This is a genomic window from Bradyrhizobium genosp. A (assembly GCF_049949275.1).
GTDB lineage: Bacteria > Pseudomonadota > Alphaproteobacteria > Rhizobiales > Xanthobacteraceae > Bradyrhizobium.
Genome location: NZ_CP188196.1, coordinates 228,347 through 451,997, shown reverse-complemented (window position 1 = coordinate 451,997; position 223,651 = coordinate 228,347). Strand labels below are relative to the sequence as shown.

Sequence of the window (223,651 nt, the reverse complement as noted above, 5' to 3'; positions counted from 1 at the left end):
GGGGAGCCAGCAATTCATCGCGGGCATCCTTCGTTACGACCAATGGGTGACAGTTCCGGCCATCATCACGGTTTGGGCGATCGGAACAGGGCTTGCCGTATCCGGGGCGTGGTTCGGCCAGGGCTGGCTCAACGCAAAGCTCGGCTTCGTTGTGCTGCTGTCAGGCCTGCACGGCATCCAGAGCGGCCGTCTTCGGAGGATCGCGGCGGGCGCCTCACCCGCGACGTCGAGGTCCCTGCCGCTCGTTCTTGTCGCCGCGATTGCTATCGCGGTTCTTGCTGTTGCAAAGCCATGAGGGTCTCACCCCTTGGTCATCGCCGCAATCGCGTCCGCGATCTCGCTGATGACACCGCCGCGGAGAACTAGCCCGGCTATTGCGCCAACGCCTCGACGCTGGAGGCGCTTGATCGCGCCGACCTCGCGCCGCGCTAACGCGCGCGGAAAATTCCACTCGCCGCGCACTCGTCAATCGCTGCCTTGGATGGGCATGGATGTCCGCTCTACCGCTGATAGCGGCGGTTGGCAGATCTCCCTCAGAGGTGTGCGTTGACACCAAGGGCAGACTCACGCGCTGCCGCAACCGTCATTGGTCGATCACCTCGTGGACATCTCGCCGAGCGGCAAAGATCCTGAAAAGATCCTGAATAGTATGATGTATGCAAGTTCCTGTTTGCGCAGCGAGGATGCCGGTCAGGTCTCCGCAAATGTCCGTGCTTGATCTCGACTTATGGCTCTGTTTGGATGATTGCCGTTCGGCAATTCGAATTTCGGATCATCATGGTAAATGAAACAGATGGATTCCGTCGTTCATCGGGTGCCCGTTCACAAGCAGGCATCGTGACCGCCCGCCGCGCTGGCATCGGGAATCGGCTACTGGCGGCGTTGCCGCCGGCGGATCTCGGCTTGCTCACGCCCTACTTCCAGAAAGTCTCGTTCGAGCCCGATGCCGTCCTGGTGCGATCGGGCGATGAGCTCGACCCGGTTTATTTTCCCCATAGCGGCGCGATCGCCTTCATGCTCGATATGCCGGACGGGCAAACGGTCGCAACCACCTTGATGGGACGGGAAGGCGCTTTGGCCTCATTCTCCGTGCTCGGCCCGTCGCTTTCGTCCGTGACCGCGATTGGTCGCATGGCCGGCACGGCATCGCTGATTTCCGCCGCCAGATTTCGGGCTGCCTTTGCGCAAAGCGGAGCCATCAGGAACGTCGTGCAGGTCCACGCCCGCGCCGTGTTGTTGCAGCTCCAGCATGTAGCCGCTTGCAACGCGCTGCACCGGGTGGATGGCCGCATGGCGCGGTGGCTCCTGCAGCTTCACGACCGCGTTCCCGATAATCTGCTTCCCGTGACGCACGAGACGCTTGCGCAATTGCTCGGGGTGCGACGGACGACAGTGACCCTGACGATGAGCAAGCTACGCGAGGCCGGCGCCATCCCGTCCGACCGGCGCGGGATTGTAGAGATCGATCGGGCGCGGCTCGAGAAGGTCGCATGCGATTGCTATGCGCTCATGCAGTGCAAGATCGATCGGATGTATTGTGAAGAATTGGCGGCGCCGCAGCCTGCCCATGCGACGTTCCGGGAAAGCGCCATCGTCGCCTCCCATGGAGTGGGTGGCGAATCCAGAGCCGTTTCGCGGGCGGGAAAATAACGAGCAAAGCCTGGAATCGCGGTGACGATTGCCGCTCGGCGCGGAAAAGCGGATATCGCTTTTCCGCGTTGATGCCTCAGCCCTTCCCCATCGCCGCAATCGCATCCGCGATCTCGATCGTGCGTCGCGCCATGTCGGCGTGCAGGCGCTCCACCATCGCGCCGTCGAGGCGGATCGCGCCGCGCGAGACGTTTTCCGGCAGCTCGAACGCCGCGATGATTTTTCGCGCGCGCGCGACTTCCTCTTCGGGCGGCGTGAAGATCGCGTTACAGGCTTCGATCTGCGAGGGATGGATCAGCGTCTTGCCGTCGAAGCCGAGGTCGCGCGCTTGCGCGCATTCGGTGGCAAAGCCATCAGCGTTGGCGATGTCGCTGTAGGGGCCGTCGAGGATTTCGAGGCCATGGGCGCGCGTCGCCAGGATGCAATGGGTGATCATCGGGATCATGGCGGCGCGGCCGGGCATCATCTTGATCCGCGTCTCGCGCGAGACGTCGTTGGGGCCGAACACGAAGCCTGACAGGTGGCTCGATGGATCGCGACCGGCCGCGGCCAGCTCCTCGGCGTGCAGCACTGCGCGCGCGGTCTCGATCATGGCCCAGACCTTCACGGTCGGCGCGGCGCCGAGCTCGGCGAGGTGGCGGCCGATGGTCTGAAGATCCTCGATGCTTGAAACTTTCGGAACCAGGATGCCATCAGGCGATGCCTTGGCCGCCATCGCGACGTCATCGGCCCACCATTGCGTATCGAGACCGTTGGTCCGGATCAGGATCTCGCGTTTGCCGAACCCTTTTGCGGCGATCGCGGCGGAGATGCCGTCACGCGCCGCGGCCTTGGCGTCGGGGGCGACGGAATCCTCGAGATCGAGGATCAGGCCGTCAGCGGCGAGATTGCGCGCCTTTTCCAGGGCGCGGGGATTGGAGCCGGGCATGAACAGATGGCTGCGGCGCGGGCGGGTCATGCTGGCATTCCTTCCGGTTTCCTCGGGCGGACTCTAGAGCATGATCCGGAAAAGTGTGCAGCGGTTTTCCGATCAGATCATGCTCAAACGACAAGCCTCAGCCGATAGCATCTGGCCTGCCTATTCGAAAGGCTTGTTCGCCTTTGCGGTATATGATTAGGCATAGGCCATGATCACATTCCCGAAGCATTTGCTGAAAGGCTACAACGCCTTCGCCACTCAGCGGTTGCCGGCCGAGCAGAACCGCTATCGCGAGCTGTCGGTGAAGGGGCAGTTCCCGGAAGTGATGGTGATCGGCTGCTGCGATAGCCGTGTCGCGCCGGAGACCATTTTCGACGTCGGCCCGGGCGAATTATTCGTGGTCCGCAACATTGCCAATCTGGTGCCGGTGTATCAGCCCGACGGCAACGCGCACGGCGTCTCGGCCGCGCTCGAATATGCCGTGACGGTGCTGAAGGTGAAGCACATCGTCGTCCTCGGCCACGCGCAATGCGGCGGCATCCGCGCCTTCGTCGACAAGATCGAGCCGCTCACGCCGGGCGACTTCATCGGCAAATGGATGCAGATGTTCATCAAGCCGGGCGAAGTGGTCGAGCAGCGCGGCCACGAATCAATGGCGCAATTCGTCGAGCGCATCGAGAAGGCCGCGGTGTTCCGCAGCCTCGAAAACCTGATGACGTTCCCGTTCGTGCGCAAGGCGGTCGAGAACGGCCAGATGCAGCTGCACGGCGCCTATTTCGGCGTCGCGGAGGGAACGCTGTTCGTGCTGGACCAGGGCAGCAAGGAATTCAAGAGCGCGCGGAGCGTGGTGTAAGCCTGCGCTCTTGTAGGGTGGGCAAAGCGAAGCGTGCCCACCACTTCTAAAGCAATCGCAGCAAGATGGTGGGCACGCTTCGCTTTGCCCACCCTACGGCAGCTCGTCTTACGCCGCCTTCTTCTTCGCGGCTATCAGCCTGCGGTTGATCAGGACTTCTGCGATCTGGATCGCGTTGAGGGCTGCGCCCTTGCGCAGATTGTCCGACACGCACCACAGCACGAGACCGTTCTCCACCGTCGCGTCCTCGCGGATGCGGCTGATATAGGTGGCGTCCTCGCCGGCCGCTTCATACGGCGTGGCGTAGCCGCCGGGCTCGTGCTTGTCGATGACGAGGCAGCCGGGCGCCTTGCGCAGGATATCGCGCGCTTCGTCCGCGCTGATCGGATTCTCGAACTCGATGTTGACGGCCTCGGAATGGCCGACGAACACCGGCACCCGCACGCAGGTCGCGGAGAGCTTGATCTTGGGATCAAGAATCTTCTTGGTCTCCGCCATCATCTTCCACTCTTCCTTGGTGTAGCCGTCCTCCATGAAGACGTCGATCTGGGGGATGACGTTGAAGGCGATGCGCGTGGGGAATTTCTTGTTGACCAGCTCGCTGTTGGTATAGACGGCCTTGGTCTGCGAGAACAATTCGTCCATCGCGTCCTTGCCGGCGCCCGACACCGATTGATAGGTCGACACCACGACGCGCTTGATCGTCGCCTTGTCGTGCAAGGGCTTCAGCGCGACCACGAGCTGCGCGGTCGAGCAGTTCGGATTGGCGATGATGTTCTTCTTCTTGAAACCGGCGGTCGCATCCGCATTCACTTCCGGCACGATCAACGGCACGTCCGGATCCATGCGCCAGGCCGAGGAATTGTCGATCACGACCGCACCGGCGGCGCCGATCTTCTGTGACCATTCCTTCGACACCTCGCCGCCCGCCGACATCAGGCAGATGTCGACATCGGAGAAATCATAATGCTCGAGCGCCTTGCACTTCAGTGTGCGGTCGCCATAGGAGACCTCGACGCCGACGCTGCGGCGTGACGCCAGGGCCACGACCTCGTCCGCGGGGAATTTGCGCTCATCGAGGATGTTGAGCATTTCCCGTCCGACATTGCCGGTCGCGCCGACGACTGCGACTTTGTAACCCATCGTTCACTCTCCGATGAAAAAGCCCGTTCCTGAAGCTGACGCTTAAACAGGAAGAGCAGCGCTTCTATGCGAGAACCGGCCTCAAGACAACGTTGGACCATGCCCGAAGGCCGTGGATGCAGTCGCCTGAGGCCGGCACGGCCGCAACCCCCACCCAGATCCACTTGGCGCTCGCCAATTTCGCCGACGAGGTCGTCGGCACGCTGGCGCGCCTGTTCGCCTATGTGGGGACGCTTGCGCTGTTTGCCATCCTCGCGCTTGCGGGGCTCGGCCAGCTGCCTGATCTGCGCGACGATGAGCCCGCTTCGAGGCCGGGCTGGGCTATCGCGGAACGGTCGCACCCGGCCTTCGCCCTCAGCCGGCTCGATTCATCAGAGAAAACAGCCTCTTACGCCATTTTCAGACATCCCGAAGGCGGCCGGCGCGACGTGATGGGCTGGACCGGCGACGCCGACAAGCCCGTGGCCGAGCTCGAGATCTACCGGGAAGGCAACGAATTCGACGTGGCGCGGCCGGCGACTGCCGGCCTCGCCGCCCAGATGGGACTAGGCGCGGCCACCGCGCTCGAACAGGCCGGCCTGATCGACACCAAATTCGGTCCCGTCGCCCTGTTCCGGCCAACCGGCATGGTGGACGGGACACCGTCCTGCCTGGGCTACCTCAAGCGCAACGAGGAGCCCGCGCTGCAGATCTCCGGCTTCTCCTGCCAGGGCGACACAATGCCGGCCCGGCGCGCAGCGATCGCCTGCACGCTGAACCGGCTGACGCAGCTCGCCTCCGGCAATGAGCCGAAGCTGGCGGAATTCTTCGCCCATGCCGAGCTGAAGCGCCGCGCCTGCGATCCTCAGGGCTCGGCGGACTGGCTGCTGGGCGCCGCGAACGCGCAATTGCGCGGCGCGCTTTGACCGGCATCAAGCTCAAGTAGCTGGTATCCATGCAACTTTTGCCGGCACGCACGATTATTCCGGCGCGGTGTGACTGAATTGACCTAGTTGCGGCCACCCCGGCCGGGCTAGTATGGGGTGAAATCGACTGGCGGCTTGCCGCCTGAAGGGGACGTGATGAGCTCGAATTTTTTTGCCGCGAACAAACTGGCGACATGGCTTGCGGCGGGTACCGTGGTTGCCGTGGTCTTCGCTGCGCCCGCTTCGGCCGACACCAGGACCAAGCAGCGCCATGACGATCGCGGCCGGCCCGTCTACGGCCCGAGCGGCCCCAATGCGGTCTACCAGCAGGGCCGCACCCGTATTTACGTGAGCAAGCGCTCCTGGCTCGACGGCGGCACCGAGGTCAATCCGGGCGACCGCAAGTTTTCCGACTACGCCTTCCCGCCGGCCGTGGGCTATCCGTCCTTCGCGCGCGAGAACAACAATCGCCCGATCGATCGCCAGCCGCTGCCCACGCCGGCCGATCTCGGCGGCTATCCGCAGAATTTCCCGCTGTACTGAGCGGACGCATCGACCGAATCAAAAGGCCGGGCTCACGCCCGGCCATTTTTGTTTGTGCGAGATGCCGTAGGGTGGGCAAAGGCGCCCTTGCGCCGTGCCCACCATCTCTCTCCAATCGCGATGGAAATGGTGGGCACGCTTGCGCTTTGCCCACCCTACGATTCTGGGCGTGCGTCAGCGGCCGGGCGCAAAAGCCGGGTCGTAACGCCTGCAAAATTCGTCGATTGCCTCGGAGCGGAAATCGGCGAGGCGTTCGAAGATGAGCTCATCCGGCCAATCCCACCAGGCGATGCGGCGCAGGCTTTCAGCGACGGACTCATCAAATCGCTTGCGGATGGGACGCGCGGGTACGCCACCGACGATGGTGTAGGGCGCGACATCGCGGCTGACGACCGCGCCCGCGGCGATCACCGCACCGTCGCCGACGCTCACGCCCGGCAGCAGGATCGCGGCGTGGCCGATCCAGACATCGTTGCCGACGATGACGCGGTCGCCGCGGCGGTCCGCGAAGAAGTCGCGATCGCGTGTCGTCGTCGCCTCGTAATATTCCGGGACATAGGTGAAGCGATGCTGCGACGGGCGACCCATCGGATGGTTCGGCGCGCCGATCCGCACCGAATTGGCGATCGCGGTGAACTTGCCGATCACGGCATCGGCGACGTCGCAATTCTCGCCGAGATAGGAGTAGTCGCCGAGCACGGCATATTCGATGCGCGTATGGCTGAGGATCTCGCAGCGCCGCCCGATCTGCGCCTCGCGCTGGCGCACCGTGTCATGGATGATGGTTTCCGCGATCTTGGGGCGGGGCAAGGCGTCCATGAACAGGCTCCTGAGATTTCGTAGGGTGGGCAAAGGCGCGAAGCGCCGTGCCCACCATATCTCTCCAATCGCGATTAAGGTGGTGGGCACGATTCGCTTTGCCCACCCTACAGTCGCGGCGCAAGCCTTACGCGTGCAGCTTCTGCAGTTCCTTCAGGATCGCTTCGCCCATCTGCGTGGTCGAGGCGGCCGTGGTGCCTTCCGACTTGATGTCGGCGGTGCGCAGGCCGCTGGCGAGCACGGCGGCGATCGCGGCGTCGACCTTGTCGGCGAGCGCGCCCATGTCGAAGGAATAGCGCAGCGCCATGCCGAAGGACGAGATCATCGCGATCGGATTGGCGAGGCTCTTGCCTGCGATATCAGGCGCCGAACCGTGCACGGGCTCGTACAGCGCCTTGCGCTTCTTGCTCTTGACGTCGACCTCGCCGAGCGAGGCCGAGGGCAGCATGCCGAGCGAACCGGTGAGCATCGCCGCGATGTCGGAGAGCATGTCGCCGAACAGATTGTCGGTGACGATGACGTCGAACTGCTTCGGCCATTTCACCAGCATCATGCCGCCGGAATCGGCGAGCTGGTGCTCGAGCGTGACATCGGGATATTCGCGCTTGTGGATCTGGGTCATGACCTCGTTCCAGAGCACGCCCGACTTCATGACGTTGCGCTTCTCCATCGAGGTCACCTTGTTCTTGCGCTTCCTGGCAAGCTCGAAGGCGACGCGGCCGATGCGCTCGATCTCATAGGTGTCGTAGACTTGGGTATCGATGGCGCGCTTCTGGCCGTTGCCGAGATCGGTGATGGTCTTGGGCTCGCCGAAATAGACGCCGCCGGTGAGCTCGCGCACGATGACGATGTCGAGACCCTCGACCGCTTCGCGCTTCAGGCTGGAGGCATCGGCCAGCGCCGGATAGCAGACGGCCGGGCGGAGGTTGGCGAACAAAGCGAGATCCCTGCGCAGGCGCAGCAGACCGGCTTCGGGGCGCACCTCATAGGGCACCGCATCCCACTTCGGGCCGCCGACCGCACCGAAGATGATGGCGTCGGCTTCCATCGCCTTGGCCATGTCGCCCTCGGAGATCGACACCTTGTGGGCGTCATAGGCCGAGCCGCCGACGAGGCCGGTATCGGTCTCGAATTTGGCGATCCCGGCCGAATTGAGCCAATCGATCAGCCGCTTCACCTCGCCCATCACCTCGGGGCCGATACCGTCGCCGGGGAGCAGCAGCAATTTGTGGGTCGCCATAACGTTCTTCCTCCGTTTCGTCATGGCCGGGCTTGACCCGGCCATCCACGTCTCGCCTTGAGGCGAAAAGGGCGTGGATGCCCGGCGCAAGGCCGGGCATGACGGCATCTCGTGAATTTCGGCCGGAGTGCTAGAGCGGCATTGCGCGCTTGGCAAGACACCATTGCCGCCGCGCGGCTGTGCAAGGCGGGCGGGGCCTGCCACACTGCGCAGGCCGGAGTACCCTTTGCTCGCACCAGACCGTCCCCCGCTAGATGCACATCCCGCACGGCTGATCCTGACCCTGTCGCTGGCCGCGACGGTCGGGCTCGGCATCGGGCGCTTCGCTTATGCGCTGGTGCTGCCGGACATGCGGGAGGATCTCGGCTGGTCCTACTCGGCGGCCGGTTTCATGAACACCATCAACGCCGTCGGCTATCTCGTCGGCGCGCTGGTGGCGTCCCGGCTGATCCAGCGCGTCGGCTGGTCGGCGGCGATCCGCGGCGGAACCGTGGCCTGCGTCGCTGCGCTCGCCACCTGCGCGCTGACAGGCAATTTCGTTGCGCTGAGCCTGGCGCGCCTCGTGCTGGGCCTGGGGGCCGCGGCCGGCTTCGTCGCCGGCGGCGCGCTGGCCGCAACGATCGCGCAGTTGCGCCCGGAGCGGGCCAATTTCCTGCTCAGCCTGTTCTACGCCGGCCCGGGTGTCGGCATTCTCTCCTCCGGGCTGATCGCCCCGTTCACGCTGCAGCACTTCGGGCCCGGCTCGTGGTGGATCGTGTGGTGGGCGATGACACTGCTGTCGGCCGCGATGACTGTGCCGTTATTTTTGGTGCGCATCGAGAGCGGCGCGCGCTTCACGGAAGGCAGCCACGCCGCTTTCGCGATTCGTCCCGTGCTGATCTATCTCGCCGCCTACTTCCTGTTCGGCGCCGGCTACATCGCCTACATGACCTTCATGATCGCCTATGTCCGCGACGGCGGTGGCGGGGCTGCGGCGCAAGCGGGATTCTGGGGCTTGATCGGCATGAGTGCGTTCGTGACGCCCTGGGTCTGGCGTCGCGTGCTCGCGCTCGACCGCGGCGGGCTCGCCACCGCGATCATCCTCGGCACCAACGCGATCGGCGCCGGCCTGCCGATGCTCGGACATTCGACCGCGTGGCTTGCGACCTCGGCGGTGGTGTTCGGCGTCGCCTTCTTCGCCGTCGTCGGCTCGACCACCGCTTTCGTCCGCTTCAACTATCCACCCGAGGTATGGCCCCGCGCAATCGCGGCAATGACGATCTCGTTCGGCGTCGGCCAGACGCTCGGCCCCATCGTCGTCGGCGCGATCACGGATGCGCTGGGGAGCTTGAGCTACGCGCTGAATGTCTCGGCGGCGCTGTTGGCGCTGGGGGCTTTCGCGGCGCTGTGCCAGCGGAAGGTGGGGCCGGCCAGATCATCGGTGCCGTAGGGTGGGTTAGCGAAGCGTAACCCACCCTACAAGTTCGGAGCTAACTTCCGCTGAACGAATTATACCCCTGGTCTTCCCAATAGCCGCCCTTGTAGTCGTTGGTGACTTCCATCGAGACCACGTATTTCGGGTTCTTGAAGCCGAGTTTTGTCGGCACGCGGATCTTCATGGGGAAGCCGTAGGCGCGCGGCAAAATCTCGTTGGCGTACTTGAACGTCATCTGGGTCTGCGGATGCAGCGCGGTGCGCATGTCCAAAGGCGAGTTGTAGCCATCCTTGTCGGCGCACTGGAACCAGACGTACTTCGCACGCGTATCGGCGCCGATCAGTTTCAGGAAATCGCGCAAGGGCGTGCCGGTCCAGCTGCCGATCGCGCTCCAGCCTTCGACGCAGATGTGGCGGGTGATCTGGGTGAACTGCGGCAACTTGTAGAGCTCCGGCAGCGTCCAGGACTTCTTGTTGTCGACGAGGCCGCGCACTTCGAGCTTCCAGTCGTCGGCCGCAACCTCGGGCGCGTCGTCGAGATCGTAATAGGCGTTGAACGGGAACGGCTTTGTAATCGCGCTCTCGGGAAACGTCGGCGCCAGCGCGTCGGGATTGAAGATGAAATCCTGCACGGCGTCATTGAATTTCGAGACTTTTGCCAGCAACGCATCGGCCGACGAGGAATCAACCACGTCGCATCCGGTGAGCAAGGTCAGCGCGCCGAGGCTGGCGCCGCCTGCGATGAAGCGGCGGCGGGTGACATCAGGCATCGTCTTCAGCGAGTCCTTGATCAGCAGCCGCTTGTCGACGCCGGGAATGAGGAATGAGCGCTTGGCCATGGTTCTTCTCCCTCTCAACGGCCAATGATCATGGCGCGCAGGCTCTTCGGCACCAGCAGCGCGAGCGCAACGTGGACGACGAGGAAGGCGCAGATCGCGGCCATGCAGAAGAAATGCACGTAGCGTGCGGTCGGATAGTCGCCGAACAGAGTCACCAGCCAATGCAGTTGCACCGGTTTCCACATCGACAGGCCCGACAGCACGATCAGCACGCCGACCACGATGATGCCGGCATAGAGCGTGCGCTGCACGTAATTGTAGACGCTGAGATCGTCGTGGCCGAGCTTGAAAGTGAGCGCTGCCCTGACGTCGTGGATCACGCCCGCCGGCGTGATCGGCAGCAGCTTCTTTCGGAAGCGACCGGTGGCAAGGCCGGTGATAAGGTAGGCGAGCCCGTTAACCATCAGCAGCCACATCGCGGCAAAGTGCCAGAGTAGCGCGCCGCCGAGCCAGCCGCCGAGCGTGATGTTATGCGAGAACCGGAAGTCGAACAGCGGCGAGGCGTTATAGATCTGCCAGCCCGACATGATCATCAGGATCATGGCGACGGCGTTGGTCCAGTGCATGACGCGGACCCAGGCCGGCTGGATCACTTTGGCCGGGGTGGCGATCTGATCGTCGGTTACGGTGAGGCTCGACATCGTGGTTCCGTCCTGGGGATCGTGTGTCGATAATTATACGCCGATGCTTCCGCTTTCGTTACGCCCTGTCCGCCATCGAATCGATGCCTGCAGGCTATCATAGTCACAATAAAGCGAGCCGGGGTACCCCCGGCTCGCCTTGCCGTTCATCCCTGCTCAGGGGGACTAAAACAGGGGTGCGCGGTATTACGTCGCCGGCATCAGCACGGTGTCGACCACATGGATCACGCCGTTGGACTGGTTGACGTTGGAGATCGTCACCATCGAGGTGCCGCCCTTGGCGTCGACGATCCAGACCTTGCCGTCCTGCTTCTTCACCGTGAGCTCCTCGCCCTCGACCGTCTTGAGCTTCTTGCCGTCGGTGAGATCGGAGGCTTCGAGCTTGCCGGCCACGACATGGTAGGTGAGGATCTTGGTCAGGGTGGCCTTGTTCTCGGGCTTGACCAGGGTGTCGACGGTGCCGGCCGGCAGCTTGCCGAAGGCGGCGTTGGTCGGCGCGAACACCGTGAACGGGCCCTTGCCTTCCAGCGTCGGCACCAGGCCGGCCGCCTTCACCGCCGCCACCAGCGTGGTGTGGTCCTTCGAATTGACCGCGTTCTGAACGATGTTCTTCGACGGGAACATCGCGGCGCCGCCGACCATGACGGTCTTTTCCTCGGCACGGGCCGGCGCGACGACGGTCGCGGTGATGGCCAGGGCACTGAAGGCTGCGGCGGTGAGATAGGCAATGCGCTTCGACATGGAGAAACTCCCGATTGAATGCTGACCGGCAATTCGCCGGCGTTTGCGTTGGCAACAACGGCGGCTGCGACAGTTTGACGTGAGGCAGCAGCGCGTCGTTGGTCCGAACTACGGGACGGTTTGCGAAGCGGTTTCGAACAATAATTTATCGTGATGCGTGAAACTAAGCGCGGGGGAGTTCGTGGGGTGGCGAGCGCTGCCAAGCGACGGTGCTGTAGGGTGGGCAAAGCGCAGCGTGCCCACCGCGCACGACCGCAAATGCGGAGAGATGGTGGGCACGGCGCTTCGCGCCTTTGCCCACCCTACGGCGGTATGCTTCGCCTCAATCCCTATTGTGCGGCGTCTGGATAAACCCGCGATGGTGCGTCGGGCTGATCAGGAGCTCGTTGATGCAGACGCGCGGCGGCATGCTGGCGATGAACGCAATCGTGCGCCCCAGATCTTCGGATTGCAGCATCTTCGCCTGCTCTTCCTCGCTCGGCACCACCGGGCGCAGTTTCAGGATCGGCGTCGCCACCTCGCCCGGCATCAGGCAGCAGGCGCGCAGGCCATTGACGCATTCGTCCATGTTGAAGGAATGGGTCAACGCCAGCACCGCATGTTTGGTGGTGGTGTAGGCCGGGCCGGGCATCTTCGAGACGTGACGGCCGGCCCAGGACGAGACATTGATGATCGAGCCGTCCTGTTGCTTGCGCATCGTCGGCAGCACCGCGCGCATGCAATAGAGCACGCCGTTGAGATTGACCTGGACGAGCCTGTCCCAGCCGTCCAGGTCCATGTCCTTCCAGCTCCGCTTGGGGACATTGATGCCCGCATTGTTCACGAGCAGGTCGATACGGCCGTGCTTCGCGACGATGTGATCGGCGGCCTTCTGAGCCTCAGTGGCGTTTGACACGTCCAGCGCGAGGGCCTCGGCGGCCCCGCCGGCCTTGGTGATCTTCCCGACCACGATCTCCAGGGCGTCCTTGCGGCGGCCGGAGACTACGACGATCCAGCCGTCGGCCGCGAGCGCCTCGGCGCCGGCCTCCCCGATGCCGCTGCCGCCGCCCGTGACCCAGGCCACGCGTTTCCCGTTTTTTGCCATGCCAACTGTCTCCGTTGCTTCATTGGGGCGGTTTTTGCTAATCCAGCCCTCGGTTTTGACCGGCCTTGTCAGTCTTGCGGTCGAGGAAATCTTGCATGAACCACGCAGCCAACGCCAATCTGTTTTCCCGCCTGTTCGACGGCCTCGACGATCCCCAGCGCCTTGCGATCGAGACCCAGGACGGCGCCCATATCAGCTATGGCGATCTGATCGCGCGGGCCGGACAGATGGCGAATGTGCTGGTCGCGCGCGGCGTGAAGCCGGGCGATCGCGTCGCGGTGCAGGTGGAAAAATCCGTGGCCAATATCGTGCTGTATCTCGGCACGGTGCAGGCTGGCGCGGTCTATCTGCCGCTCAACACCGCCTATACGCTGAACGAGCTCGATTACTTCATCGGCGACGCCGAGCCGTCGCTGGTGGTCTGCGATCCCGCCAAGGCCGAAGGCCTCGCCCCGATCGCGGCCAAGGTGAAGGCCAAGGTCGAGACGCTCGGGCCCGATGGCAAGGGCTCGCTGACGGACGCCGCAGAGAAAGCCAACAGCGAATTCGCGACGGTCTCGCGCGAAAACGACGATCTCGCCGCGATCCTCTACACGTCAGGCACCACCGGCCGCTCCAAAGGCGCGATGCTCACCCACGACAATCTCGCGTCGAACTCGCTCTCGCTCGTCGGCTACTGGCGCTTCACCGACAAGGACGTGCTGATCCACGCGCTGCCGATCTACCACACCCACGGCTTGTTCGTGGCGACCAACGTGACGCTGTTCTCGCGGGCGTCGATGATCTTGCTGCCGAAGCTCGATCCGGATCTAATCATCAAGCTGATGTCGCGCGCGACCGTGCTGATGGGCGTGCCGACGTTCTACACGCGGCTTCTGCAAAATCCCGCGCTGTCGCGCGAGACGACGAAGCATATGCGGCTGTTCATTTCGGGCTCGGCGCCGCTGCTCGCCGAAACCCATCGCGAATGGTCGGCGCGCACGGGACACGCCGTGCTCGAGCGCTACGGCATGACCGAAACCAACATGAATACGTCGAACCCCTATGACGGCGAGCGCGTGCCTGGCGCGGTCGGCCTCCCTCTCCCCGGCGTCTCCGTCCGCGTGACCGAGCCAGAGACCGGCAAAGAGCTGCCGCGCGAAGAAATCGGCATGATCGAGGTCAAGGGCCCGAACGTCTTCAAGGGCTACTGGCGCATGCCGGAGAAGACCAAGTCCGAATTCCGGCCCGACGGCTTCTTCATCACCGGCGACCTCGGCAAGATCGACGACAAGGGCTACGTCCACATTCTCGGCCGCGGCAAGGATCTGGTGATCTCCGGCGGCTTCAACGTCTATCCGAAGGAAATCGAGAGCGAGATCGACGCCATGCCCGGCGTGATCGAATCCGCCGTGATCGGCGTGCCGCACGCCGATTTCGGCGAGGGCGTCACCGCCGTGCTGGTTTGCAACAAGGGCACCGATATCAGCGAAGGCGCGGTGCTGAAGGCGCTCGACGGACGGCTTGCCAAATTCAAGATGCCCAAGCGCGTCTTCGTCGTCGACGAGCTGCCGCGCAACACCATGGGCAAGGTGCAGAAGAATGTGCTGCGGGATACATACAAGGATATTTACGCGAAGAAATAGGGGCGCTGTTGCACACAGCTCTCTCGCCTCGTCATTGCGAGGAGCCCTTGCGACGAAGCAATCCAGACTGCCGCCGCGGAGAGATTCTGGATTGCTTCGCTGCGCTCGCAATGACGGAGGTTGTGGCGGCTACTGTCCGCCCAAAAGGCTGATCACGAACCTGCTGCCGACGATAAACAGATAGCACCCGAACGCGACTTCCAGTGTTCGCTTCGACATCGCATGCGCGGCTCTCACCCCGAGCGGCGCGGTGACGAGGCTCATCGGCATCACTAAGACCGCGCCGATCAGCGAGACGTAACCAAGCGCGAACGGGATCTGCAAGGCCGAGACGCTCGGATAGGTCGCAGCCGCCGGCCAGCCGGCATAGATGTAGCCGAGCGCGCCGGGGATCGAGATCAGTACTGCGAGCGCCGATGATGTCGCGACCGCCTGATGGATCGGGCGGCCGTAGAAGGTCATCAGCAAATTCGAGAACAATCCGCCGCCGATTCCCATCAGGGTCGAGAGAATGCCGACGCAGAAACCGTAGACGCGCATCAACGGGCCTTGCGGCAGGTCGTCGCCGAGCTTCCAGGTCTCGCGCGCGAAGATGAGGCGCGCTGCGGCCGAATAGGCCACGCAGACGAACACAATCTTGAACAGCCGCTCCGGCGCGTAGCGCGCGGCCACGCTGCCGGCGATGACGCCGATCAGGATCGGCAGCCACCAGACGTGCAGGATCGACATATCGACGGCGCCGCGCTTGTAATGGGCCTGGAACGAACGGATCGAGGTCGGGATGATCACCGCGAGCGAGGTGCCGACGCAAAGCGGCATACGCACTTCGAGCGGCACGCCGGCGATGCGGAAGCACTCGTAAAACACCGGCACGAGAATCGCGCCGCCGCCGATGCCGAACACGCCGGCGAGGAATCCCGACAGCGCTCCGACTGCGATCAGCAGCAGCGCGAGCTCGACCAGCTCCTTGATATCAAGACCTGCAATCACCCCTGATCTGCCCGGCGACTGGTCGCAACATCTCCGAGACGCACGTTCGGATTCGGCGGCGCGCCAAGCTGTAGGCGATCTGATTCCCGCGGTCGACACGCTGCGTCTTCCGGCTGGGGTGGAATGCAGGCTGCGCATATCCGCCGCCACGCGGAAAATCGATGCGCATGGCGGAAATTGCAGTTGGCGCATCGGCCAACCGCGCCGACCCGAGCGTCATGAACAGACTGGTTCGAACTGTGGCCGTCGATCGGCGGGTTGGAGCCGTTCCAATAGTAATTTCAATGCGCCTTGACCGTCGCCACAAGGGATGAATTAATATTCTGTTCTTGGTCGGTGCGCCACCGCTCTGGTATACCAAGCCCCTGATTGGGCTTGGTTCATCAACGCCGTAGCGCTGAACCCCGGTTCGATTTATGTCGATTTGGTGATTGCACAGGCCAAATCGACTCCGTAAATAGAGCTGAACCTTCGCGATCCCCGCGCGCCCCCTGCTGGGCCGCCATAAACATCAAAAGCCCATGACCGCACGGATCGAACGACCGCTTTCACCACACATGCAAGTCTACCGCTGGACGCTGACGATGGCGCTGTCCATCGTCCATCGCGCCACCGGTATCGCCCTCTACGTCGGAACCCTGCTGCTGGTCTGGTGGCTGGTTGCGGCGGCCACGGGCCCCGCCGCTTACGCCAACGTCCAGGCTTTCACCGGCAGCATCATCGGCCGGCTGATCGTGTTCGGCTACACGTGGGCGCTGATGCACCATATGTTGAGCGGCATCCGGCATTTCGTCTGGGACCTCGGCTACGGCTTCAAGGCCAATGAGCGCGAAGCGCTGACCTGGGGCGCGCTGATCGGCGGCATCGTGCTGACGGTGCTGATCTGGATCATCGCCTACGCGATCGGGGGTGGACGATGAGCACAGCCGATACGCCGAAGCGCAGCATGCGCACCCCGCTCGGCCGCGTCCGCAATCTGGGCGCCGCCCATTCCGGCACATCCGACTTCTGGCGCCAGCGCCTCACGGCGGTGGCGATGACGCTGCTGATGATCCCGGTGCTGGTGATCATCATGATGCTGCTCGGCCGCAACCAGGCCGGCGCCAAGCAGATCCTCGGCTCGCTGCCGGTCGCCATCATCATGCTGCTCTTCATCGTCGCCAGCGCATGGCACATGAAGATCGGCATGCAGGTCGTGATCGAGGATTACGTCCACAACGAGAAGCTGAAGCTCGCTTCAATCATGCTCAACAATTTCTTCGCGGCCGCGGTTGCGCTCGCCTCGATCTACGCGATTCTCCAACTTTCATCCGGAGTGTAAGCCATGGCCCCTGAGATGAATGGCAAGGGCAACGGCGCTCCCGCCACCAACGGCAAAGCCTATCCGATCGAAGACCACACCTATGACGTCGTCGTGGTCGGCGCCGGCGGCGCGGGTCTGCGCGCCGTGGTCGGCTGCAGCGAGGCCGGCCTTCGCACCGCCTGCATCACAAAGGTGTTTCCGACCCGCTCGCACACGGTTGCCGCGCAGGGCGGCATCTCGGCTTCGCTCGGCAACATGCACAAGGACGACTGGCGCTGGCACATGTACGACACCGTGAAGGGGTCGGACTGGCTCGGCGACCAGGACGCGATCGAATACATGGTGCGCAACGCGCCTGACGCGGTCTATGAGCTCGAGCATTGGGGCGTGCCGTTCTCGCGCACCGAGGACGGCAAGATCTATCAGCGCCCGTTCGGCGGCATGACCATGGACTATGGCAAGGGCCAGGCGCAGCGCACCTGCGCCGCCGCCGACCGTACCGGCCACGCCATGCTGCACACGATGTACGGCCAGTCGCTGCGCCACGCGGCCGAGTTCTTCATCGAGTTCTTCGCCATCGACCTGATCATGGACGACCAGGGCACCTGCCGCGGCGTCATCGCGCTCAAGCTCGACGACGGCACGCTGCACCGTTTCCGCGCCCAGACCGTGATCCTCGCGACCGGCGGCTATGGCCGCGCCTACGCCTCCTGCACCTCGGCGCACACCTGCACCGGCGACGGCGGCGGCATGGTGCTGCGCGCCGGCCTGCCGATGCAGGACATGGAGTTCGTGCAATTCCACCCGACCGGCATCTACGGCTCGGGCTGTCTCGTCACCGAAGGCGCGCGCGGCGAAGGCGGCTATCTCGTCAACTCCGAGGGCGAGCGCTTCATGGAGCGCTACGCGCCGTCCGCAAAGGATCTGGCGTCACGCGACGTCGTCTCGCGCGCGATGACCATCGAGATCCGCGAGGGGCGCGGCGTCGGCAAGAAGAAGGACCACATCTTCCTTCATCTCGATCATCTCGATCCCGCGGTGCTCGCCGAGCGCCTGCCGGGCATTTCCGAGTCCGCAAAGATCTTCGCCAATGTCGACGTGACGCGCGAGCCGATCCCGATCGTGCCGACCGTGCACTACAACATGGGCGGCATCCCCACCAATTATCATGGCGAAGTCCTGACCAAGAGGGACGGCGACGACAACGCCGTCATCCCCGGCCTGATGGCGATCGGCGAAGCCGCTTGCGTCTCCGTGCACGGCGCCAACCGCCTCGGCTCCAACTCGCTGATCGACCTCGTCGTGTTCGGCCGCGCCGCCGCGCTCCGTCTCGCCGAGAAGCTGACGCCGAACGCCAAGCAGCCCGAGCTGCCGGCGAACTCGTCCGATCTCGCGCTCGGCCGCCTCGACCATTACCGCTACGCCTCGGGCGGCACGCCGACCGCAAAGCTGCGCGAGGGCATGCAGCACGTGATGCAGAACAACTGCGCCGTGTTCCGCACCGGCGATATCCTGAGCGAAGGCCAGAACCTGATCGCGAAGGTCCACAGCGGCATTACCGACATCGCCGTGTCCGATCGTTCGCTGGTGTGGAATTCCGATCTGGTCGAGACGCTCGAGTTCGACAATCTGATCTCGCAGGCGGTGGTGACGATGAATTCGGCCGCCAACCGCACCGAGAGCCGCGGCGCGCATGCCCGCGAGGACTTCTCCGCGCGCGACGACAAGAACTGGATGAAGCACACGCTGGCCTGGCTGGACGATTCCGGCAAGGTCAAGATCGAGTACCGCCCGGTTCACGACTACACCATGACCAACGACGTGCAGTACATCCCGCCCAAGGCGCGGGTGTATTGATCGAACAGTAGCCTTCCGGGGCGATGCGCAGCATCGAACTATGGTGCGCAATTGCGCACCTGAGAATCTCGAGATTCCGGGTCTGGTCCTTCGGACCATCCCGGAATGACGAAAGGTTAGAGCAATGGTTGAATTCGCACTTCCGAAGAACTCCAGGATATCAGGCGGCAAGACCTGGCCGAAGCCCCCGGGCGCGACCGACGTTCGCGAATTCCGCGTCTATCGCTGGAATCCCGACGACGGCAAGAATCCGAGCGTCGACACCTATTACGTCGACACCCATGATTGCGGTCCGATGGTGCTGGACGGCCTGATCTGGATCAAGAACCACATCGACCCGTCGCTGACCTTCCGCCGCTCCTGCCGTGAAGGCGTCTGCGGCTCCTGCGCCATGAACATCGACGGCCAGAACACGCTGGCCTGCACCCGCTCGATGCACGACGTGAAGGACGGCGCGGTCAAGATCAACCCGCTGCCGCACCAGCCTGTCGTGAAGGACCTCGTTCCCGACCTCACCAATTTCTACGCGCAATACGCCTCCGTCGAGCCGTGGCTGAAGACGACGTCGCCGACGCCGCAGAAGGAATGGCGCCAGAGCCACGAGGATCGCGAGAAGCTCGACGGTCTTTACGAGTGCATTCTGTGCGCCTGCTGCTCGACCTCGTGCCCGAGCTATTGGTGGAACAGCGACCGCTATCTCGGCCCCGCCGCCCTGCTCCAGGCCAACCGCTGGGTGTCCGATTCGCGCGACGAGGCCACCGGCGAGCGGCTGGACAATCTCGAGGACCCGTTCCGGCTGTACCGCTGCCACACCATCATGAACTGCGCCAAGGCCTGCCCGAAGGGCCTGAACCCGGCCGAAGCCATCGCCGAGCTCAAGCTCAAGATGGTCGAGCGCCAGATCTAGGCGCCGTTCCATGCTACCGCCCCCGGCCCGAGCGGCCGGGGTATTCTACGATCGGGACGATTTCGGGTAAGATTTGTCCCATCCCGCGGCGCGAGCGAATTGACGAACCACAACCTCCGGTTCCTGCTACAAGCCGCTTCCTTCTCAGTGTCAGATTCAAGTAAGCTCTCCGGTCGGGGGACCGGAGCGACCGTGCAGGGCGCGCAACGCAATTCGCTGAGACTCTTGCAGTGGATGATGGCTGCATCCCTGGCGCTGCCGATTGCGCTGTTCGCCATCGCCTCCACGATCTCCTACAATTCGACGCTCGACATCGCCGACCGTGAGATCGAGCGCACGCTCGACGTCGCGCATGAGCATGCGCTCAAGGTGTTCGAGACCATCGATCGCAGCCTGGCCGAGATCAACGAGGTGGTGCGCGACCTTCCCGATGACGTCATCCGGTCGCGGGAACCTGCGCTGCACCGGCGCCTGAAGCAGCTGACCGACGCGCTGCCGCAGCTCAAGTCGGCCTGGATCTTCGACGCGAACGGAAAATCGCTGGTCAACAGCCTGGTGTCACCGCCGCCGGATCAGAGCTTTGCCGACCGCGATTACTTCTATGCGCATGTCGACCAGAGCATCGGCACCTTCATCGGCGCCTCGCTGACGCCGCGGCCTCCCTACCAGGGCGCGCACTTCTTCGGCGTCAGCCGCCGCCGCTCGTCCGACGACGGCAGCTTCACCGGCGTGATCCAGGCGTCCGTGCTGCCGGAATATTTCGAGAGCTTTTACGCCAGGATCGGCACCGATCCCGGCAGCTTCTTTGCGATGGGACGCGCCGACGGCGTGCTGCTGACGCATTTCCCGCGGCTCGATCGCGATTTCCGGCTAGACCCCAGCGGTCCGGTCGGCCGGCACATCGCAACCCATCCCGATCACGGGCTCATGACCATCGCCTGGCCCTCGGACGGAATCGAGCGGCGCATCGGCTACCGCCGCGTCGCCGAATATCCGATCTATGTCAGCGCCGGCCTCGAAACGTCGGCGATCCGCGCACGCTGGCTCGCCACCATGAGCCAGCATCTGGTGTTCGGCGTGCCCGCGACCGCGCTGCTGTTCATCCTGCTGGCCTTCGCCTTCCGGCGCACCCAGCATCTCCAGACCGAGGCGGCCAAGCGGCGCGAAGCCGAGGAGGCGCTCAAGCACAGCCAGCGACTGGAGGCGCTGGGTCAGCTCACCGGCGGCGTCGCGCACGACTTCAACAACCTCCTGACCGTGATCCGTGCCTCCGTCGATCTCTTGAACCGCCCGCAACTGAGCGAGGAGCGGCGGCAGCGCTACATCACGGCGATTGCGGAGGCGGTCGCGCGCGCCGCCAAGCTGACCTCGCAGCTCCTGGCCTTCGCGCGGCGCCAGACCTTGAAGCCCGAAGTGTTCGACATCGGCGATCGCATGCAGTCGCTGCGCGACATGCTCGCCACGCTGCTCGGACCAGCGATCGAGATCGTCACGCAACTGCCGGCCGAGCCCTGCCTCGTCAATGCCGATGCCGGCCAGTTCGAGACGGCCATCATCAACATGGCGACCAACGCGCGCGACGCCATGCTGGGCAGGGGCCGTATCGTCTTCACGGTCAACGCGGCCACGACCGTTCCTGACACGCTGGCGCACCTCGCGGGAAGCCAGATCTTGAAAAATATCGGATTCGTCTGCGTCACTGTCAGCGATACCGGCATCGGCATTCCCGCTGCGCAATTGGGCCGCATCTTCGAGCCGTTCTTCACCACCAAGCAGGTCGGCCAGGGCACCGGCCTCGGCCTGTCGCAGGTGTTCGGCTTCGCCCGCCAATCCGGCGGCGAGGTGACGGTCATGAGCGAGGTCGGCCAGGGCAGCACCTTCTCGCTCTATCTGCCGCGCGTACCGACGGCTCTGCTGCCCCGGAGCCAGGCGCCGACCACCGCACCGGCCGTCGCCGGCAGCGGCATGTCGGTGCTGGTCGTCGAGGACAACATCGAGCTCGGCAACTTCGCCGCCGACGGGCTGACCGAGCTCGGCTACAGCATCACGCTGGTCGACAATGCCACCGACGCGCTCACCGAGTTGGTCGGCGACCCCGATCGCTTCGATGTCGTGTTCTCCGACGTCGTCATGCCCGGCATGACCGGGCTCGATCTCGCGCAGGCCATCCGCGATCGTTGCATCGGCGTGCCGATCGTGCTGACCACCGGCTACAGCCACGCTTTGTCCCAGGACGGCGTCGCCGGCTTCGAGCTCGTGCAAAAGCCCTATTCGATCGAGGAGTTGTCGCGCGTCCTGCACGACGCCGCGCGGCTGAAACGGGTGCGCGACGGCGCCGCCGAGTGACCGGGGGCCGGCGGAACCCAAGGGAACCGGCTGATTTGTCTGGCGTTATCCGGCCATGCAAGAGCCAGCCGCAAAGCGCGAACAGGGCAAGAAGCCGCCCATCGTCGACCTCAAGGGCGAGGACGGCGACAGGATCGCGCCGCCGCCGCCCGAAGCGCTCGAGCCTGATTCAGAGCTCTCGCCCGAGGAGGTCGAGCAGGCGCGCAAGGATTATCTGCTGACGCGGTTCTGGATCAGCGCACGCGGCTTCTGGAACCGCAAGGGCGACCGCCTCGCCTGGCCATTCTCGATCGGCCTCGGCGGACTGATCATTCTGACCGTCGGTTTTCAATACGGCATCAATGTCTGGAATCGCGCGATATTCGACGCCATCGAGAAGCGCGACGCGACCACGGTCTTTCACCTCACCGGGGTGTTCTTCCCGCTCGCGATCGGCAGCATCGTGCTCGGCGTTGCGCAGGTATTTGCGCGCATGGGCATCCAGCGGCGCTGGCGCGCGTGGCTCACCAACAACGTGCTGACGCGCTGGCTCGCCAACGGGCGCTACTACCAGCTCAATCTCGTTGGCGGCGATCACAAGAATCCGGAATACCGGATCGCCGAGGATCTGCGCATCGCAACGGATTCGCCGGTCGACTTCCTCGCCGGCGTGACCTCCGCCCTGCTGTCGGCCGCGACCTTCATCGTCGTGCTCTGGACCATCGGCGGCGCGCTCACCATCACGATCAGTGGATCGAGCATCACGATTCCTGGCTTCCTCGTGATCGCCGCGATGCTTTATGCCGCAATCGCCTCGGGCTCGATCCTGGTGATCGGCCGTCAATTCGTGCAGGTCTCCGAGGACAAGAACCAGGCCGAAGCCGATTTCCGCTACACGCTGACGCGCGTGCGCGAGAATGGCGAGAGCATCGCGCTGCTCGGCGGTGAGGAAGAAGAACGCGGCGGCATCGACCGCAATTTTACCAGCGTGCTGCGGCAATGGGCGCGGCTTGCCGGTCAGCACATGCGGACCACGCTGGTGTCGCAGGGCTCGAGCCTCGTTGCACCCGTGGTGCCGCTTTTGCTCTGCGCGCCAAAATTCCTCGACGGCAGCATGACGCTCGGACAGGTGATGCAGGCGGCCTCCGCCTTCACCATCGTGCAGAGCGCGTTCGGCTGGCTGGTCGACAATTATCCCCGGCTCGCCGACTGGAACGCCTGCGCGCGCCGCATCGCCTCGCTGATGATGTCGCTCGACGGCCTCGAGCGTGCCGAACAAGGCGACGGCCTCGGCCGCATCAAGCGCGGCGAGACCAGCGGCGAGACGATGCTGGAGCTGAACGACCTCTCTGTGGCGCTCGATGACGGCACCGCCGTGGTCGGCGAGACCGAAGTGGCGATCGAGCCCGGCGAACGGCTCCTGGTCGCCGGCGAATCCGGCACCGGCAAGAGCACGCTGGTGCGCGCCATCGCCGGTCTCTGGCCATGGGGTGGCGGCAGCGTCAATTTCCATCCCGACCGGCGGCTGTTCATGCTGCCGCAGCGGCCCTACGTGCCCTCAGGCAGCTTACGCCGCGCCGTGGCCTATCCCGGCTCCGAGGATGACTGGACTATGGAGGAGATCGGCGAGGCCCTGCACAAGGTCGGGCTCGACCATCTCAAGGAGAAGATCGAGGAAGAAGGCCCATGGGACCAGACGCTGTCAGGCGGCGAGAAGCAGCGCCTCGCCTTCGCGCGGCTGCTGCTGCACAGCCCCGACATCGTCGTGCTGGATGAAGCGACCTCCGCGCTCGACGAGAAGAGCCAGGACAAGATGATGAAGATGGTCACCGACGAGCTGCCGAAGGCGACCATCGTCAGCGTCGCGCATCGCGTCGAGCTGGAGGCCTTCCACAGCCGCAAGATCGTGCTGGAGCGCCGCAAGGGCGGCGCAAAACTCGTCAGCGACATCGACCTGATCCCGCGCAAGGGCAAGCGCAAGCTGCTCGGGCGATTCCAGCGGCAGCGCAAGCCGGCGGCGAAAAAGGCGGCCTAAGCGCCGTTGGAGTCCCCGGCAAAACCGGCTATGCATGCGCCGCCTGCAACGAGGATCGCCTGCTTGACGCCCGACAATGCCCTTTCATCCGCGCCGTTCGGCGCGTTTGCGCCGAACGCAGCGCAGGCCGCAATCATTCGCCTCGCGCAAGGATCGGGGTTAAAGCGCGGCGCGTTCCGGCCCTGGATGTCGCGGCTGGTCAATCTGCTGCGCAGCGGCCCGATCGACGTGCAATATCAGGGCGCCTCGTTCCGGTTCTATCACCAGGGCAGCGCGACCGAACGCGGCGCGCTGTTCAACCCCGACTATAATCTCGACGAGCTCGACTTCCTGCGCCAGCACACGCAGGCCGGCGGCACGTTCGTCGATGTCGGCGCCAATGTTGGTACCTTCGCATTGGTGATGGCGCGGCATGTCGGCACCCACGGCAAGGTGGTCGCGATCGAGCCGCATCCGCTGACCTTTGGCCGGCTCTCGTTCAACCATACCGCATCGAACGCGATGCAGGTGCGCCTGGTGCAGGCCGCCGCGGGCGACAGCGACGGCGAGCTGATGATCGAAAGCGGCGGCGGCAATCTCGGCGCCACGCACGTCGTCACCGGCGCGGCCAGCGCTGAGGCCATCAAGGTGCCGTCGCTGCGGCTGACGCGCATTCTCGACGAGGCTGGCGTCACACAGGTCGACTCGCTCAAGATCGACGTCGAAGGGTTTGAGGACCGCGTGCTGATCGGCTTCTTCCGCGACGCGCCGCCATCGCTGTGGCCCCGCGCGGTCGTGATCGAGCATCTGTCACAAAACGAATGGCAGCAAGATTGTATCGCCGACATGGTCGCGCGCGGCTTTACCATCGCGCGCAAGACAAGAAGCAATACGTTCCTGTCACGCTGACGACGAATTACGGAGGTTACGATGATCGATCATTTGGGCCTCTCCGTTTCCAACTATGAGGCCGCGAAAGCGTTCTACAGCAAGGCACTGGCGCCACTCGACTACAGCCTGATCATGGAAGTGACGGAGGAGCAGACCGGCCACGCCGCGGCGGCCGGATTCGGCACCGGCGACAAGCCGGATTTCTGGATCGGCGGCGAGGGCGCGATGAACAAGCCGGTGCATGTCGCGATCCTCGCCAAGGACCGCGCCACGGTCGACGCGTTCTACAAGGCTGCGATGGCCGCCGGTGGCCGCGACAACGGGCGGCTCGGCCTTCGCCCGCATTATCACGCGAACTATTATGGCGCCTTCGTGCTGGACCCCGACGGCCACAACATCGAGGCGGTCTGTCACGCACCGGAATAGCGCGGCGCGATGCGGGAACATCGGCACGGCATCTTCGTTGTCGTTCTCCCGACAACTGATCTCGATGATGCCGATGCCGATTGAACCGCCCGAGATTCCACCATCGACACCCGGCACGCCCACCGAGCCACCGCCCGGAATTCCGCCGGGCAATCCGCAACCTGAAATCACGCCGCCGGTGCACGAGCCCGGCGAATCACCGCGGCCCGATGAATTGCCGGGTCGCATGCCTGAAGAGATTCCGTCGGGCGGACCGAACGGTCCGCTCGCGCCAAATCCCGCGACGGATGTCAATTCGTCGCAGCGTCACTCTTGAGACGAGAGCGATCACATGTGAGGCGATTGCAACCAGCGTCTGAATGCGCAATGAACGTCGCTAGAGTGACGTGATTTGCGTGCAGAAATAAATCGGGCCGCGACCGCTTCGCCCGCCACAATGCGGCCCAACGCGTAGACGTTCATTCCAACACTTCGTCAAACCAACACTTCGTCAAAGAACCTTCCGGGGAAGTTGAACCACATGACCAACCTTCGTTTCGTGCTGCTTGCCACGACGGCTCTGACCGCGATGCAATTTGCAAGCTCCGCATCGCATGCGCAAAGCGCGCCGCCGCTCGTGGTCGCGCAGGCCCAGCCAGAATTGGGCCCTGACGGAAAACCGAAGCAGCCACCGAAGGAAGCGCCAAAGGGACCGCCGCCTGCTGCGCCCAAGGCACCGGCCGCACCGCCGCCGGCGGCTGCGCCACCGCATCCGCCCGCAGCACCTCCGCCGGCTGCCGCGCCGTCTCACCCGACGCCGCCGCCACCGCCGGCTGCGCCGCCCGCGACCCATCAGGCTCCTCTGCCGCCCCCGCCGCCGCCTGCTGCACCCAAGGCGCCGACGCCGCCTCCGGCCGCGGCTCCGCAGCAGCATGCACCGACACCGCCGCCTCCGCCGGCAGCGGCCCCGCAGCAGCACGCACCGACTCCGCCGCCGCCCGCGGCAGCACCGGCGCATCCGGCTGCCACGCCGACACCTCCGCCTGCTGCAGCCACGCCACCTTCAGCGGCACCTGCGGCACGACCTGCGCCGACGGCTACGCCCTCTCCTTCGCCCGCAGCACCGGCTCGCCCGGCGACGACACCTGCTACCCCAACAACCACACCCACACCGTCGGCAACGCCAGCGCCTGGCACCACGCCGCCCGGACGTCCCGGTGCTCCTCCGGCTGCAGCAACACCGGCTCCAGGTGCCACGACGGCGCCAAGTGGCACCCCGACCACGCCGCCCGGACGTCCCGGCGCTCCCCCAGCTGCAGCAACACCGGCTCCAAGTGCCACCCCGACGCCAGGTGGCACCACGACGACGCCCGGACGTCCCGGCGCTCCCCCAGCTGCAGGAACACCAGCTCCAGGTGCCACACCGGCGCCAAGTGGCACCCCGACGACGCCGCCCGCACGTCCCGGCGCTCCTCCGGCTGCAGGAACACCAGCTCCAGGTGCCACCCCGGCGCCAGGTGGCACCACGACGACGACGCCCGGACGTCCCGGTGCTCCTCCGGCTGCAGCAACACCGGCTCCAGGTGCCACCCCGGCGCCGACAGCAACGCCGGCTCCCGGCGGCGCGGTGACGACGCCGCCCGGACGTCAGGGTGGAACGCCGCCTGCCGGCGCGCCCGCTGCCGGAACTCCACCTGCGGCTCCGCAGGCGGGTGCCGCGCCGCGTCCTCCGGCTCCCCCGCCCGGCGTCGCGGCACCCAGTGTCGTCCCTGCCACGGCGGCCGCGGCACCGCCGCCCGACAAGGCGCAATATGCGCCGCCGACCGTTGCACCGGCCTTCCGCGCTGCGCCGACAGTCGCCGCGCCGCTGCCGCCGCCGCCGCGTCCGCAGCAGCGTGACCTGACACCGCTTGCGTTCGGCGCGGGCGTGGTGGCCGGCGCCGTGATCGGCGCCACCATCGCCGACTACCGCAATCAGCGGCAGGAGGTCGTCGAAGGCGGCCGCACCGTCTACACCGAGCCGGATCGCATCATCATCCGCGATCCGGGCGGGCAGGAATATGTCCGCGGCGACGATCTCTATCGCTTCCGCTACGGCGCCCGCGACATCCGCACCGAGACCGTCGGCGGCGAAACCCGCACCGTCGTGATCCGTCCCGACGGCAGCGAAGTGATCACCGTGGTCGGCGCGGACGGTTCGCTGCTGCGTCGAATCCGCAGGGACCCCGGCGGGCGCGAGATCGTCATCATCGACAACAGCTATCGCGATCCGCGCTCGGTCGGTGGCTTCTATGTCGACGTCCCGCCGCCGGTCGTCAGCATTCCGTACGATCGCTACATCGTCGATGCCCAGGAAGCGTCGCCGGACGTGATCTATGAGACCATGGAGGCACCCCCGGTGCAGCGGATCGAACGGCGCTACTCGCTCGACGAGATCCGCTACTCGCCGAACGTCCGCATGGCGATGCCGAGCATCGACGTCAACACGATCAACTTCGAGACGGGATCGTGGACCATTCCACCGGATCAGGCGGCGCGGCTGCAGGCGATCGCCGACGGCCTCAACCGTGCGATCCAGCGCAACCCGCGCGAGGTGTTCCTGATCGAGGGACACACCGACGCGGTCGGCAACGACGTCGACAATCTGTCGCTGTCGGATCGCCGCGCGCAGTCCGCAGCCGAATTGCTGACCCAGCAGTTCGGTGTGCCCGCGGAAAACCTGACGTCGCAGGGCTACGGCAGGCAGTACCTGAAGGAGCAGACCGACGGACCGAGCCGGATCAACCGGCGCGTCACCGTCCGCCGCATCACGCCGCTGCTCAATGGCGGCCAGGCCTCGCTGCCGCCGCCCCCGCCCGGCACCACGCCGCCGCGCTGAGGCGATAGCCACAATGCAAAATGGCCGGGATCGCACCCGGCCATTTTTGTTTGAGGTCGTTGCGCGCGAGGTTAGGCTACGGTGCGAACTCGTAGGGTGGGCAAAGGCGCGTTAGCTGGCACCGTGCCCACCATTGCAGCGGTGGAAGGATGGTGGGCACGCTTCCGCCTTCGCTCTTCGAGCTACGGCGGACAAGTCGCTTTGCCCACCCTACGGCAGCGAGCGCTTTAACCCTTGTCGCTCTCGAGCCGGAAGATCTGCGAGCCTTCGCTGCCCGAGAGCAGGCCCGTGTCGGTGTAGAGCTTCAGCTTCGTCCGCGTGTCGGCGATGTCGAGATTGCGCATGGTGAGCTGGCCGATGCGATCGGCCGGTGAGAAGGCGGCGTCCTCGACCTTCTCCATGCTGAGCCGCTCCGGCGCATAGGTGAGGTTCGGGCTCTCGGTGTTGAGGATCGAATAGTCGTTGCCACGGCGCAGCTCCAGGGTGACCTCGCCGGTGACGGCGCGCGCGACCCAGCGTTGCGCGGTCTCGCGCAGCATCAGGGCCTGCGAGTCGAACCAGCGGCCCTGATAGAGCAGGCGGCCGAGGCGCATGCCGCTGATGCGATACTGCTCGATCGTATCCTCGTTGTGGATGCCGGTGACGAGGCGTTCGTAGGCGATGTGCAGCAGCGCCATGCCCGGCGCTTCATAGATGCCGCGGCTCTTGGCCTCGATGATGCGGTTCTCGATCTGGTCGCTCATGCCGAGACCGTGGCGGCCGCCGATCGCGTTGGCCTCGAGGAACAGTGCGACGGGATCGCTGAAAGTCCGGCCGTTCAGCGCGACCGGCTGACCTTCCTCGAAACGCACGACGACTTTCTCGGCCTTGACGTTGCAGTCGTCGCGCCAGAACGGCACGCCCATGATCGGGTTGACGATCTTGATGCCGCTGTCGAGGCTCTCGAGATCCTTGGCCTCGTGCGTGGCGCCGAGCAGATTGCTGTCGGTCGAATACGCCTTCTCGGCGCTCATCTTGTAGGCAAAACCCTGGGCGGTCATGAACGCCGACATCTCGGCGCGGCCGCCGAGCTCGTCGATGAACTGCTGGTCGAGCCAGGGCTTGTAGATGCGCAAGGACGGGTTGGTCAGCAGGCCGTAGCGATAGAAGCGCTCGATGTCGTTGCCCTTGAAGGTCGAGCCGTCGCCCCAGATGTTGACGCCGTCTTCCTTCATCGCCGCGACCAGCATCGTGCCGGTGACGGCGCGCCCGAGCGGCGTGGTGTTGAAATAGGTGATGCCGCCTGTCGAGATATGGAAGGCGCCCGACTGGATCGCGGCGATGCCTTCGTGGACGAGCTGCGTGCGGCAATCGACCAGCACGGCCTTCTCGGCGCCGAACGCTTCCGCCTTGCGCGGGATCTCGTTGTAATCGGCTTCGTCTGGCTGGCCGAGATTGGCGGTATAGGCGTAGCAGCGCGCCCCCTTCTGCTTCATCCAGAGCAGCGCCGCTGACGTGTCGAGGCCGCCCGAAAACGCGATGCCGACTTTCTCACCCTTGGGCAGGCTTTTCAGGATCGTGGTCATGGCGCTTCCAATCGGGTCTCAAGGGGCTGATGGCAAGGGGCTGATGGCAAGGGGCTGATGGCTAGTGGTTTGACCGCGCGAATATCAAATTTCGCTGACCTGAGCACGCATTTAATGGCTCAAATCGACGGTGCGGGGCCGGTCTTGCCGCCGAACAGGCGCTTGCGGAGCCGGTAAGCGGGCATGTTCAGCCGGGTCAGGGCGACATCGACCGCTTCGTCCGAAAACCGGGTCCGCGGCCAGCGGTAGATCAGCGCGTAGCCGAACCAGATCACGACGAAGGTGACGAGGCCGGCGGTCGCGACATCGGTGAAGAAGTGGCCGCCAAAAGCCATACGGAGCCCGCTGGTCGCGGCGCCGAACACGACCGCCCCGGCATAGGCGAGCGGCCGCCATGCCGGCGGTGCCAGCGCGGCCGGCGCCAGCGTCCAGAACGCCGTCGCACCCTCGCCCGAGAAGAACGAGCAATTGCGCGCACAATCGCCGCGCGGATCCCACCACGCCACGAACTGCTGGTCGCCGGCAAACTCGGTCACCACCACCGGCCGCGGCCGGCCCCAATAGGTCTTGAAGGTGAGGTTGGTGAGAATGCCGGCTGACAGGATGATCGTGACCAGCAGGAACACGATCGCACGCCCCGACACCATCAACGGACGATCTGGCCGGATCATCTTGACCACGAGTGCAATCAGCGCAGGCAGCACGAAGGCCCAGGAGACCCACATCGCAGCGTCCCGCGCGATGCCGGCCCAGCCGTTCAGCTTGAGCGGAAAGGTCTTTGTCTCGGGATCGAAGAACAGCGCGGCGAGCTTGAGATCGAGCTCGGGATAGAGGCCGAAAACGACGCCGATCACGAGCCACAGCGCCAGGGCGATGAAGAGTCCAGTCCGGTTCATGGCGCGCGGTTTAGCGGAGTGGGACGGGGATGGAAACCCTGGAATCCGTCATTGCGAGCGTAGCGAAGCAATCCAGAATGCCTCTGCGGTAACAGTCTGGATTGCTTCGTCGCAAGAGCTCCTCGCAATGACAGCGAGCCATCACCGCGCATCCGGCCGCGAATTCGAAGGCAACGGCGGAGGCGGCCGGCGTGGGGGCGGCGGGATGCGCCAGGCACCCGCATTGCGGCCGGCGATCAGCCAGTAGACGACGCCGGCGACGATGCCCGCACCGGTCATGATCTCCAGATGCCGGCGCACGATGCCCTCGAACTGCAACGTGTCGGAATGGAACGGGATCAGGCCGAGATAGCAGGCGAGCCCGACAAGGCCGCCGCCGACAGCATAGGCAAGCGCACTGCGGATATAGAGCGCCTCCGTGATCGCGGCGATCAGCATCGCAGGCACCAGCGCGAAACCGGAAACAAAAATGAAGCCGAAGCCGAGCAGGATGTCGATCGTGCCCTGGTCGACGGGACCTGCGCCGAGATCGGAAAATTCCGGAAATAGCAGCGCGCCCACGACGATCATGCCGCCGACGAAACAGGCGGCGAGGAAGCCGATGAAAATGACGATGAGGCGGCCGATCAGGGACATGACGTCACTCTCACCGTCATTGCGAGGAGCGTAGCGACGAAGCAATCCAGACTGCCCCCGCGGAAAGACTCTGGATTGCTTCGCTTCGCTCGCAATGACGAGGAAGCGAGAGCACGCACATAACTGGCTAATCCGTCATCGCCATGGCGCGCAGCGCCTGGCGTTCGCGAGCCGAGAGTTTTTCGGTCTCCGACTTGAGCTGGCCGCAGGCGGCGAGGATGTCGCGGCCGCGCGGGGTGCGCACCGGCGAGGAATAGCCGGCGTTGAAGATGTATTCGGAGAATTTTTCGATCTGGTCCCAGTCCGAGCACTCATAGGCGGTGCCGGGCCAGGGATTGAACGGGATCAGATTGATTTTTGCGTGAATGCCCTTGAGCAGTTTCACCAGCAGCTTGGCGTCGTCGAGCGAATCGTTGACGCCCTTGAGCATCACATATTCGAAAGTGATGCGGCGCGCATTGGAGGCGCCGGGATAGTCGCGGCAGGCCTGCAGCAGCTCCTTGATCGGATATTTGCGGTTGAGCGGCACCAGCTCGTTGCGCAGCTCGTCGCGCACCGCATGCAGCGAGATCGCAAGCATGACGCCGATCTCCTCGCCGGCGCGCACGATGTTCGGCACCACGCCCGATGTCGACAGCGTGATGCGGCGGCGGGAGATGCCGATGCCCTCATTGTCGCCGACGATGAGGAGTGCATCGCGCACCGCGTCGAAATTGTAGAGCGGCTCGCCCATGCCCATCATCACGATGTTGGTGACGCGGCGCGTGCCGTCCTCGCGATCGGCCCAATCGTTCAGGCGATCGCGCGCGACCATGACCTGGCCCACGATCTCGCCGGCGGTGAGGTTGCGCACCAGGCGCTGCGTGCCAGTGTGGCAGAACGAGCAGTTCAAGGTGCAGCCGACCTGCGAGGAAACGCAAAGCGTACCGCGATCGGTCTCGGGGATGTAGACGCACTCGACCTCGTGCGCCTTCTCGACATTGTCGCCGCTCGGCAGCCGCAGCAGCCATTTGCGGGTGCCGTCGTTGGAGATCTGCTCGGCCACGACTTCGGGCCGGTCGACCGTGAAGTGCTGGCCGAGCTCGGCGCGAATGCCCTTCGAGACCGAAGTCATCTCATCGAAGTTTTGGGCGCCGCGGAAATACATCCAGTGCCACAACTGCTGCACGCGCATCTTGCGCTGGGCCGGTGCGACGCCAATGTCGCCGAGCCGATCGGCAAGCTCGGTGCGCGACAGGCCGATCAGCGATGGCTTGGCCGGTGGCACATAGGTTTCGAGTGGAGTCTTCTCCACCAGGATTGCGTCGCGCGGCTCGGTCGTCGGTTGCATCGATAGGCCTAAGGTCAGTGCGGTCTAAACTCGTCATGCCCGGGCCTGACCCGGGCATCCACGTCTTTCGTCAATCGCGGAGGCGCGTGGATGGCCGGGACAGGCCCGGCCATGACGGCGAAAAATCTGGAACCGGCTCTATATAGCAACCGGAACGGCCGATTGCGACCTTCTCGCCCGCAGCCTTAACGCCTGCAATCTTATCGTCGGCAGTCTTGCGAAATCCGGTCGAGCGCCTGGGCGAGGCCCTTCAGCGAGAACGTGTCGGTCGTCTCCGTCCCCTTGGCCGAGACGCCCTTGACCACGAGATCGGCGGATTTGCGCATGGCCTCGACCATCCGCTCCTCCTCGGCCGCATTCTTGATCCAGAGGCCGTCGCCCTGCGTGTACATCGCAAACGCAGCGCCGCCGACCTCGACCGAGGATTCCGAGCCCGGCTTCAGCGCATAGCCGATCATGACCGAGACTTCATTGTTCACCTTCTCGGCCGGGCGGGTCGAGACGAAGGCGTAGGCGGGATCACGTGGCCGGTTTGGCGGATTGGTCTTCGACGACGAGGGCTTTGCCAGCGCAAAGCAGACCTTCTTGCCGTTGGGTGTCGCCGAATAGGCACCCCAGGTGCCGAACTGGCCGATCAGGGTCGGCTCTGCGCCGCCCGCAACCGCCGCGGGAGGGGCAGCCGGCTTGCTCTCGGGCTTGGCTGCCGTCTTTGCTGCCGTCTTGGCGGCGGCAGCGGCGGGCTTTGCCGCAGCCTTCGGCGCCGGTTGCGCCGTCTGCGCCCGCGCGGAATCGGTGATTCCACAGGCCGTCACACCAGTCATCAAAGCTAAAATCAGCACCCGCCACATGCTGGAGTGGTTCCCTCAATATTGTGACTGGAAGATGGCCCGGCCGTGCTTTGTCCCCGTCGCAGGGATAGCCGGAAAAGTCCAATTTGGGAAGGCAGTTAGCGCGTCAGCCTTTGGATCGCGCGGCGCGTTGCTCGGACCATTGTGCATCGGTCCAGCGCAACAGATCCTCGGCGCCGGAACTGCGCAGATGTGCGCCACCGTCGATCACGACCATCTCGCCGTTGATGTAGCCGGCGCGGTCCGAGACCAGGAAGCTGGCGAGGTCGGCGAGCTCGCTGTGCTCGCCCGTGCGCCCCATCGGGTTTCGCGCGGTCAAGCCGTCACGGCCTTCGGGGCGAAGCTGCCCCGATGCACCGGCGGTCGGGAACGGTCCGGGTGCAATCGCGACAGTGCGGATGCCCTTCGGGCCCCACTCCACCGCGAGGCTTTTGGTCATCGCCAGCACTGCCGATTTCGCCATCGCCGAGGGAACAGTGAAGGCGCGGCCGGTGATGGTCGAGGTCGAGAGGATCGAGAGCACGACACCGTTGTGCTTGCCATCGATCCAGCGCCTGCCGGCGCCGAGCGTGCAGTACATCGCGCCATGCAGCGTCGGCGCCAGGATCGCGTCCGCGGCGCGGAACGACAGATGCTCGCTCTGAGCGATGAAGGTTGCGGCAGCGTTGTTGACAAGGATGTCGAGCGGCGCCTCGCGCCAGATCGTATCCATCATGTTGTCGACAGCGGCGCCGTCACGAACATCGCACGCGATGGTCGTGACTTTGCCGCCGGTCTGCGCGCGCATCTCAGTCGCGGTTGCTTCGAGCCGGTCGAGCTTGCGGCCGCAGATCACGAGCTCGGCGCTAAGCGTGAGAAAGCGGCGCGCCATCGCGGCACCGAGGCCGGAGCCGCCGCCGGTGACGAGGATGCGCTTGCCCTTGAGCAGACCTGTTTCAAACATCGTTTGAATCCTTTCTCCGCGGATCTCGTCATTGCGAGCCACCGGGTCCGCGCGAAGCGCGGCCCGATAACAGGCTCCGCGAAGCAACCCAGACTATTTCCGCGGCACGGTTTCTGGATTGCTTCGCTTCGCTCGCAATGACGCAAGGATAGGCCTTCGTGCTGCTCTAGACAAAGAATCTAGATTGTCGGACCACGTTAAATCCGGCAGAAACAGCCAACCATAACTCCACCTCGAAACGCTTTAGGTGCCGCCATGAAAGCCATCCTCTGCTCGCAATATTGCCAGCCCGACGATCTCGTGCTCGCCGATGTGCCGGATCCGGTGGCGGGTCCCGGTGAAGCCGTGATCGCGATCAAGGCGGCGGCGCTGAACTTCTTCGACCTCCTGATGATTCAAGGAAAGTACCAGATCAAGCCGCCATTCCCGTTCTCGCCGGCCGCTGAAGTCTCGGGCGTGATCGAGAGCATCGGCCCTGGTGTCACTGACCTCAAGGTCGGCGATCGCGTGGTCGCCTCCTGCGGCCACAACGGCGCGCGTGAAAAGATCGCGCTGCCGGCGGCGTCGATCGTAAAGATTCCCGACAATCTCGATTATGACCGCGCGGCCGGCATCATCATCATCTACGGCACCGCGCTGCACGCGCTGGAAGATCGCGCGAGCCCGAAGCCAGGCGAGACGCTCGCGGTGCTCGGCGCTGCCGGCGGCACTGGCTTAGCTGCCTGCGAGCTGGGCAAGCTGATGGGCCTGAAGGTGATCGCCTGCGCCTCATCGGACGAAAAGCTCGAATTCGCCAAAGCACACGGCGCCGAGCTGACGCTGAATTACGGCAAGGAAGATTTGAAGGAAGGCCTGCGCAAGCTCACGGGCGGCAAGGGCGTCGACATCATCTTCGATCCCGTGGGTGGTGCGTATGCGGAAGCCGCGCTGCGCTCGATCGCCTGGGAAGGACGCTTCCTCGTGATCGGCTTTGCCGCCGGCGACATTCCGAAGATGCCGCTGAACCTCGCGCTTCTGAAGGGCTGCGACATTCGCGGCGTGTTCTGGGGCGCCTGGACGCGGCTCAATCCCGCCAAGAACCGCGCCAATCTCGAGAAGCTCGTGAAGTGGACGGCGGAAGGAAAAATCTCCTCGCATGTCGACCGCACCTTCCCCTTGGCGCAGACCGCCGACGCATTGAAGGTGCTCGCGGGACGTCAGGCCATGGGCAAGGTGATCTTGCATCCGTGAGGATGTGGGGGCGGAGGCGTGCTATGCCGCTTCCGCCCCATCCACCCCGCGCTTCAGCGCAGCACGCGCCGCGTCGCGATGCTCTGACGTGATGTGGCTGGCGACCATGCGAATGGCTGTCGCGAGCACGGCGGCGTCATCGGTGAAGCCGAGGACCGGCATCACGTCGGGGATGAAGTCGAACGGCAGGATGAAATAGGCGATCGCACCCAGCAGCGACGCCTGGACATGGCGCGGCGTCTGCCGGTCGAACGCGCAGTAATAGGCGGCGAGCAGGTCTTCGGCGAACGGTAGATGCGCGACGACGCGCTTCAGCTTGCGCCAGAAGCGGCGGCGCACGCTTTCACGATCTTCCGCGAGCCGATCGGCCGGCTCAAAGCCGACGCTGTGTTCGGCAGCCATGTTCGACAAACTCCCGTTCAGCCCGACGCGGCGGACGGCCGCATCCCGCGCTGATCACAACATGGGGATGCGCATCCTGCCTGCAAGACGTCAGCCAGGCGTCGGCTTTGCGATGGCGTTCATCGCCGTGGCGAGCTCAACGTCGAGTCTGGTGACGCCGCCGGCGTCATGGGTCGCCAGCACCACCTCGACCGTCTTGTAGACGTTGCGCCATTCGGGGTGGTGATCCATCTTCTCGGCGATGAGCGCCGCGCGGGTCATGAAGCCGAAGGCCTCGTTGAAATCCTTGAAGACAAAGGTCTTCCCGATGGCCTCCCGCCCCTGTACCTCGGTCCAGCCCGGGATACCGCCCAGCGCCTGCTTGCGTGCGTCCGCCGATAGCCGTTCTGCCATGATGGCCTCCGTTTTCAGGGGAACTTTACCCTAACACCGTGCCTGCGGCCGGGGTTCATACGGGATTTGGCCGATCCGCTAACCATGACGGAGATGTAACCCCGCCGGACAAGAAATTTGCTACAATTGCAGGTGTAAATCGCCGGCCAAGATGAAACTGAGCCCGAAGCGCCCGTTTGGGAGATCGATGACCGGGGAATCGAACCTGGCCGAAACGCCCTCTCCGCCTTCGCCGCGATCCGCGGCGCGGAAGACCGCGCTCGTGTCTCTGGCGCTGGTGCTCGCCATCATCGGCGCGCTGGCCGGCGGCTACTACTTTGCGATGCGACCGGTGACGCTGAAGATCGCGGTCGGTCCCGCCAACAGCGACGACGTCAAGGTGGTGCAGACACTGACGCAGGCCTTCGCGCAGAGCAAAGGCTTTGTGCGGCTGCGCCCGGTCCAGACTGACGGCGCCACTGCCAGCGCGGATCTGCTCGCGGAGGGCAAGGCCGATCTCGCCATCGTGCGCGGCGATCTCGATGTCCCCAAGAACGCGCAAGCCGTTGCAACACTGCGCAAGAACGTCGTGGTGCTGTGGTCCGTGCCCGGCAAGGGCAAGAAGAAGGGCGCGAAGATCACCAAGATCGCGCAGCTCGCCGGCCATCGCGTCGGCGTGGTCGGGAAGACGCAGGCCAACGTCAATCTGCTCAAGGTGATCCTGCAGCAATACGGCGTCGATCCGGCCAAGGTCGAGATCGTGCAATTCCCGGCGAGCGAAGTCGCCGAAGCGATCAAGACCCAGAAAGCCGACGTCTATCTCGCGGCCGGTCCCGTCAACAGCAAGATCACGTCCGACGCGATCGCTGCCTCCGCCAAGGATGGCGGCACGCCGACCTTCCTCGCGATCGATTCGGCGGACGCGATCGCGCAGAACCATCCGGTCTATGAAGCGTCCGAAATTCCCGCTGGCGCTTACGGCGGCTCGCCCGATCGTCCCGATGACGAGGTCAAGACCATCAGCTTCTCGCATCACATCGTGGCGCGCAAAGGCCTGTCGGAAACCACCGTCGCAGCCTTCACGCGACAGCTGTTCGCCGTGCGCCAGCAATTGCTGACCGATTTCCCGCAGGCTGCGAAGATCGAGACGCCCGATACCGACAAGGACGCGGTGATCCCCGTGCATCCGGGCGCAGCCGCCTTCGTCGACGGCGAAGAGAAAACCTTCCTCGACAAGTACAGCGATTACATCTGGTGGAGCCTGATGGCGCTCTCGGCCACGGGCTCGCTCGGCGCGTGGTTCGCGGGCTACCTGAAGAAGGACGAGCGCAACACCAACAGCCATCTGCGCGAACGCCTGCTCGACATGCTCGCCACCGCCCGCAAGAGCGAGACCACCGAGGATCTCGACCAGATGCAGGCCGAGGCCGACGAGATCCTGCGCGACACCTTGCGCTGCTACGATCACGGCGCGATCGAGGAAGGTGCACTGACCGCCTTCAACATCGTGCTCGACCAATTCCACGCCGCGGTTGCCGACCGCAAGGCGGCGCTGTTCAGCCTGCCGCAGAACCTGCAACGCACCGGCGCGCAATTCCGGGCCGCCGGCAACGCATAAGCGCTTGCGCGCGTAATTGCCCCGTCACATTGTCCCAATATCTTCCGCTGTCATTCCGGGGCGCGCAGAGCGCGAACCCGGAATCTCGGGATTCCGGGTCTGGTCCTTCGGACCATCCCGGAATGACGGCGCGAGACGCGCCTGAGACCGCTAGCCAGCGAGCGATCCATGAAGATCAGATTCTCCCGCCGCAATTTCCTCACCACCAGCGCCGGAGCGCTCGGCGCGATCGCGATGCCGCATCTGTCGCGTGCGGCCGACCGGCCTGTGGTCACCCATGGCGTGCAATCCGGCGACGTCACCGTCGACGGCGGTGTGGTCTGGGCGCGCACCGACCGACCCGCGCAGATGCTGGTCGAGGTGGCGACGACGGAATCTTTCAAGGACGCCCGCGCACTGCCGCCGATCGCGGCCCTGCCCGAAAGCGACTTCACCGCGAAGATGCTGATCGACAATCTTCCCGGCGGACAGGACATCTTCTACCGCGTTCGCTTCCGCGATCTCTCCCACACCGCGATCGAAGGCGAGCCGGTGGTCGGCCGCTTCCGTACCGCGCCGGCCGATCGCCGCGACGTCAGCTTCGTCTGGGGCGGCGACGTCGCCGGCCAGGGCTGGGGCATCAATCCCGACGACGGCGGCATGTTCACTTTCGCGGCGATGCGCAAGCACCGGCCGGATTTCCTGCTGCATTCCGGCGACACCATCTACGCCGACGGCGTGATCCCCTCCGAGGTCAAGCTTGCCGACGGCAAGATCTGGAAGAACGTCACGATCCCCGAAAAGGCCAAGGTCGCCGAGACGCTGGACGAGTATCGCGCCGCGCACAAATACAATTTCACCGACGACAATGTCCGCGCCTTCAATGCCGAGGTGCCGATCTTCGTGCAGTGGGACGATCACGAGGTGACCAACAATTGGTCGCTGTCGAAGGAGCTGCCGGCGACCTACAAGGTGCGCGACATCTCGCTGCTCGCGGCGCGCGCGGGCCGCGCCTTCCACGAGATGTATCCGATGCGCGAGAGCATCGTCGAGCCGGGCCGGGTCTATCGCAAGATCTCCTACGGCCCGCATCTCGACGTGTTCGTGCTCGACGAGCGCAGCTATCGTGGCCCGAACGGTGCCAACCTCGAGACGGAGTACGGCCCGGCCAGCTATTTCCTCGGGCCCGAGCAGATGGCCTGGCTGAAGCGCGGCCTGCTCAACTCGCGCGCGACATGGAAGGTGATCGCCTCCGACATGCCGCTCAGCCTGATCGTCTATGACGATGCCGCCAACAAGAAGGGGTCGGAAGCTTTCGCGCAAGGCGACGGCCCGGCGCGCGGCCGCGAGCTCGAGATCGCCGACATCCTGCGCTTCATCAAGACGGCGCCGATCAAGAATACGGTGTGGCTGACGGCGGACGTGCACTACGCCGCCGCGCACTACTACGATCCGAACAAGGCGCAATTCCAGGATTTCGAGCCGTTCTGGGAATTCGTCTCGGGTCCGCTGCACGCCGGCACGTTCGGTCCGAACGAGCTCGACAACACGTTCGGCCCCGACGTGCGCTTCATCAAGGCTCCGGGCCTCGACAAGCAGAACCTGCCGCCGTCCGCCGGCATGCAGTTCTTCGGTCACGTCAAGATCGACGGTGCCTCGGGCCAGGTGACCGTGACGTTGCGCGACCGCGCCGACGTCGCGCTGTGGTCGACCACGCTCGATCCGAAATTCGCCTGAGCTAAAGCGCCGTCACGCGCCGCGCCTCTGCAGCGCCGCCTCCAGCGCGTCGCCGGAGCACGGCTTCTGCAGCCGCGGACGCGCGGCAAATTGCGGGGGAATGCTGGTTTCCGCGCCGTAGCCGGTGACGAAGACGAAGGGAATTTCCAGCGCTGCGAGCCGCTCGGCGATCGCAAAGCTCTTCTCGCGGATCAATTCGACATCGAGCAGCGCGAAATCGGGCGCGCGTGCCGTAATCGCATTCAGCGCCTGCGCCACCGAGCCCACGCTGCGCACGCTCATCACGCCAAAGCCGAGCAGACGATCCTCGAAATCGATGGCGATGATCGGATCGTCCTCGACGACCAGAACATCGGCAGGGATGTCGGCCGAACCGTTCGGGGAGGCGGGTATCATGATCCTGGCTGTTGAGGGCTGCATGTGTTCTTTCCGATCCGGGCGGCCTCATGCCGACGCCCGCGCCCAGCGCATCGGAGGGTTCCCGGAACGAAACTCACCACAGAACAGTTTTGACTGTCTGTCCACATCTGCACACAGGGAGCAAACGGAACTCGCTAATGTGGAAAGGAGGCGGGAGTTCGCGATGGATGCGCGTATCAGCAAGGCAAACGAGATCGACAGCCGGCCCGCGAACAATCTGCTGCGGCGCTTGAGCGCTGTGGACTATGCGCTGCTCGCACCGCACATCGCCCTTGACGACGCTGCGGCGCACGAGTTGCTCTACAGCCCCGGCGACTACGTCCAGGTCGTGCACTTTCCCTGCGGGCCATCGCTCGCGACGTTTCTGGTCCCGAATGAGGACGGCCGCGATGTCGAGACCATTCTGGTCGGCCGCGAAGGCGCGGTGGGCGGCATCGTCAGTGAGGGATTTCTGCCGGCCTATACCCGCATCTGCGTGAAATTCGGCGGCCCGTTTGCGCGCATGCAGGTCGGCAAGCTGGAGGCGGCCAAGGCGCGTTCGCCGTCGCTGCGTAATATCTTCGCCCGCTATGCCGACTGCATGCTGGCGCAGATGTTTCAGTCGACCGCCTGCAACGCCATCCACTCGATCGAGCAGCGCACGGCCAAATGGATCATCGCCGCGATGGAGCGGACCGGCGACGAGAGCAGCGTGCCGCTGACGCATGAGCAGCTCGCCACATTGCTCGGGGTGGGGCGCAGCTATACGAGCCGCGTGCTGCAATCGTTCAGGGCCGAAGGCGTCCTCGACACGCGGCGCGGCTCGATCCTGGTCCGCAACCATGACGGACTGCGCCTGCGCGCCTGCCGCTGCAACGACGCCGTGAAGCTGCATTTCGAGGAGGTGTTGCGGGGGGTCTATCCGACCGAGGAAGCGGACCGAAGCTCGGCCCGGGGCTAGTTGGGGCGGCCATCGCGCGAATAAAGGGCCGGTTTGGCCCGGGATCGCTTAAGCTCCGGGGATTCCCGGACAAAATTCAGTCAACCAACCTCGAAAGAACGCATTGTTTTTTGGCGTTTTTTCCCTATATTGCGCCGCAAACGCATAGGGTACCCGGTCGATATGGCCGGGTTTCCTTTTTGGGCGTAGCAGGCCCCGTTTTCCACGTTTTCAGCGTTGTCCGAGAAGAGGTCCCGGCTTGACCGGCGAGATCGCGCTTAACCCATTGTCCGACCGCAAAGAAGCTCACTCATGAATCTTCGTAACGTCGCCATCATCGCCCACGTCGACCACGGCAAGACAACCCTCGTCGACAAACTCCTCCAGCAATCCGGCACGTTCCGCGAGAACCAGAAGGTGACGGATCGCGCCATGGACTCCAACGACCTGGAGCGTGAGCGCGGCATTACCATTCTGGCCAAGGCGGCCTCGGTGCAGTGGAAGGACACCCGCGTCAACATCGTCGACACCCCCGGCCACGCCGATTTCGGCGGTGAGGTCGAGCGCATCCTGAACATGGTGGACGGCGCGCTGGTGCTGGTCGACGCCGCCGAAGGCCCGCTGCCGCAGACCAAGTTCGTGGTCTCCAAGGCGCTCAAGGTCGGCCTCAAGCCGATCGTCGTCATCAACAAGGTCGACCGCCCCGACGCGCGCCCGACCGAAGTCATCAACGAGGTGTTCGACCTGTTCGCGGCGCTCGACGCCAGCGAGGAGCAGCTTGACTTCCCGATCCTGTACGGGTCGGCCAAGCAGGGCTGGATGGCCGAAAGCCCCGAGGGTCCCCAGGACAAGGGCATGGAGCCGCTGTTCGACCTGATCCTGCGCCACGTCGCACCGCCGACGGTCGAGGAGGGTCCGTTCAGGATGATCGGCACCATCCTTGAGGCCAATCCCTATCTCGGCCGCATCATCACCGGCCGCATCTCGTCCGGCATTCTCAAGCCGAACCAGCAGGTCAAGGTGCTGCATGCCGACGGCAAGCTGGTCGAGACCGGGCGCATCACCAAAATCCTGGCATTCCGCGGTCTCGAGCGCACGCCGCTCGATGAAGCTGAAGCCGGCGACATCGTCGCCATCGCCGGCCTGACCAAGGGCACCGTCGCCGACACCTTCTGCGATCCGACCGTCGAGGTGCCGCTGCCGGCGCAGCCGATCGACCCGCCGACCGTGTCGATGTCGTTCATCGTCAACAACTCCCCGCTCGCCGGCACTGAAGGCGACAAGGTGACGAGCCGCATGATCCGCGACCGTCTGCTGCGCGAAGCCGAGGGTAACGTCGCGTTGCGCGTCGTCGAGGCCACCGACAAGGATGCGATGGAAGTGTCCGGCCGCGGCGAATTGCAGCTCGCGATCCTGATCGAGACCATGCGCCGCGAGGGCTTTGAGCTCTCGGTGTCGCGCCCGCGCGTCGTGTACCAGAAGGACGAAGCCACCGGCGCCACCATGGAGCCGATCGAGGAAGTCGTGATCGACGTCGACGAGGAGCATTCCGGCGTCGTCGTGCAGAAGATGAGCGAGCGCAAGTCCGAGCTGGTCGAGATGAAGCCGTCCGGCGGCAACCGTCAGCGCCTGGTGTTCTACTCGCCGACCCGCGGGCTGATCGGCTACCAGGGCGAACTGCTCACCGACACCCGCGGCACCGCGATCATGAACCGCCTGTTCCACGGCTATGCCCCGTACAAGGGCGAGATCCAGGGCCGCCGCAACGGCGTGCTGATCTCCAACGACCAGGGCGAAGCGGTGGCTTACGCCATGTTCAAGCTGGAAGACCGCGGCCCGATGATGATCGAACCGGGCTGGAAGGTCTACAAGGGCATGATCGTCGGCGAGCATACCCGCGACAACGATCTCGAGATCAACGTGCTCAAGGGCAAGCAGCTCACCAACATCCGCACGACCTCGAAGGACGAAGCGGTGCGCCTGACCCCGCCGATCCGCATGACCCTGGAAAAGGCGCTCGCCTATATCGAGGACGATGAGCTCGTCGAGGTCACCCCGAAGTCGATCCGCCTGCGCAAGAAGCACCTCGACCCGAACGAGCGCAAGCGCGCGGAAAAGTCCAAGGAAGCGGTGGCGTAAGGCCGCCGCTCTCACCGTACTGCCGTAGGGTGGGCAAAGCGTAGCGTGCCCACCACTCGAAATCCCGGACGACAATGGTGGGCACGGCGCAAGAGCGCCTTTGCCCACCCTACGAAGCTCGACCGCTCTCTTGGGTCCCGGCTCTGCGGAGCGGCGTTACGCGCGGCACCGCGTCCGGGACACGAGAACGGGCATACCTGCCCGGCTTCAGCATGCTCAGCGAACGTGCTAGAGCCCACCCATGTCCCTCCCTTCCTCCGTCGATGTCGCGATCATCGGTGCCGGCGCGGCCGGCCTCGGCGCCGCGCATGCGCTGCGAGGCTCCGGCCTGTCCGTGATCGTGCTGGAAGCGCGGGACCGGATCGGCGGGCGCGCCTGGACCGTACAAGCCTCGCCGGACGTGACCTTCGATGTCGGCTGTGGCTGGCTGCATTCGGCGGACAAAAATTCCTTTGTCCCGATTGCCCAGCGGCTCAAGTTTGAGCTCAACACCGATCTGCCGCCCTGGGGCGATCGCGCTTTTGGCGACGTATTTCCGGAGCACGAGCGCGAGGCCTTCGTGCTCGCGATCGACGAATTCTACGAGCGTCTCTGGGACGCAGCAGCAAATGGCGAGGATCGGGCGGCCGACTGCTATCTCGAGCCCGGCAATCGCTGGAATCCGATGATCGATGCGGTCTCGACCTATGTGAACGGCTGCGAACTCGATCAGGTCTCGATCCTCGACATGGAGGCCTACGAGGACACTTACTTCAATTGGCGGGTGCGGGCCGGGTATGGCGCACTGGTCGCGGCCTACGGCGCGGCCGCGCCTGTGGTGCTCAACTGCAATGTTGCCCTGATCGACCATTCCGACCCACGCATCCGCCTCGAGACGTCGCTGGGCACGCTCGCCGCGGGGAAGGTGATCATCACAGTTCCGACCAACCTGCTCGCTGACGAAGCGATCCGCTTTCTCCCGCCCCTGCCAGCCAAGGTCGATGCCGCGCGCGGCCTGCCGCTCGGGGTCGACGACAAGGTGACGCTGGCGCTCGCTGATGCCGAAGCTTTCCCGCAGGAAGGCAATCTGCGCGGCGCCACCATGCGCACCGCGATGGGCACCTACCACATCCGCCCGTTCGGCCAGCCCTGCATCGAGGGCTTTTTCGGTGGCCGCTTTGCCCGGGAGTTGGAGGATGGCGGCGATGGCGCCTTCGCAGCCCAGAGCATCGACGAGATCGTCGACTATCTCGGCAACGACATCCGCCGCAAGCTCAAGCCGCTCGCGGAGTCCCGCTGGGCAAAGGACCCCTTCGCCAGAGGTTCCTATTCGCACGCGCTGCCGGGCCATTCCGGTGCCCGTGCGGTGCTCGCCGCTCCGGTGGACGAGCGGCTGTTCTTCGCAGGCGAAGCGACCTCGCCGAACTTCTTCTCGACGGCGCATGGGGCGAGGGACTCGGGCGAACGCGCCGCAGGGGAAGTGCTGGTGGCTCTGCGCAAGCCGTAACCGCACACTCCGTCATTGCGAGCGCAGCGAAGCAATCCAGAATCTCTCTGTGGAGACAGTCTGGATTGCTTCGTCGCTTCGCTCCTCGCAATGACGAGGAGGTGCTACTCGATCACCCGCGCCCGCAAATCGGCATCGGGCACGAAGCAGACATCGTACTTCCCAAAAATGCGATAGCGGTTGTGCGCGATGAGGCTGTAGACGGGGTCGCGCAGCAGCTTCGGCACGGCGAACAGTGCGCGCACCCAGCCCCAGCCCGGAAGCAGCGAAAGCACGGTCAGCGCAGCGTCGGACTTCATAACCACCTCACCACCATGGATCACTGCGTTAGTATCGGGATCATCCGGATCGATGTCGAAGGTGCGCGCGAGCTTCGACCCGTAATCCGACTGGATCGGCGTGAAGCGAAACCGCTTCTCGGTGTCGCGCTGCGCGACGAAGCGAACCCAGCGCGAGCAGAAGACGCAAACGCCGTCGAATAGGATCACGTCGTCATCAGGCCATTTTGGCATCAGCGATTATCCAGCATGAAAAGCGCGACCAGCATCAGCACGATCACCGGTCCTGTCTTCACCAGCGCACCGAGCGGCTCGATCCAGAGGTCGGGGGTCAGGATCGCTGCGCCAAGCATATAGCCGAGCGAGGCGACGATGCCAGCAACGAGCCCGATCGCCGCCGTGCGGCGGAAGGCGATCAGCACGCCGATGCTCAGGTCCATCAGGCTGGTGCCGATGGTGATGGGACCGACCAGTGCGGGCGGGAAGCTGTGCGTGGACAAGATCCCGGCGGCAGCGCGGTAGGACACGAACAGGGCGATGAAGCCGGAGACGAGCCAGAACGCGGCCAGGCTCGCGACGATCAGCGCCTTGATCAGGAACAGCCGTGCGAACCATTTGTCCTGCACGGTGGCGGGGTGGCGCCCGATCGCATCCGTCAGCGTTCTCGGCGCGATGCCGGTCGCGGCGATCCACGCCGAGGGATCACCGTTCACGCCGCGGCGGAGCTCGGCAATGGCCGTGGAGCGCATCGGGGGCATCCAGCCGAGAGTGTTGACGAGATCGCCGATTCCAGCGCCGAGATCGAGCATGAAGGATGGCATCGCAAGGTGCGGCCATCCGGCCGTGCCGAATGCGAGACGGAACTGCTTGATGACACCGGCCATCGTGATTGGCTCGGATTGCATCAGGTCCCAGCTCACTGTTTTCACGGACGCATCGTCGATATCGCGCACCGCGAGCCAGGCGATGGTCGCAGAGATATCCTCGACCGCGACGGGTTGGAAGCGCGTTGCCATCTCCTTCTCCGGCAGGTCGAGCGGGAAGGCGGCGAGTGCGCGCAGCATGGCGCTGCCGCCATAGGCTGACGGCGCGACCACGAAGCCGGGCCGCAGGATGGCGTGGGGAATGTGGGATGCCGCGATCAGCCGTTCAGCCTCGCGCTTGGTGGTGGCGAAGGCGGTGCGATCTTCATCCGCCGTCCCTGGAATCGAGATGTGCACCAGCCGGATCGCACGGCCGCTACCGGCAATCGCCTGAAGCAGCCGCGCGACGAAATCGCGATGCACGGCGTTGGTGTCGCTGCCGGGGCCATCCTGGAGCACGCCGAGGCAGTTCACGACGACATCCACGGCATGCTCGCTCAGCAAGCGTATCAGCGCGGACGCGTCGAGCGACAGGATCGGCTGTTCGATATCGAGTGCGCTCATCTTCTGCGCGGGCGACAGGCTGCGCGCGACACCGACCACGCGAAAACCTCGCGCGCGCAAATCGTCGGTGACGAAGCGGCCGATCAGGCCGGAGGCGCCGAGCACCAAAATGGTTCGCTGGTTCATCGCGTCTTTCAAAACGGTTTTGCGATCATCAGCCAGAGGATCGCCATCGTGGCGCCGAAGCCGGGGAAGCCGAACGCGAACCAGCGGCGGAACAGGGTGAAGTAGCGTTCTGGCAGCGCGACGTGCTGCTCGGCGGCCTTGCGCGCGAGATCGCGCATTTCGATCTGCATGAAGACGACGGGGACCCAGAACAAGCCTGCAACGACGTACAGCGCGAGCGAGGCCAGCAGCCAATTTTCGGTGATTGGCGTCGCCGAGAGCATCATCAGCAGGCCGCCGGTGACCGGCTGCAGGATCACGGCCGACAGCGTGAAGATCGCATCCGCCATCACTACCACCGACGCCGTGCGCGCGATGAACGCCGTGTCGTTCGTGCGATGTGCCATCAGCATGAAGAAGGCGATGCCGGTTCCAGTGCCGAGGATGACGATGGCGCCGAGCACGTGCAGATATTTGACCAGGAAATACAGCGTCATGGCTTCTTGGTCGCCACAGGTTTTGGCAGGTTCAGCGCGCGCGCGAACTCGCCGCTTGCGGCCTGGACGCCAGCCTCGGTCTCGATCATCCAGTGGCCCTCGCTGCCCGCGGCCGGCAACGTTCGAAAATCGTCCTTGCCGCCGCCGCTGCGAAACGCGTCCGCCAACGCTTTCGAAAATGCCGGCGCAAAATAGCTGTCATTGGCTGCGACCAGCGATGTGACGGGAATGCGCGCCGCCTTGCCGAATTCGGCCGCGGCCGCGAGAAGCGTATGTGGCGCGCAGACCTTGTTCGGTTCGTCATTGGCGTGACCGCCGCGTCCGGGTGCAAATGCGATGATCGCAGAAATCGCTTTGGGGTCGGCACTCGCCATCGCCAGCGCACCCCAGCCGCCCGCGGAATGACCGATCACGACCGCGCCATCCTTGCGAATAAAATCCTGCTTTTGCAGATAGTCCAGCGCGAGCGAAATTTCCTCCGCGGTGGCGCGGCCCGCGCGTGCGTAGTCCGCTTCGTCGCAGCCGCCCTGGTCCTCGACATAGCGGCCACCGGTCGCGCCATGGCCGAGCCGCTCCGGCACCAGCACGGCAAAGCCGCGCGCGACGAGAAACGCTGCGAGCGCGCGATATTCCGGCTGCGGCATTTGCGCGCGACGCAACACGTTCTGCGTCGATGCATGTGCGATCACCGCAAGCCGGAACGGACCGGCGCCGAGGGGACGAAACAGCAGCGCGCGCGCGGCAATGTCGGTATCCGGCGACGGCACCCGCCATTCCTGGTGGCGGAACGGCTCGCTCTCTGCGCCCGACGCGCCAAACGTGACCTGGGCGCACAGAGGCGGCGCCGTCAGCACGATCAGCAGAGGCAGAAGGGCAAAGGTGTCGAAGATCCGCATGAATGGCCGAGGGCGAGCACGGATGGTTCAGGCCAGACTAGTCGGAACGAATCACTCTGGGCGGACTTTCTGCGTTGCCATCGGCGTTCATTCGTTGCGGCACCGAAGTTTTGCACCGTCGCATGGCAGAGCGCTGCCGTTCGAAATGGCGTCTTGTCTTTTTTCGGTACAACATGGTTGAAATACTGATGCAGAAAGTCCACAGGTTAACCGATAATTAACGATAGGTCTTGCCGCCGGCGCGGCGACTTGGTTTGATCGCGTCCATGAGCACAACCCTGATCGAGGTCCGGCCGGCCAAAGCTGCAGATGCAACTGCGGTGGCGTCCACCCATGACGAAGCCTGGCGTTCCGCCTATCAGGGCATCATTCCCGGCGCCGAGCTGGAAAAGCTGATCAACCGTCGCGGTCCGCAGTGGTGGGACAGCGCAATCCGCAAGGGCAGCCGCGTCAGCGTGCTGGTGTTCGGCGACAAGATCGCAGGCTACGCCAACTACGGCCGCAATCGCGCCCGCAGCCTGCATTTCGACGGCGAAATCTACGAGCTGTACCTGCGCCCCGAGTTTCAGGGCCTCGGCTTCGGCCGCCGTCTGTTCACCGCCGCGCGCCGCGACCTCATGCAGAGCAATCTGAAGAGCATGGTGGTCTGGGCGCTCTCGGACAACGATCCTGCGACCGAATTCTATCGGGCGCTGGGTGGCCGCATGGTGGCGCGCTCTTCGGAGCGGTTCGGGCCGAAGTCGCTCGACAAGGTTGCCTTCGCCTGGACCAATTGAGCTGCTGAAAGCATAATCTCAGCGCTTCCCATCCGTCGATACCCGTTGCTTTTGAGCCGGTGATTGCTGGATTCATTATTTCACAAGAACACCATGGATCAGCGGGCCAAGCCCGCGTATGACAGCGCCAAAATCGCTGCCGGGCGAGATTTAACTTCGGCAACAACGGAGCCTATTGAATGCGTATCGATGCGGTCTCGATCGGAAAAAACGTCCCCCATGACGTCAACGTCATCATCGAAGTCCCCGTGGGCGGCGAACCGATCAAATACGAGATGGACAAGGAAGCCGGCACGCTGGTGGTCGATCGCTTCCTCTACACGCCGATGCGTTACCCCGGTAACTACGGTTTCATCCCGCACACCCTGTCCGATGACGGCGATCCCTGCGACGTGCTGATCGTCAACACCCGCGCCATCATCCCCGGCGCCGTCATGAGCGTGCGCCCGGTCGGCGTGCTGATGATGGAAGACGAAGCCGGCGGCGACGAGAAGATTCTGGCGGTGCCGTCGTCAAAGCTGACGCAGCGCTACGACAAGGTGAAATCGTATTCCGACCTGCCCGATATCACGCTGCAGCAGATCCAGCACTTCTTCGAGCACTACAAGGATCTCGAGAAGGGCAAGTGGGTGAAGATTTTGCGCTGGGGCGGCCCCGAGGAAGCGCAGAAGCTGATCCTCGAAGGCATCGAGCGCGAGAAGAAAAAGAAGGTCTGATCGTCATTCCGGGGCGCGCGACAGCGCGAACCTGGAATCCAGCGATCGAGGCGCGAGATTCCGGGTTCGATGCTCCGCATCGCCCCGGAATGACGACCAGTTATACCGCCGGCTTCGGCAAACCCGCGATCGCACAAGCCGCGCGCAGCGTGTTCACGAGCAGGCAGGCGACCGTCATCTGGCCGACGCCACCCGGCACCGGCGTCACCGCACCGGCAACGCCAAGCGCTTCCTGATAGGCGACATCGCCGACGAGGCGGGTCTTGCCGCCGTCCTTCGGAATGCGGTTGATGCCGACATCGATCACGGTCGCACCCGGCTTCAGCCAGTCACCACGCACCATCTCCGGCCTGCCGACCGCGGCATAGACGAGATCGGCCTGCTTCACGAGCCCGGGCAGGTCGCGCGAGCGCGAATGCGCGATCGTCACCGTGGCGTTCTCGTTCAGCAGCAATTGCACCAGCGGGCGACCGACCAGATTGGAGCGGCCGATCACGATGGCGTTCATGCCTTCCAGCGAAGCATGCACGGTCTTGGTCAGGATGATGCAGCCGAGCGGTGTGCAGGGCGACAGCGCCTCGAAGCCACCGGCAAGCCGGCCGGCATTGTTCGGATGCAGGCCGTCGACATCCTTGGCAGGATCGATGGCATTGATCACGGCCTCGGTGTCGAGGCCCTTGGGCAGCGGCAGCTGCACCAGAATGCCGTGCACGGCGGGATCGCCGTTGAGCGTTGCGACGACCGCCAGCAAATCTGCCTGCGAGACGTCCGCCGGCAGCTTGTGCTCGAACGAGGCCATGCCGGCGGCCTGGGTCTGCGTATGCTTGGAGCGAACATAGACTTCGCTGGCGGGATCGTTGCCGACCAGAACCACTGCGAGGCCCGGCACCAGATTGTGCTCGCGCTTGACGCGGGCGACCTCGTCGGCCACGCGGGCACGAAGGTCCGCCGCGATGACTTTTCCATCGATGATCTTGGCCGTCATGTCAGTTTCCTTGGTCTGTCGATTCGACTGAAGCGAGCTTGCGCAACGCCTCGGCAAGACGTGCCGGATCACCCGCGATGCCGACCTGCTTCAGCCGCGACGTCGTCCCGGACAGGAGACTGACGCAGGCCTTCGGTATGCCAAGCGATTTCGCCAGCAGCACCAGCACCGCGCGATTGGCCTCGCCGCCATCGGCGATGGCACGCACCCGCACCTTCAGCACGCTGCGGCCGTCGGAGAGCTGCTCGATCCCGTCGACGGCGTCGCGTCCGCCACGCGGCGTCACGCGCAACGCGATGCTAACGCCCGTGGTGGAGGTGCGCCAAGGAACCATCGAGGCTCCGTCAGCCTACGGCACGTTCGGATAGACGTACTCGGCGAGATAGAGCTGGATCAACCAAAGCACGAAGAAGGCGACGATCGGAGACAGATCGAGCCCGCCCATCGCCGGCAGCCTGCGCCTGATGGGGCCGAGGACCGGCTCGGTAATCCGATAGAGAAACTCCCACACCGCGCCGACGAACTGGTTGCGGGTATTCACAACGTTGAACGCGATCAACCAGGACAAGATCGCCGATGCGATCAGCAGGTAGATATAGAGATTGATGATCTGGATCAGAATGTAGACTATCGGGCGCATCAGCGAAACACTCTCTGGGCCTGTGTCATTGGGACAGTGCTTTGGGGCGGTCATGGCTAGATATCGGTTCCCCCCGGCCCTAACAAGGGAAGTCGGCGTCCGGATGGCTAAAACCGGGTTACACCCGTCCTTGACTTGACCTTGGCGGAGACTTAAATGGCGCCCGGTTGTCGGCCGCGTTTACCAGAGCGGCCAGCAAAGGGGCCATAGCTCAGCTGGGAGAGCGCGTCGTTCGCAATGACGAGGTCGGCGGTTCGATCCCGCCTGGCTCCACCACGCTTCGCCCTTCGGGCTTCGCGTGGCGCAGCCACGGGAAGCCCGAAGGACGAAGCGTGGTGTCCGGCGAAGCCCGCAGGGCGAAGACGGACTGGTTCAGCCAGCTCGCCTACCTCCCCGTAAACCTTGGCGGCCGCTTCTCCATAAAACTCGCGACGCCCTCCCGAAAATCGCTGCCGTTCAGCGCCACCATCATCTCCCGGTTGGCCTCGATGGTTGCCTCGCTGAGCGTCTGGAACGGCACCTCGTAGAGCTGCCGCTTGATCACGGCCATCGCGCTCGGCGAGACGAAATCGGCGAGATCGCGGGCATAGGCGTAAGTCTCCTCGCGCAGCTTTTCGGGCGGGCAGAGCCGGTTGACCAGCCCGATCCGCAACGCCTCCTCGCTTGGAACACGACGCGCCGAGATCAGCAGATCCATTGCGTTGGCATGACCGACGATACGCGGCAGCATCCATGAGATTCCGTGCTCGGCGATCAGGCCGCGGCGCGCGAAGGCGGTCGTGAACACCGTGTTGTCGGCGGCAAAGCGCAGGTCGCAATAGAGCGCATGCACGAGGCCGATACCGGCCGTCGCACCGTTGAGCATGGCGATGACCGGCTTGCCGATCGACGGATAGAAGCCGTAGCGCGTCTGCCAGTCCGGCCGGCGATTCATGTCGAAGGGCGGCAGGTTCGAGGTACGCCTGACGTCGTTGGGATCGAGCCCCTTCAGCGCGTCCATGTCAGCGCCGGCGCAGAACGCGCGGCCCGCACCCGTGAGCACGATGACGCGGACATTGTCGTCGGTGCTCGACGCTTCCATCGCATGGCGCACGTCGCGCTCCATGACCGGCGTCCACGCATTCATGCGATCAGGGCGATTGAGCGTGATGGTCGCGATCCGGTCGCTCACTTCATAGAGAATATGCTCATAGGCCATCGCGCTCTCCCTCTGTTGGCCGGCACGCGTTCGCGCGCGCTCGTTGGCAACGAGCCTAGCATAATCAGGATTGAAGCAAGGACTTGTGCCAAGGACTTGTGCCAAGGACTTGCGCGAAGGCGCGATCACTCGGCGGCTTGCGCCAGCACGGCGCGGCGTGCCCGCCAGCCGTCGATGAAATGATCGAGCCAGGCACGTTCCGCGGCGTCATAGACCGCGCGATCCGCAAAATGATGATGCCGCTCGCGCGCGCCGGGCGCGCTGAGGCCGTCATAGCCGCGCGTGGTCCAGCAATGCATCATTGCGTAGGTCACATCAGGATGAAACTGCACGCCGAAGGCATTGCCGGCACGGAACGCCTGGATCGGAAAATCATCGCCTTCCGCAAGCAATTCGGCACTTGCAGGCAACTGAAATCCTTCGCGATGCCAATGATAGACCTGCGCCGGCCAGTCCGGGCAGAGCGCGTGGCCAGCCGCGGTCGGGCGGATCGGATAATAGCCGATCTGGGTCAGTGCCTGCGCATGCGGCGCGACGCGTGCACCCAACTGCTTCGCCAGCATCTGCGCGCCCAGGCAGATACCGAGGAACGGCCGCTGTTCGCGGAGCGGAATTTCGATCCAGTCGATTTCGCGACGGATGTAGTCGTCGGGATCATTGGCGCTCATCGGGCCGCCGAAGACCACGGCGCCGGCGTGCCGGTCGAGCGTGTCGGGCAGGGGATCGCCGAAGCGCGGCCTGCGAATGTCGAGACGATGGCCGAGCGCGCGCAGCGCATTGCCGACGCGGCCGGGCGTCGAGGATTCCTGGTGCAGGACGATCAGAACCGGCCGAAGGGGTTCGGAGGCGGCCGCGCTCGGCGTCCTTCCGGGGAAGGGCACCAATTCTGCGCCACCAAACCTGTCCGTCCGAAACGACATGGCCTCTGCGAGTGCTATCAGTTCAAGCCCCCAGCATAGCTAAGCGACGGTTAACATCGTGTGAGTTCGCGCACACGCGCCCCGATCTTGAAGCAAGCTCCGGGCCACTACGGGTGCTTCGGGAGTACGTTAGCGTCTTTGCCGCTGGAACCGGCTGGTGGCGGACAGGATGAAGCCGCGCGGGAAGAAACGCAGTGCGAACGGCACAATCTTGATGCCGAGCCCCGGCAGCACTGCCCGTTTGTTCGCCATCAGGCCACGATAGGCCTGTTGTGCAACATCGGCGGCAGAAACATTGAGAAGGGCCGTATCATGCCCGGAGCCGACACCGGCGCGCCCTTGAAATTCGGTCTGCACCGGCCCTGGGCAGAGTACGGTAACGCGAACACCACGTGGCGCGAGCTCCGCCCGCAAGGCCTCGGTGAGCGAAATCACGTAAGCCTTCGAGGCGTAATAGACGGCCATGCCGGGACCCGGCAGGAAGCCCGCGACGGAGCCGACATTGAGCAGGCCACCCTTGTTCCTGATGAGCTGGTCGGCAAAGCGCAGCGACAGATCAGTCAGCGCCCGGACGTTGACGTCGACAATGCCGACCTGCTCGTCGCGGTCGCGCTCGATGGCATCGCCGAACACGCCGAAGCCGGCATTGTTGACGAGATTGTCGAGCTCGACCTGTTCGGCAGCGAGCGCGGCGGCGATCCGCTCGCCGGCATCGGCTTGCTGGAGATCGCAGGCGATCACGATCGGCTTCTTGCCGCACTTGGAGGTGAGCTCGTTCGCGAGCGCCTCGAGCCGGTCGGCACGTCGCGCCGTCAGCGCGAGCCGGTGTCCATTCGCGGCAAACACACGCGCCAGCTCCGTGCCGATGCCCGCCGAAGCACCGGTGATCAACGTTACCCGCTCAGTCACGATCGCAGTCTCTTAAATTGACGTTTTGGCCCCGTAATGGCGCGACTGGAGCATAGGCCACGCGCGACAGGCAAGCGGCGCTGGCAGCATGGCGGCTTGAGCGGGTAACAGGGAAAGCGGGAAAACCGCGGATCTGCAGGGGAATCCGGATCTCAGGCGGCGTGACGCTACATTAAAGTTTCGTCATGTGAGCCGCACAACCGGGAATCACGCCACGTTGGCGATAGCTCAGCCGCCGACAGCGTTGTCCTTGACCTGATCGCCGGCGCGGTCCGCGACGGCGTGCTTGAGATCGATCCGGTCGCGCTGGGAAATCCCGAGCAGGTCGGAGGCACGCCAGACGACGTTGTCCTCGAACTCGGTGACCTGGCCGTCGGCATAGACCAGCTCCCACATCATCTGGACGATGCGCTTGCGGCCCTCTTCGTCGAGCGAGCGCATGATGACGCTGGTGAAGTGATAAAGATCGACCGCCTCGCCCTCGACCTGGGTCGCATCCGCAATCAGCCGGTCGGCCGTGCCCCGGTCGAGTCCGAAATGGCTTTCGATCAGGGTGTGCAGCTTGCTCTGCTCGGCCTGCGACGGCTGGCCGTCCAGCGAAACCACGTGGACCAACAGCGCAGTGGCCGCCAGCCGATAGTCGCTATCGCCGAAGGCGCGATCCGCAGCGTGAGGTGCCACAATCTCAGCGATGAATTGACGCAGGCCGTCGAGCATAAGATCCTACCGAAATCGATGACGCCGCGAGGGCGCGGCCGTTACCAACATTATATGAGCGGGAAACTCAACCGGCGCAATGTGCGTCAGTTCCGCGCGCTGATTACGTTTCGGCAATCTGAGTAGCGCTCATGCGCGAAGGCCTCACGGTATCTCGTACACCACCATCTTGTCGGCAATGCCGCGCAGCGCCGCCTGCTTCTGGATCGGCTTGATCGCGCGCTGCTGCAAGACCTCGGCGACCGCCGGCGCGTCCAGCACCGGGCCGGTGATGTGGATCTCCCGCGCGGTCGACAGGCTCTGAACACGCGCGGCAATGTTGACGGTCTGGCCGAAATAATCCTGCCGCTCGTTGAGCATCACCGCAAGGCACGGCCCCTCATGGATGCCGATCTTGACGATGAGATCGTCGGTGCCGCGCTGCTTGTTGAGCTCGTCCATCGCCGCGCGCATGCGCAGACCTGCGACGATCGCGTGCTCGGGGCGAACGAAGGTCGCCATCACGGCATCGCCGATCGTTTTCACGACCGCGCCTTTCTCGGAGGAGATGATCTCGAGCAGCGCATGAAAATGCGCGCGCACCAGATCGAAGGCGGCGAGATCGCCGACGCGCTCGTAGAGCGCGGTCGAGCCCTTCAGGTCGGTGAACAGGAAGGTCAGCGAGGTGATCTGGAGTCGCTGGTCGAGACTGAGATTGTCCGCCTTGAAGACATCGCGAAACGTCTGGTTCGACAGCATGCGCTTGGCAGTGAGGAACGGCTTGCGCTTGCCGATCAGATGATGGAGCGCCTCGGCCGCGATGAATACCGACGGCAGCACCCGCACGCCGGCCTGGTTCTCCAGCGACAGCCGCAGCGGCCCCGGCCGCATCGTCGTAGTCCCCGTCGGCGCCTGCACCTTGTTGTACATGATGGCGAACTGCTGGCGATCCTTGGTCGGCTCGCCCTGGACGTCGATGAAATGAGCGGCGTGCGTTACCGGCTCGAAGATGATGATGAAGTCGTTCGGGAGTTGCAGCGACATCGTCGCCTTCTCGCCGGCCGGCAGCTCCATCGTATCCAGCGTCACCTCGTTGGCCAGTGTCGCAAACGATTCCTTGTTGAAGTCGACACCGGAACTCCAGAACACCTGCTTGAAATACTCCCACACCGGAAGCATATCGGGATCGTGCGCGGCGATTCGCCGGACGCGCGGATTCACGGTGAAGGAGACCTCGACCTGATCGTCGACCGAGGCCTTGTAGCCGCAGGCGCAGAGCGCGCAGTGATAATCGTCCGGCTTGAGCGCCTTCAGCGTCGTGTGGGCGCCAAGCACGCCGCCGCAGCCGGGGCACAGCACGTTCCAGCCGAGATCGAACAACCCGAGCCGCGCCGAATGCAGGAAGGCGGAAATCGCGTGCTCTTCATCGACGCCGTGCTGCGTGGCGAAGTCGAGAACATTGACGCGGTTGAGCTCGTGATCCTCGCCGTCTTCAATGAGACGCGCGATCGCATCGACCACCTTCGGGTCGGCGGTCTGCTTCAGAACGGAAAACTGGGCCTGGGTGTCGCTCATGGCGCAACTCTATTTGGGGTGGATCACGCCGACGGCCAGAGCCTGTCACCGGCGCGTGATGCGGAACAGGGGTGAGTGGTCAGGCTGGGTCGTGACGACGCCATACGGAATGACCGGCGTCGCGTCCGCCAGCTCGACGCGGAACGCGCCGATCAGCCGGGCCAGCGCCAGCACGGACTCGGCCTGCGCGAACGGCGCGCCGACGCAGACGCGCGGGCCCGCGCCGAACGGCAGATAGGCGAAGCGATCGGGCGGCTCCTTCGACATGAAGCGTTTTGGGATGAACGCGTTCGGCTGATCCCACAGCTTCTCATGCCGGTGCAGCAGCCAGGGCGCGATCATAATGATGTCGCCATTGCTGACCTCAGCACCGGCCACAACGTCCTTGTCGCGCGCGGCCCGGGCGACAAGGAAGGCCGGCGGATAAAGCCGCATGGTCTCGTCGACCACGGCGCGGGTGAATTTTTGCCGGTCGATATCGGCGATGCTGTCGAGATGCTCGCCGCGGGTCTCGGAGGCGACCTCCTCCTGCGTCTCAGGATCAAGCGCCAGCAGGTAGAGCGCCCAGAACAGCGCCGTCGCGGTCGTCTCATGACCCGCCAGGATCATGGTCGCGACCTCGTCGACGAGCTGCTCGTCGGAAAAACCCTTGCCCGTTTCAGGATCACGCGCCTCGTCCATGAGGTCGAACAGATCGCGCGGCGGCGCGCCGGCCTTCTTGCCCGCCGCCCGCCGCTCGGCGATCAGCATCGCGACGAATGCGGTCCAGCGCGTGCGGAAGCGGGCACGGGCCCGATCCATCGGCGTCCGCCAGGACACCGGCAGCACCATGTCGAGGAAGTAGGCCCGCCCGAGCCGCTCGGCATATTCCATGACGAAGTTGCGCAGGGTCGGGCCGTGCCGGTCCATCCCGAACGAGAACATCGTGCGCCCGGCGATCTCCAGTGTCATGCGCTGCATGATCTCGCGCAGATCGATCGGCTCGTTCGTGCGCGCATCCAGCTTCGCGATGGTCTCGTCGAGCACCGCCGTCATGTGCGGGACGAGATTGGCGGTAGCGCGCGGCGTGAAGGCGGGCGCGAGCGTCCGGCGCTGATGCGTCCAGGCATGACCTTCGGCGAGCAAGAGACCTTCGCCGAGCACGGGACGTAGCATGCGGATGCCGGCCGGCGTCCGCGTGTAGTTCTCGTAATTGCTGAGCAGGACATGCCGGATCGCATCCGGCTGGTTCAGGATGAAGCTCTTGTGCAGGAAGAAGCGGCCCTGGATGATCTCTTCCTCATAGGCGCGCTGTCCCCAGGTGGCGATCATGTTCTGCCTGATCACCGCAAGCCGGCCGAAGAACGACAGATTGTCCGGCGCGCGCGGCGGGGTCGGGGGGATGATGGGCCGACGCACGCTGGCGATGTTCATGGCTCTCTCCCGCAGATCTCATCGCAGTAAAAGGCTTGCGCAGACAAATAGCTAATAAGTCAATTCGGCAACCGCAATCCTGTTCTCCGAGGCCGGCCAGGCGCGTGCCACAATTCGTTCCTCGTTGAACTGGGCCACGATGTTACGCCGGCCCTCGCTGGCCGGAAGGCGCAAGGTTGCTGACGCATCCGTGGGCACGCCCGGATGGACGTCGGCGGGCTCCTGGCCGTCGAACAGGACGGTATCGCGCGGCAGGCCGAAATAGCCGCGCGGGCGCGACATGATCACGACCGCACCGGCATCCTTGTCCGCGGGAACGAACGGGCGCGCGGCGCGCAAATGCACGACATCGGAGGAGCGCGGGAAGGGCGAGCGGTAGAAATGCGTCGTCGGGGCGTCGGGTGAGGTCAGGACGAGCTCGAGCGGCAAGGTGGAATCGACCGTGGCCGGTCCCCAGCGGCCGTCGGCGCCCGTCGTCGAGCGATGCACCACGCCCCTGCGCTCCCCGCTCTCGCGGTCGACATAGTTGACCTCCACCACCGCCCCGGCCACCGGGCGGTTGGTCGGCACGCCGTCCACCGCGCCCGTGACCAATCCGCTGAGGCGGACGGTGCGCTCCGGCGTGATCGCGATGCGCGCAGGCTCGCGGCCGGCGATGAACTTGTAGATCTCGCGGAAGGCGCGCGGGTGATACGCTGTCTCGCGATGGTCGATCGTGCCGAGCACGAGATTGGTCGCGCCCTTCAGCTCCGGCCCCTCGGCAGTGACATTGGTCGGCACGCCCGGCCTGCCCGTGAAGCGGCCATCGGGTTGCGCATATTTGTCCATGCCGTCGCTGCGCAGCGTGAGGAAAGCTGTGCCTGGCGTCACCTCGCTGTCGCCGTCGTTCAGGCCGCGCAGGAAGGGGCCGCGTCCGTTGAACTCGTTGCCGAGGAGATCATCGAGCGCAAACACGCCGTGATTGGGCGTGCCGCACAGGACCGCGTGACTGACGTCGCCGGCGCCGCCGTTCTTGATGACGTTGCGGATGGAGTTACCGCCACGCGAATTGCCGACCAGCGCGACGCGCGGCGCACCGGTGCGGCGCTTCAGTTCAGTGATGGCGGCGGCAAGCTCGCGGCGTTGATCCTCGGTCGAGGAGCGGTTGGCCTGTTCGACCGTATCGTCGCTGCGCGCGGTGGGATTGGTGAAATTGATCGCCATCATGCGGTCACGGGCGATGCCGTTGGATTCCATCCGCCACAACGTCGTCATCCAGAGCGCGTCGTAATCGCCATTGCCATGGACAAACAGGATCGGCGGCACCTCGGGGTTCGGGACCGCGGACGGCGCTTGCGCCAGCGCATCGTTGCGGAAGCTCGCAACCGCGAAAGCCAGGCCACCCGCACCTTGCAGGATCGTCCGTCGTGACAGCTTCATCTGCTCCCCCCCCCCGTAAAACCATGTCTTTGCACCGCTTATAGCGGCCTAACCACTGGACAGCGAAGGACTTTCGCAGGCATCACTGAAGCTGCCGGAATCATTGAAGCCATTTCTGCCAGACGACTTGGAAGAGGATATGACCGAGCAGGCCAACCGCCAGAGACGTTCCGCCGACGGCATTACGGCCCCCCTGCGGTATACCGTGTTCCGGCGCATCTGGCTCGCGAGCCTGCTTTCCAATCTCGGCCTCCTGATCCAGGGCGTCGGCGCGGCCTGGGCGATGACGCAGATGGCGGCCTCCGCCGACAAGGTGGCTCTGGTGCAGACCGCCCTGATGCTGCCGATCATGCTGATCTCGATGCCGGCCGGCGCCATCGCCGACATGTACGACCGCCGCATCGTGACGCTGGTCGCACTCTTGATCGCGCTGACCGGCGCAACGGCGCTGACGATCCTCGCCGGGCTTCAGCTCATCGCCCCGGAATCGCTGCTGGCCTTCTGCTTCGTCGTCGGCAGCGGCAATGCGCTGTTCGGCCCCGCCTGGCAGTCCTCGGTCAGCGAGCAGGTGCCGCCCGAAGCCCTGCCATCGGCTGTCGCGCTGAACGGGATCAGCTACAACATCGCACGCAGCTTCGGTCCAGCAGTGGGCGGCGTCATCGTCGCCTCACTCGGCGCGGTCGCGGCGTTCGCCTGTAACGCGATCCTCTATCTTCCGCTTCTGATCGTGCTGCTGCTCTGGCAGCGCGTGGTCGAGCCCTCGCGACTGCCACGGGAAAAACTCAATCGTGCGATGGTGTCCGGCTTCCGCTACATCACCAATTCGCCGCCGATCAAGATCGTGCTGCTCCGTACGCTGGTGATGGGCCTGATCGGCGGCGCGATCATGGCGCTGATGCCGCTGGTCGCACGCGACCTGTTGCATGGCGGCGCGCAAACCTACGGCATCATGCTGGGCGCGTTCGGCATGGGCGCGGTGGTCGGCGCGCTCAATATCCACGAGTTGCGCAAGCGCATGAGCGGCGAGGCCGCGATCCGCGCCTGCACAATTTCGATGGCATTTGCGATGGCCGCGATTGCCTTGAGCAGCGAGCCGGTGTTGACCGCGGCCGCGCTGGTGCTGGCCGGCGCGGTCTGGATGGCCGCGGTGGCGCTGTTCAACATCGGCGTGCAGCTTTCAGCGCCACGTTGGGTCGCCGGGCGATCGCTCGCCGCGTTCCAGGCCTCGATTTCGGGCGGCATCGCGATCGGCGCCTGGGGGTGGGGCCACCTCACCGACTACGCCGGCGTCGAGGTCGCGCTGCTGGTCGCTGCCGGCCTGATGCTGGTCTCGCCCCTTCTCGGCATCTGGCTCGCGATGCCGCGCGTCGGTGCCCGCAACGAGGACGCCGAGGTGCTGGCCGATCCCGAAGTCAAGCTGTCGCTGACCGGGCGCAGCGGGCCGCTGGTGGTCGAGATCGAATACCGCGTCGCCCAAGAGAACGCGCGCGCCTTCCACAATGTGATGCAGGATGTGCAGCTCTCAAGGCAGCGCAACGGCGCCTATGGCTGGTCGATCGCACGCGACATTGCCGACCCGGAATTGTGGACCGAGCGCTATCACTGCCCGACCTGGTTCGATTATCTGCGCCAGCGCAACCGATCGACGCAATCCGAACGCGCGTTGCACCAGCAGGCGATCGATTTTCACATCGGCCCCGAGCCGGTGCGGATCCGCCGCATGCTGGAGCGGCCGTTCGGCTCGGTGCGCTGGAACGAGGCGACGCCTGACCGCGCCAGTGCCGAGGTGTTGCCGGTGGTCGCGACCGCGGCGGGCAGCAGCACGTAGTCCTTACTGCCCGTGCTCCGTCAGCACTTTTTCGCAGGCCTTGCTCAGCTTGGCGCGGTGTTCTTTCAGGCAGGCGAGCACGGCGCTATCGCCATTGTTCATCACGGCGCGGCAATGACGCGTGACGTCGCGCGCGCAGGCGTCGTGGCCGGGCTGCTGCTGCGCTGACGCACCCGATGCGCACAGAACCAAAGAGACAATGAAAAGAAATCTGGTCATCGCGTCATGCCTCGTGCCCGGAAGATGTGCGGGCGAAGCTAGTGCGACGATCCCTTAGCCGCAACGGCTTTGTTGGCAGGCTGACTTTGCAGGCTGCTCCGCGCGGCCGCGTGGCCCCGGCTTGACGCCGGGACACATCGCGAGGGGAGCTCACCGACGCAACGACGCACTCGTTGCGCTGTTATTGACCGTCCTGGGCGTCAGCGACCTTGCGCGAGGCGCCCTTGGCGAGGTCCTTGTCCATCACCGCGCGGCAGCCGGTGCTCAGATCCGAACGATGCTTCATCATGCACGCGGTGATCTTCGGGATGTTGGGGATCTCCGACGAGCACAGGCGGAAGGCATCGCCGGTGCACATCTGCTGCGCTTCGGCCGAGAAGGCGAAGCTGGAGGTCGTCGAGATGATCGAGACGATGGCGGCAAAGCCCAGAGCCAGGCCGATGTCGCGGATCTTGGCGGTCAAGGACTTGGTGTTCCGAGAGGCGGTCATTTGAAGCTCCCATTGGCACCGCGGGAAGCGGGGCCCGTTGTTGATGGGAATGACCATGCTCCCCAAAAATCCTTTCCACTGTGATCACCGTCACGGGCGGCCCACCCTTTGTGACGTCGGTCACTTTGGCGCACCCACCTGAAATTCCATCGCAACCGCTGTCGTGTTGGTGTCACGTTAACTGTTCCTTCGCATTAATGGCTCGTCCGCGGGAAACTCCGCTGGTTGGTTGCGTATTTGGAAAGAGTAGCGATGCGTAATGCGTTGGGCCTGATGCTGGCCAGTGTCCTTGCGGCGGTCGTGATCGCCGGAGGTTGGTACTTTTATTCCTCGCGCGCCGACCAGGGCGCCCCCAAGACAACGGCCGCCCGCGCCGCCGATCCTCTGCCGGCGCCGGCCAAGCTTGCCGCCAAGGATGACGTCGAGACCACTGCGGCGCTCGCGGGCAAGCCCGCCGCTCCGGCCGCCGCGCCCACGCCTGCACCGGCGCCGGTTCAGCAGACGACGACCTGCACCAATCCGAATGCATTGGGCGTCTCGCGCGTGGTCGAGATCGACACCACCGGCGGCCCCGGCTTCGGCTTCGACCATTTCAAGCAGTTCGACTTCCTCACCGACAAGGAGGTCGTGTTGACCTTCGACGACGGTCCCTGGCCGGTGAACACGCCCGCAGTGCTGAAGGCGCTCGCGGATGAATGCACCAAGGGCCTGTTCTTCTCGGTCGGCAAGCATGCGACCTATCATCCGGAAATCCTGCGCCAGGTGCTGGCCCAGGGCCACACGGTCGGCACGCACACCTGGTCGCACGTCAACCTGAACGGCAAGAAGATCACCGAGCAGATGGCGAAGGACGAGGTCGAAAAGGGTATTAGCGCGGTGAAATGGGCGCTCGGCACCAACCCGTCGCCGTTCTTCCGCTTCCCGCAGCTTCAGCACAATCCGGCGATCGTGAGCTATTTCGGCACCCGCAACGTCGCGATGTTCTCGACCGACATCGACTCCTTCGATTTCCGGAAGGGTGCGACGCCGGAGAAGATCATCGAGACGGTGATGACGCGGCTCGACAAGCTCGGCAAGGGCATCATCCTGATGCACGATTTCCAGAAGCACACCGGGGAAGCACTGCCGGCGCTGCTCGCACGGCTCAAGGCCGGCGGCTACAAGGTCGTGCAGATGAAAGCGAAGACGACGCTTCAGACGCTGCCGGAATATGACGAAGCGCTGATGAAGGACATGAAGGTGCCGACCGCCGGCACGAGCATGCGTCCGATCTCGAGCGTGGTGCAGACGGTCTCGCAGCGCTAAGCGCCTCAGGCTTCGACAAGCATGATGGCCGGGCTCAGCAGCCCGGCTCATTTTCATTTTGGGAGCTAGGTGCCGTCGCTTACCAATAGACGCCGTGGCGGTGCAGCTCCGCGATGATGCGGCCTTCGGTCCACCGCTTGTGCCTGGGCTTTTCGGCCTTCGCCGTCGTCTTTGCTGCAGGCCTGGTCGCGGCAGGCGCTGACGTCGTCGTCGTGACCGTAGCCGGCGCGGTGGCCGAAACCGCCGGCGGCCGATCGACATATTTCGGCGCGTCGGAGACTGGCGCGACTTCGCTCACCTGAGTCGTTGCGGTGGTCGGCGCAGCCGCTTGCACAGCCGGTACCTGCTCATTGGCCGTGGCCAGCGAAAGACTGCGTGAGCCACCTGCCTGGGCAGATGCGGAAGCCAGAACCATGGCGGCGACCAGAATGATCTTGCGCATGTGAAATCTCCCGTGTTTGCGTGACCGGGACACTAGGCGAGAGGCGCGCGAGGTTATGTGATGAGAATCACGCAGATGGATGGCGCAAGATCAGCCAGTTGGCCTTGTGCACGACGTCTTGAGCGTTTTCAGTCACCGCAGGCGATAACTTCTTGCTATCTTAGGCCTAAGGGTTTTGACGGTCGCGCATGATCGCCTGCGGTCGTCATGAACCGACCCTCTCCCTTAGAGCTAGCCCAAAACATTCGATAAGGGCGAGCGGCATCGGTTTCTCCACTGCAATCTTCACCACCTTGGCAGCGAGCTAGTTTCCGGATCGTCACGTGGGTGTGAAGAGACCACTTTGCCGCGACTCTAAGGAGGTACCTCTTGCTGGTGATGGCAGCTGGGACAATTGGCGGTGTTCATTCTCCTGCCTGACACACCATGACTGAACGCGGTTGAGCACTTGACGGCCCCAGCTTCCCTTCTGGCTGGGATCATTTTGTTTCTAGGTCCAATTCCCTTCGGCGTGTGCACTTCAAAAATCGGCCTCAACTCGAGGCTGCTGAGCTGAGGCCAAGTTGCTGAACTGACTAGGCTATCACCAGTCCAGTTACGTTAGCATGCACTTGAGGCAGCACCTCCGCTACCGGGCAACTGATCTACCTCGGATTTTCCGCAATGGTTTACCAGGGAGTTCCACCGCGGATGGTACAACTTCCACTCCGCCCTCTTCATCTTGGTTTGAAATTCGCGGCGAGCCTTTCCTCGTGCGCCTGGAGTGCCTCGCGCCAAACTTGGATCTCATCGATAAGCGCCATTCGCTCTTCTCGTCGTTCATAGCGTTCGGGTCCTCGAAAGGGCCGGCTGGTCCGCGGGCTTACCCCTTCGCCGCGGTGGTGCCTCAGTCGTCCCAGAGGCGCTTTCCGCAGCTGCATTCGAACATATGGATGATTCCACCGCTCTGAGAATCCACCACTGTTCGTACAAGCTTCATTTTCTTGCCGCAGATGCCGCAGGTTCTGGTGGAGTTGTCCTCGACAACGCAAATCCTCTCCGCGCGAAATATTTCCATGAAGCCCGCCTCCGTCCAAGGTGACCATGTTGGAAATTACAACTCTGTTGCAGCAAGAAAACTGGAGGAAATGGGGTGCGAGGTCGTGACTAATTTGTGACCGTACACAGGGCAAATTATGATGCGCGACCTACGACCCCTTTAATTGGGTACCTCGTTAGGAGTAATGCCTGATCAGATCTCCGGGCTAATGTAATCCCTGTGCAAAACGGTTGGTCGTTGGGCGCCATCGAACAGAACGGTGATGCCCGTAGTACGGGGGCTTACGTCGACAACGACGCCAGTCGTGCCAGGTGGCTCGCAGCTCAAGCAGCTGGCTCCGCTTGAACGGGGGCCCCTGCAGCTTGCGCTTAGCGGGCCATTTCAGAAATGTGTTCCCGCCCTTCGAGCCGCTCGATGGCCGCCTGTCGCTCATGATGCACCAGCCAGAGCATGAAGAGCACTAGCGAACCCGCGAGAGCAGCGAGGCCGTAATACCGATGATCACGAGGCCGCCGGTTCAGGCGGGCGGCACGCCGGTGTGATGAGCGTTGAAGAATGCGTGTGAAGTAGTTCACAATTTACAGGCATAAGCTTGGCGTATCGTCCCCGCCTCGATCGGAGGACGTGCCATGAAATCAAGTTGGACAGCCTCTCAAGCGCTTGCCCTGGCAGCCGCCGTTCTGGTGGTTGTAGGGACCACCATTACGTCCAGCCATAATCAGGGAGTCCCTGAACCGAGCCTGGGACCGGGTTGGCAATGCAGCCGAACCATGTTGTTCGCGACGACTTGCTCTCATTCGAGCGTTGGGCAGGAACACACGTCTCGACACCTCCTAGCCGCTGAATAATAGCCTCGAGGCGACCGGTTCCGTCTTACAGGCGCACGGTACTTCTACGGGTCACAAAAACTCAAAATTGAAATGGCAGGGTTGGGGCGCTGGGATTTCAACGCCCAGACCGGAATGCATTTCGGAACGCCGCCGAGCGAACATACTCCGCTCGTGCGGTGTCCACGTCCTCTTAGTATTTTGTGGGGTTGATGCATGTTCGATATGGAAACCACTGCGCTCCTCAGAGCGGTGCTTGAGGAAGTTTGCGAAAATATCCCCGTCAGCGAAACCGGCGCGAGAACGCACGTCGCCTCGAAAATCCTGGAGGCGGCAGCACGGGGACAACTCTCAGCGGATGCGTTGAGGGCGGCGGGTTGTAAAGCCCTGAACCCGCCCACCATGTGGCGCTGAAATCTTTCTCCCCTGGGGCATTGGCAACCAATTGGTGGCCAGTATCACAGGTTAAGGAGCCGATCGCCCGTCGTATGCATGTTGTTCCCAATTTTTTTCGGGCGCTTTTGGGAGTTTGTTCCGATGAGTGACAACACTTTTCAATCGAGATTTTTGGTTCGTCAAGGTGGTAAGGGCTGGATGGTTTACGATCGACAACGAAAAGGCCCGGCAATGATTGGTACGAACCCTGCCGTCAATCTGACTGAAGAACAAGCTCACCGCATCAAGCGGACCTTAGTGGTGTGCGGCGGGGAAACAGGAGACCGGGGACAGGCAATATCGGGGTAAGGCTGTAGACCTTGATCGGTCCCCCTCAGATGTGCGGCGTGTTCGCAGAGTTCGAACGCCGCATGACTCGCGAGCGCGTCAACGCTGGCCTGGCCCGCGCGAAGGCGAACGGCACCAAGCTCGGCCGTCCCACCATCGGCCCGGCAGTCGAGAAGCGCATCCGCTCCTTGCGGGCCGAAGGCATGGGCGTGCTCCGCATCGGCCGCGAGCTCGGGATCGGCACCAGCGCCGGCCAGCGCGCGCTAGGGCCGGGGTGATTTGGCCCCACCCCCGGGGCCAAATCACCCCGGCCCGGATGCGCGTCATAGTGGTCCGAGCAAAATATATAAAAATCTGATGAGCCATACATTGGGTAGTTACTTTCTAAGTCGGGCGAGCCACTGCGGTAACGTCGATAAGCCAAATCAAGGGAAAGAATAACGATACGACGAGCAACGAAGTTGACGCGCGTTTATATCGGCTGCTTCGACTTTCTGCTCTGCTCGGTGTTGGGACTGGCGGCGGCTTCCCCCTACGTCGTCTCGCAAATGATCGCAGAGCCATGAAGACTATGGTGCCAACTACAAGGCCACCCGCGATAGTCTTGATCGAATTGGTCAGTCTGCTGGCCTGCGAGTTTTGCCATTCGACGAGATCACGAAAATCGTATACGCGGCCCGCGCGCCGATCCCATACATACACTTGAATATATCCGCTTGCGCTTATGATCTGACGATTAGCGTCTAGGCTTGGTAACCGAACCACGCGGCCCATCCGACGCAAAACGCGACATAGATGCGAACCAGTCCCCCCTGAGCATCATTGCGACTTTCGATGTCAGAACTCGTTGATGAAAGTCATTGCGTCCTTTGCTCGCGCATGTGGCCCAGCGAGCGCCCAGCTTTCCGCGCGAACCTCGACACGATAACGCTAAAGGAACCGATCTGCGACGCCTGCATGACGGCATGGGCACGCAATGTCGACTTTCTGGTTAGGCGCGATGACGACGCGACGAAGCATTGAGGGTCACGTACCTATGGCGTACCTATCCGCCATTCGCGCAGACACAGCTTGAAGCTAACTGATTGAAAAGGCTGGTGCCGCAAGAGGGACTCGAACCCCCGACCCCGTCATTACGAATGACGTGCTCTACCAGCTGAGCTATTGCGGCGAACCCTGCCGGGCCCGGGCGATGCCGGCCCCGATACGCGCGCTCCTGATATCGGGCATGGCCCGAATTGGCAAGGACAAGCCGCAGGCGAAATGCCGCTCACGCGCCCCAGCGGGACCAGAATCCGCGCCAACCGCCGGCCTGGGCCTTTGCATGGGCCTTGGGCGTCCCGATTTGTTCCGTAAATTCATCGCTCGGACTGTCGTCATCGATGCCGGGATCATCCGGCGCGCGAACGATCGGGATGACGGCCTGGATCGGCACCTGTGCGGGCTTGCCGAGGTCGGCACGGGTCCGGAACACCGGGGTTGCCGCCACCGGCGATGATTCGGCGGCTTCAGGGGCGGAATTGACCGGCTCTGCGGGCGCCACCACCGGCTCTTCCTTGACCGCCGGCGGCGCATTGTCCTGCGCGGCCGGGATCGGGGCCGGCGCGATCACGACCGGTTCCGCCGGCGCTTCGCTGACCGCCGTCACCCGCTTCGGTGGCGGGGCGGCGAGCATGGCTTCCTCGAAGGCCGAGGACTCGATCGTCGTGCCCTTGTCCGAAGGCAGGCTCGCCACCGGCGTCTGCCACTGGAAGGCGTCGAGCCGGCCGGTGACCGGGGAGACCGGACGCCAGCGGTCGCTGACATAGCCGTCCGCGGTCCAGGCGGGGTCGTGACGGGCGCGCACCGCGCGCAAGGTCCAGGCGCGGGCACGGCCGCCGTCGCCGTCCTCGGCGCGCTCGAGCTCCGCCATCAACAGCGCCACGCGCTGGGTCGGATCGTTGACGTAGGGCGCCAGCACCTCGCGCGCACGGGCGAACTCGGAGGCATCGATCGCAGCGCGCGCGATCGCAAGCTGTCCCTCGACATGGCCGGCCTTGTCGGCGGGCGTTTTCGCCGCGAGCGTCTCGACCCGCTGCAGGCGTTGCCGCGCGGCATCGCCGAGTTTGACATGCGCATAGGCGTCGGCGAGATCGGGATGCGGATTGGCAAGCCAGGCAGCCTCGACCAGCTTCATGGCACGGCGCACCTGATGCGCCTCGCTCTCGAATTTCGCGGCAAGCACCGCGGCCGGCACCAGGGTCGGCGCGAGCTTGACGGCTTCCATCACGCTCTCGCGCGCGACATCGCGGTCCATCGTCTCCAATTCCAGCGCGCGCGCCGTCAGCAGCACGCCGCGCTGCCGGCGGTAGCCCTGCTTGTCGATCAGGCCCGCGGACAGGTTCGAATCCAGGATCGCGAGCGCGCCGCTCCAGTCGCCGCGCGCGCAGCGGAAGCCGAGCACCGCATGCGAGGCCCAGGTCGAGGACGGCGACAACTTGATCGCCTCCTCCGCGATCATCACGGCGCCGACCGCATCGTCGGCGCGCTGCGCTTCGATGAACAGGCCGCGCAGGCCGAGCAGGCGCGTATCCTCGCGCTCGGCCATGGCGCGGAAAGCGCGCTGCGCCTCATCGCGATTGCCGTCGAGCTGGGCCGATTGCGCATGCAGGAGAAGCGCGAGCGGATCGTTCGGCGCGTGTCGCCGCGCCGCTTCGGCGTGACGGCGGGCAAGCGCGGTGTCGCCATGGCCGATCGCGAGCAGGCCGTGGGTGATGGCGTGGCGGCCACGGGCATGACGCTTGTCATGCCGGCGGCGGCGCATCCGTCCGGGCATGCGCCAGATCACGGTCAGGATGCTCCAGAGCAAGACGATCAGGATTGCGAATATGCCGAGGCAGAGCACGAACACCGGAATGCTCGGTGAGGCCCGAAAACCGCTCCAGGTCAGCACGACATCGCCGGGCTGATCGGCAACCCAGGCCGCGCCGGCGCCTGCGAGCGCAATCAGAACAAGGAAGAGGACGATGCGAAGCATGACTATCCCTATACGCGCGGATTGTTGCGCGAATCTTATTGAGCCGGCTTATTGACCAGGCTTGGCGAGACCAGCCAGAGCGTCGTCGGCGAATTTGCGGGAGGCCGCGAGCGCGGCATCGCGCGCCTCGGCCTTGTCGAGCCAGGCTTGCGCGGGCGCACGATCGGCCTCGGGCAGCGTCTTCAGCTCGCGGCGCGCCTCGACGAAATCGTTGCGCAGTGCCGCGGCCGTGACCCGCGTGACAATGGCGCCGCGGTCGTTGCCGACGCCGTCGGTGCGCTCGATGCGGACAAGCTTTGACGCGCCGGCCTGAAGGCGCTCGACGATGCCGGCACTGCTGCTCGGCGCTTCCGGCGGCGGCGACAATTTCGGCACGATGTTGAGGAGCTCGCGGGTCAGCGTGACCGGCGTCGGAATGCCTGACGCGGCAAACGCATCGAGCGGCTTCAACAGTTCGGGCTTGGCCGCGAGCGCCCGCGCAGCAGTGAGCTGCGCCTCGTAGGGGTCGTTATGGCGAACGGCGACGTCGAGCAGGGTGGCGGCGACCACGTAGCGCAACGGCTTATCGTCCATCACCTTGGCGCCGGCGATCTTTTCGCCCTGCTGCGTGAGCTCCGCGCGCGCGGTGGTGCTGGCGCGCTCGAGCTGGGAGATGCGGTCGTCGAGGGCGCCGAGACCGGATGAGGCCGCGGTGTCGCGCGGTGTGGATTTCGCATCGTTCAATGCGCTCGCGGTCTTGTCGGATTGCGCGCGCAAACTGGCGATGTCGCCGCGCAGGGTACCGACGGATTTCTCCAGCGCATCGAGCCGCGCGACGATGGCCGGATCGGCGGCGGGCTTGCCCGCTTTGGCTTCGACCGCGGCGACGCGACCGCTCAGCGCGTCGACCGTGGCACTCGTCACTTGCGGCGCGGCCGGCGGCGCCTGCACCGCGGGCCAGCCCAGCACCCAGCCGACCGCGATCACGACCGCGGCAGCAACGGCGCCCGAAAATGGCGCGATGACCCAGGGAGAAATCGCGCCCGGTGCAACGGCGGCCTGCGCCTCGCTATGCTCCGGCTCAACCTGGGTAGCCTCGACCTTGGCAGTCTCAACCTTGGCCGTCTCGTCCTTGGCGTCTTCGGCACCGGCCCGCTCGGCGTTTGCCTGCTCGGCCGAGGGCTGTGCCTCCGGCTCACCCGCCACGTCCTGCGGCTGGGTGGAGACTTCGGTCGCCTCGAGGTCGATGGTGGGCGGGGTGCGCTTGGCACGGCTGGACTCGGGGGCCAATCCTGCGTCTTCAGGCTTGTCGTCGGCCATCGTGACGGTTCCTCACACTTTCATACCAGAGACGAGCCCGATTGCCTCGGATTCGGCCCGTCCTCTTACGCCAAACGGGTCCGCAAAGCACGCTCCAAGGCGTCAAACAGGGCATTTTCGTCCGGGGTCGCGGCCACCAGGACCTGCGATGCCCCGGCATCACGCAGCACGCTGGCGACCATCTCGGACAGGCAGCATTGCGGGATCGCCAGCGCCGAGATTTCAACGCCTTCGTCCCGGGCCGCATCCAGGAACGCCCGCGCGCTACGCCGGGAGTAATGCAGCACCGCCTCGATGCCATGCGCGGCAAAGCCGTCGCAGACGTCGCGCGGCAGAAGCTTGACCGGGGCCATCCGGTAGGTCGTCTGAGTGACGACGCTAAACCCTTCCGTGCCCAGCTCGCCGCCGAGATCCCGCGACAGGTCGGCGCCCGCGAGATAAAGCAGCGTGCTCTTTTTCTCCAGCACCTTGTCGCGCGCGCTCTGCATCACCTTGTCGCGCAGGGAAGCGGCATCGCCGCCGGCGACGATCACATCCGCAAAGCCGACGTCGCGCGCCACGGAAGCCGTGTGCTCGCCGACCGCGAACAGCGGCAGCTCCGAGAGGCCGAGGTCCCGCAATTGCGGCGCGACGGCGCGGATCGCATTGGCCGATGTGACGATGATGGCGCCATAGCCCGCCTCACTCTCGTCATGGAACGCGACCGGCTCGAACTTGAGCACTGGCGCAAGCAGCACCACATGTCCCCGCGCGCGCAGATTTTCCGCCGTCGCCACATTGTCGGGATGCGGCCGTGTGACAAGAATGGACATCGCTTGTGTTCCCGGACCACGTGGCGGTGACGCATTGACGAATGCTACCGGACGTACCAGAACTCTGCTTTACGGATGAGCGCAAGGGCGCAAATTGGATAACAATTCGCCAATGCTGGTACTGGGCATCGAGACCACCTGCGACGAGACCGCGGCGGCCGTGATCGAGCGCGCGCCTGACGGGAGCGGCAGGATCCTGTCCAATATCGTGCGGTCGCAGGTCGAGGAGCATGCCCGGTTCGGCGGCGTCGTGCCAGAGATCGCGGCGCGCGCGCATGTCGACCTGCTCGACGGCATCATCGACCGCGCCATGCGCGAAGCCGGCATCGGCTTTGCCCAGCTCGACGGTGTCGCAGCCGCTGCGGGACCGGGATTGATCGGCGGCGTCATCGTCGGGCTCACCACCGCGAAGGCGATCGCGATGGTGCATGACACGCCGCTGGTCGCGGTCAACCATCTCGAGGCGCATGCGCTGACGCCGCGCCTGACCGACGGCATCGAATTTCCTTATTGTCTGTTCCTCGCCTCCGGCGGCCACACCCAGATCGTCGCGGTCACCGGCGTCGGCCAATATGTGCGGCTTGGCACCACCGTCGACGACGCGATCGGCGAGGCCTTCGACAAGGTCGCGAAAATGCTGGGCCTGCCCTATCCGGGCGGCCCGCAGGTCGAACGCACGGCCGCGAACGGCGATGCGACGCGCTTCGCCTTCCCGCGGCCGATGCAGGGACGTCCCGATGCCAACTTCTCCCTGTCGGGACTGAAGACGGCAGTCCGCACCGAAGCGAGCCGGTTGGCTGAGATCACGCCGCAGGACGTCAACGATCTCTGCGCGAGCTTTCAGGCCGCCGTGATGGATTCGACGGCCGACCGGCTGCGCGTCGGTCTCAGACTTTTCCGCGAACAGTTCGGGGCGCCACGCGCGCTGGTCGCGGCCGGTGGGGTCGCCGCCAATCAGGCGATCCGCGGTGCGCTGTTTGATGTTGCCAGGGAAGCGCAGACGCAGCTGATCATGCCGCCGCCCGCACTCTGCACCGATAATGGCGCGATGATCGCCTGGGCCGGCGCCGAACGCCTCGCGCTCGGCATCTCCGACACGATGGAGGCGCAGCCGCGCGCGCGCTGGCTGCTCGACGCCAGCGCGACCGCGCCGGCAGGCTACGGCAAGACCCGGGCGGGATACTGAATGCTGTGGTGTCGCCACGAGCTCCGCTTCACCTCGCCCCGCCTGCGGGGAGAGGTCGGATTGCATCGTAGATGCAATCCGGGTGAGGGGGACTCTCCGCGAATCCAGCTATCACCTCCCTTGCTGAAACTCCCCCTCACCCCAACCCTCTCCCCGCAAGCGGGGAGAGGGAGTGGAGGGAGCGCACCATGACCGCGTTCCAGTCCGTCGCGGTGATCGGCGCGGGTGCCTGGGGTACGGCGCTGGCGGCGGTGGCCGCACGCGCCGGACGGAGCGTGACGCTGTGGGCGCGCAACGCCGAACATGCCGCGCGGATCGCCTCGACCCGCGACAATCCGCGGCTGCCGGGCGTGACGCTCACACCGGAGATCGTCGTGACAAGCGAGCTGTCGCTCGCCGCGCGTGCCGACATGCTGCTGATCGCGACGCCTGCGCAGCATCTGCGCGGCGCGGTCAACATGCTGGCTTCGCACCTCGCGAAGCCCGTTCCGGTCATCGCCTGCGCCAAGGGCATCGAGCACGGCACCCACAGATTCATGACCGATGTGATCGCGGAAGCCGCGCCTCATACGCAGCCCGCGATCCTGTCAGGTCCGAGCTTTGCCGACGATGTCGCGCGCGGCCTGCCGACGGCGGTGACGCTGGCCGCAAAGGACGAGGCCTTAGCGAGCGCACTGGTGCAGGCGCTGGGCTCGGCGACCTTCCGGCCCTATCACACGACGGATGTCCGCGGCGTCGAGATCGGCGGCGCGGCCAAGAACGTGCTCGCGATCGCCGCCGGCATCGTGGTCGGCCGCAACCTCGGCGCCTCCGCGCTCGCCGCGCTCACGACCCGCGGCTTTGCCGAGTTGATGCGCCTCGGTCGTGCGCTCGGCGCGCGCAGCGAGACGCTTACCGGCCTGTCCGGCCTCGGCGATTTGATCCTGACCTGCTCGAGCCCGCAATCGCGCAATTTCGCGCTGGGGCTTGCGCTCGGACGCGGCGAGTTGTCGCCTGCCGGCAAGCTTGCCGAAGGCGAATTCACCGCGCCGGTGTTGATCGAACTCGCAGCTTCGCAGAACACCGAGATGCCGGTATCAGAAGCGGTCGCTTCGATCCTGAGCGGCCGAAGCACGATCGATGCTGCGGTTTCAGGACTTTTGACGCGCCCCTTCAAGGCAGAGGAATAAACATGGCGTACTGGCTGGTGAAATCCGAACCATCGGCGTGGTCCTGGGACCAGCAGGTCGCGAAGGGCGCCAAGGGCGAGGCCTGGACCGGCGTGCGCAATTACACAGCACGCATCAATCTCGTGAACATGAAGAAGGGCGACAAGGCGTTCTTCTATCACTCCAACGAGGGCAAGGAGATCGTCGGCATCGCCGAGATCATCAAGGAGGCCTATCCGGATCCGACCGACAAGACCGAAAAGTTCGTCTGCGTCGACATCAAGGCCGACAAGCCCTTGAAGACACCGGTGACGATGGCCGCGATCAAGGCCGAGAAGAAACTCGCCGATATGGCGCTGGTGAAATATTCGCGCCTGTCGGTGCAGCCGGTGACGGCGGAGGAATGGAAGCTGGTATGCAAGATGGGCGGGCTGTAATTCGCTCCAATTGAAGGCCGACCTGTGACAGCTTTGTGATAGCGCGATAGCCCCGTCACAATCATTGATATCTGCCGTCAGAATTCCTAGATTCGGTGAAGGAATGGACGTTCAACAGGTCTTCTCGCGTCATGGCGATGCAGGAAAGGGACGGCGGCGAGCAATCGCCAGGGTCCACGGACGGCCCCACGGGGGTCTTTCCATTCCGTCCCCGACAAGATGCTTCATCGATGCTGGCGATGCTCCTGGCCGGCGCGGCGATGATCGGGGCCATCATGGGATGGTTCTTGACCACGCGCGCGGAGCCCGACGCACCCGTTATCGTGCTGGTGCCGCAGGAGCAGGTGGCTGATGCCATCCCGACCCTGACACCGGATGGCCAGCGGGTCGCGCAATCCGACAGCCGGCAATGCCGTTACCCCGTCGCATTCATCACGGTGTCGACGCCGGGCAATTCCGCCGGCGGGACCGTCACGTTTCGCACCAGCAAATACCGCTCGCCTTCGTTCCGCGTCACCGACCAGCCGCAGAGAATTGCCCTGCCAAACCCGCTGCCTGACAGCGGCGGGCTCGACCCGCTGACCGCGGACGGTGACGCCAAGGGTTTGCACGTATCCCTTTATCCGACGGCACGGATGGAGCCAGTCAGCGGCTCCAGCACCGTCACGGTGCGATGGCCTGCGCGCCCGCCGTGCAAGTGAGATTTGCAAGTGAGACTTGAATGCAGAATTTTCTGAACGCGCGCTTCATCCTCGCCTTCATCCTGATCGGCGTGGCGACGGCAGGGGTCAGCGCGCTGCTGTTCAATCCGCAGGTCGGCTTTTTCGGCTGGATCGGCTCGCTCTTCTCCGAGATGACCGCGCTGCGCTTCGTCGGCGTCGCGCTGACGATCGTCTCTGCGACCGGTGTCGGCTACATCGCTTCCCGCCTCGGAGCCGACCCCACGGCGTCGGGCTTCGTCCCGATCGGAAGCGGCTATACCTATGGCCGCAGGCTGACGACCGATTCCGCGACCGGCGAGACCCGGATGGTGACACGTACCGCGGACGACGCCCTTGACGATCTCGACATGATGGTCGGGCTCGCCTCGGTCAAGACCGAGATCAACAAGCTGCTCGCGAGCCTGGAGGTCGAGCGCCGGCGGCGCGAGCAGGGCCTGCCGGTGTTCGCCACGAGCCGGCATATGGTGTTCACCGGACCTCCCGGAGTTGGCAAGACCGTGGTGGCGCGCGCCATCGGCGACGTCTATCGCTCGCTCGGCGTGCTGCGCAAAGGCCACTTGATCGAAGCCGACCGCAGCCAGCTCGTCGCGAGCTATGTCGGCCAGACCGCGCCGAAAACGCTCGACGTCTGTCGCTCCGCGCTCGACGGCGTCCTGTTCATCGACGAGGCCTACAGCCTGAGCGCGGCGGAATGGAAGGGTGATTTCGGCCGCGAGGCCATCGAGGCGCTGCTGAAATACATGGAAGATCACCGCGATCGCCTGGTCGTGATCGTTGCCGGCTATCCCGCCGAGATGCACCGGTTCATCGCCAGCAACCCCGGACTTGCCAGCCGCTTCACCAAGACGATCGACTTCCCGCCCTACGATGCGCTCGAGCTCTGCGAGATCTTCCGGGCCATGGCGTCCGAGCAGCAATATCTGCTGCCGATCGGCTTCGAGGCGGCGCTCGCACCATGGATCGACTCGCAACGCGACGATCCGCAATGGGGCAACGCGCGCTCGATGCGAACGCTGCTCGAAAAGACCCGCGAGGCGCATGCCCTGCGCACGTCGCGGGACCCCAATGCGAGCGTCGCCGAGTTCGAGCTCAGTGACATTCAATCGGCGATCCGGGACAGCTGACCATGAAGACGACCGCCCGCATCGCCGCATTGCACGGCGCATTGTGGAGCATCGATCCCTGGTATCGATGGTCGTGGTACGCATGGCCCACCGCAATGGCCGTGCTGATCACAGGCTGGATCCTCGTCAGCAAGCCGGTCAATACCGGCGCCTGGGGCAACGCCGGAACCTGGGCCAAGCCGATCGCGCAGAAGGCTACGACAACAACCCCCGCAACGCCCATCAAGACGACGACCGTCAATCCGGTGGACCTCGAAGTGATGAGCTGCTTTGCCAATCGTGGCGAATCTTCGGAGAGCGCCTGCACGAAGGTGATCGATGACGGCAAGATATCCGGCTCGAGGCTGGCATCGGTCTATACGCAGCGGGGCTTCATGCGACGCGACAAGCAGCCGGACAGCGCGATGTCCGACTTCAATGCCGCACTGAAGATTCAGCCTGATTATGCCCCAGCCCTGAACGACCGCGCCTGGATCTACATGAACCGCGGAGATTACGACGCGGCGCTTCTGGATTTGAACAAATCGGCCAGTCCGACCACGCCTTGGCTGCAAGCGGCCGTCGCATACTATTATCGCGGCTTCGCTTATCTGCGTCAGAAGGAGTACGCGAAGGCGGTCGCCGATCTGAACGAAGCGATCCGGCGGCAAACCAACAACGCCGACTACTATCTGGCGCGCGGCGAGGCCCAGCAAGCTCAGGAGAGCTATGACGCCGCCTTGCGCGATTTCGACGAGTTCAGCAAGCGCGCCCCGAAAGATCCGCGCGGCCTGCTGGCGCGTGCCGTCATCTTCGAAACCACGGGCAAGCCGCGCGATGCCCTGGCGGCACTGGAGAGCGCGGTCACGCTGGCGCCCGACAACGATTTCGCCAAGTCGGAGCGCGAGCGGCTTCGCGGGCAAGTGAAAGACAATGATCCTGCGAAGAGCAATCCCGGCGAGCTGCCGCCGACCTGATTTCTAGACCGCCGCGGTCGCGACGACCTGCTGCAAAAGCTGCTCCATCCCGGCTACGATGTCCGTCCTTGCGTCTCCGGCAAGGCAAAGACCGCGCAGGGCGAAGCAATACCACGCAGCTTGTGCAATCCGAGCGCGATCAGAGGCATATCCGTCTCGGCAGCAAGCGCGCCCGACACCAGCACCGTCCTGCCGAGCGGCTTGCACAAACCTTCGAGCCGGCTGGCGAGATTGACGGCCGGGCCGATCGCCGTGAAATCGAGCCGGTTGGCCGCGCCGATATTGCCCCAGAGCATCTCACCGAGATGAAGCGCGGCGCCGAATGCGAGCAGCGGTAGTCCTTGCGCGCCGCGCTCCGCGTTGAGATACGCCATACCGGCTTCGGCTGCGCCTGCAGCACGCAGAGCAGCATCGCACGCCCGGCGCGGCGACGCCTCCACCACCGGAAAGATCGCGAGCACGCCATCGCCGATGAATTTCAACACCTCGCCGCCGAAGGCGTGAACGGCACCGGCGATGCGATCGAACCAGGCGTCGAGCGCGGCAATGACATCGGCCGGTGGACTGGTTTCCGACAGCGTCGTGAAGCCGCGCAAATCTGCATAAAGCAGCGCAGCCTGAATGGTCTCGCCAAGGTCGCGACGCAGCGGCGCCGCCAACACCCGCTCGGCGCTGCGCTTGCCGAGATAGGCCTCCAGCGTCGCCCGCAACGTGGCGCGTGCAGCGAGCGCGGCGAGCGGTGTCGCGGCAAAGCGCGCGGCCTGGCGCAATTGCTCGATTTCGCCGGGCGTGAATGGACGCGGCCCGATCCAGCCGAGCAGCGGACCATCGCGCCCGACAACATCTTCATGGATCTCGCCGCCCGCGATGTCGCGCAGCCAATGGCGGCCCGCATCGTTGGGCAAATCGGGCGCCGATCCCCCTGGTGCGAAGCCGAGCGCCTCGATCACCCGGCCGTTCGCTGCGCGCCAGAGCCAGGTCCGCTTCGCGATCAGCGGGTGCGGCACCTCCAGCGTCAGGGCGCCTGCCGCAAGCGGGACCCCGTCGGCGAGCAGATGCGCGCCGAGTTCCGCCAGCAGGCGATCGGCGCCGGGACTGTTCGAGGCGGCATCGACAAGCCAGGCGAGGGCCGGGGAAAGTTGCATGATCCGATGATGGCGAAGGAAGGCGGTCTTTGTCACGAGCAATCCTTGACGGGCTGCTTTGGCGCCGCCATGTGCCAGTGGCAGAGCGTTTTCAAGCGAAGTGGATGCCGGTTCGCGTAAGGAAACGCGTCAAAACAAGAAGCTAGAGCCTCGGTCCGACACCGTCGGAACGGGGCTCTAGCCCAGGGATGATCGCCCATGACCGAACCGTTCGTATTGCAACGCGAGACACAGATCGCCGCCCCGCGCGCCACCGTCTTCGCCTATTTGACGGACCCTGAGAAAATCCTGAGCTGGATGGGCTCGGATGCGACCACCGAGCCGCATCCCGGCGGGCTCTATCTGCTCAAGGGCATCGGCCCACGTGGCGGTGTCGCCCGCGGCGCCTTCCGCGAGGTCGTGCCGGTGCACCGTCTGGCCTACACGTTCGGCTGGGATGGCGGTCAGGAAGTGCCGCCCGGCTCGAGCCTGATCGAGATCGACCTGATCGAGCGCGACGGCGGCACGCTGCTGCGCATGACACATAGCGGGCTGCCCACCGAGGAACAGGTGGCCGCGCACGCGAAAGGATGGGCGCACTATTTGGGGCGGCTTACGAGCGCCGCCGCGGGCCGCGATCCCGGCCCCGACAAGGGTGTTTCGGACAATATGTAGCGATGCGAGCTGGTTAGACCGCCGCGGTCGCGACGACCTGCTGCAAGAGCTGCTCGCGTCTCGCCTGCGAGCGCTGCCCCTTCATGGTCGCGGCGAAACGCTCGAGGATGCCGTCCTCGAAGGCGGTGACGATGGTATCGTGGACATAGCTCTTGCGGCAGATCGCCGGCGTGTTGGAGAGCTTGTCGGCCGCGGCACGGATCGCGTCCAGTACCTGCTTCTTGCGTCCGCGCTGGCTGGTCGCCGGCGTGATCCGCGACAGCGATTCCACGACGACCGCCGAGGCCATCAGCGTTCGAAAATCCTTCAGTGAAATCTTGATGCCTGCGATCTCGCGCAAGAACGCATTCACCTGTGTGGTGCTGACCGCGCGCACGATGCCGTAGGTATCGCGATACTGGAACATGCGTTTGCCCGGAACGCCCTGCAAAATACCGATGGCGCGCACCAACTTGGCGGCGTCGCACTCCTTCCGCACCGCCTTGCCGCCCTTCGCCTTGAAGGTCAGCACGAAGCAGTCGTCTTCGAGCGTGACGTTGGACTTGAGCAGCGTGGTGGCGCCGCGGGTACCGTTGAGGCGGGCGTAGGATTCATTGCCGGGACGGATCGCGGTGCGCGCAATCAGCTCGATGACCGCCGACAGCGCGAATTCGCGCGTCGGCTCGTCGCCTGACAGGAACGCTGAGACCTTGCGCCGGATCTTGGGCAGCGCGCCGACGAGCTTTTCCAGACGATGCGCCTTGCGGTGCTCGCGGACCTTTTCCCAGTCGGCGTGATAGCGATATTGCAGTCGGCCCGCGGCATCGCGACCCACCGCCTGCAGATGCGTGCTCGGATCGGCCGAGTAGCGCACCTCGCGATAGGCCGGCGGCACCGCCATGGCGTGGAGCCGGCGGATGGTGCGGGCGTCCCGGATATGCGCCCCATTGGGGCGGACGAAGGAATAGCCCTTGCCGCGCCGGATGCGGCGGATGGTCAGCTCGTTCTGGTCGCCGAGCCGCAGCCCCAGCTCCTTGGCGAGCGCCTCGACCGTCGCCGCGGGCGCCGAATCGAACATTTTTTTCGGGCTGGGACGGGCGGAACCGGTCGGTTTCGGCCATTGTCCGAGGGCTTTGGCCAGCGCAATGGCAGCAGGATCGGCCGAAGCGGGCCGCATCGTCCCGAGATTCTGCTGATCCATCATAGTGTTAGCCTTAGCCCTGTCTGTTACCGGTCAATGCTGCTGTTCTGATTTTTGTTCCCAAGGGGACCCTCTGGACCCGGGTTGGCCATTTAGGGTGTTCCGAACCGCATTGCGAGTCCCGAATCAGTGAAAAGCGGTTGCTAAATACCGCCTGGGACGCATGGGCGCCCTGCGTGGGCCTATTCCAGAGATTTGAGTAAAGAGCTGAAAGCCCCGTCCGGCCTATTTCAGATTTGCGACAGCGGGCCGGCGCAGCTTGATTCTCCGCATGGCCGGCCGCTCACCGAAGGTCCAGCTTGTGGTTCTTGTCGGGGCCGGTTAGCCCGACGCATAATCGGTTCAACGATCAAGTCGGCTTGCGCGCCGCCAGCGTTTGGCTTGCCGTATGTGGAGGGAAACATGTCCGAGAAGATTTACGACGTCCCCGCGGAATGGGCCAAGCGCGCCTGGGTCGACCAGGCCAAGTACAAGGACATGTACGCCCGCTCGATCGCGGACCCGAACGCCTTCTGGGCCGAGCAGGCCAAGCGCATCGACTGGATGCACGCACCCACCAAGATCGAGAACGTCTCCTTCGCGCCTGGCAACATCTCGATCAAATGGTTCGAGGACGGCGTCCTCAACGTCGCCCATAATTGCATCGACCGCCACCTCGCCAAGCGCGGCAACCAGACCGCGATCATCTGGGAAGGCGACGATCCCTCGCAGTCCAAGCACATCACCTACAAGGAGCTGCACGACGAGGTCTGCCGGATGGCCAACATCCTGCGCACCCGCAACGTCAAGAAAGGCGATCGCGTCACCATCTATCTGCCGATGATCCCGGAAGCGGCCTTTGCCATGCTGGCCTGCGCGCGGATCGGTGCCGTCCATTCCGTGGTGTTCGCGGGCTTCTCGCCTGACAGCCTCGCCCAGCGCATCAACGACTGCCAGTCCAAGATCATCATCACCGCGGACGAAGGCCTGCGCGGCGGCAAGAAGGTGCCGCTGAAGGCCAATGTCGACGCGGCGCTCGCCAAGGCCGATGGCGTCGACTGGGTCGTCGTGGTCAAGCGCACCGGCGGCAAGATCGACATGAACCCGACGCGTGACCTCTGGTATCACGAGGCGGCTGCGATGGTGACGACGGAATGCCCGGCCGAGCACATGCACGCCGAGGACCCGCTGTTCATCCTCTACACTTCGGGCTCGACCGGTCAGCCCAAGGGCGTGCTGCACACCTCGGCCGGCTATCTCGTGTTCGCCTCGATGACGCATCAATACGTCTTCGATTATCACGACGGCGACATCTACTGGTGCACCGCCGACGTCGGCTGGGTCACGGGCCACAGCTACATTCTCTACGGGCCGCTCGCCAACGGCGCGACCACGCTGATGTTCGAGGGCGTGCCGAATTACCCGGATAATTCGCGATTCTGGAACGTCATCGACAAGCACAAGGTCAACATCTTCTACACTGCGCCGACCGCGATCCGCGCCCTGATGCAGTCGGGCGACGAGCCCGTGAAGAAGACCTCGCGCGCCAGCCTGCGCCTGCTCGGCTCGGTCGGCGAGCCCATCAATCCGGAAGCTTGGGAGTGGTATCATCGCGTCGTCGGCGACGATCGCTGCCCGATCGTCGACACCTGGTGGCAGACCGAGACCGGCGGCATTCTGATCACGCCGCTCCCGGGCGCGACAAAACTCAAGCCGGGTTCGGCGACGCTGCCGTTCTTCGGCGTGGCGCCGGAGATCGTCGACGCCGACGGCAAGGTGCTTGAGGGTGAGACCACCGGCAATCTCTGCCTGACCCGGTCATGGCCGGGCATGATGCGCACGGTCTATGGCGATCACGCCCGCTTCGAGCAGACCTATTTCTCGACCTACAAGGGCAAATACTTCACCGGCGACGGTTGCCGGCGCGACGCCGACGGCTATTACTGGATCACCGGCCGCGTCGACGACGTCATCAACGTCTCCGGCCATCGCATGGGCACCGCAGAAGTCGAGAGCGCGCTGGTCGCGCATGAGATGGTGTCGGAAGCGGCCGTGGTCGGTTTCCCGCACGACATCAAGGGCCAGGGCATCTACGCCTACGTCACCCTGATGGCCGGCGTCGAGCCGACCGACGACCTCCGCAAGGAGCTCGTCACCTGGGTGCGCAAGGAGATCGGCCCGATCGCATCGCCCGACCAGATCCAGTTCGCCCCAAGCCTGCCCAAGACCCGCTCCGGCAAGATCATGCGCCGCATCCTGCGCAAGATCGCCGAGGACGAGCCGGGCAGCCTGGGCGACACCTCAACCCTCGCCGATCCCGCCGTGGTCGACGATCTCGTGAAGAACCGGCAGAACAAGAAGTCGGCCTAAGCTCGAGCGTGCCCCGGACGCAGCGCAGCGCGCACTTGCGGTGCGCTGCAGAGCCGGGGCCCGTGTAGCGGCGGAATGCGTGGCTTTCTGGGTCCCGGCTCTGCGGCGCGGCACTGCGTGCCGCACCGCGTCCGGGACACGAGACCACCCGTGAAATAACAGCCGTTCACGCCCTCACGCGTTCGTCAGGGCGCGCAACGGCGCGGCTGCATCTTTCCCGCCGAGTGTTGTTTTCAAGTCATTTACTTTATTTCGAACATTTCCTTTGTTCCACCTGCTGGCTCGCCCTTGGCGGCCGCGCGTGGAAACCATCCGGTTAATAGGCGCGGTTAAGAATGTCTCGGCGAGCGGGCAATTGCCGGTTTTGCGTGAATTTGGACGATCCGTTCGGGGCAGGGGGAAAATTGATGTCGATGAAGATTGCACTGGCGCTGGCCGCCACCATCGGGGCAGGGGTCGTGATGTCGACGGCCGCCGAGGCGCGGCCGGAAATGGTGGGGACGCACGTCGCCGACTATTCGCCCGGCACCATCGTGGTCAAAACCAGCGAGCGGCGGCTCTATCTCATTCTCGATGACGGCCACGCCGTGCGCTATCCGGTCGGCGTTGGCAAATCCGGCAAACAGTGGGCCGGTACCACCCGCATCGACGGCAAGTACCGCAATCCGGCCTGGTCGCCGCCTGCCGAGGTGAAGCGCGACAAGCCGCAGCTTCCCGACGTCATCCCGGGCGGTTCGCCGCGCAATCCGATGGGCGTTGCGGCAATGACGCTGGCTGGCGGTGAATATGCCATCCACGGCACCAACGTGCCGGGCTCGGTCGGCGGCTTCGTCTCCTATGGCTGCATCCGCATGCTCAACGACGATATCACCGATCTCTACAGCCGCGTCTCCGTCGGCACGACGGTGGTCGTGGCGCGCTGATCGTCGCAACCAAAACAGAGGTTGCAAAACAGGGATTGAAAGAGCCGCGTTTCGACGCGGCTTTTTTGTTACCAGAAGCGCCAGCCGCGCGCGCACCAGCCGTCGCGGTGGCCGCCATTGTAGCTGCGTGCGTAGCCGCCCGCGAGCATCACCGCCGAAACATTGGCCGTCCGCTTGGTCGCGACATCGGCGAGAACGCGCCCATATTTCTCCGAGCCGAGATTGTAGATGGTGACGCCGCCCTGGCCGAGCAGATTGCGCAGCGCCTCGGTGGCTGCCTCCGCCCTGTCCAGCTCGTCCTGACAGGACGCCTTCATCTCCGGCGCATCGATGCCGCGCAGGCGAACCCGCGCCACGAGATCGCGCCCATCGCGTTGATGCACGCGCGCAAGAAAGGTGTCGCCATCGATAATGCGGATGACATCGATCGGCTGACGGATGTCGGGATTGCCGGACTGCTGCAGGATGATCTTGGCGTCCTGCGTGCGCTCGTCGGCCGGATAGGGAACCGGCCAGTTCGTCCCGTGCCGGAAGGTGAGCACGACCGCCACGACGACTCCGACCACGAACATCCACGGCACCAGTCCGGAGAGGCGACGGCCAAACGGGGAGCCGCCGAACTGCGGCCGATAGGCATTGGGGCGATCCTGGAAACGCATCAAGTCACGCTAGGACTGAGTCGGGAGGCCGGCAAGACACGACGACCAATGCACCCGGTACCCGGCCGATGCCGGATCGCGCCGGCGCTCGCCAGATCATTGCCCGAACCCAAAATCGCACCGGCGCCACGCGCTGTTCCAAGCGCTCTCCATTCGGCACCTCCTGTAGTTGTACGGAGTTTAATATTCACGCCGTATTTAGTATTAGGGCGGAGTACTCGGTTTGCGTGTGGGGGAGCGGTAGGCATGGCATCGTTCAAGTTTCGCATCGGTACAAAGCTGGGATTGACGGCGAGCGCGGGGGTTCTTCTCGTCGGCGGTATGCTCGGCAACCAGCTCGTCCGGAACGGGCAGATCGCGGGACTGAGCGAGTTGGTGGTCATCAACACCGCAAACAAGGCCAATGCCCAAGGCGCAGAGCTTGCGGTAACCCGGGCGCGCCTTGCAGTGGCAGAAATCGGATCTGCGTCCTCGGCCGACATGCTCACCAAGCATCTCGAAGCGCTGCGCAGCTCCATCGCCAATGCAACGACCGAAATAGACGCTGCATTGATCCGGTCCAAACGCGCTGAAGCCAAAGAGCTCTGTCGCGAGGTGAAGATCCAGCTCGATGCCTCTCTCAAGGCCGGCAACGATCTTGGCGAAGCCCGTGGCATCGCCATCGCACAATTCACGGCAGCAAATCAGATCGACGACGCCTGGAACAAGTCGCTCGAGAAGTTGCTGGCTTCGCCTACCCTCGCCGCGTCGCAGAACCGTCTCAACATCGAGGCCGAGTTGCGCGAAGCGGACGCGTCGTTCAAGGCGGTCAGCGCCGCCGATTGGCATTTCACAGCAACGGGCGACGCCGAGCAGAAGGATCGTATCGCCGGACATGCCGATGCCATGATCCGCGTCCTGAAACAGGTGCGCCAGTCCGCCGACAAGGATATCGCGGACGGGATCGACGCGCTGGCGGCGCTCGCCGGACGCTACAAGGCGGCAACCAGCGCGGCCGTGAAGGCAGAGGAAACCAAGAGGCGCGTGCTCGAGGAGCGATTGCTTCCTGCCGCAAAGGAGATCACCACTCGCGTCGACAAGCTGGTCTCCGCTAACAATGAATACATGGCTCTGCGGCAGAATCAGCTCGTGACCGCGCTGGAGCAGGCGACCGAGGTCAGCCTGGTGGTCGGCGTCCTCGTGATCCTGGTCCTGGCCGGCTCGGCTCTGTTTTCGGTGCTGAGCATCGCCCGGCCGATCCGTCGCATCGGCGACGTGCTGTTGCAACTAGCCGGTGGCAACAAGGCCGTCGATATTCCCTATACCGCCCGCGGCGACGAAGTCGGCGATAACGCCCGCGCCGCCCGCACGTTCAGAGACAATCTGATTCGCATCGAGCAGATGGAGGCCGAGCAAAAGGATCAGGAGGCTGCAGTCGCCGCGCAGCGCAAGCAGGAGATGATTCGGCTGGCCGGCGCGTTCGAGGATGCGGTCGGCGGCATCATCAACTCGGTTTCGGTCGCCTCGCAGCAGCTCGAATCCGCGGCCGGCACGCTGTCGGGGACGGCGGAAGAGACCGAGCAGCTCTCCGGAATGGTGGCAGCGGCCTCCGAGGAAGCCTCTGCCAATGTCGGAGCCGTGGCGTCCGCCGCAGAGGAAATGAGCGCATCGGTCGTCGAAATCGGACGTCAGGTTCATGATTCCAGCCGCATCGCTGGCGACGCAGTCAAGCAGGCCGAGCACACCGACGCCCGGATCAATGAATTGCTCAAGGCCGCGGGCCGGATCGGCGACGTCGTCAAATTGATCACCGCGATCGCAGAGCAGACCAATCTGCTGGCATTGAACGCCACGATCGAAGCGGCACGCGCCGGCGAGTCCGGCCGCGGATTTGCTGTGGTGGCCAGCGAGGTCAAGGCGCTCGCGGCCCAGACCGCGCGGGCGACCGATGAGATCAGCGCACAGATCGCCGGCATGCAGACCGCGACGGAAGACTCCGTCGGCGCCATCAAGGAGATTGGTGCAACCATCTCCAGGATTTCGGACATCTCGACCACCATCGCGGCCACCATCGAGGAACAGGGGGCCGCGACGGCCGAGATTGCGCGCAACGTCAGCGAAGCCGCCAAGGGCACGGTGGAAGTCGCGGACAAGATCGCGCAGGTCAGTCATGGCGCCAGCGCCACCGGCTCCGCTTCGACACAGGTTCTGGCATCCGCGCGCTCACTCTCGACCGAGAGTGGCCGTCTCAAGAAAGAGGTCGCGAAATTCCTCGATACGGTGCGGGCCGCCTGAGGCCCCGCACCTCATGCAGCCGACCTGAGGCCGGCCGCAAGCCAACTTTCTGACGCATCGAATAACCAACGGCTTTGGGAGGCCCCCATGCCGAGCCCCCGCTCGCGCCTGGGTCAAACACGATCACTGGGGGATTGAGCGATGATCATCAGTATTGTCGGCGGCGGCGCAACCGGAATCACGATCCTGCGTCATCTGGCGGAGCTCGCCGCATCAGAGCGAGACATGGGCGCGATCAGCGGAATTCAGCTCTTCGACAAATCCGGCTTCGACGGCGGGGTCGCCTATCGCACCCAGAGCGACCGCCATCTGCTCAACATGAAGGCGGCGAAGATGTCGATCCGCCCCGGCGACGCGGAGGAGTTCCTGCGCTGGGCCTGGGCCAACGGCCTTGACTGCGGCCGCAACGATCATCTGCCGCGGATGGTCTACCGGGACTATCTGGACAGCGTCCGTAGCATCGCGATCGAGCAATGCCGCAATGCCGGCGTGCCGGTTCACGTCGAGCATGCCGAAGTGATCCGCATGCGGTTCTCGCCGGATCACAATGTGCTGCTGACGACCGACCGCAATATCACGCATATCTCGTCGGTGCTGGTCCTCTGTACCGGCCACAACGCGCCCGAGGATCATTATGGCCTCGCCAAACACCCCAACTACATTCGCGATCCCTACGCGCAATTCGGCTTCACCGACCGCGACGACACCGACATCGGCATCCTCGGCAGCGGCTTGAGCGCTGTCGATGCTGTCACCGCACTCGCCAAGACTCATCAGCATGTCCGAATGACCTGCTTCTCCAGAAGCGGTCTGTTTCCCACGGTCCAGCCGGTCGGGATTCCGGCAATCACCAACGATTTCCGCGATGCCGTGCATCATTATGTCGTCAGCCGCGAGCGGATCGGCGCGGACGCATTTGCCCACCGGCTCTCGGACTTGCTGATCGAGATCACCGGCCTGGACTGCGACCTGTCGCGCCGGGATATCGCCACCGATGCACTGACCGACATCGAGCGCAACATCGCAGAGGCCGAGACCAACGAGCCTAACGTCCACTGCTACCTCGCCAGCATCGCTAACGTGGTGTGCGACGCCTGGAGCCGGATGAACGACGTCGAAAAGGCGCGCTTCATGGACGTCTATAATTCCGGCTGGCTGCGCAACCGCTCTGCGATGCCGCTGGAGAACGCGATCCGCATCCGCGACCTAATGCTGTCAGGAAGATTGTCGACACGCGCACGCCTGCGCACGATGACCGAGATCGGCGGCCGTTTGCGCGCCCATCTCGGCCATGACGATCATCGCGACGTCGATTGCGTCATTGACGCGACCGGTCCGTCCTACCGGCTGGACGCCAGTCCGCTCTATCAGGACATGCAGCGGCAGGGCCTCGTTACGCTCGACGCGCTCGGCGGCATTCGCTGCAGCTATGACGACAGCCGCGTGCACGACCGGCGCGGCAATCCCTATCCGAACGTCTATGCGGCCGGCGGCCCCACCAAGGGCGCGCACTTCTTCTCCGGCGCCGTCGACATCAACATGCATCGCGCCGAAGCCGTGATCTCTTCCATCCTCAACCCGAAAGGTTCGCAGATGAGCCGCCTGAACACCTCCGTCGACGAAACCGACCGCCTCGCAGACTTCGTCCGCAGCGATCATCCATCGCTCGACACGATGGTGCTGGCGATGGACGGCAAATATCAGACGCGGCCGGCCGCGCTGGACGAATTAATGTGCGAAGTGAGGGACTGCCTCGGTGAAACATTCCGGCACTGGGCTCCCGAAGACTTTCCGACGCTCTACTGCGCGTGGGGACGCTGCCGTGTGGGTTCGACCGCGCTCACCAATCTGTTCGGGGTCGCCGGGATGCCTTCTTACTTCCAGCCGGTGAAGGTCGCCCTGCGCCATCGGCTCCTTGGAAATGCGGGCGAGCCCTGGGCGGCGCCGACGGCGGCCGAGCAGCCGCATATCTTCAGCAAGGAAATGGGCGGGCCCTATGTGCTGGCCGAAAGCCTGTTCCTGCCGCTCCAGCCGCTGATCGAGGCCGGCTGGCCTGTCGACAAGCTTCACATGATCATGCTCGACCGCGATCCCGCGAGCTCGCTCGCGTCCTGGCTCGAGAAATGGTCGGACCGGGTTCCCGAGGATCGCCTGATCCAGAACTACGTGATCTCTTCGCTGAACGCGCTTCGCGTCGAAAGCCATGCAAGACGGCACGGCGTGCCGGTGACACACTACGTGTATGAAGCCAGCAAGGACGCGACCGGTTCGGTGCGAAAGCTGTTCGACCGGCTCGGCCTCGGCGAACGCTTCACCGAAGGCGCCGTCACCGACTGGAAAGAGCGCGGACAGATCGAAACGAAGGGGTCGGGCGTTACCTTCCTGAGCGAGCCGAAAATCTACACCGTGGTCGGCCTTCACGGATCGGACACGGCCTACCGTTACCGGAGCCGCAAGACAGCATCGTTGAGCGAGGCCCAGCTCCAGGTCATCGGACGCTACGGCATCGACGACATGTACCGCGCCTCGGTCGCGGCCTGCATCCGCGATCTCTCGCTGGATGCCGACACCGCCGAGCGTCTGTTCGGCGATTGCCTGGGCACTGCGGCATGAGGCAGCCTGCGAGCGCATCATCCGCTACTTGCAAGAGCACCGCGATCTGTCGTGGCTGGTCGTAACCGTACCCGGGGGGACAGACCGCCCGGCCTCAGAAATCCGAGGCGATGCCTTTGCGCTCCCAATCGCCGTAGCGGGTGGGCTCGGGTCCCTTCGGCCCCTGCAATTCCTTCGGTGCCGGCTCGGGATTGGCCGCGGCGGCCTGCCGGCGCGCCTCGGCTTCGGCCAGCGCGCGCTTGGCGGCCGGCTGCAGCGGCTTGCGATCGGGAATGGAAGGCTGGTCACTCATCGTCTGGGCTCCTAGCGCAGGATCGCCAGCCGCGCGACGTCCAATTACGCATTGCTGAAATGGCCGCGACGGGCTGAAATCGCCAGAGGCCATTCTTACATTTGGCATATTCGCATGCGAGAGCTGGTGTTCTTAAGGCATGCGCCCATATTGGCGGAACTGCCGCTCGCTCAGAACCTTACGTCCGCATGCCATCTCAACGTTTTGCCCCTCCATCCGAAGTGCCCGGTCTCGCGGCGCGGCGGATCGCTGCCGACATCGTCGACGGCGTCCTGCACAAGCACCGCACGCTCGACGACCAGCTCGACGGCTCCGGTGCCCATCCCGGACTGAAGACGCTCGCCGACCGTGACCGCGCGCTGATGCGGCGACTGGTTGCAACCATCCTTCGCCGCCTCGGCACGCTCGGCCATGTGCTGTCGCGCCTGCTCGACAAGGGCATTCCCTCAGACGCACCGCGCGCGCAGAGCGCGCTCCTGATCGGCGCCGCCCAGATCCTCTGGATGGACGTGCCCGATCACGCCGCGGTCGATCTCTCCGTTCGCCTGGTGCAATCCGACCGGCGCGCCGCGCGCTATGCCGGCCTCGTCAACGCCGTGCTGCGCCGCTGCGCGCGCGAGGGCCAGGCGCTGGTCGAGGAGGTCGCCACGCAATCGCTGGACCTGCCGCCCTGGCTGCTGGCGCGCTGGAGCGCGCATTACGGCGAGGCGACTGCACGGGACATGGCGCTCGCGCTCGGCCACGAACCTTCGCTCGATCTCACCGTGAAGTCCGACGCCGCACAATGGGCGAGCCGGCTGCATGGCGAAGTGCTGCCAACCGGATCGGTGCGCACGCTGCTGCACGGCGCGGTGACCATGCTGCCTGGTTTCCCCGAAGGACAATGGTGGGTGCAGGACGCCGCCGCTGCGCTGCCGGTCCGGCTGTTCGGCGATATCTCGGGCAAATCGATTGCCGATCTCTGTGCTGCGCCCGGCGGCAAGACCGCGCAGCTGGCGCAGGCCGGTGCGCATGTCACTGCGATCGACCGTTCACCGGTCCGGGTCGCGCGTCTGCGCGAAAACCTGGCCCGGCTGTCGCTCCAGGCCGAAACCGTCGTCGCCGACGCCGTGGAATGGGCGGGCCCAGCAGATGGCCTCGATGGAGTCCTGATCGATGCGCCCTGCACCTCGACCGGAACGATCCGTCGGCACCCAGACGTCGCATGGCTGCGGCAGGATTCCGACGTCGCTGCGATGACCGTTCTCCAGCAACGGCTGCTGCGCAAATCCGTCTCGCTGCTCAAGCCCGGCGGGACTTTGGTCTACTGCACCTGTTCGCTGGAACCTGAAGAAGGCGAGCAGGCCGTCGCCACGCTGCTGGCCGCAGAGCCTGCGCTTCGCCGCGTGCCGGTCGAGGCCAGCGAGGTCTCCGGGCTCAGTGAGATCATCACCAGCGAGGGCGATCTCCGGACCCTGCCGAGCCATCTGCCGCACGCCGACCCGAAGCTCGGCGGGCTCGACGGATTTTTCGCGGCCCGGCTCGTTAAATCCTGATTTTGCACCGGATTTTGCTACCGCTGGACTGATTCGGGGTCATTCAAGGTAGTGTCAGCCGGCCGATTTTGGGATTAATAAGGATTCGTCGGAATCCTCTCCCCCTTCAAGGCAAGGCGTGTCGGTCGCTCAACGCAGACGTATCTCGACGCTGGTGATGAACCGCTTCGCGCGGAACATGCTCGCGCGCGCGAGCGGCGGTTCGGTTGCGCTGTCGCGGGTGTGGCCCGGCCGTACCGATCGGCTGATCATCGCGCCGCATGATTTGCGCACCGCGGACGCGACGCGCGCCGCCGAGATCTATGCCGGGCGCTTCGTGTTCGCCGGCAAGATCGTCAACTGCCACGGCCGCTCGATCTTCGATCTCGATCCGCCCTCGGAGGATTGGGAGGTCGCGCTGCTCGGATTCGGCTGGCTGCGGCACTTGCGCGCCGCCGACACCGCGCTGACCCGGGCGAATGCGCGCGCGTTGGTCGAGGACTGGATCAGCAACCCCGCCAACAAGCGCCGGCCCGTCGCGCGCCGCGCCGACGTGCTGGCGCGGCGCGTGATCTCGCTGCTGTCGCAGGCGCCGCTGGTGCTCAACGACACCGACAACAAATTCTACCGCCGTTACTTGCGCGCGCTCGCACGCGAGATCCGCTTCCTGCGCTACACCATGGTCAACATCCCCGACGGGGTGCCGAAGCTCCAGGTGCTGATCGCGCTGTGCTACACGACGCTCTGCCTTGCCAACCAGGCTCGTCACATCCGCAGCGCGTCGAAAAAACTCTCCGACGAGTTGCAGCGGCAGATTCTCCCCGATGGCGGACACATCTCGCGCAACCCGGGCGCGCTGATCGAGCTCCTGATCGACCTGTTGCCGCTGCGGCAGACCTTTGCCGCGCGCAACATCGCACCCCCGCCGGCGCTGCTCAATGCGATCGACCGCATGATGCCGATGCTGCGTTTCTTCCGGCACGGCGACGGCAATTTCGCGCTGTTCAACGGCATGAGCGCGACGCCGTCGGATCAGCTTGCCACGCTGCTCGCCTATGACGACGCCCACGGCGCGCCGATGGCGAACATGCCGCATACCGGCTTCCAGCGCCTCGATGCCGGCCCGACCACGCTGATCATCGACACCGGCCCACCGCCGCCACCTGGCGTCAGCCACGACGCGCATGCCGGCTGCCTGTCGTTCGAATTGTCCTCCGGCATCAGCCGCATCGTGACCAATTGCGGCATGCCGACCACCGGCCGCGACAATTGGCGGCCGTTCGCGCGCGGCACCGCGGCGCATTCGACGCTGACCTATCACGAGACGTCGTCCTGCCAGTTCGTCGAGATGTCGGCGATGAAACGGCTGCTGCGCGGCGCACCGATCACCAGCGGCCCTCGTGAGGTGGAGAGCTATCGCGAAATCGTGCAGGACGGCACGCTGCTCACGACCTCGCATGACGGCTATCTCGCCAAGTTCGGCGTGATCCATCGCCGCGTGCTGATGGTCGCCAATGACGGGGCGCGGATCGATGGTGAGGACACGCTATCGCCGCCGCAGGGCGCGCGCCTCAAGGGCGCTGACGCCGATTTCGCGCTGCGCTTCCATCTGCATCCCGCAGTGAAGGCAAGCCGGCTGTCGGATGCCCGTGGCGTCATGCTGGTGCTGCCCAACCGTGATGTCTGGACCTTTGAGGCCCTCGACGACAAGGTCGATCTCGAGGACAGCGTGTTCCTGGCCGGCAATGACGGCCCCCGTCGCACCGCGCAGATCGTGATCCGCCAGGATGCCCGCCAGGCGCCCTCGATCCGCTGGAGTTTTGTCCGTTCCACGGCCTCGCCGGCGGTCACCAATGCTCGCCGAAATGCGCGGCGCGAGCCGGAACTTCCGCTGTAAACAGGCGTGATCCGGCCCTATCTAGCCGTTGAGACGAGCGCCAAAAGCTGCTATCGAGCGCTCGTTCGCGCGACTGGCGACCTTGGATGGAGCACCATCGGGAAGCGCGACACATATCCGCCGCGCGCCTGGGCATAGACACTCCTTAAGACAGAGGATCTTGCTCATGACTGACCATCCCTGCCGCGTCACCCGTGCTCTGCTTTCCGTCTCCGATAAAACCGGCCTGATCGAATTCGCCAAGGCGCTTGCCGCGCATGATGTCGAGCTGGTCTCGACCGGCGGCACCGCCAAAGCGATCGCCGCTGCGGGCCTGAAGGTGAAAGACGTCTCCGACCTGACCGGCTTTCCCGAGATGATGGACGGCCGCGTCAAGACGCTGCATCCGAAGGTGCACGGCGGCCTGCTCGCGATCCGCGACAACAAGGAGCACGCCGAGGCGATGAAGGCGCATGGCATCGCGCCGATCGATCTGCTCGTCGTCAATCTCTATCCGTTCGAGGCGACCGTCGACAAAGGCGCGGGCTTCGAGGACTGCATCGAGAACATCGACATCGGTGGCCCCGCGATGATCCGCGCCGCCGCCAAGAACCATGACGACGTCGCCGTCGTGGTCGAGGCTGACGACTACAAGGCCGTGCTCGACGAGCTCGCGGCCAACAACGGCGCAACGACGCTCAAGCTGCGCCGGCGGCTTGCCGCAAAGGCTTATGCGCGCACCGCGGCTTACGACGCTGCGATCTCGAACTGGTTCAACCGCCAGCTCGAAATCGACGCACCCGATTTCCGCGCCTTCGGCGGCAAATTGATCCAGTCGCTGCGCTACGGCGAGAACCCGCATCAGACCGCGGCGTTCTATGCGACGCCCGACAAGCGTCCCGGCGTCTCGACCGCGCGGCAGCTGCAGGGCAAGGAGCTCTCCTACAACAACATCAACGACACCGATGCCGCCTATGAATGCATCGGTGAGTTCGACACCAAGCGCACCGCGGCCTGCGTCATCGTCAAGCATGCCAATCCTTGCGGCGTCGCCGAAGGCTCGAATCTCGTCGACGCCTACCGCAAGGCGTTGGCCTGCGATTCGACCTCGGCCTTCGGCGGCATCATCGCGATGAACCGCGCGCTCGACGCCGACACCGCGCGCGAGATCACAAAAATCTTCACCGAGGTGATCATCGCGCCCGACGCCAGCGAAGAGGCGATCGCCATCATCGGTGCACGCAAGAACCTCCGTCTGCTGCTCGCCGGCAACCTGCCGGACCCACGTGCACCGGGCCTGACCGCAAAAACAGTGGCGGGCGGTCTGCTCGTACAGAGCCGCGACAATGCCGTGGTCGACGACATGACTTTCAAGGTCGTGACCAAGCGCGCACCGAGCGATGCGGAGATGCGCGATCTCAAGTTCGCCTTCCGCGTGGCAAAACATGTCAAGTCCAACACCATCATCTACGCCAAGGATCTCGCCACCGTCGGAATCGGCGCCGGTCAGATGAGCCGCGTCGATTCGGCCCGCATCGCCGCCCGCAAGGCGCAGGATGCGGCCAACGAGCTGAAGCTCGCGGAGCCGCTGACCAAGGGTTCGGTCGTGGCGTCGGATGCATTCTTCCCGTTCGCCGACGGCATGCTCGCCTGTATCGAAGCCGGCGCCACTGCCGTGGTGCAGCCCGGGGGTTCGATGCGCGATGACGAGGTGATCAAGGCCGCCGACGAGCACGGCATCGCCATGGTGTTCACCGGCACGCGGCACTTCAGGCACTAAAGCGATCAGCGTAGCGAGCTGAGAGAGTTACAACAACCCCATCGACTTCGTCATTGCGAGCGCAGCGAAGCAATCCAGAATCTTTCCGCAGAGGAAGTCTGGATTGCTTCGTCGCTTCGCTCCTCGCAATGACGGAGACGGGATTTGCCTAGTGCGGCTACTCCCGCACCCGCATCAGCAGCACCAACCCCGCGACGAAAAACACCACCAGCACGGCCATGCCGGCTTTCTGGCTCGCGGTTGCCGCGGTGATCACGCCGATCAGAAGCGGTCCGATGAAGGACGTCACCTTCCCGGTCAGCGCGAACAGACCAAAATACTGCGCGATCCGATCCTTCGGCGCGAGGCGGATCAGGAGCGTGCGTGAGGCGGCCTGAAGCGGGCCGCCAGCCGCGCCGATCAGGCAGCCCAGCACGATATAGGCACGCTCAGCGGCGGCAGCGAACATCGGGCCGCCCGGCTCTGGTGGCGCGACCTTGACGAACAGCACGCTGTCCTTGTCGACCAGCAGGATTGCCGCGACCGCGAGCAGCAGGATCAGCATGCTGCCAGCGATGACGCGCTTCGGACCAAGGAAGTCGTCGAGCTTGCCGCCGAGCCACGCACCGAAGGTGCCGGCGATGGCGAGGATGATTCCAAACGTGCCGATCTGGATCGTGTGCCAGCCGAAGGTGCCTGCGGCATAGATGCCGCCGAACGCGAACAGCGACACCAGGCCGTCCGTGTAGATCATGTTGGCGAGCAGAAACGCCGCGAGCGATTTCTGCTGCGGCAGATCCTTCAGCGATCGCTTCAGATCCGCCAGGCCTTCATGCAGCGCCTCGCGCACCGGATGCTTCGCCGGATAATCCGGCGTGAACAAAAACATCGGCGTCACGAAGATGATGAACCACAGCCCTGTCAGCGGTCCCGCAGCACGATCGCCTTCGTGCATGGCAGGATCGAGCCCGAACAGCGGCGTGAAGCCGAGCAGCGTGTGACCGGTCTCTGGATTGGCGGCGAGGAAGCCGAGCACGATGATCAGGCTGACAATGCCACCGATATAGCCCGTGGCCCAGCCGGTGCCGGAGAGGCGGCCGATGCGCTCCGGCGGCACCAGGGTCGGCATCATCGCATTGTTGAAGACGGTGGCGAACTCCGCGCCGACGCTCGCAAGCGCGACCGCGAGGAGCAGCGGCGGAATGATGGCGTGATCGCCAGGCTTGCCGATCCACAGCGCGCAGGAGGCCAGCACGAGCACCGCCCCGAACGCGGCGATCCATGGCTTGCGGCGGCCCGAGGCATCCGCGATGGCACCAAGTACGGGCGACAACAGCGCGATCGCCATGCCAGCTGCTGCCATCGCAAAACCCCAGAGCGACTGGCCCGTGGCGGGATCCGGCGCGATGCTGGTGGCGAAATAAGGCGCGAACACGAAGGTCGTGATCAGCGTGAAATAGGGCTGCGCGGCCCAATCGAAGAAGATCCAGCTGACGACCGCGGCGCGCGGCGGATAGGTCCGCGGGGCGTCGGCCATGCGCGCATCCGAGGCGATTGTCGTCATCACGCAGTCCTCATCACAAACAGTTTTGTCTCTCTTAGCGCAAACCGTATAGCATTACAGCGACACGTTTGAATTGGCCTGAAGGCCCAGCGGAAATTTGATGATGTCATCATTTTCGACCCGGCGGAGTTTTTTCGCACTTATCGCCGCTCTGGCGCTTGGTCTTGCGTCGGCAACCGCGCAGGATGCGCGGCGGTCCTATGTCCCGCCGGCGCTCGACACGGTGCACGCGATCCCCGCCGAGCACGGCATCGTGGTGGCGCAAGAGAGAATCTCTGCGCAGGTCGGCGCCGACATCTTGCGGCGTGGCGGCAATGCCGTCGACGCGGCCGTCGCGACCGGCTTTGCGATGGCAGTGACTTATCCGCGTGCCGGCAATATCGGCGGCGGCGGCTTCATGGTGATCCATTCGGCCGAGCACAATGAAGACATCGCGATCGACTATCGCGAGACCGCGCCGGCGGCGACCACGGCGCAGATATTCCTTGGACCCGACGGCAAGCCTGATCCCGCCAAGTCGCGCGATTCCGGACTTGGCATCGGCGTGCCCGGCACGGTCGCGGGCCTGGCGCTCGCGCTCGAGAAATATGGCTCGGGCAAGTTCACGCTGGCTCAATTGCTCGATCCTGCGATCGTGCTCGCGCGCGACGGATTTATCGTCACCGACGATATCGCCGATACCCTGCCGGGCTGGTACTCTCGGCTGGCACGCTGGCCGTCCTCGGCCAAGATTTTCGCAAAGCTCGACGGCACGCCCTTTGGCGAAGGCGACAGGCTGGTGCAGAGCGATCTCGCCGACACGCTGGTGAGTGTCGCAACGCAGGGACCGCGCGGCTTCTACGAGGGTCCGGTTGCGGAGAAGCTCGCCAAGGCCGTGTCCGACGCCGGCGGCATCATGACCCCGGCTGATCTGAAGGCCTATCAGGCCGTGATCCGTTCGCCGGTGCGCGGCACCTATCGCGGCTATGACATCGTCTCGATGCCGCTGCCATCGTCCGGCGGTGTCGTGCTGGTGGAATCGCTCAATATCCTCGAAGGCTTTCAGCTCGCCGATCTGAAGCAGGGCTCACCGGCATCGCTGCATCTGCTGATCGAAGCCATGAAGCGCGCCTACGCCGATCGAGCGCGCTATCTCGGCGATCCCGCCTTCGTCAACGCGCCGATCGATGCGCTCACGGCGAAAGACTATGCGGCCAAGCTGCGTGCGAGCATCTCGACCGATCGCGCGACGCCGTCGAAAGAGATCGTTTCCGCCCCGCCCGCGCCGCGCGAAGGCAGCAACACCACGCATTTCTCCGTCGTCGATAGCAGCGGCAACGCCGTCAGCAACACCTATACCCTGAACTTCAGCTACGGCGTCGGCCTCGTCGCCGACGGCACCGGCGTGCTGCTCAACAACGAGCTCGACGATTTCACCGCCGCCGTCGGCGCCTCCAATGCCTATGGCCTCGTCGGCTACGAGCCGAATCTGCCTGGCCCCGGCAAGCGGCCGCTGTCGTCGATGTCGCCGACCATCGTGCTCCGGGGCGGCAAACCCGTGCTGGTGACGGGCTCGCCCGGCGGCAGCGGCATCATCTCGACCGTGCTCCAGGTGATCGTGAACGTGCTCGACTACAAGATGGACGTGGCGGCCGCGGTGGCCGCACCGCGGCTGCATCATCAGTGGCTGCCGGACGAAGTGCGCGTCGAGCGCGGCTTTCCCGACGATGTGCTGTTCGAGTTGAAGGCGAAAGGTCACCTCATCGTCGAGCCGATGGGACAAACCTCCGCCAATTCGATCGCGGTGACGGCCAACGGTCCGCTCGGCGCGCCCGATCCGCGCACGCGGGGCGCGGAGGCAGCGGGGCAGTAGCCCGTCCGCTGCATCGGCGTGTTGTTTCCTGGGACGTCACGGGTCCGCGTAAACCAGCAATGACGGCGAAATAGCTATCGTCCCACCTCGTACGGGCCGCCCTTCTCGAGCGCGCGGCTGTACGCCGGCCGTGCATGGATGCGTTCCAGGAACGCCATGGCCTTGGGGTGGCCTTGCTCGAGCCCGCCGCGCGCCTGGGCTGCTTCAAGCGGAAAGCTCATCTGGATATCGGCCGCGGTGAACTCGCTGCCGGCGAACCACTCGCTTTTTCCCAGCTCGCCCTCCCAATAGTCCATGTGCTGCTTGAGCTGCGGATTGACCAGGGCGGTCAGCGCCTGGTTCGAGACCTTGCGCACCAGCGGACGAAGCAGCGCCGGCGCGCGCTTCGGCATCAGCGTGAACAGCAGTTTTAATAGCAGCGGCGACATCGCCGATCCCTCGGCATAATGCAGCCAGTAAGTGAAGCGCAGCCGCTCCGGCGTGTTCGGCGGCGGGATCAGCCGACCATTGCCGTAGGTCGCGATGAGATATTCGATGATCGCACCTGACTCGGCGATCGTGTTGCCATTGTCGGTGATGACGGGCGACTTGCCGAGCGGATGGATCGCGCGCAGCTCTTTCGGCGCACGCATATCGGGCTGGCGCTGATAGCGCACGATCTCGTAGGGCACGCCCAACTCCTCAAGCAGCCACAGCACGCGCTGCGAACGCGAATTGTTGAGGTGGTGAACGGTCAGCATCGCAGGGTCCCCGGGGTAGGCGTGGTCGGTCAGGCGTTCGTGCCAGCCCGGGACCGCAATGTCGAGCCATCCGGACGGATAATTTCGCCCGGGTATATTGACTTGGGCAATTTACCCGGGTATTAAATCACCAACGCGATCGATATGGCAATGATTCCAATGCAAAAAACTTTCACCGCCTTCCAGGGGCAGCGCCGCCTCGCGTCAGGCCCGGCAGGAGAGGTCGCGCTGGTCGTCAAGCGGGTGGCGGCACGGCCGGAGGAGCCCATCATCATCTTCGAGGACGCTACGGGCCGATCGATCGACTTCGATCTGCGCGGCGGCGATCGCGAAGTGCTGGCGCGTCTGGCGAAGCTGATCCCGCCGCCGGTTGCGGAGACCGCACCGCCAGCCGAGCCGCGCGGCCGCGGCCGGCCGAAACTCGGCGTGGTCGCGCGCGAGGTGACGCTGCTGCCGCGGCACTGGGAGTGGCTCGGCGCGCAGCCCGGCGGCGCTTCGGTCGCACTGCGAAAACTCGTCGACGAGGCCCGGCGCGCCAGCGGCGACAAGGATCGCGAGCGACAGGCGCGCGATGCGGCCTATCACTTCATGTCGACCATGGCCGGCAATCTGGCGCAGTTCGAGGAAGCTTCGCGCGCACTGTTTGCAGATGACCGGCGCCGCTTCACCGGACTGATCGCCGACTGGCCGGCCGACATCCGCGACCACATCGTCAAGCTCGCTTATAGCGACCGCGCCTAAGCGCGATCTCCAACAACCCATCAACGGCCAGGCCGCGCGTGCTTTGCGCGGCAACGGCTTTGCTCGCCCTGATGAAAGGCACATCCATGTCCGCTCCAAAACCGCTCTGGAAAAGCTTCCTGCGCTTCCTCGCACCGTTGATGCTGAGCAACGCGCTGCAATCGCTGTTCGGCACCGTCAGCAATGTCTATCTCGGCCAGATGATCGGCGTGGACGCACTGGCGGCGGTCTCGACATTCTTCCCGGTGTTTTTCTTCCTGTTCGCCTTCGTCATGGGCCTGAGCACCGGCGCCACCGTACTGATCGGCCAGGCCTTTGGTGCGGGCGAGCACGGCAGGATCAAAATCGTCGTCGGCACCACGCTCGCAGTCGGCCTGCTGCTCTCGATGTCTGTCGGATTGATCGGCGGGCTCTTCAGCCGGCAATTGATGATGGCGCTCGCGACGCCCGCTGACATTCTCGACCAGTCAAGCGCCTATGCCCGCATCATGCTGCTGACCATGCCGCTCGGCTTCACCTTCCTGCTGATGACGGCGATGATCCGCGGCGTTGGCGACGCAGTGACGCCGCTGCTGGCGCTGGCATTGTCGACTGCGATCGGCCTGGTCCTGACACCGATGCTGATCCGCGGCGCGTTCGGCCTGCCGGCGCTCGGCATTGCGAGCCCGGCCTGGGCGGCTGCGATCTCCAACGCGGTGACGCTCGTCGTGCTGGCCGTCTACCTGCTGCGGAAGAAGCACGCGCTCGCGCCGGACGTCGCACTGCTGCGCCATGTGCGGCTCAATCGCGCTGTGATCGGACAGATCCTTGGCATTGGATTACCCAGTGCGGTCGGCATGGTCGTGATGGCGATCGCCGAGCTGGTTCTGCTCGGCCTCGTCAACGGCTTCGGTTCGGACGCAACGGCGGCTTACGGCGCGGTCAATCAGGTGATGGGCTACACGCAGTTCACGGCGATGTCGATCTCGATCGCGGTCTCGATCCTCGGCGCGCAAGCGATCGGCGGCGGCGACAGGGCGCGGCTCGACGGAATCGTCCGCACGGGCCTTGCGTTCAACCTCGTGCTGACTGGTGGGCTCGTGGCGCTGATCTATCTCGCACCGCGCGCCGTGCTCGGCATCTTCATCACTGATGGCGCCGTGCTCGATCTGGCGAAAAACTTACTCTATGTCGCGTTGTGGAGCTCGGTGCCGTTCGGCCTTGCGACTACGTTCTCCGGCGCGATGCGTGCCGCCGGCGTGGCGCTGACGCCGATGCTGCTGTCGATCTTCGCCATTGTCGCGATCGAGCTGCCCTCCGCGGTGATCCTGAGCCGCGCGATCGGCCTTGCGGGTGTATGGGCCGCCTATCCGATCGTGTTTTGCGCCATGTTCGTCTTGCAGATGGGCTACTATCTGCTGGTGTGGCGCAAGAAGGCGATCCGGCGCCTGATCTGATCGTCGAGATATTATGACCGTCATTAAACGGTGGACCTGTGGCGCGCCCTGCGCCACAATGGATGAAAAGCCAGTTCAAAAGTTAAGTCAGGGAGAACGATTTTGACCCGCACAGCCCCGCAATTCCTGTTCGATTTCGGCAGCCCGAACGCCTATCTCAGCCATCTGGCGATCCCGGCGATCGAGCAGCGCATCGGCGTCAAATTCGAGTATGTGCCGATCCTGCTCGGCGGCATCTTCAAGTCGACCAACAACAAGTCGCCGGCCGAAACGCTCGCCGGCATCAAGAACAAGCGCGAATTCCAGCAGGTCGAGACCGAGCGCTTCATCAAGCGCTTCAAGGTCGAGCCTTACGTCTTCAATCCCAACTTCCCAGTCAACACGCTGCACCTGATGCGCACCGCGATCGCGGCGCAGCTCGAGGGTGTGTTCGAGAAATACGTCGACGCCGCCTTCCACCATATGTGGCGCGAGCCGAAGAAGATGGACGATATCGAGGTCGCGGCGAAGGCGCTGGCGTCCTCGGGTCTCGATGCCCAAAAGTTGTTCGCCCGCGCCCAGGAGCCGGAGGTGAAGGGCAAGCTGATCAAGAACACCGAGGAGGCGGTCGCCCGCGGCGCGTTCGGCTCGCCGACCTTCTTCGTCGGCAACGAGATGTTTTTCGGCAAGGAGCAGCTGCGCGAGGTCGAGGAGATGGTGCTGGGACAATAATCCCGCATCTCCGGCGACAGAATGTGATCGCGGCGACATTCCGGGTTGCTTCGCTTCGCGCGCAAGGGCGACTATAGATAGACCGCCAATAGCAACAATAAGGACTTTCCCATGCGTATCCTCGTGGTCGGCGCCGGCGCCATCGGCGGCTATTTTGGTGGCAGGCTGTTACAGGCCGGCCGCGACGTCACCTTCCTGGTCCGGCCGGGCCGCGCCAGCGAGCTCGCGAGCGACGGCCTCGTCATCAAGAGCCCGAATGGCGACGTGACCTTGAAGAATCCGCCGACCGTTCAGGCCGACGCGCTCAAGGAAAAATTCGACGTCGTGCTCCTCAGCTGCAAGGCGTTCGACCTCGACGATGCCATCAAATCGTTCGCCGCCGCAGTCGGCCCGAACACCGCGATCATCCCGATGCTCAACGGCATGAAGCATCTCGACACGCTCGATGCCCAGTTCGGCAAGGAGCGCGTGCTCGGCGGTCTCTGCGCCATCGCCGCGACCTTGAACGAGAAGCGCGAAGTGGTGCAGCTGCAGCCAATGCAGTCGATCAATTACGGTGAGCGCGACGGCAAATTGTCGGATCGCGTCAAGGCGATCGACGAAGCCTTCAAGAGCGGTATCGTTGGTGCCACTGCCAGCCAGAACATCATGCAGGACATGTGGGAGAAGTGGGTGTTCCTGTCCTCGCTCGCAGCGTCCACCAGCCTGATGCGCACCTCCGTCGGCAACATCCTCGCCGCGCCCGGCGGCCGCGACTTTTTGCTCGGCATGCTCGATGAGACCAGCGCGATCGCCACCGCGTCCGGCTACACGCCGGGCGGACCGTTCTTCGAGCGCGTGAAGGGCAATCTCACGACCGAGGGCTCGCCGATGACGGCCTCGATGTTCCGCGACATCCAGGCGGGTCTTCCGGTCGAGGCCGATCACGTGATCGGCGACCTCATCGCACGCGCCGACGCCGCCAAGGTCCCAGTACCGAAACTGCGCATCGCCTACACGCATCTCAAGGCGTATGAGAAGCAACGGGCGGGTAGATAGCAGCCCCGCATTCCGCCGTCGTCCCGGACAAGCGAAGCGCAGATCCGGGACCTATTTGAAATACGCGAGGTAATGCGCGACTGCCGTGATTTCCTCATCGCTCATGTGATAGGCGACATCAGCCATCGCGGCGCCCCCGCCGCCGACGCGCTGGCTGGTCTTGTAGTCTTGCAGCGCTTTGAGCAGATATTCCTCGCGCTGACCCGCCAGACGCGCGACGGCCTTGGTGCCGGCGAAGCTATCCGTGTGACATGAGGCGCAGCGGCGGCCGACGGCAACTTGCGCGCCTTTTTTCGACAGGTCCGGATCCTTGTCCTCGTCCGGCTTCGGCGGCGTCATGGCCGCGAAATAAGCGCCGAGACTGCGGACGCCCTCGTTGGTGATCTCCGCCGCAACGGGCTGCATCTGCTCGTTCTTGCGCGAGCCGGCGCGGAAGAACACGAGCTGCCATTGCAGGAATTGATCGGGCTGACCGGCCAGCGAGGGAATGTTCTCGGTCTGCGAGATACCGTTCTCGCCGTGACAGCCGGAGCAAACCGCAGCCTTCTCCTGGACGGCAGAATTGTCGGCCGCGCTTGCGGAGAGGGCGCCAAGCGTGAGAAGCGCAGCCGCGCTGATTGCGTGCGAGATGAAATGCCGGCGCATGGTGGGAATTCCGATCTATCGACTGCGTCATTCCGGGGCGTGCGAAGCACGAGTCCAAAATCCATAACCCACGCTCGTGGGTATGGGTTCCGGACTTGCACGCAACTGCGCGCAATCCGGGACGACAGCATGAGACTTTGAAACGAGAGAGGCTGCGGCGCCGCTCGGCCACCGCAGCCTCCTGGTCATGTCGCGCTAATTCTTGCTGTAGCTGATGCGATAGATCGCGCCGGCCCAGTCGTCGGCGACGAGGATCGAGCCGTCCTTGGCAAGGATGATGTCATCGGGGCGGCCGAGATAGCCTTGGTCACCCTCGATCCAGCCGGAGGCGAACACCTCCTGCTTGGGATTCTTGCCGTCGGGCCCGACGATCACGCGCGTGATATTGCCGCCCTGGTACTTGTGACGATTCCAGGAGCCATGCTCGGCGATCAGGATGTTGTTCTTGTACTCGGCGGGGAACTGGTCGCCGGTATAGAACTTCATGCCGAGCGGAGCGACGTGGGCGCCGAGGTTCAGCACGGGCGGTGCGAACTCGGAGCATTCGTGGCCCATCGCGAACTTCGGATCTGGCAGGTCACCCTGGTGGCAGTAAGGATAGCCGAAATGCTCTCCCATCTTCGAGACCATGTTCAGCTTGTCCGAGGGCAGATCGTCGCTGACCCAGTCACGGGCATTCTCGGTGAACCAGTACTTGCCGGTGCGCGGATCGACGTCGCCGCCGACCGAGTTGCGGACGCCGAGCGCCACGATTTCGGCGTTACCGGTCTTGGGATCGACACGCCGGATCTGCGACACGCTGGTCGGCGGGATGCCGACATTGAAGGGCGGTCCGAACGGAATGTAGAACCAGCCGTCCTTGTCGGCCGCGAGGTACTTCCAGCCATGCGCGGCGTAGGACGGCATGTCGTCATAGACGACCTTGCCCTCGCCGAGATTGTCGAGCTTGTTTTCGACGTCGTCGTAGCGGATCAGCTTGTCGACAGCGATGACGTAGAGCGCACCGTCCTTGACGGCCAGACCCGTGGGCATGTTCAGCCCCTTGAGGATGGTCTTGACCTCCTTCTTTCCGTTGTTGTCCTTGATGGCATAGACGTTGCCGAGGCCGAACGAGCCGACGAACAGCGTGCCCTTGTCACCCCAGGCCATCTGTCGCGCGGCCAGCACGCCGGAGGCGTAGACCTCGATCTTGAAGCCCGCCGGCAGCTTGATCTTCTTCATCATCGCCGCGAGTTCGGCGTCCGAAGCACCGGTCGGCGGACCCGAGGGCGGCGCGAGGCCCTTCTGCGCCTCGGTCTCGTCGCCGAGGAACCAGTCATCCGGCGGATGGGTCCAGAATTCCTTGGTGCCGGATTCGTACTTCTTCAGAGCCCGGTCTTTGTCTTGCTGTTGCTGCGCGCTGACAACGCTGGTCCCGGCTAGAAGGGCCACGGCCACAAGCGCCAACACGGATCGATGGATCATCGATTTCATCGCGTCACTCCCCTAAGGCAGCCGTGAGGGCTGCACGTTCTTTGTTTTGCTGTTGCGAGTAGGCGAAGTTCGGAGTCTGTCGAGAGGGCAGACGCAAAAAGGTTAGCACATCTGCGAGCCGTGAGAAGCGCGTCGCATGCGCTGCAGTTGTGCTCAATAAAACTTGAGATGGATTTTCTCTCGCCGCATTCTTGGCGATAGCAGCACTCTCGCTGCAACGCGAAATCGCGATGATGTGCGCCTCATTTTCAGGCAGCGAAATGGTCGACCAATACAAAATCGCGAAAACAACCCCATGCACCGTAGAACGGTCGAGGCCGGATGGTGCGCGGTGACACCGGCCACACATCTGAAACATCGTGCGAATTGACAAAAGCGGCGACTATTTGGCGACGGGATACGGTCCATCCACAAACAGCGTGTCGTGATAGAATTTCGCTCCCACCTCGCGCGCAAGGGAGCTGCGGAAATCGCGCCCCTCGCGCAGGCTGCTCAGCACATGGGCGAAATCGAATTCCGGATGCCAGCCGAGCTCGCGCCGCGCGCGCTCGTTGACATAGACGCGGTCGATCCCGGGGAAGAGCCGCCAGCCGCGTGCCGCATAAAGCTGCGCGCAATCCGGGTACAGCTCGCGCACGACACCGGCTGCATCGCGGGCGAGGGCCGCGAGATGTTGCTGTCCAAACGGGGTTGTAGCCGAGACGATGTAACAGCCAAAGCCGATCTCCGGCGCACGCGCCACAGCAAGCAAATGGGCGCTGACCGCGTCCGCTATATCCTGCCGGCGATAGAGCAGCTCATTGGCTTGCGCGTTATCCAGCGGATATGCCGACCGCATTGCGGGATCATCATCGTCCTCCGGAAAGAACCGCGAGGTCCGCAACACCACGACCGGCAGCCCGCGCTCGCGAAAGAACAGCTCGCACAGATTTTCAGCCATCAGCTTGGTCGTGCCGTAGATGTTTTTGGGCACCGGCGGCAGGTCCTCGGTGACCCACACCGCCGCCTGTCCGGCTTCCGGCCGGAGCTGCGAGCCGAACGCACTGGTCGTGCTGGTGAAAACAAAGCTCTTCACGCCGGCGGCCACCGCTGCCTCGAGCAAATTGAGCGTGCCGGTGACGTTGGTGTCGACGAAGGCCTGCTTGGAGTTGGTCGCCACATGCGGCTTATGCAGCGTCGCGGAGTGGATGACGGCCGTGACGCCGTCCATCTGCTCCCGGACGAAGCCGGGATCGACGATCGAGCCCGTGGCATCGGTGAAGGGCGACGCCTTCAGATCGATCCCGCGCGCAGGCGTCGCGCGCCCTCGAAGCGTCCGGAGAATGGCCTCCCCGAGGTGGCCGGCACTGCCCGTGACCAGGATTGTCATGTGAGATCTAAATGTAGCGGCCCCAAGGGGGCGGAAGCGACGGTCCGTCCGAGGTATTTAGGTAATGCTTGCTCCGAATCCAAGCTGAGTGGAGTAGATACTCCCCCCATGCCAGTCCTATATTGATTGGGTACCTAGATAGTGACGCAGATGAAGAGCCCGATTCTAGTTCTGGCGACTGTGAATGCGCCGTACAGCAAAAAGCTGGACGCGCAGGGGCTCATCCATTGTCTGCTGGATCCCTCTGCGGCGAAGGCAGCCTGCGGTCCGATGTCGTCGTTTTTTGGGGATGTCGAACCCGAACTGCAAGTCGCGTTCGCCGAGATGTATGGCATCAACCACGATCAATTGGTTGCTGCAGCGAAGACGTTTGCCGAATTTTCGGGACAGTCCTATCCACTTGCGGCGTAACAAATGAGCGCTCAATCAGATTGGGCGCAACTGTTTCGCATTGCCCGTGCGATGATCCGGCAAGTCAACGCCGAACGGGAAATCATCGATCGTTGGACGTTCGGCGGCGGCACAGCGATGATGCTGCAAATCGATCATCGGATAAGCCACGATGTCGATATCTTTCTCGCGGACCCTCAAGTTCTTCCCTTTCTCGATCCACAAAAAGCATGACTTCCATTTCGAGGTTGGGCCTGCTGACTACAAAGGAGATGGTGTACGTCTCTTGAAGCTCGGTTTTGAATTTGGTGAGATCGATTTTATCGTCGCACCGTCGCTGACTTCCTCCCCGACGACGCGAGCGACAGTTGAGGGCGAAATGGTCCTCTTGGAGACAATCCCGGAAATCATTGCGAAGAAAATCTATCATCGGGGCGATAGCATCGCGCCGCGCGATATATTTGACGTCGCGGCGGCCGGCGAAAAGCACGCGGAATCCATCATCAGGGAGTTGGCCAGCTATCGCGATAACGTCACAAGAACGCTGGCCGCAATCGACAGACTGAAGCCTGACTTTGTCAGCGCAGTGATCAACCAGCTCTCGATCAAAGGCCCATATATGCCGATCGCGAACGTCGCGCTGGAAAGGACCATAGATCTCCTTCGCGCTGTATGACCAACCGAATGGCCGTGAATTGCGGATTGGTGCCCATTCGTCACAGCCCTGGGACTTCGAGCAACGACTCACACCAGAAATCGGTGCAGCGACTCGCCTTGGGCGTGGAGTAGTTAACTCATTTGGACGCTGGGGAAAAATTGGAGCGGGCGAAGGGGCTCGAACCCTCGACCCCGACCTTGGCAAGGTCGTGCTCTACCACTGAGCTACACCCGCATCCTGTGTCGGTCGCGTGACGCGCCGGCAACGGCTGTCGTATGCCAAAAGCGGGCGGCGAATGCAACAGCTACCGGCGGCATCAATTCGCTTTCGGAGCCCCAATATGAGCCCGAACCCGGCCGAATCGCCCCGAAGTACCCCGGAACCGCCGAATCGGCGCCGGTGGATTGAAATTCGGCCGTCCCGGCCCAATTTTAGGCCGACAGCGAAGCATATGCGATGGCGACGTGCTAAAGACCCGCCATTCCAGATATCAGACGAGGGGATCCCGTGACGATCATCGACCAGGGTAACGGAGCGGCGGGCCCGGCTGCGGCCGACCTGATCAAGGACACCACCACCCAGACCTTCGTGAAGGACGTCATCGAGGAATCGAAGCGCCAGCCGGTGCTGATCGACTTCTGGGCGGAATGGTGCGGCCCCTGCAAGCAGCTCACCCCCCTGCTGGAAAAGGCGGTCAAGGCTGCCAAGGGCAAGGTCAAGCTGGTCAAGATGAACATCGACCAGCATCCGGCGATCCCGGGCCAGATGGGCATCCAGTCGATCCCGGCCGTGATCGCCTTCGTCAACGGCCAGCCCGCCGACGGTTTTATGGGCGCGGTGCCCGAGAGCCAGCTCAACGCCTTCATCGAGAAGCTGACCAAGGGCGTCACGGCACCGGGCGAGGCCAATATCGCCGAGATCCTGCAGGAGGCCGAGGCCGTGCTCGCCGAGGGCGATGCAGCTGCGGCCGCGCAGATCTACGCTGAAGTTCTCCAGCACGAAGCGACCAACATCGCGGCGCTGGCCGGGCTGGCAAAATGCTACGCCATTTCCGGTGCAATGGAGCAGGCCAAGCAGACCCTGGCCATGGTGCCGGAATCCAAGCGCAACGATCCCGCGGTGAAGGCCGTGCAGACCGCGATCGACCTCGCCGAGCAGGCGCAAGCGCTCGGGCCGGTCACTGAACTGGAACAGAAAGTCGCCGCAAATCCGCTCGATCATCAGGCACGGTTCGACCTTGCGACCGCGCTGAACGCACAAGGCAACCGGGCCGCCGCCACCGAGCAGCTGCTCGCGATCGTCAAGCGCGACCGCAAATGGAACGACGACGGCGCCCGCAAGCAGCTCGTGCAGTTCTTCGAGGCCTGGGGCGGGGCGGACGAAGCAACCATCGAGGGACGCAAGCGATTGTCGACCATCCTGTTTTCGTAAGCGCGATGATTTGTTTGAGCATGATCTAATCGGAAAACCGCTGCACACTTTGCGCTAACGCGGCCCTCCGGGTCCGGATCATGCTCTATCCACGCGGGGACCAGATGCCGCTCAACATCGAATATCGCGGGCCCGCCGACCTTCCGGAGATCATTCCGGTGTTTCCGCTGCCGGGCGCGCTGCTGCTGCCGCGTGGCCAGATGCCGCTCAACATCTTCGAGCCGCGCTATCTGGCGATGGTCGACGACAGTCTTCGCGATGGTCATCGCCTGATCGGAATGATCCAGCCCGACATCGCGCATTCGCCGAAGAACTCCGACAAGCCGACGCTGTTCCGGGTCGGCTGCGTCGGCCGCATCACCCAACTCGCCGAGTCCGGCGACGGCCGCTACATCCTCGAGCTCACCGGGGTCGCACGCTTCAAGGTGCTCGAGGAGCTCGAGGTGCTCACCGCCTACAGGCAGTGCAAGGTCGACTTCTTCGCCTTCGTCGACGACTTCACCGCGCGCATGGGCGAGGAGGCGGTCGATCGCGAGGCGCTGCTGACGGTGCTTGCGGACTTTTTGAAGGCCAACAATCTCAAGGTCGACTGGGAAGGGGTCGAGAGCGCGCCCAACGAGGCGCTGGTCAACGCGCTGGCGATGATGTCGCCTTACGGCCCCGCCGAGAAGCAGGCGATGCTCGAAGCGCCCGATCTGAAAACCCGCGCCGAGATCCTAATCGCGGTGACCGAGATGGACCTCGCCAAGAAGCGCACCAGCGGCGATCCGCCGTTGCAGTGACGGCTTGAACGCTCACGCCGCGCGAACGGCTGCCTTGGCAGGTCGCAGCATTTTCGCGAAGCTGGATGCAGGCATCGGCCGGCTGAAATAGTAGCCCTGGGTTTCGATGCATCCCTCTTCACGGAGAATGTCCAGCTGCTCCTTGGTTTCGACGCCTTCGGCGGTCGTCGTCTTGCCGAGACTGACCGCGAAACGAACCACGGCTCGCGCGAGATGGCGCGCCTCTTCCCTCGCATTGGACAACTCATTGACGAAGCTGCGGTCGATCTTGATTTTGTCGAACGGGAACCTTTGCAGAAAGCTCAGCGACGAATAGCCGGTGCCGAAATCGTCGAGCGCGATTCGGACACCGAGCTCGCGCAGTTGCCCCAGTGCTGCGAATACGGCTTCGCTGTCGTGCATGATGACCGTCTCGGTGACTTCGAGCTCGAGCCTGTGCGGCGCAATGCCCGAACTCGCCAGTGCGCCGATAACGACCTGGACAAGCTCCTTGCTGCGGAATTGAGCGGGAGACAGGTTGATCGCGATCCTGAGATGGGCGGGCCATTTGGCGGCTTCGCTACATGCGGTCCTCAGGACCCATTCTCCCAAAGGCACGATCAGGCCGGTCTCCTCCGCAAGCGGGATGAAGTCACCGGGCATGACCAGACCACGCTTCGGGTGGTGCCAGCGTAGCAGCGACTCGAAGCCGCGGATCTCGCCGGTCGCGGCATCGACGAATGGCTGGTAGTGGAGCTCGAATTCACCGCCGGACAGCGCATCCCGCATGTCGCGCTCCAGATTGCGTCGCGCGTGCATGAGCTTGTCGAGTTCCGGCTCGAAGAAACGAAATGCACCGCGTCCGCCGCTCTTGGCCGAGTAGAGAGCGAGATCCGCGCCCTTCATGAGCACGTCGGAATCGTCGCCATCGCGCGGCGCGATGGCAATGCCGATGCTGGTGCCCACTGTGACCCGGTGATCGCCGAGATCGAAGGGGTCGCAAAGCGCCTTCCTGATCTTCTCGGCGAGGGCGGCGGCCTCCACGGCCGGGTTGGTCACGTAGTCGATCACCGCGAACTCGTCGCCGCCCAGCCGGGCGATCAACGCGGTTTCCGTGGTGCATTCGCGCAAACGCGCAGCCACGGCGCGCAACAGGGAATCGCCGGCCGGATGTCCCAACGTGTCGTTGACTTCCTTGAAGCGATCGAGATCGAGCATGAGCACGGCCAGATCGAGGCCGCCATTGCGCGTAACCGCAATGGCATGCTCCATCCGCTCTCTGAGCAGCACACGATTTGGCAGATCGGTCAACGCATCGTGCTGCGCCATGTGAATGATCTTGGCCTCGGACCGGCGTTGCTCGGTGACATCGAGATGGGTTGCCACCCACCCGCCGCCGGCCATTGGTTGTCGCGTCACGCAGATCAACCGGCCGTCCGCAAGCTCGTCGATTCTGCTCGAGACTGCGTTGAACGGCAACGCGGCCAATTTCGAAATGAATTGCCCGGCGGCGCCCTCGCTCGTGTCACCCTTGAGGATGCCGTTCACGACGCGATGCTTGATGATGTCGGTGTGCAGCGTCCCCGTCCTCAGCAGTTCCGGCGGCAGCCGATAGAGTTGGGCATAACGCTCGTTACAGACGACAAGTCGCTTCTCGGCGTCGAACATGCAGAGTGCCTCGACCATGTTGTTGATGGCCGTATCCAGCCTGAGTGTCTGGTCCTGGAGTTCCTTTTGCGAATCCTCGACCTGCTGCCTTGCGAGCGAAAGCTCCCTGATGATTTCTTCGAATTTGCTGGTTCTCATCGCAAGGTGCCGGTCCGCCAGCACACCGACGAGGCTCATCCCGAGCACCGAGAGAGCCACACCCGCAATTGCTACCGCGAGGAAGGCGGGAGAAAGCGACAGCGCATCGTTGTTCAGCGTCGGGTCTGGAACGATCTGCACGGCCCCCATGGCGGTGAAATGATGCGATACGATGGCGAGCGTCAGCAGCAGCGCAGCGGCGAGAGTCCCCCACTTGCCCTTGTGGCCGAGGGCGACCGCGAGGGCCGCATAGCCCAGGGCCGTGCCGAGAGCGATCGAGACGAATACCAGCTCCAGCGACCAGGTCACGTGACCTGGCACTTCGAGGGCCCACATGCCGAGATAGTGCATGCTGGCGATGCCGGCGCCGATAATGCCGCCGCCGGCAGCCGCGCGCGACCGGCCGGAATTGCTGACGGCAACGCCAAAGCCGACCGACGTCAGAATCATCGCCACGGCCAGCGACAGCGCCGTCAGAACGATGCCGTAGCCGGTCGAGACGCCGGGCTCGTAGGCAAGCATTGCGACAAAATGCGTCGCCCAGATCCCGTAGCCGATGGCGGCGCCTGCGATCGCAATCCAGATCAGGCGCGTCCTCGACCGCGACACGAGCGCGCGATGAAAGATGCTGACGGCGACAATGCTCGCAGCGAAGCAAACCAGGCCAGCGAGCATGACAAGCCGCCAATCATGCTCTGCCGTTAGACAGGTAAAAACGCGGAACATTCGCAATCGCTCCCTCGTCAATATTCTTGACGATGATCCGATTGCACTTTTGGCATGTTAATCTTTCGCAATTCTCGGTTGCATGCCTATCATGAGGTAAACGCCACCTCGACAAATGCGCCTCGCGCGGTAATCTGTGCCGCAGATGAGGTTCGATTCCCGTAGAACTACGTTGCGCACCCCCAAATTTTTCAGGCCTTAGGAGTGACCGCGGATGCGCTTGCGGCCGGTGATCATCGCGCGGATCAGGTTCTCGCGCTGAAGCATGCTCATCCCGACCACGCCGACGATGTGCAGCACAGCCAGGACGATGACGGCGTCCGATGCGTAGGTGTGGGTGTCCTCGATCCACCAGACGCCGAAGAAGGTGACGGTCACCGACAACGCGCCCGTGATGGTTGAGACGGCGAGGGCCACGAGCAGCGCCACCATCATCAAGGTGCCGGCGGGATTGAGCCCGATATAGCGGCCGGCGATGCCGCGGCGCAGATTCCAGAGATAGAAGGGCGCGGCACGAAGCCTGACGCCGATCATGCGAAAGCGCGAATAGCCGCTGCCCCAAAATCCTAAGATCAGGCGGAAGGCCAAAAGCCCGAGGACGGCATAGCCGACGATGCGGTGAAGGCTGTCATAGACGGTGGGCGTGAACCACGCGGCCAGGACGCTGGCCGCGAGGGCCCAGTGCCAGAGGCGCAGCGGCAGGTCCCAGACTGCGACCGTCCGGTCCGCGGGAGTCCGGTCGGACACCCCGCGCGTCTCTCGCAGCGCTTTGTCGTTCAAGCCCGGACCATCCTCGAACTTTGACTCAAGACCTTACTTGGCGATCGTGTGCTTCAGGCTGAGGTCCTCCGGGCTGTAGAACAGCTCGTAGAGCTTACCTTCCTTGACGCCGTAGACCTCATAGCACGAACCTTCGATCTTGGAGCGCCGTACCTCGTAGCCGGCCGCCTTGGCCTTGGCTTCAGCATCGCCCGCCGGCTTCCACGACGCCTTGTCGAGCTTGGTGCAGTTCTTGAAACCGTCGGCCATCGCCGTCGACCCCATGCCGATCCCGACCGTCAGTGCTATGGCAAGAACACGAATGACTCTCACGAATGTCTCCTCCTCTGTCGTGTGCGCGAAGCGCGCCCGAAGGAAGCAAAGGAGAGGGTGAAGTCAATCGGGGTTCCTGCGCGCTTAGAGATATTCTAACGGTCGCCAAGACATCGGCGCGGTCCGCATGCAGCGCATGTTTTGCGGCGCGCTGCGGCCTTACACCTCACGGATTCGATGGCGCGCAATTTCCGTCGGCCCTCAGTAGCCGGCCACCGCCATCGCCACAACCACGCTCAGCGCCATCCAGCCAAAATGCCGGCCACGCGTCGCCCAGGCATTGGCGAAAGCGGAGAAGCCGAACACGCAGATCATGGTGATGACAATCCAGCGGCGCGCCAACGCCGAATCCATCCAGGGCGTCGCGATCAGGAGCACACCGCAGCCGATCCAGGCGACGGTCGAGGCCTGCCAGACCAGGCGGATCAGGGTGCGGAGCCGTTCCGGCTCAATGGTGGCGCGGGGAAAGACCTTGGTCTCACCGAGGATGCCATGGATGAGCGCCACCACGATGGCGAGGATTCCGGCGCACTGGAGCAAGAGATCACGCATCGAGTCCTCCATACATCTATGTATGGTGGGATAGACGCTGGCCAACGGCCTGTCAATACACTAGTGTATGGTCCGATTTCGAGACCCGACATGACCGACCAGCTTTCCGCCGACGACTGGATCAGCCAGGGCATCAAGGCGCTCACCAGGAGCGGCTTTACCGCGCTGAAGGCCGACCCATTGGCAAAAGCCATGGGCGTCTCCCGCGGCAGCTTTTACTGGCATTTTACCGATCTCGGCGCGTTCCATGCCGCCATCCTGAAACGCTGGCGCGAGATCGCGGCCGAAGAGGTCATCGCCGGTGTCGAGGCCGACAACGACGAGCCGCTGACGGCGCTGCTGCGCAGGACCTTTGGCGCCCGGCTCGATCTGGAGCGCGCGGTGCGCAACTGGGCGGCGTTCGATCCGGGCGCGCAAGCGGCCGTCCGCGCCATCGACCGCCGCAGGCTCGATTATATCGAGGCGCTGCTGCAACGACGCGGACTCTCCGCGGCAAGCGCGCAGGCGCGCGCGCAGATCCTGTACTGGACATTCCTCGGTTTCGCGCTGTCGGGCTCGCCGGTGCCGCCCGCGCGGCTCCAGGGCCTGCTCGACGAGATCCAGAAGATGGTGGCGCCCTAGCGGACCGCGATGGGCGGCCGCCATTTTCTATGCTACAGGCAGCCGATCGCCGGAGACCACGATGAACGCGCCCACCGAACGCCCCGAAGCCAGCGTCGATCCCAAATTGCTGGAGATTTTGGTCTGCCCGCTGACCAAGGGCCCGCTGGAATTCGATTCCGCCAAGCAGGAGCTGATCTCGCGCAGCGCAAAACTCGCTTATCCGATCCGCGATGGCATCCCGATCATGCTGCCGGAAGAGGCGCGCAAGATCGATTGATCTATCCCTCATGGTGAGGAGGCGCGACAGCACCGTCTCGAACCATGAAAGCCCGAATATCTCACCTCGGCCTTCATCCTTCGAGACGCGCGCAAGCGCGCTCCTCAGGATGAGGAGCTAAGGTTGGCGCAATCGCTACAACGCCTCGCCCTTCAACAGCTTCGGGATCTCACCCGTCAGACCCGCGGCCTGGCGGATGAAGAGATTCTTCAACGGCGGGGTGCGGTCGACGATGCCGAGGCCGATGTCGCGCATGGTGCGCAGCAAGGTCGACTGGTTCGAGAACAGGAAGTTCAGCGAGTTGGTGGCAACGCCCATCGCCATGGTGTCGAAACGGCGCCAGCGCTGATAGCGCTCGAGCACATCGGCGCCGCCGAGATCCATGCCGAGCCGCGCGGCATCGACCACGACCTCGGCCAATGCGGCGACATCCTTCAGCCCCATGTTGAGGCCCTGTCCGGCGATGGGATGGATGACGTGGGCGGAATCGCCGACCAGCGCGAGGCGCTCGGCGACGAAGGAGCGCGCCACGAAATAGGACAGCGGGAATGCACGCGGCGTGTCGAGCGCCTTCACCTCGCCGAGATGCAGGCCAAAGCGCTGCTCGAGCTCGCCGTGAAATTCTTCTTCGCTCAAGCCGATGATGCGCGCGGCCTCTGCGCGGCGCTCGGTCCACACCAGCGACGACCGCTTGCCGGTAAGTGGCAGAATCGCAAACGGACCCGCCGGCAAGAAATGCTCTTCGGCGCGGCCTTCGTGATCGCGCTCGTGGCCGACGGTGACGACGATGCCGGATTGATCGTATTCCCAGCCGTGGGTGGCGATGCCGGCGCGCTCGCGCAGCTTTGACTTCGCACCATCGGCCGCGACCAACAGGCTCGCGGCAATCTTGCTGCCATCGCCGAGCGTCACATCTATGCCATCGGCGCTTGCGTCGTAGGATGCAACAATGGTGGCGCGGAGATCGATGCCTTCAGCTTCGGCGCGGACAACCAGCGCATCGATCAGGCGGCGGTTCTCGACCATATGCGCAAAGGGCTCGCCCGGCGCGACATCGCCGGCGAAATTCAGAAACGCCGGACGCGTGGCGTCCTCGAGCTTGGAATCGGTGACGACCATGTCGAGGATCGGCTGGGCATCAGCCTTGACATCGTCCCAGGCGCCGAGCGCCTCGAACAGGCGGCGGCAGGCCGCGACGATCGCGGTCGCGCGGGGATCGCGGCTCGGCCGTGTGGCGAGCGCGGGATCGGCGACGATGACGGGAATCTCAGGTCCCAGCCCCTGGCGCAGCGCCAGTGCGAGCGCCAGGCCCGCAAACGCGCCGCCGCCAATGACAATGCTACCCTGTACCGACATATCCAAATTCCCGGCCAATTCTTGGTCTTGCTAGCAGACTTGAGGTGGGCGAAACAGTGCGGTGAAACAAGGGCGGAACGGCCTCTTTCGGTCATTCCGGGGCGCGCAACGCACGAACCCGGAATCCAGAGGTTATCAGCTCGAGATTCCGGGTTCGCACTGCGTGCGCCCCGGAATGACAAGGCACCAGGAAGCACCACCATGTCCAAAAGCCTGATCGACCTGATTTCGATCCTCGACCTCGAGCAGCTCGAGGTGAACTTGTTCCGCGGCAACAGCCCGAAGACGAGCTGGCAGCGGGTGTTCGGCGGGCAGGTGATCGGACAGGCGATGGTGGCGGCCTGCCGCACCGTCGAGGGCCGTCTGCCGCATTCGCTGCATTGCTATTTCATCCTGCCGGGCGATCCGCAGATCCCGATCATCTACCAGGTCGAGCGCCTGCGCGACGGCAAGAGCTATTCGACCCGCCGCGTCACTGCGATCCAGCATGGCAATGCGATCTTCTCCATCATGGTGTCGTTCCATGCCGAGGAGGAGAGCGCGTTCGACCACCAGGAGAAAATGCCTGAGGTGCCGCCGCCGGAAAAGCTCACGGCGGAGGAAGTCGCGAAGCAGCCGATGTTCCGCGAGATGCCGGAGTTCATTCGCCGCTACTACGAGTCCGATCGGCCGATCGAGCTGCGTCCGGTCGAGCTCGGCCGTTATTTCGGCGAGAGGATCGAGGACGGCCGCATCCATGTCTGGATCAGGACGGCGGCGACGCTGCCGGACGATCCGGCACTGCACATGTGCGCGCTCGCCTATGCGTCGGACTTCTCGCTGCTCGACGCCATCATGGCGCGCTATGGCCGCACGCTGTTCGACAAGCGCATGATGCCGGCGAGCCTCGACCACGCGATGTGGTTTCACCGCCCGTTCCGCGCCGACGAATGGCTGCTCTACGCGCAGGATTCGCCGAGCGCGCAAGGCGGCCGCGGCTTGACCCGCGGCTCGATCTTCAAGCCCGACGGCACGCTGGTCGCCTCTGTCGCGCAGGAAGGCTCCGTGCGCGAGCGGAGAAGCTGATCGCTTAGGCGGATCTACGCGACACGAGTTCGGTCTGCGACGCCAGCCACTCCATCATCCAGCGATACATCCACGGGATGGGGATGATGAAGCTGCAGAGGATCGCGGTCACGAGCGCGCGCCAGAGAAACTGCAGGCCGGTGCCATTGAAGACGATCTCGTGCCGCGTGCCCTGGATGTTGCGGCAGAACCAGCGGATCTGCGCAACATAGACCCACGCCCAGCCGATGATGGTGATGACCGAAAGCACCAGCAGAATGTTCCAGCCAAGAAAGGCCCAGGGCGTACCCGAGAAGCTCAGGCCAAGCGGCTGTCCGTTGGAGGCGATGTTTCGCCACGATCCATCTGATGAAAAGCCAGTACAGGGCAATCTCGACCAGGCCCATCAGGTTGTTGAGCCAGGATATGCCGATCATCGCGACGGCAATCGCGAGAACGATGGCCCCGAAATACCAGGGCACAATGGTCATCGCGTTGCCGGTGAAGCTGATATTCGGACGGCCCGGGACGCGCACACAGGACATGATCCATTTCGTGTACCAGACCAGGAGCCACGGCACCGGTATGACAAAAATGGAGCCGATCAGGAACGCGAGGGTGCGCCAGGTGAACTCCAGGATGCCGAAATCGATCGACAGCACTCCGCCGCCGTGACCGCCGGAGGCCATCACCGGCGGGCCGCCGCCCACCGGCATCATCATCGGCGGCGCACCGCCGCCGCCGATCAGACCGGGAATTTCGGCGGCCTTCTGCCAGCCGGCCATACCCTCGGACCACACCAGCGTATCGCCGCGCACGACGCCCTGGGCGATCAGGTCTCGGAATTGCCCCTCCGGATAGGGCCCCTGCTGTCTGCCCTCGGATGCGTAGAACCAACTCGCCATGACGCGCCCCCCAAATACTTATGTACCGCTCGACAGGTGCGGGTTCACCGCATCCATGCCCAAAATGCATTGTGAAGGATGAACGGTTGCCCTGTACAGAGGCGGCCGTTCACATGGCCAAACGTTTTTCCGCTTCAATCTGCAAGTTTTTTGTGCCATTTGCCCGGAAAGATGCCAGATTGACGCAGCGCCGGGGACATTCGGCGCGGCGCATCCCGGGGAATAGGCCTGACCATGAAACTCGTCGTCGCGATCATCAAACCTTTCAAGCTCGATGAGGTCCGTCAGGCCCTGACGGCGATCGGCGTCCACGGCATGACCGTGACCGAGGTGAAGGGCTACGGCCGCCAGAAGGGTCATACCGAGATCTATCGTGGTGCGGAATATGTCGTGAACTTCCTGCCGAAGCTGCGGATCGAGATCGCGGTCGCCTCCGACGTCGCCGACAAGGCGGTAGCCGTGATCACCGCGACCGCCCGCACCGGGCAGATCGGCGACGGCAAGATCTTCGTCACGCCGATCGACCACGCGCTGCGCATCCGCACCGGCGAGACCGACAGCGACGCGCTCTAACACATCTTTCGATCGCAGCAGGCAACGACGCCACGCGTGCGACGCCATCACTATGCCGGGGGAAATGACATGGCGGGATTGTTGCGCCGCGCAGCTGCTATGGCTGCGCCGATCGGATTCGCTTTGGTCATGGCCGCGCCGGCGCGCGCCGCGACGGGCGAGATCAACACCGCCGACACCGCCTGGATGATCGTCGCCACCGCGCTGGTGCTGATGATGACGATCCCGGGGCTTGCACTGTTCTATTCCGGCATGGTGCGCAAGAAGAACGTGCTCGCGACCATGGCGCAGAGCCTTGCCGCGGTGACGATCATCTCCATTCTCTGGGTCGCGTTCGGCTATTCGCTGTGCTTCGTCGGCGACGGCCCGTGGATCGGTTCGCTCGACCGCTGGTTCCTCGCCGGCATGACCATGGACAGCGTCAACCCGGCGGCGAAGACGATCCCGGAAGCGCTGTTCATGCTGTACCAGATGACGTTTGCGATCATCACGGTGGCGCTGGTCGCGGGCTCGGTCGCCGACCGGATGCGGTTCTCCGCCTATCTCTTGTTTTCCGTCGCCTGGTTCATCTTCGTCTACATTCCTCTGGCGCATTGGGTCTGGGGCGGCGGCTTCCTCGCCAGCATGGGCGTGCTGGATTTCGCCGGCGGTCTCGTCGTGCATCTGTCGGCCGGCACTGGCGGCCTCGTCGCCGCCAAGGTGATGGGACGCCGCCACGGCTACGGCACTGAAAATCTGTCGCCGTTCGATCTCTCACTTGCGGTGATGGGCACCGGCCTGTTGTGGGTCGGCTGGTTTGGCTTCAATGGTGGCTCGGCGGGCGCGGCCAATTCGCGCGCGGTGATGGCGATCATCGCGACGCATCTTGCGGCCTGCTCCGGCGCGCTGACCTGGGGCGCGATCGAATGGTCGACACGGCGCAAGCCTTCCGTGCTCGGCATGATCTCGGGCGCGGTCGCCGGCCTCGGCACCATCACGCCGGCGTCCGGCTTCGTCGCACCGTGGCACGGCATCGTCATCGGCATCGCCGCAGGCGGGATTTGCTACTGGGCCTGCACCTGGCTGAAGCACCGTTTCAATTACGACGATTCGCTCGACGTGTTCGGCGTCCACGGCATTGGCGGACTGACCGGCACGCTGCTTGCCGGCGTGTTCGCAACCAGTGCGATCGGCGGCACGGCCGGCCTGCTCGAGGGCCATCCGCAACAATTGCTGATCCAGCTTTACGGCGTCGCCGTCACCTTCGTCTGGTCGGCGGGCGTGAGCTTTGTCCTGCTCAAGCTGGTCGGTCTGTTCGTGCCCTTGCGCGTGTCGCGCGAGCACGAGCTCGAGGGGCTCGATATCTCGCAGCACGGCGAAGCGCTTCAGTAATCGGGGCTTGCGCAACACATAAGTACGTGCTTATGTGTTGGCATGATCGAAGCCGATATCTTCAAGGCGCTGGCCGACCCGACGCGCCGCAAAGTCTTTGAGAAGCTCGCTGGCGGAAGCCTGAACGCCAGCGCCTTGCGCGACGGTCTGGAGATCAGCCAGCCGGCGATGTCGCAGCATCTTTCGGTGCTGCGCGCGGCAGGCCTCGTGCGCGAACAGCGGCAGGGCCGCTTTGTGAATTACGAAGTCGACCCGGACGGAATCGTGGCCATCGGGACATGGCTTGCGCGCTATCGCGCCTACTGGCCGAGGCGCATGGAAGCACTCGCCGATCTTTTGAAGGATATGGATCAATGAGCGACGCCGCGAAGCCTGATCCCTCCGATGCAGAACTGGTGCTCGAATATGAATTCGATGCGCCGCCGGCAAAGGTCTGGCGCGCCGTGACCATTCCGGCCTTGCGCGAGCGCTGGCTGCCGGATCGCGACCTCGCGGGCGCCGAGCCGGAATCAACGATCGCGGGCGAGGAGGTACGCTACCGGCTTCGCGATTCAGAGCCGCCGTTTCGCGAGAGCCACGTCATCTTCCGGATCGAGCCGAACGAGGACGGCGGCACCCGCTTCCGCATCATCCAGCAAGCCTGCGACGACCTCGGGAAATTGCCCCAGCCGGCCAACAGCAATTGCTGCCTGATGCGCGCGGCGGCCTAGTAAAAAAGACTTCATCACCTGCAGACATGGAGGTCGCCGATGCGCGACATGCTTCAGCTCGTCCCTATGGTTGTCGAACAATCGGCTCGCGGCGAACGATCCTTCGACATCTACTCGCGGCTCCTGCGCGAGCGCATCATCTTCCTCAACGGCGAAGTCAATGACGCGATGTCCGGACTGGTCTGCGCACAATTGCTGTTCCTGGAGGCGGAGAATCCGAACCGGCCGATCAATCTCTACATCAACTCCTATGGCGGCGTGGTCACCAGTGGGCTCGCCATGTACGACACCATGCAGTTCATCAAGGCGCCGGTTCATACGCTGTGCATGGGCACCGCGCGCTCGATGGGCTCGTTCCTGCTCATGGCGGGCGAGCCCGGTCACCGCGCCGCGCTGCCCAATGCCAGCCTTCACGTGCATCAGCCGCTCGGCGGCTTCCAGGGCCAGGCGTCCGACATCCTGATCCACGCCAACGAAATGCAGGAGACCAAGCGGCGCATCACCCGGCTCTACGCCCAGCATTGCGGGCGCACCGAGGCGGAGGTGGAACGGACCCTGGACCGCGACCACTTCATGACCGCGCAGCAAGGGGTCGAGTGGGGATTGATCGACCGGGTCTTTGCGGAGCGCGAGGCCGCCTGATGGTTGAGATCGGTTGCGCGTATCCCGTGAGCACGCCGCGAGCCGCTTCGATATTTCGCAGCGCGGCGAGGCCCTTCAGGCAGCGCCTTCTGTAGTAAAATACCTCTGCGTTGCCCGACGCGTGAGCAGCGAATGTGTCAGCAGCCTGTCATGCCTGCTTTTTGATCAAGCCTGACCATGGATTGAGCGCGACGTAATAGCGCACTGCACCGCAATACCCGTCAAACGCGAAAACCCCCGTTTTCATAGTCCGTTAGGCAAACCGCCCGTTCTGGCACGGCATTTGATTCTAAGGGTCCCGGCTGTGCCCGCGTAGTGAACTTCTCCCTCGTGGCGAACCAGTCGAGAAACGCCCGGCCACGTCCGGACCGGGCCCAAGCGGGGATAGGACCCATGAAAATTGTTATGGCGATTATCAAGCCATTCAAGCTGGAAGAAGTCCGTGACGCCCTGACCGCCATTGGCGTTCACGGTCTCACGGTGACGGAAGTCAAGGGATATGGCCGTCAGAAAGGCCATACGGAAATCTACCGCGGCGCCGAATATGCCGTGAGCTTCCTGCCCAAGATCAAGATCGAAGTCGCCGTCGCCTCCGAGCAGGTCGACAAGACCATCGACGCCATCACGACGGCTGCGAAAACCGGACAGATCGGCGACGGCAAGATCTTCGTCATCAACCTCGACCATGCGGTTCGCATCCGCACCGGCGAGGCCGACGCTGCGGCCCTTTGATTTCGCGCTCAACCAAAATTCAATCAGGAGTAAATGAAATGACGTTTAAGCGTCCCTATGGCGCGGGATTGGCGGCTCTCGCAGTCGGCCTGTTCGCTGCGACCGCAGCCTATGCCGAGCCAACGGTCAACAAGGGAGATAACGCCTGGATGCTGACATCGACAGTGCTCGTGCTGTTGATGACGATCCCGGGTCTCGCGCTGTTCTACGGCGGCCTCGTTCGTTCCAAGAACATGCTCTCGGTCCTGATGCAGGTGTTCTACACCGTCTGCGTCGTCACCGTGATCTGGGCCGTGTACGGCTACAGCCTCGCCTTCACCGGCGGCTCCGACTTCATCGGCGGCTTCTCCAAGGCCTTCATGATGGGCGTCACCACCGACTCGAAGGCCGCGACCTTCTCGGTCGACGCCAACATCTCGGAGCTCGTCTATGTGTGCTTCCAGATGACGTTCGCGGCGATCACGCCCGCCCTCATCGTCGGCGCCTTCGCCGAGCGCATGAAGTTCTCCGCGGTAGCCCTGTTCATCCCGCTCTGGGTGACGCTGATCTACTTCCCGATCGCGCACATGGTCTGGTACTGGCCCGGCCCGGACGCAATCCAAGATGCGGCCAAGGCTCTGGCTGCTGCGGCTGATGGTGCAGCGAAGACTGCGGCTCAGGCCAAGCTCGACGAGATCAACGCCGACGCCGGCTGGATCTTCAAGAAGGGCGCGATCGACTTCGCTGGCGGCACCGTGGTGCACATCAACGCCGGCATCGCAGGTCTCGTCGGCGCTCTCTTGATCGGCAAGCGCACCGGCTACGGCAAGGACCTGATGGCTCCGCACTCGCTGACCATGTCGATGATCGGCGCCTCGCTGCTCTGGTGCGGCTGGTTCGGCTTCAACGCCGGCTCCAACCTAGAGGCCAACGGCGGCGCCGCTCTTGCCATGACCAACTCCTTCGTCGCCACCGCAGCCGCCGCGCTGTCGTGGATGTTCGCGGAGTGGATCATCAAGGGTCACCCGTCGGTGCTCGGCGTCATCTCCGGCGCTGTCGCGGGCCTCGTGGCCGTCACGCCCGCCGCCGGCTTCTCCGGCGTGATGGGTGCGATCGTCCTCGGTCTCGTGGTCGGCGTGGTCTGCCTGTTCTTCTGCACCGTCGTGAAGAACGCGCTCGGCTACGATGACTCGCTCGACGTGTTCGGCGTGCACTGCATCGGCGGCATCGTCGGCGCCCTCGGCACCGGCATCCTGGTCAATCCGGCTCTCGGTGGTGCGGGCATCATCGACTACACCGCGATCCCGCCCAAGGTTGCCGATTACGACTTCACCGCGCAGATGATCTCCCAGCTCGAAGCCGTCTGCACCACGCTGGTGTGGTCGGGCGTCGGTTCGGCGATCCTCTACAAGGTCGTCGATGTGATCGTTGGCCTCCGCGCCAATGTCGAGAGCGAGCGTGAAGGCCTCGACATCACCGAGCACACCGAGCGCGCCTACAACATGTAACCACTTCTCCCGGGGCGCGATCTCTCCTCGGGGATCGCGCCCACAACTACGGTTCGGGCACATACCCGGCAATGCCCCGACCGTTGAGGGGCTCCAGCGCAAGTTGGAGCCCCTTTCTTTTTGATCGGCGGCTCTCCGGGACACGCCAGGCGGCTTCCACGCACGCACTGTCACGCGCGATGACAGGTCATCTCAATTGCATCGCGCTCCGGCGCTGCACGCCGTCGGCCGAATGAGGCTGGCGCGCGCCAGATCAAACTGGATCACAGGTTGGGCAGGCCAAAAGCGGAACGAGCGAATGCAAGCCTTTCCGGCCGCCGCTGCGATATCACAACAAAGACGATCTGTAACAAAGGCGATACCATAACTGTAAAGATCGACCGATAAGGCTCGGCTCGGGACGGCGTCAGCATCACATAAATTACATCATGAGACGTCCCCACCAATGCGATGCCGGATTGGTTCAGCAATCTCAGGTTCCGGGGATGTCTTGAAATGTCGTCTGCAGCTTTCTTGAAATCATTCAAATATGCGGCCCTTGGCGCCGCACTTTTGCCGTTCGCTGCGCAAGCCGGCAGCATTCCGACCGCCCCACCGGTGAATTTCACCAACAACAGCAGCGCTGCAGTCGGGTCCACCATCGTCAACCTGCTGGACTCCTATGCCCATCTGATGATCGCCAATCCGAAGCTGAGGCAGGGCGCGGGGGTCATGGACATCAACATCGAGACCGTCATCGAGATGACGCACCATCGCACGGCGGCGCAGACCCTAGCGGTGATCCATGACGATCGCACGGCGCAGCCCTACAGCGTCCTCAACGGACTCGGCGTGCTGACATCCTATTTCATGACCGGAATTGGTTCTTCCACCTCGGGTACCGCGCCCACGAGCCTGACACCGACCTCCTACGTGGCCACGACGCTGGACGACTATGCGCCGACCGCCCATGGCATCAACTACCTGAACGGCGCTACCATCGGCTTCACGAGCTTCGGCGACGGCACCGCGACGCCACTGGCGGGCGCCGCGAACTTCCTGAACAACACCATCCGCGCCAACGCCTCTACCGAACCGCCGAAACGCACGTTCGAGCGCTACATGGGCTCGACCGGCCCCGTGACCAATCCGGCCTCCATCACGGGTGGCGTGATCAGCCCGCTGGATCCGCGCTACGCGAGCTACAACGCCGTAACCAACAAGGCCGGCCTCACCACCCCCGACACCGCGCAGTTTGTGATTCCCTCCTACTTCGGTCATTTTCCTGTTCCGGCCGCGTACGGAAACAGCCTCACCTGGGTGCGAGGTTTCACCGTGACCCAAGCCATGGTGGACGCCGGTGGCGGCACGCCGATCACGGCCCCCAATGTCGGATCCTACGAAGCGTCGGGCAATTTCACGCCCGTGGCATTCAATGTCGGCGATCACGTCCCGGGTATCGGCACCGCGCCGCGGCCCTACCGGCTGTCGGCTGGAGTGAACGTTCCGACACAGCTCTGGCAGATCATCAACGGCACCAATCCTTATGCCGACGGCGCCTTCGTCAGCGGTCACACCAACCTTGCCTACAATCAGGCGCTCGGTCTCGCCTTCCTGGTGCCCCAGCAATATCAGGGCCTGCTGGCGCGCGCCGCAGACCTCGGCAACAACCGCATCCTTGCCGGCATGCATTCGCCGCTCGACGTGATCGGCGGACGCATCGAAGCGACAGCGATCGTCGCCACCAATATCTATAACGCGCTCTACGATGCGAACGGCAACCGGCTGGATTGGACCAATCCCGCCAACACCGCCGCTTATGCGATCTACCAGGCTCACACGCAGACCCAGAAATACCTGGCCCAGTCCTGCGGCACCAACAATGTGGAGAACTGCATCGAGCGGATGCACGCAGCCGCCGACCACGACCATCGCGGTGACCACGACCATCGTGGCGACCGGGAGCAGGAGGACTTCAATCTCGATCCCGACGACACCGCGGGTTACACCTATCGCATGACCTACGGGCTCGCTCTCGCCAACGCGGCGCATGCGCCCGAGAACGTGCCGGTGCAGGCGCAGGTGTTGCTGCTGACGCGCTTCCCCTATCTCACCGATCAGCAGCGCCTCGATATCCTGCGGGACACCGCGCTGCCGTCCGGCTTCGCCCTGCTCGACGGCAACTCCTGGGATGGTTGGGGCCGTCTCAATCTCTATGCGGCCGTCAATGGCTATGGTCCGTTCTTCCGTGCCGTCAGGGCGGCGACGATGCCGTCTCATTGATGCCATCTTGCGATCGCTGAACAACGCCGGCGCGGCACCCCCCGGTGCCGGCCGGGCAGGCGATACCTGCTCTCGGAACAGAGCAAAGCCGGCGCGAGCCGCGCGCCGAGGTGACTGCCGGCCGCGGTCCTGAAGGTCGGCGCACGCTAGACGAACCAGCCCAGTTCCATCCGCAGATGGCGATCTTTACCTGCGACAAGCAGGAGTTCCACGCGATCCCGTCTGGCATGGCGACGTTCGAGAAGCTGCCGGCGCACTGAAGCCATGATGACGGTGCGCTCCCTCCCCGCATGCGGGGGAGGGCAGGGGAGAGGGTTGTCGCAGCATCGGGACAGTCCCTTTCTGGAGAGAGCCCTCACCCGGCGCTGAGCGCCGACCTCTCCCGCAAGCGGGAGAGGTGGAGGAACCAGCTTCGCCCTATGGCCATCCATCCCGTTGTTATCCGGCCTCATTATTCCCGCTCTGGACGGGTCGGCCTGCCGATGGTTAATCGCGTCTTAACCTCGCCCTATCTATGGTGAACTGAACCGCTTCCCGCCGGCGCCTTGGTGCGACCGGCCGTTCCAAGAGTGCTGGCGCCCAGAATGGCTATGACCGCTTCATCCCGTGCGCCGCTAGCCGGTGGAAGCTCCGACAGTGAACGCTCGCCCTTCGTCCGGCTGAACGAGCTGTTGGCGCCGCATCAGCCCGGCAAGCCCTTGATTTCGCTCGCCGTCGGCGAACCGCAGCATCCGGTGCCTGACTTCGTCGGCCCGGTGCTCGCCAAGCACATCGCCGATTTCGGCCGTTACCCGATGAACCAGGGCACCGAGCCGTTCCGCCAAGCAGCGAGCGCCTGGTTGTCGTCGCGCTTCAGGCTGCCGCGACCGCTCGACCCCAAGAGCGAGATTCTCGTCCTCAATGGCAGCCGGGAGGGGCTGTTCCTCGCCGCGATCGCAGCAGTGCGCTATGTCGGCCCGCGTCCCGGCAAGCCCGCCATCCTGATGCCGAACCCGTTCTACCCGGTCTATGGTGCCGGCGCCGGCGCCGCGGCCTGTGAGCCGGTCTATCTGCCGACCACCGTCGAAAACGGCTTCCTGCCCGATCTCGATGCCATCGACGAAGCGACGCTCGCGCGCACGGTGGCGTTCTATCTGGCCTCGCCCGCCAATCCGCAGGGCTCGGTCGCGTCGCGCGATTATCTCACGCGCCTGAAGAGCCTCGCCGATCGCTACAACTTCGTGATCCTCAGCGACGAGTGCTACTCCGAGATCTACACCCGCGAAGCCCCGGGTAGCGCGCTCGAATGTGCGGGCCCCGATTTCAGCCGCGTGGTTGCGTTCCAGTCGCTGTCGAAGCGCTCCAACCTGCCGGGCCTGCGGGTCGGCTTCGCTGCCGGCGACAAGAAGCTCATCGGCATGTTCCTGGAGTTGCGCAACATCGCGGCGCCGCAGGTGCCGGTGCCGCTCCAGCATGTCGCGACCGTTGCCTATGGCGACGAGGCGCATGTCGAGGAGAACCGCAGGCTCTACCGGATCAAGTTCGATCTCGCCGACCAGATCATCGGCAATCGTTACGGCTATCGCCGGCCCGACGCCGGCTTCTGCGTCTGGCTCAATACGTCCGAGATCGGCGACGATGTCTCCGTGACCCTCAAGCTTTTCAAGGAAGCCGGCGTGCGCGTGGTGCCCGGCTCGTATCTGGCGCGGCGTCAGCCCGACGGCTTCAATCCCGGTGCCGGCTACATTCGCCTGGCGCTGGTGCAGGATAGTGAGACCACGGCGCAGGCGCTGCACCGGCTGGTCGAAACTCTGGGTTAGGCGGGGCCCATGAGCATGTCGGCAATCGAACGTGTGATTCCCCTGGTCGGCCATCTGCCGCCCTCGATCCGCGAGGTGCTGAGCCGGCGCATGCGCGAGCTCACCGGTCTCGGCCTGATCACGCTCTCAGGCGCCGCGTCCGCCGCGCTGATGACCTGGTCGGTGCAGGACCCGAGCCTCAGCCACGCGACCTCGCGGCCGATCCGCAACATTCTCGGCTATGCCGGCGCCATCGGCGCTGACCTCGCGATGCAGATCCTCGGCCTCGGCGCAATCATGCTGATCCTCACCGTCGCGGTGTGGGGCTGGCGCATGATGACCCATCGCCCATTCGACCGCGAGGCGCTGCGGCTCGGCTGCTGGATTCTCTGCACCGTGATCGCGGCGGGCTTTGTCAGCTGCTGGCCGCATGGCGGCGCATGGCCGCTGCCGACAGGGCTTGGCGGCGTGGTCGGCGATGCGCTGGTGCGTGCGCCCGCGGTGATCTTCGGGCCGCCCGGCGCGATCTATCGCATGGTGCTCGGAATCATCCTGTTCGTCGCGCTGGCTGCGACCTTCCTGATCGCTTGCGGGCTTGGCGCACGCGAGCATGACGAAGAGCTCGCGGAGATCGAGGACGACGACAAGCCGCTCGACGAAGACGAGGAGAGCGATCGTGGCTCGGTGTCGCTGGGCTGGCTGTTCCACGCGCTGATGAGCACCAAGGCGCGGCTGATCTGGCTGTTCGGCGCGGCCTACCGCTCGCTGGTCTCGAGCGGATCGAAGACCAAGGCAGTATCGTTCAGCCGGCAGGAACCCAATCTCGGCGGCCGTGCCGCGCCCTCGATCTCGCCGCAGTCCGAGGACGAAGATTACGAGGACGAGCACGAGGAAGGAGAGGAGGACGAGGAGAAGGAAGAGGCACCCGCGCGCGCGCCGCGCAAGAAGGCCGCGCCGAAAGCCGCTTCCAAAAAATCCTCCGCTAAGTTCGAGCTTCCCTCCGTGTCGGTGCTGGCCGCGCCCAAGGCCGGCGATCGCCAGCCGCTCAGCAAGGCCGAGCTGGAAGCCAACTCGCGCGCGCTCGAAGGCGTGCTGCAGGATTTCGGCGTTCGCGGCGAGATCGTGAAAGCCAATCCTGGCCCGGTCGTCACGCTCTACGAGCTCGAACCGGCTCCCGGCATCAAGTCGTCGCGCGTGATCGGGCTTGCCGACGACATCGCGCGTTCGATGAGCGCGCTGTCGGCACGCGTCGCCGTCGTTCCCGGCCGCAATGCCATCGGCATCGAGCTGCCGAACGCGCATCGTGAAAAGGTCTATCTGCGCGAGCTGCTGGTCGCGAAGGAGACCATCGACACCGTCGCGAAGCTGCCGCTCTGCCTCGGCAAGACCATCGGCGGCGATCCCGTCATCATCGACCTCGCGCGCACGCCGCACATGCTGATCGCCGGTACCACCGGCTCCGGCAAGTCGGTCGCGATCAACACCATGATCCTGAGCCTGGTCTACCGGCTGCGCCCGGACCAGTGCCGGCTGATCATGGTCGATCCGAAGATGCTCGAACTCTCCGTCTATGACGGCATTCCCCATCTGCTCACCCCCGTCGTGACCGATCCGAAGAAGGCGGTGGTCGCGTTGAAATGGGCCGTGCGCGAGATGGAAGAGCGCTACAAGAACATGGCCAAGCTCGGTGTGCGCAACATCGACGGTTACAACACGCGCCTGGGCGAGTTGAAAGCCAAGGGCGAAGAGCCGACGCGCACCGTGCACACCGGCTTCGACAAGGAAACCGGCAAGGCGATCTACGAGGAAGAAAAGCTCTCGCTCGATCCACTGCCCTACATCGTCATCATCGTCGACGAAATGGCCGACCTGATGATGGTCGCCGGCAAGGACATCGAAGGCGCCGTTCAGCGTCTCGCGCAGATGGCGCGCGCCGCCGGCTTGCATGTGATCCTGGCGACGCAGCGTCCGTCGGTCGACGTCATCACCGGCACCATCAAGGCGAACTTCCCGACCCGCATCGCCTTCCAGGTCACTTCGAAGATCGACAGCCGCACGATTTTGGGCGAGATGGGCGCCGAGCAGCTGCTCGGCCAGGGCGACATGCTCTACATGGCCGGCGGCGGCCGCATCAGCCGCGTGCACGGCCCCTTCGCCTCGGACGATGAAGTCGAGAAGGTGGTGCGCCACCTCAAGACGCAGGGCCAGCCCGAATATCTCGAAGCCGTCACCGCCGAAGAGCCGACCGAGGACGAGGACGGTGCGGTGTTCGACGCCACCGGAATGGGCGGGGATGGCGGCGGCGACCTGTTCCAGCAGGCCGTTGCCATCGTCAAACGCGACCGCAAGGCCTCGACGAGCTACATCCAGCGCCGTCTGCAGATCGGCTATAATCGCGCCGCATCGCTGATGGAGCGCATGGAACTGGAAGGCATCGTCGGACCCGCCAATCACGCCGGCAAGCGCGAGATTCTGGTCGAGGAAGAAGACAGCCATATGTGAGGCGAGCCGCCTCAAAGTCCTATTTCACGCAAAATCGTTATCTGCTTTTGCCCGAAATCACGCTAAAACGACGCCCAGCCACACAGGACGACGCGTTGACCCAACATCCGGACATTCGATTCGCGGCCTCCTTCGCTGCGCACAGCGCACGCGTAGCGGGCGTGCTGCTCGTCACCGCCGCGATGGTGACCGCTGCGTCATCTGCGCAGAACGTTCCCGTGCCGAAGCCTGCACCGAAGGCCCGCGACAGTGCTCCGCCCTCGGGCGGACCCGCGATCACTGGCGCAACACAGGCGCCGCCGAATCCGATCATTCCCGATCCGCGCCGCAACGTGCCGAGCAGCATCTTCCAGACCTTCGATGCGAACCAGAAGGCGCAGGCGGCCAAGGTCAGTGCCTATCTGTCCTCGCTGTCGACGCTGGTCGGGAATTTCGTCCAGGTCGGCCCCGACGGCAGCAAGACGCAGGGCGATTTCTACATCCAGAAGCCCGGCAAGATGCGCGTCGAATATGATCCGCCGAGCCCGATCGACATCGTTGCCGATGGATCCTCCGTCGTGGTGCGCGATCGCAAGCTCGCGACGCAGGACGTCTATCCGCTGTCGCAGACACCGCTCCGCTTCCTGCTGTCCGATCGCATCGACCTGATGAAGGACACCAACGTCGTCAGCGTCACGGCCGACGACCTCTTCATCAGCGTCATCATCGAGGAGAAGCAGGCGCTGGTCGGCACCAGTCGCCTCTTGCTGATGCTCGGCGCCAAGGACGGCCAGTTGAAGCAATGGACGGTGACCGATCCTCAGGGCTACGACACCACATTCGCAGTCTATAATCTGGACACGAGCAAGAAGCTCGATCCCAATATGTTCAAGATCGACTTCACCAATTACAGCGTGCCGTCACCGGGCTAGGTCCCGTAGGGTGGGCAAAGCCACCGGGTCGCGCGAATGCGCGCCCGATGACAGGCTCCGCGTGCCCACCATCAGGTCCCAAACCTCGAAAAGACGGTGGGCACGGCGCTTTGCGCCTTTGCCCACCCTACGAGAGCTTGCTAAGACGCCATTCTCATGCGTCTTTCCCTGACAACCTGGAACATCAATTCGGTGCGGCTGCGCATCGATCTGGTCGCGAAGTTTCTCAAGAGCGCGCGGCCGGACGTGCTGTGTCTCCAGGAGACCAAGTGCATCGACGACGCCTTTCCGCTGAAGCGCTTCAAGCGGCTCGGCTACGAGCACGTCGCGCTGAACGGGCAGAAGGGCTATCACGGCGTCGCCATCGTCTCGAGGATTCCGTTCGAGAACACCGACATCCGCTCCTTCTGCGACAAGGTGGATTCGCGCCACATCTCGGTGTCGTTCGGCGAAAAGGCCAGCATCGCAAAACCGCTGGTGCTGCATAATTTCTACGTGCCTGCTGGCGGCGACGTTCCCGATCCCGCGTCGAACGAGAAATTCGACCACAAGCTCCGCTTTCTCGACGAGATGAAGGCGTGCGAACCGCTGCATCCGCGCGGAGAAGATCGCCACATCCTGGTCGGCGATCTCAACGTCGCGCCGCACGAGAACGACGTGTGGTCGCACAAGCAGCTTCTGAAAGTCGTCTCGCACACGCCGATCGAAACCGAAAAGTTGCAGGCCGCACTCAGCGCCGGCGAATGGATCGACGTCGCGCGCGACCGCATCCCGATGTCGGAAAAGATCTACACGTGGTGGAGCTACCGCTCCGCCGACTGGACCGTCGGCGACCGCGGCCGCAGGCTCGACCACATCTGGGTCTCGCGCGCGCTGAAAGACGCGGTCCAGGATTTCAAGATTTTGCGCGATGCCCGCAGCTGGGAGCGACCGTCGGATCACGTGCCGGTGACGGTGACGCTGGACGTTTAAGCCGGCTACGTGCTCAGCTTCGCACCGGCGATCAGAATGTCGCTTGCGATCTGGCTGGAGCGAACCGCGAATTCGTCGCGGAGGCGGACCGCGGCGGCGGGATCGCTTTCGAGCACGCGCTGAAACAGGCTGCGCGCGACGCGGATGACGGAGGAATGCTCCAGCGCAACCGCGCCCGAGGGCCGCTTCATCGGCACGACCAGCGCGAGCTCGCCAATCAGCGTGCCGGGACCTGCGATCATCTCGGCGCCGGCGCCGTCATCGACGCGAAAGGCGCCGCGCTGGACCACGAAGCCGGCATCGGCATCGTCGCCGAGATTGAACAGGATGTCGCCGCGGGCGAAGTCACGCTGCTCGGAGCCGATCGCGAGCATGCGCAGCGAGGCGTCTCCCAACAGGCGCAGTGTCGGGACACGCTCGAGCAGCGCTACGTCGTCGTCGATTGACATTCCGGTCCGAGGCTCGTGGAACGCGCTGATTTAAGACGAATCGCGCGCTCCTGGAACGTATCACGGCACCAGCTTGTAGCCACCGGCTTCCGTCACCAGGATTTCCGGGTTGGCGGCGTCCTTCTCGATCTTCTGGCGAAGCCGGTAGATGTGGGTTTCCAGCGTGTGGGTGGTGACGCCGGAATTGTAGCCCCAGACCTCCTGGAGCAGGGTCTCGCGCGACACCGGCATCTGGCCGGCCCGGTAGAGGAAGCGCAGGATCGCCGTTTCCTTCTCGGTGAGTCGGACCTTGCGCGCATTGGCCGCGGTCAGCATCTTGGAGCCGGGGCGGAAGGAATAGGGGCCGACCGAGAACACCGCGTCCTCGCTGGCTTCGTGCTGGCGCAGCTGGGCGCGGATGCGGGCCAGCAACACGGCGAAACGGAACGGCTTGGCCACATAGTCGTTGGCGCCGGATTCCAGGCCCAAAATCGTGTCGGAATCGGTGTCGTGCCCCGTCAGCATGATGATCGGCGCCTTGAAGCCGCCCTTGCGGAGAGAGCGGACCACTTCGCGACCGTCGGTGTCGGGAAGGCCGACATCCATCAGCACGAGATCGGGAGCGTTGGCCTTTGCGGCGCTGGCGCCCTTGGCGCCGGTATCGACGGCGGAGGCTTCAAATTCTTCGTGCAGCGATAATTGCTCCACCAACGTGTCGCGCAGATCGGTATCGTCATCCACGATCAGGATCTTGCGGGCATTGGCCATAGGGGATCATCCTTTTGGGGTCGACCAGGCGCGCATGCATGCCGCACCCAGCCGTGATGAGAAGTTTAAAGGGTCGCTGTCTTTATTGTTGTTCGTGTTGAAGTAGTGGGCTGTTACCGATTCACAAGCCGGAATTACTCTACCCCAGAATAGCAGGGCGAATTGATGAATGTCCTGTAATGAATTCGACATCGCACGTTCAGATGAAAAATGACGCTAATTCAAACGCTTATCCCATGAATCGACGCTTCCAGCAGCTCTCGACGATCCGCGTTAAGCCTGCCGCCGGCAATCCGCGCCGGGGCTGGCTGACAGCCGGACAGCTGACGATTCCGGTAGCGCTGGGGCGCGGCGGAATTCTGGCCAACAAGCGCGAGGGCGACGGCGGCACCCCCAGGGGCAGCTTTCGTCCCCGACGATTGTGGTGGCGGGGCGACCGCCACAGCCGTCCCAAGACGTTTCTGCCGGCCCGGATCATCACCGGCGCGGACGCCTGGTGCGAAGATCCCGGCGATCGCCACTACAACCAGTGGATCCGGCGCGGCGAGGGCGAAGGCGGCGACCGGCTCAAACGCGACGACAAGCTCTATGACTTCATCATCGAAATCGACCACAACACCAGGCCGCGCATTGCCGGCCGTGGCAGCGCGGTGTTTCTGCATCTGGCGCGCGACAATTTCGGCCCGACCGCGGGCTGCGTCTCCATGACGAAATCTGCGATGCTGCAACTGTTGCAGCGATTGGGGCCGCGAACGCGAATCATCATCGGGTGAGAGCGGAAAGTGTCGGTGAGATTCGGACGGACGCTACCCATCGTCGTCCTGGCTAACGGCTCCTACCGATGTCCGAAGATCGCGCTTCCGACGCGCACATGGGTGGCGCCGAGCATGATGGCGGTCGCATAGTCCGCGCTCATGCCCATCGACAGATTCTGCAATCCGTTGCGCGCGGCGATCTTGGCGGTCAGCGCGAAATGCGCCGCCGGCGGCTCGTCCACCGGCGGAATGCACATCAGGCCGGAGATCGTCAGCCCGTAGGTGTCGCGACAGCTCGCGAGGAAGGCGTCGGCCTCGCCGGGCGTGACGCCGGCCTTCTGCGGCTCCTCGCCGGTGTTGATCTGGACGAAGAGTTGCGGGTGCTTGCTCTGGGATTCGATTTCTTTGGCTAACGCCTGGCAGATGCTCGGGCGATCGACCGAATGGATGGCATCGAACAGCGCCACCGCCTCCTTCGCCTTGTTGGATTGCAGCGGCCCGATCAGATGCAGCGCGATGCCTGAGTAAACAGACGTTAACTCCGGCCACTTGCCTTTGGCTTCCTGCACGCGGTTTTCGCCGAACACGCGCTGTCCGGCGCCGATAACCGGGATAATTGCATCGGCTGCGAAAGTCTTGGACACCGCGATCAGCGTCACTGAGGCACGATCGCGCCGCGCATCCTTGCAGGCGCGCGCGATTTCGGCTTCGACCGCGGCGAGCGCGTTTGGTGAATCGCCGGTTACCGGCGCGGCATTGGCTTCTGTCATGACGTCGATCGACTGCACGAGTAACGGAGGTAGTTCCATTTTTACCGAGTTCAAGAAAGAGTTTTTGAACCCTTCGCTTTAACTTGCCCGCGGGGTGGGCAGCGAAGATGGCAAACGTCAGTTTCAACCGCAAACGAGCAAAACTCAAGCAGGTCCTCGGCATCAGGGCCCGGCTTGCGTTGCTCGCGGTGATTCTGGTCGCGCCCTTGATGCTCGAGCGCATTCGCTCGCTCGAGGACACCCGCACCAAACAAATCGCGCAAGCCACCGCCGAGTTCACCACGATCGCAAGGCACAGTGCGGACGCGCAGCGCGAGGTGATCTCGTCGGTCGAGACCATCCTGAAATCGGAAGCCTTTATCCGCGCCTCCGCCGGCGGCGTCAGCAAGAGCTGCGACGTGTTGCGCGCGAGCCTGCCGACGAGCCTCCCCTGGATCCGCACGCTTCTGATCGCCGGCCAGGACGGCCGTATCCAGTGCGCGACCAACAACATGTATGTCGGCCTCGATCTTTCTGACCGACCCTATTTCCAGCAGGCCCAGGAAACCGGCCGCTTCGTGCTGTCCGACTTCATCCTGTCAAAGCCCGTGCAGTCGCCGACCGTGATGGCGGTCTATCCGGTCTCCGCGTTCAGCGGCGTTGCCGATGCCATCGTGCTCGCAACCGTCAACCTCGACTGGATGTCGAAGGTCATGAACAATCTGGGCGGCCGCGCAGGCATCTCGGCGGTGCTGGTCGACAGCGCCGGCACCGTGCTGGCTGCGCCCGCCGACCAGCACAGCGCGGTCGGACGTCCGCTCGACAACATGCCGCTGATGTCGGCGATCGCCGACATGGCCTTGCGCTCCGACCAGGACGAAGGCTCGCTGTCGTTTCTCGCCGCCGACGGATCGCGGCGCGCAGTCAGCTTCATCCGCATCGCCGGCACCAATTCCCGCCTGATCGCCAGCATCGACGAGGACAAGGTGTCCGCAGCAGTGAGCCGCGACATCCGCACCGCCTATCTCCAGCTCGCCTTCGTCGTCGTGTTCGTGCTGCTCGGCGCGCTGATCGCCGCCGAGAAGCTCGTGATCAAGCCGATCGAAATGCTCGCCGACATGGCCAAGCGTCTCGGCGAGGGCGACCTGTCGGCCCGCGCGGCGCGCAACCGGCTGCCCTCCGAATTCGTGCCGCTGGCGCGCGCCTTCAACGCGATGGCCGCGCAGCTCAGCCAGCGCGAGCGCGAGCTGATCGCGACCAATGACCGGCTGACGGTGATGGCGTCGATCGACATGCTGTCGGGACTTGCCAACCGCCGCGGCTTCCAGAGCCGTCTCGACTTCGAATGGATGCGCGCGCAGCAATATGGCAGCGAGCTCGCGCTTCTGATGATCGACGTCGACCATTTCAAGCTGTTCAACGACACCTACGGCCATCTCGAAGGCGATTCCTGCCTGACCCGGCTCGGCGAATCACTGTCCGGCATCGCCGCCGACACGATGGGCTTTGCGGCGCGCTATGGCGGTGAAGAATTCTGCCTGCTGCTGCCGAATACCGACGTGCACCGCGCCGTCGAGATCGGCGAGCTGGTGCGCGCCGCCGTGCTGAAACTCTGCCTGCCGCACATCACCTCCGCCCACATGGTGGTCACGGTGTCGATCGGCGTTGCGGCGACTCGGCCGAACGAGGCCTTGCGCCCGGGCGACTTGATCGAAGCCGCCGACGCTGCGCTCTATGCCGCCAAACATCGCGGCCGCAACAACGTCGTCGAGCACGGCATTTTGCGGATCGAGGGCACCACCGCCGAAATCGCGATGGCGGGCTAGACCGCAGCGATCTCGCGATCGAGCTCGCTTTCGTCGACCACGCGATTGCGGCCATTGCGTTTAGCAAGATAGAGCGCCCGATCGCAGCGTTCGACCAAGTCGTTCATGGCTTCTCCCGGCTGAAACTGCGAAGCTCCGATCGAGACCGTGATGGACGGAAGAATCTCGCCGGTCGACCGGCGAGTGATCTGACACGCGGCGATGGAGCAACGGATGCGTTCGGCAATCGCCGTCGCCGCGGCGAGATCGGCACCAGGCAGTACGGCGATCAATTCCTCTCCGCCGTAGCGGGCCGGCAGATCGACCTCGCGGACCTTGTCGCGCAGCACCTGCGCCATCAATCGGAGCACTTGGTCGCCGACGCCATGGCCGAACCTGTCGTTGAACGACTTGAAGTGGTCGATGTCGAGCATCAGAAGGCTGAGCGGCTCGCCCTTCTCCATGGCGGCGATCTGCGCCTTGCGAAAGAACTCGTCGAGCGCGCGGCGATTGGGCAGGCCGGTGAGGGTGTCGGTCCTGGCGCGTTCCTCGGACTTGCTCAGCGTTTCCCGTATCGACTCGAGCTCCTGCGTCTTCTCAGCGAAACCGGCTTCGAGCTTTGCGGCGCGGCTGGCCGCCTTGGCGAGCTCGTTCATCAATTGCTGGACGAGCAGCATTGGATCGGAGCCGGCCTGGCCCCGATCGGCGACATCATGGATCGCGCGCATCTGTGCGTGATTGTCAGCAATGGCTGTTGCCAGGAAGACTCGGGCGGCGTCCATGACCGAATGCAGCTGCTGGGAGGCAAGGGCCGCCGCCGAGCCGTCCGGCGCGGCCACATAGGTCGAAAACAGGTCCCGGTTTATGGCCGCGTCGAACTTGCGCTTGTTGCCGATCAGAATATCGATGGCGCGCTGCAGATCGCTTGGAACTCCCATCGAATAGACGAACCAGACGCTAAAATTGTCCGGTGTTGCGGGCACGTGTTCGGCCGCCATGCAGTGCAAGGCCTTTTGCGCGACGGATGCTGCGTAGTCGTAGTCGAGCTCGTCATAGGGGCTGGCGATCATGACGAAAGGTCCCGGGCTTGGGCCCCGATAGCTTGGCAGCAGCCACCTTAATCGCTCCTTGAAATCAGGCCTGCCCCGTATTGGACCGGAGCTTTGAAACGAGCGGAGGAGGATTCTCGCTTTTCGGCAACCCATTGACCCGTTAAGGACTTCTATGGCCTAGTCCGGCCTCTTCAGGCGGCCGAAACCACGAAAACCCAACGATTCCATGACCTCCGAACGCTATAACGCCCGCGACGCCGAACCGCGCTGGCAACGCCAGTGGGACGAGCAGGCGATCTTCGTCTCGAAGAACGACGATCCCCGGCCGAAATACTATGTGCTGGAGATGTTCCCCTACCCGTCCGGGCGCATCCATATCGGCCACGTCCGCAACTACACGCTTGGCGACGTGCTGGCCCGCTTCATGCGCGCCAAGGGCTTCAACGTGCTGCACCCGATGGGCTGGGACGCCTTCGGCCTGCCGGCCGAGAACGCCGCCATCGAGCGCAAGGTCGCGCCGAAAGCCTGGACCTACGACAACATCGCCGCGATGAAGAAGCAGCTCCGCTCGATCGGGCTGTCGCTGGACTGGTCGCGCGAGTTCGCAACCTGCGATCCCAGCTATTACAAGCATCAGCAGAAGATGTTTTTGGATATGCTCGGCGCGGGCCTCGCCGAGCGCGAGAAGCGCAAGCTGAACTGGGACCCGGTCGACATGACCGTGCTCGCCAACGAGCAGGTGATCGACGGCCGCGGCTGGCGCTCGGGCGCGATCGTCGAACAGCGCGAGATGAGCCAGTGGGTCTTCAAGATCACGAAGTACGCGCAGGAATTGCTGTCGGCGCTGGATGGGCTCGACCGCTGGCCTGACAAGGTACGGCTGATGCAGCGCAACTGGATCGGCCGCTCCGAGGGCCTGCTGATCCGCTTCGCGCTGGATCAGGCGACCACGCCCGCCGGCGAGAGCGAGCTGAAGATTTTCACCACGCGCCCCGACACGCTGTTCGGCGCGAAATTCATGGCGATCTCGTCGGATCATCCGCTGGCGCAGGCAACCGCCGCGAAGAACCCGAAACTTGCGCAGTTCATTGCCGACATCAAGAAGATCGGCACCGCGCAGGAGATCATCGACACCGCGGAGAAGCAGGGTTTTGATACCGGCATCCGCGCGGTGCACCCGTTCGACCCGAGCTGGAAGCTGCCGGTCTATGTCGCCAATTTCGTGCTGATGGAATACGGCACCGGCGCGATCTTCGGCTGTCCCGCGCACGACCAGCGCGACCTCGACTTCGTCAACAAGTACAATCTCGGCAACACGCCGGTGGTGTGCCCCGAGGGCCAGGATCCCAAGACGTTCGTCATCACCGACACCGCCTATGACGGTGACGGCCGCATGATCAATTCGCGCTTCCTCGACGGCATGACGATCGATCAAGCCAAGGACGAGGTCGCGAAACGCCTGGAAGACGAGCTGCGCGGCAACGCACCGGTTGGCGAGCGCCAGGTCAATTTCCGCCTGCGCGACTGGGGCATTTCGCGCCAGCGCTACTGGGGCTGCCCGATTCCGGTGATCCACTGCCCGAAGTGCGACGTCGTGCCGGTGCCGGATGCCGACCTGCCGGTGGTGCTGCCGGAGGATGTGAGCTTCGATAGGCCGGGCAACGCGCTCGACCATCATCCGACCTGGAAGCACGTGACTTGCCCGAAATGCGGCGGCAAGGCTCAGCGCGAAACCGACACCATGGACACCTTCGTGGACTCGTCCTGGTATTTTGCGCGCTTCACCGATCCCTGGAACGAGAACGCGCCGACGACGCCCGCGGTCGCCAACCGGATGCTGCCGGTCGACCAGTATATCGGCGGCGTCGAGCACGCGATCCTGCATCTGCTCTACAGCCGCTTCTTCACCCGCGCCATGAAGGCGACCGGGCACATCGCGCTGGACGAACCGTTTGCCGGCATGTTCACGCAGGGCATGGTGGTGCACGAGACCTACCAGAAGGCCGACGGCACCTGGGTGCAGCCGGCCGAGGTCAAGATCGAGGTCGGCGGCAACGGCCGCCGGGCGACGCTGCTTGAAACCGGCGAGGACGTCCAGATCGGCGCGATCGAGAAGATGTCGAAGTCGAAGAAGAACACGGTCGACCCCGACGACATCATCGCGACCTATGGCGCCGACGTTGCCCGCTGGTTCATGCTGTCGGACTCCCCGCCCGACCGCGACGTGATCTGGAGCGACGAGCGCGTCCAGGGCGCCTCGCGCTTCGTGCAGCGGCTGTGGCGGCTGGTGAACGATGCCGAAGAACTCTGCAAGGAACTCGGCAAGGCTGCCCCAGCGGCCCGGCCGGCCTCGTTCGGCACTGATGCGACCGCCTTGCGCAAAGCCGCCCACGGCGCGCTCGACAAGGTCACGACCGGCGTCGAGCGGCTGCACTTCAACGTCTGCCTCGCCCATATCCGCGAATTCACCAACACGTTTTCGGAGGTGCTGCAGCGTCCCGGCCAACCCGCTCCCGATTTGGCTTGGGCGATCCGGGAGGCCAGCCAGATCCTGGTGCAGCTGTTCTCCCCGATGATGCCGCATCTGGCCGAGGAGTGCTGGCAGGTTCTGGGCCAGCCCGGGCTGGTTTCCGAGGCCAATTGGCCGCAAATCGAACGCGATTTGCTGGTTGAAGACAGCGTGACCCTGGTGGTCCAGGTCAACGGCAAGAAGCGGGGTGATGTCACAGTTGCAACAGCGGCCCAGAATCCGGAAATCGAGGCTGCCGTTTTGGCCCTCGATGCGGTAAAACTGGCCCTGGACGGCAAGCCCGTCCGCAAGATGATTATCGTCCCCAAGAGGATCGTGAATGTTGTCGGCTAGGATCCGCATCGCAGCCCGCCTGCTGGCGGTTGCCGTATTGGCGGCGCTGACGGCCGGCTGCTTCCAGCCGATGTATGCCGAGCATACCGACGGCACCCCCGGCTTGCGCGAGAAGCTGATGGGGGTCGATCTTCCGCCGATCGACAAGGCGAATGCCTCCCGCGAGGCCCGCGTCGGCGTCGAGGTCCGCAACGCGTTGGCGTTCAAGCTCTACGGCTCAGCGACAGGCATGCCGCCGACCCACCGCCTGGTCATCCGCTTCACCTCCAGCAAGTCGTCCCTGATCGTCGACCCCAACACCGGCCTGCCGAACAGCGAGAACTATGGCATCGACTGCCAGTACAATCTGATCGAGGTCGCGACCGGCAAATCGGTGATGACCGGCACGACGTTCTCGCGCGTCTCCTACGACATGCCCGGCTCCTACCAGCGTTTCAGCCGCAACCGCGCGGTGCGTGACGCCGAGGATCGTGCCGCCAACGAGATCGCCGAGAACATCAACACCCGGCTCGCCGCGTTCTTCACCGCAGGCACGTAGTTCATTTCCCGTCATTCCGGGGCTCGCGAAGCGAGAACCCGGAATCCAGAGATTGTAGATCGAGATTCCCAGGCGCGCGATTGCGCGCCTTAGTTCGCGCTCTGCGCGCCCCGAAAATGACGAACCTTGGGCAACATGGTCGCACTGCGCGGAAAAGAGATCGATGCCTTCCTCGCCCGCCCCGACGCGGGCCGTCCGATCATCCTGCTCTATGGCCCGGATGCCGGCCTTGTGCGCGAGCGCGCCGACGCGCTGATTGCGTCCGCCGTCGACGACCCCAACGATCCCTTCTCACTGGTGAAGCTCGACGGCGACGAACTTTCGGCCGAGCCGTCGCGGCTGGTCGACGAAGCCATGACCGTGCCGCTGTTCGGCGGTCGCCGCGCCATTCGCATCCGCGCGGGCTCGCGCAGCTTTGCCAGCGGCGTCGACACGCTGGCCGAGATGGGCGTGAAGGATTGCCGCATCGTGATCGAAGCCGGCGAGCTCCGCCCGGAATCGCCGCTGCGCAAGGCCTGCGAGAAGGCCAAGACCGCGGTGGCGATCGGCTGCTATCCCGACACCGAGCGCGACCTCGCAAAGCTGATGGAGGACGAGCTCCGCACCGCGAATCTGCGCATCGCGCAAGATGCCCGCGGCGCGCTGATGTCGTTCCTCGGCGGCGACCGCCAGGCCTCGCGCAACGAGTTGCGCAAGCTCACGCTCTACGCCCACGGCAAGGGCGAGATCACGCTGGATGACGTGATGTCCGTCGTCGCCGACGCGTCCGAGCTGAAGCTTGATCCAATCGTCGACGGCGCCTTCGCCGGCCGGCCCGATATCGTCGAGACCGAATTCGCAAAGGCCATGATCGCCGGCACCTATCCCGGCGTGATCATCTCGGCCGCGCAGCGCCAGGCCGCGTGGCTGCACAAATCCGCGCTCGCGATCGCCGACGGCACGCCGGCCTCCACCGTGCTCGACGGCGGATTTCCGCGGCTGCATTTTTCACGAAAGCCCGCGGTCGAAACCGCACTGCGCAACTTCAGCGTGGCAAGGCTCGCTGGGATCATCGAGCAGCTTGCGACCGCCGCGCTCGACACCCGCAAGCAATCGACGCTGGCCGCCGCCATCGCCCAGCGCACGCTGATGGCGATCGCCGCGAATGCGAAGCGGCGGGGATAGGCCCCCACTCTCTCCACGTCATTGCGAGGAGCCCTTGCGACGAAGCAATCCAGGATCCCTCCGCGGAGAGATTCTGGATTGCTTCGCTACGCTCGCAATGACGATGTGGAAACAGTTGCGCGTCCAATGACCGCGATAGTTCCTCATCCTGAGGAGCGCGCTCTTGCGCGCGTCTCGAAGGATGAAGGCCCGGGGCCCTCGCCCTTCGAGACGCCGCTTCGCGGCTCCTCAGGGTGAGGGAGAGAGAGCGCGGGAATAGGGCTACAGCGCGCCCTTCGCCAGCCGCTTCATCACCTCGTCGAGCTGATCGAGGTTGCGGTAGTTGATCTGGACCGAGCCGCCGGGATCGCGGTGATTGACGGTGACCTTGAGGCCGAGCGCGTCGCTGACGCGCTTCTCGAGATCGACCGTGTCGGGGTCCTTTTCCTTGCCCCCGGTGGCGCGCGCCTTTTGCGGCTTGCGCTCGGGCACGCCCTCTTCATGCGCGAGCGCCTCAGTCTGGCGGACGTTGAGGCCCTCCGCGACGATGCGCTTGGCAACCGCCAGCGGATCGGGCACGCCGATCAGCGCCCGGGCGTGACCGGCGGTCAGCTCACCGGTCGCGATGAAGGCCTGCACCTCAGCCGGGAGCTTGGTCAGCCGCATCATGTTGGCGACGTGGCTGCGGCTCTTGCCGACGACTTTTGCGATGTCGTCCTGGCTGCGTTTGAACTCGTTGGCAAGCGCGTGATAGCCCTGCGCCTCTTCCATCGGGTTGAGGTCTTCGCGCTGCACGTTCTCGACGATCGCGAATTCCAGCGCATCGCTGTCGCTAATGTCGACCGGCACGATCGGCACTTCATGCAGGCCGGCCATTTGCGAGGCACGCCAGCGCCGCTCACCGGCAATGATCTCGAAGCGGTCCTGCGCGCCCTTCACGGGGCGCACCACGATCGGCTGGATCACGCCGTGCTGCTTGATGGACTCCGAGAGCTCCTTGAGCTCGGTGTCCGAAAAGGCGCGGCGCGGGTTGCGCGGATTGGCCTTGATGAATTCGATCGGCACCTTGCGCTGCGCGCGCGGACGATCGACGTGCTGAGCCTCGCCGCCGACATCACCAATCAGACTCGCAAGACCCCGGCCCAGTCGCGAACGCGCTTCGTCGGCCATCGCCAGCTCCCTTGGATTCACGCTGCAGCACTCCAGAACTAAGTTTCGAATTGTAGGGTGGGTTAGCGAAGCGTAACCCACCATTGCTTTTGTTCGCTGCGGAAAATGTGGTGGGTTACGCCTTCGGCTAACCCACCCTACGGCACCTTCAATGTGTCGTACGCAGCTCGCGCTCGCGCTGGATCACTTCCGTGGCGAGCCGCAGATACGCTTCGCTGCCGACGCATTTGAGATCGTAGACCAGCACCGGCTTGCCGTAGGACGGCGCTTCCGAGATACGCACGTTGCGCGGGATCATGGTCTTGTAGACCTTCTCGCCCATGAATTGGCGGACGTCGGCCACGACCTGGTTCGAGAGGTTGTTGCGCGAGTCGAACATGGTCAGCACGATGCCGTGGATCGACAGGTTCGGGTTGAGCGTCGAGCGCACCTGCTCCACCGTCTGCAGCAATTGCGACAGACCTTCGAGCGCGAAGAACTCGCACTGCAGCGGCACCAGGATCGCATCCGACGCAGCCATCGCGTTGACCGTGAGAAGGTTGAGCGACGGTGGGCAGTCGATCAGCACATAGGTGTAATCGGACTCCGGCGAGACGTTGTTGTTGAGCGAGGAGATCGCATCGCGCAGCTTGAAGGCGCGGCCGGGCGTGGTGCCGAGCTCGAGCTCGAGGCCGGAGAGATCCATGGTCGAGGGCGCGATGTGCAGCCGCGGCACCGCGGTCGAGACCACCGCTTCGCGCAAGCTCGATTCGCCGATCAGCACGTCATAGGTCGAGCAGGAGCGATTGCGGCGATCGATGCCGAGGCCAGTCGAGGCGTTGCCCTGCGGATCGAGATCGACGATCAAAACGCGCTCGCCAATCGCTGCGAGCGCCGTGCCGAGATTGATCGCTGTGGTTGTCTTTCCCACGCCGCCCTTCTGATTCGCCAGCGCCAGGATGCGCGGGTGACCATGCGGGACTTCAGCCTTTTCTTGGTCGGTCTGGTCTTGCTGCGGCTCGTCAATCATGGTCATCGAAATTCCCCCACCCAACCCCTGAACGCTCACCCGCGGCGTTCAACTGAAGTCAGCTCGACGATCCACCCGTCACCCGTCAGGCTTTGGTGGAGCTGCGGCCGAATATTCCAATATTTAGCGGCTTCGGTCAATTCAGCCTCTACATCTTGACCCTTAAGAAATAACGCTTTTGCACCCTGGCGCATCAGCGGCTCCGCAAAGCCGATAAGTTGATGTAGCGGAGCCAGCGCGCGGGCGGTGACGCAATCGACGGGGCCGGTGATTCTATCCACATTATCCCCGATTTCAGCGAGATGTACGACTCCCGGAGATGTGGTGAGGCGGATCGCTTCGCGCAAAAAGGCGGCCTTCTTGGCGATTCGCTCGACGAGGTGGACGCTGGCGCCCGGTGTCCCGGCCATGGCGCAAGCCAGCACGACGCCGGGAAAGCCGCCGCCGCTGCCGAGATCGGCCCAGCGCTTGGCTGATGGCGCGAGGTCGACGAGCTGAAGCGAGTCGGCAATGTGCCGGGTCCAGAGGTTTGGCAAGGTCGAGGGCGCGACCAGATTGGTCTTGGCCTGCCACTCCCGAAGCAGCGCGATATAGCGATCGAGCCGCGCCTCCGTTTCATGTGAAACGGGCGCGAGCTTTAGCGCCGCGCTCTTGTCGGCGGCGATGACGGAGTCGAGTGCCTGATCGTTGGCGCTGGCCTTGTCGATCTTCGGTTTGACCGGCGCCGACACGGACCGACGACCAGCTCCCTCACCTGCTCCGGGTCGTCGGGATAGCGGCCTGTCCCCGCCCGGTCCGCGCTGTTTCACGTGAAACGCCTATGCAATTGCCTTGGAAGTCTTGCGCGCCTCGCGACGAAGATAGGCCGCGAGGATGCCGAGGGCCGCCGGCGTCATGCCGTCGATCCGGCCGGCCTGGCCGACCGTGAATGGCCGCGACTTTTCCAGCTTGGCGCGGACCTCGTTGGAGAGACCCGGGACCTGCTGGTAGTCGACCTCCGACAGCACCATCCCCTCGTCGCGCCGGAAGGCTTCGACGTCGGCGCTCTGGCGCTCGAGATAGACATCGTACTTGGCGTCGATCTCAAGATGGGTGGCGATGACGGGATCAATGGCGGACAGCTCCGGCCAGATCGCGCGGACCTGGCTCCAGCCGATGTCCGGATAGGCCATCAGCTCGAAGGCCGAGCGGCGCTGACCATCCCGGTTCAGGGACAGCCCGTGCTTGATCGCCTCGTTCGGGGTGATGGTCAGCGATTTCGACAGCGTCCGCGCCGCGTTCAGGGCGTCTATCTTGGCGCGATGATGCTGGGCCCGGGCACTGCCGACACAGCCCAGTGCGATCCCTTTCTCGGTCAGGCGCTGATCGGCGTTGTCGGCCCGCAAGGTCAGCCGATACTCGGCCCTGGAGGTGAACATCCGATAGGGCTCGCTGATCCCGCGGGTCACGAGGTCATCGATCATGACGCCGAGATAGCCGTCGGCGCGGTCGAACACCGTGAGCGCGGCTCCGCTCGCGGAGAGCGCGGCATTGAGGCCGGCCACGATGCCCTGGCCGGCGGCCTCCTCGTATCCGGTCGTGCCATTGATCTGCCCGGCCAGGAAGAGACCGCGCAGACGCTTGGTCCGCAGGGTCGGATCGAGTTCACGGGGATCGATATGGTCGTATTCGATGGCATAGCCCGGACGGACCATCTTTACCCGCTCCAGGCCGGGGATACTGGCGAGGATCGCGAGCTGGACCTCCTCAGGCAGTGAGGTCGAGATGCCGTTGGGATAGACGGTCGTATCGTCGAGCCCCTCCGGCTCCAGGAAGATCTGATGGCCGTCGCGGTCGCCAAAGCGGACGATCTTGTCCTCGATCGAGGGGCAATAGCGCGGTCCGGAGCTCTTGATCTGGCCGGAGTACATCGGAGAGCGATGGACATTGGCCCGGATCACCTCGTGGGTGGCAGCCGTGGTCCGGGTGATGCCGCACTGGATCTGCGGGGTCGTGATCCGCGCGGTCATCACCGAGAACGGCTCCGGCGGCTCGTCTCCGGGCTGCATTTCGACGGCGGACCAGTCGATTGTCGAGCCATCCAGACGCGGCGGCGTCCCGGTCTTCAGCCGTCCAAGGGTGAAGCCGGCGCGCTCAAAGGAGGCCGAAAGGCCCATTGCCGGGGCCTCGCCGACGCGGCCGGCGGGCCAATTCTTCTCGCCGAGATGGATCAGACCGCGGAGAAAGGTTCCGGTGGTGACGACAACAGCCCCTGCCCGGAGCTCCCGGCCGTCCGCCAGCCGCAGCCCGATGACCCGGCCGTCGACCACGATCAGCTCGTCGGCCTCAGCTTCAATAACGGAAAGACCTGCGGTCTCCCGGATCGCAGCCTGCATCGCAGCTGCATAGAGCTTCCGGTCGGCCTGGGCCCGTGGACCACGGACCGCAGGACCCTTCCGACGATTAAGCACGCGAAACTGGATACCGCCGGCATCGCCGACCCGGCCCATAAGGCCATCGAGGGCATCGACCTCGCGCACCAGATGGCCCTTGCCCAGACCGCCGATGGCGGGATTGCAGGACATCGCGCCGACGGTCGAGAAACGGTGTGTCACCAGAGCGGTCGTCGCACCCATCCGGGCGGAAGCAGTCGCGGCTTCACAGCCGGCGTGGCCGCCGCCAATCACGATGACGTCGAAACTCTCTCGCTCTGTTCGCATGGGCCGACTTCTAACTCAGCGACAGGAAAGCCGGAAGTGGAAACTCGGTGGGGCGGGTGTTTCACGTGAAACGGGGTAAACTGGAAGCCGGAGCGGTTTCGCGAAAACAACCCCATGCACAGTAGGAAGTGGGTTGGAGCAGCAGCTGTTTCACGTGAAACAATATGGGCCGCTCAATGCGCTAGAGGATGAGGGGATTGAGACGCGGGCTCCGCGCCCCGTCATTGCGAGCGAAGCGATGACGGGATTGAGGTTCCGGGCGTTTCACGTGAAACAGAAGGAATGGAACAAGGGTTAATCCTACATCGGGAACCTAGCCCTACTTTCCGATGCAGAATTTTTGAAAAATGGCCCCAAGGACGTCCTCGACGTCGACTCGGCCGAGCAGCCGGCCCAAGGCATAGGCGGCGGCGCGCAACTCCTCGGCGGCGAGCTCCTCGCCCTCTTCTACAAGCCCCAGACTCCGGCCCAAGCTGTCTGAAGCCCGCCCCAACAGATCTCGCTGCCGGGCCCGGGTCACCAATGCGCCCTCGGTGGTTCCGAAAAAGTCAGCCGTGAATTTGATGAGGGCATCGACCAGCTCGAGAATGCCATCACCCCGGCTCGCCGAGATCCCGAATTCGCCGGCCGGCCGGTCCGCTGCGGCTCCGCCGAGGTCGATTTTATTGCGCACGATCCAGACCGAGCCGCCGAACCGATGACCCTCGCCAGATGTCCAGAGCGCCCGCATCGTGTCCGGATCGGCGGCTCGCTCTCCCTCCACCAGCCACAGCACGAGGTCGGCGTCTTCGGCCCGCGCCCGCGCCCGGCGTACGCCCTCCTGCTCGACGGGATCATTGGTCTCGCGAATGCCGGCGGTGTCGATGACGGTGACGGGATAACCATCGAGATCCAGCTGCACCTCGATCACGTCGCGCGTCGTGCCGGCGTGCGGCGAGACGATCGCGACCTCACGGCGGGCGAGCTGGTTCATGAGCGTCGACTTGCCGACATTCGGCTCGCCAGCGATCGCGACCACCAGGCCGTCGCGCAGGCGTTCAGAATGTCCCTGTGCCGCAAGGACTTTTGCAATTTCGCCGTGCAGCGCCTTGATCGCTTTCACGGCCGGCGCCGTCAATTCCGCGGGAACATCGCCCTCGTCGGAAAAATCGATGCCGGCCTCGATCAGCGCTGATGCCTCGATGATGCGCTCGCGCCAGTCGCGCGCACGACTGCCGAGCAGGCCTTGCAACTGGCGCAGCGCCTGGCGGCGCTGGCGGTCGGTATCGGCGTGAATGAGATCGTCGAGGCCCTCGGCTTCGGTGAGGTCGAGCTTGCCGTTCTCGAACGCGCGCCGAGTGAACTCGCCCGGCTCGGCGGCGCGCGCATTCGGAATTAGCGAAATAGCGGCGAGGAGCGCGGCCAGCACGGCGCGTCCGCCATGAACGTGGAATTCGGCAACGTCCTCGCCGGTCGCAGTCCCCGGCCCTGGAAACCAGAGCACGACCGCATCGTCGATCGGCTGGCCCGCGCCGTCCCGAAGCAGCCGGCGGCTGGCCTGCCGCGGCGTCGGCTGCTTGCCTGCGAGCGTCGTCAGCACCAGGCCGGCTTGCGGGCCCGAGACGCGTACCAATGCGATCGCGCTCGGCGGACGGCCGGACGACAGCGCAAAGATGGTCTGGTCTCGCGGGTGCATGGCCTATTTGTCTGGCTGGCGGGGAAAACGCAAACACCTGTTCTTGGGTGCACGTGACCCGCTTTGCTGCGCTCCAACCCGCAGCAAAATCATATTGCAGCGCAACATAAAGCGCAGCATTTCTGCTGCAAAAATCCTCTCGGCTCGCTAGGCGGGCTCGACCTAAGTCAAGTATTACCTAGATATATCAATAGACTAAGGAAATTCGAGTCCGACACGAAGTCCACTTGGTGCTGCACATTTCACTGCAGCAAAGCCGCAAAAAACAAGAAAGGGCGCCGAAGGCGCCCTTTGGTCTGTTGTTGCACCTGGCTCAGGTGTTCATGGAGTCGAAGAACTCCGAATTGCTCTTGGTCGAGCGCAGCTTGTCGAGCAGGAAGTCGATCGCGTCCATGGTGCCCATCGGGTTCAGGATGCGGCGGAGCACGTACATCTTCTTCAGCACCTGATTGTCGGTGATGAGCTCCTCCTTGCGGGTGCCGGAGCGGGAGATGTCGATGGCCGGGAAGGTCCGCTTGTCCGAGACCTTGCGGTCGAGGATCAGCTCCGAGTTACCGGTGCCCTTGAACTCTTCGAAGATGACTTCGTCCATGCGGCTGCCGGTATCGACCAGCGCCGTCGCGATGATGGTCAGCGAGCCGCCCTCCTCGATGTTGCGGGCGGCACCGAAGAAGCGCTTCGGGCGCTGCAGCGCGTTAGCGTCGACACCGCCGGTCAGCACCTTACCGGATGACGGCACCACGGTATTGTAGGCGCGACCCAGACGCGTGATCGAATCGAGCAGGATGACGACGTCGCGGCCGTGTTCGACGAGACGCTTGGCTTTCTCGATCACCATCTCGGCGACCTGGACGTGACGCACGGCCGGCTCGTCGAAGGTCGACGACACCACCTCGCCCTTCACCGAGCGCTGCATGTCCGTGACTTCTTCCGGACGCTCGTCGATCAGCAGCACGATCAGGTAGCATTCGGGATGGTTGTGCGTGATCGAGTGCGCGATGTTCTGCATCAGCACGGTTTTACCCGTGCGCGGCGGCGCGACGATCAGTGCGCGCTGGCCCTTGCCGATCGGCGCGACGATATCGATCACCCGTGCAGACAGGTCTTTACGCGTCGGGTCGTCGATTTCCATGCGGAAACGCTGATTCGGAAACAGCGGCGTGAGGTTGTCGAAATTGACCTTGTGCTTGGCCTTTTCCGGGTCCTCGAAATTGAGCGTGTTGACCTTCAGCAGCGCAAAATAGCGCTCGCCTTCTTTCGGGCTGCGAATGTGGCCTTCGATGGTGTCGCCGGTGCGCAGGCCGAAACGGCGGATCTGCGAGGGCGAAACGTAGATGTCATCAGGGCCCGGTAGATAATTCGCATCGGGCGAGCGAAGGAAGCCGAAACCGTCGGAGAGCACCTCAACGACGCCCTCGCCGACGATGTCGGTCTCGGCCAGCGCAAGCTGCTTGAGGATGGCGAACAGCAACTCCTGCTTGCGCATGGTGCTGGCATTCTCGACCCCATTCTCTTCCGCGAACGAGACGAGCTCGGCCGGCGTCTTCGACTTGAGGTCCTGGAGTTTAATTTCCCGCATTGGGGTGGTCCTGTGGGGTAACCTTGGGAGGGGGTGCGAGGAGGCTCTGAAATGCGGACGCGAGAAGGTAAGGTCCGCAGGTCTGGCAAGGTGAGCGCCGGTGGAGGCTTCAAACCTGATGCGGTGTCCGGCCTTTAAAAAGCTCGGACACAACCACATCCGCCTGCGTTGGGTGGGATATCGCTAATATAGAAAATCGCTTTCCACTCCGCAAGCCGAAGCGCTGAGCGATCATTCACGTTTCCTGCCTAGAACGGCTTCACGATCACCATGATGACGATGATGATCATCAGGACGGTCGGCACCTCATTGATAATCCGGAAGAATTTCTGGCTGTGCGGGCGCCTGTCGGCAGCGAAGTCCTTCAGCCAGCGGGAAAAAAAGCCGTGGACCGCGGACATCGCCAGGACCAGTGCCAGTTTTACGTGCAGCCAGCCGAAGGTGAACCAATGGCCGGCCCAGGCGAGATAGAGCCCGGCGAGCCAGGTCACGATCATGGCGGGATTGATGATCGCCTTGAACAGGCGACGTTCCATGACCTTGAAGGTTTCCGACTGTTTCGAGCCGATCTCGGCCTCGCAATGATAAACGAACAGCCGCGGCAGATAGAGCATTCCGGCCATCCAGGAGATGACCGCGATCACATGCAGCGCCTTGATCCAGAGATAGACGTCTTCAAACATATTTTGCATCCGGCTTCGCCCAGCTCAGAGAGCGCTGGGGATAGTAAGAACTCGTTAAGGTCTCACCTGCACACATATCCGTCCGTAGCGCTCCTCTTAAATCTAAAGAATCTTAGATTCTTAAGGTTTGAGTCTATGTGACCGTGGATTGGACTCATGCAATTCCATCCGCTGGTTGACCTGCGCTTGTTCACATCCATCAACATGTCCTGGATAGCCCTGGCGGCTCGCGATAAGCCAACCGGCTTCAAAGACTTGCACGTTTCTGTCGGCAGCTTATCAAGGGGGTTGTCCGCGCAATCCCGTTTTCCTCTCGGCAGGGCGTCGGACTTGTTCCGAAGGGCAGTGGTGTGAAGAAAATTGGCACTTGTCCCGCCCCTGGTGTCGCGCAACCCTTTCCGAGGGGTTAAGGTCCACAGAAATCCACAAAGCACACCGCCCCCATACAAAGAGTTTTTGTGCCGACCTCGAACAATTATTTCCATCTTCACCTCGTCTCCGACTCGACCGGCGAAACCCTGATCACGGTCGCGCGCGCGGTCGCTGCGCAATACGCGAACGTCACCCCGGTCGAGCATGTCTATCCGCTGGTGCGCAGCCAGAAGCAGCTCGATCGCGTGCTCGATGAGATCGAGGAAGCGCCCGGCATCGTGCTGTTCACGCTGCTGGAGAAGGATCTGGTCTCCAGGCTCGAGGACAAGTGCAAGACTATCAACGTGCCGAGTCTCTCGATCATCGGTCCGGTCATGCAATTGTTCGAAGCTTATCTTGGCGCTGCGACCACGGGTCGCGTCGGCGCGCAGCACGTGCTCAACGCGGAATATTTCAAGCGCATCGACGCGCTGAACTACACGATGATCCATGACGACGGCCAGCATGTCGATGGGCTCGAGGAAGCCGACGTCGTCCTGGTCGGCGTGTCCCGCACCTCGAAGACACCGACGTCGATCTATCTCGCCAATCGCGGCATCCGTACCGCCAACGTGCCGCTGGTGCCGGGCATTCCGGTGCCGTCACAATTGGAGACGCTGACCCGGCCATTGGTTGTCAGCCTGCACGCGACGCCGGAACGTTTGATCCAGATCCGTCAGAACCGCCTGCTCTCTATGGGTGCCGAATCCGGCAGCGACACCTATACCGACAGGCAATCGGTCACCGAGGAGGTCGCGTTTGCGCGCAAGCTGAGCGCCAAGCACGACTGGCCGCTGCTGGACGTGACGCGTCGCTCGATCGAGGAAACCGCAGCCGCGATCATGAAGCTCTATAGTGATCGCCAGCGCAACCGGCCCTCGGAATAGTCTTTTGCGATGGGTCTTTGGCACCATACATCTCCGTTGATCCTCGCCTCGCAGAGCAGCGCCCGAAAAATGTTGCTGGCGAACGCCGGGCTCGAATTCGAGACTGTTACCGCTGACATCGACGAGCGCGGTATTCAGACTGCATCAAAACTTTCGAACCCACGCGAGATCGGCCTGCTGCTGGCGCGGGAGAAAGCCATGGCAGTCTCAGCCAATCGTCCTGGATGCCATGTGATCGGCGCCGACCAGACGCTGGCGCTGGGGAATCGTCTCTTCAACAAGCCTGCCGGCCGTACACAGGCGCTGGCGCAATTGCGTGATCTCGCCGGGCGTAGCCACGAGCTGAATTCCGCCGTCGCCGTAGCGCATGACGGCAAGATCGTCTTCGAGGATGTGTCGGTCGCCCGCATGACCATGCGGCAAATGTCCGAGGCCGAGCTCTCTGCCTATCTCGATGCCGCCGGCGATGCCGTCACCACCAGCGTCGGCGCCTATCAGCTCGAAGGTCTCGGCATCCATCTGTTCGAGCGCATCGAGGGCGACCATTTCAGCATTCTCGGCCTGCCGCTGCTGTCGCTGCTTGCGTTCCTGCGGCGCGAGCGGCTCATTGCGGTGTAAATGACAGGATGGTTTGGCGCTGATGCGGATTCTTGGACTGACCGGCTCAATCGGAATGGGCAAATCCACCACCGCAAAATTGTTCGCGGAGGCCGGTGTGCCGGTCTACGACGCCGATGCCGCCGTCCATCAGCTCTATGAGGGCGAGGCCGCGCCTGCGATCGAGGCCGCCTTCCCCGGCACTACTGTTAACGGCAAGGTCGATCGTCCCAAACTGTCTGCGCGCGTGGTGCACGATCCCGCCGCGATCAAGCAGCTCGAGCAGATCGTCCATCCCATGCTCGGGGCTTCCCGGCAAAAATTCTTTGCCGATGCCGAAGCCGCCGGGGCACCGGTTGTGGTCCTGGATATTCCCCTGTTGTTCGAAACCGGCGGCGAGAAGCGGGTCGACGCCGTGGTCGTGGTCTCGACCTCGCCGGAAATCCAGCGCCAACGTGTGCTGGCGCGGGGAACCATGGACGAAGCAAAACTCGACGCCATCATCGCCAAGCAGACGCCTGATGCCGAAAAGCGCAAGCGAGCCGATTTCGTCGTGGATACCTCACACGGACTTGAGCCGGTGCGCGCGCAAATCACGCACATCCTGGCCGAGGTCGTTAAGATGCCGCAGCGGCGAGCCTGATTCGCCGTCCACACGGCACCTCAATCATGCGTGAAATTGTTCTCGATACCGAAACCACCGGCCTCGATCCGCTCCGCGGTGATCGCCTGGTCGAAATCGGCTGTGTCGAGATCTTGAACCGTATGCCGACGGGACAGACGTACCACGTCTATATCAATCCTGAACGGGACATGCCGGCGGAAGCCTTTGCGGTGCATGGGCTGTCGGCAGAATTTCTCTCGACCAAGCCGCTGTTCCACGAGGTCGTCGATGAATTTCTGGCGTTCATCGGCGAAGCGCCGCTGGTGATCCACAATGCGTCGTTCGACATCAGCTTCATCAACGCCGAGCTCGACCGGATCAAGCGCGCCGCGATCCCGCGCGAGCGGCTGGTCGATACGCTGCTGCTAGCGCGGCGCAAGCATCCCGGTGTCTCGAACCGGCTCGACGATCTCTGCTCGCGCTACTCGATCGACAATTCACACCGTACCAAGCACGGTGCGCTGCTCGATTCCGAACTGCTTGCAGAAGTCTATGTCGATCTGGTCGGGGCGCGGCAGTCGCAGCTGCTGCTGGCGTCGGACGCCCAGGAGATTCGCGTCAATGCTGCTGGCGATGCGCCGCGGCGGCAGCGGATAGTACCGCTCGCGCCGCGGGTGTCAGACGCCGAGCGCGAAGCCCATCGGGCATTCATCGCAACGCTCGGCGACAAGGCGATCTGGAACGAGTTCTTGCCCGCTCCAGCTGCCGTCAATCCGCCTGGCTAGGCCTCACAGTTAAGCTTGGCCGGCCTGACCACCAGCGGCCATTTGCCGCTCCATGTTTTGGCGATAGAGACCGACGAAATCGACCGGATCCAGCATCAGCGGCGGGAACCCGCCGTCGCGCACGGCGGTCGCGATGATCTCGCGGGCGAACGGGAACAGCAGGCGCGGGCATTCGATCATGACCAGCGGGTGCAGGTTCTCCTTCGGCACGTTGACGATCCGGAACACGCCGGCATAGGCGAGCTCGAACGAGAACATCACCTTGCCCGCGTTCTCGGCCTTGCCCTCGACCGACAGCGTCACCTCAAACTCGGATTCGCTGAGGTTGTTGGCGCTGACATTGATCTGGATGTTGATCTGGGGCGCCTGACTCTGCGGCTGGAGCGAGGTCGGTGCGTTCGGATTTTCGAACGAGAGGTCCTTGGTATATTGCGCCAGCACGTTGAGCTGGGGAGCCTGGGCCGCCTCGGGAGGGGTGCCGTTACCGTTGGTCATCAGAGTGTCTCCTTACCCGATTTGGGCTGAATTTCGCGGCGGTTGGCTAACATAGGGCCGCCTCATTCCACAAGGACGAACGGCTCCGGAGGGTCGATCCGGGCCACGCCCACAACTGTGACGTTCCACCCGCCCCGGACACGAAATCGCACGTTAAACGCTTGAAGATACGCGATTTCCGGCCAGGATCGGGTTTCCCCTTAAGCATAAAACGCGCTACACTTCGTGCTGTGCCAAAAGGCGCCATTGGCCAGGCATGATTTCGTGCCTACATCCGACGGACGCGACGCGCGGGCCTAAAACCGGTCCTAAAATGGTGATGTAGTCTTGCCGTTCCGGTATGGAACGGTCTACTGGCCGGATTGATTTTCCCGGCAGCGACCCAAAAGAAGACCTGAGTAAAGACCAGAAAGCGATACGACGTGGACATCTACACCATCATCTTCCTTGCGCTGGCGGTCTTTATTTTCCTGCGGCTGCGCAGCGTGCTGGGGCAGCGGACCGGCAATGAGCGGCCGCCGTTTGACCGCACGGCTCGCAATGCGCTTGGGGGTGCTCCGGACAAAAACGTCGTGACCATGCCGGGCAAGGTGATCGACCAGGCGCCGCTCGCGCCGACGGCTGAGCCGGCCCCGCCCTCCGACCGCTGGAAGGGGCTGACCGAGCCGGGCACTGCGCTCGCCCAGGGCCTCGATGCCATCGTCGACAGGGATTCCACCTTCGATCCGCGCCACTTCATCTCGGGCGCCCGCGGCGCCTATGAGATGATCGTGCTGGCCTTCGCCAATGGCGATCGCCGCGCGCTGCGCGACCTCTTGTCGTCCGAGGTCTATGAAAGCTTCGACGCCGCGATCAAGGACCGCGAGAAGAACGAGCAGAAGACCGAGACGCGCTTCGTCTCGATCGACAAGGCCGAGCTCGTCGGTGCCGAGCTGCGCGATCGCACGGCCCAGCTCACGATCCGCTTCGTCTCCCAGATGATCTCGGCCACCCGCGACAAGGCCGGCAACATCGTCGACGGCAGCGCCGACAAGGTCGCCGATATCACCGACATCTGGACTTTCGCCCGCGACACCACCTCTCGCGATCCGAACTGGAAGCTGGTTGGCACCGGAAGCGCGAATTAAGAGTTTCCTGAAGAACAGCGCGACGGCGCTTTGCGCAGGTGTCGTCGTGCTGGCTTCGTTTTCGCTCGGCGCCGAGGCTGCGCGGCGCCACTACCGCAGCCATTACCATCACCTTCCCGAAATGGCCGCGATTCCTCCGCGGGCCTTGCCCTATCCGCAGCTCCCTCTCCCATTCGAAATTCCCGGCGCGCAATATCTGCCGCTGGCCTGGGCTGACGTGAAGGGCTGGAGCGACGATGATCATCTCGCGGCGTACAAGACCTTTCGCGCCAGCTGCCGCTCGATCAATGCACAGACCGGCGCTCCCGAATCCAAAGCTCTGGGCGGCTCGCTGAGCGAGCCCTGCCGGGCCGCCAAATCACTCGAGCCGACCGACGACGCGAAGGCCAAGACTTTCTTCGAGGACAATTTTTCGCCGCTGCGCATCTCGCGCCTCGGCGAGCCCGACGGCTTCGTCACCGGCTATTACGAGCCGGTGCTGGAGGGGTCGCGCACACAGACCGATGTCTACAACGTCCCGGTCTATCGCCGGCCCTCGAACCTGTTCGTGCGCGGCTTCAATCAGGCCTCGGTCAGCCTTCCCAACAAGGGACCGGTCTACCGCAAGATCGGCCGCCGCAAGCTGGTGCCCTATTACGACCGCGGCGAGATCGAGGACGGCAAGATTGCCGGCCGCGGGCTCGAGATCGCCTGGCTGAAGGACCCGACCGATCTGTTGTTCGCCCAGATCCAGGGTTCGGCGCGGATCAGGTTCGACGACGGCTCGACCCTCCGGCTCAACTACGATTCCTATAACGGCTATCCCTACACGGCGGTGGGACGCGTGCTGATCGAGCGCGGCATCATTCCGAAGGAAGAGATGTCGATGCAGAAGATCAGGGAATGGATGGCGCAGAATCCTGACGGCGCCAACGAGCTGCGGCGCCAGAACCGCTCCTACATCTTCTTCCGCGAGGTCAATCTGTCCGACAAGGACGAGGCGGTCGGTGCGCAAGGCATTCCGCTGACCGCCGGCCGCTCGATCGCGGTCGACAAATCGCTCCACGTCTACGGCACGCCGTTCTTCATCGAGGGCGAGCTGCCGATCGAATCCGAACGCGCCAAGACGTCGTTCCATCGCCTGATGATCGCGCAGGACACCGGCTCGGCCATTATCGGCCCCGCGCGTGCCGATCTCTATTTTGGCGCGGGCGCTGACGCCGGCCGCGTCTCGGGCCGGCTGCGTCACCCCATGCATTTCGTGATGCTGGTGCCGAAGAGCCTCGATCCCGGCGTGCGCGCGGCGCGGCTGCCAGTGCCGGATCCGCGGCCGTCGGAGAAGATCGCAAAGCTGTTTCCGCAGACCGATCCCAAGGACGCGGCGAGGGGCGAGACCGTCGCAATTGCCGGCCCGGTGCCGCTGCCGGCGCCGCGTCCTATGATCGAACCTGTCCGCGAACCGCGCAGGCACATGAAAACTCGTTCCCACCAGCAATGAAGCGATCGTCCCGTCCGCCCGTGCTGGATCCGCGTCCCTCACCGCGCCGGCGTGCGCTGACCGAGGAAGATCGCGAGCTGTGGGAGCTCGTCGCAAAACAAGTCAAGCCGCTGCGGAAGCAGCGCGCAACCAAGGTACACGCCGCGCCGCGCACCGAGCCATCGTCCGCAGTGCCGGTCGCCAAGCCTGCGCTGCCGCCGCGGCCGCTGGCTCAAGCGCCGGCCCCGCGTCCGTCAAAGCCGGCGATACCGCCGCTCGCCCCGCTCGGCAAGCGCGAGCGCACAAAACTGTCGCGCGGCCGCAGCGAGATCGAGGCGCGGCTTGATCTGCACGGCATGACCCAGATGCGCGCGCACCGCGCCTTGACCGGCTTCCTCCACCGCGCCCATCACGATGGCCTGACCTTCGTGCTGGTCATCACCGGCAAGGGCAGGAGCGGCGGCGAAAGCGGCGTGCTGCGTCGGCAGGTGCCGGAATGGCTGAGCCTGCCGGAATTCCGTGCCTTCGTTGTGGGCTTTGAGGAGGCCGCTATCAGCCATGGCGGCGAGGGCGCGCTTTATGTGCGGATCAGGCGGGCGCGGTTTTAGCGGCTCTACACCTCTCCCGCTCGCGGGAGAGGTCGTCGCGCGAAGCGCGGCGGGTGAGGGCTCTATCCTCTTGGGGGTTCTCGATCGCGGAGAAAGCCCTCTCCCCAGCCCTCTCCCGCAAGCGGGAGAGGGAGCTCACCGTCTTCGTAGTTGGACTGAATCGTCTCAGAACGGCCGGACGATTCCGACGCGCGGAATCAGCGTAAGGATCAAGCCGAAAATGTTTGTTTTCTGATCCTCTTCTGGAATCAGCGCCGTCTCCCGTGCGGCCGGCAGCATCTTCACCGCATGCAGGATCAGGAACATGCAGACCGCCCAGTTCGAGATCCAGCGCGAATAGTCAAACACCATCGCGAACATCACGAGATAAGCGAGGCTGACGCCGATCAATGCCGCGATCACGAGGCGTCGGTGCGTCTCGTTCGCGAGGGAGCCGATCAGGTTCGCAAAACAGCGCCACAGCGGCGCGTGCAGCCAGATCAGCAGCGCGAACACGGGAATGCCGAGGCTGTTGTGCGGCAGGCGTCCCCACGTGTCGGAAATCTCCTTCGCCAGCGGCTGATACCAGATGTAGCTGAACTGCAAGAGATCGGTGCGCGAGGGATCGACCATCCGGGTCTTCAGATACGCGACGAAATCCGCTTCAGGGATCGGCATCGTCCCAAAAAATTGCGCCGCGAAGAACAGGGCGGAGACCAGGACGAAAGCGGTGAGCCCGAAGACGAGATTACCGCGACTGAGACCGTAAGCGAGATAGTGCCTGATGACGACGATGGTGATGATCGTCGGCACATACATCAGCAGGTGAATGTGGTGGATCAGGACAAGAATGATCGAGAACAACGCCGCCGTCGCCACGAACAGCAATGAGCCCGCCGGCATCAGCAACAGGATGAGCGCGAGCGCACTGCCATAGATGTCGAAATGGCCGAGCGTGTGCATGAAGTTTTTGAGGAAGAACGGCGAGCCCGCGATGAAGACGAACAGCGGCAGCGTCTTCGCCGTGAAGCCGAACGTCTTCTGAAACAGTTTTGCGTACAGCCCTGATGTCACCAGCCACGTCGCCCCGCCGAGCGCGAACACCAGCCAGACCGGCACCTTGGCCGTGAACAGCGCGACGATCGCCCCGATCAGCGCGCGCTTGATGAAGCCGAAATGGTAGTCGACGAGGAGGTGGACGTAGGGGACGTAAGGCGGCAGCTGGATCTTGTGAACGAACACGCCAACGATGACCGCCGCGTTGATCGCGAGCAGAAATCGCCAGGGGTTTTGCAGGATGCTAGCGGGCACGCCGCTTCCATAGCGCGGCAGAGCCGAATTACAAAATGAACCGGCTCAGATCGGCGTTCTTGGCGAGGTCGCCAACGTGCTTCTGCACGAAATCGGCATCGACCCGGACGGTCTCGCCGTTGCGGTCGGGGGCGGTGAAGGAGATTTCGTCCAGCACCCGCTCCATGACCGTCTGGAGCCTGCGCGCGCCGATGTTCTCGACGGTGGAATTGACGGCGACCGCGACGTCGGCGAGCGCATCGATGGCGCTGTCGGTGATGTCGAGCGTGACGCCTTCGGTCTGCATCAAGGCGATATATTGCTTGATCAGCGAGGCCTCGGGCTCGGTCAGGATGCGGCGCATGTCGTCGCGGGTCAGCGCCTGCAGCTCGACGCGGATCGGCAGGCGGCCCTGCAATTCCGGCAACAGGTCGGACGGTTTTGCGACGTGGAAGGCGCCGGAAGCGATGAACAGGATGTGGTCGGTCTTGACCGCGCCGTGCTTGGTCGAGACCGTGGTGCCCTCGATCAGCGGCAGCAGATCGCGCTGCACGCCCTCGCGGGAGACGTCGCCGCCGACGCGGCCGTCGCGGGCGCAGATCTTGTCGATCTCGTCGAGGAACACGATGCCGTTGTTCTCGACCGCACTGATCGCCTCCAGCGTCAGCTGGTCGGTGTCGAGCAGCTTGTCGGACTCTTCGTTGACGAGGATCTCATGCGAGCCTTCGACCGTCAGCCGCCGCGTCTTGCTGCGGCCGCCAAGCTTGCCGAAGATGTCGCCGATCGAGATCGCGCCCATCTGCGCGCCCGGCATGCCCGGGATCTCGAACATCGGCATGCCGCTGCCGGACGACTGGGTCTCGATCTCGATTTCCTTGTCGTTGAGCTCGCCGGCCCGCAGCTTCTTGCGGAAGGATTCGCGGGTTGCGGCGCTGGAATTGGCGCCGACCAGCGCGTCGAGCACGCGCTCCTCGGCGGCGAGCTGGGCGCGCGCCTGCACGTCCTTGCGCTTCTTCTCGCGCACCTGGGCAATCGCGACCTCGACGAGATCGCGCACGATCTGCTCGACATCGCGGCCGACATAGCCGACCTCGGTGAATTTTGTCGCTTCCACCTTCAGGAACGGCGCATTCGCGAGTTTTGCCAGTCGCCGCGCGATCTCCGTCTTGCCGACCCCGGTCGGGCCGATCATCAGGATATTTTTCGGCAGCACTTCCTCGCGCAACGAACCTTCGAGTTGCTGCCGGCGCCAGCGGTTGCGCAGCGCGATCGAGACGGCGCGCTTGGCGTCGGACTGGCCGACGATGAAACGGTCGAGTTCGGAAACGATTTCGCGGGGGGAGAAGTCTGTCATGGGATCTTAGCTAGGGTCAGAAACGGGCCGCGACAAGCTGCTTTGTGCCCTTGGCGGGCGCGAGCGCAATGCCCAAGCGGCGGTGTGCTCCCTCTCCCGCAAGCGGGAGAGGTTACGGCCAGTCCTGAGCTCCGCTGTTCAGCCACGCGCCTTAGCCGGCCGTCAGGGCTTCGATGGTGACGTTGCGGTTGGTGTAGACGCAGATGTCGGCGGCGATGTCGAGCGATCGGCGGACGATTGTCTCGGCGTCCTTATCGGTGTCGATCAGGGCGCGGGCTGCGGCCAGCGCGTAATTGCCGCCGGAGCCGATCGCCATCACGCCGGCCTCGGGCTCGAGCACGTCGCCGGTGCCCGTCAACACCAGGGAGACGTCCTTGTCGGCCACGATCATCATGGCCTCCAGCCGCCGCAAATAGCGATCGGTGCGCCAATCCTTGGCGAGCTCGACCGCCGCCCGGGTCAATTGCCCCGGATATTGCTCGAGCTTACTCTCCAGCCGCTCAAACAGGGTGAAAGCGTCGGCCGTGGCGCCGGCAAAGCCGCCGATCACGTCGCCCTTGCCGAGTTTCCGGACCTTTTTGGCGTTGGACTTGATCACGGTCTGGCCGATCGAGACCTGGCCGTCGCCGCCAATCACCACCTTGCCGCCCTTGCGGACCGTCAAAATCGTGGTGCCGTGCCAGACCGGCGAGCTGTTCTGGGAATCCTGCATCATGACCCTCATTGTCCGGGCTGATTTAGGCGGTCAGGGGCAAAGGGACAACCGGCGCACAACGGGCCGTTCCGGCCTCAAATTCGCTCACCATAGGCAGAAGTAGAGGCCCGGCCGGCCGTTCCCGCAGTAGCGAAGGCGTCATTTGGCTGTTAATAGACTGGCGTTTTCGGCTCAAAACTAGAATGGAAACCGATTTTCCATGCGCACCGCGACGATCAAGCGCAAGACCAAGGAAACCGACATCGAGGTCACCGTGAACCTCGATGGCACCGGCGTGGCCAATATCGCGACCGGCATCGGCTTTTTCGACCATATGCTCGATCTCCTCGCCCGCCATTCCCGCATCGACCTCACGGTCAAGGCGGTGGGCGATTTGCACATTGATCATCACCATACCACCGAAGACACCGGCATCGCGCTCGGCCAGGCGGTCAAGCAGGCGCTCGGCAACATGGCGGGCATCACCCGCTATGCCGGCGTGCACATGCCCATGGACGAGACGCTGTCGCGCGTGGTCATCGACATCTCGGGCCGCCCGTTCCTGGTGTTCAAGGCCGACTTTCCCCGCGACAAGATCGGTGAGTTCGATACCGAGCTGGTGCGCGAGTGGTTCCAGGCCTTCGCCATCAACGCCGGCGTGACTCTCCACGTCGAGACCCTATATGGCGATAACAGCCACCATATCGCCGAGTCCTGCTTCAAGGGCCTGGCGCGGGCGCTGCGCATCGCGGTTGCGATCGATCCCAAGGCGGCGGGCGAAATCCCGTCCACCAAGGGCTCGCTCGGCGGCTGACATCTCCGTCTCGGTGGCTGAGCGCTACCGGCGGCATCAATGAATTCTCGAGAACGGGGCATCGAAAATGCCTGTCTACACAGTTCATGCTCCCACCCCAGGCGGGGCCGATCTGCGCGCGACCGACAGATTCGTGTTCGTGCGCGACGGCTTCCATTTCTGGGCGATGGTGTTCGGCCCGCTCTGGCTGCTTTGGAACAGGCTTTGGCTGGCCCTGCTCGGCTGGATCGTTTTCCTCGCCGCGTTCGATGCCGGGCTGCATAGCCTCGGGGTCGGCCGCAGCTCGATCTTCTTTGCCAACATCATCATCGCGTTGCTGATGGGCTTCGAGGCCTCGAGCCTGCGCCGCTGGACGTTGTCGCGCGGCAAGTGGCGGCAGCTCGATGTTGTCGTTGCCGACGACGAGGACACCGCCGAGCGCCGCTTCTTCGAGCGCTGGAGCAGGACACAGCGCGGCATCGTCAACGATCAATGGGCCGTCGATCGCGGCGGACCGCCGCCGACCCGCAATTTGCCGGGTCAGCAATTCTCCAATCCGCCGCCGATTCCGGCCGGCGGGATCATTGGATCGTTTCCAGAACCGGGAGGGTCAAGATGAGCGTCGCCATCATCGATTACGGTTCCGGGAATCTGCATTCCGCCGCCAAGGCTTTTGAGCGCGCCGCGCGCAGCATGGAGAATCCGCAGAAGGTGTTCGTGACCAGCGATCCGGACCAGGCCTATGGCGCCGACCGTCTGGTGCTGCCGGGCGTCGGCGCCTTTGCCGATTGCCGGCGCGGCTTAGACGCCGTCAACGGCATGGTCGAGGCGATCACCGAAGCCGTGCGCGTCAAGGCGCGGCCGATGTTCGGCATTTGCGTCGGCATGCAGCTGTTCGCCACCCGCGGCAAGGAGCATGTCATCACGCAAGGCCTGAACTGGATCGGCGGCGACGTCGAGAAGATCACGCCGCGCGACGAGAGCCTGAAGATCCCGCACATGGGCTGGAATACGCTCGACGTGCTGCAGGAGCATCCGGTGCTGAACAAGCTGCCGCTCGGGCCCAAGGGCCAGCACGCTTATTTCGTGCACTCCTACCACCTCAACGCCGCCAACGAGGCGGACGTGCTCGCGCGCGCCGATTACGGCGGGCCTGTCACCGCGATCGTCGCGAAGGACACCGCCATCGGCACGCAATTTCACCCCGAGAAGAGCCAGCGCTTTGGCCTGGCCCTGATCTCGAATTTTTTGCGATGGAAGCCGTGATTCTCTTTCCCGCCATCGACCTCAAGAACGGCCAATGCGTGCGTCTCGAGCAAGGCGACATGGCGCGCGCGACCGTGTTCAATCTCGATCCTGCGGCCCAGGCGCAGAGCTTTGTCACGCAGGGCTTTGAGTATCTTCACGTCGTCGATCTCGACGGTGCTTTCGCCGGCAAGCCGGTGAATGCGCAGGCGGTCGAAGCGATGCTGAAGACAATCAAGATCCCGGTGCAGCTCGGCGGCGGCATTCGCGATCTCGCCACCGTCGAAGCCTGGCTCGACAAAGGCATCACCCGCGTCATCATCGGCACCGCTGCGGTGCGCGATCCTGAGCTGGTGAAGGTGGCCGCGAAAAAATTCCCCGGCCGCGTCGCGGTCGGGCTCGATGCCCGCGACGGCAAGGTTGCGGTCGAGGGCTGGGCCGAGACCTCGCAGGTGACGGTGCTTGAGATCGCGCAGCGTTTCGAGGATGCCGGCGTTGCCGCCATCATCTTCACCGACATCGCGCGCGACGGCCTGCTCAAGGGCCTCAACCTCGATGCGACCATTGCGCTCGCCGACGCCATCTCGATTCCCGTGATCGCCTCCGGCGGTCTTGCCTCGATCGAGGACGTCAAGGCGATGCTGACGCCGCGCGCCGAAAAGCTCGCCGGCGCCATCGCCGGCCGGGCGCTCTATGACGGCCGGCTCGATCCCGCCGCCGCCCTCACTTTAATCCGCAACGCACCCAGGAGCTGACACATGTTCAAGGTGCGCGTGATCCCCTGCCTCGACGTCAAGGACGGCCGCGTCGTCAAGGGCGTCAATTTTGTCGACCTACGCGATGCCGGCGATCCCGTCGAAGCCGCGATCGCCTATGACGCCGCCGGCGCCGATGAGCTCACGTTCCTCGACATCACCGCGACCCATGAGAACCGCGGCATCATGCTGGATGTGGTCCGGCGCACCGCGGAGGCCTGCTTCATGCCGGTGACCGTCGGTGGCGGCGTGCGTGAGGTCAACGACATCAAGACATTGTTGCGCGCCGGCGCCGACAAGGTCTCGATCAACAGCGCCGCGGTGTCACGGCGCGAGTTCGTCAAGGAAGCCGCCGAAAAATTCGGCGAGCAGTGCGTCGTGGTCGCGATCGACGCCAAGCGGGTCAAGCGTCCGGGCGGCGACCGTTGGGAGATTTTTACGCATGGCGGCCGCAACTCGACCGGTATCGACGCCATCGAATATGCCCAGGAAGTGGTCTCGCTCGGCGCTGGTGAAATTCTGCTCACCTCGATGGATCGCGACGGCACGCGGCAGGGCTTTGACATCCCGCTGACCCGGGCGATCGCCGACAGCGTTCCCGTTCCCGTGATCGCCTCGGGCGGCGTCGGCAATCTCGACCATCTCGTTGACGGTATCCGCGACGGGCGGGCCACCGCCGTGCTGGCCGCCTCGATCTTCCACTTCGGGGAATTCACCATCCGTGAAGCCAAGGAGCACATGGCCCGGCGCGGACTACCCATGCGCCTGGATGCCTGACGACTCCCGTTCATAAAAGTGCTACATCAACCGGCGGGGACTGGCCCAACCGGCCAGGCGCGCGTTTCGAGTATTCAGTATGCCGCGTTTCACGATCCACGATCTGGCCGCAACCATCGATGCCCGCGCGGCTTCCGGTGGCGAAGGCTCCTATACCCGCAAGCTGCTCGACAGGGGCGCCGAACATTGCGCCAAGAAGTTCGGTGAGGAAGCAGTCGAAACCGTAATCGCAGCAGTCGAAAACGATCGCGCGCATCTGATCGCCGAAGGCGCCGACCTGCTCTATCATTTCCTTGTGCTGCTTAGGGCGCGCGGCATAAAGCTGGAAGAGGTCGAGGCTGCGCTGGACAAGCGGACCTCGATGTCAGGGTTGGAAGAAAAGGCTTCGCGTAAGTAAGAGCATGGTCCGGAAAAGGGTGAAGCGGTTTTCCGAAAAGATCATGCTCAAGCCTTAGAGATTCGCAACGGAGAAGGCGGCGTCATGGATATCCGCGCACCTGAGCAGCAGTATAATCCGTACCGCATTTATACGCGCCAGGAATGGGCGCATCTGCGCGACGATACGCCGATGACGCTAGAGCCGGGCGAGTTCGACCGTCTGCGCTCGCTGCACGATCGCCTGGACTTGCAGGAGGTCGAGGACATTTATCTTCCGTTGTCGCGCCTGCTCTCGATCTATGTCGATGCGATGCAGCGCCTGTATTACGCCGAGCGCCAGTTCCTCAACATCCGCGACCGCAAGGTGCCCTATATCATCGGCGTCGCCGGCTCGGTCGCGGTCGGGAAGTCCACCACGGCTCGCGTGCTCCAGGCATTGCTGGCGCGCTGGTCGCCGCGTCCGAAGGTCGAGCTGATCACCACTGATGGTTTTCTCTATCCCAATGCCGTGCTCGACCGGCAGGGCATCATGCAGAAGAAGGGTTTTCCCGAGAGCTACGATCTGCCGCTGCTGCTGAGTTTCCTGTCCGACATCAAGTCCGGACGCCGTCACGTACGCGCCCCCGTTTATTCGCATCTGACTTACGACATCGTGCCGAACCAGTGGGCCGAGATCGACCAGCCTGACATCCTGATTGTCGAGGGCGTCAACGTGCTGCAGACCGGCAAGCTGCCGCGCGACGGCAAGGCGGTGCCCGTGGTCTCCGACTTCTTCGACTTCTCGGTCTATATCGACGCCGACGAGGCGGCACTGCGGCGCTGGTACATCAAGCGCTTCCTGGCGTTGCGCGACACCGCGTTCACCAATCCAAAATCCTACTTCAACCGCTATGCGCTGCTGTCCGACGAGGAGGCCACCGCCACCGCCACCGCGATCTGGGAGCGCACCAACCTCGCCAATCTCGAGGACAACATTTTGCCGACCCGCCCGCGCGCGACGCTGATCCTGAAGAAGGGCGCGGATCACGTGGTGGAGAACGTGGCGCTCAGGCGGCTGTAATCAGTGGTCTCGTAGGGTGGGCAAAGGCGCGCTCTTCGCGCGCCGTGCCCACCATTCATCCGCATTGCCGAACGCGATTGGTGGGCACGCTTCGCTTTGCCCACCCTACGGCAGCGTCGATTGTCGCTACACCGTAAGCTGCCGCGCCGCCGCCAAACCGGCCAGCGCCTCGTCCAGCTTCTCGCGATCGAGCGGCTTGATCAAAAATCCGTTCATGCCTGCCTCGAAACAGGCGTAGCGATCTTCCACAAGCGTGTTCGCGGTGAGCGCGAGGATCGGCGTGTGATGGCCGCCCATGGCGGCCTCGTGGGCGCGGATACGCTTGGTCGCTTCGATGCCATCGAGCTGCGGCATCTGAATGTCCATCAAGACCAGATCATAGGGCGTGCCGGCAGAACTGGCAGCGAGCCAGGATTCCAGCGCGGCATCGCCATGGACCGCGATGACGACGCGGTGACCGAGTTTTGTGAGAAGCGACCGCATCAAGAGCGCGTTGATCTCGTTGTCTTCGGCGACGAGGATCGAGAGACCTTTTGCGGGCGTTGTGATCGCGGTCGGCTCGACGGGTTCAGGCGCGAGATCGGGCGAGGCGACTTCCGGAGTTAACGCGAGGCGGGCGGCGAGCGAGGCTGCGCGCAGTGGCTTGACCAGGAAGCCGGTGAAGGCCGGCGAAATTTTTTCATGACGCGAGCTCGGGGTCAGCAGCACGAGCCGCTGCGTGGCGTGAGCGCGTGCGACTTCGCTCAGGCGATCGGCAACAGCCGTACCGAGCGCCCGGTCGATTAGCACCGCATGCCATGAGCGTTCCGGCAGCAGTGCCTCGGCCACAGCCGCATCCGCGACCAGGCAGGTCTGGCCGCCCCAGCGTTCCAGCCGCCGCGCGATCAGGGACGCTTCGATACCGTCGGCCACCAGCAGGATCGATTTGCCGGCGAGATCGGGACTCGGAAACGCGGTTTGTCCGGCATCGCCTTGCGATGGCGCAAGCGGAATCGCGACCTCGAAGGTCGAGCCCTGAGCGGGTGCACTCTCCAGCGTGATGCGGCCGCCCATGCGCTTGACGATGCGCTCGCTGATGGCGAGGCCAAGCCCGGTGCCGCCATAGGTGCGGGCGACGCGGTCGTCGGCCTGCTCGAACTCGCGGAAGATGCGCTGCTGTGCGTCCGGCGCGATGCCAATACCGGTATCGCGGACCAGAAAACTGATTTCGTTCGGCCAGATGCCGGGTTCGACGATCAGCGCAACGCCGCCGTGAGCTGTGAATTTGATGGCGTTGCCGGCGAGGTTGAGCAGCACCTGGCGCAGCCGTGCGGCATCGCCAACGACTTCCAACGGGAGCCGCTCGTCGACATAGGAAGCGATCTCGAGGTTTTTCGCCTGCGCGCGCGGTGCCAGCAGCTCGGTGACCTCCTCAATCAAGGTCGAGAGCGCAAAGGGACGCTGGTCGAGATCGAGCTTGCCGGCTTCGATCTTGGAATAGTCGAGCAGCTCCTCGATCAGCGCCATCAGCGCTTCGCCAGAGGTTTTCACGGCCCTGGCGTAAGTCGTCTGTTCCGGCGTCAGTGCGGTGTCGAGCAAGAGTCCGCCCATGCCGATGATGCCGTTCAGGGGGGTGCGGATCTCGTGCGAGGCCATCGCCAGGAAGCGCGATTTGGCGCGGTTGGCGGCGTCGGCCTGGTCACGGGCATCGGACAGCGCGCGTTCGGTCTCGGTGCGGTCGGTGACGTCGCGGCCGACACTCTGCAATTCGGCGGGCTGACCGGCGTCGAGCCGCACGAACCCTTCGCGCCAGGCGATCCAGCGCGCGCCGAGCGGGGTGGAAATTCTCTGGTCATGGATGCGCGTGCCGTTGCTCTCGCGCGCGCTGTCGCCCTGCTCCAGCACGTCGAAATCGAACCGCGTGCCGACCAGCGCGCTGCGCGTCTGCCCGGCCAGCGCGCAATAGGCGTCGTTGGCAAAGGTGATGCGGCCCTGATGGTCGCGCAGCACGATCAGGTCGCCCTGCGATTCGAACAGGCTGCGGGCGCGCTCTTCGGCTTCCTTCAGCTCCCAATTGCGATCGATCAGCGCCTCGTTGTGGGCGGCGAGCTTGCGCATCCGCTTGGCGACGAAACGCAGCCGCATGCTGAGCGTCGCGAGGCCAAGGCAGGCCAGCGCAAACAGGAAGCTCGCGCCGATCGCAAAGGTGTTGGGATCGTAGCCGGAGTTTGGCGCGCGGCTGCCGGTGACGAAACCATAGGCGCCGCCGAACGTCGCCGAAAAGATCATGAAGGAGCGGATCGCGAAGGCAATTTTGGGGTGCTGTCGCCTGAAGCGGCGCATGCGCACCTTGATCCGGAACGTCCGACCCATCGCCACCGACCCTGATTCTTAACCGAAACCGCGCCACCGCCGTTTGCGACGATGTCTCGCCGACCTTGCGAACAGCTTGAGGCTTTGCAGCCGCCTCCAAACAGGGTTGACGAGGTGTTAACGCCTCAGAGCATGATCCGGACCCGAAGGGCCGCGTTAGCGCAAAGTGTGTAGCGGATTTCCGGAAGGATCATGCTCAAACTTCAGAGCGAGGCGGCCTGGAGCGGGAGCGGGCGATGGCCGCCATGAGCGCCGACGATCAGCGCCGCGGCCTCACGCTGCGAGAACGTCTTCGAGCGCACATAGATGCGGAAATCGGCCGGGCCATCGGTGGAAAGATAGATCGCCGGGCCGCCATCGACCGGCTGCGCGGCAATCGTGATGAGGCGTGTCGCCGGATTGGCCTGGCAGGACTCGGTCTCGGAGCCGAGGCCGTCGTCCACGACTGCGAAATCCGCGGCATCCGCATCGTCGGTGATCTGGACCCGCACCGTGGCCCGCGACGGATCGTCGGTGAAGGCGACATGGACGCCGGCCGTCCAGAACAGGGATGTCAGCTCGACCGAGGTGTCGCCGAGGGCGATGCAGGGATGCGAGACCGATCCGATCTCGCTGCGGGCGAACACCGCAGCCGCCAACAGGGGAACCACTGAGGCCAGGATCTTGAAACGCAACATGACACGCTACTCGCCAGGACCGCCCGGGAACTTGTGGGCCTTATGGTTTGCAGAGCGTAAAGGAAACTCGTTACCGCCGGGTTGATGCGCGGGATGATCAGGCTAGCTGGCGTACATCCTCCGCGAGTGCGCGGTAGGACAGCGCTTCGGCCAGATGCAGCCGGCCGATCTTGTCGGCGCCGTCGAGGTCGGCGAGCGTGCGCGCCACCCGCAGCACGCGGTGATAGCCGCGCGCCGACAGCCGCATGGTTTCGGCCGCATCGCGCAGCAGCTTTTGCCCCTGCGCGTCGGGCTTGGCGATGTCTTCGAGAACCGAGGCCGGCGCCTCGGCATTGGTGCGGACGTTCGACAGGCCGGCCTCCGCGTAGCGCGCGAGCTGGATGTCGCGTGCGGCCGCCACGCGTGCGGCGACTTCGGCTGAGCCTTCCGCCGGCGGCGGCAGGATCAGATCGGCCGCGGTCACGGCCGGGACCTCGATGCGCAGATCGATCCGGTCCATCAGCGGACCGGAGATGCGCGCCTGGTAGTCGCCGGTGCAGCGGTCGATGCGTCCGCGCTTGCAGGCATAGCCGGGCTCGAACGCATTGCCGCAACGGCAGGGATTCATCGCCGCGATCAGCATGAAGCGCGCGGGATAAGTCACGCGGTGGTTGGCGCGGGAGACCGAGACCTCACCGTTCTCCAGCGGCTGGCGCAGCGAATCCAGCACGCGCGGATCGAACTCGGGCAGCTCGTCGAGGAACAGCACGCCCTGATGCGCCAGCGAGATCTCGCCGGGTTTTGCCCGCGCGCCGCCGCCGGTGAGCGCGGCCATGCTGGCGGAATGATGTGGTGAGCGGAACGGCCGCTGCGATGTCAGCGCGCCACCCTCGATCTCGCCGGCAACGGAGGCGATCATCGAGACCTCGAGCAATTCGCCCGGCGACAGCGGCGGTAGGATCGAGGGCAGGCGCGCCGCCAGCATCGATTTGCCGGCACCGGGCGCGCCGATCATCAAGAGGTGATGGCCGCCAGCGGCTGCGATCTCCAGCGCGCGCTTGGCGCTCTCCTGGCCCTTGATGTCGCGCAAATCGAGCGGCGAGCTTGCTGCTTCGTGCACCTTCGGCACGGGCCGCGACAGCACCTGTGTGCCCTTGAAATGGTTGGCGATCTGAATCAGCGAATGTGCGGCGACGATCTGGATATCCGGGCTCGCCCAGGCCGCTTCCGAGCCGCAGGCCGCCGGACAGATCAGGCCTTCCTCGCGCACATTGGCGCCGATCGCGGCGGGCAAAACGCCGGCCACTGGTGCGATCGAGCCGTCGAGACCGAGCTCGCCGAGCACGGTAAAGCCGGTCAGCGCATCCGGCGGGATCGCGCCGATCGCCGCCATCAGCCCGAGGGCGATCGGCAGGTCGTAATGGCTGCCTTCCTTGGGCAGGTCGGCCGGTGCGAGATTGACGATGATCCGTCGCGCCGGCAGCGCCAGGCCCGAGGCGATCAGTGCCGAGCGGACCCGCTCGCGCGCCTCCGACACGGCCTTGTCGGGAAGGCCGACGATGGCGAAAGCCGGCAGGCCCGGCGCGACCTGCACCTGCACGTCGACCGCGCGGGCCTCGATCCCTTCAAAGGCGACTGTCGAAACCCGCTGGACCATGCTGCCCCCTCGCACAATCGAGGGTAGCAGAGCTCGATGGCTCTGACAAGAACAATACAAGAACGAAGGCGGGGGGCGTCGCGATCCCTAACGACCGGTAAACGGGACGAAGACACTAAGCTTCGACTACGCCTCGAATGCGAGCGGCTACGCTCAGCACATTCCAACGAATGTCCGCTACTCCTAAGGCTACGGGATGGGCCGTGGTCTAACGGGTGAACAATTCAAATGCTTGCAAATCGCCGCAGAAGCGAACGACGGGTGTGTACCCGGCTTGCCAAGATTCATTTGGGCGCGGGCTCGCTGCCACGGGACTGCACGATCACCGATATCTCGGATGGCGGCGTGAAAGTCGTGGCGGAATTTCTCGAAGTGCCGCCGCAATTCACCATCATCTTTGCGCCCGACTATTCCCGTCAGTGCCGCCTGCGCTGGCGCATCGGCTGCGAATTCGGTGCTGAGTTCACCGATTAGGCCGGATGCGCGCGTTTCCTTAACGGGAATTTAGCGTTAATCGGCAAAGCATCTCTGATCAGTCCGCCGGCGGTGATCAGAGTATGTCCAAGCGTTTGTCCCTCGTCTCTCCCCCGGCGAGATTGCTGCTTCCCGCGCTCTTGGTGCTGGTCCTCGGTGGTTGCCAGACCACGAGCCTGGAGGACGTGACCGGCGCGCTCGGCGTCGGTGGCAGGTCGGAACCTGCCGCCACGGCGGACGCCAAGCCTGACATGGACGGCTTGCGCGAGCGCTATCGCGCCAGGCCCAGTGATCCCAATATCGCCCTCGCCTACGGCAAGGCGCTGCGCGAGACCGGCCAGCGTGCCCAGGCGGTCGCGGTGATGGAGCAGGCCGTGCTCGCCCATCCCAGCAACAAGGCGCTGCTCGCCGGCTATGGCCGCGCGCTCGCCGACAATGGCAATTTCCAGCAGGCTTTTGACGTGCTCAGCCGCGCGCATACGCCTGAGGATCCCGATTGGCACATCCTCTCGGCGCAGGGCGCCGCGCTCGATCAACTCGGTCGCAACGAGGAAGCGCAGCAATATTATGCGTCGGCGCTGAAGATCGTGCCGGACGAGCCGCAGGTTTTGTCCAATCTCGGCCTGTCCTACATGCTCCAGAACAATCTGCCGCGGGCCGAGGAAACCATGCGCCGCGCCTATCAGCGCAACCCGGCCGATTCCCGCGTGCGGGGCAATCTCGCGCTGGTGCTGGGGCTGGAAGGCAAGCAGGCCGAGGCCGAGACCATCGTGAAGGCCGATCTGCCGCCGGATCAGGCGGCGGCGAAGGTCACGGCGCTGCGTCAGTTGCTGTCGAAGAAGCAGCAGCAGCGGGCGGAGAAGTAATCCGCCGCCGCTGACAGTCTTGCTCGCTCGACAACGCGCTCGTGCTTACGACGCCTTGCGATGCGGCGCGGATCCGCGTCCCGTTTTGCCCTTCAGCTTCTTCAAAAGCGGCCCGAGCAGCGAGCGCTTCGGCTTCTTCACCTCGCCGCGCCCGGCGAGGCGGTTGGCCATGTTCTGGAACAGCTCGGTGGTGCGGTGGCTCTTGGAGACCTCCGCGATCATCTGGCCGTTATTGGCGGCGGTCGAGAACAGCTTTGAATCGAACGGGATCACCGCGAGCGGCTGGCTCTCCATCGTCTTGGCGAACGATTTGACGTCGATCTCGGCGCGCTTGTGCATGCCGACCTGGTTGATGCAGTAGAGCGGCGGCCGGTCGTTCGGCCGCGCCGTCTTGAGCACGGTCAGCATGTTCTTGGTGTTGCGCAAGTTCGCGAGATCCGGCTCGGCCACGATGACGATGTCGTCGGCATTGACCAGCGCGCGCTTGGTCCAGGCCGACCATTGATGCGGCACGTCGAGCACGATGCAGGGCGTGGTCATGCGCAGCGTATCGAAGATCGCATCGAACGCTTCCGCGCCGAAATCATAGACGCGATCAAGGGTCGCCGGTGCAGCGAGCAGGCTGAGGCGGTCGGTGCATTTGGAAAGCAGGCGCTCCATCAGCGCCGTGTCCGGCCGGTCCTGCGACAGCACCGCGTTCGCGATGCCTTGCGCCGGATCCTGGTTGTAGTCGAGGCCAGCGGTGCCGAAGGCGAGGTCGAGATCGATCACGACGGAATCGAGCGCGAGGTCGCGCGCGATGGTCCAGGCCACGTTGTGCGCGACGGTGGAGGCGCCGACGCCGCCCTTGGCGCCGACCACCGCGATCACGCGGCCGGTGATGATGGCCTCAGACGCCGAGAACAGGCTGCAGATCGAGCGCACGACGTCGAGGGTTTCGACCGGCCCGACCACGTAGTCGTTGACGCCGCGACGCACCAGCTCGCGGTAGGGCGCGGTGTCGTTGGGATTGCCGATCACGACTACGCGGGTGCCGGGGTCGCAGACGCCGGCGAGGTCGTCGAGGCCCTCGAGGATGTCGCGCGTGCCGTCGGATTCGATCACGATCACGTTCGGCGTCGGCATCGTGTCATAGACTTCGATCGCCGCGGCGAGGCCGCCGCTCTTGGCGGTGAGATGTGCCTTGGCGAGACGGCGGTCCTGCCCGGCCGCGGTCATCGCGGCGAGCGTCTGCTCGGTCTCGCAGAAGGCCTGCACCGAGATCCGGGGCACCGGTGCAATGTGTTCCTCGGGGTGCTGCGGATCGTCCGCCTCTTCGTCGTGGATGCCCGTCATTTGCCTGTATCGCTGAGTTTGGCCTTTTCAGCCTCGGGATAAGTGGTCGCGGTGGTAGTGCCCTTGCGGTAACGGTCGAAGGCGATGTCGCGCCGTGCGGTATAGGCCGGCGTCTCCGCGCGCGGCTGCTCGAGGTCCGCGGGGTTGTCGATCATCGCGGCAAGATTGCGCTGGGTGGCGCAGCCGAGATTGAAGTAGGGCCGGTTCTCGTTGTAGCCGGGGTCGAGGATCGACGGTCCCATGTCCTCGGGCCACAACCCGCACGGGCCGGCCACCGCTGCGATCTTGGAGTAGCTCAGCCGGATGGTCGGCAGCAAAGCGGGATCTTCGGGACGATAGGGATGCTGGACGATGGCGCGCGACGGCACGCCGCCGCTGCCGAGCACGGCGCGGATTTCGTGATAGGTCGCAGCAGCCGCGCGCGAATTCGTGGTGTCGATGGGCACGTCGACGACAACGGAGCCGGTGCCTTCGCGCACCCAGTCCTGGGCAATACCCATCACGTCGGCGTGCTGCGCGGCCGAAAGTCCCCCGCGCGCCTTGCCGACGAAGATCACGATCGAGCGCTTGCCTTCCTGCACCGCGATCGGATGGCGCATGCGGTAGTCGGTCGGCACCGTCTGGGTGGTGACGACGTCGCCGGTGGTGTTGCAGGCTCCCAGCATGACGGAGAGCCCCGTCAGCGCGAGCGCGATGCGCAAATTGCGACGTCGATCGGTTGTCTTCGTCATCGCCTGGTCCCCTCTTGCCCGTGTCTTGCCCGTGTCTGCCCCGGTCCCCAAACCGTTGGTGTCAGTCGATGATGAAGCCGAAATCGCCCTGGTTGCCGTCCATCGGATCGACGCGGCGCGCGATGCCGTAGAGGCGGTTCATGCGGCCGAGCAGCGCCGACTGCGCATCCGAGGACGGCGCGAAGCCGTCATCGGGCCGCGACAATTCCTTCTGGGCGACCGCGCGCACCACATAGGGGGTCACGATCACCATCAGCTCGGTCTCGTTGTTGACGAAGTCCTGGCTGCGGAACAGCGCGCCGAGGATCGGCACCTGGTCGACGCCGGGCAGGCCGTTGATGGCCTGCTTGGTCTGCTGCTGGATCAGGCCGGCCATCGCCATCGAGCCGCCCGAGGGAATCTCGAGCGTGGTCTCGGCGCGGCGGGTCTGGATCGAGGGAATGGTGATGGAGTTGCTCGCGGTCGACGACACCGCCTGCGTCACGGTGATCGCCTGCTGGTTCGACAGCTCCGAGACCTCGGTCATCACGCGCAGGCTGATCCGGCCCTCGCTGAGCACGACCGGCGTGAAGTTCAGGGAGATGCCGAACTTCTTGTAGGAAATCTGGGTGGTACAGACATGCGTGGTCGGATCGCAGGAATAGCCTGCGGGGATCGGGAATTCGCCGCCCGCGATGAAGGTCGCGGATTCACCGGAGATCGCGGTCAGGCTCGGCTCGGCCAGCGTCCGCATCACGCCCGCGCTTTCCATCGCGCGCATGGTGGCGCTGACGGTGGCGACGCCCTTGGCGAGGCCGGCGACGCCGAGCCCGTTGCTGGAGACCAGCGGGCCGCCCGAAACCGAGAACGGGTTCGAATTGTTGAAATTCACCACTGCGGTGCCGGCATTCAGGCTGGCGCTGAGATCGACGCCCAATTGCTTGACGATGTCGCGGCGGACTTCGCCGACCACGACCTTCAGCATCACCTGGTCGCGGCCGCGCACGACGATGTTGTTGACGACCTTGTCGGCGCCGCCAACGAGTTTTGCGGCGACGTCGCCGGCCTGCTGGGCCTCGACCGGGCTCGACACCGAGCCGGTCAGCATCACGCTGTCGCCGACGCCCTCGATCTGCACGCCCGGCAGCGATGAGCGCAGCGCCGTGCGCATGCCGTTGAGGTCGCGCTTGACCGCGATGTCGTAGGACGCGACCTGCTGGCCGTCGGCGCTGAAGAACACCACGTTGGTCTGGCCGACCTGGCCGCCGATGATATAGGCGCGCTGCGCCGAGCGGATCACGGCATTGGCGATCTTGGGATCGGCCACCAGCACGTCCTTGACCTCGCGCGGCAGGTCGATGACGACCGACTTGCCGATGCCGAGCGACAGCGAACGCGTCCGTGCCGGCGCGATGGTTGCGACCGGCGACACGCCGAGATCAGGCGCCTGCATCGGCGCCTGGTCTCCGACCGGCGCATCCGCAGCGCGGACGAGATCGGGGGCTGCGACCAGCCCCAGCATCAGCATTGCCCCTGCCCAGAACGAGCCGGCGCGCTTCCCCCGAATGCGCAGGCCCGTCCGATTATCCCCGTAGTTCATCATGTCCCCATCACTTCTGTGACGTCAGTTGTCGCGTCTGCACGCCGTAGCGGATCACGTTCACGCCGCTCGAGCGCTGCTTGAATGCCTGGTCCTCGGGCGTGCCGTCGGAGGCGCTGGCATCGGCGATGCTGCGCAGTGCAAGTGTCAGCGTGCCGCCCTGGCGCGAGGCCGACAGCGTCGCGACCTGGTCGGGCTTGAGCTCGAGCGTGACCGTCTTGCCGACCACGGCGTTCTGGCCGTCCTTTTCCTTCGGCGCCTGGTCGATCGCGAGCACGCGGATGTTGGTCAGGATGACCTCTGACACGACCAGGTCATTGCCGCCGGTCGAGCCGTTATTGTTGGCGCCGTCGGGATTCTTCAGGCGTCGGGTCAGGACGATGTCGACGCGGTCGTTCGGCAGGATGAAGCCGCCGGCCGCGGTCTCGGCGGAGATCTCGGTGGACACGGCCCGCATGCCGGACGGCAGGATCGCGGCCATGAAGCCGGAGCCGTCGGCCTTCACCAGCTTCTGCTCGCGGATCGGCTCGCCCTGCATCAAGGGCACGCGTGCGATCGAGCCGGCGATCTGGGTCTGTGCGTCGGGCCTGCTGTCGCGGCGGATGAAGGCGCTGCTGGCGGTGGCTTGCGGCCAGGTCTGCCATTGCAGGTCCTCGGCCTTCACGGCCTGGCCGAGCTGAATGTCGGATTTGGCGACGAGCACCTCGATCGTCGGCAGCTTCTCGGCCACCGGGAGCGCGGGCGCGGGCTTGTTGTCGTAGCCGCTCGCCAGATACGCAGCGACGCCGCCGGCGCCGATTGCGATGACGAGAACGACAATGCGTGCGGTGTTCATACGCTTCTACTCTTACGCGGGGCACTCGAACCGCACCTGGCGGGTTCCCCGGCATCGATGAGTAGGGAGTAAAAGTATAAGGGGTGTTGCGAGGCCGAGTGTGATGGTCCGTGACGGCACGGGTTTTGGGCAGATGGTGAATGCCGCGTTAGCCGCCCGGCCAACGGCCCCGTAAATTCACGCAAGTGCGCTCATGCGTTCGCACGAGGCGCGGGGCGTCATGGTGAATAGGTGGTTAGTGATCGGTACGATAGTCTACGAGCGATAGTCGCTGCTCCTCATCCTGAGGAACTTGCGCAGCAAGCGTCTCGATGAAGGCCCGGCTGGTGGCCTCGCCCTTCGAGACGCCGCGCAAGCGCGGCTCCTCAGGGTGAGGGTCGTCGTTCGTAGCGCAATATTTCCGTTGGTGTCCGTAGACCGTTCGCCTACTTCGCCCGCTTCTGCTCGATCGCGTCCCAGATCTTGGCTGCTACATCCGGGCCGCCGAGCCGCGCGATGGCGCGGATGCCGGTCGGCGAGGTCACGTTGATCTCGGTGAGATTGCCGTTGATGACGTCGATGCCGACGAACAGCAGTCCGCGCTCGCGCAGCGCCGGGCCGACGGTGGCGCAGATCTCGCGCTCGCGCGGGGTCAGCTCGGTCTCCTTCGCCGCGCCGCCACGCACCATGTTGGAGCGGAGGTCATCGGCGGCCGGCACGCGGTTCACCGCGCCCGCGAACTCGCCATTGACCAGGATGATGCGCTTGTCGCCGAGCTTCACCTCGGGGATGAACTGCTGGATCACCCAGGCTTCTTTGAAGGTGACCGAGAACATGTCGAACAGCGAGCCGAAATTCATGTCCTGCGGCATCACGCGGAATACCGCGGCGCCGCCATGGCCGTGCAGCGGCTTCATCACGACCGCACCGACCTTGTCGCGGAACGCGTTGATCTCGTCGAGGTCGCGCGAGATCAGGGTCGGCGGCATCAGCTGCGGAAAATTCATCACGAACAGCTTTTCGGGCGCGTTGCGCACCGAGGCCGGATCGTTGACGACCAGCGTCTTCGGATGGATGCGCTCGAGCAGGTGCGTCGAGGTGATGTAGGCGAGATCGAACGGCGGATCCTGGCGTAGCAGCACGACGTCAAAGCCGTTCAGCGCCTCGCGCCTGGGCTCGCCGAGGGTGAAATGATCGCCGGGCTCGTCGCGCACCGTCAGGAACTGGACGGGCGCGACGATCTCATCGCCGACCATCGAGAGCTTGTCGGGCGTGTAATAGGACAGGCCGTGGCCGCGCTTCTGCGCCTCCAGGAGCAGCGCAAAGGTGGAATCGCCCTTGATGTTGATGCGGGCGATGGGGTCCATCTGGACGGCGACGTTCAATTTCATGGTCTGCCTTTCAGGTCGAGGCGTCGAATGCCGCCAACACATGGCGTGGAAGTGATCGCGGCGCAATCAGCATGGCGTCGAATCGCAATTCGAATTCCGCATGCTCGGGATGCGTGACAAGCCAGCCCTGCGCGGCGTCGATGATGCGCCGCTGCTGGCGCGGCGTCACCGCATAGGCGGCCTCATCGAGGCTGGCGCGCGCCTTGACCTCGACGAAGGCGATCAGGTTGCGACGGCGTGCCACGAGGTCGATCTCGCCATGCGGGGTGCGATAGCGCTTGGCGAGGATGCGATAGCCCTTCGCCATCAGGAAGGCTGCGGCGCGGCTCTCGGCCGAGATGCCGGTGCGGAACGCGGCGACGCGCTCGGGCGAGGCCTCTTTTGGTTCCCCGCCGTCAGTCTTCGCCATCGCCGCCCCGCAGATCTTTTGCGAGCTCGAGCGCGCGGGCATAGACCTCGCGGCGCGGCCGCCCCGAGAGCGCCACCGCATGCGCCACGGCGTCCTTGACGCTGTGGGTAGCGAGCTGCTCGCGCAAGAGATCGTCCAGCGCGTCCGCTGTCAGCACGTCGGCATCCGCGGCAGGCGGAGCGATCACCAGCACGAATTCGCCGCGTGTCTCCAGCGTGTCTGCCTCGCGCGCTAGCTCATCGAGCTTCGCGCGTGAAATCTCCTCGTGCAGTTTTGTCAGCTCGCGGCAGATTGCGGCTTCACGCGTGCCCATGATCTCGGCGAGATCGGCAAGCGTATCCTGCACCCGGTTGCCGGATTCGAACATCACCAGCGTCGCGTCGATGCGGGCAAGTTCAGTGAGGCGCGACCGCCGCGCGGCGGATTTCGACGGCAAAAATCCCTCGAAGAAGAAGCGGTCGGTCGGCAGGGCTGCAACCGACAGCGCCGCCAGCACCGAGGACGGGCCCGGCAGGGCATAGACCGCATGGCCGGCGGCGCAGACCTCGCGCACCAGCTTGTAACCGGGATCAGAGATCAGCGGCGTGCCGGCATCCGAGACCAGCGCGACCGAGCCGCCAGCGGCAAGCGCCTCCAGGATCTTTGGGCGGGCGGCCTCCGCATTGTGCTCGTGATATTGCTTGAGCTGCGCCGAGATGTCGTAACGCTCGGTCAGGCGCCGCGTGATGCGGGTGTCCTCGCAGGCGATGACGTCGACCCCGGCCAGAATCTGCAGCGCGCGCAAGGTGATGTCGCCGAGATTGCCGATCGGGGTCGCGACCAGATAGAGGCCGGCGGCCGGCTTCGGCACAGCGAGCCGGTGGGCGTCGATGGAGAAACCGCGCGGGGCGGCGTCGGTGCCTTCAGGCGTATTTATCGGGGCCGGCTTTGCGCGCATAATCAATCGAACTTAGGCATGATCCCGAGGGCTGGGAACCGGTCCTTCGAAAAAGATCGTGCCGAGCCAAGATATTGAGACTTGATACTGAGACTTGATACTGAGACTTGGACGAGGAAGGATTGGAATGTGATCCATCCGGCATCACATTCCCCAGGGGAATGAAGCGTCAGCGCCATATTCGCGGCGGAAACCCCGCCTTGATGCTGGATGACGGACGGCGAACAGCCAGCCAGGAAACGAGGGCAGTCGCGTTAAGCGGTCATTATCCTTTTGTTTTGGTTAACTATTTGCCGACAATATGCCTGAATCCGCGGCTTGTGTCGCGGACAAGAATGTTGTGACTGGCCGGCTGCGGCTGGTCAGAAGAGAACCTGCCATGGTCGGCCCGCGTGATTTGAAGTCTCCCGTTCAGGGGCCCCGTTTCTTGGGGGCGACCCGGCGGAGTGCGCTTGGCCTGCTGCTCGGCACGCCCTTGCTGTCGGCCTGCGCCGGCGTGCAGCAGAGCCTCAGCCAGTTTTCCAACCCGTTCTCGAGCTCCTCGCCGCCGCCGGCCCAGCCGGCCGGGCCACCGCAGCAGGCGACGACCGCCGGCACCGGCGGCGTGAAGGTTGCCGTGATCCTGCCGCTCTCGGCCGCGGGCAATGCCGGGCTTGCCGCGAAATCCATGCGCAACGCTGCCGAGATGGCGCTGGCCGAGTTCCAGAACCCGAACATCCAGCTCCTGATCAAGGACGACAATGGCAGCCCGCAGGGCGCGCAAGCCGGCGCGCAGCAGGCAGTCGAGGAAGGCGCCGAGATCATTTTGGGGCCGCTGTTTGCACAGTCGGTCCCGGCCGTGGCGCAGGTCGCGCGCACGCGCGGCATCTCGGTGATGGCATTCTCCACGGATTCGAGCATCGCCGGCCGCGGCGTCTATCTGCTCAGCTTCCTGCCGGAGTCCGACGTCAATCGCATCATCGAATATTCCGCCAGCATCGGGAAACGCTCGGTCGCCGTGCTCGTGCCCGACAATGCCTATGGCAATGTCGTCGAAGCCGCGGTGAAGGCCGCGGTGCCCAGGCGCGGCGGACGCATCGTCGCGTTCGAGAAATACGGCGCCGATCGCGCCACGCCGGCGCGCACCGTCGCGCAGCAGCTCGGCAGCGCGGATGCGCTGTTCATTGCCGATGACGGCGATGCCGTCGTCACGGTGGCGGATGCGATGACCGCGGCAGGCGCGAATTTGCGCAACATCCAGCTGCTCGGCACCGGCCTGTGGGACAGCCCGCGTGTCTATGCCAGCCCGGCGCTGCAGGGCGGCCTCTACGCCGCGCCGGATCCTGCCGGTTTTCGCGCATTCGCCGGCCGTTACCGCACCAAATACGGGGCCGAGCCGATCCGCACCGCAACGCTCGCCTACGACGCGGTCGCGCTCGTCGCCGCGCTCGCGCGCACCCAGGGCACTACGCGCTTCTCGTCCGACGTGCTCACCAACCCCTCCGGTTTCGCCGGCATCGACGGCCTGTTCCGCTTCCGGGCCGACGGCACCAATGAACGCGGGCTCGCGGTGATGAAGGTGACGACGGGCGGCGGTGTCGCGGTCGCGGGTTCGCCGAAGAGTTTTGGGGCGTAAATGAGCTGCCGTAGGGTGGGCAAAGGCGCGCGCTTGCGCGCTGTGCCCACCATCTCTCAACAAATTCGCATGGAATTGGTGGGCACGCTTCGCTTTGCCCACCCTACGAGATCTCGCTACGCGGCGAGATCTGCGACCACCGCGTCCAGCACCGGAAATCCGCTGCTCGTCACGCGCAACCGTCCCGTCGTGTCGACGGTGATCGCGCCTTCCTCGCGCAACAGCGCGATGCGCTTGGGGTCGAGCGGGCGGCCGGAGAGGGCTCTGTAGCGCTCGGGGTCGATACCTTCGGCGAGGCGCAATCCCATCAGCAGGAATTCGTCGGCGCGTTCTTCGCTGTTGAGGAGATCGTCGGTGACGACGCCGTCGCCATTGGTCTCAACGCGCATTAGCCAGGCTTCGGGACGCTTCTCGGTGGCGGTGGCGTGTCTGATACCGTCGATGTCGAGGCGGCCATGCGCGCCGGGACCGATGCCGGCATATTCCTCGCCGCGCCAGTAGACCAGATTGTGCCGGCACTCGGCGCCGCGCCGCGCGTGGTTGGAAATCTCGTAAGCGGGCAGGCCGAGCTTGTCGCAGGTCTCCTGCGTCACGTCATAGAGCGCGCGTGCGACTACTTCGTCGGGCGTTTTCAGCTTACCGGCCTGGTGCAGGCCGAAGAACGGCGTGCCTTCTTCGATCGTCAGTTGATAGAGCGACAGGTGCTCGGCTGCTTCATCGATCGCAAGGCGCAATTCATCGGCCCACATCGCCGGCGTCTGGTCAGGGCGGGCGTAGATCAGGTCGAACGAGTAGCGGTCGAACGAGCGGCGCGCGATCGCAACTGCATCGAGCGCCTCGCGCGCGCTGTGCATGCGGCCCAGCGCCTTCAGCGAGACGTCGTCGAGTGCCTGCACCCCAAGCGAGACGCGGTTGACGCCGGCGGCGCGATAGCCGGCAAAGCGCGTGGCTTCGACACTGGTCGGGTTCGCCTCCAGCGTCACTTCGACGTCGTTGGCAACAGTCCAGTGCTTGCCGATCGCGTCGAGCACGGCGCCAACGGTTGCCGGCTGCATCAGCGACGGCGTGCCGCCGCCGAGGAAGATCGAGGTGACCTCGCGGCCGGGCGAGCGCTGTGCGGTCGTTTCAATTTCACGCGCGAAGGCGGAGGCAAATCGCGCCTCGTCGATCGCGGCGTGGCGGACATGGCTGTTGAAGTCGCAATAAGGGCACTTCGACAGGCAGAACGGCCAATGCACGTAGACGCCAAAGGCTTCCTTAGCGCGGCTCAAGGCAGATCTCCGCCAGTTTCACGAAAGCGCGGGCGCGGTGCGATAGGCCGAGGCCGAGCGGCGGCAGGCCGTGCTTCTCGATGCTGGTCATCTCGCCGAAGGTGCGGTCGTAACCATCAGGCAAAAACATCGGATCGTAGCCGAAGCCGGCGGTGCCGCGCGGCGGCCACACCAGCGTGCCGTCGACACGCGCCTCGACCTCTTCGAGATGATCGTCGGGCCAGGCGACGCAGAGCGCGGAGACGAAATGGGCCTTGCGCTTGTCCGGCGTGGTGGCGCCGCGCTCCTGCAGCAGACGCTCGATCTGCGCCATCGCGGCAGCGAAGTCTTTGCTCGGACCAGCCCAGCGTGCGGAGAAAATGCCGGGCGCGCCGTCGAGCGCATCGACCACGATGCCGGAATCGTCGGCGAAAGCCGGCAACTTCGTCGCCTGCGCCGCTGCGATCGCCTTGATCGCGGCATTGCTGCGGAAATCGTTGCCGGCCTCTTCGGGCTCGGACAGACCGAGCTCGCCGGCCGACACCACCTCGATGCCGTGAGGCGCGAGCAGCTCCTTCATCTCGGCGAGCTTACCGGGATTGTGGGTCGCGATGACGAGCTTTTCGGTGATTCGGCGGTGCATGGGCCTATTGACTACGCGACAGCGAGTTTCTGCAAGTCCACGAGACGCGCGATGCCTTTTTGCGCCAAGGCGATCAGCGCCAGGAACTCGTCCTGCGTGAACGGCTCGCGTTCCGCGGTGCCCTGCACCTCGATGATGCGGCCATCGCCGGTCATGACGAAATTGGCGTCGGTCTCGGCCTCCGAATCCTCGGCATAGTCGAGATCCAGCACCGGCTTGCCCTGATAGATGCCACAGGAGATCGCGGCGACGTTGTCGCGCATCACGTTGGCCTTGATCATGTTGCGCGTCTTCATCCAGTTGATGCAGTCGGCGAGCGCGACCCAGGCGCCGGTGATTGAGGCGGTACGCGTGCCGCCGTCGGCCTGGAGCACGTCGCAATCGACCGTGATCTGGCGCTCACCGAGCGCTTCGAGATCGACGATGGTGCGCAACGAACGCCCGATCAGGCGCTGAATCTCGACGGTGCGGCCGCTCTGCTTGCCTGCGGCCGCTTCGCGGCGGGTGCGTTCGGAGGTCGCGCGCGGCAGCATGCCGTATTCGGCAGTGACCCAGCCGCGGCCCTGGCCCTTCAGCCAGGGCGGCAGGCGGTCTTCCAGCGTGGCGGTGACCAGCACATGGGTGTCGCCGAACTTCACGAGGCAGGAGCCTTCTGCATATTTGACCACGCCGCGCTCAAGCGTCACGGGACGCAATTCGTCGGGCGCACGGCGGCTTGGCCGCATGGGAAATCCTCCAAAACTCTCGGAAAAGGGCTATTCGCGGTGCTTGTAGGTGGGGTGAGGGTGGGCGGCAAGGGGGAAGATCAGGCCTTGTTCACCCCTCGATTTCATGTCCGCAAAAGCCACGCTTGTCAGAACTGTCCGGGAGGGACAAATTATGAGCATCTGAGAGGAGTTATCGTCTGTGTCCCATCACGATCCGATCCATCTGATCGCGCCGCACGCAGGCCTCGCCCAGCTCAACGAGCGTTCCCGCGACATCTTTCGTCAAATTGTCGAAAGCTACCTCGCGACCGGCGAGCCGGTCGGCTCGCGCAATATCTCGCGCCTGATCGCGATGCCGCTGTCACCGGCCTCGGTCCGCAACGTCATGGCCGATCTGGAACAGCTTGGCCTGATCTATGCCCCGCATACGTCTGCGGGCCGGCTGCCGACGGAACTCGGCCTGCGCTTCTTCGTCGACGCCCTGATGCAGGTCGGCGACCTCAACGAGGCCGAACGGGAGTCGATCCAGAGCCAGCTCGCCAGTGTCGGCCACGCCCAATCGGTGGAGGCGGCACTGGATCAGGCCTTGACCCGGCTGTCCGGCCTGACGCGCGCCGCCGCGGTGGTGTTGACGCCGAAATCCAATGCGCGGCTGAAGCACATCGAATTCGTCCGGTTGGAACCCGAGAAGGCGCTGGTGATCCTGGTCGGCGAGGACGGCCAGGTTGAAAATCGGGTGCTGACGCTGCCGCCGGGGGTTCCCTCCTCGGCCATCACCGAAGCCGGCAATTTCCTCAACGCACGAATTCGCGGCCGGACGCTGGCCGAGGCGCGGCTCGAGCTGGAAACCGCGCTCGCAGAGGCCCGCGCCGAGCTGGATCAGCTCACTCAGAAGGTGATTTCGGCCGGGATTGCGAGCTGGTCCGGCGGCGAGAATGAGGACCGCCAGCTCATCGTCCGCGGCCACGCCAATCTGCTGGAGGATCTGCACGCGCTGGAGGATCTCGAGCGTGTTCGCCTGCTGTTCGACGATCTCGAGACCAAGCGCGGCGTGATCGACCTGTTGGGGCGCGCCGAAACCGCCGAAGGCGTGCGGATCTTCATTGGCAGCGAGAACAAGCTGTTTTCGCTGTCGGGCTCCTCCACCATCATCTCGCCCTATCGGGATGCCGCTGGCCGCATCGTCGGCGTTTTGGGCGTGATCGGGCCGACGCGGCTGAATTATGCCCGCGTCATCCCGACCGTGGACTACGCCGCCCGCATTGTCAGTCGGCTGCTGGGGGGCTGACCGGCATTTGAGCCGATCACGGGCGCTTGATTTTCAGCGCCCGAAGCACGATATCCGGGCCAGCAAAATCCCTAAGACCAGTTCGAAAAGAGAGCCGATGACCGATCGAGACCGGCAACCCGAAGACACGAGTGCTGCGACCGGCGAGCCCGTGGTGTCGAAACCCTACATCATGCCCGATGATCCCGAACCCGGTTCGGTGGAATTGCTGCAGAAGGAAGCCGCCGAGGCGCGCGACCGTATGCTGCGGACGCTGGCCGAGATGGAAAATCTGCGCAAGCGCACTGCCAAGGAAGTCGCTGACGCCAAGCTCTACGGCGTCACCGGCTTTGCCCGCGACGTGCTCGACATCGCCGACAACCTTCAGCGCGCACTCGACGCCGTTCCGGCCGAAGCGCGTGCCACGGCCGATCCCGGCTTGACCGCGCTGATCGAGGGCGTCGAGCTGACCGAGCGCTCGCTGCTCAACGCGCTGGAAAAGCACGGCGTGAAGAAGTTCGATCCGCAGGGCCAGAAGTTCGATCCGAACTTCCAGCAGGCGATGTACGAGGTGCCGGACGCGTCGGTGCCCGCCGGCACCGTCGTGCAGGTCATGCAGGCCGGTTACACCATCGGCGACCGCGTGCTGCGCCCGGCGCTGGTCGGCGTCGCCAAGGGTGGCGCCAAGCCCGCGCCCGCGGCGAACAGCAACGAAGCGAACTGAACGGCGTCAGCTCTCAACCCTCATGGTGAGGAGGCGCGAAGCGCCGTCTCGAACCATGCAGGCCGAGCTGCAGCAGCGGGGCCTATATCCTTCGAGACGCGCGCCAAGAGGCGCGCTCCTCAGGATGAGGGTCTGGCAGAAGCGCGAGCCTTACGCGCTGACCGCGATATCCGCAGACTGAATCCGCTTCACGCCGGCCTTGGCCATGTCAGCCCAGGCCTTGGCGAGCGAACCCTGATTGTCGATGCCACGGCAGGCGTCTTCCACGACATAGGCCTCGAAACCCGCCTTGCGCGCATCGAGCGCGGTCCAGGCGACGCAGAAATCCGTCGCGAGACCGGCAACGAAGACGCGCTTGATCTTGCGTCCCCTAAGGTAGCCGGCAAGTCCGGTCGAGGTCTTGCCGTCGGCTTCGAGGAATGCCGAATAGCTGTCGACGTCCTTGTGAAAGCCCTTGCGGATGATGAGCTCGGCCTGCGGAATCGAAAGATCCTTCGACAGCGAGGCGCCATCAGTGCCCTGCACGCAATGGTCGGGCCATAGCACCTGCTTGCCGTAGGGCAGGTCGATGGTCTCGAACGGCTTCTTGCCGGAATGCACTGAGGCGAACGAGACGTGGCCGGGCGTGTGCCAGTCCTGCGTCATCACCACGTTCGCAAACGCTTTCGCGATTCTGTTGATGACGGGCACGACCTGGTCGCCTTCCTTCACCGCCAGGCTGCCGCCCGGCAGGAAGCAGTTTTGGACGTCGATCACGAGCAGCGCGGAGGTGTCATCCGGCTTGATCGTGGCCGCTGCGAAAAGTGCGGTTGAAGCGAGGCTCGCGAGCGCCGTGGTCCCCAGCGCTGCCAAGATTTGTCGTCGATCAAGCATCGTCCGCCTCCCTCCAAATCATTCAACGGGAGGGAGAGCCTAGTTCCGCGCGCGCGTGAACAGAAGCCCGAAAATGCAGCCGGGTTTTGATGAGCAATCGCGCTTGAGCCGCGGGCTCGGTGCACCTCGCCCGCTTGCGGGAGAGGTCGGCGCAAAGCGCCGGGTGAGGGTTGGATGCAGCTAACCCTTCGGCTGGATGCCGTCGCGCACGGTGCGGAAGCGGGTGAAGGCGTCCGACCACTGGTCGCGCGGCGCGCTGGCGATGATACGGAGCGAAGTGCCGCCGGGCGCGAAGCGGATCCACTGCACCACGGTCACCGGGGTCTTGTCCTTGCCGCTGACGCCGTCGATCCGGGTCTCGAAGCCCGGCTGGCCGTTGATGCGGATCGGCTCGGACATGGTGACGCGGGACTCGCGCACGCCGGGGATCTGGAGCGCGGCTTCCTGGGCGAAGCGGGCGCGGTCGTCGGCCTGCTGCGGGGTGGCGCCGATCAGGCCGAGGATGATGAACGGCTTCGATTCATAGCCCGAGCTCTCGTTGCCGTCGGCCAGGATGATGCTCGAGCCCGGGACCAGCGTGCGGATGTCCTTGAAGCCGGCGAGATCGGTGATCTTGAACGGCATCAGCCCGATCTGCTCGTCAGCCGACACCTCCTTGCGGGTCACCGCGGTCGCAAACATCTGCCGCACCGCGTCGTCGGTGTAGATCTTCGACGCGTTCTCAGGCACCTGCACCGCGACGTAGCCGGAGAAGCCGGTGCCCGGCACGATCATCGAATAGCGCTTCACCGCCGTCGTGCCGGCCTTGCCGCTCTCGGTGGTGAAATAGGCAAGGCCCGCGGGCGTCTCGATCTTGTCCGGCTTGACGCCGTTGCTGCCGGCCGGATTGGCGTTGAAGGCGCCCACGACCTCGCCATAAGCCGCCGGCGGCAGCTCGGTGATCAGTACCTTGACGCTGCCGTCCTCGCTCTCGAAGCCCGGAAAGGTCTTGGCCGTGTTCAGCCCGACCAGGGGCACCATGCCGAGGCGTAAGCCGGGCGGGTAGACGGCGTCGGCGGCAAGCGCCGGAAGGGCCGCGGCAACGAGAAGGGCGAGCGCGGCGAGGGGGCGGGTGAGCTTCATGGGCACTCTGATTGGTTCACATTGAGGCCGTTCGATGGTCGGCCACCGGGCCGCTTTGTCGCGCGCGGCAGCCTCGCGGCGGCGGTCCGGCCGCCTGCCTTTTAGCGGGTTTGGCGCGCCGGTAACAGGGCGGGGTCAATTACGGCGGCGAGGCCGGGCTGAAGCCTGAACCTGTTAATAATTCATCACCCGCAAGGGCGGTGAAGCCTGGATATGATCTTCCAAAACCCAATGTTTTCACGGTCCAAACTTGCGTTCGGTCCTTGCGGGCCCCTCCCCCCCTCCTATATGAGCCTCAACCATCGCAATATCGCGAATGTTTGATCTTAGGGGGTTCGGTTCGGGTGCCTTCTGGGCCTAGCCAACCTGCCGCAAAAACAAGGATATCAGGACCATGGGAAAGGTCATTGGGATCGACCTCGGCACCACGAATTCGTGCGTCGCCGTGATGGATGGCAAGAACGCCAAAGTTATCGAGAATTCCGAAGGCATGCGCACGACGCCTTCGATCGTCGCCGTGACGGACGACGGTGAGCGCCTCGTCGGCCAGCCTGCCAAGCGCCAGGCCGTTACCAATCCCGAGCGTACGTTCTTCGCAGTGAAGCGCCTCATCGGCCGCCGCTACGACGACCCGATGGTCGAGAAGGACAAGAAGCTCGTTCCGTACAAGATCGTGAAGGCGTCCAACGGCGACGCCTGGGTCGAGGCCGACGGCCAGACCTACTCGCCCTCGCAGGTCTCTGCGTTCATCTTGCAGAAGATGAAGGAGACCGCGGAAGCTCATCTCGGCCAGAAGGTCGACCAGGCGGTCATCACCGTTCCCGCCTACTTCAACGACGCCCAGCGCCAGGCCACCAAGGATGCCGGCAAGATCGCGGGCCTCGAAGTGCTGCGCATCATCAACGAGCCGACCGCGGCTGCGCTGGCCTATGGTCTGGACAAGACCAAGACCGGCACGATCGCCGTGTACGATCTCGGCGGCGGCACGTTCGATATTTCCATTCTCGAAATCGGCGACGGCGTGTTCGAGGTGAAGTCGACCAACGGCGACACCTTCCTCGGCGGCGAAGACTTCGACATGCGCCTCGTGGGCTATCTGGCCGACGAGTTCCAGAAGGAGCAGGGCATCAACTTGCGCAACGACAAGCTTGCGTTGCAGCGCCTGAAGGAAGCCGCTGAAAAGGCCAAGATCGAGCTGTCGTCGACGACGCAGACCGAGATCAACCTGCCCTTTATCACCGCGGACCAGACCGGCCCGAAGCATCTGACGATGAAGCTGACCCGCGCCAAGTTCGAGGCGCTGGTCGACGATCTCGTCCAGAAGACCGTCGAGCCCTGCCGCAAGGCGCTGAAGGACGCCGGCGTCACCGCCGGCGAGATCGGTGAAGTCGTGCTGGTCGGTGGCATGTCGCGCATGCCGAAGGTCCAGGAAGTCGTGAAGCAGCTGTTCGGCAAGGAGCCGCACAAGGGCGTCAACCCGGACGAAGTCGTGGCGATCGGTGCCGCGATCCAGGCCGGCGTGCTCCAGGGCGACGTCAAGGACGTGCTGCTGCTCGACGTGACCCCGCTGTCGCTGGGCATCGAGACGCTGGGCGGCGTGTTCACCCGCATCATCGACCGCAACACCACGATCCCGACCAAGAAGAGCCAGGTGTTCTCGACCGCCGAGGACAACCAGAACGCGGTCACCATCCGCGTCTTCCAGGGCGAGCGTGAAATGGCGGCCGACAACAAGATGCTCGGCCAGTTCGACCTGATGGGCATTCCGCCGGCGCCGCGCGGCATGCCGCAGATCGAGGTGACCTTCGACATCGACGCCAACGGCATCGTCAACGTCTCGGCCAAGGACAAGGCGACTGCGAAAGAGCAGCAGATCCGCATCCAGGCCTCTGGCGGTCTGTCGGAAGCCGACATCGACAAGATGGTCAAGGACGCCGAGGCCAATGCCGCGGCCGACAAGCAGCGCCGCGAGGCGGTTGACGCCAAGAACCACGCCGATGCGCTGGTGCACTCCACCGAGAAGGCACTGGCCGAGCACGGTTCGAAGGTCGGCGAGACCGAGCGCCGCGCCATCGAGGATGCCGTCAGCGACCTCAAGGAAGCGCTGAAGGGCAGCGATGCCGAGGCGATCAAGGCCAAGACCAACACGCTGGCCCAGGCTTCGATGAAGCTCGGCGAAGCCATGTACACGCAGCAGGCCGAGGCCGACGCCAAGAGGGATGCGGCCAAGGACGACGTCGTCGACGCGGAATTCACCGAAGTCGACGACGACAAGAACAACAAGAAGTCTGCATAAGCCCGAGAGGGTCATGATGCGGACGGCTTGGACCCCACACGCTCAGTCGGCCTCTCCCCTCAGGGGGGAGGCCTTCGTGTCGGGCTCGACGGGCGGTTTGCCCGTTACGATCAATCAATTCCCCATAGCTATGCTCGATGCTGCCATGCAGCCCTCTGCCGTAACGCGGAAGGCTGCCTATATCGTCGCGTGGCGACGTTGTTTCGCTCCGACTTGAATCGCGATTGGATAGACCGAGTCCGACATGTCCACGTCCACCAAGCGCTGCTATTACGAAACCCTCGAAGTCGAACGCTCTGCCGACGATTCCGTCCTGAAATCGTCCTTCCGCAAGCTTGCGATGAAGTTTCACCCCGACCGCAATCCCGGGGATGACACCAGCGAGGTCAAGTTCAAGGAAATCAACGAGGCCTACGAGGTCCTGAAGGACAAGGACAAGCGCGCGGCCTATGACCGCTTCGGCCATGCGGCCTTCGAGCAGGGCGGTCCTGGCGGCGGCGCCGGCTTCGGCGCGGGCTTCGCCTCCTCTTTCTCCGACATCTTCGAAGATTTGTTCGGCATGGCCGGACAGCGCGGCCGCGGCGGCCGCGAGCGTGGCGCCGATTTGCGCTACAACATGGAAATCACTCTCGAGGAAGCCTTTGGTGGTAAGACCGCGCAGATCGAGATTCCGGTCTCGGTCACCTGCGAGGCCTGCTCGGGTATCGGCGCCAAGGCCGGCACCAAGCCCAAGACCTGCTCGACCTGCGGCGGCGCCGGCCGCGTACGGCAGTCGCAGGGCTTTTTCACCCTCGAGCGCACCTGCCCCGGCTGCCAGGGCCGCGGCCAGATGATCGAGGACGCCTGTCCGTCCTGCGCGGGCCAGGGCCGCGTTACCCGCGAGCGGAATCTGTCGGTCAACATCCCCCAGGGCGTCGAGGACGGCACCCGGATCAGGCTCGCCGGCGAAGGCGAGGCCGGCGTCCGCGGCGGTCCGCCCGGCGACCTCTACATCTTCCTGTCGCTGGCCCAGCACGAGTTCTTCCAGCGCGACGGCGCCGACCTGCATTGCCGCGTGCCGATCTCGATGGTGACCGCGGCGCTCGGCGGTGAATTCGAGGTGCCGACCATCGATAAGGGCAAGGCCAAGGTAAAGGTCCCGGCCGGAACCCAGTCCGCCCGCCGATTCCGCATTGCATCAAAGGGCATGCCGGTGCTGCGCTCGCGCCAGATGGGCGACATGTACGTCCAGGTCGTGGTCGAGACCCCGCAGAACCTCACCAAGAAGCAGCAGGAATTGCTGGCCGAGTTCGAAAAGCTCTCCTCCGGCAACACCCAGCCGGAATCCGAGGGCTTCTTCACCAAGGTCAAGGATTTCTTCGGTAATCGGGCGAATTGAGCCGTCTTGACCGTACCGTCTTCGGCCTATACGTGTTTATGACCATTTTCTGACACGCCGCGGTCACGCGGTCTCGTCCCGTCCGGTCCAGACATGCCATTGCCGTCGTCCGCGCGTGCGTTGAAGAAGCCCCGTCTTGATGACGAGGTGCGCTTTCTAAGGTCGTGGATCGAAAAGCCCCTCCACATGGGCGCGGTGATGCCGTCGGGCAAGCTGCTCGCCCGAACCATGGCTCATTACGTCGACGTCAATTCGGATGCTCCGGTGGTCGAGCTTGGGCCCGGCACCGGCGCCATTACCTCGGCGCTGGTCGAGCGTGGCGTCGACCAGAAGCGCCTCGTCCTCGTCGAATACAATCCCGGCTTCTGTGCGCTTTTGCGCGATCGCTATCCGCAGGCCAAGGTGGTGCAGGGCGATGCCTATCGCCTGCGCGACACGCTCTGGAATGTCCTGAGCGCGCCTGCCTCCGCAGTGGTCTCGGGCCTGCCGCTGGTCACAAAACCGATGCTGACGCGGCTGCGGCTGATCCGCGACGCCTTCACGGCGCTCGCGCCCGGCGCGCCCTTCGTCCAGTTCACCTATGCGGTGGTGCCGCCGATCCCGAAATCGCTGCCCGGCGTGTCCACAGAGGCCTCGGAACGGATCTGGATGAACCTTCCGCCGGCCCGCGTCTGGGTGTATCGCAAGGACTAATTCCGCCGGCTTCCTCTCATGCGCGGCGGGCTCGTTTCGCCGAACGTATTGGATTGGATGTCAGCCCCAAAGATCCTGGTCATTCCCGGCTCGCTGCGCACCGGCTCGCACAACGCGAAGCTGGCCGCGAGCGCCGCCTATGAATTCGCCCAGGCCGGCGTTGACGTCACCCGCATCTCGCTCGCCGATTTTCCGCTGCCGATTTATGACGGCGATCTCCAGGCCAAGTCAGGCGTGCCCAAGCACGCCATCAATCTCAAGCGCATGATCGGTGCGCATCACGGCGTGCTGATCGTCTCGCCCGAATACAACGCCTCGGTGCCGCCGCTGCTGAAGAACGCGCTCGACTGGGTCAGCCGCGTGCAGGAGCTGCACGAGGCGCGTGGCGACGTGTTCCGCAACCGCGCCTTCGCGCTCGCCGGGGCTTCGCAGAGCCGGCTCGGCGCCGCCCGCGCGCTGCAGGCGTTGCGGCTGATCCTGACCTCCTGCCACGCCAATGTGATTGCCAGCCAGCTCACGCTCGCCTTTGCCGACCAGGCCTATGACGATATGGACAGGCTCAAGAACCCGGGCGATATCGACGCCATGAAGGAGATGGTGCGGCAGTTGATCGAATTTTCCCAACGCATGATGTGAGGTGACATGACGCCGGCCGAAATCGCCCCAAAGGACCGCCTGATCGTTGCGCTCGATTTGCCCAGCGTCGACGCCGCGGAGGCGATGATCGCAAGGCTCGGCGACAGCGTCACTTTCTACAAGATCGGCTACCGTCTCGCTTATGCCGGCGGATTGCCGCTGGTCGCCAAGCTTGCCGACAAGGGCAAGAAGGTCTTTCTCGATCTCAAGCTGCACGACATCGGCAACACCGTGACGCAAGGCGTCGAGAGCATCACCAAGCTAGGTGCGACCTTCCTCACCGTGCACGCCTATCCGCAGACCATGAAGGGCGCCGTCGAAGGCCGCGGCGGCTCGAACTTGAAGATCCTCGCCGTCACGGTGCTGACCTCGTACAACGAGGACGATCTGCATGCGGCCGGCTACCGGCTCGGCGTCTCCGAGCTCGTCGAAGCGCGCGCGCAGCAGGCACAGGTGCTCGGCATCGACGGGCTGGTGTCCTCGCCTGAGGAAGTCGGCAGCCTGCGCCAGGTCGTCGGTCACCAGATGCATCTCGTCACGCCGGGGATTCGCCCGGCAGGTTCGGCAACCGGCGACCAGAAGCGCATCATGACGCCCGGTCGTGCGATTGTCGCGGGCGCCGATTATCTCGTCGTCGGGCGGCCGGTGGTGGAAGCCACCGACCCCAAGGCGATCGCTGAAGCCATCCAGGCCGAGATCGCGCAGGCGCTCGGCTAGAGCATGGTCCGGAAAAGTGAGAAGCGGTTTTCCGATCAGATCATGCTCAAATAGGTAACAACACAGGGAGAAGAACAATGGCAAAAGGCTACTGGATCGGGCGCGTCGATGTGAGCAGTGACGAGGGCTACAAGCCCTACTCCGTCGCCAATGGTCCGATCTTCAGGAAATGGGGCGGCCGCTTCGTCGTCCGCGCCGGCAAGTTCACCACCGTCGAGGGCGCCAGCCGGACCCGCAACGTCGTGATCGAATTCCCGGACTACCAGACCGCGATCGCCTGCTACAATTCGCTGGAATACCAGGCCAACATCAAGGTGCGCCAGCCGCACTCGATCGCCGACCTCATCATCATCGAGGGCTATGACGGCCCGCAGCCGTCGGACGGTTGAGACGCGGTCTTTCGCCCTTGCCCCGCAGGCGGAGCCTATCGCCTGTACTAGGGGGGCTACCGAACGTGAGCGGCCTGCATGGTTCGAGACGCCCGCTTTGGCGGGCTCCTCACCATGAGGGTCTGAGATCTCACCGCGATACGTGACCTCATCCTGAGGGCCCGCCGCAGGCGGGCGTCTCGAAGGATGGCCGCAGGCGACCCTGCCTGATCCCCCTCGGTTGCCGGAACTGCATCCCGCCGCTACAACGGCGCCTTAAGAGGATCACACCATGTCAGACATGCGCTTGATTGTTGCTGGAGCCGGCGGCCGGATGGGCCGCGCCCTGACGCGGGCGATTGCCGAGAGCAAAGGCGCGGTGCTGGCTGGTGCGCTGGAGGCGCCGGGCTCGGAGCTGCTCGGCAAGGATGCCGGCGTGCTCGCCGGCCTGCCGGCCAACGGCATCAAGCTGTCCGCTGACCTCTGGGCGATGTCGAAAGAGGCCGACGGCATCCTCGATTTCACCGTGCCGGCCGCGACCATCGCCAATGTCGCGATCGCGGCCGAACGCGGGCTCATCCATGTCATCGGCACCACCGGGCTCTCGGCCTCGGACAACGCCGTGATCAAGAGCGTCACCAACCGCGCCGTCGTGGTGCAATCAGGCAATATGAGCCTGGGCGTCAATCTACTCGCCGCGGTGGTCAAGCGCGTCGCCAAGGCGCTCGACGAGAGTTTCGACATCGAGATCGTCGAAACCCATCACCGCATGAAGATCGATGCGCCCTCCGGCACTGCGCTGATGCTGGGTCAGGCGGCAGCTAGCGGCCGCGGCATCTCGCTCGAGGACAATGCGGAACGCGGCCGCGACGGCATCACCGGCGCGCGCAAGCCGGGCGCGATCGGCTTTGCGTCCTTGCGCGGCGGCACCGTCGCCGGCGAGCACAGCGTCGCCTTCCTCGGCCCGTTCGAGCGCCTGACGCTGTCGCATCTCGCCGAAGATCGCATGCTGTTCGCGCACGGCGCGCTGAAGGCGGCGCTGTGGGCGCACGGCAAGGAGCCGGGGCACTACTCCATGGCCGATGTCCTCGGCCTCGCCGACATCTGAACGAAACATGCAACGGAAATAGTCAATGAGCGAACGTCTTCTCGTGCTGGTGCGGCACGGCCAGAGCGAATGGAATCTGAAGAACCTGTTCACCGGCTGGAAGGATCCTGACCTCACCGAGCTCGGCGTGAAGGAAGCCTCGGAAGCCGGCCGCAAGCTGAAGGCACAGGGCCTCGTGTTCGACGTCGCCTACACTTCGGTGCTGACGCGCGCGCAGCACACGCTCGATATCATTCTTGGCGAGCTCGGCCAGAAGGGCCTGCCGACATCGAAGAACCTCGCCCTGAACGAGCGCGACTACGGCGACCTCTCCGGCCTCAACAAGGACGACGCACGCAAGAAATGGGGCGAGGACCAGGTGCTGATCTGGCGCCGCTCCTACGACGTGCCGCCGCCCGGCGGCGAAAGCCTGAAGGACACGCTGGCGCGCGCGCTGCCGTACTACGTTCAGGAGATCCTGCCCGGCGTGCTCAACGGCAAGCGCACGCTGGTTGCCGCCCACGGCAATTCGCTGCGCGCGCTCATCATGGTGCTGGAGAAGCTGTCGCCCGAAGGCATCTTGAAGCGCGAGCTCGCGACCGGCGTGCCGATCATCTACCGCCTCAATGCGGATTCGACGGTGGCGTCGAAGCTGGATCTGGCATCGTAATCGATCGGGAACTGGTGCGGAGCGGTGCAGAGAGGGCGGGCTTCCATGGGGGACGGTTCAGGACGCAACGGCATCTCCCGGCGTGAAGTGGCCAAGCTCGGCATTGGCCTCGGTTTGATGTCGGCCGCCGGCGCCGGCAAGGCCGCCGAGGCGTATGAGACGATCCTCGAAGCCAGGATCATGGTGCCGATGCGCGACGGCATCAGGCTTGCCACGGATGTCTACCGCCCGGCGCTGAACGGGAAGGCGCTGCCGGGTCCGTTCCCGGTCATTCTCGAACGCACGCCCTATGGCCGCAATATCGTCAGCCGATCCGAATTGTCCGTCGCGGAGCCGGAGCCGAAATCGCGTGCCGAGGTCGGAGCGTTCTTTGCAAGACGCGGCTATGTGGTGATCTATCAGGACTGCCGCGGGCGCTATGATTCCGAAGGCGAGTTCGTCAAATATTTGAGTGATGGAAACGACGGTTACGATTGCTGCAAATGGATCGTGGCGCAGCCGTGGTGCAACGGCAAGATTGGCACCATGGGGCTTTCCTACGCGGCCCATACCCAGGGTGCGCTCGGCTGCACCAATCCGCCAGGCATTGCCGCGATGTTTCTCGACAGTGGCGGCTTTTCCAATTCCTACCAGGGCGGGATTCGCCAGGGCGGCGCCTTCGAGCTGAAACAGGTGACCTGGGGCTTCAACAACGGCATCGTCAGCCCTGCGGTGCAGAACGATCCGGTCCGGCTCGCCGAAATGAAAGCGATCGACCTGAGGGCCTGGTTCGCGCGTATGCCCTGGAAACGCGGCCACTCTCCACTGACGCCCGCTCCGGAGTACGAAAACTACGTCTACGACCAGTGGGAACACGGCAATTTTGACGACTACTGGAAGCAGATCGGCATCCACGCCGCGGGCTATTACGACCAGTTCAGCGACGCGCCGATGGTGCACATGTCAGCCTGGTATGATCCCTATCCGCGCACAGCGACCGAGAATTACATCGGCCTCAAGGCCCGCAAGAAGGGTCCGGTCAGGCTGATCCTCGGCCCGTGGACTCACGGCGATCGCTCGCGGACCTATGCGGGCGACGTCGATTTCGGTCCGGCCGCCACACTCGACGGGAATCTGGCGCCGGACTATCTAAGCCTGAGATTGCGCTGGTTCGACGCCTGGCTGAAGGGTGAGCCCAATGGCGTGGCCGAAGAGCCGCCGGTGCGGATTTTCGTCATGGGCGGCGGCTCCGGGCGCCGCAACGCTGCGGGCCGGCTCGACCATGGCGGGCGCTGGCGAGCCGAAAAGGACTGGCCGATCCCTGACGCGCGCAATACATCCTATCATCTGCACGAGAACGGCCTGCTGGCGCCGGAGCCGCCAGCCGCAGCAACCGCGCCGCTCACCTTCGATTTCGATCCGGCGCATCCAGTGCCGACGATCGGCGGCACCGTGACCTCAGGTGCTCCGGTGATGGTCGGGGGGGCCTTCGACCAGACCGAAGGGCCACGCTTCTTCGGCTCGCGTGAGCCTTATCTTCCGCTGGCCGCCCGCCCCGACGTGCTGGTTTTCGAGACGCCTGTGCTCGATCGGGACATCGAAATCACCGGGCCGATCGTGGCTCGCCTCTGGATTTCGTCCGACCAGCCCGATACCGACATCACCGTCAAGCTGATCGACGTCTATCCATCGTCAGCCGATTATCCGCAGGGCTTTGCCATGAACCTGACAGATGGCATCCTGCGGCTCCGCTATCGCAATTCTTGGGAGAAGCCCGAGATGCTGCAGCGGGGCGTACCCGTTGCAGTGACGGTGGAGACTTTCCCCACCGCCAATCTCTTCAAGCGCGGGCACCGCATCCGGCTCGATATCTCGTCGAGCAACTTTCCTCACTTCGACGTCAATCCGAACACCGGCGCACCCGAGGGCAAGGGCCTGTCGCGGCGGGTGGCCCGCAACAGCATCTATGTGGACCGCGATAGGCCGTCGCACGTGGTGTTGCCGATTATCCCCGAGCGCTCGTGATCGGCTGACGGTCAACGCCTCAAATGGAAAGACGCATCGGCGGCGTGCGCGGCGATTATTGCGCGACTTGCCCGGCCTCCCAGCCCAGCATCGCCTGCTTGCGGGTGATGCCCCAGTGATAGCCGGTGAGCGTGCCGCTCTTGCCGAGCGCGCGGTGGCAGGGCACGACGAAGGAGACCGGGTTCTTGCCGACGGCAGCACCGACGGCGCGCGAGGCCTTCGGATTGTTGATGTTGCAGGCGATGTCGGAATACGACACCGCACGTCCCATCGGGATCTTCAACAGCGTCTCCCACACCCGCACCTCGAAATCGGTGCCGATCATCACCACCCGCAGCGGCTGGTCCGGCCGCCACAGTTTCGTGTCGAAGATGCGCTGCGCCAGCGGCGCGGTGCCTTCGTGATCTTCCACGTAAGTGGCCTTTGGCCAGCGCCGCGTCATGTCGGCGAGCGCGGCCTTCTCCTCGCCGGGATCGGCAAAGGCGAGACCCGAGAGACCGCGATCGGTCGCGATCACGATCGCGGTGCCGAACGGCGAGGGATGGAAGCCGTAGCGCAAGGTGAGGCCAGCGCCGCCGTTCTTCCATTCACCTGGAGACATCGCTTCATGGGTGACGAAGAGATCGTGCAACCGGCCCGGCCCCGAGAGGCCCGAGTCGAGCGCGGCATCGAGGATGCTCGCGGAGTCCCGCAGCAGACCCTTGGCGTGATCCAGGGTGAGCGCCTGCATAAAAGCCTTCGGGGTGATCGAGGCCCAGCGGCGGAACAGATGGTGCAGCTCGTCCGGCGTGACGCCAGCCGCATCGGCCATCGCCTCAATGGTCGGCTGCGCGCGCCACTTCTCCGAGATGAAGGCGATCGCCCGGCGCACGGAATCATAGTCGCGCAGCGCGGCGTTCTGGGTGCCCGGCTTGGCCAGGCGCTTGTCATGTATGGCGAGTGTCATCATGACCGGAAATGTAGGAGAGGGGAGGCTTCGAAACCACCCGATTTCTGACTGCGCTCAGGTCAGCGGGTTGTAGGTCGGGCCGCGCTTGGCGGCGTTGAGCGCCTCTATCAAGCCTTTGTAAAAGCTTGCCTTTTCATCCGGTCCCAAAAAGCGGGCGATCTGGATCTGGTGGCCCCGCGAGATCAGATAGAGATGCTCGATGCCAAAATCCTCGTCGACTTCCGTGTCGAGGCGGACCCAGAGCGGATTGAAGGTCCATTCGGCGACCTGGCCGCGATGGCTGACCCGCCGCACGCGCAATTCGGTAGCCGAGACCGTGATCTCCTCGCGCGCCCGCGCGGTGCGGAAATTAGCCTTGAAAGCCCACCAGATCACGAGAATGTCGAGGCCGAAAAAGCCGAACACCGGCCAGGCGCCCATCATCAGGAAGACAATGCCGGTGACGAAACTGACGACGCTCAGGAACAGCATCACGGCGAGAAAGCCGGTGCGGTTCAGCGAGCGGTGCGGCGTCAGCAGCGCGGAGAAGATCTGCTGCTCGCTTTCGCGCTCAATTTCGTTGCCTGTGCTCATCGTCCCTCAGTATATCCCGATCATGGCGAAAATCACCCGCAAGCCGGCCCCGCGCAAAGCGGCGGTGCCGAAGAAAAAGGCAAAGGCAGCCGTCGCGAAGCCCAAGCCTTCCGCTAAGAACTCGGCGCCGGCCAAAAAATCGCTCAAGGCAACAAAACCCAATTTTATCGAACCTTGGACGCCGGCAGAGGTTCGCGAGGTCTTCAGCCGCTTCAGCAAGGCCAACCCCGAGCCGAAGGGCGAGCTCGAGCACGTCAATCCGTTTACGCTGCTGGTCGCCGTGGTGCTGTCGGCGCAGGCGACCGATGCCGGGGTCAACAAGGCGACACGGGAATTGTTCGAGATCGCGGACACCCCGCAAAAGATGCTCGACCTCGGCGAAGAGTCCTTGCGCGAATACATCAGGACCATCGGCCTCTACCGTACCAAGGCGAAGAACGTGATCGCGCTGTCGGCCAAGTTGCTCAGCGATTTCGGCGGCGAGGTGCCGCGCACGCGTGCCGGGATCGAGTCGCTGCCGGGCGCGGGACGCAAGACCGCCAACGTCGTGCTCAACATGGCCTTCGGCGAGCACACCATGGCGGTGGACACCCATGTTTTTCGCGTCGGCAATCGCACCGGGCTCGCACCCGGCAAGACCCCGCTCGACGTCGAGCTCGGTCTCGAAAAGGTGATTCCGGCCGAGTTCATGCTGCATGCCCATCATTGGCTGATCCTGCACGGCCGCTATACTTGCCTCGCGCGCAAGCCGCGCTGCGAGGTTTGCCTGATCAACGATCTCTGCCGGTGGCCGGAGAAGACGGTTTGAGGACGGCGTTCGGGCAAAGTGGTTTTGGGGGCCTATCGTGAGTCAGCAGGAACAAGTTTCGTCGCCTCAGCCGGCCGCTTCGGCGCCGGCGATGCAATCCAAGCCGACGCAGCGCCCGGCGAGCTCGCTCTGGAGCCGGCTCGCGATCCCGCTATTTGCCGTGATCGTCGCGCTCGCCTTCGTCGCGCTGGCAACGCTGCGCTTCGACGAGTGGGTCGGCAATGAAGTGGTCCAGACCACCAATGACGCCTATGTCCGCGCCGAGCTGACGCGGCTTGCGAGCCGCGTCTCCGGCGAGGTGCTGACCGTCGCCGTGACCGACTTCCAGCGCGTCAAGGCCGGCGATCTCCTGATCCAGATCGATCCCGCCGACTACGAGGCCCAGGTCGCGCAGTCCGAGGCCGCGGTCGCCGCCGCGCAAGCCGTGCTCGACAATCTGGCCAACCAGATCGAGCTGCAATATGCGACGATCGCGCAGGCCGAGGCCTCGCGGCTGTCGGCCGAAGCGCTGGAGGTCGAGGCCAAGCAGGAGCAGGACCGCCAGCAATCGCTGACGCAGACCGAGTCCGGGACACGGCAGCGCTACGAGCAGGCGGTCGCAGGCTATGCCAAGGCGCAGGCCGACGTGCGCGCCAGCCGCGCCGTGATCGCTGCCCAGCAGCATCAGCTCGAAGTCCTGCAAGGCACCAAGAAGCAGCGCGCCGCCGATCTCGACGCCACCAAGGCGACGCTGGCGAGCGCGAAGCTCAAGCTTGGCTACACCAAAATCACGGCGCCGTTCGACGGCGTCGTCGGCGAGCGCCAGGTGCAGCCCGGCGATTACGTCAATATCGGCACCAATCTCATCAACGTGGTGCCGCTGCCAAAAGTCTATGTGATCGCGAACTACAAGGAGACCCAGCTCACGCACGTCGTGCCGGGTCAGCCGGTCGAGATCACCGTCGACAGTTTCCCGCGCGAAAAGCTGCGCGGCAGGGTCGAGCGCATCGCGCCCGCGACCGGCGCGCAGGTCGCGCTGCTGCCGCCTGACAATGCGACCGGCAATTTCACCAAAGTCGTTCAGCGCATTCCCGTCCGCATCCAGTTCGACGACAACCAGCCGCTGCTGGCGCGGCTGGTGCCGGGCATGTCGGTCGTCACCAGGATCGACACGAAGGGCGCAGATGGCGGAAAGTGACGATGCCGGGCGCGGCCCCGTCTCGCGCGGCGGCGTCGCGGCGCAGCCGCTGTTTGCGGTCGCCGCCGTGCTGCTCGGCTCGTTTCTCGCCAATTTCGACAGCCGGCTGACCACCGTCGGCCTGCCCGACCTGCGCGGCGTGTTCGGGCTCAGCTTCGACGAAGGCGCCTGGCTCTCCACCGCCGGCATCGGCTCGCAGATCTTCATCGCGCCGGCAGTAGCGTGGCTCGCGACCGTGTTCGGCCTGCGCCGCGTGCTTGCCATTCCGAGCCTCGTCTACGCAATCGTTTCGCTGATCCTCCCCTTCGTGCGCGACTATCCGACGCTGATCGCGCTCAGCGTCGTGCATGGCCTGCTGCTCGGCACCTTCGTGCCGGCGACGTTGATGATCGTGTTCCGCAATCTGCCGATCCGCTGGTGGCTGCCCGCGATTGCGCTCTATTCGATCCGCGTCGGCTTTGCATTGGACAGCTCGACCTCACTGGTCGGCTTCTATGTCGATCACCTCGGCTGGCAATGGCTGTACTGGCAGAGCGTCGTGATCGCGCCGCTGATGGGCCTGATGGTCTATCTGGGAACGCCGAACGAGCCGGTCAATCGCGCGCTGCTGCGCGAGGCCGATTGGGGCGGCATGCTGCTGCTCGGCGCGGGGGTCGGGATGATCTATGCCGGCCTCGATCAGGGCAATCGCCTCGACTGGCTCGGCTCCGGCACGGTGATGGCTCTGCTGGTCGGCGGCGGGGTGTTGTTCGTCGCTTTCCTCATCAACGAGTCGCTGGTGCGGCAGCCCTGGGCGCATGTGAACGTGCTGTTCTCGCGCAATATCGGCCTGTCGCTGGTAGCAATCCTGCTCTACACGCTGACCTCGCTCTCCAACTCGTCGCTGGTGCCGAACTTCCTCGGTAACGTCGTTCTGCTCAGGCCGGAACAAAGCGGGCTGCTGCTGCTCACCTATGGCGCGCTGCCCATGTTCGTGCTGGTGCCTGTTTCGATCTGGCTGCTGCGCCATTTCGATGCGCGCGCGCTGACGGTGGTGGGATTTGCCTGCTTCGCGGCCGCCAATCTCTGGGGCACCCAGCTCACCCATGACTGGGCGCGGGAGAACTTTGTCGGCATCGTCCTGCTGCAGGCGGTCGGCCAGTCGACGACGCTGTTGCCCCTGATCATCATCGCGCTGTCCAACTCCGATCCGAGCCGCGCGACATCGTTTGCCGCCTATATCCAGATCATGCGGCTCGGCGGCGCCGAGATCGGCGTGGCATTGATGGGAACGTGGCTCCGCGTCCGCGAGCAGATACATTCCTTCTATATCGGCCAGAACCTGGAAGTCGGCGACGTCAACGTGGTGCGTGCGCTGAAGCAGCTTGCCGATCACTTTGCAGCTCATGGCGCGGGCTCGGCTCAGGCGCGGGCGGTTGGCACGCTCGCAAGCTTCGTGCAGCGCGAGGCCAATGTGCTCGCCTATATCGACGGCTTCTGGCTCTGTTTCTGGCTGGCGATGGCCGCGCTCGGCTTTATTGCTTTGATCACCCGCGCACCGCCGGGCCCGTTCACCCCGGCGCCGTTTGGCTTCGCCAAGATGCTGCTAAGGAAATGCGGGGTGCAGGTGACGTGAACGCCGAGGTGATTGGCTCGTTCAATCCCGCTGCAAGGTCGGTCACCTCTCCCGCTTGCGGGAGAGGTCGGCACGTAGTGCCGGGTGAGGGTTCTGTCCTCTAGGGGATTATCCAATCGCGGAGACACCCTCTCCCGCAAGCGGGAGAGGGAGAACACCGTCACCGCATCTGCCGCGCCGGCTCGATCAGCTCGGGCCGCGGTCCGGACAGCCGCTTGTGCATGTGGACCATGAGGGCCATGCCGAAGATCGGCGTGGCCAGGTTGACGACCGGAATCGAGACGAAGACCGCGATGAAGAGGCCCGCGGTGAAGATCGTCGCGGCATTGTCGCGCCGCATTGCCTTGGCGTCCTCCGGCGAGCGGAAACGCATCGCGGCGAGCTCGAAATATTCGCGGCCCAACAGCCAGGCGGCGGCGAGGAAGAAGATCAGGAAACCGGCACCGGCCAAAAACACCAGCGGTAACGCGACGAGATAGACCAGGATGGTCAGCAGCGCGGTTTTGATGCCCTCGAAGATCGCCTGATTGAACGGCAGTGCCGTGCCCGGCCGCTCGGCCGGATAATATTCGCGTTCGACGATATCGGCGACGTCGTCGACGAAGAAGCTCGCCACCAGCGAGGTGATCGCGGGCATCAGGAACACGCTGCCGAACACCACGCCGAGGCCGGCCGCAATCGAGATGATCCAGGCCAGCACCTCCAGGGACGAGTGCCAGCTCGGTCCGAGCAGGCCCTCCAGCCAGACCTCGCCATAGGTGGCGAACCAGCTCAACAGCCGCTGCAACCCGATCGCCAGCACGACGATCAGCACCAGCGCAAGGCCGATCGATCGCCAGAGGATCGAGCGCATCGGCGGCGACATCATTTGCGACAGCGCCTTGATGGCGGCATCCAGCATGGAACCCTCTCACGAAATCACTTGCGAGAGGTAGACACCCCGGGCCGCTTCGGCAAGGGAGGCTGACCTGCTACTCGTGCCGGTGCCCGTGCTTCCGCACCTTGGCCGGCTTCCCCTCCCCCGTCGGAATCATCACCACGCGCCCATAGCGTACGCCGCGCTCCGCGATGATGTGATCAGCAAAGTGCCTGACCTCGCCGGCGTCGCCGCGCAGCGCTGTCATCTCCATGCAATTGTTGTCGTCGAGATGGACGTGCAGGGTCGCGAGCGCGAGGTCGTGATGGCCGTGGAATTCCTGCACCAGCCGCTTTGAGAGATCGCGCGCGGCGTGGTCGTAGACATAGACGAGACCGGCGACGCAGGCGCCGGTTTGCGCGGTGCCCTCGGTCGATTGCTGCAGGCCGGCCCGCGCGAGATCCCGGATGATCTCGCTGCGGTTCTGGTAGCCGCGCGCTTCCGCCGCCGCATCGATCTCCGCCAAAAGATCGTCCTCGATCGTGATCGTAATCCGCTGCATCAGGTCCTCTCCGCGGCACCGCCGAATGGACCTGTTCTACACGGATTCCGTCATGATCACAGTCGCGTTGCGCGCAACCGCAGCGCATTGCCGACCACGCTTACCGAGGACAGCGCCATCGCAGCGGCCGCGATGATCGGCGACAGCAGCACGCCGAAGGCGGGATAGAGGATGCCGGCGGCGATCGGAATGCCGGCGGCGTTGTAGATGAAGGCGAAGAACAGGTTTTGCCGGATGTTGCTCATCGTCGCCTGCGACAGTTTTCGCGCACGCACGATGCCGGTGAGGTCGCCCTTGAGCAGGGTGATGCCCGCGCTTTCCATCGCCACATCGGTGCCGGTGCCCATGGCGATGCCGACTTCGGCTGCCGCCAGCGCCGGCGCGTCGTTGACGCCGTCGCCCGCCATTGCGACGCTGCGGCCGGCCTTTTGCAGCTTCGTCACCACGGCGCTCTTCTGGTCCGGCAGCACCTCGGCTTCGACGTCGGCGATGCCGAGCCGGCGCGCGACCGCTTCGGCCGTGGTGCGGTTGTCGCCGGTCAGCATGATGACCTTGATGCCTTCGGCGGCGAGCGCCTTCAGCGCCTCCGGGGTCGAAGCCTTGACCGGATCGGCGATGGCAAACAGTCCGGCGAGCTTGCCATCGATCGCCATGTAGATGACGGTGGCGCCGTCGCCACGCAGGTGCTCAACCTCCGCGTCAAGCGCGTTGGTGTCGATTCCGATCGATGTCAGATACTTTGCGTTGCCGAGGACGACAGTCTTGCCATCAACCTTGCCGGTCGCGCCCTTGCCCGTCGGCGAATCGAATTGTTCGACTTGGCCGAGCGTGAGCTGTTTCTCCTTCGACGCGCGAAGAATGGCGTCAGCGAGCGGATGCTCGCTGGCGCGCTCGACGCTGGCTGCAAACCGAAGGATGTCATCCTCGGCAAAGCCAGACGCCGGCACGATCGCGACGACTTTTGGCTTGCCCTCGGTCAGCGTGCCGGTCTTGTCGACCACCAGCGTGTCGATTTTCTCCATGCGCTCCAGCGCTTCGGCGTTCTTGATCAGGACGCCGGCGTGCGCGCCGCGGCCGACGCCGACCATGATCGACATCGGCGTCGCCAGGCCCAGCGCGCAGGGGCAGGCGATGATCAGCACGCTGACGGCGGCGACGAGGCCGAAGGCGAGCCGCGGCTCCGGCCCGAACCAGGCCCAGGCGGCGAAGGCTGCGATAGCGACAGCGATGACGGTCGGCACGAACCAGCCGGCGACCTGGTCGGCCAGCCGCTGGATCGGCGCGCGCGAGCGCTGCGCATCCGCGACCATCTGCACGATCTGCGACAGCAGGGTCTCGCGCCCGACCTTGTCGGCCCGCATGATGAAGCTGCCCGACTGATTTAGCGTGCCGGCGATCACTTTTGCACCGGTCTCCTTAGTGACCGGCATGGATTCGCCCGTCACGAGGGATTCGTCGAGCGAGGAGCGGCCTTCGAGGATGACGCCGTCGACCGGTACTTTTTCGCCGGGACGAACGCGCAAGGAATCGCCGGCCTGCAGGGAGTCGATTTCGACTTCATGCTCATTGCCATCGGCATCGACGCGTCGCGCGGTCTTCGGCGCGAGCTGCAACAGCGCCTTGATCGCGCCCGATGTCGCATCGCGGGCGCGCAGCTCCAGCACCTGGCCGAGCAAAACCAGGACGGTGATCACGGCGGCCGCCTCGAAATAGACGGCGACCGTGCCCTCATGGCTGCGGAAAGTCGCCGGAAAAATCTGCGGCGCGATCGTGCCGATCAGGCTGTAGACATAGGCTACTCCCGTGCCCATCGCGATCAGCGTGAACATGTTGAGGTTGCGCGTCAGTACCGATTGCCAGCCGCGCACCAGGAACGGCCAGCCGGCCCAGAACACCACGGGCGTGGCGAAGATGAGCTGGATCCAGTTCGACAGTGTCGGGTCGATCCAGTTGTGCGGGCCCGCGAGGTGTCCGCCCATCTCCAGCACCACAGGCGGCAGCGCCAGCGCGCCGCCGATCCAGAACCGCCGCGTCATGTCGGCGAGCTCCGGATTCGGTCCGGTCTCCAGGCTCGCGACCTCCGGCTCAAGCGCCATGCCGCAGATCGGGCAGCTGCCGGGTCCGACCTGGCGGATCTCCGGATGCATCGGGCAGGTGTAGATCGTGTCCGCCGGCATCTCCGGTTCGGGCGTTTTCTCTTTTGCGAGATACTTTGCGGGATCGGCAGCGAATTTGGTGCGGCAGCCGGCCGAGCAGAAATGGAAAGTCACGCCGTGATGCTCAAAGCGGTGTTTTGAGGTCGCGGGATCGACCGTCATCCCGCAAACGGGATCGAGGACCTTTGTCGCGGCTGCGTTGTGGTCATGATCGTGATGATGGGCATGATCGCCGCAGCAGGACGAGGCCGGCTTCGGGGGCGCCGCGGTCTTGGCGGAGCAGCCGCATCCGGAATGCGTGTCCCCATCGTGATGATGCTTGTGGTCCGCGTCGTTCATTCCCATGCTCCGGCCTTGTACCAGGGACTTGCAACCCATACCCGGTAGGGGTATATAAACCCCATGCGCAAGGACATCAAGGCATCCGTCGGAAAACGTCTCGGCCGGATCGAGGGCCAGGTTCGCGGCCTGTCGAAAATGGTCGAGGAGGACCGCTACTGCATCGACATCGTCACGCAGATCTCGGCGGTGCGCGCCGCGCTGCGCCGGGTCGAGGAAGAGGTCTTGAAGGACCACGTCGCCCATTGCGTCGAGCAAGCCATTGCGAGCGGCGACAGAGTGGATCAACGCGAGAAGATCGCGGAGCTGATGGCGGTGATCGGACGGGCTGAGCGGTAGGCTGGGCCCCTCCCGTCATTGCGAGCGCAGCGAAGCAATCCAGAGTCCCTCCGCGGAAAGATTCTGGATCGCTTCGCTGCGCTTGCAATGACGGTGGTTGAAGTTCGTTTACGCCGCTCGCTCCCTCGCGCGCCCGCGGTGTCTCGGCCGGTACATCGCGAGCCTCTTCAGCAGCGGGAAATGTGCGGAGTCGGTGACGCGTTCGACCGTCTCGGCGGTCGGCGCGGGTTCGCTCGTCACTTCTGCAGCCGGAACTTCGGCCGGCGCCTCTTCGTCAATCGCTTCAGGAACGAGCGGCGGCGCACTGACCGTTTCTGGAAACACACCGAATGAGCCCGCTACCTCCTCGAGCGGCTTTTGCTTGTCGGCCCAGTGCAAGGCTGTGTAGTCGAAGCCGTGCACGATGGTGGGTTTGACCACTTCGAAGTAGGGCGAGATGTCGAAGTCGCGGGGCATGTAGAGCGAGGAATCGCGGATGTGCAGGATCTCGCGGCGGGCGGCGCGGCTGCCGGCCTTGGTGATCTTCGGCAGGATCGGATAGCGCACGGCGTCGAAAGCCTGCGCGATCAGCGCCGAGCAGATGATCTTGGTCGGATCGCCCGAGCCGATCGCAATCATGCGCCGCCGCCATCGCTGCGGTATCGGCAGAGGAAACAGGAAGCGCATCAGGTCGATGATGTTCTTGGTGTCGTAGCCGAAGCCGATGCGGTTGATGGCATAGCGGCACACCGTGGTGCGGTCCTCGTAGGACAGCCCGACCGGGCGGCAGACGCGGGTGTGGTAGGGGAAATATTTCGACAGCGGCGCGGAGGTGACGCCCTCGCCGATATTGGCCTCGATCAGCACATGCGGCTCGCCGTTAGGCTCCATGGCGCCCTCGACGGGGCCGACATAGAGCGCGGCATGCGACCAGGTCGACTGCGTCAGATATTTGATGATGCCGGAGATGCGGTTGTTGCCTTCGACCAGCATCACGTCGCCGGGCTGGATCACGCCGCGCAAATGCTCGGGGTCGCTCGGCGTGAACGGCTCGTAGCCCGGCACCTCCTTCGAGAGGTACGCGGCTATCACCTTGCCGACTGAATCTAGGACGGTCCCCATGAACTCCCCCAACGGCTTTTTCCCGCCGTCTTTTTTCATCTGTAGCATGGTCGAAACCTGTTGCAATTCGGTTCATGGCTCTGCGGGTTCAAGCACGATTGATTCACCACGATGGTTGCTGTGCAACATCAGATGCGGCAAGGTTCTGGGGCTGTTCCCGTTCGTCGCAAGTCCCCGGAAACCATGACATGACAATCACGCGCCGCAGCTTCCTATCGGCGTCGGCGGCTTTGGCCGCAATGCCGGTCCTGGGCGCCACGGCCGCGCCGCTGCCGCGCGAGGCTGACATTGTCGTGATCGGTGCTGGCGCGGCCGGTATCGCTGCGGCGCGGCGGGTCATGGCGGCCAATCGCAAGGTCGTGGTGGTGGAAGCGGCGTCGCAAATCGGTGGGCGCTGCATCACCGACAGCACCACCTTCGACGTGCCGTTCGATCGTGGTGCGCGCTGGATGCACAATCCCGACACCAACCCGATGGTCCGGCTGGCGCGCAGCGCCGGGCTCGATGTCTCCCCGGCACCGTCGGGCCAGAAGATGCGCATCGGCCGCCGCAATGCGCGCGCGGGCGAGACCGAGGAGTTTTTGGCGGCGCTGGTGCGCGCCAACCGCGCCATCGACGAGGCGGGACGCGGCAAGCTCGATACGTCCTGCGCGTCGGTCCTGCCCAAAGATCTCGGCGATTGGGCGGGCGCCGCCGAATTCGTGCTCGGTGCGAGTTTTGCCGGCAAGGACCTAAAGGAGCTGTCGGCGATCGACAAGGCGCGTGCGCAGGACCGAAACGCCCCGATCGCCTGCCGACAGGGTCTGGGCATGCTGATCGCCAGGCTCGGCGAGCAGGCGCCGGTTGTGCTTGCGACCCCGGCAAGCCGGATTGTCTGGAGCAATCGCGACGTCAGCGTGGAGACGCAGGCCGGGAAGATCGCCGCGCGCGCCGCCATCATCACGGTCTCGACCAATGTGCTGACGAGCGGGGTGATCAAGTTCGCGCCCGATATCCCGAAGCGTACGCTCGACGCGGCGTCAAAGCTCACGCTTGGCAGCTACGATCACATCGTGCTGCAACTGCCGGGAAATCCGCTCGGGCTCTCGCGCGACGATATCCTGATCGAGCAGAGCAACTCGACGCGCACCGCGCTGATGTTCGCCAATATCGGCGGCTCCTCGCTGTGCTCGATCGACGTCGGCGGCTCGTTCGGCCGTGACCTCTCCCAGCAAGGCGAGAAGGCGATGGCGGCCTTCGCAAAGGAGTGGATTACGAAGCTGTTCGGCAGCGAGGCGGCAGCCGCCGTGCAGAAGACCGCTGTAACGCGCTGGAATGCCTCGCCCTATGTCATGGGCGCAATGTCGGCGGCCTCGCCCGGCGGGCAGCTGTCGCGAAAAGTCCTGGCCGAGCCGATCGGCAACATGTTCCTCGCCGGCGAAGCCACCCACGAGACGCTCTGGGGCACGGTCGACGGCGCCTGGGAAAGCGGCGAGCGCGCCGCGGACGCCGCCCTCCGCAAGATCGGTGCGCTCAAGGACGAGCCCGCCGAGGTGCCGACGCAGTCGACGAAGCGGCGCCGCACGCCGCGTCCGCAAAGCAACTAGCGCAAAATTCCGTCCAGCGCCGGCAACCCGGCGATCACCGCCATCGCAATCAGCGCGTAGCAGATGCCGCGGAATATCGCTTCGCTGGCGCGGGCGAACAGTGATGCGCCGAAGGCGACGCCGATCGCGTAGACCGGGCCGACGATCAACGAGAGCACCAGCGACTCGCGCGAGATCAGGCCGGTGGTGGCATAGCTGATCATCGAGAAGAAATCGGAGGCGCCGAAGAACAGCACGATGTTGGCGCGCGCGACGATCGGCGCAATGGGACGGCCGAGCCAGTAGCCGACGATCGGCGGTCCGCCGGTCTGCGCCAGGCCGCTGCAGAAGCCGGAGAGGCCGCCGATACCGACCGAGAGCCAGGCGCGGTCCTTGCCGCGATAACGCCAGCCCGACAGCAGCAACAGAAGCAGCGCGGCCACGAAGCAGGAGATGATCCAGCGCGTGGTGATGGGCTCGAGCACGCTCAGGAAATAAGTGCCGACCGGCACGCCGACCAGCGCGCCCAGCACGATCACGGCGGTGGCCTTGCGGTCGGCCTTCCGCCACGCGTCGGGCAAAAGCGGCACGGCCGCGACAAAATCGATGACGAGGAGCAGTGCCGCAACCAGCCGCGGCGCCGCGACGCTGCTCGCCAGTGGCATGAAGATCAGCGCCGAGCCGAAGCCGGAGAAGCCGCGCGCGGTGCCCGAAACGAAAGCGATGGCGCAAAGCGCCATCGCGACCGTAAGGCTGACGTCCTTGGGGAGGAAGTCAGCGAAGGTCATGCTTGATGATTCTGGAGCATGATGTTGTCCGAAAACCGCTTCACACTTTCGGCATCATGCTCTCAACATGCCGCCGGTCTTCTTCGTGACCTCCGCCACGATCTTCGCAGCGACTGCCTCGATCTCCTGGTCGGTCAGCGTCTTCTCGCGCGGCTGGATCGTCACCGCAATGCCGATCGACTTCTTGTCGTCGTCGATGCCCTTGCCCTCGTAGACGTCGAACACGTTGACACCGGTGATCAGCTTCTTGTCGACGCTTAGCGCGGCGCGCACGATGTCACCGGCCTTCACGGCACGGTCGACGATGAAGGCGAAGTCGCGCGACACCGGCTGGAACGCGGACAGCTCGATCAGCGGCTTGGCGCGGGTCGGCTTCTTCTTCGCTTCCGGAATCCGGTCGAGGATCACCTCGAACACAACAAGCGGGCCGTCGGCGCCGAGCGTCTCCAGCGCGCGCGGATGCATCTCGCCGAAATGACCGAGAACGTTCTGCGGGCCGATCTGGATCGTGCCGCAGCGGCCCGGATGCAGCCAGGAGGGACCGCCGGCGACGATCTGGAGCGCCTGCATCGGCGCGCCGGCGGCGGCCAGCACCGCGAGCGCGTCGGCCTTGGCGTCGAAGACATCGGCCTGCGCCGAGCCCGACCAGTGCCGTCCCAATCCGTCCGATGAGGCAAGGCCGCGGCGCACGCCGCTCGCGGCCATGAACTGATCCTGCGGGCGATCGCCCCTGAACACCTGACCGACCTCGAACAGCACGACGTCGCCAAAGCCACGATCGGCATTGGCCTGTGCGGCTGCGACCAGGCCCGGCAGCAGGCTCGGCCGCATGTCGGAGAGATCGGCGGCGATCGGGTTGGCGACTTCGAGCTCGCGCTGGCCGCCGCCGAACAATTTTGCCGCAGGTCTTGTGATGAACGACCACGTCACCGCCTCGACCATGCCGCGGCTTGCGAGCGCGCGCCTGGCGCGGCGGGTGCGAAGCTGCAGCGGCGTCAGCACGGACTTGCGCGCGTCTTCGCCGCGCTCGAATGGCGTCATCGGCACCTTGTCGACGCCGTAGATGCGGATGACCTCCTCGACGATGTCGGCCTTGCCATGCACGTCCGAGCGCCACGACGGCACCGCGACCTTCACCACAGGGCCGGGCCCCGCCATCATGAAGCCGAGACGGGTCAGGATCAGCTTCATCTCGACCTGCGGCACCTCGATGCCGGAGAGACGCTTGACCTCGGTGAGCGGGAAATCGATCACGCGATCGTCGCCGAAGGTTTTGCCCACGACGACGTTCTCCGACGGCGTGCCGCCGCACAGCTCCAGCACCAGCCTGGTGGCGAGCTCCAGCCCGGGCACCATGAAAGCGGGATCGACGCCGCGTTCGAAGCGGTAGCGCGCATCGGAGTTGATGCCGAGCTTGCGGCCGGTCTGGGCGACGTTGATCTCGTTCCACAGCGCCGATTCGATCAGCACGTCGGTGGTGTTTTCGTCGCAGCCCGAGGCTACGCCGCCCATGATGCCGGCGAGCGATTCGACGCCGTGCTCGTCCGCGATCACGCAGATCGAGGGATCGAGATTGTAGGCGCGGCCGTCGAGCGCGAGCAGCGCCTCGCCGTCGCGGGCACGGCGCACCACGAGATTGCCCATCACCTTCTTGGCGTCGAACACGTGCAGCGGACGCGCGCGGTCATAAGTCATGAAGTTGGTGATGTCGACCAGCGCATTGATCGGGCGCAGGCCGATCGCGGTCAGCCGCTTCTGCAGCCATTCCGGCGACGGACCGTTCTTCACGCCCCGCACGAGGCGCAGCGCAAAACCCGGGCACAGCGCGGCGTCTTCAACCGTGACCTTCACCGGGCAGGGGAATTCACCCTTGATCGGCTTGATGGAGGGATCCCTGAACTTGCCCATGTCGGCGGCGGCGAGATCGCGCGCGATGCCGTGCACGCCGGTGCAATCCTGCCGGTTCGGCGTCAGGTTGATCTCGACCACGGGATCGCCGAGCGCGGCCCATTCGGCATAGCCGGCGCCAACAGGCGCGTCCGCCGGCAATTCCATGATGCCGTCATGGTCGTTGGAGATCTGAAGCTCGGCCGCCGAGCACAGCATGCCGCGGCTTTCGACGCCGCGGATGGTGCCGACACCGAGCGTGATGTCCTTGCCGGGAATGTAGGTGCCGGGCGGCGAGAACACGCTGACGAGCCCGGCGCGCGCATTCGGCGCACCGCACACGACCTGCACCGGCGCGCCACCGTCACCGGTATCGACCATGCAGACGCGCAGGCGATCAGCATTGGGATGCTGCTCGGCCGAGATTACCTTCGCGATCGTGAAAGACTTCAGCGCCTTCGCCTTGTCCTCGATATTCTCGACCTCGAGCCCGATCATGGTGAGCTTGTCGGCGAGCTTTTCGAGCGGCTCGTCGGTCTCGAGATGATCCTTCAGCCAGGAGAGGGTGAATTTCATGGCTGCTTTTTCTCCACGGAGACGGTCTGCTCCCTCTCCCGCTTGCGGGGGAGGGTTGGGGTGGGGGCTCTCTCCGCGACGGCAGTCGCGATTGTTTCGAGAACGCCGCCACGATTGGTGATGACATCGAGATTGCTGAAGCGGAGCACCTTGAAGCCCTTCGCTTCGATTGCGGCGGAGCGACGCGCATCGGCGCGCCCGCCATCGTCCGAGAAGTGTTGGCCGCCATCGAGTTCGATGACGAGCTTTGCCGCATGGCAGATGAAATCGGCGATGTAGCGCTCGATCGGCACTTGGCGGCGGAAGCTCACGCCATTCAACCGGTTGGCGCGCAGTTCCGACCAGAGGATTCGCTCTACATCGGTCGAGTTGCGCCTGAGCGTGCGCGCATTGGCTCGAAGCCTGGCTGGTACTTTCCAGCCCGGATGTTCAGGATCGACCATTGGCAACCCCATTGCGGAGACACCCTCACCCCAGCGCTCCCCCGCAAGCGGGGGAGGGAGTCCGACCTGTCGGGCGGCTAGAGAATACGTATCCATGATATCAGCGCCACGCACTCGCTCCATCCATTCCCTCCCCCGCTTGCGGGGGAGGGGCAGGGAGAGGGTTCTCTCCACGAAGGGAACGGCGCGAGTCATCGTATGGCCGAGCATCGCCATCACGAGCTCAGCCCTCCCGCGAGTGTCGGCACTTCGAGCGGCTTGAAGCCGTAATGGTTGAGCCAGCGGACGTCGCTGTCGAACAGCTGGCGCAGGTCGGCGATGCCGTATTTCAGCATGGCGATGCGGTCGATGCCCATGCCCCAGGCAAAGCCCTGGTACTCGTCGGGATCGATGCCGCAGGCGCGCAGCACGTTCGGATGCACCATGCCGCAGCCGAGAATCTCCATCCAGTCATCGCCCTCGCCGAAGCGGATCTCGTTCTTATCGCGGCGGCACTGCAAATCGACTTCCAGCGACGGCTCGGTGAATGGGAAGAACGAGGGACGGAAGCGCATGTTGATGTGGTCGACTTCGAAGAACGCCTTGCAGAACTCGTGCAGGATCCATTTGAGGTGGCCGAGATGCGAATGCTTGTCGATGACGAGGCCTTCGACCTGGTGGAATTGCGGCGTGTGGGTCGCGTCGGAATCGATGCGGTAGGTGCGGCCCGGGCAGATCACGCGGATCGGCGGCTTCTGGGTGAGCATGGTGCGCACCTGCACCGGCGAGGTGTGGGTGCGCAACAGCATGCGCGAGCCGTCCTCCTTCGGATGGAAGAAGAACGTGTCGTGCATCTCGCGCGCCGGATGGCCTTCCGGAAAATTCAGCTTGGTGAAGTTGTAGTCGTCGGTCTCGATGTCAGGGCCTTCGGCGACCGAGAAACCCATGTCGGCAAAGATCGTGGTCAGCTCGTCCCAGACCTGGCTCAGCGGATGGATACGGCCGGCCTCGACTTGGGCATCGCGCAGCGGCAGCGTGACGTCGATGGTCTCGGACGCCAGCCGCGCATCGAGCGCCGCGGACTTCAGCAGGTCGCGCCGTGCGGCGAGCGCCTCGGTGACCTTGTCCTTGGCCTGGTTGATCGCGGCGCCTTGCGACTTGCGCTCGTCGGGCGACATTTTGCCGAGCGTGGCAAGCAGCGCCGAGATCGAGCCCTTCTTGCCGAGGGCCGCGACGCGCACCGCTTCGAGCGCGGCTTCATCGCCGGCGGCGGCGATCTGGTCGAGGATGGATGTTTCGAGCGTTGCGAGGTCGGACACAGTCAAATCCTTGCTGCCAAATTCGGCTGGGTTGTCGCCGCCCGAAGGCCGTAACGTCAAGCAAAAAGCCGGTCATTCCGGGCATAGGACCAGCTGGGTTGAACCTCGCGCGGGAGCCGGGCACCAAGGGAAGATTGAGAGGAGACTTCCGCGATGCTTTCGAAATCCTGTTTGGCCGCTCTCGCCATCGTTCTGTCGGTCGCTGCCACCCCGGCGCGCGCCATGGTCTGCATGGACAAATCCATGACGCTGGACGAGGTCGCCGACACCATCAGCGCTCAGAAGGGCTGCGACAGCGCGATGAAGGTCTTCAGGGATTGCGGACTGACCGCGAGCGGCGACGTCGAGCTCAGCGCCGCCGAGACGCAAGCCTACATACGCGCGATGCGCGTGTGCGACGGCAAGTACCGGAACAAGTCCGGCACCATGTATCTCTCGTTTACGGCATTCTGCCGGGCGGAGGTCGCCCAGCGTTACTCGCAACGCGCGCTGAAGGCTGCGGGCCGGAAGGCCCGCTAGCGCTGGCTCAATTAGGCCGCGAGCGCAGCTTTGGCCTTCTCGGCGATCGCCTGGAACGACGCGGGCTCGTGGATCGCGAGATCCGACAGCACCTTGCGGTCTACGGTGATGCCGGACTTGGCCATGCCGTCGATAAATCGGCTGTAAGTCAGGCCGAACGGACGGACCGCCGCGTTGATGCGCTGGATCCAGAGCGCGCGGAAGGTGCGCTTCTTGCGCTTGCGGTCACGGAACGCGTACTGCTGGGCCTTCTCCACGGCCGGCTTGGCGGCGCGGATGGTGTTCTTGCGGCGGCCGTAGAAGCCCTTGGCGGCCTTGTAGACTTTCTTGTGCTTGGCGTGGGCGGTCACACCGCGTTTGACGCGAGACATGACAAATATCCTTCAGAGATGACTTAGGTTTCGGATTGCCGCGAACGACGCGGCAGAGATGGCAATGATCGTGGACGCGATCAGGCGTTCGGCAAGAAGTACTTCTTGACGTTGTCGCCGTCGGTCTTGAACAGCACAGCAGTGCCGCGAAGCTGACGGATCTGCTTCTTCGTCCGCTTGATCATGCCGTGACGCTTGCTGCGATGAGCGAACATCACTTTGCCGGTGGCAGTCACCTTGAAGCGCTTTTTAGCGCCCGATTTGGTCTTCAGCTTGGGCATTTTGCTCTCCTATGGCCACAACAGAATGCCGCCTGCGAAGGCGGCTGGCCGTCTAAAATGCTCGTTAGAGCGTTGATTGTGCTCAGGTTTTTGCGAACAAGCGCGAAACCCGCACGAAACACCGCCACGGCAGCCCTTAATCAGCCGGGCGATGAAGGTCGGCCTTATGACAGAGGACGTGCGAATTGGCAACGGTGAACCGTCGGAACGTGGCCGCCGACTATTCCGATTGTTACCATGCTTGTCCAAATCGTGTTGTTCGAAGCAGGACCAAAATGGCCCATTTCTCCCGATCGTCCTCCCCCTTGTCCATCATCACCCGCCCATACCGTCTGGCGCTGCTGGCCGTGCTCGCCACGGCCGCTGTCCCGTCGACTGCCGCTGCTCGCATTGGCGGCTATGACGGCGTCTGGAACGTCACCTTCGCCACCACCCGCGGCAATTGCAGTTCGGGCTACAGCGTTCCCTTCACCGTGACCGGCAGCCGGGTGTCGTCCGCCGGCGGTGGCCGGGTCTCCGGCAGGGTCAATCGTCGCGGTGCTGTCGCGGTCCAGGTGTCGGTCGGCGCATCTCATGCCAGCGGCGGCGGCCGGCTCGGCGGCGCGGCGGGTGGAGGCTCCTGGAGGGGCGTCATTTCCGGAGATCAATGCAGCGGCACCTGGCAGGCGACGCGGACCTGAGTTCGGGGCAAATCGTTGCCATCACGGCGGTGCGCTCCCTCCCCCGCCTGCGGGGGAGGGTTGGGGAGAGGGTGTCGCCGCGAGCGAGGAACCCCCTAGAGGAGAAAGCCCTCACCCGGCGCGCAAAGTGCGCGCCGACCTCTCCCGCAAGCGGGAGAGGTGCACCGACTTCGCGGCTTGCATCTCGACAAAACAAAACGGCCCGCCGGACAATCCGGACGGGCCGTTGAATTCTTGAGTCCTGCAGTGAGCAGGCCGTCAGCGCGGCGCCAGCACCATGACGACCTGGCGGCCTTCGAACCGGGCGTCCTGCTCGACCTTGGCGAGCTCGGCGACGTCGGTCTTGATCTTGTCCAGCAGCTTGGTGCCGATCTCCTGGTGCGCCATTTCGCGGCCGCGGTAGCGCAGGGTGATCTTGACCTTGTCGCCCTCTTCGAAGAACCGCAGCATCGCACGCATCTTCACGTCATAATCGTGATCGTCGATCATCGGGCGGAGCTTGATCTCCTTGATTTCGACGGTCTTCTGCCGCTTGCGGGCTTCGGCGGCTTTCTTCTGGGCGGAATACTTATACTTCCCGTAATCCATGATCTTGCAGACGGGAGGGCTGACATTCGGCGAAATCTCGACGAGATCCATGCCAGCTTCCTGGGCCATCTTGATGGCAAGCATCGTCTCGACGGTGCCTTTGTTGTCACCGGTCTGGTCGATCAGCTGGATCTGCGCATTGCGAATATCATCATTGATGCGCGGCCCGTCTTTGGCGGCAGGGGCCGGGGCTCTATTGGGACGGCGAATGGGTGGTTCTCCAAAGTTGTGAAAGGAAGCGGCTATTTTGAAGGAAGATGCGTGTGCCGGCAAGCAAGTCGCTCGTGCGAGAGGCGAAAAACCCTCAAATGCGAGACATTTTGGCCACGCCCATCGGCACGGTGCTCGACATAGACACCTTGCCCCTGTTCCGCAAGCGTCCCAAAGGGACAATGCCAATATAGGGTTGCGTCGCGAGACGCGCCCGGACAGCTCAAACCGCACAGCCAGAGTAACGTTCCATGACATCAGCAATTCCCGATACCGTGCTCGACTTCATCGAGGTCGGCGAGGGCGCGTCAGCGCGCCGGATCGCGGTGCGCCGCCGCGCCGGGCAGGCGCCCGGCCTGGTCTGGCTCAGCGGCTTCAAGTCCGACATGCAGGGCGGCAAGGCGGTGGCGCTGGACGGCTGGGCTGCAGAGCATGGCCGTGCCGTGGTCCGGTTCGACTATTCCGGCCATGGTGAATCCAGCGGCGATTTCGCCGACGGAACCATCGGTCGTTGGCTCGAGGACAGCGTCGCGGTGTTCGAGCGCTTCTGCACCGGTCCGCAGATCCTGATCGGTTCCTCCATGGGCGGCTGGATGGCGCTGCTGCTCGCGCGCGAGATCAAGAGGCGTTCGGGAACGGCATCGCTGGCGGGCCTCGTGCTGATCGCGCCGGCGCCCGACTTCACCGAAGAGCTGATGTGGAAGAATTTTTCACCCGAGGTGAAGCTGGAGATCGAGACCAGGGGTTTTTGGCTCAGGCCATCCGAATATGGCGACGGCACGCCCTATCCGATCACGCGCAAGCTGATCGAGGAGGGGCGCAACCATCTCGTGCTCGGCAGCGCCATCGATCTCGGCTGTCCCGTCCGAATTCTGCAAGGCGCCCAGGATCCGGACGTGCCGTGGCAACACGCCTTCGCGCTGACGCATCGCCTGCCGGCCGATGACGTCGTGCTCACCATGATCCAGGACGGCGATCACCGCCTGTCGCGCCCGCAGGACATCGCGCGCATTCTTGCCGCGGTAGCGGAGATCGGGTGAAGTGTCTCTTTGTCCAGCGGATGGATAGGTAACACAATAGACCGGATGGATGGGTGACACTCGTTCATGATTTGGTCGGCTGCGGCGCTGTGCTAGCACAGCGCCGCAGCTTGCGTGTTTGCTGGTCGATGATGCCGATCGGCACGTCGAAGAAGCGCACTTGCCAGTATCCGTCCTCGGTTTCCTCGACGACAACTGCTTCACCGTCAAGAGCGCTGCAGATGTGGATGAGGTCGCCACGCCATTTGATCTCGCCGTTGGAGCGGACCTGACGCACCGCGGCTTCGGCTGGATAATCGGGCTCTGGAAGCCGCCTTGGCATCTCACGGGGCGAGGGCTGATAGACGGTTGCAGGAGGGCGCTGGCCAAGCGACTCGTGTGGCCGTTCTTCGTTGTAGTCGCGCACAAAAGCCGCAAAGCGACGGGCCTGCGCGGCCCGGGTTGGCGGCGGTGGCCGCATGGCTTCCAGAAGCGTGAGGTGAAAACGCTCGTGTCGGCCGTTCTGCTGCGGATGGCCAGGATCAATCCGTTCATGCCGGATGCCGAGCTTGATCCACCATACCGACAGCGCCGTCAGGCCCGTGGTCCCGGTCGAGGCGAACGGCGAGCCATTGTCGGAGCAGATGATCTGCGGCAAGCCGTACTCGCGAAACGCCCGCTCCAGCAGCGGTTGGCATTCGGAATATTGCGTGCTGCCCGTCGCAGCCAAACTAATCAAATAGCGGCTGAAGCCATCGGTCGCCGTGAAAGGTTCAACCCGAGATCCGTCGCCCAGTCGGATCCAGCCCTTGTGATCGAGGGCCCATACATGGTTGGCATGCTGAGGCACCGTCAGTTGCCCCATGCGCGGCGGCGCACGTCGCCGAACCCGACGGCTGCTAACCAGTCCCGCCCGTTTGAGGATCTCGCCCGCCGTCGAGGCCGACGGCCAATCGACATCCCCTTGGCAAGCCTCAAGCTTGCTCACAATCTTGCGCGGCCCCCAGCTCGGCCGCTCGAGCCGCAGCCCCACAATCGCATCAACGATGTGCTGCGGCGTCGCGCGCCCATGCACCTGCGCGGCGTGCGAGCGATCCGCAAGCCCTCCAGGCCCTTCCAACCGGTAGCGCTCCAACCATTTGTAGCCGGTCTTGCGACTGATCTCGTAGCGGTCGCAAAGCTCCGTCATCGTCCACAATCCGCTTCGCTGATCCGCGATGAAGCTAACCCGTTGGTCCATTGCGCAGCTCTCTCGCCAAGGCATCGGCTGATCCTCCCAGCCGACAGAGAACTGTCACCCATCCATCCGGTCTACTGTGTTACCTATCTATCCGGTCTGGACATCTTCCTCCCTTCTCCCCTTGTGGGAGAAGGTGCCTTGCCGAAGGCAAGGCGGATGAGGGGTTCTTTCCGCGGAGACAGACCCCTCACCCAAGTGAATGCGTGTCCACGAACGGAGCTGCCCTCTCCCACAAGGGGAGAGGGCACAACATGAAGCACCGGGAGGCGATTCAATGACCACCCTCGCCATGCTGCGCGCCTTCTGCGACGCCGTCGAACAGCGCAACGGCCGTGCCTTTGCCGACCTGTTCACCGAGGACGGCGTCTATCACGACGTGTTCTATGGCGCGTTTGCGGGCCGCGAAAAAATCGCCGCGATGGTCGACGACTGGTTCTATCGCACGGCGACCGATTTCCGCTGGGACATGCATGACCCCGTCAGCAACGGCACCACGCTCTATGCGCGCTACACCTTCAGCTACAAATCGATCCTGCCGGAAGCGAACGGCGCGCGGGCGATGTTCGAGGGCGTTGCGATCATGACGCTGCGCGACGGCATGATCGTCAGCTATCACGAGGTCGCCAACACCGCGCCTGCGTTTGTCGATCTGAAGTTTGCGCCGGAGCGGATTGCGAAGATCGTCGGCAAGCAGGGCGCCGAGCTGAAGGCGCGGCCGGAGATGAAGCGGCATTTGGCGTGATGCACTGCTCTCTCATTCCGTCCCCCTTGTGGGGCGGTCAAGCCGGGGCATGACAGTGGAGCGTTAGGAGACGGGGTCCCACTCCGCGCGCACGGACTCGTCGCGCTCGTTGCTCATCGCGGCAACCTTCATCGCATCAAACTCGTCCCGCGACACCAACTGCCCCAACGCCCACACCGCCGCTCCACGCACCAGCGGACTCGCATCGTCGAGCAATCGCCGCGCTTCGTCCGCCAGCGTCACATCGCCTGAGTTGCCGATCGCGATCAGCACGTTGCGCAAGAAGCGATCGCGACCGATGCGCTTGACCGGTGACTTCGTGAACAGCGCACGGAACGTCGCGTCGTCGAGCTGTGAAAGTTCAGCAAGACCAGGCGCGCGCAGCTCGTCGCGTGCAGCAAGCTTGGCTTCACGGCCCTCCTGCGCAAACTTGTTCCAGGGACATGCCGCGAGGCAATCGTCGCAGCCATAGATGCGGTTGCCGATGGCTTTGCGAAATGCGTGCGGGATCGGCCCCTTGTTCTCGATGGTGAGATAGGAGATGCAACGCCGCGCATCGAGCTTGTAGGGCGCGGGGAACGCTGATGTCGGGCAGATGTCGAGGCAGGCCTGGCACGAGCCGCAATGATCGATCTCGGCATCGTCGCGCGGCAATTCGAGCGTGGTGTAGATCGCGCCGAGAAACAGCCATGAGCCGAATTCGCGCGAGACGAGATTGGTGTGCTTGCCCTGCCAGCCGAGATGGGCGGCCTGCGCGAGCGGCTTCTCCATCACCGCCGCGGTGTCGACGAACACCTTTACTTCCGACGGCGCGGTCGCGACCAGCCAGCGCGCCAGCGCCTTCAGGCGTTTCTTGATGAGGTCGTGATAGTCGTCGCCCTGCGCATAGACCGAGATCGCCGCGCGCGTGCGCTGCTGCAGGATCGCGAGCGGATCCTGGTCAGGGCCGTAATTGACGCCGAGCATGATCACCGAGCGGACGTCAGCCCACAGCCCGCGCGGATCGATGCGGCGCTCCGGCTGGTTCGCGAGCCAGTCCATGTCGCCATAGCCGCCGGAGGCGATGAATTCGAGGAAATGTTTTCCGGCGTTCTCGATCGTGCCCGGCTCGGTGATCCCGATGCAGTCGAAGCCGAGCGCTTGCGCTTCGCGCGCCAGCGCCGCCTTCAGTTCAGTCGGATCGGAGTTCAGAAATCCAGGTCCACGTAGGTCCGCGACGCCGGCACGCCCGCCAGCCATTCGCTCAGCAGCGGACGGAACGACGGGCGGGATTTCACCCGCGCGTACCACGCCTTTGCTGCGTCGTCCTCGCTCCATGGCACGTCGCCCAGATAGTCGATCGCCGAGAGATGCGCCGCGGCGGCGATATCCGCGTAAGTGAGCCGGTCGCCGGCGAGGAAGTTACGCGTCTGCGCCAGCCAGCCGATATAGGCGAGATGATAGCGCACGTTGGCCTTGGCGGCGCGCATCACGTCGGGCGAGGGCGGGCCGCCGCCATTATCCTCGCTCATGAAGCGCTTGTAGATGCGCTCGGTGACAAGCGGGTGGGAGACTTCCTCGAAGAATTTTTCGTTGAACCAGGCCATCAGCCGGCGCACCTCGACGCGCTCGGCGATCGTCTCCGGCATCAGGCGCTTGGAACCCATCTCGGCGCCATAGGCCTCGTCGAGATATTCGGCGATGATGGCCGCGCCCGGGATCGGCGGCTGTTCGTCGTCCACCATGACAGGCGTGGTGCCGGCCGCATTGAGCAGCAGAAATGCCTCGCGCCGTTCCCAGCTGCGCTCCTCGGCCAGCTTCAGCTCGAGCCCGTATTCGCCCGCGATCAGACGAATGAAGCGAGAATGCGGACAGAACGGATGATGAAACAGCGTAAACATGAAGCCTTTGACTATTTGATGGTGATTAAGAATCCATCAATGTTTGTGCGGCGCCACACTAGTCCTTCAAAACCGCGAGGCAAGGGCGTGATGGTGCATTTTGCGATTGCAGCAAAGAGGCGAATAGGCGAGAAGGGCCCCGCTTTTTTCAGCGGAAATGGACCGTAAATATGTCAGATGCAATACGGGCAGTGATCCTCGGCATCATCGAGGGTGTGACCGAGTTCCTTCCCGTTTCCTCGACCGGCCACCTGCTGCTTGCGGAGCGCTTCTTCGGCCTCGGCGAGGGCGCCTTCTGGGATTCGTTTACGGTTCTGATCCAGCTCGGCGCGATCCTCGCGATCGTCGTGCTGTACTTCAAGAAGTTGTGGGACGTCGCAATTGGCATGTTCACGGGCGATGCCTATGCTCGCCGCTTCGTGATCGGCGTGCTGGTCGCGTTCCTGCCTGCTGTGGTCGTCGGCCTCGTCGCCGGCAAATACATCAAGAGCGTGCTGTTCAGTCCATGGGTGGTCTGCTTCTCGCTGATCGTCGGCGGTGCAATCCTGTTGTGGGTCGATCGGCTTGATCTCAAGGCGCGCGAGCATGACGCCACCAAGTTTCCGCTGCCGATGTACCTCTATATCGGCATCGCCCAGTGTATCGCGATGATCCCGGGCGTGTCGCGTTCCGGCGCCAGCATCGTTGCCGCGATGTTTCTGGGCGCGGACAAGCGGGCGGCGGCTGAGTTCTCGTTCTTCCTCGCCATCCCCACCATGATCGGCGCGTTCGCCTACGATTTCTACAAGAACCGCTCCGAGATGACGATGGACCACATGGGCATCGTTGCGATCGGCTTCGTGGTGTCGTTCATCACCGCGATCATCGTGGTGAAGGCGTTCCTCGGCTACGTCACCCGCCACGGCTTCATGGTGTTCGCCTGGTGGCGCGTCATCATCGGCACCCTCGGCCTGATCGCGCTGGCGCTCGGCCATTAGGCTGGAGCGTTTCGTTTCACCTCTCCCGTAGGGAGAGGTCGGATCGCATCATCAGATGCGATCCGTGTGAGGGGTTCTGGTGTTACTGGGTGCCGCGGCCCCTCACCCGGATTGCTGCGCAATCCGACCTCTCCCCACCGGGGAGAGGTGGACACCGGCTCCAACTGCCGCAAAGTCGCTGACGCGCCTCAACGCAATATCAGCTTTTGACCGGTAAGCAGTGTCCGGAGCGGGATGGCCCGCAGGCGGAGCTGAACGATGACCGTCGTCAGCGGCTGGGGGCGCTTCCCGGTCGTCGATAGCGAAGTGCTGCGGCCGCGGTCGTTCGAGGCCGTGGGCGAGGCCGTCGCCAATGTGACCGGCTCCGTGGCCCGGGGCAATGGCCGCGCCTATGGCGATGCCGCGATCGGCGCTGTCAGGACCATCGCCATGACCGGGTTCGACCGGGTCAGGTCGTTCGATCCGGCAACCGGCCGCATCCGCCTGGAAGCCGGCGTGCTGCTGTCTGACCTCATCGACACCTTTGGCCCGCGCGGCTTCCTGCCCTTCGTGGTGCCCGGCACACGCTTCGTCTCGATCGGCGGCGCGATTGCTGCCGACGTGCATGGCAAGAACCATCATGGCGAGGGCGGTTTTGGCCGCTATGTCGACAGCATCTCGCTGCGCACCGGGCAGGGCGAGACGATCGAGGTCTCGCGCGAGCAAAATTCCGATGCCTTCTTCGCGACTGTCGGCGGCATGGGCCTCACCGGATTCATCCTCGAAGCCACGATGCGGCTGCGTCCCGTCGAGACCGGCTGGATCCGCGAGCGCGTGATCTCCGCATCCGATCTCGACGCTGCGCTGCGCGCGCTCGAGGCAAGCGATGCCGCGACCTATTCGGTGGCGTGGATCGATTGCGTGGCGCGCGGGCGCAATCTCGGCCGCTCGCTGATCTATCTCGGTGAGCACGCAAGCGCCGACGAGCTTGCCGGAGGCGCCGATCGCTTTCCAATCGGCAATAATCCCGGGCTCGCCGTGCCGATTGACCTGCCGTCGATGACGCTCAACCGATACAGCATCCGGGCCTTCAACGAGCTCTACTACCGCATGGGTGCAAGGCGCGCCGGCGGCGACCATGTGGTCTCGCTCTACCCGTATTTCTTCCCGCTCGACAGCATCGCCGACTGGAATCGCATCTACGGACGGCGTGGCTTCCTGCAGCATCAATGCGTGATTCCGGAGGCTGGTGCGCGCGCCGTGCTCGGCGACATCCTCGATCGTGTCTCGAAGCGCGGCGATGCCTCGTTCCTCGCGGTGCTGAAAAAGCTCGGCCATGGTGACGGCCTGTTGTCATTCCCGCTGCCCGGCTACACGCTGGCGCTGGATTTCCCGGTGAAGGGCGACATCCTGAATTTCCTCGACGAGATCGACCGTCTCGTCGTCGCCGCCGGCGGGCGGCTTTATCTCGCCAAGGATGCGCGCCAGTCGCGCGCGACGTTCGAGGCCGGCTATCCCGCGCTGCCGCGCTTCAACGCGATCCGCAAATCGCTCGATCCAACTGGGGCTATCCGCTCGAAACTTTCACAACGCCTGTTCGATGAGGTTTAAGCCGTGACGTCACGCAAGACCGTTTTGGTGCTCGGTGGCTCCTCCGATATCGGCCGCGCCGCGGCGCGCGCCTTTGCCAAGGCCGGATACGATGTCGGCCTCGCAGGCCGCGATGCCGCCGCGCTGGAGCCTGACGCGGCGGATCTGCGCGCGCGCTACAGTGTCGAAGCGAGCACGTGGACAT

213 protein-coding genes, 3 tRNA genes, 1 pseudogene and 1 riboswitch (2 of these 218 cut by a window edge) are annotated in these 223,651 nt (G+C 64.3%); of the genes and pseudogenes, 115 read left to right on the top strand and 102 right to left on the bottom strand.

Features of this window, described 5'->3' with window-relative positions; translation table 11 throughout:
- Window positions 1–295: the 3' portion of a CopD family protein gene (locus ACP2YP_RS02065; RefSeq protein WP_426421991.1), read on the top strand. 113 nt of this gene lie to the left of the window's left edge; only the last 295 of its 408 coding nucleotides appear in the window; the start codon falls outside the window, past its left edge; it ends in the stop codon at window positions 293–295.
- A gap of 542 nt (window positions 296–837) precedes the next feature.
- A complete protein-coding gene (locus tag ACP2YP_RS02060; protein ID WP_426426446.1) occupies window positions 838–1,650 on the top strand; it encodes a Crp/Fnr family transcriptional regulator in 813 nt (270 codons plus the stop codon).
- 76 nt (window positions 1,651–1,726) lie between these two features.
- Here the strand turns inward: ACP2YP_RS02060 and ACP2YP_RS02055 are convergent, their stop codons facing one another.
- Window positions 1,727–2,608 carry an HpcH/HpaI aldolase/citrate lyase family protein gene (locus ACP2YP_RS02055; protein WP_426421990.1) on the bottom strand — a complete coding sequence of 294 codons (882 nt, stop codon included), beginning with the start codon at window positions 2,606–2,608 and terminating at the stop codon, window positions 1,727–1,729.
- Between the two features lie 169 nt (window positions 2,609–2,777).
- Between ACP2YP_RS02055 and ACP2YP_RS02050 the strand changes: the two genes are divergently transcribed.
- Window positions 2,778–3,422: a carbonic anhydrase gene (locus ACP2YP_RS02050; protein ID WP_426421989.1), complete on the top strand. Its 645-nt coding sequence runs from the start codon at window positions 2,778–2,780 to the stop codon at window positions 3,420–3,422.
- 108 nt (window positions 3,423–3,530) lie between these two features.
- On the opposite strand, the gene ACP2YP_RS02045 is transcribed toward ACP2YP_RS02050, so the two are convergent.
- Window positions 3,531–4,565, bottom strand: coding sequence for an aspartate-semialdehyde dehydrogenase (locus tag ACP2YP_RS02045; RefSeq protein WP_426421988.1), 1,035 nt, complete (start codon window positions 4,563–4,565; stop codon window positions 3,531–3,533).
- A gap of 116 nt (window positions 4,566–4,681) precedes the next feature.
- Here ACP2YP_RS02045 and ACP2YP_RS02040 point away from each other — a divergent pair, with 116 nt between their 5' ends.
- Together ACP2YP_RS02040 and ACP2YP_RS02035 are read left to right on the top strand one after the other, a co-directional pair.
- The gene (locus ACP2YP_RS02040) at window positions 4,682–5,470 is read left to right on the top strand and encodes a hypothetical protein (RefSeq protein ID WP_426421987.1); all 789 of its coding nucleotides are present in this window, start codon (window positions 4,682–4,684) and stop codon (window positions 5,468–5,470) included.
- Window positions 5,471–5,626: 156 nt separating this feature from the next.
- The gene (locus ACP2YP_RS02035; RefSeq protein ID WP_426421986.1) at window positions 5,627–6,013 is read left to right on the top strand and encodes a hypothetical protein; all 387 of its coding nucleotides are present in this window, start codon (window positions 5,627–5,629) and stop codon (window positions 6,011–6,013) included.
- A gap of 174 nt (window positions 6,014–6,187) precedes the next feature.
- On the opposite strand, the gene ACP2YP_RS02030 is transcribed toward ACP2YP_RS02035, so the two are convergent.
- Both ACP2YP_RS02030 and leuB read right to left on the bottom strand, forming a co-directional pair.
- Entirely contained in the window at window positions 6,188–6,832 is a 645-nt protein-coding gene (locus tag ACP2YP_RS02030; RefSeq protein ID WP_426421985.1) for a DapH/DapD/GlmU-related protein, read from the bottom strand.
- Between the two features lie 127 nt (window positions 6,833–6,959).
- Complete coding sequence (leuB, locus tag ACP2YP_RS02025) at window positions 6,960–8,072, bottom strand: 3-isopropylmalate dehydrogenase (RefSeq protein ID WP_426421984.1); 1,113 nt, start codon at window positions 8,070–8,072, stop codon at window positions 6,960–6,962.
- Between the two features lie 226 nt (window positions 8,073–8,298).
- On the opposite strand from leuB, the gene ACP2YP_RS02020 reads away from it, so the two are divergent.
- Window positions 8,299–9,501: a YbfB/YjiJ family MFS transporter gene (locus ACP2YP_RS02020; protein ID WP_426421983.1), complete on the top strand. Its 1,203-nt coding sequence runs from the start codon at window positions 8,299–8,301 to the stop codon at window positions 9,499–9,501.
- A gap of 40 nt (window positions 9,502–9,541) precedes the next feature.
- Here ACP2YP_RS02020 and ACP2YP_RS02015 read toward each other — a convergent pair whose 3' ends face one another.
- From ACP2YP_RS02015 to ACP2YP_RS02000, 4 genes are all read right to left on the bottom strand, one after another.
- Window positions 9,542–10,324, bottom strand: coding sequence for a molybdopterin-binding protein (locus ACP2YP_RS02015; protein ID WP_426421982.1), 783 nt, complete (start codon window positions 10,322–10,324; stop codon window positions 9,542–9,544).
- A gap of 14 nt (window positions 10,325–10,338) precedes the next feature.
- Window positions 10,339–10,965 (bottom strand): cytochrome b/b6 domain-containing protein, encoded by a 627-nt coding sequence (locus ACP2YP_RS02010; RefSeq protein ID WP_426421981.1) that lies wholly within the window; start codon window positions 10,963–10,965, stop codon window positions 10,339–10,341.
- Window positions 10,966–11,151: 186 nt separating this feature from the next.
- Window positions 11,152–11,706, bottom strand: coding sequence for a fasciclin domain-containing protein (locus tag ACP2YP_RS02005; protein ID WP_045004457.1), 555 nt, complete (start codon window positions 11,704–11,706; stop codon window positions 11,152–11,154).
- A gap of 322 nt (window positions 11,707–12,028) precedes the next feature.
- Complete coding sequence (locus ACP2YP_RS02000) at window positions 12,029–12,790, bottom strand: SDR family oxidoreductase (RefSeq protein WP_426421980.1); 762 nt, start codon at window positions 12,788–12,790, stop codon at window positions 12,029–12,031.
- Window positions 12,791–12,885: 95 nt separating this feature from the next.
- On the opposite strand from ACP2YP_RS02000, the gene ACP2YP_RS01995 reads away from it, so the two are divergent.
- On the top strand, window positions 12,886–14,415 hold the full coding sequence (locus tag ACP2YP_RS01995) for a malonate--CoA ligase (RefSeq protein WP_426421979.1): 1,530 nt from the start codon (window positions 12,886–12,888) through the stop codon (window positions 14,413–14,415).
- Window positions 14,416–14,544: 129 nt separating this feature from the next.
- On the opposite strand, the gene ACP2YP_RS01990 is transcribed toward ACP2YP_RS01995, so the two are convergent.
- Window positions 14,545–15,405: a sulfite exporter TauE/SafE family protein gene (locus ACP2YP_RS01990; RefSeq protein ID WP_426421978.1), complete on the bottom strand. Its 861-nt coding sequence runs from the start codon at window positions 15,403–15,405 to the stop codon at window positions 14,545–14,547.
- A gap of 521 nt (window positions 15,406–15,926) precedes the next feature.
- On the opposite strand from ACP2YP_RS01990, the gene sdhC reads away from it, so the two are divergent.
- The 10 genes from sdhC (at window position 15,927) to ACP2YP_RS01940 (ending at window position 27,985) form a co-directional block, all read left to right on the top strand.
- A complete protein-coding gene (gene sdhC, locus ACP2YP_RS01985) occupies window positions 15,927–16,325 on the top strand; it encodes a succinate dehydrogenase, cytochrome b556 subunit (protein ID WP_426421977.1) in 399 nt (132 codons plus the stop codon).
- On the top strand, window positions 16,322–16,726 hold the full coding sequence (gene sdhD / locus ACP2YP_RS01980) for a succinate dehydrogenase, hydrophobic membrane anchor protein (RefSeq protein ID WP_426421976.1): 405 nt from the start codon (window positions 16,322–16,324) through the stop codon (window positions 16,724–16,726). Before sdhC ends, sdhD begins: the two co-directional genes overlap by 4 nt.
- Window positions 16,727–16,729: 3 nt before the next feature.
- Complete coding sequence (sdhA, locus tag ACP2YP_RS01975; RefSeq protein ID WP_426421975.1) at window positions 16,730–18,565, top strand: succinate dehydrogenase flavoprotein subunit; 1,836 nt, start codon at window positions 16,730–16,732, stop codon at window positions 18,563–18,565.
- Between the two features lie 124 nt (window positions 18,566–18,689).
- Entirely contained in the window at window positions 18,690–19,472 is a 783-nt protein-coding gene (locus ACP2YP_RS01970; protein ID WP_426421974.1) for a succinate dehydrogenase iron-sulfur subunit, read from the top strand.
- A gap of 192 nt (window positions 19,473–19,664) precedes the next feature.
- Entirely contained in the window at window positions 19,665–21,818 is a 2,154-nt protein-coding gene (locus tag ACP2YP_RS01965; RefSeq protein WP_426421973.1) for an ATP-binding protein, read from the top strand.
- 55 nt (window positions 21,819–21,873) lie between these two features.
- Entirely contained in the window at window positions 21,874–23,832 is a 1,959-nt protein-coding gene (locus ACP2YP_RS01960; RefSeq protein WP_426421972.1) for an ABC transporter ATP-binding protein/permease, read from the top strand.
- 63 nt (window positions 23,833–23,895) lie between these two features.
- A complete protein-coding gene (locus tag ACP2YP_RS01955; protein WP_426421971.1) occupies window positions 23,896–24,720 on the top strand; it encodes an FkbM family methyltransferase in 825 nt (274 codons plus the stop codon).
- A 21-nt stretch (window positions 24,721–24,741) separates the two neighbouring features.
- Entirely contained in the window at window positions 24,742–25,128 is a 387-nt protein-coding gene (locus tag ACP2YP_RS01950) for a VOC family protein (RefSeq protein WP_426421970.1), read from the top strand.
- A gap of 73 nt (window positions 25,129–25,201) precedes the next feature.
- Window positions 25,202–25,444 carry a hypothetical protein gene (locus ACP2YP_RS01945; RefSeq protein WP_426421969.1) on the top strand — a complete coding sequence of 81 codons (243 nt, stop codon included), beginning with the start codon at window positions 25,202–25,204 and terminating at the stop codon, window positions 25,442–25,444.
- Between the two features lie 204 nt (window positions 25,445–25,648).
- Complete coding sequence (locus ACP2YP_RS01940; RefSeq protein ID WP_426421968.1) at window positions 25,649–27,985, top strand: OmpA family protein; 2,337 nt, start codon at window positions 25,649–25,651, stop codon at window positions 27,983–27,985.
- A 227-nt stretch (window positions 27,986–28,212) separates the two neighbouring features.
- On the opposite strand, the gene argG is transcribed toward ACP2YP_RS01940, so the two are convergent.
- From argG to ACP2YP_RS01910, 6 genes are all read right to left on the bottom strand, one after another.
- Complete coding sequence (gene argG / locus ACP2YP_RS01935) at window positions 28,213–29,550, bottom strand: argininosuccinate synthase (RefSeq protein ID WP_426421967.1); 1,338 nt, start codon at window positions 29,548–29,550, stop codon at window positions 28,213–28,215.
- Between the two features lie 119 nt (window positions 29,551–29,669).
- Window positions 29,670–30,446 (bottom strand): phosphatase PAP2 family protein, encoded by a 777-nt coding sequence (locus ACP2YP_RS01930; protein WP_426421966.1) that lies wholly within the window; start codon window positions 30,444–30,446, stop codon window positions 29,670–29,672.
- Between the two features lie 141 nt (window positions 30,447–30,587).
- Window positions 30,588–31,082 carry a hypothetical protein gene (locus tag ACP2YP_RS01925; RefSeq protein WP_426421965.1) on the bottom strand — a complete coding sequence of 165 codons (495 nt, stop codon included), beginning with the start codon at window positions 31,080–31,082 and terminating at the stop codon, window positions 30,588–30,590.
- A 127-nt stretch (window positions 31,083–31,209) separates the two neighbouring features.
- Entirely contained in the window at window positions 31,210–32,412 is a 1,203-nt protein-coding gene (rlmN, locus tag ACP2YP_RS01920; RefSeq protein ID WP_426421964.1) for a 23S rRNA (adenine(2503)-C(2))-methyltransferase RlmN, read from the bottom strand.
- A 200-nt stretch (window positions 32,413–32,612) separates the two neighbouring features.
- Window positions 32,613–33,260 carry an invasion associated locus B family protein gene (locus ACP2YP_RS01915; RefSeq protein ID WP_426421963.1) on the bottom strand — a complete coding sequence of 216 codons (648 nt, stop codon included), beginning with the start codon at window positions 33,258–33,260 and terminating at the stop codon, window positions 32,613–32,615.
- 106 nt (window positions 33,261–33,366) lie between these two features.
- Window positions 33,367–34,203: an SDR family oxidoreductase gene (locus tag ACP2YP_RS01910; protein WP_426421962.1), complete on the bottom strand. Its 837-nt coding sequence runs from the start codon at window positions 34,201–34,203 to the stop codon at window positions 33,367–33,369.
- A gap of 255 nt (window positions 34,204–34,458) precedes the next feature.
- On the opposite strand from ACP2YP_RS01910, the gene ACP2YP_RS01905 reads away from it, so the two are divergent.
- A complete protein-coding gene (locus ACP2YP_RS01905; protein ID WP_426421961.1) occupies window positions 34,459–35,433 on the top strand; it encodes an NADPH:quinone oxidoreductase family protein in 975 nt (324 codons plus the stop codon).
- A gap of 21 nt (window positions 35,434–35,454) precedes the next feature.
- Here the strand turns inward: ACP2YP_RS01905 and ACP2YP_RS01900 are convergent, their stop codons facing one another.
- Window positions 35,455–35,835, bottom strand: coding sequence for a YkvA family protein (locus ACP2YP_RS01900; protein ID WP_426421960.1), 381 nt, complete (start codon window positions 35,833–35,835; stop codon window positions 35,455–35,457).
- A 90-nt stretch (window positions 35,836–35,925) separates the two neighbouring features.
- Window positions 35,926–36,228, bottom strand: coding sequence for a 4a-hydroxytetrahydrobiopterin dehydratase (locus ACP2YP_RS01895; protein ID WP_426421959.1), 303 nt, complete (start codon window positions 36,226–36,228; stop codon window positions 35,926–35,928).
- 151 nt (window positions 36,229–36,379) lie between these two features.
- Here ACP2YP_RS01895 and ACP2YP_RS01890 point away from each other — a divergent pair, with 151 nt between their 5' ends.
- Window positions 36,380–37,825, top strand: a complete 1,446-nt coding sequence (locus ACP2YP_RS01890; RefSeq protein ID WP_426421958.1) for a TAXI family TRAP transporter solute-binding subunit — start codon at window positions 36,380–36,382, stop codon at window positions 37,823–37,825.
- Between the two features lie 168 nt (window positions 37,826–37,993).
- Entirely contained in the window at window positions 37,994–39,541 is a 1,548-nt protein-coding gene (locus tag ACP2YP_RS01885) for an alkaline phosphatase D family protein (RefSeq protein ID WP_426421957.1), read from the top strand.
- Between the two features lie 12 nt (window positions 39,542–39,553).
- On the opposite strand, the gene ACP2YP_RS01880 is transcribed toward ACP2YP_RS01885, so the two are convergent.
- Window positions 39,554–39,961 (bottom strand): response regulator, encoded by a 408-nt coding sequence (locus ACP2YP_RS01880; protein WP_426421956.1) that lies wholly within the window; start codon window positions 39,959–39,961, stop codon window positions 39,554–39,556.
- A gap of 163 nt (window positions 39,962–40,124) precedes the next feature.
- Between ACP2YP_RS01880 and ACP2YP_RS01875 the strand changes: the two genes are divergently transcribed.
- From ACP2YP_RS01875 to ACP2YP_RS01865, 3 genes are all read left to right on the top strand, one after another.
- Window positions 40,125–40,901: a Crp/Fnr family transcriptional regulator gene (locus ACP2YP_RS01875; protein WP_426421955.1), complete on the top strand. Its 777-nt coding sequence runs from the start codon at window positions 40,125–40,127 to the stop codon at window positions 40,899–40,901.
- A 291-nt stretch (window positions 40,902–41,192) separates the two neighbouring features.
- The gene (gene typA, locus ACP2YP_RS01870) at window positions 41,193–43,019 is read left to right on the top strand and encodes a translational GTPase TypA (protein ID WP_426421954.1); all 1,827 of its coding nucleotides are present in this window, start codon (window positions 41,193–41,195) and stop codon (window positions 43,017–43,019) included.
- 241 nt (window positions 43,020–43,260) lie between these two features.
- Window positions 43,261–44,505: a flavin monoamine oxidase family protein gene (locus tag ACP2YP_RS01865; RefSeq protein WP_426421953.1), complete on the top strand. Its 1,245-nt coding sequence runs from the start codon at window positions 43,261–43,263 to the stop codon at window positions 44,503–44,505.
- A 104-nt stretch (window positions 44,506–44,609) separates the two neighbouring features.
- On the opposite strand, the gene ACP2YP_RS01860 is transcribed toward ACP2YP_RS01865, so the two are convergent.
- Genes ACP2YP_RS01860 through ACP2YP_RS01845 form a run of 4 tightly spaced genes read right to left on the bottom strand, consistent with a single transcriptional unit; the run spans window position 44,610 to window position 47,708 of the window.
- Window positions 44,610–45,017, bottom strand: a complete 408-nt coding sequence (locus ACP2YP_RS01860) for a thiol-disulfide oxidoreductase DCC family protein (RefSeq protein WP_426421952.1) — start codon at window positions 45,015–45,017, stop codon at window positions 44,610–44,612.
- A complete protein-coding gene (locus ACP2YP_RS01855; RefSeq protein ID WP_426421951.1) occupies window positions 45,017–46,336 on the bottom strand; it encodes an SDR family oxidoreductase in 1,320 nt (439 codons plus the stop codon). The genes ACP2YP_RS01860 and ACP2YP_RS01855 overlap by 1 nt, the downstream gene beginning before the upstream one ends.
- Window positions 46,337–46,344: 8 nt before the next feature.
- Complete coding sequence (locus ACP2YP_RS01850; RefSeq protein WP_426421950.1) at window positions 46,345–46,812, bottom strand: DUF2269 family protein; 468 nt, start codon at window positions 46,810–46,812, stop codon at window positions 46,345–46,347.
- A complete protein-coding gene (locus ACP2YP_RS01845; RefSeq protein WP_426421949.1) occupies window positions 46,809–47,708 on the bottom strand; it encodes a dienelactone hydrolase family protein in 900 nt (299 codons plus the stop codon). The genes ACP2YP_RS01850 and ACP2YP_RS01845 overlap by 4 nt, the downstream gene beginning before the upstream one ends.
- 266 nt (window positions 47,709–47,974) lie before the next feature.
- Between ACP2YP_RS01845 and ACP2YP_RS01840 the strand changes: the two genes are divergently transcribed.
- Window positions 47,975–48,484 carry a GNAT family N-acetyltransferase gene (locus ACP2YP_RS01840; protein ID WP_027533231.1) on the top strand — a complete coding sequence of 170 codons (510 nt, stop codon included), beginning with the start codon at window positions 47,975–47,977 and terminating at the stop codon, window positions 48,482–48,484.
- A gap of 179 nt (window positions 48,485–48,663) precedes the next feature.
- Window positions 48,664–49,200 carry an inorganic diphosphatase gene (ppa, locus tag ACP2YP_RS01835; RefSeq protein ID WP_426421948.1) on the top strand — a complete coding sequence of 179 codons (537 nt, stop codon included), beginning with the start codon at window positions 48,664–48,666 and terminating at the stop codon, window positions 49,198–49,200.
- A 100-nt stretch (window positions 49,201–49,300) separates the two neighbouring features.
- On the opposite strand, the gene folD is transcribed toward ppa, so the two are convergent.
- Genes folD through ACP2YP_RS01820 form a run of 3 tightly spaced genes read right to left on the bottom strand, consistent with a single transcriptional unit; the run spans window position 49,301 to window position 50,825 of the window.
- The gene (gene folD / locus ACP2YP_RS01830; RefSeq protein WP_426421947.1) at window positions 49,301–50,185 is read right to left on the bottom strand and encodes a bifunctional methylenetetrahydrofolate dehydrogenase/methenyltetrahydrofolate cyclohydrolase FolD; all 885 of its coding nucleotides are present in this window, start codon (window positions 50,183–50,185) and stop codon (window positions 49,301–49,303) included.
- A gap of 1 nt (window position 50,186) precedes the next feature.
- Complete coding sequence (locus ACP2YP_RS01825; RefSeq protein ID WP_426421946.1) at window positions 50,187–50,519, bottom strand: DUF167 domain-containing protein; 333 nt, start codon at window positions 50,517–50,519, stop codon at window positions 50,187–50,189.
- Between the two features lie 15 nt (window positions 50,520–50,534).
- On the bottom strand, window positions 50,535–50,825 hold the full coding sequence (locus ACP2YP_RS01820; RefSeq protein WP_027533227.1) for a YggT family protein: 291 nt from the start codon (window positions 50,823–50,825) through the stop codon (window positions 50,535–50,537).
- A gap of 200 nt (window positions 50,826–51,025) precedes the next feature.
- Between ACP2YP_RS01820 and ACP2YP_RS01815 the strand changes: the two genes are divergently transcribed.
- Window positions 51,026–51,101, top strand: a tRNA-Ala gene (locus ACP2YP_RS01815).
- Between the two features lie 109 nt (window positions 51,102–51,210).
- On the opposite strand, the gene ACP2YP_RS01810 is transcribed toward ACP2YP_RS01815, so the two are convergent.
- The 7 genes from ACP2YP_RS01810 to ACP2YP_RS01780 all read right to left on the bottom strand — a co-directional run bounded on the left by ACP2YP_RS01810 (window position 51,211) and on the right by ACP2YP_RS01780 (window position 58,955).
- Window positions 51,211–52,023 carry an enoyl-CoA hydratase gene (locus tag ACP2YP_RS01810; RefSeq protein WP_426421945.1) on the bottom strand — a complete coding sequence of 271 codons (813 nt, stop codon included), beginning with the start codon at window positions 52,021–52,023 and terminating at the stop codon, window positions 51,211–51,213.
- Between the two features lie 125 nt (window positions 52,024–52,148).
- A complete protein-coding gene (locus tag ACP2YP_RS01805) occupies window positions 52,149–52,943 on the bottom strand; it encodes a glutamine amidotransferase (protein WP_426421944.1) in 795 nt (264 codons plus the stop codon).
- 129 nt (window positions 52,944–53,072) lie between these two features.
- Complete coding sequence (locus ACP2YP_RS01800; RefSeq protein WP_426421943.1) at window positions 53,073–53,852, bottom strand: SDR family NAD(P)-dependent oxidoreductase; 780 nt, start codon at window positions 53,850–53,852, stop codon at window positions 53,073–53,075.
- Between the two features lie 228 nt (window positions 53,853–54,080).
- A complete protein-coding gene (locus ACP2YP_RS01795; RefSeq protein ID WP_426421942.1) occupies window positions 54,081–54,569 on the bottom strand; it encodes a TerB family tellurite resistance protein in 489 nt (162 codons plus the stop codon).
- 144 nt (window positions 54,570–54,713) lie between these two features.
- Window positions 54,714–56,123 (bottom strand): adenylate/guanylate cyclase domain-containing protein, encoded by a 1,410-nt coding sequence (locus tag ACP2YP_RS01790; RefSeq protein ID WP_426421941.1) that lies wholly within the window; start codon window positions 56,121–56,123, stop codon window positions 54,714–54,716.
- A gap of 45 nt (window positions 56,124–56,168) precedes the next feature.
- Window positions 56,169–57,536: a cytochrome P450 gene (locus tag ACP2YP_RS01785; protein ID WP_426421940.1), complete on the bottom strand. Its 1,368-nt coding sequence runs from the start codon at window positions 57,534–57,536 to the stop codon at window positions 56,169–56,171.
- Between the two features lie 51 nt (window positions 57,537–57,587).
- On the bottom strand, window positions 57,588–58,955 hold the full coding sequence (locus ACP2YP_RS01780; protein ID WP_426421939.1) for a hydrolase: 1,368 nt from the start codon (window positions 58,953–58,955) through the stop codon (window positions 57,588–57,590).
- A gap of 139 nt (window positions 58,956–59,094) precedes the next feature.
- Here ACP2YP_RS01780 and ACP2YP_RS01775 point away from each other — a divergent pair, with 139 nt between their 5' ends.
- A complete protein-coding gene (locus ACP2YP_RS01775) occupies window positions 59,095–60,783 on the top strand; it encodes an MFS transporter (protein WP_426421938.1) in 1,689 nt (562 codons plus the stop codon).
- Between the two features lie 3 nt (window positions 60,784–60,786).
- Here the strand turns inward: ACP2YP_RS01775 and ACP2YP_RS01770 are convergent, their stop codons facing one another.
- Window positions 60,787–61,002, bottom strand: a complete 216-nt coding sequence (locus tag ACP2YP_RS01770; protein ID WP_426421937.1) for a hypothetical protein — start codon at window positions 61,000–61,002, stop codon at window positions 60,787–60,789.
- 181 nt (window positions 61,003–61,183) lie between these two features.
- Window positions 61,184–61,492 (bottom strand): hypothetical protein, encoded by a 309-nt coding sequence (locus tag ACP2YP_RS01765; protein WP_426421936.1) that lies wholly within the window; start codon window positions 61,490–61,492, stop codon window positions 61,184–61,186.
- A gap of 252 nt (window positions 61,493–61,744) precedes the next feature.
- Here ACP2YP_RS01765 and ACP2YP_RS01760 point away from each other — a divergent pair, with 252 nt between their 5' ends.
- Window positions 61,745–62,797 carry a polysaccharide deacetylase family protein gene (locus tag ACP2YP_RS01760; protein ID WP_426421935.1) on the top strand — a complete coding sequence of 351 codons (1,053 nt, stop codon included), beginning with the start codon at window positions 61,745–61,747 and terminating at the stop codon, window positions 62,795–62,797.
- A 79-nt stretch (window positions 62,798–62,876) separates the two neighbouring features.
- On the opposite strand, the gene ACP2YP_RS01755 is transcribed toward ACP2YP_RS01760, so the two are convergent.
- Window positions 62,877–63,239 carry a hypothetical protein gene (locus ACP2YP_RS01755; RefSeq protein WP_426421934.1) on the bottom strand — a complete coding sequence of 121 codons (363 nt, stop codon included), beginning with the start codon at window positions 63,237–63,239 and terminating at the stop codon, window positions 62,877–62,879.
- A gap of 2,082 nt (window positions 63,240–65,321) precedes the next feature.
- Here ACP2YP_RS01755 and ACP2YP_RS01750 point away from each other — a divergent pair.
- From ACP2YP_RS01750 to ACP2YP_RS01740, 3 genes are all read left to right on the top strand, one after another.
- Window positions 65,322–65,519: a hypothetical protein gene (locus tag ACP2YP_RS01750; protein ID WP_426418117.1), complete on the top strand. Its 198-nt coding sequence runs from the start codon at window positions 65,322–65,324 to the stop codon at window positions 65,517–65,519.
- 123 nt (window positions 65,520–65,642) lie between these two features.
- Window positions 65,643–65,849, top strand: a complete 207-nt coding sequence (locus tag ACP2YP_RS01745; RefSeq protein ID WP_426421933.1) for a hypothetical protein — start codon at window positions 65,643–65,645, stop codon at window positions 65,847–65,849.
- Between the two features lie 11 nt (window positions 65,850–65,860).
- On the top strand, window positions 65,861–66,106 hold the full coding sequence (locus tag ACP2YP_RS01740; RefSeq protein ID WP_426421932.1) for a recombinase family protein: 246 nt from the start codon (window positions 65,861–65,863) through the stop codon (window positions 66,104–66,106).
- A gap of 817 nt (window positions 66,107–66,923) precedes the next feature.
- Here ACP2YP_RS01740 and ACP2YP_RS01735 read toward each other — a convergent pair.
- From ACP2YP_RS01735 to ACP2YP_RS01720, 4 genes are all read right to left on the bottom strand, one after another.
- A tRNA-Thr gene (locus ACP2YP_RS01735) sits at window positions 66,924–66,999 on the bottom strand.
- A gap of 99 nt (window positions 67,000–67,098) precedes the next feature.
- On the bottom strand, window positions 67,099–68,844 hold the full coding sequence (locus ACP2YP_RS01730; protein ID WP_426421931.1) for a heme biosynthesis HemY N-terminal domain-containing protein: 1,746 nt from the start codon (window positions 68,842–68,844) through the stop codon (window positions 67,099–67,101).
- Window positions 68,845–68,892: 48 nt separating this feature from the next.
- Window positions 68,893–70,143, bottom strand: coding sequence for a COG4223 family protein (locus ACP2YP_RS01725; protein WP_426421930.1), 1,251 nt, complete (start codon window positions 70,141–70,143; stop codon window positions 68,893–68,895).
- Between the two features lie 65 nt (window positions 70,144–70,208).
- Window positions 70,209–70,955 carry a uroporphyrinogen-III synthase gene (locus tag ACP2YP_RS01720; protein WP_426421929.1) on the bottom strand — a complete coding sequence of 249 codons (747 nt, stop codon included), beginning with the start codon at window positions 70,953–70,955 and terminating at the stop codon, window positions 70,209–70,211.
- Window positions 70,956–71,067: 112 nt separating this feature from the next.
- Between ACP2YP_RS01720 and tsaD the strand changes: the two genes are divergently transcribed.
- The 6 genes from tsaD (at window position 71,068) to ACP2YP_RS01690 (ending at window position 76,528) form a co-directional block, all read left to right on the top strand.
- Window positions 71,068–72,141, top strand: coding sequence for a tRNA (adenosine(37)-N6)-threonylcarbamoyltransferase complex transferase subunit TsaD (gene tsaD / locus ACP2YP_RS01715; protein ID WP_426421928.1), 1,074 nt, complete (start codon window positions 71,068–71,070; stop codon window positions 72,139–72,141).
- Window positions 72,142–72,329: 188 nt separating this feature from the next.
- Window positions 72,330–73,310 (top strand): NAD(P)H-dependent glycerol-3-phosphate dehydrogenase, encoded by a 981-nt coding sequence (locus ACP2YP_RS01710; RefSeq protein ID WP_426421927.1) that lies wholly within the window; start codon window positions 72,330–72,332, stop codon window positions 73,308–73,310.
- Between the two features lie 2 nt (window positions 73,311–73,312).
- Window positions 73,313–73,726, top strand: a complete 414-nt coding sequence (locus ACP2YP_RS01705) for an EVE domain-containing protein (protein WP_426421926.1) — start codon at window positions 73,313–73,315, stop codon at window positions 73,724–73,726.
- 230 nt (window positions 73,727–73,956) lie between these two features.
- Complete coding sequence (locus ACP2YP_RS01700; RefSeq protein ID WP_426421925.1) at window positions 73,957–74,427, top strand: hypothetical protein; 471 nt, start codon at window positions 73,957–73,959, stop codon at window positions 74,425–74,427.
- Window positions 74,428–74,447: 20 nt separating this feature from the next.
- Window positions 74,448–75,572 (top strand): AAA family ATPase, encoded by a 1,125-nt coding sequence (locus tag ACP2YP_RS01695; RefSeq protein ID WP_426421924.1) that lies wholly within the window; start codon window positions 74,448–74,450, stop codon window positions 75,570–75,572.
- 2 nt (window positions 75,573–75,574) lie between these two features.
- On the top strand, window positions 75,575–76,528 hold the full coding sequence (locus tag ACP2YP_RS01690; protein WP_426421923.1) for a tetratricopeptide repeat protein: 954 nt from the start codon (window positions 75,575–75,577) through the stop codon (window positions 76,526–76,528).
- A gap of 53 nt (window positions 76,529–76,581) precedes the next feature.
- Here ACP2YP_RS01690 and ACP2YP_RS01685 read toward each other — a convergent pair whose 3' ends face one another.
- Window positions 76,582–77,673 (bottom strand): adenylate/guanylate cyclase domain-containing protein, encoded by a 1,092-nt coding sequence (locus tag ACP2YP_RS01685; protein WP_426426445.1) that lies wholly within the window; start codon window positions 77,671–77,673, stop codon window positions 76,582–76,584.
- A 198-nt stretch (window positions 77,674–77,871) separates the two neighbouring features.
- Between ACP2YP_RS01685 and ACP2YP_RS01680 the strand changes: the two genes are divergently transcribed.
- Entirely contained in the window at window positions 77,872–78,327 is a 456-nt protein-coding gene (locus ACP2YP_RS01680; protein ID WP_426421922.1) for an SRPBCC family protein, read from the top strand.
- Window positions 78,328–78,340: 13 nt separating this feature from the next.
- Here ACP2YP_RS01680 and ACP2YP_RS01675 read toward each other — a convergent pair whose 3' ends face one another.
- On the bottom strand, window positions 78,341–79,510 hold the full coding sequence (locus ACP2YP_RS01675; protein WP_426421921.1) for a DNA topoisomerase IB: 1,170 nt from the start codon (window positions 79,508–79,510) through the stop codon (window positions 78,341–78,343).
- A 399-nt stretch (window positions 79,511–79,909) separates the two neighbouring features.
- Here ACP2YP_RS01675 and acs point away from each other — a divergent pair, with 399 nt between their 5' ends.
- Both acs and ACP2YP_RS01665 read left to right on the top strand, forming a co-directional pair.
- On the top strand, window positions 79,910–81,856 hold the full coding sequence (gene acs / locus ACP2YP_RS01670) for an acetate--CoA ligase (protein WP_426421920.1): 1,947 nt from the start codon (window positions 79,910–79,912) through the stop codon (window positions 81,854–81,856).
- Window positions 81,857–82,263: 407 nt separating this feature from the next.
- Window positions 82,264–82,779, top strand: a complete 516-nt coding sequence (locus ACP2YP_RS01665; RefSeq protein WP_426421919.1) for a L,D-transpeptidase — start codon at window positions 82,264–82,266, stop codon at window positions 82,777–82,779.
- 68 nt (window positions 82,780–82,847) lie between these two features.
- Here the strand turns inward: ACP2YP_RS01665 and ACP2YP_RS01660 are convergent, their stop codons facing one another.
- Window positions 82,848–83,438, bottom strand: a complete 591-nt coding sequence (locus ACP2YP_RS01660) for a thermonuclease family protein (RefSeq protein WP_426421918.1) — start codon at window positions 83,436–83,438, stop codon at window positions 82,848–82,850.
- Between the two features lie 246 nt (window positions 83,439–83,684).
- Here ACP2YP_RS01660 and ACP2YP_RS01655 point away from each other — a divergent pair, with 246 nt between their 5' ends.
- Both ACP2YP_RS01655 and ACP2YP_RS01650 read left to right on the top strand, forming a co-directional pair.
- Complete coding sequence (locus tag ACP2YP_RS01655; RefSeq protein WP_426421917.1) at window positions 83,685–85,712, top strand: methyl-accepting chemotaxis protein; 2,028 nt, start codon at window positions 83,685–83,687, stop codon at window positions 85,710–85,712.
- A gap of 141 nt (window positions 85,713–85,853) precedes the next feature.
- A complete protein-coding gene (locus ACP2YP_RS01650) occupies window positions 85,854–88,325 on the top strand; it encodes an FAD/NAD(P)-binding protein (protein WP_426421916.1) in 2,472 nt (823 codons plus the stop codon).
- Window positions 88,326–88,419: 94 nt separating this feature from the next.
- On the opposite strand, the gene ACP2YP_RS01645 is transcribed toward ACP2YP_RS01650, so the two are convergent.
- A complete protein-coding gene (locus ACP2YP_RS01645) occupies window positions 88,420–88,617 on the bottom strand; it encodes a DUF1674 domain-containing protein (RefSeq protein WP_426421915.1) in 198 nt (65 codons plus the stop codon).
- 188 nt (window positions 88,618–88,805) lie between these two features.
- Here ACP2YP_RS01645 and ACP2YP_RS01640 point away from each other — a divergent pair, with 188 nt between their 5' ends.
- The 3 genes from ACP2YP_RS01640 (at window position 88,806) to purH (ending at window position 93,787) form a co-directional block, all read left to right on the top strand.
- A complete protein-coding gene (locus ACP2YP_RS01640) occupies window positions 88,806–90,152 on the top strand; it encodes an RsmB/NOP family class I SAM-dependent RNA methyltransferase (protein WP_426421914.1) in 1,347 nt (448 codons plus the stop codon).
- 157 nt (window positions 90,153–90,309) lie between these two features.
- Window positions 90,310–92,028, top strand: a complete 1,719-nt coding sequence (locus tag ACP2YP_RS01635; protein ID WP_426426444.1) for a heparinase II/III family protein — start codon at window positions 90,310–90,312, stop codon at window positions 92,026–92,028.
- A gap of 59 nt (window positions 92,029–92,087) precedes the next feature.
- Window positions 92,088–92,169: riboswitch (ZMP/ZTP riboswitch) on the top strand.
- Window positions 92,170–92,194: 25 nt separating this feature from the next.
- Window positions 92,195–93,787 carry a bifunctional phosphoribosylaminoimidazolecarboxamide formyltransferase/IMP cyclohydrolase gene (gene purH, locus ACP2YP_RS01630; RefSeq protein ID WP_426421913.1) on the top strand — a complete coding sequence of 531 codons (1,593 nt, stop codon included), beginning with the start codon at window positions 92,195–92,197 and terminating at the stop codon, window positions 93,785–93,787.
- A gap of 157 nt (window positions 93,788–93,944) precedes the next feature.
- Here the strand turns inward: purH and ACP2YP_RS01625 are convergent, their stop codons facing one another.
- Window positions 93,945–95,330: an MFS transporter gene (locus tag ACP2YP_RS01625; RefSeq protein ID WP_426421912.1), complete on the bottom strand. Its 1,386-nt coding sequence runs from the start codon at window positions 95,328–95,330 to the stop codon at window positions 93,945–93,947.
- Between the two features lie 100 nt (window positions 95,331–95,430).
- Here ACP2YP_RS01625 and ggt point away from each other — a divergent pair, with 100 nt between their 5' ends.
- Complete coding sequence (gene ggt / locus ACP2YP_RS01620; protein ID WP_426421911.1) at window positions 95,431–97,182, top strand: gamma-glutamyltransferase; 1,752 nt, start codon at window positions 95,431–95,433, stop codon at window positions 97,180–97,182.
- 74 nt (window positions 97,183–97,256) lie between these two features.
- Here the strand turns inward: ggt and ACP2YP_RS01615 are convergent, their stop codons facing one another.
- Window positions 97,257–97,922, bottom strand: coding sequence for a glutathione S-transferase family protein (locus ACP2YP_RS01615; RefSeq protein WP_426421910.1), 666 nt, complete (start codon window positions 97,920–97,922; stop codon window positions 97,257–97,259).
- Between the two features lie 144 nt (window positions 97,923–98,066).
- Between ACP2YP_RS01615 and ACP2YP_RS01610 the strand changes: the two genes are divergently transcribed.
- The 4 genes from ACP2YP_RS01610 (at window position 98,067) to panE (ending at window position 101,848) form a co-directional block, all read left to right on the top strand.
- On the top strand, window positions 98,067–98,663 hold the full coding sequence (locus tag ACP2YP_RS01610; RefSeq protein ID WP_426421909.1) for a DUF2239 family protein: 597 nt from the start codon (window positions 98,067–98,069) through the stop codon (window positions 98,661–98,663).
- A gap of 86 nt (window positions 98,664–98,749) precedes the next feature.
- Window positions 98,750–100,099: an MATE family efflux transporter gene (locus tag ACP2YP_RS01605; RefSeq protein ID WP_426421908.1), complete on the top strand. Its 1,350-nt coding sequence runs from the start codon at window positions 98,750–98,752 to the stop codon at window positions 100,097–100,099.
- A 102-nt stretch (window positions 100,100–100,201) separates the two neighbouring features.
- On the top strand, window positions 100,202–100,810 hold the full coding sequence (locus tag ACP2YP_RS01600) for a 2-hydroxychromene-2-carboxylate isomerase (RefSeq protein ID WP_426421907.1): 609 nt from the start codon (window positions 100,202–100,204) through the stop codon (window positions 100,808–100,810).
- A gap of 111 nt (window positions 100,811–100,921) precedes the next feature.
- On the top strand, window positions 100,922–101,848 hold the full coding sequence (panE, locus tag ACP2YP_RS01595; RefSeq protein ID WP_426421906.1) for a 2-dehydropantoate 2-reductase: 927 nt from the start codon (window positions 100,922–100,924) through the stop codon (window positions 101,846–101,848).
- 51 nt (window positions 101,849–101,899) lie between these two features.
- Here the strand turns inward: panE and ACP2YP_RS01590 are convergent, their stop codons facing one another.
- The 3 genes from ACP2YP_RS01590 to ACP2YP_RS01580 form a co-directional block, all read right to left on the bottom strand.
- Window positions 101,900–102,493 carry a c-type cytochrome gene (locus ACP2YP_RS01590; RefSeq protein ID WP_426421905.1) on the bottom strand — a complete coding sequence of 198 codons (594 nt, stop codon included), beginning with the start codon at window positions 102,491–102,493 and terminating at the stop codon, window positions 101,900–101,902.
- A 195-nt stretch (window positions 102,494–102,688) separates the two neighbouring features.
- Window positions 102,689–103,966 (bottom strand): PQQ-dependent sugar dehydrogenase, encoded by a 1,278-nt coding sequence (locus ACP2YP_RS01585; protein WP_426421904.1) that lies wholly within the window; start codon window positions 103,964–103,966, stop codon window positions 102,689–102,691.
- A gap of 382 nt (window positions 103,967–104,348) precedes the next feature.
- A complete protein-coding gene (locus ACP2YP_RS01580) occupies window positions 104,349–105,335 on the bottom strand; it encodes an NAD-dependent epimerase/dehydratase family protein (RefSeq protein WP_426421903.1) in 987 nt (328 codons plus the stop codon).
- A gap of 150 nt (window positions 105,336–105,485) precedes the next feature.
- On the opposite strand from ACP2YP_RS01580, the gene ACP2YP_RS01575 reads away from it, so the two are divergent.
- The 3 genes from ACP2YP_RS01575 to ACP2YP_RS01565 are packed head-to-tail and all read left to right on the top strand — an operon-like array spanning window position 105,486 to window position 106,401.
- Window positions 105,486–105,746, top strand: coding sequence for a hypothetical protein (locus ACP2YP_RS01575; RefSeq protein WP_426421902.1), 261 nt, complete (start codon window positions 105,486–105,488; stop codon window positions 105,744–105,746).
- A 3-nt stretch (window positions 105,747–105,749) separates the two neighbouring features.
- Complete coding sequence (locus ACP2YP_RS01570; RefSeq protein WP_426421901.1) at window positions 105,750–105,959, top strand: nucleotidyl transferase AbiEii/AbiGii toxin family protein; 210 nt, start codon at window positions 105,750–105,752, stop codon at window positions 105,957–105,959.
- 52 nt (window positions 105,960–106,011) lie between these two features.
- Window positions 106,012–106,401, top strand: coding sequence for a hypothetical protein (locus ACP2YP_RS01565; RefSeq protein ID WP_426421900.1), 390 nt, complete (start codon window positions 106,012–106,014; stop codon window positions 106,399–106,401).
- A 141-nt stretch (window positions 106,402–106,542) separates the two neighbouring features.
- On the opposite strand, the gene ACP2YP_RS01560 is transcribed toward ACP2YP_RS01565, so the two are convergent.
- Window positions 106,543–106,617: transfer RNA gene (locus tag ACP2YP_RS01560), tRNA-Gly, on the bottom strand.
- Window positions 106,618–106,890: 273 nt separating this feature from the next.
- On the opposite strand from ACP2YP_RS01560, the gene trxA reads away from it, so the two are divergent.
- Together trxA and ACP2YP_RS01550 are read left to right on the top strand one after the other, a co-directional pair.
- Window positions 106,891–107,814 (top strand): thioredoxin, encoded by a 924-nt coding sequence (gene trxA / locus ACP2YP_RS01555; RefSeq protein WP_426421899.1) that lies wholly within the window; start codon window positions 106,891–106,893, stop codon window positions 107,812–107,814.
- A 104-nt stretch (window positions 107,815–107,918) separates the two neighbouring features.
- Window positions 107,919–108,596, top strand: coding sequence for an LON peptidase substrate-binding domain-containing protein (locus tag ACP2YP_RS01550; protein WP_426426443.1), 678 nt, complete (start codon window positions 107,919–107,921; stop codon window positions 108,594–108,596).
- 12 nt (window positions 108,597–108,608) lie between these two features.
- Here the strand turns inward: ACP2YP_RS01550 and ACP2YP_RS01545 are convergent, their stop codons facing one another.
- From ACP2YP_RS01545 to ACP2YP_RS01530, 4 genes are all read right to left on the bottom strand, one after another.
- Window positions 108,609–111,107 carry an EAL domain-containing protein gene (locus ACP2YP_RS01545; RefSeq protein WP_426421898.1) on the bottom strand — a complete coding sequence of 833 codons (2,499 nt, stop codon included), beginning with the start codon at window positions 111,105–111,107 and terminating at the stop codon, window positions 108,609–108,611.
- 198 nt (window positions 111,108–111,305) lie between these two features.
- A complete protein-coding gene (locus ACP2YP_RS01540) occupies window positions 111,306–111,887 on the bottom strand; it encodes a cytochrome b/b6 domain-containing protein (RefSeq protein WP_426421897.1) in 582 nt (193 codons plus the stop codon).
- A gap of 33 nt (window positions 111,888–111,920) precedes the next feature.
- The gene (locus ACP2YP_RS01535; protein WP_148777288.1) at window positions 111,921–112,199 is read right to left on the bottom strand and encodes a PepSY domain-containing protein; all 279 of its coding nucleotides are present in this window, start codon (window positions 112,197–112,199) and stop codon (window positions 111,921–111,923) included.
- Between the two features lie 201 nt (window positions 112,200–112,400).
- Window positions 112,401–112,751 carry a hypothetical protein gene (locus tag ACP2YP_RS01530; protein WP_426421896.1) on the bottom strand — a complete coding sequence of 117 codons (351 nt, stop codon included), beginning with the start codon at window positions 112,749–112,751 and terminating at the stop codon, window positions 112,401–112,403.
- Window positions 112,752–112,841: 90 nt separating this feature from the next.
- Between ACP2YP_RS01530 and ACP2YP_RS01525 the strand changes: the two genes are divergently transcribed.
- Window positions 112,842–113,372, top strand: a complete 531-nt coding sequence (locus ACP2YP_RS01525; RefSeq protein ID WP_426421895.1) for a TetR/AcrR family transcriptional regulator — start codon at window positions 112,842–112,844, stop codon at window positions 113,370–113,372.
- A gap of 61 nt (window positions 113,373–113,433) precedes the next feature.
- The gene (locus tag ACP2YP_RS01520; protein WP_007598651.1) at window positions 113,434–113,631 is read left to right on the top strand and encodes a Trm112 family protein; all 198 of its coding nucleotides are present in this window, start codon (window positions 113,434–113,436) and stop codon (window positions 113,629–113,631) included.
- A gap of 135 nt (window positions 113,632–113,766) precedes the next feature.
- On the opposite strand, the gene ACP2YP_RS01515 is transcribed toward ACP2YP_RS01520, so the two are convergent.
- Complete coding sequence (locus tag ACP2YP_RS01515) at window positions 113,767–114,987, bottom strand: ubiquinone biosynthesis hydroxylase (RefSeq protein ID WP_426421894.1); 1,221 nt, start codon at window positions 114,985–114,987, stop codon at window positions 113,767–113,769.
- 201 nt (window positions 114,988–115,188) lie between these two features.
- Between ACP2YP_RS01515 and tesB the strand changes: the two genes are divergently transcribed.
- Complete coding sequence (gene tesB, locus ACP2YP_RS01510; protein ID WP_426421893.1) at window positions 115,189–116,052, top strand: acyl-CoA thioesterase II; 864 nt, start codon at window positions 115,189–115,191, stop codon at window positions 116,050–116,052.
- Between the two features lie 4 nt (window positions 116,053–116,056).
- On the opposite strand, the pseudogene ACP2YP_RS01505 reads toward tesB, so the two are convergent.
- A pseudogene (locus tag ACP2YP_RS01505) lies at window positions 116,057–116,936 on the bottom strand (GYF domain-containing protein).
- Window positions 116,937–117,170: 234 nt separating this feature from the next.
- Here ACP2YP_RS01505 and ACP2YP_RS01500 point away from each other — a divergent pair.
- From ACP2YP_RS01500 to ACP2YP_RS01470, 7 genes are all read left to right on the top strand, one after another.
- Window positions 117,171–117,509 (top strand): P-II family nitrogen regulator, encoded by a 339-nt coding sequence (locus ACP2YP_RS01500; protein WP_008142802.1) that lies wholly within the window; start codon window positions 117,171–117,173, stop codon window positions 117,507–117,509.
- A 69-nt stretch (window positions 117,510–117,578) separates the two neighbouring features.
- Entirely contained in the window at window positions 117,579–118,880 is a 1,302-nt protein-coding gene (locus ACP2YP_RS01495; RefSeq protein ID WP_426421892.1) for an ammonium transporter, read from the top strand.
- A 42-nt stretch (window positions 118,881–118,922) separates the two neighbouring features.
- Window positions 118,923–119,237 (top strand): ArsR/SmtB family transcription factor, encoded by a 315-nt coding sequence (locus tag ACP2YP_RS01490; RefSeq protein WP_426421891.1) that lies wholly within the window; start codon window positions 118,923–118,925, stop codon window positions 119,235–119,237.
- A complete protein-coding gene (locus ACP2YP_RS01485) occupies window positions 119,234–119,590 on the top strand; it encodes an SRPBCC family protein (protein WP_426421890.1) in 357 nt (118 codons plus the stop codon). Before ACP2YP_RS01490 ends, ACP2YP_RS01485 begins: the two co-directional genes overlap by 4 nt.
- Before the next feature lie 39 nt (window positions 119,591–119,629).
- Window positions 119,630–120,232 carry an ATP-dependent Clp protease proteolytic subunit gene (locus ACP2YP_RS01480; protein WP_038932646.1) on the top strand — a complete coding sequence of 201 codons (603 nt, stop codon included), beginning with the start codon at window positions 119,630–119,632 and terminating at the stop codon, window positions 120,230–120,232.
- 393 nt (window positions 120,233–120,625) lie between these two features.
- Complete coding sequence (locus ACP2YP_RS01475; RefSeq protein ID WP_426421889.1) at window positions 120,626–120,964, top strand: P-II family nitrogen regulator; 339 nt, start codon at window positions 120,626–120,628, stop codon at window positions 120,962–120,964.
- 38 nt (window positions 120,965–121,002) lie between these two features.
- Window positions 121,003–122,451, top strand: a complete 1,449-nt coding sequence (locus tag ACP2YP_RS01470) for an ammonium transporter (RefSeq protein WP_426421888.1) — start codon at window positions 121,003–121,005, stop codon at window positions 122,449–122,451.
- 263 nt (window positions 122,452–122,714) lie between these two features.
- Here the strand turns inward: ACP2YP_RS01470 and ACP2YP_RS01465 are convergent, their stop codons facing one another.
- The gene (locus tag ACP2YP_RS01465) at window positions 122,715–122,921 is read right to left on the bottom strand and encodes a hypothetical protein (RefSeq protein WP_426421887.1); all 207 of its coding nucleotides are present in this window, start codon (window positions 122,919–122,921) and stop codon (window positions 122,715–122,717) included.
- 25 nt (window positions 122,922–122,946) lie between these two features.
- On the opposite strand from ACP2YP_RS01465, the gene ACP2YP_RS01460 reads away from it, so the two are divergent.
- The 5 genes from ACP2YP_RS01460 (at window position 122,947) to xth (ending at window position 130,876) form a co-directional block, all read left to right on the top strand.
- Window positions 122,947–124,713 (top strand): phosphatase PAP2 family protein, encoded by a 1,767-nt coding sequence (locus ACP2YP_RS01460; RefSeq protein WP_426421886.1) that lies wholly within the window; start codon window positions 122,947–122,949, stop codon window positions 124,711–124,713.
- A gap of 584 nt (window positions 124,714–125,297) precedes the next feature.
- The gene (locus ACP2YP_RS01455) at window positions 125,298–126,512 is read left to right on the top strand and encodes an aminotransferase class I/II-fold pyridoxal phosphate-dependent enzyme (RefSeq protein WP_426421885.1); all 1,215 of its coding nucleotides are present in this window, start codon (window positions 125,298–125,300) and stop codon (window positions 126,510–126,512) included.
- Between the two features lie 9 nt (window positions 126,513–126,521).
- Window positions 126,522–128,993, top strand: a complete 2,472-nt coding sequence (locus ACP2YP_RS01450; RefSeq protein WP_426421884.1) for a DNA translocase FtsK — start codon at window positions 126,522–126,524, stop codon at window positions 128,991–128,993.
- Window positions 128,994–129,088: 95 nt separating this feature from the next.
- Entirely contained in the window at window positions 129,089–129,904 is an 816-nt protein-coding gene (locus tag ACP2YP_RS01445; RefSeq protein WP_426421883.1) for an outer membrane lipoprotein carrier protein LolA, read from the top strand.
- 156 nt (window positions 129,905–130,060) lie between these two features.
- The gene (xth, locus tag ACP2YP_RS01440; protein ID WP_426421882.1) at window positions 130,061–130,876 is read left to right on the top strand and encodes an exodeoxyribonuclease III; all 816 of its coding nucleotides are present in this window, start codon (window positions 130,061–130,063) and stop codon (window positions 130,874–130,876) included.
- Between the two features lie 5 nt (window positions 130,877–130,881).
- Here the strand turns inward: xth and ACP2YP_RS01435 are convergent, their stop codons facing one another.
- On the bottom strand, window positions 130,882–131,325 hold the full coding sequence (locus tag ACP2YP_RS01435) for a cyclic nucleotide-binding domain-containing protein (protein ID WP_426421881.1): 444 nt from the start codon (window positions 131,323–131,325) through the stop codon (window positions 130,882–130,884).
- A 60-nt stretch (window positions 131,326–131,385) separates the two neighbouring features.
- Window positions 131,386–132,072: a response regulator transcription factor gene (locus ACP2YP_RS01430; protein WP_007598630.1), complete on the bottom strand. Its 687-nt coding sequence runs from the start codon at window positions 132,070–132,072 to the stop codon at window positions 131,386–131,388.
- Between the two features lie 203 nt (window positions 132,073–132,275).
- On the opposite strand from ACP2YP_RS01430, the gene ACP2YP_RS01425 reads away from it, so the two are divergent.
- Window positions 132,276–132,845: a L,D-transpeptidase family protein gene (locus tag ACP2YP_RS01425; RefSeq protein WP_426421880.1), complete on the top strand. Its 570-nt coding sequence runs from the start codon at window positions 132,276–132,278 to the stop codon at window positions 132,843–132,845.
- A 62-nt stretch (window positions 132,846–132,907) separates the two neighbouring features.
- On the opposite strand, the gene ACP2YP_RS01420 is transcribed toward ACP2YP_RS01425, so the two are convergent.
- Window positions 132,908–133,597 carry a YggS family pyridoxal phosphate-dependent enzyme gene (locus ACP2YP_RS01420; protein WP_426426442.1) on the bottom strand — a complete coding sequence of 230 codons (690 nt, stop codon included), beginning with the start codon at window positions 133,595–133,597 and terminating at the stop codon, window positions 132,908–132,910.
- Between the two features lie 107 nt (window positions 133,598–133,704).
- Here ACP2YP_RS01420 and ACP2YP_RS01415 point away from each other — a divergent pair, with 107 nt between their 5' ends.
- Window positions 133,705–135,402: a diguanylate cyclase domain-containing protein gene (locus ACP2YP_RS01415; protein WP_426421879.1), complete on the top strand. Its 1,698-nt coding sequence runs from the start codon at window positions 133,705–133,707 to the stop codon at window positions 135,400–135,402.
- Here the strand turns inward: ACP2YP_RS01415 and ACP2YP_RS01410 are convergent.
- On the bottom strand, window positions 135,399–136,379 hold the full coding sequence (locus ACP2YP_RS01410; protein WP_426426441.1) for a GGDEF domain-containing protein: 981 nt from the start codon (window positions 136,377–136,379) through the stop codon (window positions 135,399–135,401). The two genes, ACP2YP_RS01415 and ACP2YP_RS01410, sit on opposite strands and share 4 nt — an antisense overlap.
- A 280-nt stretch (window positions 136,380–136,659) precedes the next feature.
- Between ACP2YP_RS01410 and leuS the strand changes: the two genes are divergently transcribed.
- From leuS to holA, 3 genes are all read left to right on the top strand, one after another.
- Entirely contained in the window at window positions 136,660–139,296 is a 2,637-nt protein-coding gene (leuS, locus tag ACP2YP_RS01405) for a leucine--tRNA ligase (RefSeq protein ID WP_426421878.1), read from the top strand.
- Entirely contained in the window at window positions 139,283–139,834 is a 552-nt protein-coding gene (gene lptE / locus ACP2YP_RS01400; RefSeq protein ID WP_426421877.1) for an LPS assembly lipoprotein LptE, read from the top strand. Before leuS ends, lptE begins: the two co-directional genes overlap by 14 nt.
- 135 nt (window positions 139,835–139,969) lie before the next feature.
- Complete coding sequence (holA, locus tag ACP2YP_RS01395) at window positions 139,970–140,998, top strand: DNA polymerase III subunit delta (protein WP_426421876.1); 1,029 nt, start codon at window positions 139,970–139,972, stop codon at window positions 140,996–140,998.
- A gap of 261 nt (window positions 140,999–141,259) precedes the next feature.
- Here the strand turns inward: holA and ACP2YP_RS01390 are convergent, their stop codons facing one another.
- The 7 genes from ACP2YP_RS01390 to hemJ form a co-directional block, all read right to left on the bottom strand.
- Entirely contained in the window at window positions 141,260–142,147 is an 888-nt protein-coding gene (locus ACP2YP_RS01390) for a ParB/RepB/Spo0J family partition protein (protein WP_426421875.1), read from the bottom strand.
- Window positions 142,148–142,295: 148 nt separating this feature from the next.
- Window positions 142,296–143,162 (bottom strand): ParA family protein, encoded by an 867-nt coding sequence (locus ACP2YP_RS01385; protein ID WP_426421874.1) that lies wholly within the window; start codon window positions 143,160–143,162, stop codon window positions 142,296–142,298.
- Window positions 143,163–143,191: 29 nt separating this feature from the next.
- Window positions 143,192–143,965 carry a 16S rRNA (guanine(527)-N(7))-methyltransferase RsmG gene (rsmG, locus tag ACP2YP_RS01380; protein WP_426421873.1) on the bottom strand — a complete coding sequence of 258 codons (774 nt, stop codon included), beginning with the start codon at window positions 143,963–143,965 and terminating at the stop codon, window positions 143,192–143,194.
- Between the two features lie 9 nt (window positions 143,966–143,974).
- Window positions 143,975–145,855: a tRNA uridine-5-carboxymethylaminomethyl(34) synthesis enzyme MnmG gene (gene mnmG, locus ACP2YP_RS01375; protein ID WP_426421872.1), complete on the bottom strand. Its 1,881-nt coding sequence runs from the start codon at window positions 145,853–145,855 to the stop codon at window positions 143,975–143,977.
- A gap of 319 nt (window positions 145,856–146,174) precedes the next feature.
- Window positions 146,175–147,530: a tRNA uridine-5-carboxymethylaminomethyl(34) synthesis GTPase MnmE gene (gene mnmE, locus ACP2YP_RS01370; RefSeq protein ID WP_426421871.1), complete on the bottom strand. Its 1,356-nt coding sequence runs from the start codon at window positions 147,528–147,530 to the stop codon at window positions 146,175–146,177.
- A gap of 313 nt (window positions 147,531–147,843) precedes the next feature.
- Window positions 147,844–149,109: a transcription termination factor Rho gene (rho, locus tag ACP2YP_RS01365; RefSeq protein WP_027535007.1), complete on the bottom strand. Its 1,266-nt coding sequence runs from the start codon at window positions 149,107–149,109 to the stop codon at window positions 147,844–147,846.
- A 248-nt stretch (window positions 149,110–149,357) separates the two neighbouring features.
- Window positions 149,358–149,792 carry a protoporphyrinogen oxidase HemJ gene (gene hemJ / locus ACP2YP_RS01360; RefSeq protein ID WP_426421870.1) on the bottom strand — a complete coding sequence of 145 codons (435 nt, stop codon included), beginning with the start codon at window positions 149,790–149,792 and terminating at the stop codon, window positions 149,358–149,360.
- A 458-nt stretch (window positions 149,793–150,250) separates the two neighbouring features.
- Between hemJ and ACP2YP_RS01355 the strand changes: the two genes are divergently transcribed.
- The 4 genes from ACP2YP_RS01355 to dnaQ are packed head-to-tail and all read left to right on the top strand — an operon-like array spanning window position 150,251 to window position 153,076.
- Window positions 150,251–151,090: a pyruvate, water dikinase regulatory protein gene (locus tag ACP2YP_RS01355; protein WP_426421869.1), complete on the top strand. Its 840-nt coding sequence runs from the start codon at window positions 150,251–150,253 to the stop codon at window positions 151,088–151,090.
- 9 nt (window positions 151,091–151,099) lie between these two features.
- Entirely contained in the window at window positions 151,100–151,708 is a 609-nt protein-coding gene (locus ACP2YP_RS01350) for a Maf family protein (RefSeq protein ID WP_426421868.1), read from the top strand.
- Window positions 151,709–151,730: 22 nt separating this feature from the next.
- The gene (gene coaE, locus ACP2YP_RS01345) at window positions 151,731–152,330 is read left to right on the top strand and encodes a dephospho-CoA kinase (RefSeq protein WP_426421867.1); all 600 of its coding nucleotides are present in this window, start codon (window positions 151,731–151,733) and stop codon (window positions 152,328–152,330) included.
- 26 nt (window positions 152,331–152,356) lie between these two features.
- Window positions 152,357–153,076, top strand: coding sequence for a DNA polymerase III subunit epsilon (gene dnaQ, locus ACP2YP_RS01340; protein WP_426421866.1), 720 nt, complete (start codon window positions 152,357–152,359; stop codon window positions 153,074–153,076).
- 9 nt (window positions 153,077–153,085) lie between these two features.
- On the opposite strand, the gene secB is transcribed toward dnaQ, so the two are convergent.
- Entirely contained in the window at window positions 153,086–153,571 is a 486-nt protein-coding gene (gene secB, locus ACP2YP_RS01335; protein ID WP_148752744.1) for a protein-export chaperone SecB, read from the bottom strand.
- 422 nt (window positions 153,572–153,993) lie between these two features.
- On the opposite strand from secB, the gene ACP2YP_RS01330 reads away from it, so the two are divergent.
- From ACP2YP_RS01330 to ACP2YP_RS01320, 3 genes are read left to right on the top strand one after another with little or no spacing between them, the layout of a single operon-like run.
- Complete coding sequence (locus ACP2YP_RS01330) at window positions 153,994–154,698, top strand: Tim44/TimA family putative adaptor protein (protein WP_426421865.1); 705 nt, start codon at window positions 153,994–153,996, stop codon at window positions 154,696–154,698.
- Window positions 154,676–156,175, top strand: coding sequence for a murein transglycosylase A (mltA, locus tag ACP2YP_RS01325; RefSeq protein WP_426421864.1), 1,500 nt, complete (start codon window positions 154,676–154,678; stop codon window positions 156,173–156,175). Before ACP2YP_RS01330 ends, mltA begins: the two co-directional genes overlap by 23 nt.
- Complete coding sequence (locus ACP2YP_RS01320; RefSeq protein ID WP_426421863.1) at window positions 156,172–156,762, top strand: Smr/MutS family protein; 591 nt, start codon at window positions 156,172–156,174, stop codon at window positions 156,760–156,762. Before mltA ends, ACP2YP_RS01320 begins: the two co-directional genes overlap by 4 nt.
- Before the next feature lie 165 nt (window positions 156,763–156,927).
- Here ACP2YP_RS01320 and ACP2YP_RS01315 read toward each other — a convergent pair whose 3' ends face one another.
- From ACP2YP_RS01315 to hslV, 3 genes are all read right to left on the bottom strand, one after another.
- Window positions 156,928–158,052 (bottom strand): hypothetical protein, encoded by a 1,125-nt coding sequence (locus ACP2YP_RS01315; protein WP_426421862.1) that lies wholly within the window; start codon window positions 158,050–158,052, stop codon window positions 156,928–156,930.
- 28 nt (window positions 158,053–158,080) lie between these two features.
- Entirely contained in the window at window positions 158,081–159,385 is a 1,305-nt protein-coding gene (gene hslU, locus ACP2YP_RS01310; protein ID WP_426421861.1) for an ATP-dependent protease ATPase subunit HslU, read from the bottom strand.
- Window positions 159,386–159,536: 151 nt separating this feature from the next.
- Entirely contained in the window at window positions 159,537–160,097 is a 561-nt protein-coding gene (gene hslV, locus ACP2YP_RS01305) for an ATP-dependent protease subunit HslV (RefSeq protein WP_200297376.1), read from the bottom strand.
- 202 nt (window positions 160,098–160,299) lie between these two features.
- On the opposite strand from hslV, the gene hisB reads away from it, so the two are divergent.
- From hisB to coaA, 7 genes are all read left to right on the top strand, one after another.
- Window positions 160,300–160,893 (top strand): imidazoleglycerol-phosphate dehydratase HisB, encoded by a 594-nt coding sequence (gene hisB, locus ACP2YP_RS01300; RefSeq protein WP_426421860.1) that lies wholly within the window; start codon window positions 160,300–160,302, stop codon window positions 160,891–160,893.
- Window positions 160,894–160,960: 67 nt separating this feature from the next.
- A complete protein-coding gene (locus tag ACP2YP_RS01295) occupies window positions 160,961–161,491 on the top strand; it encodes a DUF2628 domain-containing protein (protein WP_426421859.1) in 531 nt (176 codons plus the stop codon).
- On the top strand, window positions 161,488–162,138 hold the full coding sequence (gene hisH, locus ACP2YP_RS01290; RefSeq protein ID WP_426421858.1) for an imidazole glycerol phosphate synthase subunit HisH: 651 nt from the start codon (window positions 161,488–161,490) through the stop codon (window positions 162,136–162,138). The genes ACP2YP_RS01295 and hisH overlap by 4 nt, the downstream gene beginning before the upstream one ends.
- Window positions 162,126–162,872: a 1-(5-phosphoribosyl)-5-[(5-phosphoribosylamino)methylideneamino]imidazole-4-carboxamide isomerase gene (hisA, locus tag ACP2YP_RS01285; RefSeq protein ID WP_426421857.1), complete on the top strand. Its 747-nt coding sequence runs from the start codon at window positions 162,126–162,128 to the stop codon at window positions 162,870–162,872. The genes hisH and hisA overlap by 13 nt, the downstream gene beginning before the upstream one ends.
- Window positions 162,873–162,875: 3 nt before the next feature.
- Entirely contained in the window at window positions 162,876–163,649 is a 774-nt protein-coding gene (gene hisF / locus ACP2YP_RS01280) for an imidazole glycerol phosphate synthase subunit HisF (RefSeq protein WP_212301904.1), read from the top strand.
- Between the two features lie 79 nt (window positions 163,650–163,728).
- Window positions 163,729–164,046 (top strand): phosphoribosyl-ATP diphosphatase, encoded by a 318-nt coding sequence (locus ACP2YP_RS01275; RefSeq protein ID WP_426421856.1) that lies wholly within the window; start codon window positions 163,729–163,731, stop codon window positions 164,044–164,046.
- 84 nt (window positions 164,047–164,130) lie between these two features.
- The gene (coaA, locus tag ACP2YP_RS01270) at window positions 164,131–165,087 is read left to right on the top strand and encodes a type I pantothenate kinase (RefSeq protein ID WP_426421855.1); all 957 of its coding nucleotides are present in this window, start codon (window positions 164,131–164,133) and stop codon (window positions 165,085–165,087) included.
- A gap of 126 nt (window positions 165,088–165,213) precedes the next feature.
- Here the strand turns inward: coaA and ACP2YP_RS01265 are convergent, their stop codons facing one another.
- From ACP2YP_RS01265 to ACP2YP_RS01255, 3 genes are all read right to left on the bottom strand, one after another.
- A complete protein-coding gene (locus ACP2YP_RS01265; protein WP_426421854.1) occupies window positions 165,214–167,439 on the bottom strand; it encodes an ATP-binding protein in 2,226 nt (741 codons plus the stop codon).
- A 203-nt stretch (window positions 167,440–167,642) separates the two neighbouring features.
- Window positions 167,643–168,116: a hypothetical protein gene (locus ACP2YP_RS01260; protein ID WP_426421853.1), complete on the bottom strand. Its 474-nt coding sequence runs from the start codon at window positions 168,114–168,116 to the stop codon at window positions 167,643–167,645.
- A 97-nt stretch (window positions 168,117–168,213) separates the two neighbouring features.
- The gene (locus tag ACP2YP_RS01255) at window positions 168,214–169,752 is read right to left on the bottom strand and encodes a YifB family Mg chelatase-like AAA ATPase (protein ID WP_426421852.1); all 1,539 of its coding nucleotides are present in this window, start codon (window positions 169,750–169,752) and stop codon (window positions 168,214–168,216) included.
- Window positions 169,753–169,980: 228 nt separating this feature from the next.
- Here ACP2YP_RS01255 and ACP2YP_RS01250 point away from each other — a divergent pair, with 228 nt between their 5' ends.
- Together ACP2YP_RS01250 and ACP2YP_RS01245 are read left to right on the top strand one after the other, a co-directional pair.
- A complete protein-coding gene (locus ACP2YP_RS01250) occupies window positions 169,981–170,226 on the top strand; it encodes a PilZ domain-containing protein (protein ID WP_200297365.1) in 246 nt (81 codons plus the stop codon).
- 83 nt (window positions 170,227–170,309) lie between these two features.
- Complete coding sequence (locus tag ACP2YP_RS01245; protein WP_426421851.1) at window positions 170,310–171,092, top strand: tetratricopeptide repeat protein; 783 nt, start codon at window positions 170,310–170,312, stop codon at window positions 171,090–171,092.
- A 45-nt stretch (window positions 171,093–171,137) separates the two neighbouring features.
- On the opposite strand, the gene ACP2YP_RS01240 is transcribed toward ACP2YP_RS01245, so the two are convergent.
- The 7 genes from ACP2YP_RS01240 to rsmI form a co-directional block, all read right to left on the bottom strand.
- Window positions 171,138–172,427, bottom strand: a complete 1,290-nt coding sequence (locus ACP2YP_RS01240; RefSeq protein ID WP_426421850.1) for an AAA family ATPase — start codon at window positions 172,425–172,427, stop codon at window positions 171,138–171,140.
- The gene (locus tag ACP2YP_RS01235; protein WP_426421849.1) at window positions 172,424–173,158 is read right to left on the bottom strand and encodes a CpaD family pilus assembly protein; all 735 of its coding nucleotides are present in this window, start codon (window positions 173,156–173,158) and stop codon (window positions 172,424–172,426) included. Before ACP2YP_RS01235 ends, ACP2YP_RS01240 begins: the two co-directional genes overlap by 4 nt.
- A gap of 61 nt (window positions 173,159–173,219) precedes the next feature.
- Window positions 173,220–174,737, bottom strand: coding sequence for a type II and III secretion system protein family protein (locus tag ACP2YP_RS01230; RefSeq protein WP_426426439.1), 1,518 nt, complete (start codon window positions 174,735–174,737; stop codon window positions 173,220–173,222).
- A gap of 10 nt (window positions 174,738–174,747) precedes the next feature.
- Window positions 174,748–175,572, bottom strand: a complete 825-nt coding sequence (cpaB, locus tag ACP2YP_RS01225; RefSeq protein WP_426421848.1) for a Flp pilus assembly protein CpaB — start codon at window positions 175,570–175,572, stop codon at window positions 174,748–174,750.
- 425 nt (window positions 175,573–175,997) lie between these two features.
- Window positions 175,998–176,942, bottom strand: a complete 945-nt coding sequence (gene gshB / locus ACP2YP_RS01220; protein WP_426421847.1) for a glutathione synthase — start codon at window positions 176,940–176,942, stop codon at window positions 175,998–176,000.
- Between the two features lie 10 nt (window positions 176,943–176,952).
- Window positions 176,953–177,351: a YraN family protein gene (locus tag ACP2YP_RS01215; RefSeq protein ID WP_426421846.1), complete on the bottom strand. Its 399-nt coding sequence runs from the start codon at window positions 177,349–177,351 to the stop codon at window positions 176,953–176,955.
- The gene (gene rsmI / locus ACP2YP_RS01210; RefSeq protein ID WP_426421845.1) at window positions 177,338–178,288 is read right to left on the bottom strand and encodes a 16S rRNA (cytidine(1402)-2'-O)-methyltransferase; all 951 of its coding nucleotides are present in this window, start codon (window positions 178,286–178,288) and stop codon (window positions 177,338–177,340) included. Before rsmI ends, ACP2YP_RS01215 begins: the two co-directional genes overlap by 14 nt.
- A gap of 379 nt (window positions 178,289–178,667) precedes the next feature.
- Between rsmI and ACP2YP_RS01205 the strand changes: the two genes are divergently transcribed.
- Window positions 178,668–179,903 (top strand): penicillin-binding protein activator, encoded by a 1,236-nt coding sequence (locus ACP2YP_RS01205; protein ID WP_426421844.1) that lies wholly within the window; start codon window positions 178,668–178,670, stop codon window positions 179,901–179,903.
- Window positions 179,904–180,019: 116 nt separating this feature from the next.
- Here ACP2YP_RS01205 and hemW read toward each other — a convergent pair whose 3' ends face one another.
- The 3 genes from hemW to rph are packed head-to-tail and all read right to left on the bottom strand — an operon-like array spanning window position 180,020 to window position 182,521.
- Complete coding sequence (gene hemW, locus ACP2YP_RS01200) at window positions 180,020–181,174, bottom strand: radical SAM family heme chaperone HemW (RefSeq protein WP_426421843.1); 1,155 nt, start codon at window positions 181,172–181,174, stop codon at window positions 180,020–180,022.
- On the bottom strand, window positions 181,161–181,796 hold the full coding sequence (rdgB, locus tag ACP2YP_RS01195) for an RdgB/HAM1 family non-canonical purine NTP pyrophosphatase (protein WP_426421842.1): 636 nt from the start codon (window positions 181,794–181,796) through the stop codon (window positions 181,161–181,163). Before rdgB ends, hemW begins: the two co-directional genes overlap by 14 nt.
- Window positions 181,797–181,807: 11 nt before the next feature.
- Window positions 181,808–182,521 (bottom strand): ribonuclease PH, encoded by a 714-nt coding sequence (gene rph, locus ACP2YP_RS01190; RefSeq protein ID WP_148777231.1) that lies wholly within the window; start codon window positions 182,519–182,521, stop codon window positions 181,808–181,810.
- Between the two features lie 181 nt (window positions 182,522–182,702).
- On the opposite strand from rph, the gene hrcA reads away from it, so the two are divergent.
- The gene (gene hrcA, locus ACP2YP_RS01185; RefSeq protein ID WP_426421841.1) at window positions 182,703–183,791 is read left to right on the top strand and encodes a heat-inducible transcriptional repressor HrcA; all 1,089 of its coding nucleotides are present in this window, start codon (window positions 182,703–182,705) and stop codon (window positions 183,789–183,791) included.
- A 97-nt stretch (window positions 183,792–183,888) separates the two neighbouring features.
- Window positions 183,889–184,494 (top strand): nucleotide exchange factor GrpE, encoded by a 606-nt coding sequence (gene grpE / locus ACP2YP_RS01180; RefSeq protein ID WP_426421840.1) that lies wholly within the window; start codon window positions 183,889–183,891, stop codon window positions 184,492–184,494.
- Between the two features lie 150 nt (window positions 184,495–184,644).
- On the opposite strand, the gene pncA is transcribed toward grpE, so the two are convergent.
- Both pncA and ACP2YP_RS01170 read right to left on the bottom strand, forming a co-directional pair.
- Entirely contained in the window at window positions 184,645–185,367 is a 723-nt protein-coding gene (gene pncA, locus ACP2YP_RS01175) for a bifunctional nicotinamidase/pyrazinamidase (RefSeq protein WP_426421839.1), read from the bottom strand.
- A gap of 180 nt (window positions 185,368–185,547) precedes the next feature.
- Window positions 185,548–186,489, bottom strand: a complete 942-nt coding sequence (locus ACP2YP_RS01170; RefSeq protein ID WP_426421838.1) for a hypothetical protein — start codon at window positions 186,487–186,489, stop codon at window positions 185,548–185,550.
- A gap of 394 nt (window positions 186,490–186,883) precedes the next feature.
- Here ACP2YP_RS01170 and dnaK point away from each other — a divergent pair, with 394 nt between their 5' ends.
- The 9 genes from dnaK to ACP2YP_RS01125 all read left to right on the top strand — a co-directional run bounded on the left by dnaK (window position 186,884) and on the right by ACP2YP_RS01125 (window position 196,338).
- The gene (gene dnaK / locus ACP2YP_RS01165; RefSeq protein WP_426421837.1) at window positions 186,884–188,785 is read left to right on the top strand and encodes a molecular chaperone DnaK; all 1,902 of its coding nucleotides are present in this window, start codon (window positions 186,884–186,886) and stop codon (window positions 188,783–188,785) included.
- Between the two features lie 244 nt (window positions 188,786–189,029).
- Window positions 189,030–190,163 (top strand): molecular chaperone DnaJ, encoded by a 1,134-nt coding sequence (dnaJ, locus tag ACP2YP_RS01160; RefSeq protein WP_426421836.1) that lies wholly within the window; start codon window positions 189,030–189,032, stop codon window positions 190,161–190,163.
- Between the two features lie 93 nt (window positions 190,164–190,256).
- Window positions 190,257–190,856 carry a class I SAM-dependent methyltransferase gene (locus ACP2YP_RS01155; protein WP_007598495.1) on the top strand — a complete coding sequence of 200 codons (600 nt, stop codon included), beginning with the start codon at window positions 190,257–190,259 and terminating at the stop codon, window positions 190,854–190,856.
- 57 nt (window positions 190,857–190,913) lie between these two features.
- A complete protein-coding gene (locus tag ACP2YP_RS01150) occupies window positions 190,914–191,492 on the top strand; it encodes an NADPH-dependent FMN reductase (protein ID WP_426421835.1) in 579 nt (192 codons plus the stop codon).
- Window positions 191,493–191,498: 6 nt separating this feature from the next.
- A complete protein-coding gene (gene pyrF / locus ACP2YP_RS01145) occupies window positions 191,499–192,209 on the top strand; it encodes an orotidine-5'-phosphate decarboxylase (protein WP_426421834.1) in 711 nt (236 codons plus the stop codon).
- Window positions 192,210–192,286: 77 nt separating this feature from the next.
- Window positions 192,287–192,598: a DUF1330 domain-containing protein gene (locus tag ACP2YP_RS01140; protein WP_426421833.1), complete on the top strand. Its 312-nt coding sequence runs from the start codon at window positions 192,287–192,289 to the stop codon at window positions 192,596–192,598.
- Between the two features lie 271 nt (window positions 192,599–192,869).
- A complete protein-coding gene (gene dapB, locus ACP2YP_RS01135; protein WP_426421832.1) occupies window positions 192,870–193,685 on the top strand; it encodes a 4-hydroxy-tetrahydrodipicolinate reductase in 816 nt (271 codons plus the stop codon).
- 25 nt (window positions 193,686–193,710) lie between these two features.
- Window positions 193,711–194,334 carry a 2,3-bisphosphoglycerate-dependent phosphoglycerate mutase gene (locus ACP2YP_RS01130; protein ID WP_426421831.1) on the top strand — a complete coding sequence of 208 codons (624 nt, stop codon included), beginning with the start codon at window positions 193,711–193,713 and terminating at the stop codon, window positions 194,332–194,334.
- Between the two features lie 45 nt (window positions 194,335–194,379).
- Window positions 194,380–196,338: a CocE/NonD family hydrolase gene (locus ACP2YP_RS01125; protein ID WP_426421830.1), complete on the top strand. Its 1,959-nt coding sequence runs from the start codon at window positions 194,380–194,382 to the stop codon at window positions 196,336–196,338.
- 55 nt (window positions 196,339–196,393) lie between these two features.
- Here the strand turns inward: ACP2YP_RS01125 and ACP2YP_RS01120 are convergent, their stop codons facing one another.
- A complete protein-coding gene (locus ACP2YP_RS01120; RefSeq protein WP_426421829.1) occupies window positions 196,394–197,287 on the bottom strand; it encodes a methylated-DNA--[protein]-cysteine S-methyltransferase in 894 nt (297 codons plus the stop codon).
- Window positions 197,288–197,341: 54 nt separating this feature from the next.
- Entirely contained in the window at window positions 197,342–197,860 is a 519-nt protein-coding gene (locus ACP2YP_RS01115) for a DUF2244 domain-containing protein (protein WP_426421828.1), read from the bottom strand.
- A gap of 22 nt (window positions 197,861–197,882) precedes the next feature.
- Between ACP2YP_RS01115 and nth the strand changes: the two genes are divergently transcribed.
- Genes nth through ACP2YP_RS01100 form a run of 3 tightly spaced genes read left to right on the top strand, consistent with a single transcriptional unit; the run spans window position 197,883 to window position 201,460 of the window.
- Window positions 197,883–198,668, top strand: coding sequence for an endonuclease III (gene nth / locus ACP2YP_RS01110; RefSeq protein WP_426421827.1), 786 nt, complete (start codon window positions 197,883–197,885; stop codon window positions 198,666–198,668).
- A gap of 37 nt (window positions 198,669–198,705) precedes the next feature.
- Entirely contained in the window at window positions 198,706–199,845 is a 1,140-nt protein-coding gene (locus ACP2YP_RS01105) for an HlyD family secretion protein (RefSeq protein ID WP_426421826.1), read from the top strand.
- A complete protein-coding gene (locus ACP2YP_RS01100; protein ID WP_426421825.1) occupies window positions 199,832–201,460 on the top strand; it encodes an MFS transporter in 1,629 nt (542 codons plus the stop codon). Before ACP2YP_RS01105 ends, ACP2YP_RS01100 begins: the two co-directional genes overlap by 14 nt.
- Before the next feature lie 160 nt (window positions 201,461–201,620).
- Here ACP2YP_RS01100 and ACP2YP_RS01095 read toward each other — a convergent pair whose 3' ends face one another.
- The 3 genes from ACP2YP_RS01095 to ACP2YP_RS01085 form a co-directional block, all read right to left on the bottom strand.
- Window positions 201,621–202,361 carry a sulfate transporter family protein gene (locus ACP2YP_RS01095; protein WP_426421824.1) on the bottom strand — a complete coding sequence of 247 codons (741 nt, stop codon included), beginning with the start codon at window positions 202,359–202,361 and terminating at the stop codon, window positions 201,621–201,623.
- Between the two features lie 70 nt (window positions 202,362–202,431).
- Entirely contained in the window at window positions 202,432–202,878 is a 447-nt protein-coding gene (gene nikR, locus ACP2YP_RS01090; RefSeq protein ID WP_426421823.1) for a nickel-responsive transcriptional regulator NikR, read from the bottom strand.
- 56 nt (window positions 202,879–202,934) lie between these two features.
- Window positions 202,935–205,373 (bottom strand): heavy metal translocating P-type ATPase, encoded by a 2,439-nt coding sequence (locus ACP2YP_RS01085; RefSeq protein WP_426421822.1) that lies wholly within the window; start codon window positions 205,371–205,373, stop codon window positions 202,935–202,937.
- A gap of 63 nt (window positions 205,374–205,436) precedes the next feature.
- Between ACP2YP_RS01085 and ACP2YP_RS01080 the strand changes: the two genes are divergently transcribed.
- Window positions 205,437–205,712 (top strand): metal-sensitive transcriptional regulator, encoded by a 276-nt coding sequence (locus ACP2YP_RS01080; protein ID WP_426421821.1) that lies wholly within the window; start codon window positions 205,437–205,439, stop codon window positions 205,710–205,712.
- Window positions 205,713–205,820: 108 nt separating this feature from the next.
- Here the strand turns inward: ACP2YP_RS01080 and ACP2YP_RS01075 are convergent, their stop codons facing one another.
- Window positions 205,821–206,813, bottom strand: coding sequence for a YiiX/YebB-like N1pC/P60 family cysteine hydrolase (locus ACP2YP_RS01075; protein WP_426421820.1), 993 nt, complete (start codon window positions 206,811–206,813; stop codon window positions 205,821–205,823).
- Between the two features lie 188 nt (window positions 206,814–207,001).
- On the opposite strand from ACP2YP_RS01075, the gene ACP2YP_RS01070 reads away from it, so the two are divergent.
- Complete coding sequence (locus tag ACP2YP_RS01070; RefSeq protein ID WP_426421819.1) at window positions 207,002–208,399, top strand: flavin monoamine oxidase family protein; 1,398 nt, start codon at window positions 207,002–207,004, stop codon at window positions 208,397–208,399.
- Here the strand turns inward: ACP2YP_RS01070 and ACP2YP_RS01065 are convergent.
- From ACP2YP_RS01065 to pheS, 4 genes are all read right to left on the bottom strand, one after another.
- Window positions 208,396–209,166, bottom strand: coding sequence for a sulfite exporter TauE/SafE family protein (locus ACP2YP_RS01065; RefSeq protein WP_426421818.1), 771 nt, complete (start codon window positions 209,164–209,166; stop codon window positions 208,396–208,398). The two genes, ACP2YP_RS01070 and ACP2YP_RS01065, sit on opposite strands and share 4 nt — an antisense overlap.
- A 54-nt stretch (window positions 209,167–209,220) precedes the next feature.
- Complete coding sequence (gene pheT / locus ACP2YP_RS01060) at window positions 209,221–211,629, bottom strand: phenylalanine--tRNA ligase subunit beta (protein ID WP_426421817.1); 2,409 nt, start codon at window positions 211,627–211,629, stop codon at window positions 209,221–209,223.
- A complete protein-coding gene (locus tag ACP2YP_RS01055; RefSeq protein ID WP_426421816.1) occupies window positions 211,626–212,072 on the bottom strand; it encodes an endonuclease domain-containing protein in 447 nt (148 codons plus the stop codon). Before ACP2YP_RS01055 ends, pheT begins: the two co-directional genes overlap by 4 nt.
- A 215-nt stretch (window positions 212,073–212,287) precedes the next feature.
- Window positions 212,288–213,370: a phenylalanine--tRNA ligase subunit alpha gene (pheS, locus tag ACP2YP_RS01050; protein WP_426421815.1), complete on the bottom strand. Its 1,083-nt coding sequence runs from the start codon at window positions 213,368–213,370 to the stop codon at window positions 212,288–212,290.
- A 153-nt stretch (window positions 213,371–213,523) separates the two neighbouring features.
- Here pheS and ACP2YP_RS01045 point away from each other — a divergent pair, with 153 nt between their 5' ends.
- Window positions 213,524–213,889, top strand: coding sequence for a hypothetical protein (locus ACP2YP_RS01045; protein ID WP_426421814.1), 366 nt, complete (start codon window positions 213,524–213,526; stop codon window positions 213,887–213,889).
- An 11-nt stretch (window positions 213,890–213,900) separates the two neighbouring features.
- Here the strand turns inward: ACP2YP_RS01045 and rplT are convergent, their stop codons facing one another.
- The gene (gene rplT / locus ACP2YP_RS01040) at window positions 213,901–214,260 is read right to left on the bottom strand and encodes a 50S ribosomal protein L20 (protein WP_027535560.1); all 360 of its coding nucleotides are present in this window, start codon (window positions 214,258–214,260) and stop codon (window positions 213,901–213,903) included.
- 80 nt (window positions 214,261–214,340) lie between these two features.
- Entirely contained in the window at window positions 214,341–214,541 is a 201-nt protein-coding gene (gene rpmI / locus ACP2YP_RS01035; protein WP_007598540.1) for a 50S ribosomal protein L35, read from the bottom strand.
- A 275-nt stretch (window positions 214,542–214,816) separates the two neighbouring features.
- On the opposite strand from rpmI, the gene ACP2YP_RS01030 reads away from it, so the two are divergent.
- Window positions 214,817–215,221, top strand: coding sequence for a hypothetical protein (locus ACP2YP_RS01030; RefSeq protein WP_426421813.1), 405 nt, complete (start codon window positions 214,817–214,819; stop codon window positions 215,219–215,221).
- Window positions 215,222–215,479: 258 nt separating this feature from the next.
- On the opposite strand, the gene infC is transcribed toward ACP2YP_RS01030, so the two are convergent.
- Window positions 215,480–216,019, bottom strand: coding sequence for a translation initiation factor IF-3 (gene infC / locus ACP2YP_RS01025; RefSeq protein ID WP_148778009.1), 540 nt, complete (start codon window positions 216,017–216,019; stop codon window positions 215,480–215,482).
- 251 nt (window positions 216,020–216,270) lie between these two features.
- Here infC and ACP2YP_RS01020 point away from each other — a divergent pair, with 251 nt between their 5' ends.
- Window positions 216,271–217,059, top strand: coding sequence for an alpha/beta hydrolase (locus ACP2YP_RS01020; protein ID WP_426421812.1), 789 nt, complete (start codon window positions 216,271–216,273; stop codon window positions 217,057–217,059).
- 64 nt (window positions 217,060–217,123) lie between these two features.
- Here the strand turns inward: ACP2YP_RS01020 and ACP2YP_RS01015 are convergent, their stop codons facing one another.
- On the bottom strand, window positions 217,124–218,278 hold the full coding sequence (locus ACP2YP_RS01015; protein ID WP_426419917.1) for an IS481 family transposase: 1,155 nt from the start codon (window positions 218,276–218,278) through the stop codon (window positions 217,124–217,126).
- 274 nt (window positions 218,279–218,552) lie between these two features.
- Here ACP2YP_RS01015 and ACP2YP_RS01010 point away from each other — a divergent pair, with 274 nt between their 5' ends.
- Window positions 218,553–219,020: a nuclear transport factor 2 family protein gene (locus ACP2YP_RS01010; RefSeq protein WP_426421811.1), complete on the top strand. Its 468-nt coding sequence runs from the start codon at window positions 218,553–218,555 to the stop codon at window positions 219,018–219,020.
- 63 nt (window positions 219,021–219,083) lie between these two features.
- Here ACP2YP_RS01010 and queG read toward each other — a convergent pair whose 3' ends face one another.
- Entirely contained in the window at window positions 219,084–220,259 is a 1,176-nt protein-coding gene (queG, locus tag ACP2YP_RS01005; RefSeq protein ID WP_426421810.1) for a tRNA epoxyqueuosine(34) reductase QueG, read from the bottom strand.
- Complete coding sequence (locus ACP2YP_RS01000) at window positions 220,208–220,900, bottom strand: glutathione S-transferase family protein (protein ID WP_426421809.1); 693 nt, start codon at window positions 220,898–220,900, stop codon at window positions 220,208–220,210. Before ACP2YP_RS01000 ends, queG begins: the two co-directional genes overlap by 52 nt.
- A 170-nt stretch (window positions 220,901–221,070) precedes the next feature.
- Between ACP2YP_RS01000 and ACP2YP_RS00995 the strand changes: the two genes are divergently transcribed.
- The 3 genes from ACP2YP_RS00995 to ACP2YP_RS00985 form a co-directional block, all read left to right on the top strand.
- The gene (locus ACP2YP_RS00995; RefSeq protein ID WP_426421808.1) at window positions 221,071–221,877 is read left to right on the top strand and encodes an undecaprenyl-diphosphate phosphatase; all 807 of its coding nucleotides are present in this window, start codon (window positions 221,071–221,073) and stop codon (window positions 221,875–221,877) included.
- A gap of 258 nt (window positions 221,878–222,135) precedes the next feature.
- On the top strand, window positions 222,136–223,467 hold the full coding sequence (locus ACP2YP_RS00990) for an FAD-binding oxidoreductase (RefSeq protein ID WP_426421807.1): 1,332 nt from the start codon (window positions 222,136–222,138) through the stop codon (window positions 223,465–223,467).
- A gap of 3 nt (window positions 223,468–223,470) precedes the next feature.
- Window positions 223,471–223,651, top strand: the 5' portion of a protein-coding gene (locus ACP2YP_RS00985; protein ID WP_426421806.1) for an SDR family oxidoreductase. 560 nt of this gene lie beyond the right edge of the window; the window shows 181 of its 741 coding nt (coding positions 1–181); it begins with the start codon at window positions 223,471–223,473; the stop codon falls past the right edge of the window.

What these genes read in the sequence shown, in the direction of transcription:
- ACP2YP_RS02055 (WP_426421990.1), bottom strand. Translation starts at nt 2,608, where the DNA reads ATGACCCGCCCGCGCCGCAGCCATCTGTTCATGCCCGGCTCCAATCCC.
- ACP2YP_RS02050 (WP_426421989.1), top strand. Translation starts at nt 2,778, where the DNA reads ATGATCACATTCCCGAAGCATTTGCTGAAAGGCTACAACGCCTTCGCC.
- ACP2YP_RS02045 (WP_426421988.1), bottom strand. Translation starts at nt 4,565, where the DNA reads ATGGGTTACAAAGTCGCAGTCGTCGGCGCGACCGGCAATGTCGGACGG.
- ACP2YP_RS02040 (WP_426421987.1), top strand. Translation starts at nt 4,682, where the DNA reads ATGCAGTCGCCTGAGGCCGGCACGGCCGCAACCCCCACCCAGATCCAC.
- ACP2YP_RS02035 (WP_426421986.1), top strand. Translation starts at nt 5,627, where the DNA reads ATGAGCTCGAATTTTTTTGCCGCGAACAAACTGGCGACATGGCTTGCG.
- ACP2YP_RS02030 (WP_426421985.1), bottom strand. Translation starts at nt 6,832, where the DNA reads ATGGACGCCTTGCCCCGCCCCAAGATCGCGGAAACCATCATCCATGAC.
- leuB (WP_426421984.1), bottom strand. Translation starts at nt 8,072, where the DNA reads ATGGCGACCCACAAATTGCTGCTGCTCCCCGGCGACGGTATCGGCCCC.
- ACP2YP_RS02015 (WP_426421982.1), bottom strand. Translation starts at nt 10,324, where the DNA reads ATGGCCAAGCGCTCATTCCTCATTCCCGGCGTCGACAAGCGGCTGCTG.
- ACP2YP_RS02010 (WP_426421981.1), bottom strand. Translation starts at nt 10,965, where the DNA reads ATGTCGAGCCTCACCGTAACCGACGATCAGATCGCCACCCCGGCCAAA.
- ACP2YP_RS02005 (WP_045004457.1), bottom strand. Translation starts at nt 11,706, where the DNA reads ATGTCGAAGCGCATTGCCTATCTCACCGCCGCAGCCTTCAGTGCCCTG.
- ACP2YP_RS02000 (WP_426421980.1), bottom strand. Translation starts at nt 12,790, where the DNA reads ATGGCAAAAAACGGGAAACGCGTGGCCTGGGTCACGGGCGGCGGCAGC.
- ACP2YP_RS01995 (WP_426421979.1), top strand. Translation starts at nt 12,886, where the DNA reads ATGAACCACGCAGCCAACGCCAATCTGTTTTCCCGCCTGTTCGACGGC.
- sdhC (WP_426421977.1), top strand. Translation starts at nt 15,927, where the DNA reads ATGACCGCACGGATCGAACGACCGCTTTCACCACACATGCAAGTCTAC.
- sdhD (WP_426421976.1), top strand. Translation starts at nt 16,322, where the DNA reads ATGAGCACAGCCGATACGCCGAAGCGCAGCATGCGCACCCCGCTCGGC.
- sdhA (WP_426421975.1), top strand. Translation starts at nt 16,730, where the DNA reads ATGGCCCCTGAGATGAATGGCAAGGGCAACGGCGCTCCCGCCACCAAC.
- ACP2YP_RS01970 (WP_426421974.1), top strand. Translation starts at nt 18,690, where the DNA reads ATGGTTGAATTCGCACTTCCGAAGAACTCCAGGATATCAGGCGGCAAG.
- ACP2YP_RS01960 (WP_426421972.1), top strand. Translation starts at nt 21,874, where the DNA reads ATGCAAGAGCCAGCCGCAAAGCGCGAACAGGGCAAGAAGCCGCCCATC.
- ACP2YP_RS01950 (WP_426421970.1), top strand. Translation starts at nt 24,742, where the DNA reads ATGATCGATCATTTGGGCCTCTCCGTTTCCAACTATGAGGCCGCGAAA.
- ACP2YP_RS01945 (WP_426421969.1), top strand. Translation starts at nt 25,202, where the DNA reads ATGCCGATTGAACCGCCCGAGATTCCACCATCGACACCCGGCACGCCC.
- ACP2YP_RS01940 (WP_426421968.1), top strand. Translation starts at nt 25,649, where the DNA reads ATGACCAACCTTCGTTTCGTGCTGCTTGCCACGACGGCTCTGACCGCG.
- argG (WP_426421967.1), bottom strand. Translation starts at nt 29,550, where the DNA reads ATGACCACGATCCTGAAAAGCCTGCCCAAGGGTGAGAAAGTCGGCATC.
- ACP2YP_RS01930 (WP_426421966.1), bottom strand. Translation starts at nt 30,446, where the DNA reads ATGAACCGGACTGGACTCTTCATCGCCCTGGCGCTGTGGCTCGTGATC.
- ACP2YP_RS01925 (WP_426421965.1), bottom strand. Translation starts at nt 31,082, where the DNA reads ATGTCCCTGATCGGCCGCCTCATCGTCATTTTCATCGGCTTCCTCGCC.
- rlmN (WP_426421964.1), bottom strand. Translation starts at nt 32,412, where the DNA reads ATGCAACCGACGACCGAGCCGCGCGACGCAATCCTGGTGGAGAAGACT.
- ACP2YP_RS01915 (WP_426421963.1), bottom strand. Translation starts at nt 33,260, where the DNA reads ATGTGGCGGGTGCTGATTTTAGCTTTGATGACTGGTGTGACGGCCTGT.
- ACP2YP_RS01910 (WP_426421962.1), bottom strand. Translation starts at nt 34,203, where the DNA reads ATGTTTGAAACAGGTCTGCTCAAGGGCAAGCGCATCCTCGTCACCGGC.
- ACP2YP_RS01905 (WP_426421961.1), top strand. Translation starts at nt 34,459, where the DNA reads ATGAAAGCCATCCTCTGCTCGCAATATTGCCAGCCCGACGATCTCGTG.
- ACP2YP_RS01900 (WP_426421960.1), bottom strand. Translation starts at nt 35,835, where the DNA reads ATGGCTGCCGAACACAGCGTCGGCTTTGAGCCGGCCGATCGGCTCGCG.
- ACP2YP_RS01895 (WP_426421959.1), bottom strand. Translation starts at nt 36,228, where the DNA reads ATGGCAGAACGGCTATCGGCGGACGCACGCAAGCAGGCGCTGGGCGGT.
- ACP2YP_RS01890 (WP_426421958.1), top strand. Translation starts at nt 36,380, where the DNA reads ATGAAACTGAGCCCGAAGCGCCCGTTTGGGAGATCGATGACCGGGGAA.
- ACP2YP_RS01885 (WP_426421957.1), top strand. Translation starts at nt 37,994, where the DNA reads ATGAAGATCAGATTCTCCCGCCGCAATTTCCTCACCACCAGCGCCGGA.
- ACP2YP_RS01880 (WP_426421956.1), bottom strand. Translation starts at nt 39,961, where the DNA reads ATGCAGCCCTCAACAGCCAGGATCATGATACCCGCCTCCCCGAACGGT.
- ACP2YP_RS01875 (WP_426421955.1), top strand. Translation starts at nt 40,125, where the DNA reads ATGGATGCGCGTATCAGCAAGGCAAACGAGATCGACAGCCGGCCCGCG.
- typA (WP_426421954.1), top strand. Translation starts at nt 41,193, where the DNA reads ATGAATCTTCGTAACGTCGCCATCATCGCCCACGTCGACCACGGCAAG.
- ACP2YP_RS01865 (WP_426421953.1), top strand. Translation starts at nt 43,261, where the DNA reads ATGTCCCTCCCTTCCTCCGTCGATGTCGCGATCATCGGTGCCGGCGCG.
- ACP2YP_RS01860 (WP_426421952.1), bottom strand. Translation starts at nt 45,017, where the DNA reads ATGCCAAAATGGCCTGATGACGACGTGATCCTATTCGACGGCGTTTGC.
- ACP2YP_RS01855 (WP_426421951.1), bottom strand. Translation starts at nt 46,336, where the DNA reads ATGAACCAGCGAACCATTTTGGTGCTCGGCGCCTCCGGCCTGATCGGC.
- ACP2YP_RS01850 (WP_426421950.1), bottom strand. Translation starts at nt 46,812, where the DNA reads ATGACGCTGTATTTCCTGGTCAAATATCTGCACGTGCTCGGCGCCATC.
- ACP2YP_RS01845 (WP_426421949.1), bottom strand. Translation starts at nt 47,708, where the DNA reads ATGCGGATCTTCGACACCTTTGCCCTTCTGCCTCTGCTGATCGTGCTG.
- ACP2YP_RS01840 (WP_027533231.1), top strand. Translation starts at nt 47,975, where the DNA reads ATGAGCACAACCCTGATCGAGGTCCGGCCGGCCAAAGCTGCAGATGCA.
- ppa (WP_426421948.1), top strand. Translation starts at nt 48,664, where the DNA reads ATGCGTATCGATGCGGTCTCGATCGGAAAAAACGTCCCCCATGACGTC.
- folD (WP_426421947.1), bottom strand. Translation starts at nt 50,185, where the DNA reads ATGACGGCCAAGATCATCGATGGAAAAGTCATCGCGGCGGACCTTCGT.
- ACP2YP_RS01825 (WP_426421946.1), bottom strand. Translation starts at nt 50,519, where the DNA reads ATGGTTCCTTGGCGCACCTCCACCACGGGCGTTAGCATCGCGTTGCGC.
- ACP2YP_RS01820 (WP_027533227.1), bottom strand. Translation starts at nt 50,825, where the DNA reads ATGCGCCCGATAGTCTACATTCTGATCCAGATCATCAATCTCTATATC.
- ACP2YP_RS01810 (WP_426421945.1), bottom strand. Translation starts at nt 52,023, where the DNA reads ATGGCCTATGAGCATATTCTCTATGAAGTGAGCGACCGGATCGCGACC.
- ACP2YP_RS01805 (WP_426421944.1), bottom strand. Translation starts at nt 52,943, where the DNA reads ATGTCGTTTCGGACGGACAGGTTTGGTGGCGCAGAATTGGTGCCCTTC.
- ACP2YP_RS01795 (WP_426421942.1), bottom strand. Translation starts at nt 54,569, where the DNA reads ATGCTCGACGGCCTGCGTCAATTCATCGCTGAGATTGTGGCACCTCAC.
- ACP2YP_RS01790 (WP_426421941.1), bottom strand. Translation starts at nt 56,123, where the DNA reads ATGAGCGACACCCAGGCCCAGTTTTCCGTTCTGAAGCAGACCGCCGAC.
- ACP2YP_RS01785 (WP_426421940.1), bottom strand. Translation starts at nt 57,536, where the DNA reads ATGAACATCGCCAGCGTGCGTCGGCCCATCATCCCCCCGACCCCGCCG.
- ACP2YP_RS01780 (WP_426421939.1), bottom strand. Translation starts at nt 58,955, where the DNA reads ATGAAGCTGTCACGACGGACGATCCTGCAAGGTGCGGGTGGCCTGGCT.
- ACP2YP_RS01775 (WP_426421938.1), top strand. Translation starts at nt 59,095, where the DNA reads ATGACCGAGCAGGCCAACCGCCAGAGACGTTCCGCCGACGGCATTACG.
- ACP2YP_RS01770 (WP_426421937.1), bottom strand. Translation starts at nt 61,002, where the DNA reads ATGACCAGATTTCTTTTCATTGTCTCTTTGGTTCTGTGCGCATCGGGT.
- ACP2YP_RS01765 (WP_426421936.1), bottom strand. Translation starts at nt 61,492, where the DNA reads ATGACCGCCTCTCGGAACACCAAGTCCTTGACCGCCAAGATCCGCGAC.
- ACP2YP_RS01760 (WP_426421935.1), top strand. Translation starts at nt 61,745, where the DNA reads ATGCGTAATGCGTTGGGCCTGATGCTGGCCAGTGTCCTTGCGGCGGTC.
- ACP2YP_RS01755 (WP_426421934.1), bottom strand. Translation starts at nt 63,239, where the DNA reads ATGCGCAAGATCATTCTGGTCGCCGCCATGGTTCTGGCTTCCGCATCT.
- ACP2YP_RS01750 (WP_426418117.1), top strand. Translation starts at nt 65,322, where the DNA reads ATGTTCGATATGGAAACCACTGCGCTCCTCAGAGCGGTGCTTGAGGAA.
- ACP2YP_RS01745 (WP_426421933.1), top strand. Translation starts at nt 65,643, where the DNA reads ATGAGTGACAACACTTTTCAATCGAGATTTTTGGTTCGTCAAGGTGGT.
- ACP2YP_RS01730 (WP_426421931.1), bottom strand. Translation starts at nt 68,844, where the DNA reads ATGCTTCGCATCGTCCTCTTCCTTGTTCTGATTGCGCTCGCAGGCGCC.
- ACP2YP_RS01725 (WP_426421930.1), bottom strand. Translation starts at nt 70,143, where the DNA reads ATGGCCGACGACAAGCCTGAAGACGCAGGATTGGCCCCCGAGTCCAGC.
- ACP2YP_RS01720 (WP_426421929.1), bottom strand. Translation starts at nt 70,955, where the DNA reads ATGTCCATTCTTGTCACACGGCCGCATCCCGACAATGTGGCGACGGCG.
- tsaD (WP_426421928.1), top strand. Translation starts at nt 71,068, where the DNA reads ATGCTGGTACTGGGCATCGAGACCACCTGCGACGAGACCGCGGCGGCC.
- ACP2YP_RS01710 (WP_426421927.1), top strand. Translation starts at nt 72,330, where the DNA reads ATGACCGCGTTCCAGTCCGTCGCGGTGATCGGCGCGGGTGCCTGGGGT.
- ACP2YP_RS01705 (WP_426421926.1), top strand. Translation starts at nt 73,313, where the DNA reads ATGGCGTACTGGCTGGTGAAATCCGAACCATCGGCGTGGTCCTGGGAC.
- ACP2YP_RS01700 (WP_426421925.1), top strand. Translation starts at nt 73,957, where the DNA reads ATGCTGGCGATGCTCCTGGCCGGCGCGGCGATGATCGGGGCCATCATG.
- ACP2YP_RS01695 (WP_426421924.1), top strand. Translation starts at nt 74,448, where the DNA reads ATGCAGAATTTTCTGAACGCGCGCTTCATCCTCGCCTTCATCCTGATC.
- ACP2YP_RS01690 (WP_426421923.1), top strand. Translation starts at nt 75,575, where the DNA reads ATGAAGACGACCGCCCGCATCGCCGCATTGCACGGCGCATTGTGGAGC.
- ACP2YP_RS01685 (WP_426426445.1), bottom strand. Translation starts at nt 77,673, where the DNA reads ATGCAACTTTCCCCGGCCCTCGCCTGGCTTGTCGATGCCGCCTCGAAC.
- ACP2YP_RS01680 (WP_426421922.1), top strand. Translation starts at nt 77,872, where the DNA reads ATGACCGAACCGTTCGTATTGCAACGCGAGACACAGATCGCCGCCCCG.
- ACP2YP_RS01675 (WP_426421921.1), bottom strand. Translation starts at nt 79,510, where the DNA reads ATGATGGATCAGCAGAATCTCGGGACGATGCGGCCCGCTTCGGCCGAT.
- acs (WP_426421920.1), top strand. Translation starts at nt 79,910, where the DNA reads ATGTCCGAGAAGATTTACGACGTCCCCGCGGAATGGGCCAAGCGCGCC.
- ACP2YP_RS01665 (WP_426421919.1), top strand. Translation starts at nt 82,264, where the DNA reads ATGTCGATGAAGATTGCACTGGCGCTGGCCGCCACCATCGGGGCAGGG.
- ACP2YP_RS01660 (WP_426421918.1), bottom strand. Translation starts at nt 83,438, where the DNA reads ATGCGTTTCCAGGATCGCCCCAATGCCTATCGGCCGCAGTTCGGCGGC.
- ACP2YP_RS01655 (WP_426421917.1), top strand. Translation starts at nt 83,685, where the DNA reads ATGGCATCGTTCAAGTTTCGCATCGGTACAAAGCTGGGATTGACGGCG.
- ACP2YP_RS01650 (WP_426421916.1), top strand. Translation starts at nt 85,854, where the DNA reads ATGATCATCAGTATTGTCGGCGGCGGCGCAACCGGAATCACGATCCTG.
- ACP2YP_RS01645 (WP_426421915.1), bottom strand. Translation starts at nt 88,617, where the DNA reads ATGAGTGACCAGCCTTCCATTCCCGATCGCAAGCCGCTGCAGCCGGCC.
- ACP2YP_RS01640 (WP_426421914.1), top strand. Translation starts at nt 88,806, where the DNA reads ATGCCATCTCAACGTTTTGCCCCTCCATCCGAAGTGCCCGGTCTCGCG.
- ACP2YP_RS01635 (WP_426426444.1), top strand. Translation starts at nt 90,310, where the DNA reads ATGAACCGCTTCGCGCGGAACATGCTCGCGCGCGCGAGCGGCGGTTCG.
- purH (WP_426421913.1), top strand. Translation starts at nt 92,195, where the DNA reads ATGACTGACCATCCCTGCCGCGTCACCCGTGCTCTGCTTTCCGTCTCC.
- ACP2YP_RS01625 (WP_426421912.1), bottom strand. Translation starts at nt 95,330, where the DNA reads ATGACGACAATCGCCTCGGATGCGCGCATGGCCGACGCCCCGCGGACC.
- ggt (WP_426421911.1), top strand. Translation starts at nt 95,431, where the DNA reads ATGATGTCATCATTTTCGACCCGGCGGAGTTTTTTCGCACTTATCGCC.
- ACP2YP_RS01615 (WP_426421910.1), bottom strand. Translation starts at nt 97,922, where the DNA reads ATGCTGACCGTTCACCACCTCAACAATTCGCGTTCGCAGCGCGTGCTG.
- ACP2YP_RS01610 (WP_426421909.1), top strand. Translation starts at nt 98,067, where the DNA reads ATGGCAATGATTCCAATGCAAAAAACTTTCACCGCCTTCCAGGGGCAG.
- ACP2YP_RS01605 (WP_426421908.1), top strand. Translation starts at nt 98,750, where the DNA reads ATGTCCGCTCCAAAACCGCTCTGGAAAAGCTTCCTGCGCTTCCTCGCA.
- panE (WP_426421906.1), top strand. Translation starts at nt 100,922, where the DNA reads ATGCGTATCCTCGTGGTCGGCGCCGGCGCCATCGGCGGCTATTTTGGT.
- ACP2YP_RS01590 (WP_426421905.1), bottom strand. Translation starts at nt 102,493, where the DNA reads ATGCGCCGGCATTTCATCTCGCACGCAATCAGCGCGGCTGCGCTTCTC.
- ACP2YP_RS01585 (WP_426421904.1), bottom strand. Translation starts at nt 103,966, where the DNA reads ATGAAATCGATGATCCATCGATCCGTGTTGGCGCTTGTGGCCGTGGCC.
- ACP2YP_RS01580 (WP_426421903.1), bottom strand. Translation starts at nt 105,335, where the DNA reads ATGACAATCCTGGTCACGGGCAGTGCCGGCCACCTCGGGGAGGCCATT.
- ACP2YP_RS01575 (WP_426421902.1), top strand. Translation starts at nt 105,486, where the DNA reads ATGAAGAGCCCGATTCTAGTTCTGGCGACTGTGAATGCGCCGTACAGC.
- ACP2YP_RS01570 (WP_426421901.1), top strand. Translation starts at nt 105,750, where the DNA reads ATGAGCGCTCAATCAGATTGGGCGCAACTGTTTCGCATTGCCCGTGCG.
- ACP2YP_RS01550 (WP_426426443.1), top strand. Translation starts at nt 107,919, where the DNA reads ATGCCGCTCAACATCGAATATCGCGGGCCCGCCGACCTTCCGGAGATC.
- ACP2YP_RS01545 (WP_426421898.1), bottom strand. Translation starts at nt 111,107, where the DNA reads ATGTTCCGCGTTTTTACCTGTCTAACGGCAGAGCATGATTGGCGGCTT.
- ACP2YP_RS01530 (WP_426421896.1), bottom strand. Translation starts at nt 112,751, where the DNA reads ATGCGTGATCTCTTGCTCCAGTGCGCCGGAATCCTCGCCATCGTGGTG.
- ACP2YP_RS01525 (WP_426421895.1), top strand. Translation starts at nt 112,842, where the DNA reads ATGACCGACCAGCTTTCCGCCGACGACTGGATCAGCCAGGGCATCAAG.
- ACP2YP_RS01520 (WP_007598651.1), top strand. Translation starts at nt 113,434, where the DNA reads ATGAACGCGCCCACCGAACGCCCCGAAGCCAGCGTCGATCCCAAATTG.
- ACP2YP_RS01515 (WP_426421894.1), bottom strand. Translation starts at nt 114,987, where the DNA reads ATGTCGGTACAGGGTAGCATTGTCATTGGCGGCGGCGCGTTTGCGGGC.
- tesB (WP_426421893.1), top strand. Translation starts at nt 115,189, where the DNA reads ATGTCCAAAAGCCTGATCGACCTGATTTCGATCCTCGACCTCGAGCAG.
- ACP2YP_RS01500 (WP_008142802.1), top strand. Translation starts at nt 117,171, where the DNA reads ATGAAACTCGTCGTCGCGATCATCAAACCTTTCAAGCTCGATGAGGTC.
- ACP2YP_RS01495 (WP_426421892.1), top strand. Translation starts at nt 117,579, where the DNA reads ATGGCGGGATTGTTGCGCCGCGCAGCTGCTATGGCTGCGCCGATCGGA.
- ACP2YP_RS01490 (WP_426421891.1), top strand. Translation starts at nt 118,923, where the DNA reads ATGATCGAAGCCGATATCTTCAAGGCGCTGGCCGACCCGACGCGCCGC.
- ACP2YP_RS01485 (WP_426421890.1), top strand. Translation starts at nt 119,234, where the DNA reads ATGAGCGACGCCGCGAAGCCTGATCCCTCCGATGCAGAACTGGTGCTC.
- ACP2YP_RS01480 (WP_038932646.1), top strand. Translation starts at nt 119,630, where the DNA reads ATGCGCGACATGCTTCAGCTCGTCCCTATGGTTGTCGAACAATCGGCT.
- ACP2YP_RS01475 (WP_426421889.1), top strand. Translation starts at nt 120,626, where the DNA reads ATGAAAATTGTTATGGCGATTATCAAGCCATTCAAGCTGGAAGAAGTC.
- ACP2YP_RS01470 (WP_426421888.1), top strand. Translation starts at nt 121,003, where the DNA reads ATGACGTTTAAGCGTCCCTATGGCGCGGGATTGGCGGCTCTCGCAGTC.
- ACP2YP_RS01460 (WP_426421886.1), top strand. Translation starts at nt 122,947, where the DNA reads ATGTCGTCTGCAGCTTTCTTGAAATCATTCAAATATGCGGCCCTTGGC.
- ACP2YP_RS01455 (WP_426421885.1), top strand. Translation starts at nt 125,298, where the DNA reads ATGGCTATGACCGCTTCATCCCGTGCGCCGCTAGCCGGTGGAAGCTCC.
- ACP2YP_RS01450 (WP_426421884.1), top strand. Translation starts at nt 126,522, where the DNA reads ATGAGCATGTCGGCAATCGAACGTGTGATTCCCCTGGTCGGCCATCTG.
- xth (WP_426421882.1), top strand. Translation starts at nt 130,061, where the DNA reads ATGCGTCTTTCCCTGACAACCTGGAACATCAATTCGGTGCGGCTGCGC.
- ACP2YP_RS01435 (WP_426421881.1), bottom strand. Translation starts at nt 131,325, where the DNA reads ATGTCAATCGACGACGACGTAGCGCTGCTCGAGCGTGTCCCGACACTG.
- ACP2YP_RS01430 (WP_007598630.1), bottom strand. Translation starts at nt 132,072, where the DNA reads ATGGCCAATGCCCGCAAGATCCTGATCGTGGATGACGATACCGATCTG.
- ACP2YP_RS01425 (WP_426421880.1), top strand. Translation starts at nt 132,276, where the DNA reads ATGAAAAATGACGCTAATTCAAACGCTTATCCCATGAATCGACGCTTC.
- ACP2YP_RS01420 (WP_426426442.1), bottom strand. Translation starts at nt 133,597, where the DNA reads ATGACAGAAGCCAATGCCGCGCCGGTAACCGGCGATTCACCAAACGCG.
- ACP2YP_RS01415 (WP_426421879.1), top strand. Translation starts at nt 133,705, where the DNA reads ATGGCAAACGTCAGTTTCAACCGCAAACGAGCAAAACTCAAGCAGGTC.
- ACP2YP_RS01410 (WP_426426441.1), bottom strand. Translation starts at nt 136,379, where the DNA reads ATGGCGGCCGAACACGTGCCCGCAACACCGGACAATTTTAGCGTCTGG.
- leuS (WP_426421878.1), top strand. Translation starts at nt 136,660, where the DNA reads ATGACCTCCGAACGCTATAACGCCCGCGACGCCGAACCGCGCTGGCAA.
- lptE (WP_426421877.1), top strand. Translation starts at nt 139,283, where the DNA reads ATGTTGTCGGCTAGGATCCGCATCGCAGCCCGCCTGCTGGCGGTTGCC.
- holA (WP_426421876.1), top strand. Translation starts at nt 139,970, where the DNA reads ATGGTCGCACTGCGCGGAAAAGAGATCGATGCCTTCCTCGCCCGCCCC.
- ACP2YP_RS01390 (WP_426421875.1), bottom strand. Translation starts at nt 142,147, where the DNA reads ATGGCCGACGAAGCGCGTTCGCGACTGGGCCGGGGTCTTGCGAGTCTG.
- ACP2YP_RS01385 (WP_426421874.1), bottom strand. Translation starts at nt 143,162, where the DNA reads ATGACCATGATTGACGAGCCGCAGCAAGACCAGACCGACCAAGAAAAG.
- mnmG (WP_426421872.1), bottom strand. Translation starts at nt 145,855, where the DNA reads ATGCGAACAGAGCGAGAGAGTTTCGACGTCATCGTGATTGGCGGCGGC.
- mnmE (WP_426421871.1), bottom strand. Translation starts at nt 147,530, where the DNA reads ATGCACCCGCGAGACCAGACCATCTTTGCGCTGTCGTCCGGCCGTCCG.
- rho (WP_027535007.1), bottom strand. Translation starts at nt 149,109, where the DNA reads ATGCGGGAAATTAAACTCCAGGACCTCAAGTCGAAGACGCCGGCCGAG.
- hemJ (WP_426421870.1), bottom strand. Translation starts at nt 149,792, where the DNA reads ATGTTTGAAGACGTCTATCTCTGGATCAAGGCGCTGCATGTGATCGCG.
- ACP2YP_RS01350 (WP_426421868.1), top strand. Translation starts at nt 151,100, where the DNA reads ATGGGTCTTTGGCACCATACATCTCCGTTGATCCTCGCCTCGCAGAGC.
- coaE (WP_426421867.1), top strand. Translation starts at nt 151,731, where the DNA reads ATGCGGATTCTTGGACTGACCGGCTCAATCGGAATGGGCAAATCCACC.
- dnaQ (WP_426421866.1), top strand. Translation starts at nt 152,357, where the DNA reads ATGCGTGAAATTGTTCTCGATACCGAAACCACCGGCCTCGATCCGCTC.
- secB (WP_148752744.1), bottom strand. Translation starts at nt 153,571, where the DNA reads ATGACCAACGGTAACGGCACCCCTCCCGAGGCGGCCCAGGCTCCCCAG.
- ACP2YP_RS01320 (WP_426421863.1), top strand. Translation starts at nt 156,172, where the DNA reads ATGAAGCGATCGTCCCGTCCGCCCGTGCTGGATCCGCGTCCCTCACCG.
- hslU (WP_426421861.1), bottom strand. Translation starts at nt 159,385, where the DNA reads ATGACAGACTTCTCCCCCCGCGAAATCGTTTCCGAACTCGACCGTTTC.
- hslV (WP_200297376.1), bottom strand. Translation starts at nt 160,097, where the DNA reads ATGCAGGATTCCCAGAACAGCTCGCCGGTCTGGCACGGCACCACGATT.
- hisB (WP_426421860.1), top strand. Translation starts at nt 160,300, where the DNA reads ATGCGCACCGCGACGATCAAGCGCAAGACCAAGGAAACCGACATCGAG.
- ACP2YP_RS01295 (WP_426421859.1), top strand. Translation starts at nt 160,961, where the DNA reads ATGCCTGTCTACACAGTTCATGCTCCCACCCCAGGCGGGGCCGATCTG.
- hisH (WP_426421858.1), top strand. Translation starts at nt 161,488, where the DNA reads ATGAGCGTCGCCATCATCGATTACGGTTCCGGGAATCTGCATTCCGCC.
- hisA (WP_426421857.1), top strand. Translation starts at nt 162,126, where the DNA reads ATGGAAGCCGTGATTCTCTTTCCCGCCATCGACCTCAAGAACGGCCAA.
- hisF (WP_212301904.1), top strand. Translation starts at nt 162,876, where the DNA reads ATGTTCAAGGTGCGCGTGATCCCCTGCCTCGACGTCAAGGACGGCCGC.
- ACP2YP_RS01275 (WP_426421856.1), top strand. Translation starts at nt 163,729, where the DNA reads ATGCCGCGTTTCACGATCCACGATCTGGCCGCAACCATCGATGCCCGC.
- coaA (WP_426421855.1), top strand. Translation starts at nt 164,131, where the DNA reads ATGGATATCCGCGCACCTGAGCAGCAGTATAATCCGTACCGCATTTAT.
- ACP2YP_RS01265 (WP_426421854.1), bottom strand. Translation starts at nt 167,439, where the DNA reads ATGGGTCGGACGTTCCGGATCAAGGTGCGCATGCGCCGCTTCAGGCGA.
- ACP2YP_RS01260 (WP_426421853.1), bottom strand. Translation starts at nt 168,116, where the DNA reads ATGTTGCGTTTCAAGATCCTGGCCTCAGTGGTTCCCCTGTTGGCGGCT.
- ACP2YP_RS01255 (WP_426421852.1), bottom strand. Translation starts at nt 169,752, where the DNA reads ATGGTCCAGCGGGTTTCGACAGTCGCCTTTGAAGGGATCGAGGCCCGC.
- ACP2YP_RS01250 (WP_200297365.1), top strand. Translation starts at nt 169,981, where the DNA reads ATGCTTGCAAATCGCCGCAGAAGCGAACGACGGGTGTGTACCCGGCTT.
- ACP2YP_RS01245 (WP_426421851.1), top strand. Translation starts at nt 170,310, where the DNA reads ATGTCCAAGCGTTTGTCCCTCGTCTCTCCCCCGGCGAGATTGCTGCTT.
- ACP2YP_RS01240 (WP_426421850.1), bottom strand. Translation starts at nt 172,427, where the DNA reads ATGACGGGCATCCACGACGAAGAGGCGGACGATCCGCAGCACCCCGAG.
- ACP2YP_RS01235 (WP_426421849.1), bottom strand. Translation starts at nt 173,158, where the DNA reads ATGACGAAGACAACCGATCGACGTCGCAATTTGCGCATCGCGCTCGCG.
- ACP2YP_RS01230 (WP_426426439.1), bottom strand. Translation starts at nt 174,737, where the DNA reads ATGAACTACGGGGATAATCGGACGGGCCTGCGCATTCGGGGGAAGCGC.
- cpaB (WP_426421848.1), bottom strand. Translation starts at nt 175,572, where the DNA reads ATGAACACCGCACGCATTGTCGTTCTCGTCATCGCAATCGGCGCCGGC.
- gshB (WP_426421847.1), bottom strand. Translation starts at nt 176,942, where the DNA reads ATGAAATTGAACGTCGCCGTCCAGATGGACCCCATCGCCCGCATCAAC.
- ACP2YP_RS01215 (WP_426421846.1), bottom strand. Translation starts at nt 177,351, where the DNA reads ATGGCGAAGACTGACGGCGGGGAACCAAAAGAGGCCTCGCCCGAGCGC.
- rsmI (WP_426421845.1), bottom strand. Translation starts at nt 178,288, where the DNA reads ATGCGCGCAAAGCCGGCCCCGATAAATACGCCTGAAGGCACCGACGCC.
- ACP2YP_RS01205 (WP_426421844.1), top strand. Translation starts at nt 178,668, where the DNA reads ATGGTCGGCCCGCGTGATTTGAAGTCTCCCGTTCAGGGGCCCCGTTTC.
- rdgB (WP_426421842.1), bottom strand. Translation starts at nt 181,796, where the DNA reads ATGCACCGCCGAATCACCGAAAAGCTCGTCATCGCGACCCACAATCCC.
- rph (WP_148777231.1), bottom strand. Translation starts at nt 182,521, where the DNA reads ATGCGGCCAAGCCGCCGTGCGCCCGACGAATTGCGTCCCGTGACGCTT.
- grpE (WP_426421840.1), top strand. Translation starts at nt 183,889, where the DNA reads ATGACCGATCGAGACCGGCAACCCGAAGACACGAGTGCTGCGACCGGC.
- pncA (WP_426421839.1), bottom strand. Translation starts at nt 185,367, where the DNA reads ATGCTTGATCGACGACAAATCTTGGCAGCGCTGGGGACCACGGCGCTC.
- ACP2YP_RS01170 (WP_426421838.1), bottom strand. Translation starts at nt 186,489, where the DNA reads ATGAAGCTCACCCGCCCCCTCGCCGCGCTCGCCCTTCTCGTTGCCGCG.
- dnaK (WP_426421837.1), top strand. Translation starts at nt 186,884, where the DNA reads ATGGGAAAGGTCATTGGGATCGACCTCGGCACCACGAATTCGTGCGTC.
- dnaJ (WP_426421836.1), top strand. Translation starts at nt 189,030, where the DNA reads ATGTCCACGTCCACCAAGCGCTGCTATTACGAAACCCTCGAAGTCGAA.
- ACP2YP_RS01155 (WP_007598495.1), top strand. Translation starts at nt 190,257, where the DNA reads ATGCCATTGCCGTCGTCCGCGCGTGCGTTGAAGAAGCCCCGTCTTGAT.
- ACP2YP_RS01150 (WP_426421835.1), top strand. Translation starts at nt 190,914, where the DNA reads ATGTCAGCCCCAAAGATCCTGGTCATTCCCGGCTCGCTGCGCACCGGC.
- pyrF (WP_426421834.1), top strand. Translation starts at nt 191,499, where the DNA reads ATGACGCCGGCCGAAATCGCCCCAAAGGACCGCCTGATCGTTGCGCTC.
- ACP2YP_RS01140 (WP_426421833.1), top strand. Translation starts at nt 192,287, where the DNA reads ATGGCAAAAGGCTACTGGATCGGGCGCGTCGATGTGAGCAGTGACGAG.
- dapB (WP_426421832.1), top strand. Translation starts at nt 192,870, where the DNA reads ATGTCAGACATGCGCTTGATTGTTGCTGGAGCCGGCGGCCGGATGGGC.
- ACP2YP_RS01130 (WP_426421831.1), top strand. Translation starts at nt 193,711, where the DNA reads ATGAGCGAACGTCTTCTCGTGCTGGTGCGGCACGGCCAGAGCGAATGG.
- ACP2YP_RS01125 (WP_426421830.1), top strand. Translation starts at nt 194,380, where the DNA reads ATGGGGGACGGTTCAGGACGCAACGGCATCTCCCGGCGTGAAGTGGCC.
- ACP2YP_RS01120 (WP_426421829.1), bottom strand. Translation starts at nt 197,287, where the DNA reads ATGATGACACTCGCCATACATGACAAGCGCCTGGCCAAGCCGGGCACC.
- ACP2YP_RS01115 (WP_426421828.1), bottom strand. Translation starts at nt 197,860, where the DNA reads ATGAGCACAGGCAACGAAATTGAGCGCGAAAGCGAGCAGCAGATCTTC.
- nth (WP_426421827.1), top strand. Translation starts at nt 197,883, where the DNA reads ATGGCGAAAATCACCCGCAAGCCGGCCCCGCGCAAAGCGGCGGTGCCG.
- ACP2YP_RS01100 (WP_426421825.1), top strand. Translation starts at nt 199,832, where the DNA reads ATGGCGGAAAGTGACGATGCCGGGCGCGGCCCCGTCTCGCGCGGCGGC.
- ACP2YP_RS01095 (WP_426421824.1), bottom strand. Translation starts at nt 202,361, where the DNA reads ATGCTGGATGCCGCCATCAAGGCGCTGTCGCAAATGATGTCGCCGCCG.
- nikR (WP_426421823.1), bottom strand. Translation starts at nt 202,878, where the DNA reads ATGCAGCGGATTACGATCACGATCGAGGACGATCTTTTGGCGGAGATC.
- ACP2YP_RS01085 (WP_426421822.1), bottom strand. Translation starts at nt 205,373, where the DNA reads ATGAACGACGCGGACCACAAGCATCATCACGATGGGGACACGCATTCC.
- ACP2YP_RS01080 (WP_426421821.1), top strand. Translation starts at nt 205,437, where the DNA reads ATGCGCAAGGACATCAAGGCATCCGTCGGAAAACGTCTCGGCCGGATC.
- ACP2YP_RS01075 (WP_426421820.1), bottom strand. Translation starts at nt 206,813, where the DNA reads ATGGGGACCGTCCTAGATTCAGTCGGCAAGGTGATAGCCGCGTACCTC.
- ACP2YP_RS01070 (WP_426421819.1), top strand. Translation starts at nt 207,002, where the DNA reads ATGACAATCACGCGCCGCAGCTTCCTATCGGCGTCGGCGGCTTTGGCC.
- ACP2YP_RS01065 (WP_426421818.1), bottom strand. Translation starts at nt 209,166, where the DNA reads ATGACCTTCGCTGACTTCCTCCCCAAGGACGTCAGCCTTACGGTCGCG.
- pheT (WP_426421817.1), bottom strand. Translation starts at nt 211,629, where the DNA reads ATGAAATTCACCCTCTCCTGGCTGAAGGATCATCTCGAGACCGACGAG.
- ACP2YP_RS01055 (WP_426421816.1), bottom strand. Translation starts at nt 212,072, where the DNA reads ATGGTCGATCCTGAACATCCGGGCTGGAAAGTACCAGCCAGGCTTCGA.
- ACP2YP_RS01045 (WP_426421814.1), top strand. Translation starts at nt 213,524, where the DNA reads ATGCTTTCGAAATCCTGTTTGGCCGCTCTCGCCATCGTTCTGTCGGTC.
- rplT (WP_027535560.1), bottom strand. Translation starts at nt 214,260, where the DNA reads ATGTCTCGCGTCAAACGCGGTGTGACCGCCCACGCCAAGCACAAGAAA.
- rpmI (WP_007598540.1), bottom strand. Translation starts at nt 214,541, where the DNA reads ATGCCCAAGCTGAAGACCAAATCGGGCGCTAAAAAGCGCTTCAAGGTG.
- ACP2YP_RS01030 (WP_426421813.1), top strand. Translation starts at nt 214,817, where the DNA reads ATGGCCCATTTCTCCCGATCGTCCTCCCCCTTGTCCATCATCACCCGC.
- ACP2YP_RS01020 (WP_426421812.1), top strand. Translation starts at nt 216,271, where the DNA reads ATGACATCAGCAATTCCCGATACCGTGCTCGACTTCATCGAGGTCGGC.
- ACP2YP_RS01015 (WP_426419917.1), bottom strand. Translation starts at nt 218,278, where the DNA reads ATGGACCAACGGGTTAGCTTCATCGCGGATCAGCGAAGCGGATTGTGG.
- ACP2YP_RS01010 (WP_426421811.1), top strand. Translation starts at nt 218,553, where the DNA reads ATGACCACCCTCGCCATGCTGCGCGCCTTCTGCGACGCCGTCGAACAG.
- queG (WP_426421810.1), bottom strand. Translation starts at nt 220,259, where the DNA reads ATGGCTGGCGGGCGTGCCGGCGTCGCGGACCTACGTGGACCTGGATTT.
- ACP2YP_RS01000 (WP_426421809.1), bottom strand. Translation starts at nt 220,900, where the DNA reads ATGTTTACGCTGTTTCATCATCCGTTCTGTCCGCATTCTCGCTTCATT.
- ACP2YP_RS00995 (WP_426421808.1), top strand. Translation starts at nt 221,071, where the DNA reads ATGTCAGATGCAATACGGGCAGTGATCCTCGGCATCATCGAGGGTGTG.
- ACP2YP_RS00990 (WP_426421807.1), top strand. Translation starts at nt 222,136, where the DNA reads ATGACCGTCGTCAGCGGCTGGGGGCGCTTCCCGGTCGTCGATAGCGAA.